Source organism: Serratia proteamaculans, from assembly GCF_946227095.1.
GTDB lineage: Bacteria > Pseudomonadota > Gammaproteobacteria > Enterobacterales > Enterobacteriaceae > Serratia > Serratia proteamaculans_E.
This window is the reverse complement of the sequence record NZ_CAMISV010000001.1, coordinates 1-224,571: the sequence shown is the minus strand read 5'-3', so window position 1 is coordinate 224,571 and position 224,571 is coordinate 1. Positions and strand designations below refer to the sequence as shown.

General features: G+C 53.6%; 251 protein-coding genes and 6 tRNA genes (1 of these 257 only partly in view). 132 read left to right on the top strand and 125 right to left on the bottom strand.

Going from position 1 to position 224,571, the window contains the following annotated elements; translation table 11 throughout:
* On the bottom strand, positions 1–54 hold the 5' portion of the coding sequence (locus OC597_RS01280; RefSeq protein ID WP_261253516.1) for a BCCT family transporter. Its footprint begins 1,941 nt before the window's first position; 54 of the gene's 1,995 nt are visible here — the first part of the coding sequence; its start codon is at positions 52–54; its stop codon lies beyond the left edge, outside the window.
* Between the two features lie 462 nt (positions 55–516).
* On the opposite strand from OC597_RS01280, the gene OC597_RS01275 reads away from it, so the two are divergent.
* Positions 517–732, top strand: coding sequence for a hypothetical protein (locus OC597_RS01275; RefSeq protein ID WP_261253517.1), 216 nt, complete (start codon positions 517–519; stop codon positions 730–732).
* 108 nt (positions 733–840) lie between these two features.
* On the opposite strand, the gene OC597_RS01270 is transcribed toward OC597_RS01275, so the two are convergent.
* The 8 genes from OC597_RS01270 to OC597_RS01235 all read right to left on the bottom strand — a co-directional run bounded on the left by OC597_RS01270 (position 841) and on the right by OC597_RS01235 (position 9,121).
* Entirely contained in the window at positions 841–2,250 is a 1,410-nt protein-coding gene (locus OC597_RS01270) for a cytochrome c (protein ID WP_261284152.1), read from the bottom strand.
* Positions 2,247–3,902, bottom strand: a complete 1,656-nt coding sequence (locus OC597_RS01265; RefSeq protein ID WP_261284153.1) for a GMC family oxidoreductase — start codon at positions 3,900–3,902, stop codon at positions 2,247–2,249. Before OC597_RS01265 ends, OC597_RS01270 begins: the two co-directional genes overlap by 4 nt.
* Positions 3,903–3,917: 15 nt before the next feature.
* A complete protein-coding gene (locus OC597_RS01260) occupies positions 3,918–4,478 on the bottom strand; it encodes a sorbitol dehydrogenase family protein (RefSeq protein ID WP_261284154.1) in 561 nt (186 codons plus the stop codon).
* Between the two features lie 231 nt (positions 4,479–4,709).
* The gene (locus OC597_RS01255; RefSeq protein WP_262207081.1) at positions 4,710–5,507 is read right to left on the bottom strand and encodes a DNA/RNA non-specific endonuclease; all 798 of its coding nucleotides are present in this window, start codon (positions 5,505–5,507) and stop codon (positions 4,710–4,712) included.
* 169 nt (positions 5,508–5,676) lie between these two features.
* Complete coding sequence (locus OC597_RS01250; RefSeq protein ID WP_261284156.1) at positions 5,677–7,137, bottom strand: TrkH family potassium uptake protein; 1,461 nt, start codon at positions 7,135–7,137, stop codon at positions 5,677–5,679.
* A 137-nt stretch (positions 7,138–7,274) separates the two neighbouring features.
* Positions 7,275–7,586, bottom strand: coding sequence for a hypothetical protein (locus OC597_RS01245; RefSeq protein ID WP_085116193.1), 312 nt, complete (start codon positions 7,584–7,586; stop codon positions 7,275–7,277).
* 239 nt (positions 7,587–7,825) lie between these two features.
* Positions 7,826–8,425 carry an NAD(P)H:quinone oxidoreductase gene (gene wrbA / locus OC597_RS01240; RefSeq protein ID WP_085116155.1) on the bottom strand — a complete coding sequence of 200 codons (600 nt, stop codon included), beginning with the start codon at positions 8,423–8,425 and terminating at the stop codon, positions 7,826–7,828.
* A 78-nt stretch (positions 8,426–8,503) separates the two neighbouring features.
* Positions 8,504–9,121 carry a LysE family transporter gene (locus tag OC597_RS01235; protein ID WP_261253531.1) on the bottom strand — a complete coding sequence of 206 codons (618 nt, stop codon included), beginning with the start codon at positions 9,119–9,121 and terminating at the stop codon, positions 8,504–8,506.
* Positions 9,122–9,189: 68 nt separating this feature from the next.
* Here OC597_RS01235 and OC597_RS01230 point away from each other — a divergent pair, with 68 nt between their 5' ends.
* Complete coding sequence (locus OC597_RS01230; protein WP_262207077.1) at positions 9,190–10,113, top strand: LysR family transcriptional regulator; 924 nt, start codon at positions 9,190–9,192, stop codon at positions 10,111–10,113.
* On the opposite strand, the gene OC597_RS01225 is transcribed toward OC597_RS01230, so the two are convergent.
* Together OC597_RS01225 and OC597_RS01220 are read right to left on the bottom strand one after the other, a co-directional pair.
* The gene (locus OC597_RS01225; protein WP_262207076.1) at positions 10,097–10,570 is read right to left on the bottom strand and encodes a helix-turn-helix domain-containing protein; all 474 of its coding nucleotides are present in this window, start codon (positions 10,568–10,570) and stop codon (positions 10,097–10,099) included. The two genes, OC597_RS01230 and OC597_RS01225, sit on opposite strands and share 17 nt — an antisense overlap.
* A gap of 130 nt (positions 10,571–10,700) precedes the next feature.
* Positions 10,701–11,276 (bottom strand): helix-turn-helix domain-containing protein, encoded by a 576-nt coding sequence (locus OC597_RS01220; RefSeq protein ID WP_261253537.1) that lies wholly within the window; start codon positions 11,274–11,276, stop codon positions 10,701–10,703.
* 67 nt (positions 11,277–11,343) lie between these two features.
* On the opposite strand from OC597_RS01220, the gene OC597_RS01215 reads away from it, so the two are divergent.
* Complete coding sequence (locus OC597_RS01215; RefSeq protein ID WP_261253538.1) at positions 11,344–12,261, top strand: DMT family transporter; 918 nt, start codon at positions 11,344–11,346, stop codon at positions 12,259–12,261.
* Between the two features lie 28 nt (positions 12,262–12,289).
* Here the strand turns inward: OC597_RS01215 and rutG are convergent, their stop codons facing one another.
* From rutG to rutA, 6 genes are read right to left on the bottom strand one after another with little or no spacing between them, the layout of a single operon-like run.
* Positions 12,290–13,609 carry a pyrimidine utilization transport protein G gene (gene rutG / locus OC597_RS01210; protein ID WP_261462263.1) on the bottom strand — a complete coding sequence of 440 codons (1,320 nt, stop codon included), beginning with the start codon at positions 13,607–13,609 and terminating at the stop codon, positions 12,290–12,292.
* Between the two features lie 51 nt (positions 13,610–13,660).
* Positions 13,661–14,206, bottom strand: coding sequence for an NADH-dependent FMN reductase RutF (gene rutF / locus OC597_RS01205; RefSeq protein ID WP_262207074.1), 546 nt, complete (start codon positions 14,204–14,206; stop codon positions 13,661–13,663).
* A gap of 15 nt (positions 14,207–14,221) precedes the next feature.
* The gene (gene rutD / locus OC597_RS01200; RefSeq protein WP_261253541.1) at positions 14,222–15,025 is read right to left on the bottom strand and encodes a pyrimidine utilization protein D; all 804 of its coding nucleotides are present in this window, start codon (positions 15,023–15,025) and stop codon (positions 14,222–14,224) included.
* Positions 15,026–15,049: 24 nt separating this feature from the next.
* On the bottom strand, positions 15,050–15,436 hold the full coding sequence (gene rutC, locus OC597_RS01195) for a pyrimidine utilization protein C (RefSeq protein WP_261253542.1): 387 nt from the start codon (positions 15,434–15,436) through the stop codon (positions 15,050–15,052).
* 48 nt (positions 15,437–15,484) lie between these two features.
* On the bottom strand, positions 15,485–16,234 hold the full coding sequence (gene rutB / locus OC597_RS01190) for a pyrimidine utilization protein B (RefSeq protein WP_262207073.1): 750 nt from the start codon (positions 16,232–16,234) through the stop codon (positions 15,485–15,487).
* On the bottom strand, positions 16,231–17,331 hold the full coding sequence (rutA, locus tag OC597_RS01185; protein ID WP_085116164.1) for a pyrimidine utilization protein A: 1,101 nt from the start codon (positions 17,329–17,331) through the stop codon (positions 16,231–16,233). The genes rutB and rutA overlap by 4 nt, the downstream gene beginning before the upstream one ends.
* Positions 17,332–17,619: 288 nt before the next feature.
* Between rutA and rutR the strand changes: the two genes are divergently transcribed.
* Positions 17,620–18,294, top strand: a complete 675-nt coding sequence (gene rutR, locus OC597_RS01180; protein ID WP_261253549.1) for an HTH-type transcriptional regulator RutR — start codon at positions 17,620–17,622, stop codon at positions 18,292–18,294.
* A gap of 46 nt (positions 18,295–18,340) precedes the next feature.
* Here rutR and cycA read toward each other — a convergent pair whose 3' ends face one another.
* A complete protein-coding gene (gene cycA, locus OC597_RS01175) occupies positions 18,341–19,741 on the bottom strand; it encodes a D-serine/D-alanine/glycine transporter (protein ID WP_261253553.1) in 1,401 nt (466 codons plus the stop codon).
* Positions 19,742–20,778: 1,037 nt separating this feature from the next.
* Between cycA and OC597_RS01165 the strand changes: the two genes are divergently transcribed.
* Positions 20,779–21,564, top strand: a complete 786-nt coding sequence (locus OC597_RS01165; RefSeq protein ID WP_262207070.1) for an alpha/beta fold hydrolase — start codon at positions 20,779–20,781, stop codon at positions 21,562–21,564.
* Positions 21,565–21,755: 191 nt separating this feature from the next.
* Here the strand turns inward: OC597_RS01165 and OC597_RS01160 are convergent, their stop codons facing one another.
* Entirely contained in the window at positions 21,756–22,250 is a 495-nt protein-coding gene (locus OC597_RS01160; protein ID WP_261253558.1) for a DedA family protein, read from the bottom strand.
* A 95-nt stretch (positions 22,251–22,345) separates the two neighbouring features.
* Positions 22,346–23,584 (bottom strand): MFS transporter, encoded by a 1,239-nt coding sequence (locus OC597_RS01155; protein ID WP_314733027.1) that lies wholly within the window; start codon positions 23,582–23,584, stop codon positions 22,346–22,348.
* 463 nt (positions 23,585–24,047) lie between these two features.
* On the opposite strand from OC597_RS01155, the gene OC597_RS01150 reads away from it, so the two are divergent.
* The gene (locus OC597_RS01150; RefSeq protein ID WP_262207069.1) at positions 24,048–24,347 is read left to right on the top strand and encodes a putative quinol monooxygenase; all 300 of its coding nucleotides are present in this window, start codon (positions 24,048–24,050) and stop codon (positions 24,345–24,347) included.
* A 105-nt stretch (positions 24,348–24,452) separates the two neighbouring features.
* Here OC597_RS01150 and OC597_RS01145 read toward each other — a convergent pair whose 3' ends face one another.
* The 5 genes from OC597_RS01145 to OC597_RS01125 are packed head-to-tail and all read right to left on the bottom strand — an operon-like array spanning position 24,453 to position 30,311.
* The gene (locus tag OC597_RS01145; RefSeq protein WP_262207068.1) at positions 24,453–25,172 is read right to left on the bottom strand and encodes an enoyl-CoA hydratase-related protein; all 720 of its coding nucleotides are present in this window, start codon (positions 25,170–25,172) and stop codon (positions 24,453–24,455) included.
* Complete coding sequence (locus OC597_RS01140; protein ID WP_262207067.1) at positions 25,165–26,337, bottom strand: MFS transporter; 1,173 nt, start codon at positions 26,335–26,337, stop codon at positions 25,165–25,167. The genes OC597_RS01145 and OC597_RS01140 overlap by 8 nt, the downstream gene beginning before the upstream one ends.
* Positions 26,334–27,545, bottom strand: coding sequence for a 5-aminolevulinate synthase (hemA, locus tag OC597_RS01135; RefSeq protein WP_261253571.1), 1,212 nt, complete (start codon positions 27,543–27,545; stop codon positions 26,334–26,336). Before hemA ends, OC597_RS01140 begins: the two co-directional genes overlap by 4 nt.
* Before the next feature lie 15 nt (positions 27,546–27,560).
* The gene (locus OC597_RS01130; protein ID WP_262207523.1) at positions 27,561–28,772 is read right to left on the bottom strand and encodes an acetyl-CoA C-acyltransferase; all 1,212 of its coding nucleotides are present in this window, start codon (positions 28,770–28,772) and stop codon (positions 27,561–27,563) included.
* Positions 28,773–28,781: 9 nt separating this feature from the next.
* Complete coding sequence (locus OC597_RS01125; RefSeq protein ID WP_262207066.1) at positions 28,782–30,311, bottom strand: 3-hydroxyacyl-CoA dehydrogenase NAD-binding domain-containing protein; 1,530 nt, start codon at positions 30,309–30,311, stop codon at positions 28,782–28,784.
* Positions 30,312–30,659: 348 nt separating this feature from the next.
* Between OC597_RS01125 and OC597_RS01120 the strand changes: the two genes are divergently transcribed.
* Entirely contained in the window at positions 30,660–31,376 is a 717-nt protein-coding gene (locus OC597_RS01120) for an autoinducer binding domain-containing protein (RefSeq protein WP_262207065.1), read from the top strand.
* A gap of 177 nt (positions 31,377–31,553) precedes the next feature.
* Positions 31,554–31,982, top strand: coding sequence for a universal stress protein (locus OC597_RS01115; RefSeq protein WP_261424436.1), 429 nt, complete (start codon positions 31,554–31,556; stop codon positions 31,980–31,982).
* 61 nt (positions 31,983–32,043) lie between these two features.
* Here the strand turns inward: OC597_RS01115 and OC597_RS01110 are convergent, their stop codons facing one another.
* From OC597_RS01110 to OC597_RS01090, 5 genes are all read right to left on the bottom strand, one after another.
* On the bottom strand, positions 32,044–33,057 hold the full coding sequence (locus OC597_RS01110) for an Ldh family oxidoreductase (RefSeq protein WP_262207063.1): 1,014 nt from the start codon (positions 33,055–33,057) through the stop codon (positions 32,044–32,046).
* Positions 33,058–33,075: 18 nt separating this feature from the next.
* The gene (locus OC597_RS01105) at positions 33,076–34,641 is read right to left on the bottom strand and encodes an APC family permease (RefSeq protein ID WP_262207061.1); all 1,566 of its coding nucleotides are present in this window, start codon (positions 34,639–34,641) and stop codon (positions 33,076–33,078) included.
* A gap of 44 nt (positions 34,642–34,685) precedes the next feature.
* Entirely contained in the window at positions 34,686–36,296 is a 1,611-nt protein-coding gene (locus OC597_RS01100) for an aldehyde dehydrogenase (NADP(+)) (RefSeq protein WP_261424434.1), read from the bottom strand.
* Between the two features lie 57 nt (positions 36,297–36,353).
* Positions 36,354–37,274, bottom strand: coding sequence for a dihydrodipicolinate synthase family protein (locus OC597_RS01095; protein ID WP_099061667.1), 921 nt, complete (start codon positions 37,272–37,274; stop codon positions 36,354–36,356).
* A 208-nt stretch (positions 37,275–37,482) separates the two neighbouring features.
* Positions 37,483–38,328 (bottom strand): AraC family transcriptional regulator, encoded by an 846-nt coding sequence (locus OC597_RS01090; RefSeq protein ID WP_261253602.1) that lies wholly within the window; start codon positions 38,326–38,328, stop codon positions 37,483–37,485.
* Positions 38,329–38,612: 284 nt separating this feature from the next.
* On the opposite strand from OC597_RS01090, the gene OC597_RS01085 reads away from it, so the two are divergent.
* Genes OC597_RS01085 through OC597_RS01070 form a run of 4 tightly spaced genes read left to right on the top strand, consistent with a single transcriptional unit; the run spans position 38,613 to position 42,196 of the window.
* The gene (locus tag OC597_RS01085) at positions 38,613–39,560 is read left to right on the top strand and encodes a 4-hydroxyproline epimerase (RefSeq protein ID WP_262207058.1); all 948 of its coding nucleotides are present in this window, start codon (positions 38,613–38,615) and stop codon (positions 39,558–39,560) included.
* Positions 39,560–40,684, top strand: coding sequence for an NAD(P)/FAD-dependent oxidoreductase (locus OC597_RS01080; RefSeq protein ID WP_262207056.1), 1,125 nt, complete (start codon positions 39,560–39,562; stop codon positions 40,682–40,684). The genes OC597_RS01085 and OC597_RS01080 overlap by 1 nt, the downstream gene beginning before the upstream one ends.
* The gene (locus OC597_RS01075) at positions 40,681–40,941 is read left to right on the top strand and encodes a (2Fe-2S)-binding protein (RefSeq protein WP_085116185.1); all 261 of its coding nucleotides are present in this window, start codon (positions 40,681–40,683) and stop codon (positions 40,939–40,941) included. Before OC597_RS01080 ends, OC597_RS01075 begins: the two co-directional genes overlap by 4 nt.
* Positions 40,934–42,196 carry an NAD(P)/FAD-dependent oxidoreductase gene (locus OC597_RS01070; RefSeq protein ID WP_262207054.1) on the top strand — a complete coding sequence of 421 codons (1,263 nt, stop codon included), beginning with the start codon at positions 40,934–40,936 and terminating at the stop codon, positions 42,194–42,196. Before OC597_RS01075 ends, OC597_RS01070 begins: the two co-directional genes overlap by 8 nt.
* Positions 42,197–42,293: 97 nt before the next feature.
* Here OC597_RS01070 and OC597_RS01065 read toward each other — a convergent pair whose 3' ends face one another.
* Positions 42,294–42,650, bottom strand: a complete 357-nt coding sequence (locus OC597_RS01065; protein ID WP_261253628.1) for a hypothetical protein — start codon at positions 42,648–42,650, stop codon at positions 42,294–42,296.
* A gap of 408 nt (positions 42,651–43,058) precedes the next feature.
* Between OC597_RS01065 and OC597_RS01060 the strand changes: the two genes are divergently transcribed.
* Both OC597_RS01060 and OC597_RS01055 read left to right on the top strand, forming a co-directional pair.
* Complete coding sequence (locus tag OC597_RS01060) at positions 43,059–43,418, top strand: hypothetical protein (RefSeq protein ID WP_262207052.1); 360 nt, start codon at positions 43,059–43,061, stop codon at positions 43,416–43,418.
* A 229-nt stretch (positions 43,419–43,647) separates the two neighbouring features.
* A complete protein-coding gene (locus tag OC597_RS01055) occupies positions 43,648–44,079 on the top strand; it encodes a hypothetical protein (protein ID WP_112350440.1) in 432 nt (143 codons plus the stop codon).
* Between the two features lie 16 nt (positions 44,080–44,095).
* On the opposite strand, the gene OC597_RS01050 is transcribed toward OC597_RS01055, so the two are convergent.
* Together OC597_RS01050 and OC597_RS01045 are read right to left on the bottom strand one after the other, a co-directional pair.
* Positions 44,096–44,437, bottom strand: coding sequence for a GlpM family protein (locus OC597_RS01050; RefSeq protein ID WP_085116188.1), 342 nt, complete (start codon positions 44,435–44,437; stop codon positions 44,096–44,098).
* Positions 44,438–44,554: 117 nt separating this feature from the next.
* On the bottom strand, positions 44,555–44,779 hold the full coding sequence (locus tag OC597_RS01045; RefSeq protein WP_020826235.1) for a DUF2594 family protein: 225 nt from the start codon (positions 44,777–44,779) through the stop codon (positions 44,555–44,557).
* A 765-nt stretch (positions 44,780–45,544) separates the two neighbouring features.
* Between OC597_RS01045 and uvrY the strand changes: the two genes are divergently transcribed.
* The 6 genes from uvrY to OC597_RS01015 all read left to right on the top strand — a co-directional run bounded on the left by uvrY (position 45,545) and on the right by OC597_RS01015 (position 49,081).
* The gene (gene uvrY / locus OC597_RS01040) at positions 45,545–46,201 is read left to right on the top strand and encodes a UvrY/SirA/GacA family response regulator transcription factor (protein ID WP_012006273.1); all 657 of its coding nucleotides are present in this window, start codon (positions 45,545–45,547) and stop codon (positions 46,199–46,201) included.
* The gene (gene uvrC / locus OC597_RS01035; RefSeq protein WP_262207048.1) at positions 46,194–48,071 is read left to right on the top strand and encodes an excinuclease ABC subunit UvrC; all 1,878 of its coding nucleotides are present in this window, start codon (positions 46,194–46,196) and stop codon (positions 48,069–48,071) included. The genes uvrY and uvrC overlap by 8 nt, the downstream gene beginning before the upstream one ends.
* 13 nt (positions 48,072–48,084) lie before the next feature.
* A complete protein-coding gene (pgsA, locus tag OC597_RS01030; protein WP_085116190.1) occupies positions 48,085–48,633 on the top strand; it encodes a CDP-diacylglycerol--glycerol-3-phosphate 3-phosphatidyltransferase in 549 nt (182 codons plus the stop codon).
* Positions 48,634–48,778: 145 nt separating this feature from the next.
* A tRNA-Gly gene (locus tag OC597_RS01025) sits at positions 48,779–48,854 on the top strand.
* Positions 48,855–48,911: 57 nt separating this feature from the next.
* Positions 48,912–48,985, top strand: a tRNA-Cys gene (locus tag OC597_RS01020).
* Between the two features lie 10 nt (positions 48,986–48,995).
* A tRNA-Leu gene (locus tag OC597_RS01015) sits at positions 48,996–49,081 on the top strand.
* A gap of 355 nt (positions 49,082–49,436) precedes the next feature.
* On the opposite strand, the gene OC597_RS01010 is transcribed toward OC597_RS01015, so the two are convergent.
* Positions 49,437–49,667, bottom strand: a complete 231-nt coding sequence (locus OC597_RS01010) for a biofilm development regulator YmgB/AriR family protein (protein WP_261253639.1) — start codon at positions 49,665–49,667, stop codon at positions 49,437–49,439.
* A gap of 246 nt (positions 49,668–49,913) precedes the next feature.
* Entirely contained in the window at positions 49,914–51,056 is a 1,143-nt protein-coding gene (locus OC597_RS01005) for a MurR/RpiR family transcriptional regulator (protein ID WP_261253651.1), read from the bottom strand.
* Between the two features lie 404 nt (positions 51,057–51,460).
* Here OC597_RS01005 and OC597_RS01000 point away from each other — a divergent pair, with 404 nt between their 5' ends.
* The 5 genes from OC597_RS01000 to eptB all read left to right on the top strand — a co-directional run bounded on the left by OC597_RS01000 (position 51,461) and on the right by eptB (position 56,799).
* The gene (locus tag OC597_RS01000) at positions 51,461–51,766 is read left to right on the top strand and encodes a PTS sugar transporter subunit IIB (protein WP_261253659.1); all 306 of its coding nucleotides are present in this window, start codon (positions 51,461–51,463) and stop codon (positions 51,764–51,766) included.
* Between the two features lie 110 nt (positions 51,767–51,876).
* Positions 51,877–52,203: a PTS lactose/cellobiose transporter subunit IIA gene (locus OC597_RS00995; RefSeq protein ID WP_261253662.1), complete on the top strand. Its 327-nt coding sequence runs from the start codon at positions 51,877–51,879 to the stop codon at positions 52,201–52,203.
* Complete coding sequence (locus OC597_RS00990) at positions 52,196–53,497, top strand: 6-phospho-beta-glucosidase (RefSeq protein WP_262207046.1); 1,302 nt, start codon at positions 52,196–52,198, stop codon at positions 53,495–53,497. Before OC597_RS00995 ends, OC597_RS00990 begins: the two co-directional genes overlap by 8 nt.
* 55 nt (positions 53,498–53,552) lie before the next feature.
* A complete protein-coding gene (celB, locus tag OC597_RS00985; protein WP_261253664.1) occupies positions 53,553–54,914 on the top strand; it encodes a PTS cellobiose transporter subunit IIC in 1,362 nt (453 codons plus the stop codon).
* A 232-nt stretch (positions 54,915–55,146) separates the two neighbouring features.
* Positions 55,147–56,799, top strand: a complete 1,653-nt coding sequence (gene eptB / locus OC597_RS00980) for a kdo(2)-lipid A phosphoethanolamine 7''-transferase (protein WP_262207043.1) — start codon at positions 55,147–55,149, stop codon at positions 56,797–56,799.
* A gap of 67 nt (positions 56,800–56,866) precedes the next feature.
* On the opposite strand, the gene OC597_RS00975 is transcribed toward eptB, so the two are convergent.
* On the bottom strand, positions 56,867–56,992 hold the full coding sequence (locus OC597_RS00975; protein WP_255408973.1) for a hypothetical protein: 126 nt from the start codon (positions 56,990–56,992) through the stop codon (positions 56,867–56,869).
* Between the two features lie 171 nt (positions 56,993–57,163).
* Between OC597_RS00975 and OC597_RS00970 the strand changes: the two genes are divergently transcribed.
* The gene (locus OC597_RS00970; protein WP_261284215.1) at positions 57,164–57,724 is read left to right on the top strand and encodes a GNAT family N-acetyltransferase; all 561 of its coding nucleotides are present in this window, start codon (positions 57,164–57,166) and stop codon (positions 57,722–57,724) included.
* A 50-nt stretch (positions 57,725–57,774) separates the two neighbouring features.
* Here the strand turns inward: OC597_RS00970 and OC597_RS00965 are convergent, their stop codons facing one another.
* From OC597_RS00965 to OC597_RS00935, 7 genes are all read right to left on the bottom strand, one after another.
* Entirely contained in the window at positions 57,775–59,418 is a 1,644-nt protein-coding gene (locus OC597_RS00965; RefSeq protein ID WP_262207041.1) for a GMC family oxidoreductase, read from the bottom strand.
* 110 nt (positions 59,419–59,528) lie between these two features.
* Positions 59,529–60,455, bottom strand: a complete 927-nt coding sequence (locus OC597_RS00960) for a LysR family transcriptional regulator (RefSeq protein WP_261253668.1) — start codon at positions 60,453–60,455, stop codon at positions 59,529–59,531.
* A gap of 109 nt (positions 60,456–60,564) precedes the next feature.
* Positions 60,565–62,067: a glycine betaine/L-proline transporter ProP gene (gene proP, locus OC597_RS00955; RefSeq protein ID WP_261253669.1), complete on the bottom strand. Its 1,503-nt coding sequence runs from the start codon at positions 62,065–62,067 to the stop codon at positions 60,565–60,567.
* 404 nt (positions 62,068–62,471) lie between these two features.
* Positions 62,472–63,839: a macrolide efflux RND transporter outer membrane subunit EtsC gene (gene etsC / locus OC597_RS00950; RefSeq protein WP_262207040.1), complete on the bottom strand. Its 1,368-nt coding sequence runs from the start codon at positions 63,837–63,839 to the stop codon at positions 62,472–62,474.
* A gap of 3 nt (positions 63,840–63,842) precedes the next feature.
* Positions 63,843–65,783: a MacB family efflux pump subunit gene (locus tag OC597_RS00945; RefSeq protein WP_261424422.1), complete on the bottom strand. Its 1,941-nt coding sequence runs from the start codon at positions 65,781–65,783 to the stop codon at positions 63,843–63,845.
* Entirely contained in the window at positions 65,780–66,964 is a 1,185-nt protein-coding gene (gene etsA, locus OC597_RS00940) for a macrolide efflux RND transporter periplasmic adaptor subunit EtsA (protein ID WP_262207039.1), read from the bottom strand. Before etsA ends, OC597_RS00945 begins: the two co-directional genes overlap by 4 nt.
* Before the next feature lie 4 nt (positions 66,965–66,968).
* Positions 66,969–67,151 (bottom strand): hypothetical protein, encoded by a 183-nt coding sequence (locus OC597_RS00935; RefSeq protein ID WP_261284220.1) that lies wholly within the window; start codon positions 67,149–67,151, stop codon positions 66,969–66,971.
* Positions 67,152–67,215: 64 nt separating this feature from the next.
* Between OC597_RS00935 and OC597_RS00930 the strand changes: the two genes are divergently transcribed.
* From OC597_RS00930 to OC597_RS00915, 4 genes are all read left to right on the top strand, one after another.
* Positions 67,216–67,310: transfer RNA gene (locus OC597_RS00930), tRNA-OTHER, on the top strand.
* A gap of 187 nt (positions 67,311–67,497) precedes the next feature.
* Complete coding sequence (locus OC597_RS00925; RefSeq protein ID WP_261253674.1) at positions 67,498–67,797, top strand: hypothetical protein; 300 nt, start codon at positions 67,498–67,500, stop codon at positions 67,795–67,797.
* A 127-nt stretch (positions 67,798–67,924) separates the two neighbouring features.
* Positions 67,925–68,428, top strand: coding sequence for a YlaC family protein (locus tag OC597_RS00920; protein WP_261253675.1), 504 nt, complete (start codon positions 67,925–67,927; stop codon positions 68,426–68,428).
* A 69-nt stretch (positions 68,429–68,497) separates the two neighbouring features.
* Complete coding sequence (locus tag OC597_RS00915; RefSeq protein WP_012006291.1) at positions 68,498–68,629, top strand: hypothetical protein; 132 nt, start codon at positions 68,498–68,500, stop codon at positions 68,627–68,629.
* 226 nt (positions 68,630–68,855) lie between these two features.
* Here the strand turns inward: OC597_RS00915 and OC597_RS00910 are convergent, their stop codons facing one another.
* From OC597_RS00910 to mdoC, 4 genes are all read right to left on the bottom strand, one after another.
* Entirely contained in the window at positions 68,856–68,984 is a 129-nt protein-coding gene (locus tag OC597_RS00910; RefSeq protein WP_261253676.1) for a hypothetical protein, read from the bottom strand.
* Positions 68,985–69,258: 274 nt separating this feature from the next.
* Positions 69,259–70,980, bottom strand: a complete 1,722-nt coding sequence (locus tag OC597_RS00905; RefSeq protein WP_261253681.1) for a potassium/proton antiporter — start codon at positions 70,978–70,980, stop codon at positions 69,259–69,261.
* Between the two features lie 303 nt (positions 70,981–71,283).
* Positions 71,284–71,508, bottom strand: a complete 225-nt coding sequence (locus OC597_RS00900; RefSeq protein WP_085116203.1) for a hypothetical protein — start codon at positions 71,506–71,508, stop codon at positions 71,284–71,286.
* Positions 71,509–71,824: 316 nt separating this feature from the next.
* Positions 71,825–72,955: a glucans biosynthesis protein MdoC gene (mdoC, locus tag OC597_RS00895; protein ID WP_261424419.1), complete on the bottom strand. Its 1,131-nt coding sequence runs from the start codon at positions 72,953–72,955 to the stop codon at positions 71,825–71,827.
* Between the two features lie 258 nt (positions 72,956–73,213).
* Here mdoC and OC597_RS00890 point away from each other — a divergent pair, with 258 nt between their 5' ends.
* The 3 genes from OC597_RS00890 to OC597_RS00880 all read left to right on the top strand — a co-directional run bounded on the left by OC597_RS00890 (position 73,214) and on the right by OC597_RS00880 (position 77,744).
* Positions 73,214–74,782 (top strand): glucan biosynthesis protein G, encoded by a 1,569-nt coding sequence (locus OC597_RS00890; protein WP_261253684.1) that lies wholly within the window; start codon positions 73,214–73,216, stop codon positions 74,780–74,782.
* Positions 74,775–77,336, top strand: coding sequence for a glucans biosynthesis glucosyltransferase MdoH (gene mdoH / locus OC597_RS00885; RefSeq protein WP_262207036.1), 2,562 nt, complete (start codon positions 74,775–74,777; stop codon positions 77,334–77,336). The genes OC597_RS00890 and mdoH overlap by 8 nt, the downstream gene beginning before the upstream one ends.
* A gap of 162 nt (positions 77,337–77,498) precedes the next feature.
* Complete coding sequence (locus OC597_RS00880) at positions 77,499–77,744, top strand: YceK/YidQ family lipoprotein (protein ID WP_099065689.1); 246 nt, start codon at positions 77,499–77,501, stop codon at positions 77,742–77,744.
* On the opposite strand, the gene OC597_RS00875 is transcribed toward OC597_RS00880, so the two are convergent.
* A complete protein-coding gene (locus OC597_RS00875; RefSeq protein WP_262207034.1) occupies positions 77,735–78,295 on the bottom strand; it encodes a GNAT family N-acetyltransferase in 561 nt (186 codons plus the stop codon). The genes OC597_RS00880 and OC597_RS00875 overlap by 10 nt on opposite strands.
* Before the next feature lie 64 nt (positions 78,296–78,359).
* The gene (locus OC597_RS00870) at positions 78,360–78,737 is read right to left on the bottom strand and encodes a MysB family protein (RefSeq protein WP_262207032.1); all 378 of its coding nucleotides are present in this window, start codon (positions 78,735–78,737) and stop codon (positions 78,360–78,362) included.
* 207 nt (positions 78,738–78,944) lie between these two features.
* Between OC597_RS00870 and leuA the strand changes: the two genes are divergently transcribed.
* Complete coding sequence (leuA, locus tag OC597_RS00865; RefSeq protein ID WP_262207521.1) at positions 78,945–80,615, top strand: 2-isopropylmalate synthase; 1,671 nt, start codon at positions 78,945–78,947, stop codon at positions 80,613–80,615.
* Here the strand turns inward: leuA and OC597_RS00860 are convergent.
* Entirely contained in the window at positions 80,600–81,361 is a 762-nt protein-coding gene (locus tag OC597_RS00860) for an AraC family transcriptional regulator (protein ID WP_085116211.1), read from the bottom strand. The two genes, leuA and OC597_RS00860, sit on opposite strands and share 16 nt — an antisense overlap.
* Before the next feature lie 141 nt (positions 81,362–81,502).
* Here OC597_RS00860 and OC597_RS00855 point away from each other — a divergent pair, with 141 nt between their 5' ends.
* The 4 genes from OC597_RS00855 to OC597_RS00840 are packed head-to-tail and all read left to right on the top strand — an operon-like array spanning position 81,503 to position 83,066.
* Positions 81,503–81,814, top strand: coding sequence for an ArsR/SmtB family transcription factor (locus tag OC597_RS00855; protein WP_219015903.1), 312 nt, complete (start codon positions 81,503–81,505; stop codon positions 81,812–81,814).
* Positions 81,811–82,245 carry a YeeE/YedE family protein gene (locus OC597_RS00850; RefSeq protein WP_099065686.1) on the top strand — a complete coding sequence of 145 codons (435 nt, stop codon included), beginning with the start codon at positions 81,811–81,813 and terminating at the stop codon, positions 82,243–82,245. The genes OC597_RS00855 and OC597_RS00850 overlap by 4 nt, the downstream gene beginning before the upstream one ends.
* 4 nt (positions 82,246–82,249) lie before the next feature.
* Positions 82,250–82,681: a YeeE/YedE family protein gene (locus tag OC597_RS00845; RefSeq protein WP_261253693.1), complete on the top strand. Its 432-nt coding sequence runs from the start codon at positions 82,250–82,252 to the stop codon at positions 82,679–82,681.
* Complete coding sequence (locus tag OC597_RS00840; RefSeq protein WP_261284225.1) at positions 82,668–83,066, top strand: VOC family protein; 399 nt, start codon at positions 82,668–82,670, stop codon at positions 83,064–83,066. Before OC597_RS00845 ends, OC597_RS00840 begins: the two co-directional genes overlap by 14 nt.
* Positions 83,067–83,113: 47 nt before the next feature.
* Here OC597_RS00840 and OC597_RS00835 read toward each other — a convergent pair whose 3' ends face one another.
* The 4 genes from OC597_RS00835 to OC597_RS00820 all read right to left on the bottom strand — a co-directional run bounded on the left by OC597_RS00835 (position 83,114) and on the right by OC597_RS00820 (position 87,882).
* Positions 83,114–84,667: a peptide MFS transporter gene (locus OC597_RS00835; protein ID WP_129934979.1), complete on the bottom strand. Its 1,554-nt coding sequence runs from the start codon at positions 84,665–84,667 to the stop codon at positions 83,114–83,116.
* Between the two features lie 476 nt (positions 84,668–85,143).
* Positions 85,144–86,376, bottom strand: coding sequence for a multidrug efflux MFS transporter MdtG (gene mdtG / locus OC597_RS00830; RefSeq protein ID WP_262207029.1), 1,233 nt, complete (start codon positions 86,374–86,376; stop codon positions 85,144–85,146).
* 200 nt (positions 86,377–86,576) lie between these two features.
* The gene (locus tag OC597_RS00825) at positions 86,577–86,861 is read right to left on the bottom strand and encodes a YciI family protein (RefSeq protein ID WP_261253699.1); all 285 of its coding nucleotides are present in this window, start codon (positions 86,859–86,861) and stop codon (positions 86,577–86,579) included.
* Positions 86,862–86,961: 100 nt separating this feature from the next.
* Positions 86,962–87,882, bottom strand: coding sequence for a Kdo(2)-lipid IV(A) acyltransferase (locus tag OC597_RS00820; RefSeq protein WP_261253700.1), 921 nt, complete (start codon positions 87,880–87,882; stop codon positions 86,962–86,964).
* 274 nt (positions 87,883–88,156) lie between these two features.
* Here OC597_RS00820 and OC597_RS00815 point away from each other — a divergent pair, with 274 nt between their 5' ends.
* Positions 88,157–88,321: a histidine kinase gene (locus OC597_RS00815; protein ID WP_262207027.1), complete on the top strand. Its 165-nt coding sequence runs from the start codon at positions 88,157–88,159 to the stop codon at positions 88,319–88,321.
* A gap of 17 nt (positions 88,322–88,338) precedes the next feature.
* Here the strand turns inward: OC597_RS00815 and OC597_RS00810 are convergent, their stop codons facing one another.
* Positions 88,339–89,436, bottom strand: a complete 1,098-nt coding sequence (locus OC597_RS00810; protein ID WP_262207026.1) for an NADH:flavin oxidoreductase/NADH oxidase — start codon at positions 89,434–89,436, stop codon at positions 88,339–88,341.
* A gap of 208 nt (positions 89,437–89,644) precedes the next feature.
* Between OC597_RS00810 and trhO the strand changes: the two genes are divergently transcribed.
* Complete coding sequence (trhO, locus tag OC597_RS00805; protein ID WP_261253705.1) at positions 89,645–90,712, top strand: oxygen-dependent tRNA uridine(34) hydroxylase TrhO; 1,068 nt, start codon at positions 89,645–89,647, stop codon at positions 90,710–90,712.
* A gap of 41 nt (positions 90,713–90,753) precedes the next feature.
* On the opposite strand, the gene OC597_RS00800 is transcribed toward trhO, so the two are convergent.
* Both OC597_RS00800 and OC597_RS00795 read right to left on the bottom strand, forming a co-directional pair.
* Entirely contained in the window at positions 90,754–91,332 is a 579-nt protein-coding gene (locus OC597_RS00800) for a YceI family protein (RefSeq protein WP_261253708.1), read from the bottom strand.
* A gap of 23 nt (positions 91,333–91,355) precedes the next feature.
* Entirely contained in the window at positions 91,356–91,910 is a 555-nt protein-coding gene (locus OC597_RS00795) for a cytochrome b (protein ID WP_261284228.1), read from the bottom strand.
* Between the two features lie 424 nt (positions 91,911–92,334).
* Between OC597_RS00795 and OC597_RS00790 the strand changes: the two genes are divergently transcribed.
* A complete protein-coding gene (locus OC597_RS00790) occupies positions 92,335–93,387 on the top strand; it encodes an AI-2E family transporter (protein WP_261253712.1) in 1,053 nt (350 codons plus the stop codon).
* Here OC597_RS00790 and OC597_RS00785 read toward each other — a convergent pair.
* From OC597_RS00785 to pyrC, 8 genes are all read right to left on the bottom strand, one after another.
* Positions 93,374–94,330 carry a zinc-dependent alcohol dehydrogenase family protein gene (locus OC597_RS00785; protein WP_262207024.1) on the bottom strand — a complete coding sequence of 319 codons (957 nt, stop codon included), beginning with the start codon at positions 94,328–94,330 and terminating at the stop codon, positions 93,374–93,376. The two genes, OC597_RS00790 and OC597_RS00785, sit on opposite strands and share 14 nt — an antisense overlap.
* Before the next feature lie 23 nt (positions 94,331–94,353).
* Positions 94,354–94,470, bottom strand: coding sequence for a DUF2770 family protein (locus tag OC597_RS00780; protein ID WP_261253716.1), 117 nt, complete (start codon positions 94,468–94,470; stop codon positions 94,354–94,356).
* Between the two features lie 134 nt (positions 94,471–94,604).
* A complete protein-coding gene (locus tag OC597_RS00775; protein ID WP_262207022.1) occupies positions 94,605–95,231 on the bottom strand; it encodes a LuxR C-terminal-related transcriptional regulator in 627 nt (208 codons plus the stop codon).
* Positions 95,232–95,456: 225 nt separating this feature from the next.
* Positions 95,457–96,572 (bottom strand): N-methyl-L-tryptophan oxidase, encoded by a 1,116-nt coding sequence (gene solA, locus OC597_RS00770; RefSeq protein WP_262207021.1) that lies wholly within the window; start codon positions 96,570–96,572, stop codon positions 95,457–95,459.
* 143 nt (positions 96,573–96,715) lie between these two features.
* Positions 96,716–96,970 (bottom strand): biofilm formation regulator BssS, encoded by a 255-nt coding sequence (gene bssS / locus OC597_RS00765; RefSeq protein ID WP_012006318.1) that lies wholly within the window; start codon positions 96,968–96,970, stop codon positions 96,716–96,718.
* Positions 96,971–97,170: 200 nt separating this feature from the next.
* A complete protein-coding gene (locus OC597_RS00760) occupies positions 97,171–97,449 on the bottom strand; it encodes a hypothetical protein (protein ID WP_261253725.1) in 279 nt (92 codons plus the stop codon).
* A 137-nt stretch (positions 97,450–97,586) separates the two neighbouring features.
* Positions 97,587–97,826 carry a DNA damage-inducible protein I gene (gene dinI / locus OC597_RS00755; RefSeq protein ID WP_085116227.1) on the bottom strand — a complete coding sequence of 80 codons (240 nt, stop codon included), beginning with the start codon at positions 97,824–97,826 and terminating at the stop codon, positions 97,587–97,589.
* A 77-nt stretch (positions 97,827–97,903) separates the two neighbouring features.
* A complete protein-coding gene (pyrC, locus tag OC597_RS00750; protein ID WP_261253727.1) occupies positions 97,904–98,953 on the bottom strand; it encodes a dihydroorotase in 1,050 nt (349 codons plus the stop codon).
* Between the two features lie 224 nt (positions 98,954–99,177).
* Here pyrC and OC597_RS00745 point away from each other — a divergent pair, with 224 nt between their 5' ends.
* Positions 99,178–99,465 (top strand): putative quinol monooxygenase, encoded by a 288-nt coding sequence (locus tag OC597_RS00745; RefSeq protein WP_099064834.1) that lies wholly within the window; start codon positions 99,178–99,180, stop codon positions 99,463–99,465.
* A gap of 63 nt (positions 99,466–99,528) precedes the next feature.
* Here OC597_RS00745 and rne read toward each other — a convergent pair whose 3' ends face one another.
* Positions 99,529–102,876: a ribonuclease E gene (rne, locus tag OC597_RS00740; protein ID WP_262207017.1), complete on the bottom strand. Its 3,348-nt coding sequence runs from the start codon at positions 102,874–102,876 to the stop codon at positions 99,529–99,531.
* Between the two features lie 552 nt (positions 102,877–103,428).
* Between rne and rluC the strand changes: the two genes are divergently transcribed.
* Complete coding sequence (gene rluC / locus OC597_RS00735) at positions 103,429–104,391, top strand: 23S rRNA pseudouridine(955/2504/2580) synthase RluC (protein WP_085116231.1); 963 nt, start codon at positions 103,429–103,431, stop codon at positions 104,389–104,391.
* 8 nt (positions 104,392–104,399) lie between these two features.
* Here the strand turns inward: rluC and OC597_RS00730 are convergent, their stop codons facing one another.
* Positions 104,400–104,981: a Maf family protein gene (locus OC597_RS00730; RefSeq protein WP_262207016.1), complete on the bottom strand. Its 582-nt coding sequence runs from the start codon at positions 104,979–104,981 to the stop codon at positions 104,400–104,402.
* Between the two features lie 141 nt (positions 104,982–105,122).
* Between OC597_RS00730 and yceD the strand changes: the two genes are divergently transcribed.
* The 14 genes from yceD (at position 105,123) to ptsG (ending at position 117,451) form a co-directional block, all read left to right on the top strand.
* Positions 105,123–105,644: a 23S rRNA accumulation protein YceD gene (gene yceD, locus OC597_RS00725; protein WP_261253735.1), complete on the top strand. Its 522-nt coding sequence runs from the start codon at positions 105,123–105,125 to the stop codon at positions 105,642–105,644.
* 16 nt (positions 105,645–105,660) lie between these two features.
* Positions 105,661–105,828, top strand: coding sequence for a 50S ribosomal protein L32 (rpmF, locus tag OC597_RS00720; protein WP_012006327.1), 168 nt, complete (start codon positions 105,661–105,663; stop codon positions 105,826–105,828).
* 11 nt (positions 105,829–105,839) lie between these two features.
* Complete coding sequence (gene plsX, locus OC597_RS00715) at positions 105,840–106,874, top strand: phosphate acyltransferase PlsX (RefSeq protein ID WP_099062536.1); 1,035 nt, start codon at positions 105,840–105,842, stop codon at positions 106,872–106,874.
* Positions 106,875–106,880: 6 nt separating this feature from the next.
* Positions 106,881–107,834, top strand: coding sequence for a beta-ketoacyl-ACP synthase III (locus OC597_RS00710; protein ID WP_085116235.1), 954 nt, complete (start codon positions 106,881–106,883; stop codon positions 107,832–107,834).
* 16 nt (positions 107,835–107,850) lie between these two features.
* Entirely contained in the window at positions 107,851–108,780 is a 930-nt protein-coding gene (gene fabD / locus OC597_RS00705; RefSeq protein WP_112348142.1) for an ACP S-malonyltransferase, read from the top strand.
* An 11-nt stretch (positions 108,781–108,791) separates the two neighbouring features.
* On the top strand, positions 108,792–109,526 hold the full coding sequence (gene fabG, locus OC597_RS00700) for a 3-oxoacyl-ACP reductase FabG (protein ID WP_261253744.1): 735 nt from the start codon (positions 108,792–108,794) through the stop codon (positions 109,524–109,526).
* Positions 109,527–109,680: 154 nt separating this feature from the next.
* Positions 109,681–109,917 carry an acyl carrier protein gene (gene acpP, locus OC597_RS00695; protein ID WP_004719003.1) on the top strand — a complete coding sequence of 79 codons (237 nt, stop codon included), beginning with the start codon at positions 109,681–109,683 and terminating at the stop codon, positions 109,915–109,917.
* Between the two features lie 81 nt (positions 109,918–109,998).
* Complete coding sequence (fabF, locus tag OC597_RS00690) at positions 109,999–111,240, top strand: beta-ketoacyl-ACP synthase II (protein WP_261253746.1); 1,242 nt, start codon at positions 109,999–110,001, stop codon at positions 111,238–111,240.
* A 176-nt stretch (positions 111,241–111,416) separates the two neighbouring features.
* A complete protein-coding gene (gene pabC, locus OC597_RS00685; protein ID WP_261424406.1) occupies positions 111,417–112,214 on the top strand; it encodes an aminodeoxychorismate lyase in 798 nt (265 codons plus the stop codon).
* Between the two features lie 13 nt (positions 112,215–112,227).
* The gene (gene mltG, locus OC597_RS00680) at positions 112,228–113,253 is read left to right on the top strand and encodes an endolytic transglycosylase MltG (RefSeq protein WP_261253751.1); all 1,026 of its coding nucleotides are present in this window, start codon (positions 112,228–112,230) and stop codon (positions 113,251–113,253) included.
* Positions 113,243–113,881, top strand: a complete 639-nt coding sequence (tmk, locus tag OC597_RS00675) for a dTMP kinase (RefSeq protein ID WP_261253752.1) — start codon at positions 113,243–113,245, stop codon at positions 113,879–113,881. The genes mltG and tmk overlap by 11 nt, the downstream gene beginning before the upstream one ends.
* On the top strand, positions 113,881–114,888 hold the full coding sequence (gene holB, locus OC597_RS00670) for a DNA polymerase III subunit delta' (RefSeq protein WP_261253754.1): 1,008 nt from the start codon (positions 113,881–113,883) through the stop codon (positions 114,886–114,888). The genes tmk and holB overlap by 1 nt, the downstream gene beginning before the upstream one ends.
* Before the next feature lie 14 nt (positions 114,889–114,902).
* Positions 114,903–115,679 (top strand): metal-dependent hydrolase, encoded by a 777-nt coding sequence (locus OC597_RS00665; RefSeq protein ID WP_261253758.1) that lies wholly within the window; start codon positions 114,903–114,905, stop codon positions 115,677–115,679.
* Between the two features lie 338 nt (positions 115,680–116,017).
* Positions 116,018–117,451 (top strand): PTS glucose transporter subunit IIBC, encoded by a 1,434-nt coding sequence (ptsG, locus tag OC597_RS00660; protein ID WP_099062529.1) that lies wholly within the window; start codon positions 116,018–116,020, stop codon positions 117,449–117,451.
* Positions 117,452–117,599: 148 nt separating this feature from the next.
* On the opposite strand, the gene OC597_RS00655 is transcribed toward ptsG, so the two are convergent.
* From OC597_RS00655 to OC597_RS00540, 24 genes are all read right to left on the bottom strand, one after another.
* Positions 117,600–117,821, bottom strand: a complete 222-nt coding sequence (locus OC597_RS00655; protein WP_006322501.1) for an ogr/Delta-like zinc finger family protein — start codon at positions 117,819–117,821, stop codon at positions 117,600–117,602.
* 73 nt (positions 117,822–117,894) lie between these two features.
* Entirely contained in the window at positions 117,895–118,986 is a 1,092-nt protein-coding gene (locus OC597_RS00650) for a phage late control D family tail protein (protein ID WP_262207005.1), read from the bottom strand.
* Positions 118,983–119,447 carry a phage tail protein gene (locus OC597_RS00645; protein WP_128864216.1) on the bottom strand — a complete coding sequence of 155 codons (465 nt, stop codon included), beginning with the start codon at positions 119,445–119,447 and terminating at the stop codon, positions 118,983–118,985. Before OC597_RS00645 ends, OC597_RS00650 begins: the two co-directional genes overlap by 4 nt.
* 11 nt (positions 119,448–119,458) lie before the next feature.
* On the bottom strand, positions 119,459–122,380 hold the full coding sequence (locus OC597_RS00640) for a phage tail tape measure protein (RefSeq protein ID WP_262207004.1): 2,922 nt from the start codon (positions 122,378–122,380) through the stop codon (positions 119,459–119,461).
* A complete protein-coding gene (locus OC597_RS00635; RefSeq protein WP_112362424.1) occupies positions 122,373–122,495 on the bottom strand; it encodes a GpE family phage tail protein in 123 nt (40 codons plus the stop codon). Before OC597_RS00635 ends, OC597_RS00640 begins: the two co-directional genes overlap by 8 nt.
* 11 nt (positions 122,496–122,506) lie before the next feature.
* On the bottom strand, positions 122,507–122,860 hold the full coding sequence (locus OC597_RS00630) for a phage tail assembly protein (protein WP_262207003.1): 354 nt from the start codon (positions 122,858–122,860) through the stop codon (positions 122,507–122,509).
* 77 nt (positions 122,861–122,937) lie between these two features.
* Positions 122,938–123,453: a phage major tail tube protein gene (locus OC597_RS00625; protein ID WP_006322489.1), complete on the bottom strand. Its 516-nt coding sequence runs from the start codon at positions 123,451–123,453 to the stop codon at positions 122,938–122,940.
* Between the two features lie 10 nt (positions 123,454–123,463).
* Positions 123,464–124,636, bottom strand: a complete 1,173-nt coding sequence (locus tag OC597_RS00620) for a phage tail sheath protein (protein WP_262207001.1) — start codon at positions 124,634–124,636, stop codon at positions 123,464–123,466.
* A 292-nt stretch (positions 124,637–124,928) separates the two neighbouring features.
* Positions 124,929–125,147 carry a hypothetical protein gene (locus OC597_RS00615; RefSeq protein WP_262206999.1) on the bottom strand — a complete coding sequence of 73 codons (219 nt, stop codon included), beginning with the start codon at positions 125,145–125,147 and terminating at the stop codon, positions 124,929–124,931.
* A complete protein-coding gene (locus tag OC597_RS00610; RefSeq protein WP_262206997.1) occupies positions 125,147–126,403 on the bottom strand; it encodes a phage tail protein in 1,257 nt (418 codons plus the stop codon). The genes OC597_RS00615 and OC597_RS00610 overlap by 1 nt, the downstream gene beginning before the upstream one ends.
* On the bottom strand, positions 126,400–127,011 hold the full coding sequence (locus OC597_RS00605; protein ID WP_262206995.1) for a phage tail protein I: 612 nt from the start codon (positions 127,009–127,011) through the stop codon (positions 126,400–126,402). Before OC597_RS00605 ends, OC597_RS00610 begins: the two co-directional genes overlap by 4 nt.
* Positions 127,004–127,912, bottom strand: a complete 909-nt coding sequence (locus tag OC597_RS00600) for a baseplate assembly protein (protein ID WP_262206994.1) — start codon at positions 127,910–127,912, stop codon at positions 127,004–127,006. The genes OC597_RS00605 and OC597_RS00600 overlap by 8 nt, the downstream gene beginning before the upstream one ends.
* The gene (locus OC597_RS00595; RefSeq protein WP_262206992.1) at positions 127,912–128,259 is read right to left on the bottom strand and encodes a GPW/gp25 family protein; all 348 of its coding nucleotides are present in this window, start codon (positions 128,257–128,259) and stop codon (positions 127,912–127,914) included. Before OC597_RS00595 ends, OC597_RS00600 begins: the two co-directional genes overlap by 1 nt.
* On the bottom strand, positions 128,256–128,894 hold the full coding sequence (locus tag OC597_RS00590; protein WP_262206991.1) for a phage baseplate assembly protein V: 639 nt from the start codon (positions 128,892–128,894) through the stop codon (positions 128,256–128,258). The genes OC597_RS00595 and OC597_RS00590 overlap by 4 nt, the downstream gene beginning before the upstream one ends.
* Positions 128,895–128,989: 95 nt before the next feature.
* Positions 128,990–129,445: a phage virion morphogenesis protein gene (locus OC597_RS00585; RefSeq protein WP_261279095.1), complete on the bottom strand. Its 456-nt coding sequence runs from the start codon at positions 129,443–129,445 to the stop codon at positions 128,990–128,992.
* Complete coding sequence (locus OC597_RS00580) at positions 129,433–129,900, bottom strand: phage tail protein (RefSeq protein ID WP_128864228.1); 468 nt, start codon at positions 129,898–129,900, stop codon at positions 129,433–129,435. Before OC597_RS00580 ends, OC597_RS00585 begins: the two co-directional genes overlap by 13 nt.
* An 8-nt stretch (positions 129,901–129,908) precedes the next feature.
* Positions 129,909–130,346 (bottom strand): lysis protein, encoded by a 438-nt coding sequence (locus OC597_RS00575; protein ID WP_262206989.1) that lies wholly within the window; start codon positions 130,344–130,346, stop codon positions 129,909–129,911.
* The gene (locus OC597_RS00570) at positions 130,334–130,828 is read right to left on the bottom strand and encodes a lysozyme (RefSeq protein WP_316044848.1); all 495 of its coding nucleotides are present in this window, start codon (positions 130,826–130,828) and stop codon (positions 130,334–130,336) included. Before OC597_RS00570 ends, OC597_RS00575 begins: the two co-directional genes overlap by 13 nt.
* On the bottom strand, positions 130,828–131,094 hold the full coding sequence (locus OC597_RS00565) for a phage holin (protein ID WP_099062514.1): 267 nt from the start codon (positions 131,092–131,094) through the stop codon (positions 130,828–130,830). The genes OC597_RS00570 and OC597_RS00565 overlap by 1 nt, the downstream gene beginning before the upstream one ends.
* 24 nt (positions 131,095–131,118) lie before the next feature.
* Positions 131,119–131,322, bottom strand: a complete 204-nt coding sequence (locus OC597_RS00560; protein WP_049211534.1) for a tail protein X — start codon at positions 131,320–131,322, stop codon at positions 131,119–131,121.
* Complete coding sequence (locus OC597_RS00555) at positions 131,322–131,843, bottom strand: head completion/stabilization protein (protein ID WP_262206985.1); 522 nt, start codon at positions 131,841–131,843, stop codon at positions 131,322–131,324. The genes OC597_RS00560 and OC597_RS00555 overlap by 1 nt, the downstream gene beginning before the upstream one ends.
* A 93-nt stretch (positions 131,844–131,936) precedes the next feature.
* A complete protein-coding gene (gene gpM, locus OC597_RS00550) occupies positions 131,937–132,593 on the bottom strand; it encodes a phage terminase small subunit (protein WP_262206984.1) in 657 nt (218 codons plus the stop codon).
* Positions 132,594–132,596: 3 nt separating this feature from the next.
* Positions 132,597–133,655 carry a phage major capsid protein, P2 family gene (locus tag OC597_RS00545; protein WP_262206983.1) on the bottom strand — a complete coding sequence of 353 codons (1,059 nt, stop codon included), beginning with the start codon at positions 133,653–133,655 and terminating at the stop codon, positions 132,597–132,599.
* Between the two features lie 56 nt (positions 133,656–133,711).
* The gene (locus tag OC597_RS00540; RefSeq protein ID WP_262206980.1) at positions 133,712–134,509 is read right to left on the bottom strand and encodes a GPO family capsid scaffolding protein; all 798 of its coding nucleotides are present in this window, start codon (positions 134,507–134,509) and stop codon (positions 133,712–133,714) included.
* Positions 134,510–134,699: 190 nt separating this feature from the next.
* On the opposite strand from OC597_RS00540, the gene OC597_RS00535 reads away from it, so the two are divergent.
* The 3 genes from OC597_RS00535 (at position 134,700) to OC597_RS00525 (ending at position 138,445) form a co-directional block, all read left to right on the top strand.
* Entirely contained in the window at positions 134,700–136,469 is a 1,770-nt protein-coding gene (locus OC597_RS00535) for a terminase large subunit domain-containing protein (protein WP_262206979.1), read from the top strand.
* Positions 136,470–137,507: a phage portal protein gene (locus OC597_RS00530; protein WP_262206977.1), complete on the top strand. Its 1,038-nt coding sequence runs from the start codon at positions 136,470–136,472 to the stop codon at positions 137,505–137,507. It begins immediately after the preceding gene.
* A 167-nt stretch (positions 137,508–137,674) separates the two neighbouring features.
* Complete coding sequence (locus tag OC597_RS00525; RefSeq protein ID WP_262206975.1) at positions 137,675–138,445, top strand: hypothetical protein; 771 nt, start codon at positions 137,675–137,677, stop codon at positions 138,443–138,445.
* Between the two features lie 545 nt (positions 138,446–138,990).
* On the opposite strand, the gene OC597_RS00520 is transcribed toward OC597_RS00525, so the two are convergent.
* The 9 genes from OC597_RS00520 to OC597_RS00480 form a co-directional block, all read right to left on the bottom strand.
* Complete coding sequence (locus tag OC597_RS00520; RefSeq protein ID WP_262206974.1) at positions 138,991–141,366, bottom strand: AAA family ATPase; 2,376 nt, start codon at positions 141,364–141,366, stop codon at positions 138,991–138,993.
* 162 nt (positions 141,367–141,528) lie between these two features.
* Entirely contained in the window at positions 141,529–141,873 is a 345-nt protein-coding gene (locus tag OC597_RS00515; protein ID WP_262206972.1) for a hypothetical protein, read from the bottom strand.
* A 1-nt stretch (position 141,874) separates the two neighbouring features.
* The gene (locus OC597_RS00510) at positions 141,875–144,397 is read right to left on the bottom strand and encodes a replication endonuclease (protein WP_262206970.1); all 2,523 of its coding nucleotides are present in this window, start codon (positions 144,395–144,397) and stop codon (positions 141,875–141,877) included.
* A 31-nt stretch (positions 144,398–144,428) separates the two neighbouring features.
* Positions 144,429–145,349, bottom strand: a complete 921-nt coding sequence (locus tag OC597_RS00505) for a DNA cytosine methyltransferase (protein WP_262206968.1) — start codon at positions 145,347–145,349, stop codon at positions 144,429–144,431.
* On the bottom strand, positions 145,340–146,170 hold the full coding sequence (locus OC597_RS00500) for a Dam family site-specific DNA-(adenine-N6)-methyltransferase (protein WP_262206966.1): 831 nt from the start codon (positions 146,168–146,170) through the stop codon (positions 145,340–145,342). The genes OC597_RS00505 and OC597_RS00500 overlap by 10 nt, the downstream gene beginning before the upstream one ends.
* Positions 146,167–146,394 (bottom strand): TraR/DksA family transcriptional regulator, encoded by a 228-nt coding sequence (locus OC597_RS00495; RefSeq protein WP_261147837.1) that lies wholly within the window; start codon positions 146,392–146,394, stop codon positions 146,167–146,169. Before OC597_RS00495 ends, OC597_RS00500 begins: the two co-directional genes overlap by 4 nt.
* A 9-nt stretch (positions 146,395–146,403) precedes the next feature.
* Complete coding sequence (locus tag OC597_RS00490) at positions 146,404–146,553, bottom strand: hypothetical protein (protein ID WP_262206964.1); 150 nt, start codon at positions 146,551–146,553, stop codon at positions 146,404–146,406.
* Positions 146,550–146,771 (bottom strand): ParE family toxin-like protein, encoded by a 222-nt coding sequence (locus OC597_RS00485; protein WP_112362394.1) that lies wholly within the window; start codon positions 146,769–146,771, stop codon positions 146,550–146,552. Before OC597_RS00485 ends, OC597_RS00490 begins: the two co-directional genes overlap by 4 nt.
* Entirely contained in the window at positions 146,768–146,968 is a 201-nt protein-coding gene (locus OC597_RS00480; protein ID WP_262206962.1) for a hypothetical protein, read from the bottom strand. The genes OC597_RS00485 and OC597_RS00480 overlap by 4 nt, the downstream gene beginning before the upstream one ends.
* A gap of 434 nt (positions 146,969–147,402) precedes the next feature.
* Here OC597_RS00480 and OC597_RS00475 point away from each other — a divergent pair, with 434 nt between their 5' ends.
* Positions 147,403–147,885, top strand: a complete 483-nt coding sequence (locus OC597_RS00475) for a hypothetical protein (RefSeq protein WP_262206961.1) — start codon at positions 147,403–147,405, stop codon at positions 147,883–147,885.
* A 304-nt stretch (positions 147,886–148,189) separates the two neighbouring features.
* On the opposite strand, the gene OC597_RS00470 is transcribed toward OC597_RS00475, so the two are convergent.
* Genes OC597_RS00470 through OC597_RS00460 form a run of 3 tightly spaced genes read right to left on the bottom strand, consistent with a single transcriptional unit; the run spans position 148,190 to position 148,935 of the window.
* Positions 148,190–148,450, bottom strand: coding sequence for a hypothetical protein (locus OC597_RS00470; RefSeq protein WP_262206960.1), 261 nt, complete (start codon positions 148,448–148,450; stop codon positions 148,190–148,192).
* Positions 148,447–148,659: a hypothetical protein gene (locus OC597_RS00465; RefSeq protein ID WP_262206958.1), complete on the bottom strand. Its 213-nt coding sequence runs from the start codon at positions 148,657–148,659 to the stop codon at positions 148,447–148,449. Before OC597_RS00465 ends, OC597_RS00470 begins: the two co-directional genes overlap by 4 nt.
* A 9-nt stretch (positions 148,660–148,668) precedes the next feature.
* Positions 148,669–148,935 (bottom strand): DNA-binding protein, encoded by a 267-nt coding sequence (locus OC597_RS00460; RefSeq protein ID WP_262206956.1) that lies wholly within the window; start codon positions 148,933–148,935, stop codon positions 148,669–148,671.
* An 88-nt stretch (positions 148,936–149,023) separates the two neighbouring features.
* On the opposite strand from OC597_RS00460, the gene OC597_RS00455 reads away from it, so the two are divergent.
* From OC597_RS00455 to OC597_RS00445, 3 genes are all read left to right on the top strand, one after another.
* Positions 149,024–149,323 (top strand): helix-turn-helix domain-containing protein, encoded by a 300-nt coding sequence (locus OC597_RS00455; protein WP_262206955.1) that lies wholly within the window; start codon positions 149,024–149,026, stop codon positions 149,321–149,323.
* 63 nt (positions 149,324–149,386) lie between these two features.
* Positions 149,387–150,376, top strand: coding sequence for a phage integrase (locus OC597_RS00450; protein WP_262206953.1), 990 nt, complete (start codon positions 149,387–149,389; stop codon positions 150,374–150,376).
* 43 nt (positions 150,377–150,419) lie between these two features.
* Complete coding sequence (locus tag OC597_RS00445; RefSeq protein ID WP_262206952.1) at positions 150,420–151,448, top strand: toll/interleukin-1 receptor domain-containing protein; 1,029 nt, start codon at positions 150,420–150,422, stop codon at positions 151,446–151,448.
* Positions 151,449–151,649: 201 nt separating this feature from the next.
* On the opposite strand, the gene mntR is transcribed toward OC597_RS00445, so the two are convergent.
* A complete protein-coding gene (gene mntR / locus OC597_RS00440) occupies positions 151,650–152,120 on the bottom strand; it encodes a manganese-binding transcriptional regulator MntR (protein ID WP_085116245.1) in 471 nt (156 codons plus the stop codon).
* Positions 152,121–152,349: 229 nt separating this feature from the next.
* On the opposite strand from mntR, the gene OC597_RS00435 reads away from it, so the two are divergent.
* Positions 152,350–153,654, top strand: a complete 1,305-nt coding sequence (locus tag OC597_RS00435; RefSeq protein ID WP_261260381.1) for an Nramp family divalent metal transporter — start codon at positions 152,350–152,352, stop codon at positions 153,652–153,654.
* Positions 153,655–153,710: 56 nt separating this feature from the next.
* On the opposite strand, the gene OC597_RS00430 is transcribed toward OC597_RS00435, so the two are convergent.
* Together OC597_RS00430 and OC597_RS00425 are read right to left on the bottom strand one after the other, a co-directional pair.
* Positions 153,711–153,986, bottom strand: a complete 276-nt coding sequence (locus OC597_RS00430; RefSeq protein WP_261284238.1) for a hypothetical protein — start codon at positions 153,984–153,986, stop codon at positions 153,711–153,713.
* A 292-nt stretch (positions 153,987–154,278) separates the two neighbouring features.
* Positions 154,279–155,025, bottom strand: coding sequence for an SDR family oxidoreductase (locus OC597_RS00425; protein WP_261424404.1), 747 nt, complete (start codon positions 155,023–155,025; stop codon positions 154,279–154,281).
* Between the two features lie 99 nt (positions 155,026–155,124).
* Here OC597_RS00425 and OC597_RS00420 point away from each other — a divergent pair, with 99 nt between their 5' ends.
* Complete coding sequence (locus OC597_RS00420) at positions 155,125–155,502, top strand: winged helix-turn-helix transcriptional regulator (RefSeq protein ID WP_261424403.1); 378 nt, start codon at positions 155,125–155,127, stop codon at positions 155,500–155,502.
* Here OC597_RS00420 and OC597_RS00415 read toward each other — a convergent pair.
* Entirely contained in the window at positions 155,499–156,404 is a 906-nt protein-coding gene (locus OC597_RS00415) for a transporter substrate-binding domain-containing protein (RefSeq protein ID WP_261424402.1), read from the bottom strand. The genes OC597_RS00420 and OC597_RS00415 overlap by 4 nt on opposite strands.
* A gap of 254 nt (positions 156,405–156,658) precedes the next feature.
* Here OC597_RS00415 and hinT point away from each other — a divergent pair, with 254 nt between their 5' ends.
* The 9 genes from hinT (at position 156,659) to OC597_RS00370 (ending at position 163,851) form a co-directional block, all read left to right on the top strand.
* Positions 156,659–157,009, top strand: a complete 351-nt coding sequence (hinT, locus tag OC597_RS00410) for a purine nucleoside phosphoramidase (protein ID WP_020826355.1) — start codon at positions 156,659–156,661, stop codon at positions 157,007–157,009.
* A 12-nt stretch (positions 157,010–157,021) separates the two neighbouring features.
* Entirely contained in the window at positions 157,022–157,411 is a 390-nt protein-coding gene (locus tag OC597_RS00405; RefSeq protein WP_261260374.1) for a YcfL family putative periplasmic lipoprotein, read from the top strand.
* A gap of 27 nt (positions 157,412–157,438) precedes the next feature.
* Positions 157,439–158,023, top strand: coding sequence for a penicillin-binding protein activator LpoB (gene lpoB, locus OC597_RS00400; protein WP_261284242.1), 585 nt, complete (start codon positions 157,439–157,441; stop codon positions 158,021–158,023).
* Positions 158,004–158,873 (top strand): phosphotransferase, encoded by an 870-nt coding sequence (locus OC597_RS00395; RefSeq protein ID WP_261424401.1) that lies wholly within the window; start codon positions 158,004–158,006, stop codon positions 158,871–158,873. The genes lpoB and OC597_RS00395 overlap by 20 nt, the downstream gene beginning before the upstream one ends.
* 31 nt (positions 158,874–158,904) lie before the next feature.
* Positions 158,905–159,924 (top strand): beta-N-acetylhexosaminidase, encoded by a 1,020-nt coding sequence (nagZ, locus tag OC597_RS00390; RefSeq protein WP_112348127.1) that lies wholly within the window; start codon positions 158,905–158,907, stop codon positions 159,922–159,924.
* 72 nt (positions 159,925–159,996) lie between these two features.
* Complete coding sequence (gene ycfP / locus OC597_RS00385) at positions 159,997–160,539, top strand: alpha/beta hydrolase YcfP (protein WP_261260367.1); 543 nt, start codon at positions 159,997–159,999, stop codon at positions 160,537–160,539.
* Positions 160,540–160,871: 332 nt separating this feature from the next.
* Complete coding sequence (locus tag OC597_RS00380) at positions 160,872–162,176, top strand: NAD(P)/FAD-dependent oxidoreductase (RefSeq protein ID WP_261260365.1); 1,305 nt, start codon at positions 160,872–160,874, stop codon at positions 162,174–162,176.
* A gap of 361 nt (positions 162,177–162,537) precedes the next feature.
* A complete protein-coding gene (locus tag OC597_RS00375; RefSeq protein ID WP_170287969.1) occupies positions 162,538–163,074 on the top strand; it encodes a glycine zipper 2TM domain-containing protein in 537 nt (178 codons plus the stop codon).
* Positions 163,075–163,365: 291 nt separating this feature from the next.
* Positions 163,366–163,851, top strand: coding sequence for an RrF2 family transcriptional regulator (locus OC597_RS00370; protein WP_099062475.1), 486 nt, complete (start codon positions 163,366–163,368; stop codon positions 163,849–163,851).
* Positions 163,852–163,926: 75 nt separating this feature from the next.
* Here OC597_RS00370 and sdeB read toward each other — a convergent pair whose 3' ends face one another.
* Together sdeB and OC597_RS00360 are read right to left on the bottom strand one after the other, a co-directional pair.
* Positions 163,927–167,073 carry a multidrug efflux RND transporter permease subunit SdeB gene (gene sdeB / locus OC597_RS00365; protein ID WP_262206943.1) on the bottom strand — a complete coding sequence of 1,049 codons (3,147 nt, stop codon included), beginning with the start codon at positions 167,071–167,073 and terminating at the stop codon, positions 163,927–163,929.
* Positions 167,074–167,096: 23 nt separating this feature from the next.
* Entirely contained in the window at positions 167,097–168,278 is a 1,182-nt protein-coding gene (locus tag OC597_RS00360; RefSeq protein ID WP_261260357.1) for an efflux RND transporter periplasmic adaptor subunit, read from the bottom strand.
* 296 nt (positions 168,279–168,574) lie between these two features.
* Here OC597_RS00360 and OC597_RS00355 point away from each other — a divergent pair, with 296 nt between their 5' ends.
* Positions 168,575–168,931, top strand: coding sequence for a helix-turn-helix domain-containing protein (locus OC597_RS00355; RefSeq protein ID WP_085116260.1), 357 nt, complete (start codon positions 168,575–168,577; stop codon positions 168,929–168,931).
* A 57-nt stretch (positions 168,932–168,988) separates the two neighbouring features.
* Here OC597_RS00355 and OC597_RS00350 read toward each other — a convergent pair.
* Both OC597_RS00350 and OC597_RS00345 read right to left on the bottom strand, forming a co-directional pair.
* Positions 168,989–169,078 (bottom strand) — tRNA-Ser (locus OC597_RS00350).
* Between the two features lie 222 nt (positions 169,079–169,300).
* Positions 169,301–169,390, bottom strand: a tRNA-Ser gene (locus OC597_RS00345).
* A gap of 412 nt (positions 169,391–169,802) precedes the next feature.
* Here OC597_RS00345 and OC597_RS00340 point away from each other — a divergent pair.
* From OC597_RS00340 to OC597_RS00315, 6 genes are all read left to right on the top strand, one after another.
* Positions 169,803–171,302, top strand: coding sequence for a peptide MFS transporter (locus OC597_RS00340; RefSeq protein ID WP_261462307.1), 1,500 nt, complete (start codon positions 169,803–169,805; stop codon positions 171,300–171,302).
* A 127-nt stretch (positions 171,303–171,429) separates the two neighbouring features.
* Positions 171,430–172,371, top strand: coding sequence for a glyoxylate/hydroxypyruvate reductase GhrA (ghrA, locus tag OC597_RS00335; RefSeq protein WP_261284251.1), 942 nt, complete (start codon positions 171,430–171,432; stop codon positions 172,369–172,371).
* Between the two features lie 86 nt (positions 172,372–172,457).
* Positions 172,458–173,195, top strand: a complete 738-nt coding sequence (locus OC597_RS00330) for a phosphatase (RefSeq protein WP_261255760.1) — start codon at positions 172,458–172,460, stop codon at positions 173,193–173,195.
* A gap of 43 nt (positions 173,196–173,238) precedes the next feature.
* Positions 173,239–173,820 (top strand): TorD/DmsD family molecular chaperone, encoded by a 582-nt coding sequence (locus tag OC597_RS00325; RefSeq protein ID WP_261255758.1) that lies wholly within the window; start codon positions 173,239–173,241, stop codon positions 173,818–173,820.
* A gap of 178 nt (positions 173,821–173,998) precedes the next feature.
* On the top strand, positions 173,999–174,652 hold the full coding sequence (locus OC597_RS00320; RefSeq protein WP_261255756.1) for a tellurite resistance TerB family protein: 654 nt from the start codon (positions 173,999–174,001) through the stop codon (positions 174,650–174,652).
* A 68-nt stretch (positions 174,653–174,720) separates the two neighbouring features.
* Positions 174,721–176,754 (top strand): S9 family peptidase, encoded by a 2,034-nt coding sequence (locus OC597_RS00315; RefSeq protein ID WP_262206939.1) that lies wholly within the window; start codon positions 174,721–174,723, stop codon positions 176,752–176,754.
* A 34-nt stretch (positions 176,755–176,788) separates the two neighbouring features.
* Here OC597_RS00315 and exoX read toward each other — a convergent pair whose 3' ends face one another.
* A complete protein-coding gene (gene exoX, locus OC597_RS00310; RefSeq protein ID WP_261255753.1) occupies positions 176,789–177,457 on the bottom strand; it encodes an exodeoxyribonuclease X in 669 nt (222 codons plus the stop codon).
* A gap of 437 nt (positions 177,458–177,894) precedes the next feature.
* On the opposite strand from exoX, the gene OC597_RS00305 reads away from it, so the two are divergent.
* Both OC597_RS00305 and pip read left to right on the top strand, forming a co-directional pair.
* Complete coding sequence (locus OC597_RS00305; RefSeq protein ID WP_129934946.1) at positions 177,895–178,320, top strand: TraR/DksA C4-type zinc finger protein; 426 nt, start codon at positions 177,895–177,897, stop codon at positions 178,318–178,320.
* Positions 178,321–178,492: 172 nt separating this feature from the next.
* A complete protein-coding gene (gene pip, locus OC597_RS00300; protein WP_261284255.1) occupies positions 178,493–179,446 on the top strand; it encodes a prolyl aminopeptidase in 954 nt (317 codons plus the stop codon).
* Between the two features lie 31 nt (positions 179,447–179,477).
* Here the strand turns inward: pip and OC597_RS00295 are convergent, their stop codons facing one another.
* The gene (locus tag OC597_RS00295) at positions 179,478–179,708 is read right to left on the bottom strand and encodes a DNA polymerase III subunit theta (protein ID WP_085116270.1); all 231 of its coding nucleotides are present in this window, start codon (positions 179,706–179,708) and stop codon (positions 179,478–179,480) included.
* 373 nt (positions 179,709–180,081) lie between these two features.
* On the opposite strand from OC597_RS00295, the gene ftnA reads away from it, so the two are divergent.
* The 4 genes from ftnA to OC597_RS00275 all read left to right on the top strand — a co-directional run bounded on the left by ftnA (position 180,082) and on the right by OC597_RS00275 (position 182,600).
* Positions 180,082–180,600, top strand: a complete 519-nt coding sequence (ftnA, locus tag OC597_RS00290) for a non-heme ferritin (RefSeq protein ID WP_262206935.1) — start codon at positions 180,082–180,084, stop codon at positions 180,598–180,600.
* A gap of 320 nt (positions 180,601–180,920) precedes the next feature.
* Positions 180,921–181,304, top strand: coding sequence for a CopC domain-containing protein YobA (yobA, locus tag OC597_RS00285; protein WP_012006367.1), 384 nt, complete (start codon positions 180,921–180,923; stop codon positions 181,302–181,304).
* Positions 181,305–181,307: 3 nt separating this feature from the next.
* Positions 181,308–182,189, top strand: a complete 882-nt coding sequence (copD, locus tag OC597_RS00280) for a copper homeostasis membrane protein CopD (RefSeq protein WP_262206934.1) — start codon at positions 181,308–181,310, stop codon at positions 182,187–182,189.
* Between the two features lie 69 nt (positions 182,190–182,258).
* Entirely contained in the window at positions 182,259–182,600 is a 342-nt protein-coding gene (locus OC597_RS00275; protein ID WP_262206933.1) for a YebY family protein, read from the top strand.
* Between the two features lie 316 nt (positions 182,601–182,916).
* Here OC597_RS00275 and OC597_RS00270 read toward each other — a convergent pair whose 3' ends face one another.
* The 10 genes from OC597_RS00270 to OC597_RS00225 form a co-directional block, all read right to left on the bottom strand.
* On the bottom strand, positions 182,917–183,999 hold the full coding sequence (locus OC597_RS00270; protein ID WP_262206930.1) for a tyrosine-type recombinase/integrase: 1,083 nt from the start codon (positions 183,997–183,999) through the stop codon (positions 182,917–182,919).
* Positions 183,974–184,315 carry an excisionase gene (locus OC597_RS00265; RefSeq protein ID WP_153857126.1) on the bottom strand — a complete coding sequence of 114 codons (342 nt, stop codon included), beginning with the start codon at positions 184,313–184,315 and terminating at the stop codon, positions 183,974–183,976. Before OC597_RS00265 ends, OC597_RS00270 begins: the two co-directional genes overlap by 26 nt.
* The gene (locus tag OC597_RS00260; RefSeq protein WP_232811062.1) at positions 184,281–184,481 is read right to left on the bottom strand and encodes a hypothetical protein; all 201 of its coding nucleotides are present in this window, start codon (positions 184,479–184,481) and stop codon (positions 184,281–184,283) included. Before OC597_RS00260 ends, OC597_RS00265 begins: the two co-directional genes overlap by 35 nt.
* Positions 184,482–184,530: 49 nt before the next feature.
* Positions 184,531–184,707: a hypothetical protein gene (locus tag OC597_RS00255; protein WP_262206928.1), complete on the bottom strand. Its 177-nt coding sequence runs from the start codon at positions 184,705–184,707 to the stop codon at positions 184,531–184,533.
* Positions 184,708–184,748: 41 nt separating this feature from the next.
* Positions 184,749–185,249: a siphovirus Gp157 family protein gene (locus OC597_RS00250; RefSeq protein WP_153857125.1), complete on the bottom strand. Its 501-nt coding sequence runs from the start codon at positions 185,247–185,249 to the stop codon at positions 184,749–184,751.
* Positions 185,246–187,426: a phage-associated endonuclease gene (locus tag OC597_RS00245; protein ID WP_262206926.1), complete on the bottom strand. Its 2,181-nt coding sequence runs from the start codon at positions 187,424–187,426 to the stop codon at positions 185,246–185,248. The genes OC597_RS00250 and OC597_RS00245 overlap by 4 nt, the downstream gene beginning before the upstream one ends.
* Positions 187,427–187,476: 50 nt before the next feature.
* Positions 187,477–187,755, bottom strand: a complete 279-nt coding sequence (locus tag OC597_RS00240; protein ID WP_013813298.1) for a hypothetical protein — start codon at positions 187,753–187,755, stop codon at positions 187,477–187,479.
* Between the two features lie 10 nt (positions 187,756–187,765).
* Positions 187,766–188,080, bottom strand: a complete 315-nt coding sequence (locus OC597_RS00235) for a hypothetical protein (protein ID WP_198642422.1) — start codon at positions 188,078–188,080, stop codon at positions 187,766–187,768.
* 81 nt (positions 188,081–188,161) lie between these two features.
* Complete coding sequence (locus OC597_RS00230) at positions 188,162–188,344, bottom strand: hypothetical protein (RefSeq protein WP_198642423.1); 183 nt, start codon at positions 188,342–188,344, stop codon at positions 188,162–188,164.
* Positions 188,345–188,516: 172 nt separating this feature from the next.
* Positions 188,517–188,918, bottom strand: a complete 402-nt coding sequence (locus OC597_RS00225; protein WP_198642424.1) for a helix-turn-helix domain-containing protein — start codon at positions 188,916–188,918, stop codon at positions 188,517–188,519.
* Positions 188,919–188,996: 78 nt separating this feature from the next.
* Here OC597_RS00225 and OC597_RS00220 point away from each other — a divergent pair, with 78 nt between their 5' ends.
* From OC597_RS00220 to lysC, 18 genes are all read left to right on the top strand, one after another.
* Positions 188,997–189,194 carry a Cro/CI family transcriptional regulator gene (locus OC597_RS00220; RefSeq protein WP_198642425.1) on the top strand — a complete coding sequence of 66 codons (198 nt, stop codon included), beginning with the start codon at positions 188,997–188,999 and terminating at the stop codon, positions 189,192–189,194.
* 62 nt (positions 189,195–189,256) lie between these two features.
* Positions 189,257–189,709: a toxin YdaT family protein gene (locus tag OC597_RS00215; protein WP_013813294.1), complete on the top strand. Its 453-nt coding sequence runs from the start codon at positions 189,257–189,259 to the stop codon at positions 189,707–189,709.
* 26 nt (positions 189,710–189,735) lie between these two features.
* On the top strand, positions 189,736–189,954 hold the full coding sequence (locus OC597_RS00210) for a hypothetical protein (RefSeq protein WP_013813293.1): 219 nt from the start codon (positions 189,736–189,738) through the stop codon (positions 189,952–189,954).
* Between the two features lie 2 nt (positions 189,955–189,956).
* Positions 189,957–190,679, top strand: a complete 723-nt coding sequence (locus OC597_RS00205; protein ID WP_262206923.1) for a helix-turn-helix domain-containing protein — start codon at positions 189,957–189,959, stop codon at positions 190,677–190,679.
* On the top strand, positions 190,676–192,049 hold the full coding sequence (locus OC597_RS00200) for a replicative DNA helicase (RefSeq protein WP_262206922.1): 1,374 nt from the start codon (positions 190,676–190,678) through the stop codon (positions 192,047–192,049). The genes OC597_RS00205 and OC597_RS00200 overlap by 4 nt, the downstream gene beginning before the upstream one ends.
* Positions 192,050–192,095: 46 nt before the next feature.
* Entirely contained in the window at positions 192,096–192,518 is a 423-nt protein-coding gene (locus tag OC597_RS00195) for a hypothetical protein (protein ID WP_262206920.1), read from the top strand.
* Between the two features lie 3 nt (positions 192,519–192,521).
* Complete coding sequence (locus OC597_RS00190; protein ID WP_262206918.1) at positions 192,522–192,764, top strand: hypothetical protein; 243 nt, start codon at positions 192,522–192,524, stop codon at positions 192,762–192,764.
* Between the two features lie 136 nt (positions 192,765–192,900).
* Positions 192,901–193,779: a hypothetical protein gene (locus OC597_RS00185; RefSeq protein WP_262206916.1), complete on the top strand. Its 879-nt coding sequence runs from the start codon at positions 192,901–192,903 to the stop codon at positions 193,777–193,779.
* Between the two features lie 37 nt (positions 193,780–193,816).
* A complete protein-coding gene (locus OC597_RS00180) occupies positions 193,817–194,908 on the top strand; it encodes a hypothetical protein (protein ID WP_262206915.1) in 1,092 nt (363 codons plus the stop codon).
* A 96-nt stretch (positions 194,909–195,004) separates the two neighbouring features.
* Positions 195,005–195,565 (top strand): hypothetical protein, encoded by a 561-nt coding sequence (locus tag OC597_RS00175; protein WP_262206914.1) that lies wholly within the window; start codon positions 195,005–195,007, stop codon positions 195,563–195,565.
* A 108-nt stretch (positions 195,566–195,673) separates the two neighbouring features.
* Positions 195,674–195,865 carry a hypothetical protein gene (locus OC597_RS26685; protein ID WP_510181744.1) on the top strand — a complete coding sequence of 64 codons (192 nt, stop codon included), beginning with the start codon at positions 195,674–195,676 and terminating at the stop codon, positions 195,863–195,865.
* Between the two features lie 70 nt (positions 195,866–195,935).
* On the top strand, positions 195,936–196,529 hold the full coding sequence (locus OC597_RS00170; RefSeq protein ID WP_262206912.1) for a DUF1367 family protein: 594 nt from the start codon (positions 195,936–195,938) through the stop codon (positions 196,527–196,529).
* Positions 196,526–196,813: a DUF1364 domain-containing protein gene (locus tag OC597_RS00165; RefSeq protein ID WP_262206910.1), complete on the top strand. Its 288-nt coding sequence runs from the start codon at positions 196,526–196,528 to the stop codon at positions 196,811–196,813. Before OC597_RS00170 ends, OC597_RS00165 begins: the two co-directional genes overlap by 4 nt.
* Positions 196,810–197,310: an antiterminator Q family protein gene (locus OC597_RS00160; protein WP_262206909.1), complete on the top strand. Its 501-nt coding sequence runs from the start codon at positions 196,810–196,812 to the stop codon at positions 197,308–197,310. The genes OC597_RS00165 and OC597_RS00160 overlap by 4 nt, the downstream gene beginning before the upstream one ends.
* A 502-nt stretch (positions 197,311–197,812) precedes the next feature.
* On the top strand, positions 197,813–198,058 hold the full coding sequence (locus tag OC597_RS00155) for a phage holin (RefSeq protein ID WP_037419444.1): 246 nt from the start codon (positions 197,813–197,815) through the stop codon (positions 198,056–198,058).
* Positions 198,059–198,060: 2 nt separating this feature from the next.
* Positions 198,061–198,546, top strand: a complete 486-nt coding sequence (locus OC597_RS00150) for a lysozyme (protein WP_262206907.1) — start codon at positions 198,061–198,063, stop codon at positions 198,544–198,546.
* Positions 198,543–198,914: a DUF2570 family protein gene (locus tag OC597_RS00145; protein ID WP_262206906.1), complete on the top strand. Its 372-nt coding sequence runs from the start codon at positions 198,543–198,545 to the stop codon at positions 198,912–198,914. Before OC597_RS00150 ends, OC597_RS00145 begins: the two co-directional genes overlap by 4 nt.
* Complete coding sequence (gene lysC / locus OC597_RS26680; protein ID WP_418939561.1) at positions 198,802–199,065, top strand: Rz1-like lysis system protein LysC; 264 nt, start codon at positions 198,802–198,804, stop codon at positions 199,063–199,065. The genes OC597_RS00145 and lysC overlap by 113 nt, the downstream gene beginning before the upstream one ends.
* Here lysC and OC597_RS00140 read toward each other — a convergent pair whose 3' ends face one another.
* Positions 199,066–199,263: a hypothetical protein gene (locus tag OC597_RS00140; protein WP_261141351.1), complete on the bottom strand. Its 198-nt coding sequence runs from the start codon at positions 199,261–199,263 to the stop codon at positions 199,066–199,068.
* Between the two features lie 252 nt (positions 199,264–199,515).
* Between OC597_RS00140 and OC597_RS00135 the strand changes: the two genes are divergently transcribed.
* From OC597_RS00135 to OC597_RS00085, 11 genes are all read left to right on the top strand, one after another.
* Positions 199,516–200,535, top strand: coding sequence for a terminase small subunit (locus OC597_RS00135; RefSeq protein ID WP_262206905.1), 1,020 nt, complete (start codon positions 199,516–199,518; stop codon positions 200,533–200,535).
* Entirely contained in the window at positions 200,516–201,820 is a 1,305-nt protein-coding gene (locus OC597_RS00130; RefSeq protein WP_262206903.1) for a terminase large subunit domain-containing protein, read from the top strand. The genes OC597_RS00135 and OC597_RS00130 overlap by 20 nt, the downstream gene beginning before the upstream one ends.
* 5 nt (positions 201,821–201,825) lie before the next feature.
* Positions 201,826–203,214, top strand: coding sequence for a DUF4055 domain-containing protein (locus OC597_RS00125; RefSeq protein WP_262206901.1), 1,389 nt, complete (start codon positions 201,826–201,828; stop codon positions 203,212–203,214).
* 2 nt (positions 203,215–203,216) lie between these two features.
* The gene (locus OC597_RS00120; RefSeq protein ID WP_262206899.1) at positions 203,217–204,329 is read left to right on the top strand and encodes a phage minor head protein; all 1,113 of its coding nucleotides are present in this window, start codon (positions 203,217–203,219) and stop codon (positions 204,327–204,329) included.
* A 102-nt stretch (positions 204,330–204,431) separates the two neighbouring features.
* Positions 204,432–205,184 carry a DUF6651 domain-containing protein gene (locus OC597_RS00115; protein ID WP_262206897.1) on the top strand — a complete coding sequence of 251 codons (753 nt, stop codon included), beginning with the start codon at positions 204,432–204,434 and terminating at the stop codon, positions 205,182–205,184.
* A 94-nt stretch (positions 205,185–205,278) separates the two neighbouring features.
* The gene (locus OC597_RS00110; protein ID WP_262206895.1) at positions 205,279–206,418 is read left to right on the top strand and encodes a major capsid protein; all 1,140 of its coding nucleotides are present in this window, start codon (positions 205,279–205,281) and stop codon (positions 206,416–206,418) included.
* Positions 206,419–206,465: 47 nt separating this feature from the next.
* Positions 206,466–206,765 carry a hypothetical protein gene (locus tag OC597_RS00105; RefSeq protein WP_262206893.1) on the top strand — a complete coding sequence of 100 codons (300 nt, stop codon included), beginning with the start codon at positions 206,466–206,468 and terminating at the stop codon, positions 206,763–206,765.
* A gap of 3 nt (positions 206,766–206,768) precedes the next feature.
* Positions 206,769–207,251, top strand: coding sequence for a DnaT-like ssDNA-binding protein (locus OC597_RS00100; protein ID WP_262206892.1), 483 nt, complete (start codon positions 206,769–206,771; stop codon positions 207,249–207,251).
* A 1-nt stretch (position 207,252) separates the two neighbouring features.
* Positions 207,253–207,603: a hypothetical protein gene (locus OC597_RS00095; protein WP_262206890.1), complete on the top strand. Its 351-nt coding sequence runs from the start codon at positions 207,253–207,255 to the stop codon at positions 207,601–207,603.
* Between the two features lies 1 nt (position 207,604).
* Positions 207,605–208,192, top strand: a complete 588-nt coding sequence (locus OC597_RS00090; RefSeq protein ID WP_262206888.1) for a hypothetical protein — start codon at positions 207,605–207,607, stop codon at positions 208,190–208,192.
* The gene (locus OC597_RS00085) at positions 208,189–208,602 is read left to right on the top strand and encodes a phage tail terminator-like protein (protein ID WP_262206886.1); all 414 of its coding nucleotides are present in this window, start codon (positions 208,189–208,191) and stop codon (positions 208,600–208,602) included. Before OC597_RS00090 ends, OC597_RS00085 begins: the two co-directional genes overlap by 4 nt.
* Here the strand turns inward: OC597_RS00085 and OC597_RS00080 are convergent.
* A complete protein-coding gene (locus OC597_RS00080; protein ID WP_262206884.1) occupies positions 208,588–209,178 on the bottom strand; it encodes a DUF5710 domain-containing protein in 591 nt (196 codons plus the stop codon). The genes OC597_RS00085 and OC597_RS00080 overlap by 15 nt on opposite strands.
* Positions 209,179–209,283: 105 nt before the next feature.
* On the opposite strand from OC597_RS00080, the gene OC597_RS00075 reads away from it, so the two are divergent.
* The 15 genes from OC597_RS00075 (at position 209,284) to OC597_RS00005 (ending at position 224,361) form a co-directional block, all read left to right on the top strand.
* Positions 209,284–209,943: a phage tail protein gene (locus tag OC597_RS00075; protein ID WP_262206883.1), complete on the top strand. Its 660-nt coding sequence runs from the start codon at positions 209,284–209,286 to the stop codon at positions 209,941–209,943.
* A 14-nt stretch (positions 209,944–209,957) separates the two neighbouring features.
* Entirely contained in the window at positions 209,958–210,197 is a 240-nt protein-coding gene (locus tag OC597_RS00070) for an Ig-like domain-containing protein (RefSeq protein ID WP_262206881.1), read from the top strand.
* Between the two features lie 38 nt (positions 210,198–210,235).
* On the top strand, positions 210,236–210,589 hold the full coding sequence (locus OC597_RS00065; RefSeq protein WP_262206879.1) for a phage tail assembly chaperone: 354 nt from the start codon (positions 210,236–210,238) through the stop codon (positions 210,587–210,589).
* A 62-nt stretch (positions 210,590–210,651) separates the two neighbouring features.
* Positions 210,652–210,891, top strand: a complete 240-nt coding sequence (locus tag OC597_RS00060) for a DUF1799 domain-containing protein (protein WP_316044847.1) — start codon at positions 210,652–210,654, stop codon at positions 210,889–210,891.
* Between the two features lie 42 nt (positions 210,892–210,933).
* Positions 210,934–213,930 carry a phage tail tape measure protein gene (locus OC597_RS00055; RefSeq protein ID WP_262206877.1) on the top strand — a complete coding sequence of 999 codons (2,997 nt, stop codon included), beginning with the start codon at positions 210,934–210,936 and terminating at the stop codon, positions 213,928–213,930.
* Between the two features lie 43 nt (positions 213,931–213,973).
* A complete protein-coding gene (locus OC597_RS00050) occupies positions 213,974–214,315 on the top strand; it encodes a phage tail protein (protein ID WP_262206875.1) in 342 nt (113 codons plus the stop codon).
* Positions 214,316–214,323: 8 nt separating this feature from the next.
* A complete protein-coding gene (locus OC597_RS00045; protein WP_262206873.1) occupies positions 214,324–215,079 on the top strand; it encodes a phage minor tail protein L in 756 nt (251 codons plus the stop codon).
* Between the two features lies 1 nt (position 215,080).
* Positions 215,081–215,794: a C40 family peptidase gene (locus tag OC597_RS00040; protein ID WP_262206871.1), complete on the top strand. Its 714-nt coding sequence runs from the start codon at positions 215,081–215,083 to the stop codon at positions 215,792–215,794.
* Positions 215,795–215,851: 57 nt separating this feature from the next.
* Positions 215,852–216,211 carry a hypothetical protein gene (locus tag OC597_RS00035; protein WP_262206870.1) on the top strand — a complete coding sequence of 120 codons (360 nt, stop codon included), beginning with the start codon at positions 215,852–215,854 and terminating at the stop codon, positions 216,209–216,211.
* A gap of 42 nt (positions 216,212–216,253) precedes the next feature.
* A complete protein-coding gene (locus OC597_RS00030; RefSeq protein ID WP_262206868.1) occupies positions 216,254–216,880 on the top strand; it encodes a tail assembly protein in 627 nt (208 codons plus the stop codon).
* A gap of 55 nt (positions 216,881–216,935) precedes the next feature.
* Complete coding sequence (locus OC597_RS00025; RefSeq protein WP_262206866.1) at positions 216,936–220,139, top strand: TipJ family phage tail tip protein; 3,204 nt, start codon at positions 216,936–216,938, stop codon at positions 220,137–220,139.
* A 1-nt stretch (position 220,140) separates the two neighbouring features.
* Positions 220,141–221,130 carry a DUF6453 family protein gene (locus OC597_RS00020; RefSeq protein ID WP_262206864.1) on the top strand — a complete coding sequence of 330 codons (990 nt, stop codon included), beginning with the start codon at positions 220,141–220,143 and terminating at the stop codon, positions 221,128–221,130.
* Positions 221,131–221,179: 49 nt separating this feature from the next.
* Positions 221,180–222,505 (top strand): phage tail fiber protein, encoded by a 1,326-nt coding sequence (locus OC597_RS00015; RefSeq protein WP_262206862.1) that lies wholly within the window; start codon positions 221,180–221,182, stop codon positions 222,503–222,505.
* A 121-nt stretch (positions 222,506–222,626) separates the two neighbouring features.
* Positions 222,627–224,066 (top strand): phage tail fiber protein, encoded by a 1,440-nt coding sequence (locus tag OC597_RS00010; protein ID WP_262206860.1) that lies wholly within the window; start codon positions 222,627–222,629, stop codon positions 224,064–224,066.
* Between the two features lie 100 nt (positions 224,067–224,166).
* A complete protein-coding gene (locus OC597_RS00005; protein WP_262206858.1) occupies positions 224,167–224,361 on the top strand; it encodes a hypothetical protein in 195 nt (64 codons plus the stop codon).
* Positions 224,362–224,571: the final 210 nt, after the last annotated feature.

Genomic DNA, 224,571 nt, shown 5'->3' with positions numbered 1-224,571 from the left:
CGGAGGATTGATATGGCTACGACGTGCCACAATTTCAGTGTCGTTTTGGCTCATAGAATACCTTCTAGCTAGTCCGTTAGGGAATGGGGGTTAATCCTTTAAAACAGCTCCATAAAAAGTGGGCGAACGGCTGCCCGAGAAATTTAACTCGGCGAGTATAGCGAAAAAACGAGGTAATTGACATTTTTTGGTTAAAACGGCTATTTTAAGTGGTTTTGTTAGATGTTTTCGCTATATGAAAAGAGAGCGCACAGGAAAGACAATTCACTCTTTTCGAAGGGATAAGACAGCATGGCCGAGTAATGCCTGTCTGTACATCAACACCACAGCAGACTGCGGCTATCGGGCGTCAGCGGTAGGAAAGGGGCTTTTAGCGGCGGGGTAGAGCAGATCATGAGAGAAACCCCTATAACAGTGGCTTGAACCAGAGGGATGTGCCGTTGGCGCTTGATTAGAGTCATACAGAGGGTAAAATAGAGCGACGCGTTCGCGCTTAACGCTTTCATGGAGATAGAGATGAGCTGGTATCAAATAGCATTGTGGACCATGATTTTTCTGAAGTCCGGTGCGTTTCTGGTGTTCGTTTGGTGGTGGATGTTCAAACGTGCCACCAAGCCTTACGTTCGCCCGCAAGATGTTATGATTGACGAAACGCCGGATGATGACAATCTGACCATGGAAGAAGTGATGAAAAAACACGGCATCACCCGTGTGGAGAATCAAACTCAATAACCGTGTCCCGTGCCGGAGCCCTCCGGGATGAATGCAGAAGCTATCCCTGTGCGACTTGCGGCCATGCCTGCAGGCCAGGGGTAGCTCCCCAGCCTGCAGTCACAGTATTTAACGCCGTTTTCTCCCCACCAGCCATACCAGAATCAGCAACGCCAGTACCGCAATGCCGATTGCCGGAGCCATATAAGGCTGCAACCGCGCCAGCAGTGGGATCGGGCCTCCTTGGCGCAATACGGCGACGTCCGCGGCGCTGACTTTAACCGCCGGGTTGCCATACTGTTGCAGGACAAAGTTGCTGATAGCGGCGATCTGTTGATCGTTCAGTGGATTCACATACGACTGTGGGCCAAAGTTCGGCATCAGCACGTGTTGACTGCCGACCCTTCGCTCGACGCCAAACAGCATGGCTGAAATCAGGTTAGCCGGGTTGCCGGCACCGGTGGCGGTATTGTTGAACAACGAAGGGTAAGCCTGATTTTTACTGCCGCTGCCGTCCGGCTGATGACAGCTGGCGCAGTTGCCGCTGAACAGTGCGGCGCCGTCGGTCAGGGTGTTATTCGCCGTGGCAGGCTGTAACCCGCGCAACTGGGGCTCAACGCTCGATGGCTTGCCATAGCTGTCGGCAGCCTGGCTGTCGTTGAGGTCGCGGATCGGCGTGGTGCTTTTCAGGTAAACGGCGATGGCCGATAAATCCTCAGCGGAAAAATACTGCAGGCTGTTTTCGATAGCCTCCGCCATGCCGCCCGCCGCCTGATTCTTGCCGGCCACCTGGCCCGTTTTCAGGTACTGGACCAATTGCTGCTGGCTCCAACCGCCGATGCCGCTGATCGGATCTGAAGTGATGTTGGGCGCATACCAACTGCCCACCATACCGCCCGCCAGCGCCTGACTGTCGTCTTCTGCCATCAGCAGATTACGTGGGGTGTGACAGGTGTCGCAGTGCCCCGGACCATTGACCAGATAGGCCCCGCGGTTCCATTGTTCGCTCTTGTTGGCATCGGGCGCAAAGCGGCCGTCTTTCAGGAACAACAGATTCCAGGCGGCCATGCTAAAGCGCAGGTTGAATGGGAATGGCAGGTCGGTCAGCGTATTTTTCTGATCGACCGGTTTCACGCCGTGCATAAAGTAGGCATACAGCGCCTTAATGTCCTCATCGCTCAAGCGGGTGTAAGAGGTATAGGGCATGGCGGGGTAGAGGTGGGTGCCATCGGCGCGAATACCGTCCCTGACCGCACGGGCAAACTGCTGTTCGCTATAACGGCCAATGCCCTCGGCGTTGGACGGGGTGATATTGGTGGCGTAAATCATTCCCATGGGGGAACTGATGCCATAGCCGCCGGCAAACGGCGTGCCGCCTTCCGGTTTGGTATGGCAGGCCTGGCAGTCGGAGGCGATGGCAATCTGTTCGCCTTTTTTAATCAACGCCACGCCGCTCAGGTCAGCTTCGTTTGTCGCCTGCACGGCGCTGCTGCCGAGTAACAGCAGGGATAGCAGTGTCAGTCTAGCCTGTTTTTTCATGACTTCACCGCCAGCTTGCGCGCAATGTCATCGGCGGCCTTGATACCCAATGCCGCCATGGTCAGGGTACTGTTCACCACGCTGGCGGAAGGAATAGCACCGCCGCCCGGCAACCAAAGATTGGCATGGTCATGAGTCCGGCAGTTACCGTCCACCACCGAATCTTCAGGGCTGTGGCCCATGATGGTGCCGCCCATAATATGGTTGTTGGCGTTCAGGCTGGTGGTGATATTAAACTCATCGGCGTCAAACAGCTGACCAATGTGCTCCAGTTGTTTGTGCGCGGCCTCTGCACCTTTACGCACGTAGTCGCCAACGTCGTAGTGGATGTCCGGGCAAGGCAGGCCATGGGCATCTTTACGGGTTTTACTCAGCGTCAGGCGGTTATTCGGGTCTGGTAACGGTTCCAGACTAATGGATAAATCGACGCCATAGGCGGCGCGTCGGCGGATCTCGGCATCTAATTCTTTGCCGACCAACCCTTTTTCCAACGCCTGTTGGGTTGCAGGTACCACCCGGTTGATGTTGTTGAGGATCATTTTATTGGCCGAGTAGTCTTTGCGGAATTCGCCGTCACGTGGGCCAACCAGACAGCTGCTTTGCGCCGGACCACGGCCCAGCCACAGCGGCTCTTTCGCCAGGAAAGTGCAGTGAAAACCTGAATGGTCCATCATGTTGCGGCCCACCTGATCGGAAGCGTTGGCGATGCCGTTTGGATTGCGCTCATTGGCGGCCATCAGCAGCAGGCGCGGGGTTTCTATGCCGTTACAAGCCAGCGCAAAAGCCTTGGCCGTGGCCTGATGGGACTGTTTTTTGCTGTCCAGCCAATGTACCGCAGTCACCTGATTGTGTTCATCGGTGTCGATTTTGTACACCACCGCTTCCGCCAGCACGACCGCGCCTTTCATCTCTGCGCGTTCAACGTGATGAATACCGTTGTACATGGCGCCTATCGGGCAGATGGGCTGACAATTGTTGTTACCACAGCAGGTCGGACGGCCTTTCCACGGATGAGTACTGCGCCCCTGTGGGATCGGAACCGAGCGGTAGCCGTGCGGGTTGACCACTTCGGCAAAGCGGATGTCGCCGTGAGCCCAGGGCACCATATCCATTGGGTAGGGTTTACTGCGCTCAACCGGGGATTGTTGTTGCGGATCGTTAGGGCCGGCCACGCCAATTTCTTCTTCGGCCCGGCAATAGTAGGGCTCCAGCTCGTCGTAGGAAATCGGCCAGTCGCGCCCCACGCCGTACAGGGTTTTCATTTGGAAATCGCTGGGCAGGTGGCGCCAGCAGGATGCGGCCCAGTGCCAGGTGGTGCCACCGACGGTACGCAGATAACCCTGCTTGAAACTGCCGGCGCTGGGGCCACTCAGGGCCACATAGTTGTTTTCCGGGAAATAAAGCGGGGCGGTGGCGAACTCCGATTGCGGATAGAGTCCCTGGTAATCAGAGCCGGCGCGGTTGTCAAAAGGCATATTGCGCCAGTTTTCTACGGCCTGGCCGCGTTCGATGCGCAGGCCTGCCTCCAGCACCAGCACAGAATACCCCTGGTTGACCAATTGATCGGCCATCATGCCGCCGACAATGCCGGAACCCACGATCACAATATCGGCCGAGGCGTTGCCATCGGCGGTAAATACAGGTTTTTTCATTAGAAGGCTCTCAGATCACAGGGAAACATTGACGGCGGGTGGGGCTGCGGTCCACCACAGCGGGCCATTGCCGCAGTAGGTGGGAACGATCAGCGCATCGCTGGCGGGGCGATACATCAACGCGTCTTTGTAGGCAATCAGCTGCGCCGTTTGGCCATGGCCGACGGTGCCGGTATACCAGGCGGTGATAATCGCGGTGACCACTTCCTGCAAGCCAGCCTGGATCGCCTGCTGCTGCAATTGTTGCGCACTTTGGCCTGCTTGTAACAGACCGCCGAGTTGCTCAACCTGTGCGGTGAACTGGGGATTATGGTTATGCAGCGCAGTAAAAATACGCGCCGACATCCCCTGATCGATATCCTGATGTTCGGTCAATGTCTGAGATATTTTGAAGAAGCGGGCAAACTGCAGCGGATTGGCCGAAGGGGTTTGTTGTTCAGCCAGGCTGAGGAAAGGATAACTGAGCAGCGAGCCGGCTAGCAGGGTTGAGGCCAGTCCCAGCAGCACTTCACGTCGACTGAAACCGGTTCCATTTTTGGCTGGTAGCCCACCATCGTCTGATAACAAATTTTCCATGTGTTTTTCTCACAACAGGTGTTAGTGCCGAATAAGGCAAAAAGGAGCGGGTAAAGAGGGATAAAAAATAATCAACAATGAAATAACTCCATTGCTTATGCTTTTGTATCTAATAATTTGGCGGGATATTAACTTGTCGATAACTTTCCAGCAATAAACTTGCTTAGGTACCATGACAAAACAGCACGTAAAGAATAAAAAACCCGCCGCAGCGGGTTTCCGGTTTATGCGTTAGCTCTTGCAACCCATCAATTCCGGCAGCACGCCCGGTTTAGCCTTCAGCGACGCCTGGACGTCCTCTGGCAGGCCCGCCCAGATAATCAACCCGGTGCGTTTCTCGATTTCACTGACCGTTACGCGGTACTGACAGAAATCGGCACTTTTCGGGGTATTTTGATCAAACAGAAACGCCGCATAGTGATTAACTTCCGGGCTGTTGTTAATAAAAATTACCTTCCAGTAAGCGCTGGGAATGGTGTGCGCTTTTTGGGTGCCTGGCAATTTGCCCATATTGCGTTCGTACAGCGGCCCGGTCACGGTATACACCGAACTGATGTCTGCGCGGTCAATCAGTTTGCGTTCCTGATCTTCCAACCGCGCCCAGGAGCCCTGGTTCAGATCGGCCATCTGCGGGGTGATGTTGGAAAGGTAGTTCAATGACTCCCAGTCAGAGACCCCAGCTAGAGAAGCCAGCGGTGCCTGATGGCCACGGTCAACTTTCAGCGACGCATTGGCGCCGGTGTAGTCTGCCGGGATCAGCGTATCTGCCGGGTTCAGTGCCGGGTCGGTCTTCCAGTTACGCGTTTTACCGCTGGCCGGCGTGTCCTTGGTGATGTGATAAGCCACCCAGTTGGCAAACTTGGTGGTGCTATTGTTGTTCAACGTATAAGCGTGGCGCACGATTGACACGTTGCTACTGCCGCCGGTTGGGCAACCGACCGCACAGTTGTCGATAGACTCCAGTGCTTCGGCCGAAGCCTGGGCGGTAAACAGCAGCGTGGCCAGAACTAACGTCTTGTTAAAGCGCATATTCATATCCTCAATAAGTTAAAATAATACTGTATGTATTTACAGTGAAGTCAACTTATCGCAATGAAACGAATACAACAATGCAACACATTCACGTTACGAATGTGTCAGCAGTGGTACAGCAAAGCGGGGTAAAAAGAGTCTGCACTGCGCAAGGGCAGCGAAGGCATTAAAAACGCCAAAAAGCGCGTGAGCATAGGATCAGCATGGGGTAGATCTCAAGACGGCCAAGCAGCATCGCCGAACACATTAGCCATTTGGCCGCATCGCTGAGCGTACCAAAACCGGCGGCGGTTTCACCGAACCCCAGCCCCATATTATTGATACAGGCGGCAACGGTCGCGAAGGAGGTTACCAGGTCATAGCCCATCAGATTCAGCAGCCAAATGAAAAAACAGCTGAAGAAGACGTAGAGAAAGAAGAAGCTCCAGACCGAACGCAACACCCGATCCTGAATCGGCGCATTGCCGACCTTGATGGTGAAAATGGCATTGGGGTGGACCAGTTGGTTGATCTCATGTCGGCTCTGCTTGTACATGATCAGAAAACGCAGTGCCTTGATACCGCCACAGGTTGAACCGACGCAGCCACCGAAAAAGCTCGCTGCCAACAGCAACATAATGGTGTGGGAGGGCATTTTTGCATAGTCAGCGGTGGCCAGCCCGTTATCGGTCATCATCGAACTGGTGAGGAAAAAACCGTGTACGAAGGAGTCTTTGGCACCGTACATGCCTGAGCGGTACAGCTCGAAGCAGACAATGGCCACGATAATCGACAGTACCAACAGGAAAAAGCGCAGTTCCGGGTTTCTATACAGCGGCTTCAGGCTGCGGCGGCCCACGGCGACGAAATACAGGGTGAAATTCACCGCGGCCAGAATCGAAAAGATCCCGCCGACCATTTCCACCGCCGAGCTATCGTAAAAGCCCAGGCTCTCATTGCGGGTGGAAAAACCCCCGAGCGAAACGGTGGAGATCCCATGGCAGAGTGCATCAAACCACGGCATGCCCGCAATACGGAACGCCACCGTACAGGCCAACCCCAGGCCAAGATAAATCAGCCACAGGTTTTTCGAGGTGTCGGCCAGCCGCGGAGTCAGACGTTCTTCTTTGAACGGCCCGGGCATTTCCGACTGATAAAGCTTGGCACCACCAATGCCCAGCAGCGGCAGCACCGCGACCGCCAACACAATGACGCCGAGGCCGCCGATAAAATTGAGCTGGGAGCGGTAGTAGAGGACAGATTTGGGTAGGCCGGAGACATCGTTGAGTACCGAAGCGCCGGTGGTGGTAATGCCGGAAACGCCTTCGAACATGGCATCGGTCAGGCTGATATTGAGCGTGTCATCCATCCACAACGGCAGGGCGCTGACCATAGAAAACAGCAGCCAGAACAACACAATAATCAGAAAGCCGTCCTGCGTGCGTAGCTGCACCTTGGACTGCCGCGTGCTGAACCAACCCAGCCCGCCGAGAGAACCGGCAATCACCAGCGTATAGAAGAAGGAGAAAACGCTTTTTTCTTTATACAACAACGCCACCAACAGAGGGGGGATCATTGACAGGCTGTAAAGGAAAACTAAAAAACTGCAAAGATGAATAACGACCAGGATCTGTTTATTCTTGACCATACTTGCGCCCGAGTTGCCAGTCGGCAATGAGTCAATTTATTCTTTAAGTATATAAAGAATAAGGCAGACGATATAAAAAAAACGTAAAAATTCATATCGTCTGCGAAGGTTGGCACGTTTTTTAACCTTGGTGGTGATTATTCCAACAGATTGTTTACGGTGCGACGCACGTATTGCGTCATCTGTGCCAGATCCTCGGGTGACACGGGGCCGCCACCTGCATGGACGACCTGCTGTTCAATCTGGGCAATTTCCTGCTCGACCTTATTGGCAATCTGCACCTTGACGATTTTATCCACCGACGAGAGCAGAACCTTCAACACCACTTTCAGCGCCACATTCTCGCAGAACGAATCGTAGTGATGGACCGCCGGCGGTGCCGCGGGTGGCTCGGGTGCGCGCGGGGCCATAGCCTTGAAACTGTCTACATTTTCAATAATAAGATCCAGGTCTCTTATTAGTTCATCAAAATCTTTAGACACTGACTTATTTCCCTTCGCTATGCGCAAAAACAGAACGCCCGTCATCAGGGCACGGGCCGGTGATTGACGGGCAGAACGAATTTCGACCGTGACGTTCAGGTAGTGAATGGCAGGGTGAGCGGCATTTTAACCTTGCTGCGGGTTGGCAACAAGATGGGGCCGAAGGAATCAACGGCCCCAGAGGGCAGGTAACTGAAGGTTATCGCTTAACTTTTCAGCTTGGCGGTGATTTTCGCCACATGTTCGCCCTGATAACGGGCAATGGTCAGCTCTTCCGGGCTGGGTTGGCGTGAACCGTCGCCTCCGGCGATGGTAGTTGCGCCATAAGGGGTACCGCCGCGGGTTTGCGAGACATCAAACAGTTCCGGGGTGGCATAGCCGATCGGCACAATAATAAAGCCGTGGTGCGCCAGCGTGGTCCAGGTGGAGGTGATGGTGTGTTCCTGACCGCCGCCGGTGCCGGTGGAGGAGAAGACGCTGCCCACTTTGCCGTACAGCGCACCGGAAGCCCACAGCCCACCGGTTTGGTCGAGGAAGGTACGCATTTGCCCGGCCATATTGCCAAAGCGGGTCGGGGTGCCGAAGATAATGCCGTCGTAATCGGCCAATTCCTGCGGGCTGGCTACCGGCGCTTTTTGATCTTGCTTGCCGCCGGCTTTGGCAAAGGCTTCTGCCGGGATGGTTTCCGGCACGCGTTTCAGGGTCACTTCAACGCCACTGACCCGGCGAGCGCCTTCCGCTACCGCCTCTGCCAGGGTTTCAATATGTCCGTACATTGAGTAATAAAGGACCAATATTTTCGCCATGTTCCATTCTCCGCTCTGGTGATTGCAAGATATGCCCCCCTAAGCATAGGAGTGAATGAAGAACTTATCCTCGCGGTTTTATTTTATTCCGGCTATCGCCAACAGTGTACCGAAGGTAATCAGCAGGCCACCGAAGGCTCTGTCGATACCTTTGCGCATACGCAGCAGGCGAGCATTGATGCGGGGGGCAGAAAACAGCAGCGCGACGGCACTGAACCAGAGTATATGGGCGAGCGAAATAAACAGTCCATAACCGATCTGTACGCTGAGCGGTGTCTGCGGGTTAACCACTTGCATAAACAGGCTGACGATAAAAATGGTGGTTTTCGGGTTGAGCACGTTGGTTAAAAAGCCGGTTTTCAGCGCGACAATATCGTTGACGGCGGCTGGGGTGCTGGAAGACGGGGCGGCATGGGCACCGGCGTTACGCAGCATACTGACGCCAAGATAAATCAGGTAGGCGGCGCCAATCGCCTTCAGCAGGGTGAACAACCACAGCGACTGCTGGATTAGCACGCCGACCCCAATCAGGGTGTAGCTGACATGGACCAATACGCCTGCGCCAATGCCACAGGCGGTCACTACCCCGGCGCGGCGGGATAGCAGCAGGCTGTTGCGTGACACCATGGCGAAGTCTGGCCCTGGGCTGATGACGGCGAGTAAAGTGATGGTGACGACAGCGAGGAGTTCGGTCATAGTGATCCTGGTAATAAATCAGAAAAGAGTGGCTGATTTATAAGAGAAATGACCGATGGTGACAAACGATGAAAACTGACCGTATCGGTGAGAAAAACTCACCTAGTGCCAACCGTCCGCTGTCCCTGGGAGGGCTGCGTTGTTTTGAGGCTGCTGCGCGGCTGGAAAGTTTTACCCAGGCGGCGAACAGCCTGAGTCTGACGCACGGTGCGGTTAGTCGTGCGGTCAGGGGGTTGGAGGATGAACTCGGCGTGATGTTATTTGAACGCCGCCATCGGCGGGTGTACCTGACGGCGGCCGGTCGTACGCTATTGCAGGCGTCACAACAGGCATTTGGCATTCTGGAGCACAGTGCACAAACGCTGCGGCAGCAGGCGCAGGACGCACCCTTGGTCTTGTCCTGTGAGCCGACGCTATTGATGCGCTGGCTGATACCGCGTCTGCCGGCATTTCAGTTGGCACACCCGGACATCAACCTGCAACTGGTGGCTGGTGGTGGGCCGTTTTCGTTTCACGATGGGATTAGCGCCGCTATCCGTCGCAACGATTTTGACTGGGGCGATAAGCTGCACAGCGTGGCGTTGTTCAAGGAACGGGTCGGGCCGGTGTGCAAACCAGAAATGCTACGGCGTTTCGTTATCGCCAATGGCGGCCAGCCGCAGTTGAGTCAAGATGCGGTGTTATTGCATTCGGCCACCCGACCCGATGCCTGGCGACAGTGGGCGCAAGTACAGGGCGTCGCACTGGCGGGGCGATCGGAACAGCGCTTTGATCATTTCTACTTCAGTTTACAGGCGGCGGTGGCGGGGATAGGTATAGCTATTGGCCCGTGGCAACAGGTGCGTGATGATGTCGCTAGCGGGTTGCTGTGCGCACCTTTTGGCTTTTCGTCGGACGGCAGCGGTTACTGTTTGCTGACGCCGCAAGAAATCCGGCCGGGCAGTGCGCTGGCCCGGTTGGCGGATTGGCTACAACTTACGTCATGCGCCTGAGTTTTTCTGCCAGGCGTTGTTGTTGCCAGCGACTGAAAAAATCACGCAACAGCAGAGTACGGGTGGCACGCATGACCAGTGCGATGCTCATGCCGCCGATGGCCCACAGCGACCACAGATATTGCGGATGGGTAAACCAGTTGATGGCAAACAGCATCAGGCCGATGCAGGCAAACCGTACCGCCATACTCAACAACTTGGTTTCCGCCTCTACCTGCCGGCGAATGGCCTGTTCTGCCTGATAGTCGTTATCACTCTTGTCCTGCTGCGTCGGCTGATAAAGATCGCTGACCTGCAGCCCCAGGGCAGCGGCAATGGCGGTCAGGGTTTCCAGACTGGCCTGTTCGCCATTTTCAATACGTTGAACCGTACGGGTACTGAGGCCGGCAATGGTGGCCAATTGCTCTTGTGACCAGCCTTTTTCCAACCGTAATTGCCTGATGCGATAAGTTTGCATTGCGTTCTCCAAAATGAACCCTCAATGAGGCAAAGTGTAGGGGCTGGCAGCGTCGACTGCCACGACAGTAGCATGACATATGTACGACAAAGGGGTGACAGCCCGCTGAAAATGCGGGCTGTCGTGGCGACTAGAAGGTGACGTTGCGGATAAAACGCAAGGGTTGCTCGCTGCGGTTAGCGTAAGCATAGTGTTGATCGCTGTTGAACACCTGGGTTTGGCCAGCTTCCAGCGTCAAGGTTTGTTGTTCCAGTACCAGCGTCAGACTTCCGCTGATGACGTAGATAATTTCGCTCCAGCCTTCGGCATCTGGCACCGAGTCGTAGTGCTCGCCCGGCATCAGCGTCCATTCCCAGAGTTCAACCCGCTGGCGCGCAGGCACGCTGGCGGCGAACAGCGCCTGACTTGCCGGTTGAACCCCTTGCCAGGCCAGTTCACCCACCAAATGGTTGCCACGCGCTTCGGGTGCCTGGATAAGATCGGTGAAGGCGATATTCAGCGCATCGGCCAGTTTGTCCAGCACCGCCAGGCTGACGTTACGGTCACCGGCTTCAATGCCGGCCAGCATGCGGCGACTGACGCCGGATCTTAGTGCCAGCGCCACCTGACTGAGCCCCGCCTGTTGGCGATAGCCGCGCAGGTTGCTGCTCAGGTATTGCAGCACCTTGGGCGCTTCATGTTTGCCGCTGTTCACTGTATTGCTCATCCGCAGGCTTTACCTCATACTGGCAGGATCTGTGCATTATATTGCACCCAGCAGGAAGGGCAAGCCGGTGTCCGCAGTAAAAAAATCCTTTATTTCCACCTTCATTCCCAGGATCAAGCGACAGGAAGCGGTGTTGATTTTCATCACCATGATCTGGGGCGGCACCTTTTTGGCGGTACATCTTGCCATGCAGGTCAGCGGGCCGTTCTTTTTCGTTGGTTTGCGCTTCGCCGCCGCCACGCTGGTGCTGATGTTGTTTTCGCTGCGCAGTCTGCGCGGGCTGACCTGGTATGAGTTGAAAGCGGGCGTGTTTATCGGCGTGGCTATTATGTTCGGCTATGGTCTGCAAACCGTGGGGCTACAAACCATCAGCAGCAGTCAGTCGGCGTTCATTACCGCCATGTATGTGCCTATGGTGCCGCTGCTGCAGTGGCTGGTATTGGGGCGTTTTCCCGGCGTGATGGCCTGGGTTGGCGTGTTGCTGGCATTCAGCGGCCTGATGCTGCTGGCGGCGCCGAGCAGCACCGATATGGCGCTCAGCGTGGGTGAGATACTGACGCTGATTGGTACGCTGGGCATGGCCGCCGAGATCATTTTGATTAGCGCGTATGCGGGTAAGGTCAATGTTAAGCGGGTGACGTTGGTGCAACTGGCGACCGCCTCGCTGGCCTCGTTCCTGATGATGGTGCCGACCGGTGAGTCGGTGCCGCCGTACAGCAGCTATCTGTTATACAGCGCGATCGGTCTGGGGATGGCCAGCGCCATTATTCAGGTGACGATGAACTGGGCGCAACGCAGTGTTTCACCGACGCGCGCCACGGTCATCTATGCCGGCGAGCCGGTCTGGGCCGGGTTGGTCGGGCGTATTGCCGGCGAACGTTTGCCCGGTGTAGCCCTGTTAGGCTGCGCGTTAATCGTGTTGGGGGTGCTGGTCAGCGAGTTGCGCATTCGCCGCAAGGGAAAAGCGGCGGCGCTGGCCGAATAAGGCCCGGTTACCGGGCCATCGCGATATCTTAACGTACGGGACTGTCTGCCAGCGGCAGTGCTTTGCGCTTGCGCAGCAGGGCATTGAGGATAATGGCACCGAAAGTGGCGGTGCCGATCCCGCCCATGGTGAAGTTACCAATGGTCAGTGCAAAATCCCCCGCACCCAGCACCAGCGTGACCGCCACCATAATCAGGTTGCCGTTATCACCCAGATCCACCTTGTTCTGCACCCAGATACGCGCTCCGGCGACGGCGATCAAACCGAACACCACTACCGAGGCGCCGCCCAGCACCGGGCCGGGAATGGTGTGGATCAACGCACCGAACTTCGGTGAAAAGCCCAACACAATCGCCACCAATGCCGCCGCGACAAACACCAGCGTAGAGTAAATCTTGGTCACCGCCATCACGCCGATATTCTCAGCATAGGTGGTCACTCCGGTACCGCCCACCGAGCCGGAGAGCATGGTCGCCAGGCCATCCCCGACGAAGGCGCGGCCGATATAAGGGTCGAGATCGCGGCCGGTCATGCCCGCCACCGCTTTGACATGCCCGAGGTTTTCCGCCACCAGAATGATCGCCACCGGGGCAATCAGCAGCATGGCGTGCAGGTTAAACACCGGCGCGGTGAATTGCGGCAGACCGAACCAGGCCGCCTGGCTCAGTGCGCTGTAATCCACCGGTTTGCCAAGCCCCAGGCCGTTGGTCGCCACCACGTAAATCAAGTAGGCGGCAATCAATCCCACCAGGATCAACAGCCGCTGCATCAGCCCACGGGTGAATACCGCTACAGAGCCAATACACAGGATGGTGACCACCGCCATCCAGCTGTCGAAGTTGGAGGCCGAGACGCTGTGTACGGCGATAGGGGCCAGGTTCAGGCCGATCGCCATCACCACGGCACCGGTCACCACCGGCGGCATCAAACGTTCGATCCAGCGGGTACCGACGCTCATCACCACAAAGCCGATCAGCAGATACACCAGGCCGCAGGCGATGATGCCGCCGAGCGCCAGCGCAATATTCGGGTTGGCGCCCTGGCCGCTGTAGCCGGTCAGGGTGATCACCAGCCCGACAAACGCCGCGCTGGAGCCGAGGTAACTCGGTACCCGGCCGCCAACCACCAGGAAAAACAGCAGCGTGCCGATGCCGGACATCAGAATAGCCAGATTGGCGTCAAAGCCCATCAGTAGCGGCATCAGTACCGTGGCACCAAACATCGCCACCGCATGTTGCAAACCCATCACCAGCGTCTGCGCCAGCGGCAGCCGTTCATCGGGCGCGACGATCGCGCCGTCCAGACTGCCTTGTTTCATACGCCATTGGGGAAACCAGGTATTCGCCATCGTTATCTCCAAAATGTTGAGTGCGGGTTAGGGTGACTGGTGAGTGCGTGTTTAGCTATTATCCGTCGCTGCCTGCTTTGGCAACGCGTGGTAGCGTCGGTCGAAGTAGGCCAGGCCATGGCTATCGTCATTGCGCGTCAGCGCTACCGCCTGACAAAACAGAATGTCGTGGGTGCCGACGCTGACAATCTGACTGATCAGGCAGTCGAACGAGACCACCGCACCGTGCAAAATGGGGGAGCCGGTCGCCAGCGTAGACCAGCGCGCAGCAGAGAAACGCAGGTCCATCGGCGTTTTTCCGCCAAACAGATTCGACAGCGACTCGTGTTCCGCCGCCAGGGTATTGACGCACAGCGTCTGGTTTTGCTTAAACACCGAATAGACCGAGGCGGAGCGGTTCAGGCACACCAGCAACGTTGGCGGCGTATCGGTGACGCTGCATACCGCCGAGGCGGTAAAGCCGGCACGGCCGGCGGGCCCATCGGTGGTGATGATATTGACCGCCGAACCCAGGCGCGCCATGGCGTCGCGGAAGTCCTGTTTTTCTACGTACGGTGGCGCTAGTGGCGCATCGGCAAGCAGCGTTTGGCTTTGCATGAGGTATCTCCGGGTCTAGGGTGCAAGGCGGGTGTTGGCGTGCGGTGTTTTCAACAGCCAGCCCAACAGAATGCGGTTAAAGTTCTCTGTGTCGGTCACACTCATGGCATGGCCGCCGTACGCCATCTCTGCCAGTTCGCCGTTCGGCAGACCGGCCGCCAACTGATGTGAGCAGTGATAGGGCACCAGCAGATCGTCGCGGGAGCACAGCGCCAGGGTCGGCGTGGTGATGTCCGCCAAATGCGGACGGAAATCGGTATTCATCAGCGCATTCAGACGGCGCAGCAGGTTTTCGGTACCCTGAAAATGCGTGGTCTGGTGCTGCAGTTCTTCATCCAGCAAGGCCTGGTGCTGCGACAACCAGTCTGCGGGGAACAGGAACAGCGGTTGAGCGCGCACGTAGGCTTCCACGCCGCTGTTGAGCAACAGATCCTGACGTACTTTGAAGCAGCGCTGGGTCTGGCTGTCCAGCGTCGGCCAACCGTTGACCACCACCAGTTTTTCGATCAACTGCGGGTGCGTGAGCGCCAATTGCAGGCCAATCATGCCGCCAAGGGCATGGCCGACGAAATAACAGCGTTCTACGCTGAGTGAATGCAGCAATTGCGCCACTTCATCGGCCATATCGGCCATGCTGTAGCCGTCGGGGACTTCACCTTTGCTGTGCGCGGTACCGAAGTGATCGTAAACCACCACCCGGAAATGCTCGCTCAGCGCGCTAATCTGCGGTTGCCAAAAACTGCCTGAGCCACCCAGCCCGGCGGAGAGTACCAGCGTGGGTGCCAGCGGTGTGTCTTTCCCCAAAATCTCAAAATACATGCTCGATCCTCAGCGAATAATGACTCAGTGGCCGATATGGGCCACGGTGGCGATTTCAATCAGGGCGTCCGGCTTCACCAACCCGCACTGAATGCAGTAACGTGCTGGTTTGTCGCCGGGGAAATACTCCGCATACACCTGATTGACCGCGGCATAGTTTTGCCAGTCGGTGAGGAAGATCGAGTTAAAGGTCACGTCGTCCATGCTGCCACCGGCGGTTTCGATCACGCTTTTGATGGTTTCCAGCACGTGGCGGGTTTGCGCCGCCGCGTCACCGATATGCACCACGTTATTGTCTTTGTCGAATGCCAGCGTGCCCGAGACGTAAACCACGCCGTCGGCCAGGGTGCCGGGGACGAAAGGGGCCAGTGGTTTGCCGGTGCCCGGCGGAGTAATGATTGTTTTTGGCATAGTGGTGCTCCTGGTGAAAATTTAATTTTTGGTGAATAAAAGCAAAACTCATGCCGTCTGACTGAGTGGGGCGGCTAGCACGCCACAGAAGCTGTCGACGTCCGACACCCAGCCAAAGAAGGTTTCGATGTTGTACAGCGCCGCCTGCTGGGCGAACTGCGGTCCCGCCTGGTGAGTGGCGTCGGCCAGCACGATGCCGAAATACTCGAGGAAAAAACCGTCGCGCAGCGTGGACTCGACGCAGACGTTGGTAGCGATGCCGGTAAATACCAGATGATGAATGCCATACGAGCGCAGCAGGCTGTCGAGCTGGGTGTTAAAGAAGCCGCTGTAGCGTGGTTTGGGGATCACGATATCGCCGGGTTGCGGCTGCAGTTCGTCGACCAGATCGTAGTCCCAGTCACCCTTGGCCAGCAGCTTGCCCATCAGTTCCGGGCGTTTACGCATGGTTTTCAGCGCGTTGGATTTATGCCAGTTGGGGGAACCCTGGCCGCCGGCCTCGACGTACTGGTTGTCCCAACCGTTCTGGAAGAAGATCACCTTGATACCGGCGGCACGGGCAGCGTTGATAGCGCGTTTGATGTTGGCGATTACCGGGGCGGTGGCCGAAACATCAAACCCGGCGAGATCCAGATAGCCGCCCTGCGAAGCGTAGGCATTTTGCATATCGACCACGATCAAGGCGGTTTCCTGCGGTGCAAAGGCGATAGCCTCCGGACGGGCGGGAAGGGTGACGGTAACCTCGGCCTGCGGTGACTGACGGCGCACCACCGGTTGGTTTTCAACAATTTTCATCATGCCACCTCGCGGCTTGCAGCGGTTTGTGGGCAAACATCGGCGCGGCTTTTCATCAGTGGCTGGATGCGCTCGCCAAAGTCTTCCACCCCTTTGACAAAGTCATCGAAGGTCAGCAGCACGCCTTCGGTACCGGGGACGGTGGCGATTTCATCCATCATGCGGGCCACGTTGGCGTAGGAGCCGACCAGCGTACCCATGTTGATGTTGACGGCGGAGGTGGGGTCCGCCATCTGGCGCACGTTGGTGTCGGCGCCGGATTTGGTGTCCTTGCCGCTTTGCTCGGTCAGCCAGGCCAGGGCTTCGGTATCGGCCCCTGCTTTATAGCTTTCCCATTTGGCGCGGGCGGCCTCGTCGGTTTCATCGGCAATGATCATAAACAACACGTAGCAGGCCACGCTGCGGCCTTCGCTATCCGCCGCAATTTTCAGGCGAGCCGCCGTCGGTGCAAAGGCGGTCGGGGTGTTGACACCCTTGCCAAAGCAGAAGTTGTAATCGGCATATTTGGCCGAGAAAGCCATGCCCGCGTCGCTCTGCCCGGCGCAGATCACCTTGATGTCCGCCTGCGGCTGCGGACTGACGCGACAGTCGTCCATCTGGAAGAACTCGCCTTTGAAATCGGACTTACCGGTGCCCCAGAGATCGCGCAGCACATTGACGTACTCCGCCAGATAGTCGTAACGGCGACCGAAGTAATCGTCACCCGGCCACATGCCCATCTGCTCGTATTCCGGTTTTTGCCAGCCGGTGACCACGTTCAGGCCAAAGCGACCGTTGGAAATGGAGTCGATGGTGGAGGCCATGCGGGCGACGATCGCCGGTGGCATGGTCAACGTGGCCGCCGTGGCGTAGATCTTGATGCGTGAGGTGACGGCCGCCAGCCCGGCCATCAGGGTGAAGGATTCCAGGTTGTGGTCCCAGAACTCGGTTTTGCCACCGAAACCGCGCAGTTTGATCATCGACAGAGCGAAGTCAAAGTTGTAGTGCTCGGCCTTCTGCACGATGGTTTTGTTGAGTTCAAACGTCGGTTGGTACTGCGGGGCATTGCTGGAAATCAGCCAGCCGTTGTTGCCGATCGGAATAAATACGCCAATTTTCATTTGAACACCTCGGGTCTGCGAATGGGACGGTTCATGTGCTGCCTGAAGACTTCTCGCCGGGCAGCGCTGGATACAACGACTATTGCAAACGCAGTGCCAGTTTTTAAAATGGCTTATTTATCAACAAATTGTTTTTAAGGTGTGACTTTTTTGTTGAGTGAATGGTCTAAAACAGACCATTTGGTCAAAAATAGCTGCACAAAAAACAGGCGTGGCTGCGCGTTAAAGGTGCAAAGAATCACTCGGAAGGGGTAGGCAAAAGCGTGGGTTTCACCCAACGGCTTTGTTATGCTGGCTCGAATCAGGTTGCGCCAAGGAGCCGCAGTGAAGCCACAAGCCGTTAAACCCCCCACGCGCCGCTCGCGTGCAGTGGCCGCAAAACGCAGCACCATCATGGACGCGGCGCTGGAGTTCTTCTCGCTGTACGGTATTCATGGCACCAGTCTGGACCAGGTGGCCGAACGCGCCGACGTCTCCAAAACCAATCTGCTGTATTATTTCCCTTCCAAAGAAGAGCTGTACGTGGCGGTGCTGAAAGGCATTCTCGAGGTGTGGCTCGCGCCGCTGAAGGCGCTGCGTGCCGATCAGGAACCCTTGCAGGCCATTCGTGAATATATTCGGCTGAAACTTGAGGTATCCCGTCATCATCCGCAGGCTTCACGGCTGTTTTGTCTGGAGATGATCCAGGGGGCACCCTTGTTGAAACTGGAGCTGCAGGGCGGGTTGAAGGCGCTGGTGGACGAGAAGTCCGCCATGATTGAGCGCTGGATTGCCGAAGGCCATATCGCGGCGGTAGAGCCGCATCATCTGATCTTCATGCTGTGGGCAACCACGCAACACTACGCTGATTTTTGGGTGCAGGTGGAAGCGGTGACCGGCAAGACTCTGGACGATGAGGCGTTTTTTCAGCAGACGGTGGAGAACGTGCAGCGGGTGATTATCGAGGGTATCCGGCCGCGCTAAGCGCCAGGAGCCGGAGGGGGATAGCGGACTATCCCCCTGCAGAGCATTAAGCGGCTTTCTTCTTGCGCAGGAACACGTAGGACAGACCGAGCACCACAAACCACAGTGGCGTGACGATCAGCGCCTGACGGGTATCTTCGCGCAGCGTCAGCAGCACCAACACAAAGGCGAAGAACGCCATACAGACCCAGCACATCAGCTTACCGGCCGGCATCTTGTAGATTGATTTCTGGTGCAGCGCCGGGCGTTGCTTACGGTAAACCAGATACGAGCACAGGATGATGGTCCAGACAAACATGAACAGGATCGCCGAGACGGTGGTCACCAACGTGAAGACCGTCATTACGTTCGGGATCAGGTAAATCAGCACCACCCCACCCAACAGACAGATACAGGAGAAGGTCAGGCCGTTAGCCGGTACCGCCCGTTTGGACAGGTGGGCAAACGACTTGGGTGCATCGCCTTCCTGTGCCAGACCAAACAGCATACGGCTGGTAGAGAATACGCCACTGTTGGCGGAAGAGGCGGCGGAGGTCAGTACCACAAAGTTGATCACGCTGGCCGCGGCAGGCAGGCCAATCAGCACGAACAATTCCACGAACGGGCTCTTGTCGGCGACCACTGAACTCCATGGCGTGACCGACATAATCACGATCAGGGCGAACACGTAGAACATGATGATGCGGATAGGGATCGAGTTAATGGCGCGTGGCAGCACTTTTTCCGGATCTTTGGTTTCAGCCGCGGTGGTGCCCACCAGCTCAATGCCGACAAAGGCGAACACCGCAATCTGGAAGCCGGCGAAGAAGCCGCTGATGCCTTTCGGGAACATCCCACCGTCATTCCACAGATGTGAGAACGACGCGACGGTGCCGGTAGGCGACTGGAACTGCATGGCGATCATCACCAGCCCGGCGATGATCAGCCCGACAATGGCGACGATTTTGATCATCGCGAACCAGAACTCCATCTCACCAAACATCTTCACCGTCGCCAGGTTCAGGCCCAGCAACAGCAAAATGCACAGCAATGAGGCGATCCACTGCGACAGCCCGGGGAACCAGAACTGCGCATAGGCGGTGATCGCCACCACGTCGGCAATACCGGTGACCACCCAACAGAACCAGTAGGTCCAGCCGGTGAAAAATCCGGCCCAGGGGCCGAGTAGGTCGGCGGCAAAATCGCTGAAGGATTTGTATTCCAGATTAGAGAGCAGCAGTTCGCCCATGGCGCGCATCACGAAGAACAGCATAAAGCCGATGATCATGTACACGAAGATAATGGAAGGGCCGGCCAGGCTGATGGTTTTGCCTGAGCCCATAAACAGACCTGTACCGATAGCGCCGCCGATGGCGATCAGTTGAATATGTCGGTTAGTTAGGTTTCGCCGTAGATGATCTTCTGATTCTGGCGCGGCCTCTGCGGCTATTTTAGAGTGATCTACCATCTGATGATGTCCTGTTTTACCTGTCATGAGTGAAATAGCGAGCTCTGAAGTGGCTCTTTTTTATACGATTATCCGGCTGACCCGGCTTTAGTAAGGTAGTGCAATAACGCCACCTTTGTGCAACATGTTTACAACATTTATGCGAGGGATAAAAGTCGATTGTTCTTTACACTGCGGAGGCAAATCGGACGTATTGGGGGCGGAAGATTACTCTGGGTCTTAGCAGATTAATAGCCCTAATGCGGCTTATCTTGTTGATAAAACAGAGGGTTAAAAATACCGCATGAGAAAAACTAATGAGTGTAAGCGTTTGACATTCAGCGGGCGGAAACAAAAACGCTAACTCCCTGGATCGTTAGTTCAACGGGCAGAGTTGCTGACGCTTATTCAATTGATTACAGGGACGAATGCAGCACTTCCTATTAGCTAAATCAATGTGTTAGCAGCTATTTTTTCTTGATGGTTTTTTAAGATTAATGCCTGATTGAGACTCACCCCACAAAAAACGCATTCTCCGACGTGAATATTCAGTTAAGTGATCTGGCGCAAACTGGGTCTGGCCCCGCCTATTTCTCTCGACTTTCAACCGCCGATTTCCTGCAAAATTGATAATGGGACGCCGACGTGAATTAATCCGCTAACCCGTGTGGGGATCCGGTCGTGAAAATGGAATTGCCTTTGCCGGTCGATCTGCTACCACTCCAGGTCGAGTATATTCGAACCTCCCAATCCAGTGGCCAGGGACAATCCAACAATCGACCTCAATGGCTCGGGACATTATCGATTCGGCGTAGACCGGCATCCAGAGAGAGGTGCTGATGAAGCCAGTATGAGTGCCACTCCTTTCTTCACGATGTTGTGTCCTAAGGCTACTTTTACATTTTGGATCGCAAGTATAGTGTCAACTTAATGTTTTCTCTGTGCTTCCCCCTTTCGGTGCCGTCAGCATTGCGGCGTGGGGAGACGCTCCTGCATTCATAAACCCTGCGTCTCAGATTGTTTGACCACCAATCCAGAGTATTTAGAAGGAAAGAACCATGTTCGATATCGGGAAGACCCTAACCGTCGGCAACACCGCTTTGTTCGTATCAGAGGCTGGCAAACCGGAGGGGGAGCCCATCGTTTTGCTTCATGGTGGCCTGGGAAGCCGAAACGACTTTTTACCGCTGGCAAGGCATCTGGTGGCCGACTATCGCTTAATTGCCATAGACAGCCGGGGGCACGGTCGATCGGCGTTGGGAGGCGTTCCTCATCTCACTTACCAGCAGCTTGAAAGGGATTTCGCAGCCGTGCTGGCCGAACTTGGGCTGCAAGATGCTGGGATCATTGGCCATAGCGACGGAGGGATTGTTGCTTTGCGCCTTGCCGTGTCCGGAATTATCCAGCCCCGATTCATCGTTGCGGCTGGTGCGCATTGGCATATGCCAATCGATGAACCTGCCCGCGAGATTTACCAGGGTATCACTGTGGGAGAATGGCGTGAGATGTTCCCTGAACAGGTCTCTCGCTACGAAACAGAGAACCCCACTCCAGACTTTGCCAGGTTGTTCGACGCCACTACCGCCATGTGGCTCGGAAGTGATGACAAAGCTTATCCAGATACTTCGGTGCGTGCGATCGCCTGCCCACTTCTTGTCGTTCATGGGGATGAGGATTTCCTGGTTTCCCGCAGTCAGGCTTTCGAACTGGTCGAGCAGGTAGCCGGATCGCGTTTGCTCAATCTACCCTTTGCATCGCATACCGTGCTGGAAGACGATCCTGAAGCCGTTCTTCCGGCGTTCAGGGCTTTCCTCGCCAGTTTTCAGGCCACTTCAACCTTCTGAACCGGAGTGAATACGGGACTATGCCAACCCTGCCGTTGTTGGCCGTTATCGCAGTTACCCGGTCATTTCCCTAACTTTTCAGCATCAGCCACTCGGGTAATGCCAAAATTCGCTGCGAAGCGTATTCACTTAACTTCTCGGAGCTTATCAAGCCGGTCTCTGATGCTTTTCGAACACCAGATGCTGGCTATTTAAAATATCCGGCTAACCCACATCAAAGCCACTGCCCAAATTGCCGCGGACAGCGCGCTGGCGCAATAAACCTGCTTAAGCGGCAGTGCAATGATACCGGCGACCAAGGGCACGGTGTAGCGCATCACCGCCAAAAAACGTGACATAAACAGCAGTGGCATGCCTTTCTTCTGCAGTGCGGTTTGTGCCCGGTGCAGAGGGGCCTGAAATCGGATCGGCAACCTTTTGAGTGAGCCCCGGCGGCAGAACAGCGCGCCGCAATGGAAGGATAAAACGGAGCCGAGCAGGGCGCCCAGGGTAATCGCCGCCCAAACATGGATGTCGGAAAGTACCGGTTTACCGGCAACGATACCCAGCATCAGTGTGACCGACGCTGGTGGCAGCAGCGAGGAAATGAAAATCACTGACTTGCCACAGGCAAACAGAAAGATCATCAGCAACAGGAAGTCGGGTTCCGGACTGTATTTGGCGATGATGGTGGTTAATTTTTCCATGAAAAACCCTCAGATTATGTGTCTGAGGGCCAGTGTCCCATTCACTATCTCAATAGAAGCTAAATTGAATGGCTCCAGTCGCCTGTGATCCAGCGTTATCCGTTCGCCTGAACCTTGCGTCCCGCGCTGTTTGCAGCCCAACCTCTGAGTGCAAAAATCAGTGCGGCACAGAGCAATGAGAAAACTGCCAGCACGATCAGGCCTGCATGTGGGCTATTGAACCTCAGTTCTGCCTCCGTACGTATCAGCGGTGCCAGGAAACTGAACAATGCGCCCAGAGTGGTACAAAAACCGATGCCGGCTGCCAGCGCCGGGCCTGAAAGGATCTGTGCCGGAAAGGTCCAGAATATCGGTTGTACTGCCAGGAAACTGACGGCGCAGAAACACAGTGCGACAATAGCGACGACAGGGCTTGCATAGGACGAAACGACCAATCCCAGTGCGGCAATCACCATGCAGCCGACGGCGATGGGTAAGCGGCGGGAGGTTTTGCGATCGGCATAGCGTGGGAGGTAATAGACCCCAAATGCGGAAACGGCCCAGGGAATAGCTGCGACCAGTGATGCCTTAAAGCCGAGAGTGGTGCCCATCAGCGAAGCAATCTGTGACGGCAGGAAAAACATCAGGCCATATACGCCGATCTGAATGGTGCCGTAAATAAAAGCCAGGTGCCAGACTTTGGAGTTCTTCAGCGCTTGTTTCACGCTGCTTGCCTCGGTATTTTTTTGCTCCTGGGCCAACTGCGTCACCAACGCCTGCTTTTCTTCCGGGGTCAGATAGCGCGCTTTACCCGGGTTATCGTCAAGATAGAAATAAGCAAAAATCCCCAGTGCGACCGCCGGTAGCCCCTCAAGCACAAACATCCAAAACCAACCCGGACGGCCCAGAATTCCGTGCATTTCGAGCAGAGCACCGGAAATAGGCGAACCCAGCGTTAATGCGGCTGGTACACCGAGCACAAAAATACCGATCACCGATGCCCGTATCTTGTTGGGGAAATAAACTGAGGCAAGCAACAGGATCCCAGGGTAGAAGCCGGCTTCGGCCACTCCCAGCAGGAACCGCAAGACGATAAATTGAATTTCATTGGTAACAAAACCGGTGCAGGCGGAAAGTGCTCCCCAGACGGCCGTAGTGGTGCTGAGCCAGACTTTCGCTCCCAGTCGGTTCATCAGCAGGTTAGCTGGGATGCCGAAAATGGCGTAAGCCGCGAAGAAAATCCCCGCCCCTAACGCAAAGGCAGATTGCGACAGGGCGATATCCACCGACATGGCATCTTTGGCAAAACCTACGTTCACCCGGTCGATAAAGGCGATGAAATACAGAGAGAACATCAGGGGGACCAATCTGCGCCAGGTTTTTCTAATGGCTGAATCGAGCACTGAATTGGTGTAGGGCGTATGGCTCACGGGCTAAACCTCTCAATAGGTTGAACGACTTGGGCCGGCGGGTAGCCGACATCTTTCCTGCATACCTTGTTACTGCCGATAACCCACTGACGTTTTACAACCTGCCGCCTAAAGGTCTAAAGGACTAATGGTCAGGCCTTTGTGGGTGAAAAAACGGGCATTGAGCAGGGCCCAGACCTGTGTGGCCGGGGCTATTGGCTTCAAATGCACATATTTTTACATTTAATTAACTTAAAACTCACACATGGACGAAAGTGATTCAAGTGACGTGATTGATAACTGTGCGCGTAATCACTGAATGCCTGGCGATGAGTGATTGTCGCGATTAATGGAAATTTTCAGGATAGAGTGAGGGCCACTAACAGGAAAGCAGACAGGGAAAAGCACCATGTTAAAAGTGATTGCAGAAGATTTTATCAAGCTTGATTGCGTTGAAACGGTGATGCGGTTGTATCAGGAACTGGTGGAGAAAACGCGGCAGGAGCCGCTTTGCCTTTCCTATGAGCTGTTTATCGATCATCAGGATGCGGGGCATTTTATTTTTGTCGAGGAGTGGCCCGATCGCGCGGCGCTGGACGCGCATTGCCAAACGGAACATTTCAGGCGTTTGGTGCCGTTAATCAACCAGCACCAAAGTAAACCCTGCACCTTCCTGTTTATGCAGCCATTTGCCTCGGTGAAGGGTTAAGGGAGCAAAAAAATCCCCGCAGAGCGGGGTTAATGGCTTCTCAAACACTGTCTTGTAGTGATTAAAAATTAGACTGCGAATGATTGCCATTCACTCAGAATGTTCTTAAAAGGTTTTTGCTGCCTGACGTACCCGGTCTACCCAACTTTGCTGGTAGTCGAAGGCGGGGGCGTCGTGTCGGTTTAATCCATGGCTGACGATAGCCTTCACCGCCTGACTTGCCAGCGGATTTTTCTGCGCAATCTGCCGGGCGAGATTCAGCGACTCCTCATATGCGCTGCCCTCGCTGATACGGGAAATGGCACCCTGTTGCCAGGCTTCCTGTGCGGTGATGATTCGACCGGTGAGTAACCAGTCGAGAGCGATATAAGGGGAGATCCGCGCTGGCAGCCGTGAACAACCCCCTTGCGCGGCAACCAGCCCCAGCCCGGTTTCCGGGAAACTGAACTGTGCGTTGCGGCTGGCGACGATCAGGTCGCAGGCCAGCGCTATCTCGAAACCGCCGCCGAAGGCAATGCCATCCACCGCGGCAATAATGACCTTGGTGAGTTGGGCATGTACCAGCCCGCCAAATCCTCCCGGTTCAACCACCGGCAGTTCGCCCCGCTGGAAGGCTTTGACGTCCATCCCGGCGGAGAACAGCTGCGGCAGGCCGGTCAGGATTATCACCCGGACTCGCTCATCCTGTTCGGCCCGTTGCAGATAACCCTGGATCAGTTGTGCCATCGCCAGATTGATGGCGTTCTTTTTTTCTGGCCGGTTCAGGGTGATCACGGCGATGGCGTCATCTTGCTGATACTGCACGGGGAGTGGCTGGTCAGTCATTGGCTTTTTCTCCCTGGAAGAAGAACAGTGTCAGCAGCAGGGCGATGGCCCCCAATGGCAGTGAAAACAGCGGGAGATAAAAGGCCGGCAGGCTGTACAGCGTCAGGCCGCCGAGCATGCCACCCGCGGCGATGCCGGCATAGAGTACCGAGCTGTTGAGTGAAACGGTCAGCGCGCCAAAGCGCTTTGACAGTGACAACAAGTGGTGCTGGATCGGCACCAGATACATCCAGCCGGTAATGCCCCAGACCAGAAAGATTGCCAGTACCCACCAGGGGGAACTGACGTAAAAAGTCAGCAGGAACAGCGAAACGGTTTGAATCGACACCGAAAACAGCAATACAAACTTGCTGCCGAAGGTATCGGTGAGCAGGCCGGAAACGAAGTTGCCGATCACGGCACCGATACCGAACACCAACAGCGCGATCGGCAAAATAGCCTCCGGGCCAAACTGGGTATTTTTCAGCAGTACGCTCACATAGCTATAAACAATATGCTCGGAGCAGACGGCGAAAAAGGTGATCAACAAGGTGGTCAGCACCGCTTTTTGCCGCAGCGGGGCCAGCCGTTCTTTCAGCGTATGTTTACCCGGCGCTGCGATGGCGCTCAGCGCCAGCGAAAGCCCCAGCAGTGAGACCGCGCCTAACAGGGCAATCAGCAAAAAGATTTCCCGCCAGCCAATCAACCTGGCCAGGAAGGTACCGAAGGGAATTCCGAGGGCGATGGCCAACGTCATGCCGCCGTAAACAATCGATATCGCCAACCCGCGACGCTTTTCCGCTACCAGCCCAACCGCTGCCGCCGCGGCCTGTGGCGTATAGCAAGCCGCGCCCAGCGCCGCCAGCACGCGCCCGGCAGACATTTGCAAAAAGCTGTCGGCGTAGGCACAGACCAGATTCCCAGCGATAAATAACACCAGGGCCAACTGCAAAATATGCTTGCGGTTGAGGTTACCCAGCAGCCAGGCAGTCAGCGGAGCAAACAGCATATAGGCCAGGGCAAAGATTGATATTAACTGCCCCGCCTGCGCGGGGCTGACGGCAAAGGTGCCGGAAATCTCGTCGAGTATGCCGGCGACGATAAACGCATCGGTACCGATGGCGAAGGTGCCGGTCGCCATCAGATACAGCGTAAGAAAATGGCCGTTATAGTCCGTCAACTTCATCCCGCTCTCCGTAACTGGTTGGCGGCCCAGACTTTGCTTAATGCCGCCAGGAAATATTCCACGTCCTCATGAGTATGGGCAGAGGTCGGCGTAACGCGCAAACGTTCGCTACCGGCCGGTACCGTCGGGGCGTTCACCGGCTGTACGTAAATATCGTATTCATCGAGCAGCTGCTTGCTGATGTGCTTGTTACGGTGCGGATCGCCGACCAGTACCGGCAGAATGTGACTGTCCTCCGAGACCAGCGGAATGCCGGCGGCGCGCAGACCGGATTTCAAATGGTCGATAATCGCCAGCAGGTGTTTGCGTTGGTTGTCATGCTCCAGGTTGTATTTGAAGCTGGCCAGCGCGGCCGCCACCACCGGGGCAGGGGACGAGGTGCTGAAGACAAACGCCGGTGACCAGCTACGCACTGCCTCAACCACCACGCGGGGGGCGGCGATGTAGCCACCGGCCGCACCGTAAGATTTGCCAAAGCCGCCCTGAATAATGGTGATTTTGTCCAACAGGCCAAGCTGTTCGGCGTAGCCCAGCCCGCGATGACCGTAAACGCCGGCGGAGTGGATCTCGTCCAGATAGGTTAGCGCCTGATATTGCTCAGCCAGTTCCACAATTTGCGCCAGCGGCGCAAAGTCACCGTCCATTGAATAGAGCGACTCGAAGGCGATCAGTTTGGGCCGATGAGGATCCGCCGCCTGCAGCAGTTCGGCCAGATGCGCTACGTCATTGTGGCGGAAGATTTTTTTCTCCGCCTTGCTGTAGCGGATACCGTAAATCATCGAGGCGTGGTTCAGCTCATCAGAAAACACAATCAGATCGGGAATGGCATCACACAGGGTGGACAATGTGGCGTCATTGGCGCCGAAACCGGTGGTAAACAGCAGTGCTGACTCTTTGCCATAGGCGCTGGCCAGCAGGGTTTCCAGCTCGCTGTGGTAGATCGAGGTGCCGGAAATACTGCGTGCGCCGCAGGTGCCTAGCCCGACGCGGTTTACTGCCTCGGTGGTGGCCAGAATAACCTTGGGGTGATGACTCATCGCCAGATAGTCATTGGAGCACCAGACGTTCAAACGGCGTTCACCGTTCTGACCGTGGCTGGTGGCCCAGGGTTTATCCAACACGCTGCGCTCCAGATTAAGGAACTCACGGAACCGGCCCTGCTTTTTGGTTTCGGCCAGTTTTTCTTCAAGAATGTTCAATACGCTCATACGAAGTTCCTTGCATTAGAGGGCTTTAATTACCAATGAAACACCCTGGCCGACACCGACACACATGGTCACCAGCGCATTGTTTAACTGCCAGGCATGCAGCTCCAGCGCGCTGGAAAGCACCAGCCGCGCGCCGGACATGCCCAGCGGATGCCCGAGGGCGATGGCGCCACCGTTCGGATTGACCCGCGTATCGTTGAAGTCGATGCGCCAGCTTTGTAGCGTCGCCAGCACCTGTGCGGCAAACGCCTCATTAATTTCAATCACGTCGAAATCATTCAGGGTAAAGCCGGTTCGTGCCAGTAACCGATCGGTGGCGGCGATCGGCCCAATGCCCATCAGTGCAGGGGCGACGCCGGCGCTGGCGCTGTCACCAATCTCCGCCAGCGGTTGCAGCGACTGGCGTTTTACATAGCGGCCGCTGGCCAGCAGCAACACCGCGGCACCGTCATTGATGCCGGAGGCATTACCGGCGGTGACCGAACCCTCTGCGGTAAAGGCCGGCTTCAGCGCCTGCAATTTTTGCAGCGTGGTCTGCCGTGGGAACTCATCCTGTTCGAAGGTTTTGCGGGTTTTACGATCGGCCTGCACCTCAAGCGGAGTTATCTCCCTGGCTAAACGGCCATTTTCAATCGCCCGCCAGGCCTTCTGCTGCGAGGCCAGGGCAAAAGCATCCTGATCTTCGCGGGATATCCGGTACTGCTGCGCGACGTTCTCCGCCGTTATCCCCAGCGGATCGCTGCCATAGCGCTGCGCCAACTGCGGATTGACAAAACGCCAGCCCAGCGTGGTGTCGTACAGTTTGACTCCCTTGTCGAAAGGCGTTTCGCTTTTGCCCATCACGTAGGGCGCGCGGCTCATGCTCTCCACACCACCGGCCAGCACCAGATCGCTGAGGCCGCTTTTTATTTTTGCACTGGCGTAGATCACCGCATCCAGCCCGGAAGCGCACAGGCGGTTAAGGGTGATCGCCGGCACTGCCTGATCCAGGCCGGCAAGCAGCGCCGCCATGCGGGCAACGTTACGGTTGTCTTCACCGGCCTGATTGGCGCAGCCGAGGATCACTTCATCAATATCCGGTTCGGTTTCAGGATGCCGTTGCAGCAGCGCTCGGATAATAGAAGCCGCCATATCGTCCGGACGGGTTAACGCCAGGCTGCCGCCATAGGCACCGATTGCGGTGCGGGTGCCGTCGATCAGATAGACCCCATCGTCTTTAATCGTCATCATTTTTCCTTACGGCGCGACGGCCAGTTCGGGCCGGGGGGCATTCAGCAATGAGTAATGCGGGTAATAGCGGGCGGAATGCAGCAGTTGCGCCATATTATCCAGCGTTGATTTCACGTTTTTTTGCCCGAGCTGCGTCAGCCAGGCAAAGATGCCATCGGCATAGTTAACGCCCGCCACGGCGGCAATATCGATATCTGCCCGGCTGCAAACCCCGCTCTCCACCATGATCACCGACTCATTGATCAGGCTGCTCAGGACCCGGGCGACGATCAGCCCTGGGGAGTCTTTAATAAACTCCACCTGTGGGATCAACGTTTGCAGCAGCGTCAGAAACAGCGCCTTATTGGCCTCGACGGCATCCTGATTGTGGGCGGCCACCAGATAGGCGGTATCGCTGTAATTCAATGCGGCGTCGATCACAAAGGTGTCGAGATCGGTTAATTCAGCAAGCAGGTTGGCCGTGCGACCGTCGGTGATTTTGACGGCCAAAGCGTCATTTACCCGGATAAAGCGGCCCAGCGTCGGCCGTTCCGGCTGGTGAATAATCTGCAGCGCTGGCCAAATAGCCAACGCGCGCTGTTGCAGCAGATCGAACAGGGTATGTTCGCCATAAAAATGCAGGGAAGTCAGCGTGCCGCTGCCTGCATCGAGGGGGTTGGGTTCGGCAGCAGGGGCGGCAAAAAAGGATCGGCCGTTTTTCTTCCCCAGCAACCCGGCATCCACCAGCGAACGTTGCAAATGGCCGGGGGTATAGCGAGGGTCGTACTGCATGTCCTGCCAAATCTGGCTGCTGACCTGATAGTTAATATCCTGGCCGATAAAGTCGGTCAGCTCTAAAGGGCCCATGCGAAAGTGGCCACCGGCCTTGAGGGCGCGGTCGATCTGCGGTGCCAGCGCCACGTTTTCTTCCAACAGCCGGAACCCTTCCAGATAAAAAGGCCGTGCCATCCGGTTGACGATAAAACCCGGCGTGGCTTTGCAGACCACAAACTGTTTGCCTAGCGCCGTCACCAACTGCTGGCAGCGCAGGCTGGTAGCCCGGCTGGTAAAATAGGACGGAATAATCTCGATCAGTTTCATCAGCGGGGCCGGGTTGAAGAAGTGCAGGCCAATAAAACGGGCGTTGTTTTCGACGCCTGCCGCCAGCTTATTCAACGACAGCGATGAGGTGTTGGTGGCGATAATCGCCTCTTTTTTCACCGTGGCCGCAATCGCCGTAAGGATTTCATGCTTGGTGGTCTCATGCTCTGCGATGGTTTCAATCACCAGATCGCTGTCGGCGATAGCATCGAAAATGGGAGAGAAAACCAGGTTGGCCAATACTTCGCCTTTTTTCTGTGGGCTTATTTTTCCGTTGTCTATTTTCTTATCCAGGTCACGGATAATATAGTCACGGGCCTGGTCCAGATTATTACCGCTACGATTATAAAGCAGGGTTCGTATGCCGTTCTGCGCCAGAAGATAGGCAATACCTCTGCCCATGGTTCCGGCACCAATAACAGCGACCGAATGGATTGCCGAATGATTCTCTGCCATAAAAATCCCCGTGAGTATTTTTCTGCCTTGCAAAATTCGCAAATACTTATTATTTATTCGGATTTAAAAAGCATCAGGTGCCTATGGCGAAGGTAATGGGCGGCGCTGTCAGTGTCTAACGGTAGAAGTGACAGGTTTACAATAAATTGGCTTTATGTTATTCGCGTAATTTCTGGAATTGACGCCATTTAAAGGGCGTTATTTATTCATATTTGAGGGGGGATAGCTGTTTTTGTTATAGCTATGGAATTTTTTATACTATGAAACGGCTGTTGTCACCCAGAGCCCTCCACTATAGTTAATCTTACTTATCGATAACCCGGTGCGGCTTTCTGGAGAACCTGTTTTATGGACACCCACCTTCAGCCTTTGATGGATGCCTTACTGACCCGTCTGCCAGACCGCGAGGCTTTTTTAAGCCAACTGGAACCTTGCGCTCAGGCGCTGGGTTTTGAATACTTTTCTTATACGGTTTTTTCCTGCTACCCGGCCAGCCGCCCCAAAATGTTGATAGAGGGCAATTTCCCCGACGCCTACCTGGAGGACTACCGCAAGCTGCGGGTCTACCTACAGGATCCGGTGATTGAGCAGGCCCACCACTCTACGCTGCAATTTTACTGGGATGAACACTTCTACCAGGACAAGCCAGAACTGTGGTGGCGCATGGCGCAGTTTGGCATCCGTGAAGGCTGGTCGCAGTCAATCAAGGATTGCTATGGCCGACTGGGGATCCTCACCTTTGCCGGCAAGAGTATTCCCGTTCAGTCACCGCAGGCCAGTGCGCGTAACGAAACATTCTTTTTGTGGTTGGCGCAGATTGTTCATAAAACGCTGCGTGAAGCATTAATATCGGTGAACGACGAGGCGATCAAGGATGTGCTGACGCTGCGCGAAAAGGATATTTTACGCTGGTGCAGCGAAGGAAAAACCTCAGAAGAAACCGCTCTGTTAATGGGGCTGAGTGAGCGGACGGTGAATTTCCACATTGGTAATTCGATTAAAAAGCTGTCGGTGGCCAATAAAACTGCCGCCACGGCGAAAGCGGTGTATTTACAGCTTATTTAACCCGGTTTGAAATAATTAAGTGGCTAGCCGTTAGTGATGTGATGTTTATATTTTGTTAAATAAGGAATTATCCTAACCAGTATTTACCGCCGATCACAAAAGCGCGAGAAAGCGGTTCACCCTTATCCTTCCCGGCAGTACCCTGTAGGCACCAAGGTGACATAGAAGGGATGTGATATGTACAAGACCATATTAGTGCCGATAGATATTGAAGAAGATCTGTTGACCGAGCATGCGCTGGAACATGTTGAGTACCTGGCGAAAATATCCGGTGCCAAAGTGCATTTCTTCCATGCGTTGCCGGATGCGTCGGCATTTGTTACCGCTTATTCTTTCGGTATCAAGGAGTTTGAGAATCAGGCGGAAGTGAAGGCGGTGGATAAACTCAAAAAAATCATCTCGGAAATCGATATTCCGCTGGATCGCCTGGATTACACCGTCAGCTTTGGTTCGCCGCGCGATGAGGTACTGCTGCTGGCAGAGGAAATCAGGGCCGATCTGATCATCATCGGCTCACGCCGCCCGAGTGTGAAAACCTACCTGCTGGGCTCCAACGCCGCAGCCATTGTGCGTCACGCCAATATCTCGGTGATGGTGGTCAGGTAATTTTTTAGACGTAGCTGTAGCTTAGGTGAGAGTCCCCCTCTCCCACAGGAGAGGGGGACTATTAGCGGCAGAGAGCCACAATCTCGTCATACAGCGTCTGCGGCAAGCTAATGCCGTGCTGCTCGCTGTACTGCCGCCGCTGAAAACGCCGTTCTCCCGGAATACGCGCCCCTTGCTCGCTCATATCCGCAAATAAGGCTTCCGCCCTGGCCAAATGCAGCGCTTTGTCCGCCCCCAGGAAACGATCGGGATCCATCGCGATGATCAGCTCGCCACCGTAAGGGGAGGAGCCGGTCTGCCGATCGTAGGCCAGCGACTCCTTACTGGTCATATCGCCAATTAACGGCCCGGCGATCAGCTCAACCATGGCCGCCAGCGCCGACCCCTTATGACCGCCAAAGGTCAGCATCGCTCCCTGCAACACGCTGGCGGCATCGGTAGAAGGTTCCCCCTGTTGATCGATGCCCCAACCCGGCGGCAGTGGTGTCCCTGCGCGGCGATGCAGCTCAATCTCGCCGCGTGCCGCCGCGCTGGTGGCCATATCGAAAATAAAGGGTGGAAGCTGCGGACGCGGCCAGCCGAAGGCAATCGGATTGGTGCCAAACAGCGGCCGGGTTCCCCCCGCCGGCGTCACCCAGGCATGGCTCGGAGTACAGGCCAGTGCCACCAATCCCCGATCGGTCAGGGGCTCGATATCGGCCCACAGCGCGGAGTAATGTACGCAGTGATTAATCGCCAATGCGGCGATGCCGTTAGTGCGCACCTTATCAATAAACGCCGGTAGCGCGGTACGGTAGGCCAACAGCGAAAAGGCGTCGTGGGCATCTACTCGCAAGATCGCCGGAGCTTGATCGACCAGCGTCGGGAGCGCATCGGCGGACACCTTGCCGGCCAGCAGCGAACGCACGCAGCCAAGCACCCGGTACAGACCGTGCGAGGCACAGCCGTCGCGCTCACCAGCCGTCACATTCTGCGCGACAGCATCGGCATGTTCGGCACTGAAACCGTTGCTGCGTAGTGCGCGCAGCGCAAGATCATAGGCCTCTTTCAAGCTCAGGCTCTGGGTTTGTGTCATCAGCTATCTCCTCTGCGGTTACTCTTCTTCATCACCGGCAAAATTCGCCTGAGGTAAACAGGTATAGGCGCCCCAGTAATAGATCGCCAACGCAATGACCGCCACCGTGATGGTGTCCCACGGGTGGCCAATGGCATTAATGCCACCAAAACTGCCGAGATAGGACGCGGCAATAATCAGCCCGTAGAAGGCAATCAGCCACAGCGACGACCAAATCTGTTGCTTCAGGCTGACGGCGTGGGTCGGCACCTTGTTCTTGAACAGGATATAAACCACAAACATCAGGATCTGCAGGCCGAGCAGCCAGGACACGGTGTTCCAGCCGGACCAGTAAACGATCAGCGCTGAAATGATAAATGACACCGGCCCGAGTACGCAGAACCCGCGCACGAAGAAGGGACGCGGCAGATCCGGCGCATTGCGCCGCAGACCGGCAGCGGTGACTGGTGCAATGGCGTAACTCAGCACCAGCGCGGCGGAGACTACACCGATCAGCTTCTCCCAGGAGGGGAAGGGCAGCGTCCAGAAGATCGACAGTGCAAAGGTCAGCCACAGCGCAGGGCGTGGAATACCGGATTCGCCGTCGACGCGGGTAAAGATCTTAAAGAAGGTACCTGCACGGGCCCAGCCGTACACCACGCGTGGGGTGGCGTTCATGTAAATATTGCCGGTGCCGCTCGGTGAGATAATCGCATCGCTCACCACCAGAAACGCCAGCCAGCCCATACCCAGGGTGATGGCGATGTCACGATAAGGCAGGGAAAATTGCTGGCTGATACCGGCCCAGCCGCCGCTCAGCATTTCGCTGGGAATACTGCCGAGGAAGGCCACCTGCAGCAGTACATAAATGATGGTAGACAACACCACCGACAGGATCAGCGCGATAGGAATGGTGCGCTGCGGATTTTGCACCTCGCTGGCGACCGAGATGATCGGCGTCAGGCCCAGATAGGCGAAGATAATCCCCCCGGCAGAAATGGCCGCTTCCACCCCGGCGGAGCCAAAGGGCGCAAACCCCTGACTGTGCAGATTTTCGGGTTTGAAGAAGCTGAACAACACCACAATCACCAGCAGCGGTACCACGAATTTAATCACGCTGATCAGATTGTTGGATTTGGCAAAGGTTTTGACGCTGTAGTAATTCAGGGCGAAGAAAAAGCACAGTAGCAGGAGCTGGACCAGCCAGCCGATCAGCGTCGGGTTACCGGAGCCGGGCTGGCTCAGAAAGGGAAACCAGGCGGCGGCATACTGGCGGGCCGCGACGATCTCAATCGATATCAGGCTGGAGAAGGCGATCAGGGTAATAAACCCCAGCAGATAGCCCATCAGTTCGCCGTGGGAGAACACCGGGTAGCGGATAATGCCGCCAGCACGGGGCAGCGCAGCACCCAGTTCACAGTAAACAATGCCCAGCAACAGTACGGCTAAACCGCCGATCAGCCAGGAGTAGATGCCGGCGGGACCGGCGATGGAAGAGACGTGGCTGGCAGCGAACAGCCAGCCGGAACCAAAAATTGCGCCCAGGCCGATAAACGTCAAATCGGTGAGCGTAAGCTGCTTCTTGAATTTGCCTTGGGTTGTCATGGGTTTACCCTTTTGTTATTAGGTGGCAGGCAGATGCGGCCGGGCTAGTTGCTGGCAGGTGAGTGGATCGGATCTCGGGTGTAAATACCGTTAACCAGCCTCAGCAGGCCAAGTGGATTACTGTCTTGCAACGGTGGCGGCAATAACGCAGCCGGGTAATTTTGCAGGCAGACCGGGCGCAGGAAACGTTCAATGGCCAGCGTACCGACCGAGGTGCCACGGGCATCGCTGGTGGCCGGATAAGGGCCGCCGTGTACCATGGCGTCGCACACTTCGACGCCGGTCGGGTAGCCGTTGAACAGCACTCGTCCGGCTTTACGGGTTAGCAACTGCGCCAGCGGCGCGGCGTCGGCCAGATCGTCTGGGTCGGTCAGCAGCGTGGCGGTCAGTTGCCCTTGCAGGCTTTCCAGGGCAGCGGTCAGTTGCTGGTGGTTTTCTACCGTCACCACAATGGCAACTGGGCCAAACACTTCTTCCTGCAACAACGGATCCCCGCTGAGGAGTAAATGACTGTCGGCCTGATACAGTTGTGGCGCCGCCAGATGAGGCCGAACCTCAGGATCACCGGCCAGATGGCGAATACCTTGGTGCTGATCCAGTGCCGCCAATCCGCTACGGTAATGGGCTAGCGTGCCGGCATTGAGCATCGGTTGCGGGGCGGCGGCGTTCACCCGCTCGGTTAATTCACGGATAAACTGGCTGAATGCTTCGCCGCGTTGGCCGATGATCAGCCCCGGCTTGGTACAGAACTGGCCGCAACCCAGCGTGAAAGAGGCAACCAGATCGCGTGCGATCTGTTGCCCGCGCTGGGCTAACGCCTGCGGCATGATGATCAGCGGGTTGATACTCGACATCTCGGCAAAGACCGGGATGGGATGCGGACGGCGCATGGCCAGATCGAACAAGGCTCTGCCGCCGCGCAGCGAGCCGGTAAAGCCCACCGCCTGAATGGCCGGGTGCTGTACCAGTTCCGCACCAATGCGCTCGCCGTAAATCATGTTGAATACCCCGGCCGGGATCTGTTGCTGTTCTCTGGCCCGTTCAATCGCCTGTGCGGTTAGCTCGGCGGTGATCATATGGCCACCGTGCGCCTTGAACACCACCGGGCAACCTGCGGCCAATGCGGCGGCGGTATCACCACCCGCGGTAGAGAAGGCCAGCGGGAAATTGCTGGCGCCAAACACCGCCACCGGACCGAGCGCCGTGCGGTATTGGCGTAGATCCGGACGGGGTAGCGGCGTCCGCTGGGGTAGCGCGCTGTCGATACGCACAGCATGCACATCACCACGGCGCAACAGGGTGGCAAATAACCGCATCTGGCCACTGGTTCTGGCACGCTCGCCGGTCAAACGCGCTAATGGCAGGGCGGTTTCCTGCATGGCGAAGGTAAAGAATTCCTCATCCAGTGCATCCAACTGCCCGGCAATCGCCTCAAGAAAGTCAGCCCGGCGTTCGGCACTGAGTTGAGAATAGGCGGTGAACGCCTGTGCGGCGGCATCGGCGGCGGCGGCGGTTTCTACGATGCTGGCCGAGAAAAAACGGTGGCCGGTTGGTTGGCCATTATCGGCGCGCAGGCTAACCAGTTCGGCCTCACCGCTGGCGCGGCGTTGGCCGCCAATAAACTGTTGACCGCTGATGGTATGGGCGTTAGGCATGGGTTCCCCCGGTTGGCAAGTGTTCAGGCCCGGCAGGCGGCCGGGCGAGAGTGGCAATTACAGGCCGACATCCGGCAGCGCAGGGCGGTTTGCCAGCGCTTTTTTAACCACGGCGGTGACTTCGGCCAGCGTATCGCCCTGCAGTGCCAAACGGGGTGGACGGGTGATGGCGCTGCCGCGACCTACCAACTCCTCACACAGCTTGATGCACTGCACCAGGTCCGGCCGCGCATCCAGATGCAGCAACGGCATAAACCAGCTGTACAGCGCCAGTGCTTCTTCAAAGCGTTTTTGCTTCGCCAGGCGGAACAGGGTCTCGCCTTCACGCGGGAAGGCGTTGGACATGCCGGAGATCCAGCCTTCGGCGCCGACGGCAATGCTTTCCAGCACCACGTCATCGAGCCCGGCGAACAGCACAAAGCGATCGCCGACCTCGTTACGCAGGTCGATAAAGCGACGGGTATCGCCGGAAGAGTCCTTGAAGCACACGATATTTTCGCAATCAACCAACGACGTCAGGATGTCCGGCGTCACGTCGTTTTTGTAAATCGGCGGGTTGTTGTAGACCATGATCGGCAGATCGGTGGCCGTGGCGACGCTGCGAAAGTGGGCGGCCGTTTCGTGAGGTTTAGCGGAGTAGACCAGCGCAGGCATGACCATAATGCCGTCGACGCCGACCTTTTGCGCTTCACGTGCCATATCGCGGGCAAAGGCAGTGGTGAATTCGGCAATGCCGGCAATCACCGGGACCTTGCCTTGCGCGGCATCGCGCGCCACTTCAATCACCGACAGTTTTTCCTGAACGGTCATCGAAGTGTTTTCGCCCACGGTGCCGCACACCACCAGGCCAGAAACGCCGTCTTTGACCAGGTTTTTGATCACCGTATGGGTGGCGTCGAGATCCAGAGAAAAATCGCTACGAAACTGAGTGCTGACCGCCGGGAATACGCCGCTCCAGCTAATGGCTTTATGGCTCATAGTGTTTGTCCTGTCGTCCAAGTTTGTTAATCAATGGTGAATTATTGGTAAAATCCAATCACAGATTGACCTGTATTGTCCGCAGGGGCTTGACGGTTTTCTCCGAATGCCATGACGAAATTGGCACAGTGGTGCCGCGCATCAGACGGCGAAAAGCCTGACCTTAAAAGCGTCGAAGTGAATTCTATTAATAAATTAAATCAGAGGGTTAAGGGGATAGGGTGGTGCGGAAGTCGCGCGGTGTAGACCCGGTCATGGCTTTGAATTGGCGGCTGAATGCGCTGTGATCGGTGTAGCCGCACTGCAGGGCAATATCGGTAATCGGCAAGTCGCCTGCCAGCAGTTCGGTGGCTTTTTCCAGTCGAACCTTGTGGATCATCTGGCGTGGCGTGAGGTGAAAAATACGTTTGCAGTAACGTTCGATCTGCGCCACGGAAAGGGCAGTGAGTGCGGTTAATTCCTCAAGGGCAATCGGTCGGGCGTAATGTTGACGAATATAGACGTCGATCGCCGCCAGTCGCTGATAGGCAGGGTGGTTGGCTTTGGCCTCCTGCAGATCGTGCGAGATGCCCGCCATACCGATGATGGTGCCCTGCGCATCGTACAGCGCCAGCTTTTGTGTCAGGCACCAGCCGGTCTCGCGGCCACTGTACAGGTGCATCTCCAGTTGGTCCTGGATCAGCACACCGTTGCGTAGTACGCGCAGATCCTGCTCGGTATAACCTGACCCTAATTGGGCCGGAAACACGTCCGCCGAGGTTTTCCCCAGCAGCGGCGTGACGGTTTTAAAGCCACAACGTTTGGCCAGCGTCAGGTTGGCCAGCAGGTAACGCGCTTGCAGGTCTTTGATGAAGAACACCACGTTGGGAATGGCGTTGAGCAGCGGTGCAATCAAAGCCAGTGAATTTAGCAGGTCGTGCAGGGTGTTCGGACGCTGTTGCGCCAGGCCATCACACCAGCGGGACAGTTGTTCAACGGCAAAAATGTCCTCTTCCGGTTCCTCGATAAGGGGGAGAGGAGCCGTAACAACCTGATGATCTTGGGCTAAACGCATAGCATTACCTTTTCCCGCTGGGTGACACAGAGTCTGAGGCGGCCGAAGAGGCCGTTTTGGCGCGCTTAATCAATATTAACTTTCTTATAACTTTTCAAGCTTAGCTGCCAATTATGCGGATGACCGCATACTTTTGTTCCCTGGGGTGTACCGCCCCGACACCATCCCGCCTGGAGGATTGTGCTGATTTCTGCATTAGCCACGCCGAAATCCATCAAGCCGCCGTCAACATATTCGGTCAGTCTAGCCCCATCGGTAACATTTCATTAACCCAGGAGACTCCGATGGCACTTTCTTCGCATTTCACCGCGCTGCGGGCGATCGATTCCCATACCGCCGGGGAACCCACCCGACTGATTGTCGAAGGATTCCCCGATTTGGGCACCGGCAGTATGGCTGAGCGCAAGGCGCTGTTTGCTCAACAGTATGACGACTGGCGTAGCGCGATCATTCTGGAACCTCGCGGCAACGACGTGCTGGTGGGGGCCTTGCTGTGCCAGCCCTGCTCACCGCAGGCCGCTGCCGGGGTGATTTTCTTCAACAACAGCGGTTATTTGGGCATGTGCGGTCATGGCACTATCGGTCTGGTGGCCTCGCTGGCCTACCTGGGACGCATTGGCGTCGGTGAGCACCTGATAGAAACCCCGGTGGGCACGGTGAACGCCACCTTGCATCAGGACGGCAGCGTGACGGTGGAAAACGTCCCGGCCTATCGGTATCGCCGACAGGTCAGGGTTGAGGTCAGCGGCTACGGACCGGTGGTGGGGGATATCGCCTGGGGCGGTAACTGGTTTTTCCTGATCGGCGAGCATCATCTGGCGATCAATACGCAAAATCTGGATGCACTCACCGCCTTTAGCTGGGCGGTGCGCCAGGCGCTTGAGAGCGAGGGGATTTATGGGGAAGACGGTGGTGTTATCGATCATATCGAACTCTTTGCTGACGACGCGCAGGCCGACAGTCGCAACTTCGTGCTGTGTCCTGGCAAGGCTTACGATCGCTCACCTTGCGGCACCGGCACCAGCGCCAAACTGGCCTGTCTGGCGGCCGACGGCAAACTGCTGCCGGATGAGATCTGGCACCAGGCAAGTGTGATTGGCAGCCAGTTCAGCGGCTATTACCAACGTAACGGCGATCGCGTGACGCCCTTTATTCGCGGTCAGGCCTATGTGTGTGCCGACAGCCAACTACTGCTGGACGAGCGCGATCCCTTCGTTTGGGGGATCCGCTGATGGTTACTGGCGGGCGGGCGGATGCGATAGTGGTGGGCGCCGGTATCATCGGTGCCGCCTGCGCCTGGCAGCTGGCGCAGCAAGGGTTACGAGTGTTGCTGGTGGACAACCAGCGTGCCGGGGCGACGGCGGCCGGGATGGGGCACCTGGTTTGTATGGATGATAATTCCGCCGAGTTGGCTTTAAGCGCCTATTCATTGCAACTGTGGCGTAACCTGGTGGATCGCATGCCGGAAAGCTGTGCCTGGCGCGGCTGCGGTACGCTGTGGCTGGCGGAGCGGGACGATGAAATGGCGATTGCCGAAGGAAAACTGCAACGCATGGCGGAGTTCGGGGTGGCGAGCGAAATACTGAGCGCCGCGCAGGTTGCTGCTCATGAGCCCATGCTGCGGCCCGGACTGGCCGGTGGCTTGCGCGTGCCGGGCGACGGCATTGTTTATGCGCCCAATGTCGCCCGCTGGTTAGTGGCCGACGCCGGGGTGGCGGTCAGGGTAATTGCGGGGGAAGTCACCGCGCTGGAACAGCAGGCAGTGGTGCTGACGAGTGGCGAACGGCTGACGGCGCCGGTGGTGATACTGGCCTGTGGGTTGCAGGCTGACAAGTTACTGGAACAACCCTTGTTACGCGCCAAGAAAGGGCATCTGGCGATCACCGATCGCTACCCGCAACGGGTGCGTCACCAATTGGTTGAACTGGGTTATGGTGCCAGTGCTCACGCCAGCGACGGTACCTCGGTGGCATTTAACGTTCAGGCTCGGCCAACAGGCCAACTGTTGATCGGCTCCTCCCGCCAGTTTGATGCTCCTGGCAGCGACATCGATATGCCGTTACTGACTGCAATGCTGGTGCGGGCTACCACTTTTCTGCCCGCATTGGCGCAGATGAACATTATCCGCTGCTGGACCGGCCAGCGCGCCGCGTCCGCCGACGGTTTGCCGCTACTCGGGCCGCATCCACAACATCGCTGGCTGTGGCTGGCGTTGGGGCATGAAGGCCTGGGCGTCACCACCGCGCTGGGCAGTGCCGCGCTGATTACGGCGCAGATCCATAACCATCGACCGGCGATTGATGCTACCCCTTATCTGGCGGCACGAATGTTCCGCAAGGAGGCCTTGTCGGTATGATCCAAAAACAGAATTTACTGACACTGACCCTTGACGGTGAAAGCCTCTGCGTACCGGAGGGATCCAGCGTGGCCGCGGCGCTCAGTCTGAGTGGGCGGGATAGCTGCCGCATCTCGGTCAATGGGCAACCCCGCACACCGTTTTGTGGCATGGGCATCTGCCAGGAGTGCCGCGTCACGGTGAATGGCCTGCGGCGTTTGGCGTGTCAGACGTTATGCCAGCCTGGAATGCGTATTGAGAGGACAGAAAATGAGTGATCTCACGTGTGATGTGCTGATTATCGGTGCCGGTCCGGCAGGTTTGGCGGCAGCCCGTGCGGCGGCAGAGAGTGGTCAGTCCGTGTTGGTGCTCGACGATAACCTGCGGCCCGGTGGGCAGATCTGGTGTGACGGGCCGAACGTGGCATTGCCGGCGCTGGCTCAACAATATCGACAGGCCGTCGGGGCACTGAGTAATGTTGCGCTGCTTAACGGTGTGAAAATTGTCGCCCAGTGTGGGCCGCAGAAAATTCTCTATGAAGATGCGGCGGGCAGCGGGACCGTGGATTATCAAGCATTGATCCTGTGCTGTGGGGCCCGGGAACTTCTGTTGCCGTTTCCCGGCTGGACACTGCCTGGGGTGACCGGTGCCGGCGGATTGCAGGCGCAAATTAAACAGGGGTTGTCTATCAAAGGGGAACGGGTCGCCATTGCCGGTAGCGGGCCATTGCTGTTGGCCGTGGCTACCAGCGTGGTGAAAGCCGGTGGCGAAGTGGTGATGCTGGCGGAACAGGCATCAGTCGCGCGGTTGACGGCATTTGCCGGTGGTTTGTGGCGCTGGCCGGTGAAGTTACGGCAGTCCTTTAGCCTGTTCAACCGACATTTTCGTCCTGACAGCTATGTGCTGGAGGCGTTGGGCGAACAGCGGCTGACGGCGGTTAGGCTCCAAAATGGGGTTCGCGAGGTTACGCTAGACTGCGATCGTCTGGCCTGTGGTTTTGGGTTGGTGGCGAATATCGAACTGGCGATGCTGATGGGATGCCGTATCCAAAATGATGCGGTTGCCGTGGATCTTTACCAGCAAAGCAGTCAGCCGCAGATTTATGCTGCCGGTGAATGTACCGGGATCGGTGGCAGCGAGTTGGCATTGACGGAGGGGGCTATTGCCGGTTATGCCGCCACCGGCAACCTGGCGCAGGCGCGAGCCTTGATGGCGCAATGCGATAAGTGGCGGCGATTTGCCAGTGCGGTAACGCGAACCTTTATGCTCAACCCGGTGCTGAAAACGCTGGCGACACCGGAAACGCTATTGTGTCGCTGTGAGGATGTGTCTCTGCGTCAGTTAAGTGGATTTGCGGATTGGACAGCGGCCAAGTTGAGCAGCCGCTGTGGTATGGGCGCTTGCCAGGGCAAGATCTGTGCGACGGCGGCGCGCCATTTGCTCGATTGGCCACTGCCGGCCCCGCGGGTCCCGTTGACGCCAGCCAGAGTAGCCACCCTGGCCCGGTTGGGGCACATCGAGACCGACGGATAGGCCTGCGGCACTCAGGCATGCCGCACGGTGATGATGAGTCATCCCCAGCGGCAAGCTGTGTGAACAGAACAAGATTTCAACTGTGCCGTCACGCCTGTTACTGTGGCCAGTAATAGGTTTTCTCATGCCAGCCTTTGCCATACATACAGGCTTCGATGGTCGCCGAGCGGGCGCCTTCATTACGATCATTTTGCACTGTTTTAAACGAGGGCTGTTTATCGTAACGGTAGCCTTTCGGGCAGTCTTTCTTGTCTTTCTCACAGCTCTGGTATTGGTTTTCGTAGCTAAACTCAAAATCCCTCACCACATCGGGGGGGAAACGTTCGTAGCCTCGCCCCTTGCATTCCGCGTATTCTGCTTCGCGTGTGGCGTTACCGGCACCGGCTCTCTCCCATTGGGTGCAGGCCGTCAATGTGACTAATGGCAATAAAATCAAAAATCTGTACGTCTTCATGGTATCCCTAACTCTTCATTTCGTCCTGTAAACACACGCTAAGAATCTTCCTAGGCGAGGTGGGGCATGAGTGTAATAAACTGATGCTAAAATTGGAAATGATAATAATTATTGTTTAGATGAGGTTGAGGTAATGAGGGTAGCAAGGTGGGGTATTTGAATGTGAAATAATACTTATTTGTTATCATATTCGTGCTAAGTTTTTTCTGGTGCTATATCCGGGTTATTTTTTAAGATAATTACCTAAGGTTTTATTCTTATTATTGGCTGTAAAAGGATATTTATTCAGTGGCTATTAAAGAAAAGATATTTACATTGCTTTTTCTAAATAATCAAAATTAAAGCCAATATTGAATTTACCGGTAATAAGATTGCAATTTATGTGCAAATTTTTTAGATTCAGCAAGGATGAGTGTTTGTCATGATGATGAAGAAATTAAAGGGAGCTTTATTTTGGCAAATAAACCTGAAATACCTAAAGATAGTGGTGATTTACCTTCATTATCAGATGATTGTGACAGGTTGAGAAACCTTTCTGATGTCGGTGATTCATTTGGCTATGGTCGTACTCGCTTTTATCAATGGTGCCGGGGACGCGGTTTTCTTACCCTTATGAATGCCCCCTCTACGGAGATGATTAACGCCGGTTATATGGTGACGACGCTGTCAGAAAACGGTTACTCGCGGGTCTATGTGACTGAGGGGGGCTTTAACTATGTGGGCAGTGCCTTTCGCGATGACATCAAAAAGCGCATGGTTAAACTTTAAAGAAAACATAAAAATCTCATTCATTTCAATATACTAACAACAGAATCTTCTTATGGTGGTCGGTTGCCTGACCTGACGGGCCAGGTGGTCGGCGCCGAGGAATTGTTCCCCCCTGAAATTCTCCAGCCCACTGGAAGTTATCCTAATTTTTCATTGATGATGTCCCGACGCTACAGTCAGCGGCAATTCTCTTGCTAGTATGAGGAGGGGTTTATTTCAGGAGTTCAGGATGAAGCATTACGCCGCGTTACTCGTTACCACCGTGCTGTTGTCTGGCTGTGCCACTCAGGCGGTTCCCTTGCAGCAGGCCGAATCACCGCCTCCCAGCCGGTTAATGCTGTATCAGAACGTGCCGCAAACGCCATTTGCTACGGTAGTGGTGGTGCGTGACAGTGGGATGCTGGCAGGAAGCTGCCGGACCGGGGTTTATATCAACGGAGAGTTTGCCGCATCGCTGGCATCCAAAGAAAAGGCCGAGTTTCGGGTGCCGGTAGGCAATAATGAAATCAGTATTGGGCAGGATATGATCGAAAACAGCCTGTGCATCTGGCGTGATACCAGCGGGCGCTTGCCAATGACGCTGCGCGCCGGTGAGAGCCGCTATTTCCGCATTGCGGGTGATATGCAGCGCGGCTTTGTGCTGCAGGCCGGTAAGCCGTAATTCAGGCGGGGCGCAGTTAACGCCCCTGCCACCAGCCCCACAGCGTAATCAATAGCCACGCCGCGGCAATCCAGCACAGCACTGCGGCCGCCAACGCCCACGACAATCTCATGCTGTTGATAAAGAAATACAGCGAGATCAGATACACCAGGTAAGGTAAAACGGCCCACATACCGAAGATCAGCGTGGTTCTCAGTGCCTCTATCGAACGTTCGCTGCCGACAATGTAATGGGCGATCAGGGCAAACGTTGGGAACAGCGGCACCAGGCCGGCGATATAATAACTGCGGCTTTTGGCAAGCAGACCGATTAATACCACCACCAACGCACCGATCAGCGCTTTAACTAGGATGCCCATAGTGCTCTCTGGCGTAAATAAATACACATTGCCTGAAATAACCAGTGGGATCAATGACTCGGGAGGGGCTGCTGAGGAAACGGGCCCGCAATGATGGCAGGCCGGAAGGGCGACAGATTATTGACGGTAAGCGTGCTTAATCTGTTGGATACTGTTTTTAAAGATTTCAGCCTGGGTCGGATCTTCAATCTGTGCGATAAAGCGTTCCATGTTGATAATGACTTTCCCGGCATCGGCTTGGCCGATCGACTTCAGGATCAGCGTCAGCGTAGCTTTAAGGCAGGCAACTTCTGTCGCCAGCGTTTCCGGGTTTGCAGACGTAGTGAAATCAACGTTGCTCATTTTCTCTCCTGATTTTTGAGGCCGAAGCCTGAAACAATGTACATTTTTATGCGCACCCACACCGATGTCATTCACTCGGACCTGCAGGCGCGTATTTAACTGGGCGCGGAGTATAGCATAGCATGCAGATATCCATCTGCACTGATAGCGCTGGATCGGTGCTCGTTGCGGTTAGCCGGGTACCTATCCCGGTTTTAACCGACTTCACATTATAGTGCATACTCACTATTGATTAATTAATCAGCTTGCCGAACAATGCCGCCAAGTTATTTTTTCTGTGTTAATAAGTATTTGTCCGCCAGGTTATTGTTAACTTGTTCCTGTTATTTAAATGATCAACATTAGTCTCTTAGCGGCGTTCGCCCGACGTGGATTGAATAATTTCTTTTGCAATGAATTTCACCCTGTGCGATAAAGATAAAGTTATCATATTGTTTTTTTTCAATGAATTACAACCGCGTTAGGTGGGTGTTCATATTATTGGTGTTGCGATTGCTTACACTGATTTTACCTGCGGTTTAGGTTAAACGCACTATCCTGAGGTCAGGACTGCAGATTGTAATATTTACATCGCCGTTTTTTCCTCTGCAACCCACGGTTTTATCGGGCTGCATTGGGTGACTAAAATTCAAAAATCAGGCCCATTCCGCAAAGTTAATCGGGAGTAAGTATTAATCTGTGTTCATTCTTGTCTGAAAAACAAGTAATATCTCTGGCTATAACAGAGGCTGATTGCGTTACTCCCTTCTTTTTGGAGATTTTTCCTTGATTAGCGTTCTTCTTGTTGATGACCACGAACTGGTGCGCGCAGGGATACGACGCATTCTTGAAGATATCAAAGGTATAAAAGTTGTCGGGGAGGCCCAGTGCGGTGAAGACGCCGTGAAATGGTGCCGTGGCAATGCTGTAGATATCGTTCTTATGGATATGAACATGCCGGGTATTGGCGGGCTGGAAGCCACGCGCAAGATTGTGCGTTATGCGCCCGACGTGAAAGTTATCATGTTGACTATTCATACTGAGAACCCATTGCCTGCCAAGGTGATGCAGGCTGGGGCTGCGGGCTACCTGAGTAAGGGCGCGGCACCACAGGATGTGGTCAATGCCATCCGTGCGGTGCAGGCCGGACAGCGCTATATCGCGTCCGATATTGCCCAGCAGATGGCGCTGAGCCAGCTGGAGCCGCAGACGGAAACGCCGTTTAGCTGCCTTTCTGAGCGCGAGCTGCAGATTATGCTGATGATCACCAAAGGCAAAAAGGTTAACGAGATCTCGGAACAACTGAGTCTCAGCCCTAAAACGGTGAACAGTTACCGTTACCGTATGTTCAGCAAGCTGAATATCAGCGGTGATGTTGAATTGACCCACCTGGCTATCCGACACGGATTGTTCAATGCGGAGACGTTGTTAAGCAGTGAGTGACCGTTTTGATGCCAAAGCATTTCTAAGCACCGTAACCAGCCAGCCTGGCGTCTACAGAATGTACGACGCTACTGGCACGGTTATCTACGTCGGTAAAGCCAAAGATCTGAAAAAACGCCTCGCCAGTTACTTCCGCCAGCAGGTGGGTAGTCGTAAAACCGAGACGTTGGTTAAAAATATCGCTCAAATAGACGTAACTGTTACGCATACCGAAACAGAGGCGCTATTACTGGAACATAACTACATAAAGTTATACCAGCCGCGATACAATGTTCTTTTGCGAGACGATAAATCTTATCCGCTGATCTTCCTCAGTGCGGACAGCCACCCACGGCTGGCCGTGCATCGTGGTGCCAAACACGCCAAGGGGGAGTATTTCGGCCCATTCCCCAATTCCTATGCCGTGCGCGAAACGCTGGCGCTGCTGCAGAAACTGTTCCCGATACGCCAGTGTGAGAACAGCGTGTACCGCAACCGCTCGCGTCCTTGTTTGCAGTATCAGATCGGTCGTTGCCTGGGGCCTTGTGTCGCCGGCCTGGTGAGTGAAGATGAATATCGCCAGCAGGTAGATTATGTGCGCCTGTTCCTGTCCGGCAAGGATCAACAGGTACTGCATCAGTTGATCGAACGGATGGAAAACGCCAGCAAGGCACTGAACTTCGAAGAGGCGGCACGGATACGCGATCAGATCCAGGCGGTACGCAGGGTGACGGAGCGTCAGTTCGTGTCCGGTAACAGCGACGATCTGGATGTGATCGGCGTGGCATTCGAGTCAGGCATGGCCTGCCTGCACGTACTGTTTATTCGCCAGGGTAAAGTGTTGGGCAGCCGCAGCTACTTCCCAAAAGTGCCGGGTGGCACCGAAATGAGCGAAGTGGTACAGACGTTTGTCGGTCAGTTCTATCTACAGGGTAGCCAGATGCGTACCTTGCCGGCAGAAATCCTGTTGGATTTCACCTTGCCGGAAAAAGACCTGTTGGCCGAGTCGCTCTCTGAATTGGCCGGTCGTAAAATCCAGATCCAGAGCAAACCGCGAGGGGATCGCGCACGCTACCTTAAACTGGCGCGTACCAACGCAGCGACTGCCTTGACCACCAAGCTTTCTCAGCAGTCGACCATTCATCAGCGGTTGGCGGAACTGACGAAGGTACTGAATCTTTCCGAGATTAACCGCATGGAGTGCTTCGACATCAGCCATACCATGGGGGAGCAAACCGTCGCTTCTTGTGTGGTGTTTGACGCGAATGGGCCGCTGCGTTCTGAGTATCGACGCTATAATATCACCGGCATTACACCGGGGGATGACTATGCGGCGATGGCGCAAGTGTTGAAACGCCGCTATGGTAAGGCTCTGGAAGAGAAAAAAATCCCTGACGTTATCTTCATTGATGGCGGTAAAGGGCAGCTAGGTATGGCGATTGATGTGTTTAATTCGCTGAACGTGAGCTGGGATAAAAATAAACCCTTGCTGATTGGCATCGCCAAAGGCGCTGACCGCAAAGCCGGGTTGGAGACGTTGTTCTTTGTGCCGGAAGGTGAGGGCATCGCCCTGCCGTCGGATTCACCGGCGCTGCATCTGATCCAGCACATCCGTGATGATTCGCATAACCACGCGATCACCGGGCACCGTCAGAGAAGGGCAAAAGTAAGAAATACCAGCGCGTTGGAATTGATCGACGGCGTTGGACCAAAACGGCGACAGGTGCTGTTGAAGTATATGGGCGGACTTCAACCATTATTGAACGCCAGCGTTGAGGAAATTGCAAAAGTGCCGGGTATTTCACAAGCATTGGCAGAAAAGATCTACAATGCATTGAAACACGGAGGGCAATGTAGCAACATACTCTTAATTCCCACTCCAGCCAGATAGTTACCCTAGCATTATGCAATTGAATATACCGACTTGGCTTACTCTGTTTCGCGTAGTTCTGATCCCATTCTTTGTTCTGGCATTTTACCTGCCGTTCACCTGGGCTCCGATGGTTTGCGCCGTCATCTTTGTGTTTGCTGCCATAACCGACTGGTTTGATGGTTTCCTCGCCCGTCGCTGGAAGCAAACTACCCGTTTTGGGGCGTTCCTCGACCCGGTGGCGGACAAGGTGATGGTAGCGGTGGCGCTGGTACTGGTGGCAGAACACTACCATGTCTGGTGGATCACCCTGCCTGCGGCGACCATGATTGCCCGTGAAATTATCATCTCGTCACTGCGTGAGTGGATGGCGGAGATCGGTAAGCGCAGCAGCGTGGCGGTGTCCTGGATTGGCAAAGTGAAAACCATGGCGCAAATGATGTCGCTGGTCGGGTTGTTGTGGCGCCCGGACCAGACCGTTGAGTATGTGTCCTTTGGTTTGTTGTACATCGCGGCGGTGCTGACTTTCTGGTCAATGTTCCAATATTTGAATGCTGCCCGCAAAGATTTGCTGGAACCCTGATCAAAGCGCTGCAAAAATCGTCAAACAAACGTAATGAGCCAACAATTTTATTGACTCATTACGTCAGGTAAGTAGAATGCATCGCATCAGACGGCAGCAATGATTTGCCGAAAGATAGCAAAAAAATCAGTAAGTTCTGATTGATGCGGGAATAGCTCAGTTGGTAGAGCACGACCTTGCCAAGGTCGGGGTCGCGAGTTCGAGTCTCGTTTCCCGCTCCAAATTTAATAAAGCTGGTGTTTTACGAGCTTTAGCCTGTAAAAGGCAAATAGAATTTAGGCGCGTTAACAAAGCGGTTATGTAGCGGATTGCAAATCCGTCTAGTCCGGTTCGACTCCGGAACGCGCCTCCAATTTTCCCGAGCCCGGGTGGTGAAATCGGTAGACACAAGGGATTTAAAATCCCTCGGCTTATGGCTGTGCGGGTTCAAGTCCCGCCCCGGGTACCAGGAAAATAAATTCAAGAATAATCAAAGCAATAAGTAGTAATGTCGTAGCCGCCGTGAGGCGGTTTTTTTGTTTCTGACACCCGCTTCGCTATACCCTCCTGATATCCTTTTATTCTATTCAAGTGCCAAATAATATCCTGATAGCCAAGCGACAATCATCATTCTGGCTTGACGAAAATACCCGGCCGTTGAGCCGGGACTGTGCTTATCTGTTTCTCCTCAAAATCTTGACCACTCCTGGTGGAGGCCGAACGGCAGTGCTATAACCCCGCGCTACAGTTCGCCACCCACATCATAGCTACCACGGCGGCAATGGAGATAATGGTACAGAGATCCGATTTGCGCATGCAGTTCCTTAGCGGCCAGTGATGCCAATGACTTCGATTGCCGCTCGGTGCAGCTTTTGGCCGTAGCCATCGGGTTGCCTTTCGATCTCTTTGATCAGATAAGCGAGAATGTTTTGCTTGCTGATGGGTTGGTTGGCGGAGAGCACCTGAATAACGCCCTTGCCGAGCAAGTTGTAGATTTGTTCACGGTAGGTCTCGATATCTTTATCGTTGAGACCGTAAAGGGAGTAATCGATCATGGAATTTTACCGCTGATGAAATTTAAAGCGCCAGCCGAAGCTGGCAGAGAAGCCATATAAAAAAATAAAATCGTGCAAATTCCACTTAGGGTGATATCCAGGTGGTAGGTTAACGATAGCGTAGTAAGAATATTCCTATCAATAGGCAACGGCAATCTGGATGGCTAATTAGGAAAATCCTCAGGCCGCTGCCCTAGCCTGGTGAGCTGCTCCTGAGGGCTACCGGAACGATGCCATAGCGCGGATTTAATCTTCTGCTTGTGCGCCCAGACTCTCGGGCAGTAACTGCGCCAGCAGTAAATCCAATGTCAGCATTAGCCCATAACGAGCAGCGCTACCGCCACTGAGCGGCAATACCTTATCTGCCAGCGTCGCCAGCGTGCTGCCTGCCGGGGTCAGAGCGATGCGATAAGCCCCCGTGGCACCGGCCAGTCTGGCGGCGTTGAGCAAATCGGTATTTTCCCCACTCATCGACAGCAGTATCACGCACTGTTGCGTACCAAGGGTGGAGGCGGTCATGCGCATCAGTGCCGCATCCTGGCAGGCAAAGGCCGGGTAGCCCAGACCCACCAGGCGTTGTTGCAGCTCGTTGACGTACAGCGCCATGCTGTTTATGCCAAAAATATGCACACTTTTGGATTGGCTCACCTGTTGGCTGGCGTCGATTAGCGCCGAATGTTCTACCTGTTGTAGTTGTTGATGCAGAGTCGCTTCCACGTCGTTGACGCGTTGCAACCACAAGCTAGGTGGCCCATTAGGTGTAGATTGGGTACTCAAATAGCGTGAGCCACTGACGCTGGCCTGCGCCAGCTTCATACGCAGATCGCGAATATCATCACAACCGATGGTTTTGGCGAAGCGGGTGATGGTCGCCGGACTGACCCCAGCCTGACTGGCCAGCAGCTCTATAGTGGCGGAAGAGGCGAAGGCGATATCGTCCAGAATAGTCTGTGCGACCTTGGCTTCCTGCTGGCTGAATTGGTTTTGCCGCGCGCGGATCTGATAGACGATGTCGCCGATATCTTCACAACCGATGGATTTGGCAAAGCGACTCAAAGTCGTGGGGCTGACGCCGGGCAGCTTGCCGATACCGGCGGCTGAGGCGAAGGCGATATCCATGCCGCCCAGCACGGGTTGCGCTACTGCTGCAGGCTGGTTTACCGGCACCGGTTGGGTGCGCATCAGCGAAATAAAGTCGTTAAGATCCTGGCAGCCCAGGGTTTTAGCAAAATGTGCGACGATCTCGGTACTGACGCCGGCTCGCTCCGCCAACTGTTCTATGGTCGCCGTGGAAGTGAAGCTGAGGTTGTCCAGGATGGTCCGGGCAATTTTCGCCTCCTGGCGGTTGAACGGACTCTGGCGAAACTGAATGTGGTAAACGAGATCCATGACTGCAGTGTCCCTTCTGTTATGCCAACCGGCGACCTGTGCTTCAAGCTAGCCTGTTTTTCGCACGGCATAAAGCAATAACCGGCAGAATAAGCCAATGAAAATAATTTTCAACATACCCTGTGGGAAAACACGACGCTGCTCTCAATGTTTATTCACTGGTTATTTATCCTGCTGTTTTTAAACGTTAAAATCCAAATTTAGAATTTTAATTCGACCACAACTCGATCGCCGATCACAGTGTTGAAAAAAATTTTCATGACGGTTTTTGGCTAATGCTTTGTTTTTAAATGATTAAATAAAAATCATAATCAAATCGTATGGATCTAAGGTATTTACAAGCGTGTTACATAGCTGTTTTATATTTGAACAGCCGTGGTGGCTAACAACCGGGACACTGAAAAATGCAAACAATCGTCTTATGCTGCGCCGCAGGAATGTCTACCAGCATGCTGGTACAAAAAATGAAAACCGAAGCGCAAAAACGGGCGCTGGATATTGAAATCGAAGCTGTACCGGTTGCGGATTTTGAACGCATCGTCGGGCGGGCGGACATTGTACTGCTGGGGCCGCAGGTTAAATATGAACATGCACGACTTTCTGAACTTGCGGCGCCCTTGGGTAAAACCGTGGCGGTTATCGACATGATGGATTACGGCACCATGCGCGGCGACAAGGTACTGGACAAGGCGCTCGGCCTGCTGGCCTGATAACCTTTCGGGAACCGGGCTTCTCACATTCGTTTATTTATTGATTTATTGCGGGTTATTTCACTGACCCGCAGTGGGATCGCCGTGCCTGTCATCAGGCGGGGGAGGTAATGATGGATTTGGAAACTAGCGTGATGGAATTGCTGGTCCATGCCGGCAGTGCGCGAAGCTCGCTGCTTTCTGCATTGCAGTTAGCGCGTCGCGGTGAATTTGAGGCCGCCGGCGTCAGGCTGGAAGAGGCTAAGGCCGGCATCGGCCGGGCGCATAGCCTACAGACGGAGCTGATTGGTATGGATGAAGGCTGTGGAAAGGTACCGGTCAGTTTAATTCTGGTGCACGCGCAGGATCATTTGATGAATGCGATGCTGATCCAGGATCTGGCCACTGACATGATCGAACTTTATCGTCGTTTACCCCAGGGGGCAGGCAATGACTAAAATCACCGTAATCGGCGGGGGCAGCAGCTACACGCCGGAGTTGGTCGAAGGATTGATCGCACATTATCAGGACGTTCCATTAACCGAGCTGGCATTGGTCGACGTGGAATCCGGCCGTGAGAAAGTGGGCATCATTGCCGAATTGACCAAACGAATGCTCAAGCGTAATGGGCTGGAACAGGTGGTGGTTTCGGTACATTTCACGCTGGAGCCGGCTATTCGCGGCGCCAGTTTTGTACTGACCCAGTTGCGGGTCGGGCAGTTGGCCGCCCGGGCCGCCGATGAGCGTCTGGGGCTGAAATATCAGCGTCTGGGGCAGGAAACCACCGGCATCGGCGGCTTTGCCAAGGCATTGCGCACCATTCCGGTCATGCTGGAAGTGGCGCGCACGGTTGAAGCGGTAGCGCCGGATGCCTGGATTATCAACTTCACCAATCCGGCCGGGATCGTCACCGAAGCGGTCTCACGTTACAGCAAGGCGAAGATTATTGGTCTGTGCAACGTGCCGATCACCATGCACCACATGATCGCCGATATGCTGAAAGCACCGCACGATCAGGTAGATCTGCGTTTCGCCGGGCTGAATCATATGGTGTGGGTGCATCAGGTCACACAAAGCGGCAAGGATGTGACCGCCAAAGTGCTGGAGATGCTGAGCAATGGCGAAACGCTGTCAATGAACAACATCAAAGACCTGCCGTGGCCGCCGGCATTTTTGCAGGCGCTGGGGGCGATCCCTTGTCCGTACCACCGCTATTTTTATCAAACCGCCGGCATGCTGGAAGAAGAGATGGAAGCGGCCGCTGCACAGGGGACTCGCGCCGAGCAGGTGATGAAGGTAGAGGCGGAGCTGTTTGCCTTGTATGCCGATCCAACGCTGGATAAAAAACCGGAGCAACTGAGTTTTCGCGGCGGTGCCTTCTATTCTGAGGTGGCAGTCGAATTGATCCGCGCCATTCACAATAACAGCGGCAAGGTGTTGGTGGTGAACACCCGTAATAACGGTGCCATTCAGGGCCTGCCGGATGATGCGGTGATTGAAACCAACTGTGTGATCGATGCGCAAGGCGCTCACCCGCTGAGTTTCGGCCCGTTGCCACTGGCGATGAACGGCTTGACCCAGCAGGTTAAAGATTTTGAACGGCTGACCATAGAGGCGGCGGTGCATGGCGATCGCCAGAGTGCGCTGTTGGCGCTGGTGGTGAACCCGCTGATTGGCGGTGTCGGCATCGCACAACCCTTGCTGGACGAGGTATTGAGCCTGAACCAGGCCTATTTACCGCAGTTTAATTAAGTCGATATTCCATAATAACAATCACGACAGCCGGCTTTGCCGGGCAGGGGGGATGATGGCGGGTCTAAATAGCATTCTGGAACGTTACGTGTTGCCGACGGCGTTAAAAATCGCCGGGCAAAAACATATTTTGTCGGTGCGGGACGGCATAATTCTCAACATGCCGTTTATGTTAATTGGGTCATTTTTCCTGATCTTCGCTTATTTACCGATCCCCAGCTACGCCAATCTGATGGGCGAGGTGTTTGGTGCGGCGTGGCGGGACAAGTTGCTGTATCCGGTCAAGGCGACCTACGACATTATGGCGATTATCTCCAGCTTTGGTATTGCCTATCGGCTGGCGGAGAAATACCGCGGGATGGATCCGCTCAGTACCGGTGCAGTTTCGCTGGTGGCGTTTATCATGACCATTCCTCAGCATACGCTGTTCGCACCGGTGAAAGGGGCTGCGGAGCAAATTGTTAAAGGCGTGCTGCCGATGAATTTTATTGGCAGTCAGGGACTGTTTGTGGCAATCGTTGTGGCGCTGCTGTCGACGGAAATCTACCGTTTTGTGCATAACCGTAATCTGGTGATCAACATGCCGGAAGGGGTACCGCCGGCGGTGGCGAAATCCTTCCTGGCCCTGATCCCAGGGTTCTGCGTACTGGCGGTGATCTTATTGCTGCGTTTGATCGTTGAAGCCACACCCTTTGGCGATATCAATACCATGATCGCCACGCTGATCGGCATTCCAATGCATCATGTGGGGGGGACACTGCCGGGGATGATTTTCTCGGTGATCCTGATTGGGCTGCTGTGGACGTTGGGGCTGCATGGTGACGCCATCGTGCTGGTGTTTATTCAACCGGTGTGGCTGGCGAATATGTCAGAAAACCTGGTGGCGTTTCAGAGCAATCAGCCGATCCCACACATTATTACTCAGCAATTTTACGATCTGTGGATTGCGCCCGGCGGTACTGGCGCCCTGTTGGGACTGGTGATCTTCATGCTGTTGCGCAGCCGTAGTGCGCAAATGAAACAGTTGGGGAAAATTGCCGCGCCGGGTTGTCTGTTTAACATTAGCGAACCTATGGTGTTCGGGATCCCGCTGGTGATGAACCCGTACTTCTTCCTGCCGTTTATTCTGACACCGGTGGTGCTGGTGATTGTGACCTACAGCGCGATGGCGACCGGGCTGGTGACACCACCGGTCGGTATCGCCTTGCCGTTCACCACGCCGATTTTCATCAGTGGCTATCTGGCGACCGGCGGCCATATTTCGGGAACGGTGATCCAGGTAGTCAATTTGTTGATTTCAATGGCGATTTACTATCCATTCTTCCGCGCCTGGGATAAGCAAAAATACCGTGAAGAAAATCAGGCGGCGATGCCAGTACCAAACGCCGTGGCCGACGAGCAACCGCAGACGCCATAAAATCTGCACTTTTTGCGGCGGCGGTTATAGAGACTGCCGCCGTAGCAAAGAAATGAAAGTGCTTCACACACGGCTCGTTACATTATAACAACACTAATTTTCGCCGCCGCTGCAACGCCTACCCAAATTGCCTGTCAGATAACCACCCAGCAGCAGGAGAGAGAAAACTCTCAACAATAACCTGTATCTGGCAAACGGTTATGAATTCACTTTGGCAAGAATGGTATCAATAATGCAGAAGTTCCGACGCTGGACTCAGTTACAGGTCTCTTTCTTTATCGCTTTCTATCTCGGTGTGTTGCTCAATATCCCCATATTTTACCGCCGTTATCAGCAACTTCATTATGACAATTTATTGTCGATCGGCATTGAAGTGGTCGCCGCCTTCTGCCTGGTGTGTTTCATCACGCTATTGATCTCGTTCTTGGGGCGCAGGCTGTTTCGTATTTTGGCTTCGCTATTGGTATTGAGCTCGGTTGCCGCCAGCTACTACATGGTGTTATTCCACGTTGATATTGGCTACGGCATTCTGGCTGCGGTGATGACCACCGACGTTGACTTGTCCAGGGAATCGGTAGGCTGGCATTTTGGCGTGTGGGTAGTGCTGGTGAGTCTGTTGCCGTTGCTGCTGATTTGGCTGACGCCGATGCATGAGGCCAGTTATAAGCGCGGTAATCACCTGGCTTGGTTCAAGAAAGGGGGCGTGATGCTGAGCGCTGCACTGTTGTGTTGGTTACCACTGAAGCTAATGGGCCAGGTGCAGGATCGCCACGATCGGGATAATAATCAAATGATGGCCAGCTATGGTGGGGTGGTGGCTGGCAGTTATTCACCGTCCAACTGGCTCTCGGCGCTGGGTTTGTTGACCTACAGCTCATACAGCCAGGCAGAAGACAGCCGTAATCTGTTTGATCCGGCGGCACATTTTACCTATCAAGCACCAAAAGACGTGAATGATCTGTATGTGGTGTTTGTGATCGGCGAAAGCGCCAGACGCGACCATATGGGCATTTACGGCTACCAGCGCGACAACACGCCAAATCTGGATAAGGAGGCCAATCTTGCGGTGCTGGAAGGGTATTCCTGCGACACCTCGACCAAACTCTCGCTACGTTGCATGTTCGTGCGAGAAGGCGGTGCGTCGGAAGAACCCGAGCGGACGCTGAAGGAAATGAACGTGTTCTCAGTGCTGAAAAAGCAGGGTTTTTCCTCAGAGTTGTTCTCGATGCAGAGCGAAGCCTGGTTTTATAACAAAACCCAGGCGGATGATTATGCGCTCAGAGAAAGTATTCAGGCGGAAAAACGCAATGCCGGCAAACCTGTGGATGATATTGCGCTGATTGATGAGTTGCGGGATTCGTTAGATCGTCACCCGCAGGGCAAGCACTTGGTGATCCTGCATACCAAAGGCTCGCACTATATGTACACCGAGCGCTACCCTCGTGCTTTCGCGCGCTACCAGCCGGAATGTCAGGGTATTGACGACACTTGCTCTACGGAATCCATGGTTAACTCTTACGACAACAGCCTGCTGTATACCGATTATGTCCTTGAGCAGGTTTTCAATCAGTTGCGTAATCGTAATGCCATCGTGTTCTACGCTTCCGATCACGGTGAGTCGATCTCGGAAAATATGCATTTTCACGGCACCCCGCGTGACCATGCACCAAAAGCGCAGCGCACCGTTCCGATCATGGTCTGGGCATCTGACAAGTTTCTCAGCCAACCGGATCATCAGGCGGCCTTTAAGCAGTTGAAAGCGCTACAGCAGGCAAAAACGCCGGTTTTCCATGAGAAGCTGTTCGACAGTATTCTCGGCTGCATCGGCTATACCTCACCGGACGGCGGCATTGTGAAACAGCATAACTGGTGTCAGGTTAACTGAGCCCATGACAGGATGACTAACCGCCGCAAGGCGGTTTTTTTTTGGCTAAAGCGGGCGGTAAAGTAGGTTAGCGAAGGCTTTCTATCCAGTGGAAGATGCGTGCCAGGCTGGGGGTGATATCACCGATGTTAAACATTGCGCCTATCCAGACGGCAATCATGACGGCCACCCCAATCACAACCGGTAAATCCATTTTACTCATTGGCTATCGTCTTCAATGGGTTAACAAGGTTCCCAGCCTAGCATCAAACGCCCCGGGGATAAAATATCTGGCTACTGTGACTACAGTTCGGCATGCAAAAATGTTCTCCGGGGGAGGAACCGTTGCGCTATTGTGTCGGTTCAGTGAATCAGGAGGATGGTGATGAAAGCGTTAACTATGACGGGCGGGGATGATCTGTGCCTTAAGATCCTGACGGACGAAAATACGGACATTGTTCATCGTTACTTCCAGGAGAACCAGCAGCACCTTTCGCCCTGGGAGCCGAAGCGACCTGCAGATTTTTACAGTGCGGAGGTGATTCACCAGCGGTTATGGCATGCGCAGCGGGATGCCGAGCAAGGCGTGGCTTATCAGTTTGGCATTATCAATGGCACCGGTACGGAGATGTTGGGTGCCTGCAACTTCTCCAATATAGCTCGTGGTCCCTTTCAAGCCTGCCATCTGGGGTATTCAATGGCTGCCCGGCATCAAGGCAAGGGGATAATGACCCGGGCGCTCACTACGGCCCTGGATTACATGTTGGTTGAATTGGATCTGCATCGCATTATGGCCGCTTATATTCCGACTAATGCCCGCAGTGAAAAGCTGCTGTTGCGGCTGGGGTTTGAGAAAGAAGGTTACGCGAAATCCTATCTTAAAATTGCCGGCCGCTGGCAAGATCACGTATTGACCTCGTTGATTAACCCACGGCACGTCGAATAATAAGCCGGCAACAGACGGCATGATAATGGGACTGGTGTTTATCCTCCCGTTTAAGTTGACTCAGTTTCGGTATAACGACGCGCGATGTGTTCGGCTGTGGCAATGGTGGTGACGTTAGTGGCGACCGAAGGCACGTCTGGGAAAATGGACGCATCCACCACCCGAAGACCTTGAACGCCATGCACCCGACCCTGCAGATCCACAACTGCGTGAGGTTCGTCGATAAGGCCCATTGGCGCTGAAGACGTCGGGTGATGATAGGTATCCAGTGTTGCCTTGATCGATGCCAAAATTGCCTCATCGCTGTCCGCCGCCGGAGCCAGTTCGCTGTGTATCAGATCGGAGAGCGGTGCGGTTTGGCCGATTTTTCGCGCTAACCTGATCCCCTCCAACAGCCGTGTACGATCGTGTTCTTGGGCCAAAAAGTTGAGATCTATTTTGGGGGCAACTGACGGATCGCGGCTTTCCAACCAGATACGTCCCGTAGACTGTGGGCGAGTCAAAGCCACCGCCAGCACGAAACCAACCTTGGTCGGGCTTTGGTCATGAGGGAATAAATGCGTAGCGGTGATATGCAGATCCAGTTCCCCCGGCTCGGCCTGGCTGCTGTGAGTCCACAGCTTGGCACCAATCACGGGGGTTTGTGCACCAATGGCGTCGGGATTGGCGGCGTAGGCATTGTAATAGAATGGGTGATCGACCAGGTTTTCTCCCACTGGCAGGTCCGCCACTATTGGGATACCCAGTCGTTTGGACTGCTCTGATGGGGCAATGCCAGACCGCATCAAAATGGCTGCGCTACCGTAAGTACCGGCGGAAAGGATCACCTCGTTGGCATGGATCTCATCACCATTGACCAGGCGGATACCGATAGCTCGTTTGCCGTCGAACAGTACCCGATCGACCAGCGTATCTGCGTGAACTGTCAAATTTGCGCGGGCGCGGACTTTCTCGTCCAGATAGGCTATCCCTGTATTGATTCGCACTCCGTTGACGATATTCATTGGGTAGGGACCGACACCGTTAGCCTGCGGGCCATCGAAGTCGCTAACCGCCTGGTAACCATTGGCGCGCGTCGCCGCTACAAAAGCACGCTGCATCGGCGTAATATCATCAAGAGTTAACTGCACTACCGGAAATGGCCCGCTGTCGCCATGAATCGCTGAGTCATAGACACCGTGGCGGGATTCCAATTTTTTGAAGGAGGGCAGCAGGTCCTGGTAGCTCCAGCCAGGGAGATCCCAACGTTTGAAGTCTTCCGGTCGGGCGCGTATCGCTACGGCACCGTTGACCCCGGAGCTGCCCCCCAACACCTTGCCACGGATAGCACCAATCGGGTGCGTTACATAACCTGGCTCGGTTTTATAGCCCCATTCAAATTCAGGATTGCAGTTCGCACCCAAGGTATCGCTATCCGAAATAATGCGTGGATAATCGTAAGGGGCATAGCTGTGTCCGGCCTCAATCAGCATGACCTGTCGAGCATCGTTTTCGCTCAGACGTGCAGCCATTACCGCACCGGCGGAACCGCCACCGACAATCAGCACATCCGGATGAGATTTTCTTCCGTTGGTGGGTTTGTTGCTGATGGTCTGCGCTGCCGACACGGAAAATGATGCAGATGAGCCTATGGCCGCTACGGCGGAAACCACCAGCGTTTTGGAAATCAGTTGGCGACGAGAAAGATCTGTCATGACGTTATCTCCAGTGCGGGCGATAGTTGCCCGACCTGCAGACTAAGACATACCTGAAAACGCAACAAGATGGGGAAATTCGAATGGCGCATTCGTTTTTTGCGAACGTTCTAACCCGCTTGCAAATAGGGGAGGATTGCCAGCTCCCAACGCGGAGGCTGGCCTATGTGCTCACTGAGAAACCTGGTCAATGCTTGAATTTTCGGTGAGGCGCGTTTCGACTGGCGGTATACGGCGGAAATATCGCCGCCGTCAGGAGAGCAGGCAGGAAGCACGATTTGCAGATCGCCGGCAGCGACGGCATCAACGGCCATAAAAGCCGGTAAAATAGCCAGACCCAGTCCAGCCTTGGCCGCCGCCAGCAGGTGGAAGGCGTTGTCAGTTCGCAGCCGTCTGCCAATACGGAAAGACTGGATGTGACCGTTGACCGGCAACTGTAGCATGCCGTTCGGTTCGCGCTGGATATACAACAGCCCATCGTGTTGATAAAGCTGGTTGGGATCGGTGGGCGTGCCGCGTCGCGCCAGATAGGCGGGGCTGGCACATATCAGATGGCGATTGGTGCAGATGCGTTGAGCGACCAGTTCGGAATCGGGCAACGGCCCTATGCGGATGGCGATGTCATAATTTTCCTGATGCAGGTTGGCATAGCTATCACTGTATTCGGCGTCCAACTGCACAAGTGGGTATTGCAACATGAATTCGGACAACAGCGGAGCCAGATAGTGAACACTGAAGGCCATCGGCGCCGTCAGCCGCAGTCGACCATGCAGGCTGGTGTGTTCCGTGCGCACAGCCTCCTCTGTCTGTGCAAGATCGGCTAACAGTTGCACTGAGCGGTGATAAAATGTCTGCCCGGCATCGGTTAGCCCGAGTTGTTTGCCGCGCTCGAACAGCACAATCCCCAAACGGCTTTCTAGCTGCTGGATCCTTCTGCTGACTACCGACTTTGTGGTGCCCAGCCGTCTGGCGGCGGCACTAATATTGGTGGCTTCGACCACAGCAATATAAGTGGCCATTTCCTGAAACTGATTCATTGACCCCCCCTCCATTGTTACACCGCCTATTATTGGCATAAACCGAGTCAAAAGGGATGTTGCTGTAACAAAAAAGCCACCCGCAGGTGGCTTGTCTTCAGAACGTTGTTTAGTCCAGTTTTGGGTGCTGGTCGATCAACGTCTGTTTTTTCTTTTCCAACTCGGAAATCTGCTCGTTGATGTCATCGACTTTCTGTTCGATGTTATCGTAGTTTTCCTGCAGCAGCTCTTTGGCTTCCGAGCGGTCCGAGGCGGCCGGGGTAGCACCACGCAGCGGCTTATTGGCGGTTTCCTTCATGTACAGGCCAGTGATCAAACCGATCACGGCGACGACCATCAGGTAGTAGGCCGGCATATACAGGTTCCCGGAGGATTCGACCAACCAGGCGGCTACCGTGGGTGTTGCGCCGGCAACCAGTACCGAAATGTTAAACGAAATCGCCAACGCACTGTAACGAATGTGTGTCGGGAACATCGCCGGCAGGATCGAAGCCATGACGCCGGTGAAGCAGTTCAACAGCACCGCCAGCACCAACAGGCCAACGAAGATCAGGCCGATCACATTACTGTTGATCAAAATAAAGCACGGAATAGCCAGCGCCAGCAGGCCGATACTGCCGCCAATAATAAACGGCTTACGGCCGATACGGTCACTGGTCAGGCCGATGACCGGTTGCACAAACAGCATGCCGATCATGACGGCGATAATGATCAGGACACCGTGATCTTCCGAGTAGTGCAGGTTATGCGACAGGTAGCTCGGCATGTAGGTCAGCAACATGTAATAGGTCACGTTGGTGGAAATCACGATACCAACACACACCAACAGGCTTCTCCAGTGCTTGGCCGCAATCTCTTTGAACGAGGTCTTTGGCGGATTTTCGATGGCGTTGCGGTCTTCTTTCTCCATCTTTTCCACGTGCTGCTGGAACGCCGGGGTTTCTTCCAGCGCATGACGCAGGTACAGACCGATCAGGCCTAAAGGTGCGGCAATAAAGAACGGAATACGCCAGCCCCAGTCGAGGAAGTTAGCCTCACCGACGATGCTGGAAATCAGCACCACGACGCCGGCACCCAACACGAAGCCGGCAATCGAGCCGAAATCAAGCCAGCTGCCCATAAAGCCGCGCTTTCGGTCCGGTGAGTATTCGGCGACAAAGATTGCCGCACCGGAGTATTCACCACCGACCGAGAAGCCCTGAGCCAGTTTGGCTACCAGCAGCAGCACCGGTGCCCAAATGCCGATTGACGCATAAGAAGGGATCAGACCGATACAGAAGGTGCTCACCGCCATAATAATAATGGTGATAGAAAGGACTTTCTGTCGACCGAACTTATCGCCCATTGAACCAAAGAAGATGCCGCCTAATGGGCGCACCAGGAAGGGAACGGAAAAGGTTGCCAGTGCGGCAATCATCTGTACGCCGGGAGTGGCGCCAGGGAAAAAGACTTGCCCAAGGGCGTAGGCGACAAAGCCGTAAACACCAAAGTCGAACCATTCCATCGCGTTGCCCAATGCAGCCGCGGTGATCGCCTTTTTCAGTTTGCTGTCGTCAATAATGGTGATGTCATTAATCAGCATCGGCTTAAGTCGTTTTTTTCTTAACTTCATATAATCATCCCTTAATCAATTTTAGTCGTACGTGAATTCGCGATCCTTCTGCCCAGTTATCAGTTTGGTTAATCTAAGCGATATGCGCAGAGATCCACCATTGCCATTTTTTGTGTGATGCGAATCACGTAATGTTTCAATTTTCACCGGGAATATGTCATTTAGGTGACTAATTTTTTTGCATCTATAGCTTAACGTTATATCTGACGGCGATCAAATTTAGCAGTTTATCTTATGAATTTGCACCGATTTAGCGCATAAATAGATTAACTATTGTGCGCATTGATGGTTTTTTGGCTGGTGAGGGATGGGTTAAGTATAGGAACAACTGCAGCAAAAAACGGCAAAATTAATGCATTTTTCGACCGAAGAAAAAGGCCTGATGCAGACGTCAGGCCGATGAATTATTGTGGGGAGCCGCCAAATTCTAAATAGAGTTGGGCCAGATTCTGGTATTGGTTAAAGCGGTTTTCATCCAGTGCCAACTCCGCCTGGCGACGACGGTTTTGTGCATCCAACCAGAAGGTGATAGGGACTGCACCTTGCCGGTAACGGCTCTCATTTAACCGCTCAGATTTGCGTGCCAACGCCAACGAGGCCTGCAAGTGTTTTTCCTGTGCCATCAGTTGAGTACGCAACGACAGGGCATCGTCCACATCGGCCATAGCTTTATACAGCGCCTGTTTGAATTCCAGCACCTGCAGATCGTAGTCGCTGCGGGCGATTTTAATCTCGACGTCCATTTGTCGCCACTCAAGGAACGGCAGCGACAGCCCGGCCCCCACCGAGGCCAACGGATTGCGCAGGAATTCCAGCAATGCGCTACTGCTGCTTCCCAATGAACCGGTCAGGCTAAAGGCCGGATAGTACTGAGTGCGTTTCACATCGACGTTGGCCAATGCTTCACGCAACCGCAGCTCTTTGGCGCTGATATCCGGGCGGTGGCGTAGCACGCTGGCTGGGATACCGGCGTTGATTTGTGGCAGCGGACCGGTCGGCAAACCACCGGGTTCCACCAGCGCATTGCCCGGCGGTGCGCCCAGTAACACCGTCTGTTCGTTCAATGCCTGCTGGCGCTCACGCAGCAGCGCCAGATGGCTGCTTTCCTGATTGATCAGATTCTGCTCGGCATCCACCACGTCCAGTGAAGAGATGCTGCCGGCGCGGTAGCGGGCATTGACCAACTGTAAGGTCTGTCGGGAGTAAGCGATATTTTGCTGACTGACGCTTATCCGTTGGTTGATAAAGCCAAGGCGCCAGTAATTTTTGCTGGCGTTGGCGAGTAAGGCCAAACGCGCACTTTGCAAATCCTGTTGGGTGGCCTGACTGGCCCATTCTGCGGCGTCACGCTGTCGTGCCAGTTTGCCCCACAGATCGACCTCGTAACTGACACCAAGGTTGGCGCTGCTGCTTTTATTCCAGGGTGATGAATTGGCAAGGGCATTGTTGGCTTGGCTATTGAGCGTAGCATTGACGCTTGGCGCGGTGCCGATATCGACCCGCTGTGCCGTCAACTGGGCGCGGTAGACGCGCAGTGCAGCGGCGGCCAGATCGTTATTGGCCAGCAACACCTGTTGCAGCCAGCGATCCAGCTGGGGATCGTGGAAATCGTGCCAGTCAAAGGGCACCGGTGTGGCGGCGGTATCGCTGCTGTCTGGCCACTGGGTCGGGTAGTCTACCTTCACCGGTTGATATTCGCTTTTCAGCGCGTTGCCGCAGCCGGTACTGAGCAGGGCGGCGAGGCATAACGCCAGGGGGGATAAAATTTTCATAAGTTACTCGCTGGCCAGTGAAACGACCGGATCCATCCGCGCCGCTTTGCGGGCCGGGAGATAACCGAAGATCATGCCGATTAAGGTGGAGCAGAAGAAGGCCACCGCGGCGGCCTGCCAGGAATAGATGGCGGTGAGCATGCCGCCCGCCAGCAGGGTAAACAGCGAGCCGGCGGCGAAGGACAGCAAAATGCCCAGCACCCCGCCGATCAGGCAGACCAGTACGGCCTCAATCATAAATTGCTGCATAATGTCGCTGCGGCGTGCGCCTACAGCCATACGGACGCCAATTTCATGCGTCCGTTCGGTCACCGAGACCAGCATGATGTTCATCACGCCAAGGCTGCCGATAATCAGAGAAATTGAGGCCACCATCAGGATCAGCAGACTGAGGGTCATCGAGGTGTGCTCGATCGATTTACGGTATTTATCGAGGTTGAACAGCATAAAGTCTTTAACGCCGTGGCGCTGGGTCAGCAACTGGTTAATGGCGGCGACGGCAGCTTCGTTGGCGACGTCATCTTTCAACCGGACGCTGATGCTGCTCAGCGTGGTTTTGCCCACCATGCGATACATCACGGTGCTATAGGGCATCCACACTCTGATGCGATTGGGGGCCGAGTCCTGGTTGCTTTGCACCACACCAATTACCCGGGCCGGCACGGCACCAAGAAACACAATTTGGCCCAGCGGCTCTACGCCGAAATCACCGAACAATGACTGACGGGCGTTTTCGTCAATGATCACTTCCTGCAGTGCATTACGGTCATCGCGGAAGTTGCGACCTTGCACCAGCGTGAAACCGTTAACGCGTAAATAATCGCGTCCAACCCCACTGATCGACGCGTTGGCTGATTTGCTGCGAAAGTGAATGCTGTCTGAGGCAGTAACTTCAGGGCTGACGCTGTCGACAAAGCTTTGACTGGCCAGTGCGTCGGCATCCGCCGGCACCAGGGTACGGATGCTGTCGATGGCGTCATCAAAGAAATCACGGCCGGGGTAGATACTGACCACGTTGGTGCCCAGGCTTTTAATACTCTCCAGCGTGCGTTGTTTGGCGCCTTCGCCCAGCGCGACCACCGTCACGACCGCAGCAATGCCGAAGATAATACCGGTCATGGTCAGCGCGGTGCGCAGGCGGTGGGCGTTCATGGCTTTCAGCGCCATTTGCAGCGATTCACGGGTCCGGTCGAGCAGACTCTGCCAGTAGCCTTGTGCCACCGGTGGGGTCTTTTGCATCTTCGGCAACGGGGCCGTCGTTTGACGGCCGCTGTCGGCGACGATCTCGCCGTCTTGCAGTTCGATAATGCGTTGGGCGTGCTGCGCCACCTTCATATCGTGGGTGACAATCACGACGGTATGGCCGCGCTGATTAAGTTCGCTGAGGATCTCCAGCACTTCCTGGCCGGATCGGGAGTCCAGCGCGCCGGTGGGCTCATCCGCCAGGATAATTTCAGCACCGTTGATTAACGAACGAGCGATACTGACACGCTGTTGTTGGCCGCCGGAGAGCTGCCCAGGTTTATGGTGTTCACGGCCTTCCAGCCCCAGCCGGGCCAACAGTTGCGCTGCGCGCAGACGGCGTTGATCACGTTTGCTGTTGGCGTAAATTGCGGGGATTTCGACGTTGCCCAACGCGCTGATATCCGGCATCAGATGATAACGCTGGAAGATAAAACCGATGTGCTCACGACGCAGCCTGGCCAATTGATCCGGCGACAGATGAGCCGCATTTTGGCCGTTGATGTAATAGTCACCCTGGTTGGGCACGTCCAGGCAGCCGATGATATTCATCAGCGTGGATTTGCCAGAGCCTGAAGCGCCAATGATAGCGACCAACTCCCCGGCCGCGATGCTCAGGTTGATGTTTTTCAACACGGTCAACGGCTGGCTGCTGTTGGTGTAGGTGCGGCCGATGCCTTTCAGCTCAATGATAGTGTTCACAGTGAGAGGCCTTCCTCGCTTGGCCTGGCACTTTCCTGCACCAGCACTACGTTTTCACCCACCTTCAACCCGGACAGGATTTGGATATCGACGTTATTGGTGATGCCGGTTTTCACCTCGCGTATTTCCAACCGGTTATCCGCGGTCAGCACCTGCACCTGCTGTTTTTTATCTGCAGTTTTATGCACCGCCTGGATCGGTACTAACAGCGCATTTTTTGCCTCACCGAGCAGTAATGAAACCTGAGCCGTCATGGCAATCCGCAAGCGGTTATCCGGGTTAGGCACATCCAGCAGCGCGTTGTAATACACCGAAGCGTTGGAGGTACCGGAACCGGAGGATGAACTGCCGCTGGAGATCGAATCGTCTTTCATCACTGATTCCGGTGCCAGCTCGACGGTACGCAGCGTGGCGTCGTAACGTTTATCGGGTTCGGAGAAAATGGTGAAGTAGGCTTTTTGCCCCTGCGAAACGCGGGTGATGTCGGCTTCGGAAATCTGCGCCTTAATGGTCATCACGTCCAACCGTGCCAGTTTGACGATGGTGGGGGCGCTCTGGTTGGCATTGACCGTTTGGCCTTGTTGAGTAATCACCGCAATGACGATGCCGTCCATCGGTGCCAGGATGCGGGTGTAACTCAGGTCGACCTTTTTCTTGTCGACCTCAATTTGTGCTTGCACGATGCGTGCATTTAACGCGATCAGTTCGGCGCGGGTGGTGGCGAGCGTGGCTTCCGCCGCCTCAAAATCTTCGCGGGAGCCGGCCTCATCACTCAACATGCGTTTCTGGCGTTTAAAGCGGGACTCGGCCTGTTTCAATAGCGCCTGTTTAGCCTGCAAATCGGCCTTGGCGACGTTCAGCGCCGCTTCGGCGTTACGCAGATCGTTACGTTGCGGCAGATCGTCGATGTCGGCGATAGGCTGGCCCTTGGTGACCCGATCGCCCAGTTTGACCTTCAGGGATTTGACCTGACCGGAAACCTGCGCCCCGACGTTGACCCGCTCTATTGCATCAAGCTTGCCGGTGGCCAGTACGGCATTTTCTATATCGCCCAGACGAGTCGGTGCCGTGACCGAGGCGGTCGGAGAGGGGCTTTGCAAAGAGAAAACGGCCACCAGGGCAAGTATGACCAGCAGGGCGCCGGCCAGGATAAACGCCAAACGGCGCGGGGTGACTTTCATAGTGTTATCCATAACAGAAAACGGTGATCCCAGAAGGCGCTATAGTGGCATCCAGCGCTTTAACTAACAATAAACGCACCGCAGACGGGGCGTAAAATGGCCAAGGGTCATTATCACCAGATGAAAGCAATCCCAGACCGAAGGTTAAGTAGGCGGAAATATAAGATTTCTCTGCAAAATCAGCCATTCATAGGTCAATAACTTGAACCCGTAGCATTAATATGGATAATGCCAACCCGAAGCAACGGAATGCGCTATTAACTCAGTTGGCAGAGTGGTTGGTTTTAAAATGCTTTTTTGGCTACAAAATTGATAGACGCGGGTTCGAGTCCTGCATAGCGCGCCAGCTTCCTTTCGTGAACTGTTACCGTAAAGTGCACCCGGGTTGATTTGCACTATCGGCTCCTTGTTGGGTTTTTCGGGTGTGCTTTGCCGTAACCGTTTCTTCTCCTTTCTTTATGTTTTCTTCTGTTCCATCGATCTTTGCTAAACTGTAATCAGGCAGGTATGCTGCCCGGCAACAGGAGATCGCTATGTCTGAGTTCGATCAACTGCAGGAGTTATTGCAACGCGTAGCGGCACTTGAAGCCCGCGAACAGTCGCTGACCGCCGCCTCCAATGCCTATCAGGCGATTATCACCACCATGCTTGGCAACCTGGAGAAGCAGGACCGTGACAAGATTATTGCGATGATCGACCAGGCGCATGAACTTGCCTATGCTCGCGCTATTCAGCGCTGCAATGAGCCGCAAAAGCAAAAAATCAAACAGGCTGACGATATCGCTCAGCGGATGTTTATGTTTGCCCAAGGTAAAAATTCCCTGCAACGTTAGCCAGCGTGGGTATAACAGTTGCCGATTTTAAATTGTATAACTGATCTACCTGGGCAAACTGTACCTGTGTTAGTTTGAGGAATGATTATTGATAGCAATAATGTCCCCCAGGCATAAGGTTGTAGCGATGGACGCGATTAAAAGCATCTTGGTAAAAGAAATCGAACGGATCAATCGGCAGGAAGGGCGCGACGGCAAACTGCGCTTTAACAGCGAATTTGCCCGTGAACACCGTTATCTGTGTCTTGCCATGTTTGCCGGCTATTTTGCCGTGATCGCAGTGATGTATCAGGTCCCTTATATGGGCTTCATCTCCTTTTTAGCTTTCACCGCCTTCGTGTTGTTCATGTTCGCCATGCTGCTGATTGAAATCAAACCGGTGTATCGCTTCGAGGACATCGGCGTGCTGGATCTACGCGTGTGTTATAACGGCGAGTGGTACTTCACTCGCGCCCTGTCGCCGCAGTCGGTGAAGGCGCTGCTGGATGAGCCGTCGATCGGTGCTGCGATGAAAACCCGGATGCAGGAAATCATCGCCAATAAGGGCGAGATTGATTTCTATGACGTTTACGATCTGGCGTATTCAAAGAAGCCACAGGATGAGCAGCCGCAGGTGGCGGTGCTTAACTGAAGGGTTTCCGCCTGCGCGGTTGTCGATTATACTCACGCATTGAAGACCGTTTAGCGTGAGGAATTTACGATGAGTGATGATATTTTCGATTTTGATATCGATGCCGAATTGGCGCAAGCAGAAGAGAAAGCGGCGCAGAAAGTCAAAGAACTGCCAGAAATCCTTGAGGATGAGGCGGACTGCGAAGGCTGCAAGATCTGATTGCCATCGTTAATAAAGAACCGCTGCGGCGGTTTTTTTATGCCCAAAATCCGAGTTGCAGGCAAAAAAAAGCCCGTTTCAGGCGGGCCAACACTTAAGTAGTATGAGGGTTTATTTTTATTACCGACTGCGCTTAGCATACGCGTAATGGTCGGCAAGAGATGTGGGCGTATTGTAACAAAATAGTTGTTGTTGTGTTTCCGTGTTACGCCCACCAGGTCAACGATTAATCCAGCACAAATCCCCAAATCAGCAGCGCTGCCACGGTAACCAGGCAGAGCGCGGAAACGGTAATCAGTATTTTTCCCAAAATGTCTTTTTCTTGTTGCTGCTGTGCCACGTTAAAATTATCCAATTAAGAGCCTGTGGACCAAATCGGCGATACCCAGATCCAGCACTATGACCGTCAGTGCAATCCCCAGCATGGCCGATAGAAATCGAGTTTTACTGTTCAAATCAATACCCATCACCGCGATGCAGTGTTCCCAGAGTAAAGGTTAAACCGCCGGGGCTGAACGCCCGGTTTTGATAATTACAGAGTTTAAGAACCTTTCCAGGACTATAAGTTCCGTCTGTATTGAAGGGGCCGCCGCGAGTGTTGCCCCGCGGCGGCCGGTGGTGCGGAAAAATCAGTCAGTAACAATTCTTACGCCAATTTTACTGATGGCGTTGCCATCCATTTCGGCGATGGTCCAGGTCAGGCCATCCCATTCGACCTGATCGCCGATCACGGGCTCGCCGCCAATCAGTTTAAGGACGAATTGGCCCAGTGTTTGCTGTTCGTCGACGCCTTCCTGCAGGTTAAGCCCATACACCTGTGAAATATCGCTCAGGCGTGCGTCCGACTGCAGGATAAAGTCGCCGAAGAAACGCTCATCCATGGTGACCACCGGCGCCTGGCTAAACAGTTTGCCCAGTACTGGCAAGTCATGTTCGTGGCCGATAACGCACAGAATGTCATCTTCGCGCAGTCGCGTACTGCCGCTGGGGTGCAACAATTCTTTGCCACGGAACAATGCAGCAATGCGCGTGCCGGGTGGCATTTTCAGCTCACGCAGCGCAGCGCCTACGCACCAGTTTTCTGACGAGAGCTGATAAACAAACTGCTCCCACTGGTTTTCAGGGTGTACGTCCAGCCCAACCCGTGAAATGGGGGCCAGTGCCGGCGGCACGATCACCTTGGCTTTCTTCGCCGCGAACGACAGCGTGGTGCCTTGCAGTAACAGTGAGACCAGCACCACAAAGAAGGCCACGTTGAAGAACAGCTGCGCATTTGGCAACCCGGCCATCATCGGGAAGACGGCCAGAATGACCGGCACGGCACCGCGCAGGCCAACCCAGGAGATAAAGCTGCGTTCACGCAGGGTAAAACTGCGGAACGGTAACAGTCCGATAAACACTGAAAGCGGCCGGGCGAACAAAATCATCCACAGCGACAGCAGCAGGGCAGGGATGGCGATAGGCAGTAATTCGTGCGGATTGAGCAGCAACCCCAGCACCAGGAACATACCGATTTGGCTCAGCCAGGCCAGGCCGTCAAAGGTCTGGACAATACCGTGCCGGTTGCGGATTGGGCGATTGCCCAGCGTCAGGCCGCACAGATAGACTGCCAGAATGCCGCTGCCGTCCAGCGCGGTGGTCAGGGCAAAAATCAAAATGCCGCCACTGACGGCCAACAGCGGATACAGGCCTTCGGCCAGTTTTATGTGGTTGATTAGCGTCAACAGCAGCCAGCCGCCGCCGAGGCCAAAAACAATCCCCATACCAAACTGCTGCAGCAGATGGAGCGGGAACATCCAACTCAGCGTGGTTTCGCCGGCGGAGATCATCGCTATCAGGGTGATGGTAAGAAACACCGCCATCGGGTCATTGCTGCCGGATTCGATTTCCAGCGTGGCGCTGACGCGTTCGTTAAGCCCTTTGCCGCCCAGCAGTGAAAATACCGCAGCGGCGTCGGTGGAGCCAATAATGGCGCCAATCAGCATGCCCTGCAGCAAGTCGAGATTGAACAGCCAGGCGGCAGCCAGCCCGGTAAGCCCGGCGGTGATCACCACGCCGACGGTGGCGAGGGAAAGTGCCGGCCAAAGTGCCACGCGAAATGAGCTGACACGGGTGCGCATGCCGCCGTCCAGCAGGATCACGGCCAGTGCCAGGTTGCTGACCAGATAGGCCACCGGATAATTGCTGAAAACGATACCGCCAGGGCCATCGACCCCTGCCAGCATGCCGATAGCCAGGAAGATAACCAGAATGGGGATCCCCAGGCGTGAGGAAAATGAACTGAGAAGAATACTTGCTCCCACCAACACGGCACCGATGATGAACAAACTGTTAATGGTGCTGGCATCCAAAATAACGTTCTCCTGCTGGCTGGGGGAAAGGCGTTGCGCGCTGGCGCAGATACCCCATGATGATAGCCTGTTTTTTGGGTAAAACGCCAAGGCTGATTTGCAAAACAGTTTGGCATTTATTGTCATTTAAGGAGGAAAGCGTGAGGAAGTGGGGATAAACCGGTGAACTTCTTACTTTTATCTATATTTATCAGCTTGCTGTGGTTCTGTTCTGACAATAAACCTCATTTTTCGTTGCGACGAGGTGAGGAAAAACCATTAAACCCCCGTCAGGAGGCTTAATGGTTTGCAGGCGTGGCGTGATTAATGATCGAGTGATTGCAAAGCCCGCTTGATCAGCTCGGCAGCCAGCTTGCGTTCTGACTCCGAAATACCGTCAAGGTTAAGGCTGGAAAGCTCGGTGACCAGAATACTGCGGTCCTTGCCGCCAATCGACGCATCCAGTGCGGACAGCAATCGGCCAAGAATTTTTAGCAGGGTGGCGTTTTCTGGTACGGCTTCCGGAGCCGAAGTGTCTTTATCAGTCATTAAAAATCCTCTCTGTCGTGACGGAAGGGAGCTACTGCAAACATTGTCGTCATGATAACGACAACGCCGTCCCTCAGGGTTCATTGAGCCCAATCGCTACCGTAAGGCAGGGATGTGGATTTCCACTTATGCGTTGCAGTTATAACAACTAGCGGCAATATGCTCCAGTATAACTTTGCCTTAACTTTCGCCAACGGGGTGAGCAATGTGTGCTCAGCGGCTGAAATGGGCTGCGGTACCGGTGTGCAAAATTATGATATCGGTTATGGCGTACAGGCGTATGACAGCAAACGGCCCGGCATGCCGGGCCATTGGCTTATTGTGGTTTCCCGGAGAACAGGAATCGTAGCAGAGGAATGCGTTTGTGCAGCTCATATAAGACGAAAGCGCAGGAGAAGACAAACACCAGGCCCGCCAGGAAGCCCAGCAGATTATTGTCAATATACGGCGTCACAAAAGCGCCATATATCAAGGTCAGTGGATGGTGCACCAGATATATAAAGAGCGATGCATTGACCAGATAAGTGATTCGAGGTGAGTGATAGTTCAGCAGGTTATGTCCGAATGCGAAAACCACGTTAGCCATCAGGATACCCAGCAGGGTTTTGATCACCACTTCCAGCTCGAACATATAGCTGCTGTGGGCCAGATACTTCTGATTCAGCATGTAGGCAATGAACAACAACAGCGAACCGAGCAGCGACCAAACAGAGGGCTTGAGGAAAATCTCTTTCAACCACACATACTTAAAGGCGTAAGCACCCAGGATGAAGAACGGCAGGTAGAACATGGTCTCCATCACCACGAAATTGAACAGGCCATTGGAGAGTAAGTGGGGGGCGAAAATTAAAATAATACGGTGTGCGGCCGAATAGCATAAAGCATAAATAAGAAAGAGCAGTGAGATGTTTCCTAATCCGGTCATTTTATTTATTGGATAGGGAACGGCACTACTTTTAATCGCCTTGATTTTTTTGAACAGATAAAAACAAAGGGTGGTCAGCAATGACAGGGTTAATAAAAACCACAGGTGAGAAACCAGTTCCCAAACTGTGACATTTATTTTCTGATAGAGCGAAAAATTTTCCCAGCCGTTCAATTTATCGGTGAAGTATTTCAGCATGAAAAACTGTGGCACCGTTATTAACGGGATCGAACTCAGCAGCGGGATCGCCACCCGTTCCAGCCTGACCTTCAACCACTTATGGCGCTCATAGCGCTCATAGAGCATGTACGAGAAGTAGCCGGAAATCACGAAGAACACCTGCATGCGGAAGGCATGGATGAAGTCGTTCAGCACCGTTAGCGAGAAGGAGGGCGTAGCGCTGTTCACCGCCCAGGCATGGCTGGAATAGATCAGGGACAGATGAAAAGGGATGCCGAGCAACATCAAATAAGCCCGGATCGAATCGAGGAAAAACTCGCGTTGGTTGCTGCCTTTAGTCATAGGTTACCGCTGGTGATTTTATCGAATGGTCATTAACACGCTTAATAAGTCGGCAATGGTTAAATCGAACCTCAAACCCTACTATAGCGTTTCACATTTTTCCATAGCGTCTTGTTGCGGGGCTTGCTACGCTGGTGTTAAGTCAGCTGCTTAAACTATGAGCCATAAACATGAACCATCGATTTATCATGTTGTCGGAAAGCTGAATAATCCATTAATATGGATTTAAATGATTTGAGCACACGAATAGGGGGGGATGTGCTAGTTAATATATTATCCAAGAAACCACGCGCCGCGAGCGTACGTTGGTTAGGTGCGACCGTATTGTTCACGCTGTTTACTTCGCAGGCCTGGGCTTTTTCTATTGATGATGTGGCCAAGCAGGCACAGGATCTGGCAGGAAAAGGCTTTGAGGCTCCGAAGAGCAACCTTCCTTCTCAATTCCGTGAGATGAAATTCGCGGACTATCAGCAAATTCAGTTCAATCACGATAAAGCCTATTGGAGCAAGCTGAAAACCCCATTCAAGCTTGAGTTTTATCATCAGGGTATGTACTTCGACACGCCGGTGAAAATCAATGAAGTCACCTCGACCACCGTGAAGCAGATCAAGTACAACCCGGACTACTTCAACTTTGGTTCGGTGAAGCACGATCCGGATTCGGTAAAAAACCTCGGCTTTGCCGGTTTCAAGGTGATTTATCCGATCAACAGTGCGGACAAGAACGACGAAATTATGAGCCTGCTGGGCGCGAGTTACTTCCGCGTGGTGGGTAAAGGGCAGGTATACGGGATTTCCGCTCGTGGCCTGGCGATTGATACTGCATTGCCGTCCGGTGAAGAGTTCCCGCGTTTCCGCGAATTCTGGGTTGAACGTCCGAAGCAGGGCGACAAGCATCTGGTAATTTACGCGCTGCTGGATTCACCGCGCGCTACCGGGGCTTACCGTTTTGTGGTCTATCCGGGCCGCGATACCACGGTGGACGTCGAGTCTAAAGTGTTCCTGCGCGACAAGGTCGGCAAACTGGGCATGGCACCGCTGACCAGCATGTACCTGTTCGGGCCAAACCAGCCTTCGCCGACGCTGAACTACCGTCCGGCGCTGCATGACTCTAACGGTCTGTCTATCCATGCCGGTAACGGCGAATGGATTTGGCGTCCGCTGAATAATCCGAAGCACCTGTCTGTCAGCACTTATCAGGTCGAGAACCCGAAAGGTTTCGGTCTGCTGCAGCGTGGCCGTAACTTCAAGGATTACGAAGATCTGGACGACCGTTACGATCTGCGTCCAAGCGCCTGGATCGAGCCGCGTGGCGATTGGGGCAAGGGGAAAGTGGAGCTGGTGGAGATCCCAACGGCGGATGAAACCAACGACAACATCGTAGCCTTCTGGACTCCGGATGTATTGCCGGATGCTAAAACACCGCTGGCACTGAGCTATCGCCTGCACTTCACCCGTGACGAAGACAAACTGCATTCGCAGGACATTGCCTATGTCAGCCAGACCATGCGTTCTACCGGTGACGTGAAGCAGTCTAACCTGATCCGCGAGCCAGACGGCAGCGTGGCATTCCTGGTTGATTTCGTTGGCCCGGTGCTGAAAGGCCTGGACGCGGCGACGCCGGTTGCCGCTCAGGTGAGCATCGGTGACAACGGTGAAATGGTAGAAAACAATGTCCGCTATAATCCAGTGACCAAAGGCTGGCGTCTGACGGTGCGTCTGAAAGTGAAAGACGACAAGAAGCCGGTAGAAATGCGCGCAGCGCTGGTCAATGGTGATAAGACCCTGTCGGAAACCTGGAGCTATCAGCTACCTGCTAATGAATAAGCCTACTCAACTTGCCCAGGACTATCTTGCGGCAATGCCTCTGACTGCTCAGCAGTCAGAGGCGCTTAAACCCCAGCCGGGAGCGGATGACGCCCAGGCACTGGAGGCGCTGCATCGCAAGATGGGCGCCGCCGATGCCAACGTCAATACGCTGTCGGCGGATGACGTGGCGCTGGCCTCGGTCAAGGCGCGTATCGAAAGCGCCTGGCCGGATGCGGTCAGCGACGACGATTTTGACAATGACGTGGAAGGCCGCAGTATTCTGAAGGCCACGCCACCGATTAAACGTACCAGCATGTTCCCGGAAGCCTGGCGCACCAACCCGGTGGCGCGCTTCTGGGATTCTCTGCTGGGGCGTTCGCCGCACAACCGCCATGCCTCCAAAGAGGAGGCCGCCGCGGAAAACCGCTGGCGCGTAGTCGGTTCGATGCGCCGTTATGTGCTGTTGGTGCTGATGCTGATGCAGACCGGTATTGCCACCTGGTACATGAAAACCATTTTGCCGTATCAGGGCTGGGCGCTGATCGATCCAATGGCGATGCTGGACCAGGATCTGATGCAATCGGTGCTGCAATTGCTGCCTTATGTGTTGCAAACCGGTATTCTGATCCTGTTCGCCATTCTGTTCTGTTGGGTGTCGGCCGGGTTCTGGACCGCGCTGATGGGCTTCCTGCAGTTGCTGATTGGCAAAGACAAATACAGTATCTCTTCCACCATCAAGGGCGATGAGCCAATCAATCCGGCGCACCGCACCGCGTTGATCATGCCGATCTGTAACGAAGACGTCGAACGGGTGTTTGCCGGCCTGCGCGCGACCTATGAGTCGGTTGCCGCCACCGGTCAGCTCGAACATTTCGATATCTACGTGCTGAGCGACAGCTACGACCCGGATATCTGCATGGCGGAACAGAAGGCCTGGATGGAACTGTGCCGTGACGTAGAAGGTCATGGCCGTATCTTCTATCGCCGCCGCCGTCGCCGTGTGAAACGTAAAAGCGGCAACATCGACGACTTCTGCCGTCGCTGGGGTGGCGAGTACAGCTACATGGTGATCCTGGATGCCGACAGCGTGATGAGCGGTGAGTGTCTCACCGGTCTGGTACGCCTGATGGAAGCCAATCCGAACGCCGGTATCATCCAGTCTGCGCCGAAAGCCTCGGGTATGGATACGCTGTATGCCCGCGTGCAGCAGTTTGCTACCCGCGTTTACGGCCCGCTGTTTACCGCCGGTCTGCACTTCTGGCAGTTGGGGGAGTCGCACTACTGGGGTCACAACGCGATTATCCGCGTGAAGCCGTTTATCGAACACTGTGCGCTGGCACCGCTGCCGGGTGAAGGCTCCTTTGCCGGTTCCATCTTGTCGCATGACTTTGTGGAAGCCGCGCTGATGCGCCGTGCCGGTTGGGGCGTGTGGATTGCTTATGATCTGCCCGGCAGCTACGAAGAATTGCCGCCGAACCTGCTGGATGAACTGAAACGTGACCGTCGCTGGTGCCACGGTAACCTGATGAACTTCCGCCTGTTCCTGGTGAAAGGCATGCACCCGGTGCACCGCGCGGTGTTCCTGACCGGCGTGATGTCTTACCTGTCGGCACCGCTGTGGTTTATGTTCCTGGCGTTGTCCACTGCGTTGCAGGTAGTGCATACCCTGATGGAGCCGCAGTACTTCCTGCAGCCACGTCAGCTGTTCCCGGTCTGGCCGCAGTGGCGCCCTGAACTGGCGATAGCGCTGTTCTCTACCACTCTGGTGCTGCTGTTCCTGCCTAAGCTGCTCAGTATCGTGCTGATCTGGGCGAAAGGTGCCAAGGAATATGGCGGTGGCGTGCGTCTGTTCCTGTCAATGCTGCTGGAAATGCTGTTCTCGGTGCTGTTGGCACCGGTACGTATGCTATTCCATACGGTGTTCGTGGTCAGTGCCTTCCTCGGTTGGGAAGTGGTGTGGAACTCTCCGCAGCGTGACGATGATGACACGCCATGGAGTGAAGCCTTCAAACGCCACGGTTCACAGATGTTGCTCGGTCTGGTCTGGGCCGGTGGTATGGCCTGGCTGGATCTGCGCTTCCTGTGGTGGTTGTCGCCGATCGTGTTCTCGCTGATCCTGTCACCGATCGTTTCGTCTCTGTCGAGCCGGGCGACGCTGGGTATCAAAAGCAAGCGAGCCAAACTGTTCCTGATCCCGGAAGAGTACTCTCCGCCGCGCGAACTGCTGGCGACCGAAGAGTATTTGCAGCTTAACCGTGAACGTGCTCTGGCCAATGGCTTTATGCACGCGGTGGTTAACCCGTCGTTCAATGCTTTGGCGGCTGCGTTGGCGACCGCGCGTCACCATCTGCGGGGTGCTATCGAGCACAATCGTGAAGAGCGGGTGAACGAGGCATTACAACTGGGGCCGGAGAAGCTGGTGAAGGGTAAACGCCTTGAGCTGTTAAGCGATCCTGTTGCATTGTCGCGCTTGCATCAGCGTGTTTGGTTACTGCCGGAAGGGGCCGCCTGGCGCGAGCACTACCAGCAACTGCCGCACAATGAGCGGGCTCATCCGCAAGGGCAACGTTAAGTCTTGACCGGGTAGCCGAAACGGGGAATGCGCATTGCGTGTTCCCCGTTTTTTTTGGCGCTTCGCTTACGCCATGCTGACAATCTGAATAGGAAAAACTATGTTAACATTCGCGCCGGGCGTTGTTTACTTTCAGAACAACCAGGATCAAGAGTCAATTTGGTGAATCTTTCTGCTTTTCTTCGGCTGGCATTATTGGCAGCAGGCGTGACGCTGTTAACCGGCTGCGGCAGTATTATCAGTCGCACAGTACCGGGTGCCGGCCACGGGCATCAATACTATCCAGGTGTGCAATGGGATCTGCGCGATACGCCCTGGCGCTATGTCACGGTGATCGATGTGCCGCTGTCGATGGTGGTAGATACCTTTATGCTGCCGTTTGATGCGCAGCACGGGCCTTACGAGTAAGCCTGGTCCCGGGTGGCAAACACCAGCAGTTGGTATCCATGCGTGCCGCAGTGGAAGGGGGCCAGCACCGTCATCTTCAATCCCTGCTGATGGGCCGCCAGTGAGTGCGGGTTGCTGTCGTCAATAAACAGAGCGCCAACGTCAAATTCCTCTCGGGTGTGTCCCTTGACGGCAGCGAACAGTTGTTTCAGTACGCCTTTGCCGCGCCAGGCGGTATCCAGGCACACCGGGCCATACATAAACACCCGCTGTTCACTCAGCGGTCGTCCGTTGAATGACTCGCCGGCAAGTTTTTCCAGCATGGCATCCACCACCGGCGGACGCGGCTGCGCGTCCGTGGTCATCAGACAGACAAAACCGGCCAACGCCTGATCTTCAACCGCCACCAGAATACCCAGACCCTGATTAATGCGGGCCAATTGCACTTCGTTCATACTTGAAACGATAAAACCCTGACGTTTCTGGCTGTCGCTTAAATTGGCCGGGGTATTTTGTGTTTGCAGCTGCAGAATGGCGGGGTAATCCTCGGGGCGTGCCTGGCGGATAATCATGATGCCTCTCTGAAAATGATGGGGAGTTTATGGGCGGGGATGTTGCGCTCCCGCCCGCGCTCATTCAACGTTCATCCCACTCGTCGGCGGCTGTTTGGCCTTCTTCGGTATCCAGCGGGGGATCGAGTTGGAAATCTCCTTCTTCCCACTCGTGCAGCGTGTTTTCCTCTATCCATTCGGCGCTGATTTCGACTTCGTCATAATCACCGTCGAAAATGGCCTGTGCGGCGGTACCGCTGCGTAACGTCAGACACTCGACCGATTCCCCTTCTTGCTCAAAGAACTCGGCCTGCCACAGGATATCACCATCCTGCATCACGTACTTTTGCAGATTGAACTGTTGCGGCACCGGCGGTTGATCGTCGTTACCGCTTTCAGCGGATTCAATAAACTCCTCGCGCGCCGCTTCAATTGCTTCTTCCAGGGTTGCATACAGGCTCATGGTTATCTCCAGTAGTGAGGGTAACGAAAGGATTTTGGCCGTGCCAAAACGCCATGACTGACATCAAAAGTAATTGTTGCTGCACTGGCGCAGGATGCAAATTTTTTTGTTGTCCGTTTCGCGACGATGGTTGTCCGCCAGGCGGGAGCAAGTCATCTCGCGGCGGGAAATAATAAGGCATCGTTTATGACAGTCCTGGAGATCGCCATGTTAGCCAACCCTTCAATCAAGTATCGTCCTTTCCCGCCGGTGGCATTGCCGGAGCGTCAGTGGCCCGGCCGTACCCTGCAGCAGGCGCCGCGTTGGTGCTCCAGCGATCTGCGTGATGGTAATCAAGCGCTGGCGGAACCGATGGATAACGCCCGTAAGCGCCAGTTCTATCAACTGTTGTTGCAGTGTGGGTTTAAAGAGATTGAGGTGGCGTTTCCTTCGGCGTCGCAAACCGACTTTGATTTTGTTCGCTCATTGATTGATGAGCAACTGATCCCGAACGACGTCAGCATTCAGGTCTTGACCCAGTCGCGTGACGACCTGATCGATCGCACCTTTGAGGCATTGCGGGGGGCACCACGGGCTATTGTGCATTTGTATAACGCCACCGCGCCGATGTTCCGTGAAATTGTGTTTAAGCAGGATAAGGCGGCAACGGTGGCGCTGGCGGTCAACGGGGCGCTGCGTATTCGCCAGCAGTGCGAGCAGCAGCCGGAGACCGCCTGGACCTTTGAGTATTCGCCGGAGACCTTCTGCTTTACCGAGCTGGAGTTTGCGCTGGAAATTTGTGAAGCGGTAGCCGATGTCTGGCAGCCTGGCCCCGGGCGGCCGATGATCATCAACCTGCCGGCGACGGTGGAAGTCAGTACGCCGAACGTTTACGCCGACCAGATTGAATGGTTTTGCCGTCGCTTCAGTCAGCGAAATCGGGTGACCATCAGCGTGCATCCGCATAACGATCGCGGTACCGGGGTCGCCTGCGCCGAACTGGCGATGCTGGCCGGTGCCGATCGGGTGGAAGGCTGCCTGTTCGGTAACGGCGAGCGCACCGGCAATGTTGACCTGGTGACGCTGGCGCTCAATCTGTATACCCAGGGCATCGCGCCAGGGCTGGACTTTAGCCAGTTGAAGCAGGTGGTAGAGGTGGTCGAGCAATGCAACCAACTGCCGGTGCACCCACGTCATCCTTATGCTGGTGAACTGGTCTTCACCGCCTTTTCCGGCTCTCATCAGGATGCGATCAAAAAGGGGTTCGCCGCCCAGCAGCAGCGACAGGACGGTCTGTGGCAGGTGCCTTATCTGCCGCTCGATCCTGCGGACGTCGGCTGCAGTTATGAAGCAGTGATCCGGGTTAACAGCCAGTCGGGCAAAAGTGGTGCGGCCTGGCTGCTGGAACAGAACCATGGGCTGTCGTTACCCCGCGGGCTGCAGATTGATTTCAGCAAGGTAGTGCAGCAATCCACCGACGGCAGCGGCAAAGAGATGACTACCGCCGAACTGTGGCGACTGTTTCGCTTCAGTTATGGCCTGGTCGAGCAACCGCGCTTGCAATTGTTGAGCTACCAGACCGAGAGTCACAGCATCGAGGCCTACAGCTTCAGCGCTCGGGTGTTGTTCGAAGGGCAACAACAGCGGTTGCTGGGCGTAGGTAACGGCCTGTTGTCCAGTGCCGTGGATGCGCTGCGTCAGAGCTTTGGATTGAATCTGGCGATAGAGGACTACCACGAGCATACGTTGGGGCATCAGAGCCACAGCCGCGCCGTGGCCTATATTCGCTGTACGGTGGCGCACGGTGGGGCGGCTTATGGCGTGGGCATCGACGTCGATTCCGCCAGCGCCTCCTTGCAGGCTCTGTTCAACGTTGCCGCACGTTATTTGGCGAAATAAGCACTGGGCGCGACGCCCAGCAGGCGACGGAACATGGCGCTGAAAGCACTGGGGCTGTCGTAACCCAGATCCAGCGCCACTTCCAACACCGAATGCCCGGCGGCCAGCGCGTTCAATGCCGCCAGTAACCGGGCACGTCGCACCCAGTCACCAAAGCGCAGTCCGGTCTCACGCTGAAAGCGCCGTGACAGCGTGCGACCACTGACATTGATGTAACGGGCCGCCTGCTCCAACTCCCAAGGGTGTGCCAGCGATTGCTGAATATGCCGACACAGTGTCAGCAGGGCCTCAGTGCGCGGCTCGGGTAAATTCAGCGGCAAAATAGGCAGCACGCGCAACTCATCCAGGATCAGCTCCATGATCCGCTCTTCACGTCCTCCGGTGGGGTAGTCCGCCGTAATATCCATCGCACAGATAATCAGTTCGCGCAGCAACGGGGAAACCTGCACCACTTCACAACGTGCCGGCAGATCGGCGCGCGCCAGCGGATCGACCAGCAGAGCTCTTGCCGCAACCTTGCCGGTGATGCGCAGGCTGTGCTCAACCCGCGCCGGCAGCCAGACGCCGCGCCCTGGCGGGACCACCCAACTGCCCAGACGGGTATTGACCTGCACCACGCCGCTGAGGCTATGAATCAATTGCGCGCAGTCATGATAGTGGGGCGGCTCGAAGTCGCCGTGCTGGTAATCTTTGGCAATCGGCACAATCGACCGGTTGGCGGGCACAGCGTCATGGAAAAGCAGCATTGTTCGGGGCAACCCCAGTCCGCGGAAAAGTCATAACGGCAGCATGCCATGCTGAAACCTTTCGTACCAGCCTATGGTGCGGTGGGGAAATATAGTTTATAAATATACAATATATTATTTTATAAAATATATGGAGAAGTGATGGATATCGACAGCATGCGGCAGGCGGCAGCGCAGGCCGGAACATTACTGCGGACGCTGGGCAACGAGGATCGCTTACTGTTGCTGTGTCAGCTCAGCCAGGGCGAGATGTCGGTAGGGGAATTGGCTCAGGCGCTGGAGATCCGCCAGCCGACACTTTCACAACAGCTTGGCGTGTTGCGTCAGGAAGGGTTGGTAGCCACACGCCGTGACGGCAAGCAAATTTACTACGCGGTCAGTGATGAAAAGGCGCTGGCCATACTGGGCACCCTGTATCAACTTTATTGCCCAAAACCGGGAGAGACACAATGACCATTGACTGGCTGCATTTTACGCCGTTATCGGCCCTGGCTGGCGGAGGGATTATTGGCATCGCGGTCACCCTGCTGCTGGTGTTTAACGGCCGTATCGCCGGCATCAGCGGGATTACCGGGGGTTTGCTGACGCCGCGGGGCAAAGAGAAAGCCTGGCGGGCCGCATTTCTTGTCGGGCTGTTGGTATCGCCCTGGCTGTATGGTCTTGGCGCACCCTTACCGGCAATGCCAGTGAGTGGCAGCAGCCTGTGGCTGATCGTGGCCGGATTGTTGGTGGGGGTGGGTACCCGCTTGGGCGGCGGCTGCACCAGCGGCCATGGCGTTTGCGGAACCGCAAGACTGGCACCGCGTTCGCTGGCGGCCACGGCGGTATTTATGCTGCTGGGCTTTGCCACGGTATGGGCAGTTCGTCACTGGATAGGGGGTTAACACCATGTTCAGATACCTGTTTGCTTTACTGAGCGGTGCGATTTTTGGCCTTGGTCTGATCGTTGCCGGTATGGCCAACCCGGCCAAGGTCTTGGCGTTTCTCGATATTACCGGCCATTGGGATCCGTCGCTGGCATTGGTGATGGTGGGGGCGATTGCCGTGGCGGCACCGGCGTTTCTTTGGGCTCGCCACCGACAGCGTAGTTTGTTGGATGACGAGTTGCAGATCCCTACCAACCGTCGTCTTGATGGTCGTTTACTGGCTGGCAGCGCGTTGTTTGGCATTGGCTGGGGCATGGCGGGCATTTGCCCTGGGCCGGCCTGGGTACTCGCCGGGGCGGGCTCTCCGGCGGGCTGGCTGTTTGTGGCGGCGATGCTGGTGGGCATGGCGCTGTATGAAATCATTATGATGCGGAGAAATAATGCCAATAGCTAATGCGGTACTGCGCATTGCGCGTCCGACCGATCGTCTGCAAGAAATTGCGGCTATGTACTGTCAGGGGTTGGGTTTCGAACGGTTGGGTGAGTTCGACGATCATCAGGGTTTTGACGGCGTAATGGTCGGGCACCCGCAGCACGGTTATCACCTGGAGTTCACTCACCATCGTGGCGTGAAAGTGGGGCAGGCACCGACGCAAGATCACTTACTGGTATTTTATTTGCCGGATGAAGCGGACTGGCTGATGGGATGTCAGCGAATGCTGGACGCCGGTTTTCAGCGCGTCGCCGCCTACAACCCTTATTGGGACACCAGTGGACAGACGTTCGAAGATCTGGACGGTTACCGGGTGGTGTTGCAACAGCGGGCCTGGGAAGCATAAAAAAGCCAGCGCACCGGGCGCTGGCTGAAGGGTAAACGAAACAGTAATCAGGCGTTGGCGGCCGGTTTCTGTGCGCTTTTGCCCTGAGTGTTTTCCATCATGCGGCGGATCGGGACGATCAGCAGGGTCAATACTGCGGCGCAGATCAACAGCGCAATCGAGCAGCGTGCGAACAGGTCAGGCAGCATACCCAGTTGGTCGGCTTTCACATGGCCACCGATCAGACCGGCCGCCAGATTACCCAGCGCGCTGGCGCAGAACCACAGGCCCATCATCTGGCCACGCATTCTTTCCGGCGCCAACAGGGTCATGGTCGCCAGCCCGATAGGGCTAAGGCACAGCTCACCCAGCGTCAGCATTAAAATACTGCCGACCAGCCACAGCGGAGACACGCCCGCACCGCCATTGCTCAGCACGTTCTGCGCAGCCAGCATCATCAGCCCGAAGCCCGCAGCGGCAAACAGAATACCGATAACAAACTTGGTGATGCTGCTCAGGCGGATTTTGTTACGCGCCAATGCTGGCCATGCCCAGCTAAATACCGGTGCCAGCAGGATGATGAACAGGGCGTTGATCGACTGGAACCACACCGCCGGGATCTCGAAGCCGCCAATCATACGGTTGGTATAGTCGTTGGCGAACAGGTTGAACGAGGTCGGTTTCTGTTCAAAGGCTGACCAGAAGAAGGCCGCGGACACCAGCAGGATGAAGCAGACCAGCAGGCGGGCGCGTTCTTTACGGCTCAGGCCGGCAAACACGAACAGGTAAATGAAGTACAGGGTGACCGAGGCGGCAATCACGTAAACCAGCGTACTGGCCACGGCGACCGGGTTAATCACAATGATGCCCTGGGCAATCAGGGTGATAATCACCGCCGCACCGACGGCCAGCGCAATCAGCCAGGCGCCGACGCCGTTTTTCTTGGCGACCGGGCTGTTCCAGGTAGAGTCCAGGCCCACTTCACTGTCATAGCGTTTCATTGCCGGGACGGCAAAGACGCGGAAAATCACCAGCGCCACCAGCATGCCGATACCCCCAATGCCGAAGCCCCAGTGCCAGCCGTGGGAACGGATCAACCAGCCAGAGATCAGCGGGGCGATAAACGAGCCCATGTTGATGCCCATATAGAACAGTGAAAAACCACCGTCACGGCGGTTGTCGCCTTTCTTGTACAGCGTACCGACCATCACCGAGATACAGGTTTTGAACAGGCCGGAACCCAGCACGATAAACATCAGGCCGATGAAGAACAGGTTGTTGCCCATAAAGGCAGACAGCGCGATCGACAGGTGGCCGAGGGCGATCAGAATCGAACCATACCAGACTGCTTTTTGCTGACCCAGCCAGTTATCGGCCAACCAGCCGCCCGGCAGGGCCGCCAGATACATGCTGCCGGCAAAAATACCGACAATCGCCGAAGCGTTTTCACGTGCCAACCCCATGCCGCCGTCGTAGACCGTGGCGGCCATAAACAGGATCAGTAATGGGCGAATACCGTAAAACGAGAACCGCTCCCACATTTCGGTAAAAAACAGGGATCCCAGCGGATAAGGATGGCCGAAGAAGGTCCGGCTTTCTTGGTTATTAACAGAGGATTGCATAACGTCTTCCCAATAAAATGTGCCGCATTGATGCAGCTTATACTGTGGTATGTATGTGTATTTAAGGAAGGTGATCCACCCAGTGCGGATTACCCGACAAAACCGCTGCCGCAGCGCCCGTTAACCGTGGAAAGCGCGTCGGCCTTTTTTCACTTGGCCAATGCTTTACATTGGGCGTGATATTATTTAACCATTTGATAACTGGATGGTGGTTTTGTCTAGTCCCTGTATCCCATTTTTTAGATGAAAAGTCGACAAACATCTCCTTTCCTGGTTTTTATGTTGGTTTAGGCGGGAATGTTATTGACAGGTGGTTTATTGCGCTAAAAGTTAATAACTTTTTTAAAAACAAGTGATTACATTAAGATTATTCTGATGGAGGGCGACCGGGAGGCTCTGAGGGGTATCAATACTAAAAGTAGGGTAAACGGGCCGTCGGCCCATTTAAGTGAGGGAACTGGTGATAAATACGCCTATTACTCTTCCTGCAGGGTGTCTTCCCTCATTCGCGCCGGTCGGCGTTGCAAACACCACCAGGAATAAATAGCGTTGAACAGCACCACCACGGCGGTGACGCAGAATACTGCGCGAAAGCCATAGCTGGCCGAGACAGCAGCCCCCATTAATGGGCCACTGACGTTGCCTATATCGCGGAACGATTGGTTATAGCTGAAAATCCGCCCGGCGACCTGATTGGTGCAGTTATAGATCAGCAAGGTTTGTACCGCCGGCAGCAGCGCACCGTCGGCTGCACCCAGCAGGAAGCGCAGTACGCCGAGTTGCCACGGGGTTTGCACAAAGGCCATCGGGATCAGCAACAGCACCGACACGATCAGCATAAACACCAGAATACGCTCCGGGCCGATCCTGTCGCCCAGCTTACCCAGTCGTGGCGCACTCATCAGCGCGGCGACGCCCGGCACCGAGGCGATCAAACCGCTGACAAAGGCCAGATTATGAATATTCCCGGCCAGGTCACGCACGTACAGCGTCAGGATCGGCGCGATGGATCCGGTAGCGATCTGAATAATCATGGTGGTGACAAACAGGCTGAGGATCAGCTTGGGGCTTTTTAGCGCCGCAAACACCTGACGGGCGTGCAGCATGTCTTTTTTCTGCACCGGGGTGAATTGTTCTTTGACATACAGCAGCGTCAGAACAAAGCAGGCCAGCAGCACACCGGCGGTAATGTAGAACACCGGCCGCAGACCATACTGATCGGCTAACAGACCACCAATCAGCGGCCCAATCAAGGCACCGCTGACCCCGCCGGTGGACAGGGTGCCCAGCGCCCAGCCGCTGCGATTACGCGGCACCTGAGTGGCGATCAGCGCGTTGGCGTTGGGGATAAAACCGCCGAGCAGGCCCAGTACCGCGCGCAGCGCCAAAAATTGCCAGATATTCTGCGCCATGCCCATCAACAGCATCACAATCGCCATGCCCAGTGCCGATCGCAGCAGCATCAGTTTACGTCCACGCCGGTCGGCCAGCCCGCCCCAGAACGGGGAGGCAATGGCAGAAAACAGGAAGGTGATACTGAAAACCAGGCCAGACCACATGTTTAGCGCCTGGTGGCCGGTGACACCAAGGGTTTCTACATAAAGCGGCAGGAATGGCATGATCAGGCTGAAGGCGGCACCGGTGAGGAAACACCCCAGCCAGGTGACAAAAAGATTGCGTTTCCAGTTGATGGGTTCTGGCGGAGCCATATTTTCCTGCTGCATAAGGTGGGGCGCTTTGCGGGCGTGCACAAGCAAGGGGGCAAAGCAAAAAAGTTAGCCTGATAAGTATGCGCTTAATTATAGGTGGCATCAATTGATGTGGGGAGGGATAGGTCGAAAATGAAATAAAGTTTTAAAAATAGAATATTGGCAGTATTCCGCGCTGTACGCGCGGAAAAAAGGCGGATTTAAAGCCCGGCGAGCAGTTCAAAACCACTGGCGGTAGTGGAGAGGCCGACATCGGTAATCTCGTAGTGCGCTACGGCGTTGTAGGGATCTTGCGCGACAATGGCGTCCAGTTGGGCACGATCCATGCTTTTCACCAGGATCACGCCGCCAGTGCGCGGATTCTTACGGCCAGAGGCGATGAAGGTACCGTCCTGGAAATATGTTTTCAGCCAGGCAATGTGCCCTTCAAGGTGGCTATCGACTTCGGCTATCGGGCGGTGGTAGGTCAGGTTAACGATGTACATAACAACTCCAGGATTAGCGACGAAGACTTTACCATCCCACCGTTACCGCTGATTCTCAAGATCAGCGGAATAAAAAACCCGCCAGGCGGCGGGTTAGGAGTCAGTACAGTGAGGGTTCACCTTCCGGACGAGTTTTAAAGCGGCGGTGCAGCCACATGTACTGATCCGGTGCCATCAGGATCTCCTTCTCCACCACTTTATTCATAAAGGCGGCTGCTTCGAGCTCATTATCCAGCGGGAAGTTTTCCACCGCCGGCTGCATAATCAGCTCGTACCCTTTGGCGTCCGGCAGGCGGCGCGGGGTAAAAGGAATAATCGCGGGTTTACCCATCCTCGCCAGCACATAGCTGCCGGTGGTGGTGGCGGCTTTCTCTACGGCGAACAGCGGGACGAACACGCTGCTGCGCGGGCCGTAGTCGTGATCCGGGGCGTACCAGATGATGTCGCCCTGTTTCAACGCACGGATCATGCCTTTCACGTCTTTACGGTCCAGCATCGATTTGTTGGAGCGCATGCGGCCCCAGGTTTGCAGCCAGTCCATCAGTTTGTTGTCGTGCGGCCGGTAAACGCCGATACCCGGGTTATGAATGCCGAAGATCCGCGCACCGAGCTCCAGCGTCAGGAAGTGCAGGCCGATCAGCAGTACACCCTGATGGTTGTCGCGAGCCTTCTGAATATGTTCCAGCCCGCTGACCTGGAACCAGCGCTCGATGCGCCAGTTTGGCCAAAACCACGCCATGCCGGTTTCAAATAACCCCATGCCGACGGACTCAAAGTTCTGTACCACCAGCGCATCACGCTCGGCCTGCGGCATGTCAGGAAAGCACAGCATCAGGTTTCGCTGGGCAATCTCCACGCGGCGCTTGAGAAAGCGCATGGAAAAGCGACCCAGTGAGGTGCCAAGGCGATAGATAATTGGGTAAGGCAGTAAGACCAGCAGATAGAGTAAACCGATGCCGATCCAGGTAAGCCAATAACGCGGATGCAGTAAAGAGCGATTAAAAGAAGGAACTTGAGTCATGTGTTCTCAGCTTAGAAGCAGTCATTTAATGATAATAACAGAATGATGGGAGGGTTTGTCCTTCACCGGAGGCTTGACCCTGCACGATTTTCTGCCGTTTATAACCGAGTATTGTGGCATTTTTATCGCACAACGTGAAAAGGCACCGCATTAAAACCTCATTTTTAATGATGAATAGATATAAGTTGGCGAATAATTCGACCAAATCGCTCTAAAGGATAAAATCTGTAAGCGACAGACGCGTATTATCTCGCGCAATTATTCAGGGGGTTTTATGTTGGCATCATGGTTAAGTGCGGGGCTATTGGTTACCGGGGCATTGTTGGGCAGCCTGGGGGCACACCTGCAGTTTAATCCGTTGCTGGCGGTGTCGGGTGGCACCCTGTTGGCGGGAATAGTAATTTCCGGTTTTACCGAATGCCGGGGTGGGCGTCGCTAAGCCTCACCCCAGTTTCCTTAGCCGTTTTTAAACAACCCTTTTAAGACATGCGGTTCAGAGCGCCAATATTGCGGCGGTGCACTGACCTTTTCACCCAGTTTAGCGGCTGCGTGCCATGGCCAGCGTGGGTTGTATAGGATGCCGCGTGCCAGCGCTACCATATCCGCCTGGCCGGTGGCGACAATCGCCTCTGCCTGTTCCGGTTCGGTAATCAGCCCGACAGCAATTGTCGGCAACCCACTTTCCCGCTTGATGGTTTCGGCGAACGGCACCTGATAATTAGGACCCACCGGGATCTTCTGCAGCGGTGACAGACCGCCGCTGGAAACGTGGATATAGTCGCAGCCCAGCTGTTTCAGCGTTTTTGCCAGCGTAACCGACTGCTGTTCATCCCAACCCCCTTCGACCCAGTCACTGGCGGAAATACGTACGCCGAGAGCCTTGTGCGCCGGGAATACGGCACGTACTTCAGTATAAATCTCCAGCAGCAGACGCATACGGTTTTGCAATGAGCCGCCGTATTGGTCGCTACGCTGGTTGGCCAGCGGCGAAAGAAACTGGTGCAACAGGTAGCCGTGCGCACCGTGCAGCTCAATTAATTCAAAACCGAGCCGATCGGCACGTTTTGCCGCGTCAACAAACTGGGCTTTCAAACGTTCAATCTGCTCCAGGTTCATTGCTGCGGGAGATTCATCCTGCTGGGCGAAGGGCACCGCGGAGGCGGAGAGCGTCTGCCAGCCACCGTTGGCGGCATTAAGCTGACCACCGCCTGCCCAGGGGACAGCGCAGGAGGCTTTGCGCCCGGCATGGGCAAGCTGAATACCCAGTGGCATGGTGGCGTGTTTTTTTACTGCCTGTACCACCTCCGCTAACGCCTGTTCGGTTGCGTCGTCCCACAGGCCGAGATCGTTGGGGGTAATACGTCCTTCAGGCGCTACCGAGGTGGCTTCGACAATCAACAAACCCGCACCGGACAATGACAGGTGTCCGAGATGCAGGGTATGCCATTCGGTGGCTTTGCCGTGATCGGCGGAATATTGGCACATAGGTGCGATAATAATACGGTTGGGTAAACTCAGTTTTCCCAGCGTTATCGGGGTAAATAGCTGACTCATGGCGTCCTCCAGATCCGTGGTAAATAAGGGATAAGCTCTCCTTAGGAGTATCGGGATTTGTGAACAGCGTCAAGTTTCCAGCGCATCGCCTCATCGACGGGTTAATGCTGTTTTGAGCCACATTTTCGGGTATTATGTGCGCCGCGCGCGGGCCTGAGGTCGGCGCGCGTTCAAATCAGTCACCTCCCGAAAGACAGGAAAGTACACCATGCCAGTGTTACATAACCGAATTTCTAATGAGGAACTGAAGGCGCGCATGCTGGCGGAAACCGAGCCGCGCACCACAGTTTCTTTTTATAAATACTTCGCCATCGAAGATCCCAAAGCGTTTCGCGACAGCCTGTACGTTCAGTTCGACAAGCTGAAGGTGTTTGGCCGCATTTATGTGGCGAAAGAGGGCATCAACGCACAAATCAGCGTGCCGCAGAATAAGTTTGAGGCGTTCAAAGCCGCGCTGTTTGCCTCGCATCCGGCGCTGGATCAGGTACGCCTGAATATCGCTCTGGAAGACGATGGAAAATCCTTCTGGGTGCTGCGGCTGAAGGTGCGTGAACGCATCGTCGCCGACGGTCTGGATGATGAGAGCTTCAACCCGGCAAACGTCGGTGAGTATCTGCAGGCCGATCGTGTTAACCAGATGATTGACGATCCGGATACGCTGTTTGTCGATATGCGTAACCATTACGAATATGAAGTCGGCCACTTTGAAAACGCTATCGAAGTGCCTTCAGATACCTTCCGTGACCAACTGCCGATGGCGGTTGAAATGCTGCAGGACAATAAAGACAAGAATATTGTCATGTACTGCACCGGCGGTATCCGCTGTGAAAAAGCCAGTGCCTATATGTTGCATAACGGCTTCAAGAACGTCTATCACGTGGAAGGCGGGATTATCGAGTATGCGCGTAAGGCCAAAGAGCAGGGGTTGCCGCTGAAGTTTGTCGGCAAAAACTTTGTGTTTGATGAGCGTATGGGCGAGCGGATTTCCGATGATGTGATCGCCAATTGTCACCAGTGCGGAGCGCCCTGTGATACTCACACCAACTGCCTGAATGACGGCTGTCACCTGTTGTTTATTCAGTGCCCGAGCTGTGCGGCCAAATTTGAAGGCTGTTGCAGCGAGATCTGCCGCGAAGAGCTGAAGTTGCCGCGTGAAGAACAGCGCGCACGCCGTGCCGGCCGCGAAAATGGCGTCAAGATTTTCAATAAGTCGAAAGGGTTATTGCAGACCACGATGCACATTCCGGCACCGGAAGATGAAGGCTCGGCAAGCTGAGTCAGGAGTAAGCGCGGCAGCCTTGCCGCCGCGCTTTATTATTACTTCGCGCGAACGCCTTCCACAGAAATAATCAGCTCCACGTCCTGCGATGCCGGGCCGAGATCGGTGGTGATGCCAAAGTCTTTCAACTTGATTTTGCCGTTGGCTTCAAAGCCGGCACGGTAGCCACCCCACGGGTCATTGCCCTGGCCGATCAGTTTGGCGTCCAGCGTGACCGGTTTGGTCACGCCGTTCAGCGTCAGGTTCCCGACCACCGCATAGCCTTCGCCGTTCTTTTTCACTTCGGTGGATTCAAACTTGGCCTGCTTGTTCTTTTCCACGTTGAGGAACTCGGCGCTGCGCAGGTGCTTGTCACGCTCAGCGTGGTTGGTATCGACGCTGGCGGTGTTGATCGTGACGCTAACCTTGTCCTTGGACGGATCTTTCTCGTCGAAGGTGAAGCCGCCGTCAAAATCCTTGAAGGTGCCGTACAGCCAGCTGTAACCCAGGTGCTGGATGCGGAACTCGATAAAGGCGTGCTGACCCTGTTTGTCGATCTTGTAGTCGGCAGCCAGCGCGGAACCGGCGCTCAGCAGCATTACGCCTGCGGTCAGGCCCAGTACGGTTTTCTTCAACATAGCAATCTCCATAAATCCAAAGGTTAATCGGCGCTGCTACCCAGCATCCGTTTCAAAGTAACATCACGATCAACAAAGTGATGTTTAAGCGCAGCCAGACCGTGCAGTACCGAAAGCACTACCACGACCCAGGCCAGGTAAAGGTGGATGGTACCGGCCGTATCGGCCTGTTCCGCCATACCGGTGACGGTGGCGGGGACGTCGAACCAGCCGAAAACGCTGATCGGTTGACCGTCGGCGGTCGAAATCAGGTAGCCGCTGATCAGGATACTGAACAGCACGACATACAGCGCCAGATGGGCGAGGATCGCGCTCACGCGGGTAAAACGGCCATAGCTGGCCAGAGGTTTGGGTGGCGGTGAAACAAAACGCCAGACGACCCGGACCACCATGACGATAAACAGCAGCGTGCCGATGCTTTTATGAATCTCCGGTGCCTGGTGATACCAGACATCGTAATACCCCAGCGTGACCATCCATAGGCCCAGGGCAAACATGCCGTACACCGTCAGTGCAACCAGCCAGTGGATTAGCACTGAAATATGGCCAAAACGGTTAGCGGTATTTTTCCAAAGCATCCTGTTTCCTTACTTTCCTCATTATCTGGCTGCAATAATTAAACTTTAAGAAACATAAAATCAATAATAAATTTAACTATGTTACTTCTTAATAATATTAGTCAGTATATTTGGCCGAGATAGCGTTAGGTTAGTCAGTGAAATCGTTGAATAAATGACGGTAGGGTGCTAATTGTTTTCGTCTTATCAATTGAAATAAAAAGGTTTTATTTATTATTGTCAGCTTTTGTCATTTTACGTAAATATTCCGAGTTTTTTTCACAAATAAACCCTAGTCAAGATTGTCGATTATTTCCAGCCGAGACTCAGCAAACGGAGATTTTTATTCGCCTGGCAATACCTCTGCGGCATGACTCCAGAATTTGCTAACATAACACTCATCTGATGGCCCGCTGGGCCAATGCTATTAATGCAAAGGACATGTATGGGCCGAACTCTGTTGACCGATCGCAGCCTGCGTCTGGCGATTATGCTGGCGATGTTGGTGATTATTCTTGCCGGCGTTAAAGCCGCGGTGGATGTTGTGGTGCCGTTCTTACTGGCGTTGTTCCTGGCCATGGTGCTGAATCCGCTGGTGACACAGCTCGAACGCTGGCGGATCCCTCGCGCACTGGGTGTGACCTTGCTGGTGGTGAGCGTGGTGGTGGTGCTGATGTTGTTTGTCGGCGTGTTGGGGGCATCGCTGAATGAGTTTGCTCGCTCGCTGCCGCAGTACCGCGGCATGATGCTGGAAAAACTGAGCGAACTGCAGCATTACGCCGACCGTTTTAACATCACCATTTCCACCGAGGCGATGTTGCAGTATGTCGATCCCAGCGCGGCAATGAATCTGATCACTCGTCTGCTGAGCCGCTTCTCCGGCGCGATGACCAATATTTTCCTGTTGCTGATGACCGTGGTATTTATGCTGTTTGAAGTACAACTGCTGCCCTACAAATTGCAGCAGGCTCTGGATAAGCCGAGCGAAGGCATTGCCAACATTCAGCGCGCACTGGATGGGGTCACTCGTTATCTGCTGATCAAAACGGCGATCAGCCTGGCTACCGGCATCATTGTCTGGGCATTCCTGGCGGTCGTGGACGTGCGCTTTGCCTTTATCTGGGGGCTGCTGGCGTTTTTGCTGAATTACATTCCCAATATCGGCTCGGTGATCGCCGCCGTTCCTCCGTTGGTTCAGGCCCTGTTGTTTAATGGTTTTGGCGATGCGTTGGTGGTGGCTGCGGGCTTTATCACTATCAATCTGGTGATTGGCAACATGCTGGAACCGCGCGTGATGGGCCGTGGGCTGGGGCTGTCGACGCTGGTAGTCTTTCTGTCATTGATTTTCTGGGGCTGGTTGATGGGGCCGGTGGGGATGTTGTTGTCGGTACCCTTGACCATTATTACCCGTATCGCGCTGGAGACCACCGAGGGTGGGCATAAACTGGCGGTGATCCTCGGTGATGGCCAGCCGGGCAAACAGGTCACTCCGGAGTAAAGAACACTTTCCCCTGCGTCTTGCTGTTGGCGGCATGTTGCAGCGCCAGTTTATAGTGCCGCAGTGGGTAGATGGCTGCCGGGGGACGTAACTCCAGTTGTCCACCTCTCAGCAAGTGGAAAAGCTGTTGGAACGCCGCCTGCCACTGCGCTGGCGTTGCCTGTGCATTCCATTTGCGCAGGTGGAACAGTGAAGTACGCAAGCGCAGTTGATGAGCAATGTACTGCCAGTCAACCTGTTGGTTACCCAGCAACCCCAGGGCAACAAAGTCGCCGTTGGCGCTGACCGAGCGCGCCAGATACAAACCCTCCTCTCCGCCGACACAGTCAATCGCCGCCCGTGCCGTATGGCCTGTGAGTGGTTGCAGGCCATATTGTTGCAGTAAATCCCTTTCGAGAACCCGCCAGGCACCGGCATTCAGCAGCGCCTGACGATGGACGGCATTACGGACTACCACGGCCAATTTAATTCCGCGTAGCGCCGCTAACTGGCAGAACAGCAGGCTAATCGCCGACCCTCCACCGTTAATCAGCAGGATGTCGCCAACCTCTAGCGGTAGCCACTGTGTCAACAACACCCAACAGGTAAGCGGATTGATGTAGATTTGCGCCGCGCTGACGTCATCAATATCGTCCGGTACCCAAATGACTTTATCTTGGTCGAGTGTGATAAAAGTTTGCCAACTGCCGTCCCCCATGACGGCCAGCGCTCGTCTGTCGGTTGGTTGGCCATGGGGATCTGTTGCCACGCCAATGCCCTCGTAGCCAGGAGTCTGGGGCAGAGCGATACGGTGTGCATACTGGCCGTAGATTGGGATCAGATCGGATGGATTGATAGGGGCATAGCGCATCTGCAGCAGCAACTGATGGGGTTGCGGTCTGGGAAGTTCGGTCTGTTCCAGGGCAATGACCTGTTCAGGGAGGCCAAAATGGCTATAGCGCAAACGGGGGAACGTGGGGGGCATGATTAAGGTATAAAGAAAAAATAGACGTCCAGCGCTAACAACACCAGCCACAGGCAGATATACAGCACCAGATGTTCGCGCACATTGTTGACGATCACCGACAGAATTTTGTTTAGCATTCGCAGCAGCCAAAAGATAAGGACAGGCAGAGTATAGATTTTTGCGGGCGGCGTTAATACCGTCGAGAGGGCAAAGCGTGGAGCAGAGGCAAATTAAAAGGGGGAAATCAGCCTGCTTGGGCGCAGGCTTTGGATTATACCGCCAGCAGGGACAGTGACATTGGGCTGGTGGGGACGCTTGGCGGGTAGAAGTAACGCAGCACGTTATACAGCGAATAAAACTCCAGCCGATTGCGGGCGTTGATTTTTTCGGTGATATGACGCTTGTGAACATAAACCGTATGCGAACTGATTTGCAGCTTTTTCGCGATGCGATAATTGGGCATTTCTGCCATCCAGTGCTTCATCACCGTCAGTTCCTGCGGGCTGAACAGCGAATGTTCAACGCTGCAATCCATCAGTGACACCGGTTTTTCCCGCATCATCCGCAACGTCACCGGCAAAGTGGCTTTGTTGAACAGGAAAGCATGATCGGCGATGCGCATTGGCGTTTCGCTGTAGGGGTAAGGCGTATCCAGATAAATGAACAACAGTGCCGATGGGCTGGCCTCAATAAAGGCCTGCAACTGAGCATCATCTTCACTATGACGGCAATGTTTGGTCAGGTTTACCAGAATGTGACTTGGCCGATAGTGGTCCAGCAGGGGAGTCGCCTGTTCCAGGCTGTGGCAACATTTCACCTGGGCGAAAACATTGTCAGTAAAGTAGTTATCGATCCCGACCCGAGTGAAGCAGCATTCGTCCACGACAAGCAGTTTCATGGTGACGTCCTTGTTGTTCGAAGAAATAGCAGGGGCATATCAGCTGTAAAATAGAACTTACACCACGGGGGATCAATTCGGAAATCCGGATACTTACGCCAGAAATTTCCGTTGGAATATTTTTCACAATATATTTCAGATTGTTATGATAGTTTTGCCATGTAACTAAAAACGTAATCGCAACCCGCGTGGGTGGGCGGGTGCGATTAAGTGAGCGGGAAGGGGTTAATCAAAGCGTTTCAGTGAGAAGGGGGCGATGTCCACTGGTGGTTTTTTATCTTCAGCAAACAGCGCAGCGATCTCACCTAACACACTGGCAAACTTGAAACCGTGGCCGCTCAGACCGCTGATGACCATTAAACGATCGCATTCTGGCAGAGTATCGATAATGAAATCCTCATCTGGACTCATATCATAACTGCATGCTTCACCGTGTAAACATACCCCTACACCCGGCAAAAATTGACGCAGGAAGTGGAAAACTTCGGTTCCATCAGTGGTGAAACTACCAAAAGGCTTGCGCTGCTCCGGTGTCTCCATTGGTTGGCCGCCGTCGTGTTTGCCCACTTTCAACCCGTCATTATCGGCAGGGAAACCGTAATAATGGTTGCCGTCCTGCGCTTCAACGGTAAACGCCGGGAAACGGTTGTTGACGCTGTAGCGACCATCCGCCTGATGCCAGGAAAATACCTTACGCAGTGGGGCTATCGGTAACTCTGGCAGCAGGGCTTTAACCCAGGTTCCGGCGGTGACCACCGATTTACGGCCCTGAAAACTGCCTTCAGGGGTGACCACTTCAATACCACCCTCGATCGGCTGCACTGCGCTGACCGGGCAATTGAATAATTGTCCGCAGCCGGCCTCTTTAGCCAATTTAATCAGGCAGGTAATGGCCTGCTCCGAGCGCAGGAACCCGGCGTCTGGCTCAAATACTCCCACGTAACCTTCCGGTGCGTTGAATTCCGGCCACCGCTGGTTAATTTGTTCTGCGCTAAGGTTTTGCGTATTGAGGCGGAATTTTTGCGCGCTGTGTTGGGCGTTGTTGATAAACTCAGAATCCTGCGGGCCGATGTTCAGCACACCGCAGTCCTGGAACAGCTCTTCGCCGGTTTGTTTAATCAGCCCGTTCCATAAGGCCTGAGCGCGCAAGATCAACGGCACATATTTTTCACCTTCGCCGTAGGCATGACGGATGATGCGGGTATCGCCGTGGTGGCTGCCGTTACGGTGTGGCGGCATCGCGCTGTCGATCATTAATACTTTCAGGCCGGACCGTGTCGCATAGTAACCTGCCGCCGCGCCTACCGAGCCGCTGCCCACAACAATTAAGTCATATTCCACGTGCCATCCTCTCTCTGTTATAGGTTGCTTATTTCGTTATGATAAAAGGTTGGGGGCGGCAATGCACTCGTTGAGCGATCCGCAGACAAAGAAAAAGGCGCCAGAGATAATCGCTGGCGCCTTAGGCATTTTGGTACGGTGAATTAGTGCTTTTTACGATCAAGGTCCTGGTAATCCGTTGCTTCAATCTTGGCGATGCCGGCTTCTAAGATATTGATTAATTGGCGTGCGACATCTGTGGTTAGCCAAAGCGTTCTGTCTACTTGGGCGTCTTCGGGTGTCTGATCTCGTGAAGACAGGTAATGAAGGCGTATCATCATGGCGTCATAAGCGTCGACAGTACTGATATCCCAACCAACAAGCGGGTGTGTCTGAATTACTTCATCATTTCTGTCCATAAAGACCCCTTATTGAGTAGTGACTACCGTGAGTGACTAACGAGGATCAATGCGGCCCATCATCATGTGAGCAATTACAGTATACGCATCTAGCTACGGCGGTGGAGAGTTTCCCACCTTCTTTTGCAAAATAATTATTTAATTGAGTGATTATTCTACACGTCGACTTGCAAAAACATGTTGAGGGGGCGGCATTAGATTCATTCAGTTTCAGGGGGGAGCGGGATACCCTTTAGCCGTTTTCCCAGTTCGGCGGCCAGATGGGCAAAGTGCTGTTGGGTTTCAGCATCACGACTTTGATTTTGTGATTCGAGCTTCAGGCTGTGAATTAATAATTGATTGGCTTTGTCATCCAGGCCAAAAGCCAGATAGGAAAATGCCACTTCCAGAACGCTCAAACGCCGCTTTTGATCGGCAATCAGCGCCAGCAGTTCGCCAAAGGTCATCGCTTCTTCGGTTTTCACCTTGTCCGGGGCCATGTCAAATACCTCCTGTTAAAGCATTCAGTACAGACCAGATAAAGCTTTTCTTCCAGCAGAAAATTAAACCACATTATGCCGGACTTTAAATACAAAAAAGCCGGAGAGCGACCCCCGGCAAAAACTACATTGCAGTATTATTCTGCGCTAAACCAATCGTCAGCACTTTCCCAGGTTTCCTGGAGGATGTCCGCGATCAGATCTTTATCTGTTTTCAGGCCGCCCAATACCGAGAGCCCGTTGGAACCGGCATAACGTACTTGCACCTGGGTGTCTGGAAATTGGCGGTTTACCCGCTTGCTCAGTTCGCCGGTCAGAGCCTCGATGGCCCCTGACGGTAGCGGTTTGGTTTTATCTATAGTGACTTCAACACGCATAATTGCCCCCGAAGCGATTTACTGGATATTTATACAGTTAACCGTGCGCGGGGGCAAGAGGCTAGATTAAAAAAAGATTATTCTGCTGTCACTGACCAGCTCAGACTCTCTCCGGCCAGGAATGGCACGACCGTTTCGTTGCCCATGGCAATTTCTTCCGGCTGGATAGTGGGCACACGCTGCAGCTCGATGAAATCGGCATTGACCGGTAGGCCGTAAAAACGCGGGCCGTTCAGCGAGCAGAAGGCTTCCAGGTGCTCCAGTGCGCCCAGTTGCTCGAAGACGCTGGCGTAGGCCGGGATAGCATTGGGAGCGTTAAACACGCCGGCACAACCACAGCTTGATTCCTTGCGGTGTTTGGCATGGGGGGCGGAGTCGGTGCCGAGGAAGAAGCGATCCGAACCGCTGGCAACGGCTTTACGTAGCGCGTCCTGGTGAATATTACGTTTAAGGATCGGCAGGCAGAACAGGTGCGGACGGATGCCGCCAACCAGCATATGGTTACGGTTAAACATCAGATGCTGGGGGGTGATGGTCGCGCCAAGAAAACGATTGCCTTCCTGCACGTACTGCGCCGCTTCTTTGGTGGTGATGTGCTCGAAGACAATTTTCAGCTCGGGGAACTGCTGGCGAATCGGCTCCATAACCTGCTCGATAAAGCGTGCCTCACGGTCGAAAATATCGACGGCGGCATCGGTTACTTCCCCATGAATCAACAGCGGCATGCCGATTTTTTGCATTTGCTCGAACAGCGGATAGATGGCTTTGACATCGCTGACGCCATGGCTGGAGTTGGTGGTGGCGTTGGCCGGGTACAGCTTGGCGGCGGTGAACACCCCTTGCTCGAACCCGTTGACCAGCTCAGTAGCATCCAGTGAATTGGTCAGATAACAGGTCATCAGCGGGGTGAAATCATGCCCCTGAGGAACTGCTGCCAGAATACGGTCACGGTAAGCGCGAGCGGCGGCGACGGTAGTAATTGGCGGAGCCAGGTTCGGCATCACAATCGCCCGGCCAAAGACCTGACTGGTATAGGGCAGAACCGTTTTCAGCATGTCGTCATCACGCAGATGGATGTGCCAGTCGTCAGGGCGGCGGATTTTCAGGGCTTGAGGTTGTGCAGTCATGTTGCAAGGCTCCGGCGGTTAGATACGGGTCTAGATAAAAGCGAATAATGGGGGTTATTCACGCCGGGGTGTAAGGATAAGCGGAAAGCGCTCGCGATGCATCTGTTTGTTCACGGCAAGTTGAAATCAATTGGCTATCAGGCGCATAGTGTCAGAGATTTTAATGATGCCTGCGCGATAACTGCCGGGTTATCAACATTAATCATGTGGAATGGGAGAGAGAAATGGAAGTACGTGTTATTGCCACCTTACAGGCGAAACCTGAATTTGTGTCCGCCGTCAGCGATGCGGTGCATGAGATTATCGATCCAAGCCGCCAGGAGCTGGGTAACCTGCAATATGATCTGCACCGCGATCTCGAAAAGCCGGGCACTTTCGTATTCTTTGAGCGTTGGGCAAGCGCTGAGGCGCTGGAAAAACACAATGCCACCGAGCATTTTAAGCATTTTGTTAGCCAGATAGAGGGCAAACTGGATTTGCTGGATATCAAGCAGTTGAAGAAAATCGCCTGAGCCGATTTTTGAGCAATAAAAAACCCGCCAAATTGGCGGGTTTTTTTATCGAAGCAGATTAACTTAGTCGTTAATTGGCTGCGGTTTGGTTGCTGGGGCGGTGGCTTGATTTGCCGCCGCATGGCCACCTGCTGAACCTTTGCCTTCGAAGTTGAAGGAAGGGCGCTGCCAATCACTTTGCTGCTGCTGATCCGCTACATAGTCCGGTGCAGGAGCTTTGGTCATTGGCGCAGTAGCGATGTGTTTATACAGCACCTCTTGCACCGGCGCTGGCTGCTGTTGTACAACCGGCGCAGCAACTTCCTGCACGGGTGCGACTTCAACAACGGGCTCAACGACAGTTTCTTCAGCAACGGTTGCTGCAGCCACTACCGGTGTTTCTTCGACTACAGGGGAAGGTTCAACCACAGGGGCTTCCTCTACCACTGGTGCCGCTTCAACTACCGCAGTTTCTTCTACCATTGGCGCTTCAGCTACAGGTGCTGGTGTGGTTTCTTCGGCCTGGGCAATGATTGCCGGCTCAACGGTTTCAACAACCGGTTGGACGGGCTCTACTGCTGTGGCCACCACTTCCGGCTCGCTCACTGGCGCAACGGCTTGCACCGCAGCTTCAGTAATCACTGGAGCGGCAACGCTGACGGCTTCCTGTGCCATGACATTGTCGGCAGCGATTTCGACAGCTTCAGTCTGAACTTCAGCTTCTTCAATCACTTGCGCAGTTTGTGTGACAGGGTAACTCACCCACACCTTGCCTGAAGCCATTTCCGGAGAAGCGAAAGCCCCTGCCAGTGGCATTGGCGACTGGGTAGGGTAACGCTCGTCACGGTAACGGCGACGACGTTGACCGCTAACACGCAGGTGGCGCGGTGAACGGCGTGAGCGGCGTGGCATGCCGTTTTCGCCATTAGCGCGGTTGTCCTGTGCATCATCTTCAGCTTGTGCTTCAAGGGTTTCCGGCAGGAGTTTAACGCTGTCTTCAACCTGGGCAGGCTGCACGTCCTGGGCTTTCGCTACCGGCGCTTTTGGCGCCAGCAGTTCTTCCGCTGCACGATGCAGTTCTTCTTCTGCAGACAGTACGCGAATTTTCTGCGACAGAGGACGACGCTGACGACGCTGCATGTTCTGCATCTGACGTTCTTCAAGGTCTTCGTCAACGCTGGTGTTAGCAGTGGCAGTGGTTGCTGTTTCTACGCTTTCCAGCGCAGCCACTTCCTGCTGAGCCTGTCGTTTCTCTTCCTGACGACGACGCTGGCGATCGGCACGCTGGTCACGGCGCTGTTGCTGCTCTTCGCGCTGTGCCTTGGCGGCTTCTTCAGACAGCGGCTCTTCGACTACGGCTGCAGTGGTTTGTGGCGCATTGCGACGGTTACGACGCTGCTCATCACGCACTTCACGTGTTTCACGTCCTTCGCGGTTGTCACGAGGCTCGCGATTTTCACGCGGCTCACGATTTTCGCGATTGTCACGGCCTTCACCGCGCTCTTTACGCTCACCACGTTCTGGACGATCGCTGCGCTCACCACGTTCTCCGCGCTCACCGCGATCTTTACGACCGGTGCCCTGACGGCGTTGGCCACGACGATCCTGACGGCGGTTTTCACCGTTGCCTTCAGACTTCGGCGCTTCAACGACAGGTTTGGCTTCGACAACCGATTGTTCTTCACCGGCAAATAGCGCTTTCAGACCACCGAACAGGCGGCCCAACAGGCCCGGTTTGGCAGCGGCAGGTGCCGTTTGCTTGATCGTAGTCGCGGCGACGGCAGCTTGAGCCACAACCGGTTCTTCTGCCGGCGGTGGGGCGTCTGCAGCCAGAGAGAACGAAGCCAGAGCCGGTTGTTCCGGACGCTTACGCTCCATCGGCGCATCTTCCAGCGGCTGGGCCATCTCTTCTTCGTGCAGTTTTGGCAGCAGGTAGCTCAGGGTTGGTGTTTCTTCGCCCTTACGCACGCGCAGTACAGAGTAGTGCGGGGTTTGCATCTGATCGTTTGGCACGATGATCGCTTTCACGCCACCCTGACGTTTTTCGATCGCGCTCACCGAGTCACGTTTTTCGTTCAGCAGGTAAGAGGCCACCTGGACCGGCACGATGGCGTGAACTTCTTTGGTATTTTCTTTCAGCGCTTCTTCTTCGATCAGACGAAGAATGGAAAGTGCCAGCGATTCGTTATCACGGATGGTGCCGGTGCCGTTACAGCGCGGGCAGACGTGATGGCTGGACTCACCCAGTGATGGGCTGAGGCGCTGACGCGACATCTCAAGCAGGCCGAAACGCGAAATGCGACCGATTTGGATACGTGCACGGTCCTGACGAACGGCGTCACGCAGACGGTTTTCCACTTCACGCTGATGGCGAACCGGGGTCATATCGATAAAGTCGATAACGATCAGGCCGCCAAGGTCACGCAGGCGCAGCTGGCGAGCGATCTCGTCTGCCGCTTCCAGGTTGGTGTTGAACGCAGTCTCTTCGATATCGCCGCCGCGAGTTGCCCGCGCGGAGTTGATGTCGATAGCGGTCAGCGCTTCGGTGGAGTCGATAACGATCGAACCGCCGGAAGGCAGGCGAACTTCACGCTGGAAAGCGGATTCAATTTGGGATTCGATTTGGTAGTGGCTGAACAGAGGGATTTCGCCGCTGTACAGTTTGATTTTGCTGCTGAAATCCGGACGGCCCAGGGCAGCAATGTGCTCTTTGGCCAGCTCGAGAACTTTTGGGTTGTCGATCAGGATTTCGCCGATGTCCGGGCGCAGATAGTCGCGGAACGCACGCACGATAACGTTGCTTTCCTGATGGATCAGGAATGGCGCAGCGCGGCCTTCAGCGGCTTTTTTAATCGCTTCCCAGTGCTTCAGGCGGAATGACAGATCCCACTGCAGCGCATCGGCAGATTTGCCAACGCCGGCGGTACGAACAATCAGACCCATGCCGTCTGGCAGTTGCAGGGAAGAAAGCGCTTCTTTCAGTTCGGTGCGGTCGTCACCCTCAATGCGGCGTGAAATACCACCGGCACGTGGGTTGTTCGGCATCAGCACCAGATAACTGCCGGCCAGGCTGATGAAGGTGGTCAAGGCAGCGCCTTTGTTACCACGTTCTTCTTTATCAACCTGAACGATCACTTCCTGGCCTTCGCGCAGCACATCTTTGATGTTTGGGCGACCGTGGGAAGAGTAGTTACTTGGGAAGTATTCGCGAGCGATTTCTTTAAGAGGGAGGAAACCATGTCGTTCGGCGCCGTAATCAACAAACGCTGCTTCAAGACTTGGTTCTATACGAGTGATTTTACCTTTGTAAATATTCGCTTTTTTCTGTTCATGACCTGGACTTTCAATATCCAAATCATACAGCCGCTGTCCATCTACCAAGGCAACACGCAACTCTTCCTGCTGAGTTGCGTTAATCAACATTCTTTTCATCTTAACTTACTCGTTATTTTTACATTATCGACAAAGCTGCGGGCAAAATAACCTCATGGCCGGATTAAAACCGAAAACCCCGTGTCTTCTCGCAAAGCCGTCAACCTCACGGTTGTCGCCTGCATAGGGGCGCATTATCTCGGTAAGCCTGTATTTCTTTGTGAAAAACAGCACTTTTACTAGGGGAATAGCCTCTGATTTACGTCGACAGATCTGATTCCGTTTGCCGGCCAAGCTGCAACCCGCAGCCCGCTAATTGTTTGATTTCACATTACGTCTTACGCCATTGCTGCGTTTTTGTGCCATCAGACAAATTTTATAATTCCACAGTTTTCCCTGTTTAACGAGAATCAACGTGGAAAGTAAATGCATTATTCCACTGCTGATACTGTTATAGCAAGGTGACTTTTCCTTAACTGCGGAAGAAATCGCAAACGTTCAAACCGGCTTGCTGCCTTATTGTCCGCTTGAATTTCGCCTGCAGTCAGAGAGACAGTTAAGCACATAAAAAGAAGTGGCGCTATTTACGCGCTCTATTTAGAATCCTGCCCCATGAAAACGAACATTCCTGCAGTACAACTCATCACGATTTCTGACGACGAAGCCGGTCAGCGAATCGACAACTTTCTGCTTGCCCGCCTGAAAGGCGTGCCGAAGAGCATGATTTATCGCATCGTACGTAAAGGCGAGGTGCGCGTTAATAAAGGACGCATCAAGGCGGAATACAAGCTGGCGCCCGGTGACGTGGTGCGTGTGCCGCCGGTACGCGTTGCCGAGCGTGAAGAAGCACCGGTCTCTGCCAAGCTGGATAAAGTGGCCGCGCTGGCCAATTGCATTTTGTATGAAGATGATCACCTGCTGCTGCTGAACAAACCTTCAGGCACTGCGGTGCATGGTGGCAGCGGCCTGAGCTTTGGTGTGATCGAAGCTTTGCGTGCGTTGCGCCCGGAAGCCCGCTTCCTGGAGTTGGTGCATCGTCTGGACCGCGACACCTCCGGCGTGCTGTTGGTGGCGAAAAAGCGTTCTGCGCTGCGCTCCTTGCATGAGCAACTGCGGATGAAAGGGATGCAGAAGGATTATCTGGCACTGGTGCGCGGTCAATGGCAGTCGCATTGCAAAGCGGTACAGGCCCCGTTGCTGAAAAATATTCTGCAGAGCGGCGAACGCATTGTACGCGTCAACAGCGAGGGTAAACCGTCGGAAACCCGTTTCAAGGTGGAAGAGCGCTTTGAGCATGCGACGCTGGTCAAGGCCAGCCCGATCACCGGCCGTACTCACCAAATTCGTGTTCACGCACTGCACGCCGGACATCCGATAGCCTTTGACGATCGCTATGGCGATCGTGAATTCGATCGCCAATTGGCGGGAACCGGGCTCAAACGTTTGTTCCTGCATGCGGCGGCGCTGCGCTTTGAACACCCAGGTACTGGCGAAACGATGCGTATCGAAGCGCCGATGGACGCAGAGTTGCGCCACTGCCTGCAGGTCCTGCGCAAGCAGTCGAAAGAACAGTAAGCCGTACTTTATGCCAGCGGGTTGATGCCTTCAGCCCGCAGCATCTCCAACAGCGCGATCAGTGGCAGACCGATCAACGCATTCGGATCCCGCCCCTCCAGCTTGTCGAACAGCGCAATGCCCAAACCTTCACTTTTAAAACTGCCTGCGCAGTTGAGCGGTTGCTCAAGGCGAACATAGGCGGCTATTTCAGCCTCACTCAGTGAACGGAAATGCACGTGAAAGGGTTCGCAAAGCACCTGCAGGTGTTGGCTATGACTGTTGTATAACGCCAGACCGGTATAAAAAGTGACCTTTTTCCCGCTGGCCTGACGTAATTGCGCACGGGCATTTTCTTCGGTGTGTGGTTTTCCGGTGATTTTACCGTCAATCACGCAGACCTGATCGGAGCCGATAATCAGGTGGTCGGGGTAGGCGCTGGCCAATACCTGGGCCTTCGCCGCTGCCAGTCGCAGCACCAGCGCTTCGGCGTTTTCCCCGTCCAGCGGGGCTTCATCGACCTGCGGAGCGGCACAGATAAAAGGCAGATGCAGCTTTTCCAGCAGCATCTTGCGGTAGGTCGAGGTGGAGGCAAGGAGCAGTCTTTGCATAATTTTTTTCGTAAACCGTAGCGTAAATAGAGTGGGCATTTTAAACTGTCCGCCGCTGAGGAAGCGAATATTGGTGAAAGGTGCCGTTTTACGGCCTTTTTCTTTGACTCTAAGTCGTTACAAAGTTAATATGCGCGCCCTATGCAAAAGGTAAAATTACCCTTGACCATTGATGCGGTACGTACCGCTCAGAAACGCCTGGACTATGTTGGTTCCTATGCGCCTGAGCAGGTTACACGTGTTGCCGACTCTGTGGTCAGTGTGGACAGTGATGTTGAGGTCTCGTTATCCTTTGATATTGATAACCAGCGCCTCGCGGTGATAACAGGGCATGCGGACGTCCAGGTAATGCTGATGTGCCAACGCTGTGGAGTGCCGTTTGAACATCATGTGCACACAACATATTGTTTTAGCCCGGTCGTCAATGATGAGCAGGCTGAGGCATTACCGGGGGCGTACGAGCCGATCGAAGTCGATGAGTTTGGCGAAGTCGATCTGCTGGCAATGATTGAAGACGAAATTATTCTTTCACTGCCTGTCGTCCCGGTACATGAATCTGAACACTGTGAAGTGTCCGAAGCGGACATGGTATTTGGCAAACTGCCTGCAGAGGCAGAGAAACCAAATCCATTTGCCGTATTAGCCAGTTTAAAGCGTAAGTAATTAAGGAGTAAGGTCCATGGCCGTACAACAAAATAAACCAACCCGTTCCAAACGTGGCATGCGTCGTTCACACGATGCTCTGACCACCGCCACTTTGTCTGTAGATAAAGCATCTGGCGAGACTCACCTGCGTCACCATATCACTGCCGACGGTTTCTACCGCGGTCGCAAGGTTATCGGCTAAGTAGCGGTACCTTGACTCGTCTAACCCTGGCGTTAGATGCAATGGGCGGGGACTTCGGTCCCTGCGTCACAGTGCCTGCTTCATTGCAGGCACTGGCCTCTAATTTACAGCTTCATCTTCTGCTGGTCGGCAATCCCGACACCCTCTCTCCGTTACTTGCCAAAGCCGATCCGGTTCTTCTGGAACGTTTGCAAGTCGTGCCCGCTGAATCAGTGATTGCCGGCGACGCCAAACCCTCACAAGCGATACGTGCCAGCCGTGGTACTTCCATGCGCATTGCGCTGGAACTGACTAAAAACGGTGATGCGCAGGGCTGCGTCAGCGCGGGCAATACCGGTGCGTTGATGGGGTTGGCGAAAATGCTGATTAAGCCGCTGGACGGTATTGAACGGCCGGCGTTGATGACGGTGATCCCGAATCAACTGGGTGGCAAAACCGTGGTGCTGGATCTGGGTGCCAACGTCGAATGCGACAGCACCATGCTGGTGCAGTTTGCGGTGATGGGCGCGGTGATGGCCGAAGAGGTGGTGGGGATTGCGCAACCTCGCGTGGCGCTGCTGAATATTGGTGAAGAAGAAACCAAAGGCCTGGATAATATCCGCGAAGCGGCCGCCGTGCTAAAAAATACTCCGGCAATCAACTATATTGGTTACCTGGAAGGCAACGATCTCCTCACCGGTAAAACCGATGTGTTGGTCTGCGACGGCTTTGTGGGTAACGTCACCCTGAAGACCATGGAAGGGGTGGTAAGAGTATTTTTATCGCTGCTGAAATCATCCGGAGACGGTGGCAAGCAGGCGTGGTGGTTAAAATTGTTGGGCCGTTGGTTGCAAAAACGGGTGGTAAAGCGGTTCGGCCACCTGAACCCCGACCAGTATAATGGCGCATGTCTGTTAGGATTGCGCAGCACCGTAATCAAGAGCCACGGCGCTGCGAACCCACACGCGTTTGCAGTTGCAATCGAACAGGCTGTGCAGGCGGTGCAGCGGCAAGTCCCTGACAGGATTGCTGCGCGCCTTGAAGCTGTATTACCTAAGAGTGACTGATCGTACATGTATACAAAGATTCTCGGTACGGGGAGTTATTTACCCGTACAAGTGCGCACCAACGCTGACCTGGAAAAAATGGTGGATACCTCTGACGAGTGGATCGTCTCTCGTACCGGTATCCGTGAACGCCGTATTGCCGCCGCGGATGAAACCGTTGCGACGATGGGCTTCCATGCTGCTGAAAAAGCGCTGGAAATGGCGGGTGTGGCTAAAGAAGACATCGGGCTGATCGTAGTGGCTACCACCACCTCGAGCCACGCATTCCCAAGTTCTGCCTGCCAGGTGCAGCAGTTGCTGGGTATTAAGGACTGTGCGGCATTCGATCTGGCTGCGGCCTGCGCCGGTTTCACCTATGCGTTGAGCGTCGCCGATCAGTATGTTAAAAACGGCGCGGTGAAGCATGCTCTGGTGATTGGTGCTGACGTATTGTCACGCACACTGGATCCGGAAGATCGCGGCACTATCATTCTGTTTGGTGATGGCGCAGGCGCCGTGCTGTTGGGGGCTTCTGAAGAACCCGGCATCCTGTCGACCCATCTGCATGCCGATGGCAGCTACGGCGGTTTGTTGACCTTGCCGTTCAAAGATCGTCAGGATCAAGACAAACCGGCCTATGTCACCATGGCGGGTAATGAAGTCTTCAAGGTAGCGGTTACCGAACTGGCTCACATCGTTGATGAAACCTTGCAGGCCAATAATCTGGACCGCAGCTCGCTGGACTGGCTGGTGCCGCACCAGGCCAATCTGCGCATTATTAGCGCGACGGCGAAAAAATTGGGTATGGGGCTGGAGAAAGTGGTAGTGACGCTCGATCGTCACGGTAACACTTCTGCCGCTTCGGTCCCCGCAGCGTTCGATGAAGCGGTGCGTGATGGGCGAATTCAACGCGGCCAATTGGTGTTGTTGGAAGCCTTTGGCGGCGGCTTTACCTGGGGCTCGGCGCTGGTTCGTTTCTGATTAACAGGAAGAAAAAATGACGCAATTTGCTTTTGTTTTCCCTGGCCAGGGCTCACAGACCCTGGGCATGTTGGCCGATTTGGCCACTCAATATCCTATCGTTGAAGCGACCTTCAGCGAAGCCTCTTCCGTTCTGGGTTACGACCTGTGGCAACTGGTGCAGCAAGGACCGGCGGAAGAACTGAACAAAACCTGGCAGACTCAGCCGGCATTGCTGGCGGCTTCCGTAGCGATTTTCCGCGTCTGGCAGCAGCAGGGCGGTAAAGCGCCTGCAATCATGGCCGGCCATAGCCTGGGTGAATACTCGGCGCTGGTGTGTGCGGGCGTGCTGGATTTCCAGGCGGCAATCCGTCTGGTTGAACTGCGCGGCAAACTGATGCAGGAAGCGGTGCCGGAAGGCACTGGCGCGATGTCCGCCATTATCGGCCTGGACAACGCGGCTATCGCCAAGGCTTGTGAAGAGTCTGCACAGGGGCAGGTTGTTTCGCCGGTGAACTTCAATTCACCAGGCCAGGTGGTGATCGCTGGCAATAAGGAAGCGGTTGAACGTGCAGGCGCGGCCTGTAAAGCCGCAGGTGCCAAGCGTGCGTTGCCGTTGCCGGTGAGCGTGCCTTCGCACTGCGCACTGATGAAACCGGCTGCAGACAAGCTGGCCATCGCGTTGCAGGAAATCACCTTCAGTGCGCCACAGGTGCCGGTGGTGAATAATGTCGACGTGCGCACCGAAACCGATCCAGAAGCGATCCGCAGTGCGCTGGTGCGTCAGTTGTACAGCCCGGTGCGTTGGACCGAGAGCGTAGAGTTTATGGCAGCACAGGGCGTTACGCTGCTGCTAGAGGTTGGTCCGGGTAAAGTTCTGACCGGTCTGACTAAACGTATTGTTGATACCCTGACGGCGGCGGCGGTCAATGACGCAGCCAGCCTGACAGCGGCGCTTGAACAATAAAGAGGAAAACAATGAGCTTCGAAGGTAAAGTTGTTCTGGTCACCGGCGCTAGCCGGGGTATTGGCCGGGCTATTGCAGAAACGTTTGTAGCACGTGGTGCTAAAGTTATCGGCACCGCCACCAGTGAAAGCGGCGCTGAGGCTATCAGCAGCTACCTGGGTGCAAGCGGCAAAGGGTTTGCGTTGAATGTGGTCGATGCTCAATCTATCGACAGCGTTCTGGCATCTATTCGTGCTGAATTTGGCGAAATCGACATTTTAGTGAATAATGCCGGTATTACGCGTGATAACCTCCTGATGCGTATGAAGGACGACGAGTGGCAGGATATCCTGAACACCAATCTGACTTCCGTATTCCGTCTGTCAAAAGCGGTAATGCGAGCTATGATGAAAAAGCGGTTTGGCCGTATCATCACCATCGGTTCTGTAGTCGGAACCATGGGGAACGCAGGGCAGGCTAATTACGCGGCGGCTAAAGCCGGTTTGATTGGTTTTAGTAAGTCTTTGGCACGTGAAGTTGCTTCGCGTGGCATTACGGTCAACGTCGTGGCACCTGGCTTTATTGAGACGGACATGACACGGGCGTTGACAGATGATCAGCGTGCAGGCATTTTGTCATCAGTTCCAGCCAACCGGCTGGGGGATGCTAAAGAAATCGCCAGCGCTGTTGCATTTTTAGCCTCTGATGAGGCTAGCTACATCACCGGTGAAACGTTGCATGTCAATGGCGGCATGTACATGATTTAAAAAATGCGAAAACTATTTGCGTTATTTGGGGTAAAAACCGCAGAATAGCGTAAAATCGTGGTTTGACCAGCCGGGATTTAGTTGCATCTTTTTCAACATTTTATACACTACGAAAACCATCGCGAAAGCGAGTTTTGATAGGAAATTTAAGAGTATGAGCACTATCGAAGAACGCGTTAAGAAAATCATTGTTGAGCAGTTGGGTGTTAAACAGGAAGAAGTTTTAAATAACGCTTCTTTCGTTGAAGATCTGGGTGCTGATTCTCTTGACACCGTTGAGCTGGTAATGGCTCTGGAAGAAGAGTTCGACACAGAGATTCCAGACGAAGAAGCTGAGAAAATCACTACTGTTCAGGCAGCTATTGATTTCATCAACGCCAGCCAGCAGTAAGAGAACATATCTAGGCGGTCACTCGACCGCCTAAGTTTTTTCTATCCCTAGTGTCATATTTTCCCTCCTTGGAGGACAAACGTGTCTAAGCGTCGAGTAGTTGTGACCGGACTGGGCATGTTGTCTCCTGTCGGCAATACGGTAGAGTCCACATGGACAGCTCTTCTTGCCGGTCAGAGTGGCATCAGCCTGATCGACCATTTCGATACCACAGCCTATGCGACCAAGTTTGCTGGCCTGGTAAAGGATTTTAACTCAGAAGATTTCATCTCACGCAAAGATGCGCGCAAGATGGACGCCTTCATCCAATACGGTATCGCTGCTGGCATGCAAGCCATGCAGGATGCGCAATTGGATATCACCGAGGCTAATGCCAGCCGCATTGGTGCCGCTATCGGCTCCGGTATTGGCGGCCTGGGTTTGATTGAAGAAAACCACAGTTCACTGGTTAACGGTGGCCCACGGAAAATCAGTCCGTTCTTTGTGCCATCAACCATCGTTAACATGATTGCAGGCCACCTGACCATCATGTACGGCATGCGTGGCCCGAGCATTTCGATCGCCACCGCCTGTACTTCAGGTGTGCACAACATTGGCCATGCCGCGCGTATCATTGCTTACAATGATGCTGACGTCATGCTGGCCGGTGGGGCAGAGAAAGCCAGTACTCCGTTGGGTGTCGGTGGCTTTGGCGCAGCACGCGCGTTGTCGACCCGTAACGAAAACCCACAAGCGGCCAGCCGCCCATGGGACAAAGACCGTGACGGTTTTGTTCTGGGTGACGGTGCCGGCATGATGGTACTGGAAGAGTACGAACACGCCAAAAAACGCGGCGCCAAGATTTATGCTGAAGTTGTCGGCTTTGGGATGAGCAGCGATGCTTATCACATGACGTCACCGCCTGAGAATGGTGCGGGCGCAGCGCTGGCGATGGAAAATGCGTTACGTGATGCCGGTGTGACTACGTCACAAATCGGTTATATCAATGCGCATGGCACCTCAACGCCGGCCGGTGACAAAGCCGAAACGCAGGCGGTGAAGTCGGTATTTGGCAGCGATGCACCGCGCGTGATGGTCAGTTCGACCAAATCGATGACCGGCCATCTGTTGGGTGCTGCAGGTGCGATCGAATCGATCTTCACCGTATTGGCATTGCGTGACCAGGCCGTTCCGCCAACCATCAACCTGGATAATCCGGATGAAGGTTGCGATCTGGACTTCGTTGCGCACGAAGCGCGCCAGGTGAGTGATATGCAGTACACGCTGTGTAACTCCTTCGGCTTCGGTGGCACCAACGGTTCACTGATCTTCCGCAAGGTGTAATGCCTCTGCTGGCAGATGCTAAAAAAGCCCGGTTTTTTAAACCGGGCTTTTTTTATGGCGTTGACCCGTGACTCGGAAAGCTCTGCTTGCCGGTGTTATAGCCAGACGGCAAGCTGCTGCTAATGGTACCTGCGCCTGTTATTCTGTAGTGATACCAAAGCGGTCAGGGGGAGTCTATGTACTGGATTAATGGGTATCAGCATAATGCACTAGCGCCGAGCGATCGCGGTTTGCAGTTTGGCGACGGTTGTTTCACTACCGCCCGAGTGACTGAGGGTAAAATCGACCTGTTGCCCTGGCATATCGAGCGTCTGCAGTTGGCGGCACAACGGCTGATGCTGCCGGTCTGCGACTGGAGCGCTTTGGAAGATGAAATGGTGCATGCGGCAGAATCTATCCCCCTGGGCGTGGTCAAAGCGATATTGACGCGCGGCAGCGGTGGCCGAGGTTACAGCCCGAAAGGGTGTGAGGCCCCCACGCGCATTGTCTCTCGCAGTGCTTACCCGATACACTATCTGCCATGGCGTGAACAGGGCATCAGCCTGACGCTCAGTCCGGTAGCGCTGGGGCGCAATCCCCTGTTGGCTGGCCTGAAGCATTTGAACCGTTTGGAGCAGGTGTTGATCCGCACGCATCTTGACCAGACGGCCGCCGACGAGGCGCTGGTGCTTGACACTGCCGGTATGCTGGTGGAATGCTGTGCGGCTAATTTGTTCTGGCGTAAGGGAAAAGCGGTTTTTACGCCGGACTTGGGTCAGGCCGGGGTGGCTGGGCTGATGCGTCGTCGGGTGATTGAGCTGCTGGCAGACAGTGAATACTCGCTGCATTGCGTCAGTGAGCCGCTGGAAACGCTGGCCGACGCCGAAGAAGTGCTGGTGAGCAATGCGTTAATGCCGTTGCTGCCGGTCAATACTGCGCAATCATGGTGTTACCCTTCACGCCAACTTTATGATTTTTTGCGCCCACACTGTTAACGATGGCTGATTGATGAAGAAAAGAAAGCTGAAGTTCGTTTCTATTATTGTTGTTCTGGTATTGGGCCTGCTGTTTTGGGGTTACCAGAAGGTTGAACGCTTCGCGGATACGCCTTTGGCGATCCAGCAGGAAGCCATTTTTAAACTGCCGGCAGGGACCGGACGAGTGGCGCTGGAAGGGCTGCTGGTACGCGACAAGCTGATCCGAAACGGTATGTGGTTCCCATGGCTGCTGCGCCTTGAGCCGCAATTGGCGGAGTTTAAGGCCGGAACCTACCGTTTTACGCCGGGCATGACGGTGCGTCAAATGCTTAACCTGTTGGCCAGCGGTAAAGAGGCTCAATTCAGCGCACGCTTTATTGAAGGCTCCCGCCTGCGTGACTGGCTGATGGTGCTGCAACAGTCGAAATACCTCAAACATACGCTGGTTGGTAAAAGCGAGACGGAAATCGCCGAGGCGCTGGGGCTGCCTGAAGGCACCAGCCCGGAAGGGCGCCTGTACCCGGATACCTATCTGTACACCGCAGGCATGAGCGATATGGCGCTGTTGAAGCGTGCCCATCTGCGAATGATCAAAGCGCTGGAGAGCGCCTGGCAGGGCCGCGAGGCCAGCCTGCCGTACAAGACACCGGAAGAGTTGCTGACCATGGCCTCGATCATCGAGAAAGAGACCGCAGTGCCGGAAGAGCGCACCAAGGTCGCGTCGGTATTCATTAACCGCCTGCGTATTGGCATGCGTTTGCAGACCGACCCGACGGTGATCTACGGCATGGGTGACAGTTATAATGGCAATATTACCCGCAAAGATTTGGAAACGCCGACGCCGTACAACACCTATGTGATCAACGGTCTGCCGCCAACGCCGATTGCCATGCCGGGTCAGGCCTCGCTGGAAGCCGCTGCCAATCCGGCGAAGACGCCTTATTTGTACTTTGTTGCCGACGGTAAGGGCGGGCATCAATTTACCACCAACCTGGCCAGCCATAATCAGGCGGTGCGCGCCTATCGCCAGGCGTTAAAGGAAAAGAATGAAAAGTAAATTTGTGGTTATCGAGGGGCTTGAGGGTGCGGGTAAAACCACTGCGCGCGATACCGTGGTTAACGTATTGCGCGAACATGGTGTCAACGATATTGCTTTTACCCGTGAGCCGGGTGGTACGCCGCTGGCGGAAAAACTGCGCGACTTGTTCAAGCGCGGCGTGGATGGCGAACTGCCAACCATCAAAGCCGAGGTGCTGATGCTGTATGCGGCCCGCGTACAACTGGTGGAAACGGTGATCAAACCGGCATTGGAACGCGGTGCCTGGGTAGTTGGCGATCGTCACGACTTGTCTTCCCAAGCCTATCAGGGTGGTGGTCGGGGTGTGGATCAACAACTGATGGCTTCGCTGCGTGACACGGTACTGGGAGATTTTCGTCCTGACCTGACGCTTTACCTGGATTTGCCGCCGTTAGTGGGCCTGCAGCGGGCTCGTGCGCGCGGCGAACTGGATCGCATCGAGCAAGAAGCACTGCCATTCTTTGAACGCACCCGCGCGCGTTACCTGGAGTTGGCGGCACAGGATGACTCTATCGTCACCGTTGACGCTTCTCAATCGCTGGAGCAGGTGACGGCGGCGATCCGCCGTAGCGTCAGCCACTGGCTGCAGCAGCAGGAAGGCGTGTAATGAACTGGTACCCGTGGCTGAATACCCCTTATCGGCAATTGGTCGGGCAATATGCGACCGGTCGCGGTCACCATGCGCTGCTGTTGCATGCCGCCGCAGGCAATGGTGAGGATGCGCTGGCCTATGGGCTGAGCCGTTGGCTGATCTGCCAGCGCCGCAACGGTGAGAAAAGCTGCGGTGAATGTCATAGCTGTCGATTGATGCTGGCGGGAAACCACCCTGATTATCACGTACTGACGCCGGAAAAAGGCAAAAGCAGCCTGGGGGTGGAGCCCATCCGCCAGGTGATTGAAATCCTTTATTCGCATGCGCAGCAGGGCGGCGCCAAGGTGATTTGGCTGCCGCAGGCGGAGTTGCTGACTGAGGCCGCCGCTAACGCTTTGTTGAAAACGCTGGAAGAACCGCCGGAAAAAACCTATTTCTTGCTGAGTTGCCGTGAGCCTTCACGCCTGCTGGCGACACTGCGCAGCCGTTGTTTGTATTGGCACCTTGCCAGCCCGGATGAGCAGCTCAGCCTGCAATGGTTGAACCGCCAAACGCCGGGTAATCAGGTTGATCTCCTGACGGCCTTGCGCCTGCACGATGGCGCTCCGCTGGCTGCTGAGCAACTGCTGCAGCCGGAACGCTGGCAACAGCGCGGCGCGCTGTGCAGCGCCCTGAGTGCCGCATTGCCGCAGCATGACATGCTGTCCTTGTTGCCGGTGCTGAATCACGAAGACGTTGCGGAGCGGCTACACTGGTTATGCGCGTTATTGATGGACGCCATGAAGTGGCAGCAGGGGGCCGCCAGCTTTGTATTGAATCAGGATCAGCAGCCGCTGGTGCACCAACTGGCCAGTCGCCTGAGCAGCACTTCGCTGCAGCAAGGGTTGCAACAATGGCTTCATTGCCGTCATCAGTTGCTGAGCGTCGTCGGCGTTAACCGCGAACTGCTGCTGACCGAACAGTTACTTGGCTGGGAGCAGATGCTCGGCGCTACCGGCTATTCTCACCCTCATTCGCTGTAAAAGAGTTAAATATTATGTTGTTAGTAGATTCTCATTGTCACCTTGACGGCCTGGATTACCAAACGCTGCACCAAAATGTGGATGATGCTCTGGCGAAGGCCAAGGCGCGCGATGTGGGTTATGTACTGGCGGTCGCTACCACCTTACCGGGCTATCAGGCGATGACCCAGCTGATTGGCTCTCGCGATGACGTGGCGTTCTCCTGTGGGGTGCATCCGCTCAATCTGGAGGGGGGGTACGATTATGCTGAGCTGCGCCGTTTGGCTGCGGCTGAGCAGGTGGTGGCACTGGGTGAGACCGGGCTGGATTACTTCTATCAAAAAGATAATCTTGAGCTGCAGCAAGCCTCGTTCCGTGAACATATCCGCATTGGGCGCGATCTGAACAAACCGGTGATCGTGCATACCCGCGATGCGCGTGAAGACACGCTGGCGATCCTGCGTGAAGAAAATGCCCAGGACTGCGGCGGTGTGCTGCACTGCTTTACTGAGGATTGCGCTACCGCGGAGGCCTTGCTGGATCTGGGGTTCTACATTTCCTTCTCCGGCATTTTGACCTTCCGCAACGCAGAGCAACTGCGTGAAGTGGCGCGCTACGTGCCGCTGGATCGTATTCTGGTGGAAACCGACTCGCCGTATTTGGCACCGGTGCCGCATCGCGGCAAAGAAAACCAACCTGCCTATGTGCGCGATGTGGCTGAATACATGGCGGTATTGAAGGGCGTGAGCCTGGAAACGCTGGCCGAAACCACCACCGCCAACTTTTCACGCTTATTTCACATCGAACTCTAATCTTTGACCTAGGCTATAGCTGGGGTTAACGAAATCTGAATTCTTTTTAAGCTCGTAATTAATCGCCGAAACGGGTAATGTTCCCACCCGTTTTTCGGGCGAGGTGCGGGCATTTTTTGCTCTTTTTTAACAAAAAATAGGCGATATAAGAAAAATGCCCGGTTTTGTTCATCGAAACGTGACTGTCATCAAACATTGCGCAGCCTATTTATTTTACTCTGCGTAATAATTCAAGGGGTGCTCAGACACCCTGAATTGCAGGGGTTTTTCTCCCCCCCTTGCAACGCGAAGAATCGCGAAAAGTAGCAAAGCACTATTACTCAGGAGCACACTCAACTATGTTCAAGAACGCATTTGCAAACCTGCAAAAAGTAGGTAAGTCGCTAATGCTGCCGGTATCCGTATTGCCTATCGCAGGTATCCTGCTGGGCGTCGGTTCCGCCAACTTTAGCTGGCTACCTGCGGTAGTCTCACACGTGATGGCGGAAGCCGGCGGTTCTGTTTTCGCCAACATGCCGCTGATTTTTGCCATCGGTGTTGCCCTGGGCTTCACCAATAACGACGGTGTTTCCGCGTTAGCCGCAGTAGTGGCTTACGGTATCATGGTGAAAACCATGGCGGTGGTTGCGCCGCTGGTGCTGCACCTGCCGGCTGAAGAAATTGCGGCCAAACACCTGGCGGATACCGGTGTGCTCGGGGGGATTATCTCCGGCTCCATCGCTGCCTATATGTTTAACCGCTTCTTCCGCATTCAGTTGCCGGAATATCTGGGCTTCTTTGCCGGTAAGCGCTTTGTGCCGATTATTTCAGGCCTGGCGGCAATCGTTCTGGGCGTAGTGCTGTCCTTCATCTGGCCTCCAATCGGTACGGCTATCCAGACCTTCTCCCAGTGGGCGGCTTATCAGAACCCGGTAGTGGCGTTTGGTATCTACGGCGTGGTTGAACGTGCGCTGGTGCCGTTCGGTCTGCACCATATCTGGAACGTGCCGTTCCAAATGCAGATTGGTGAATACACCAACGCAGCGGGTCAGGTGTTCCACGGCGATATTCCACGTTATATGGCGGGTGACCCAACTGCGGGTAAACTGTCCGGTGGCTTCCTGTTTAAAATGTACGGTCTGCCTGCTGCTGCGATTGCCATCTGGCACTCAGCCAAGCCGGAAAACCGCGCAAAAGTCGGCGGTATCATGATCTCCGCTGCGCTGACCTCGTTCCTGACCGGTATCACCGAGCCGATCGAGTTCTCCTTCATGTTCGTTGCGCCGATCCTGTACGCAATCCATGCCATCCTGGCTGGTCTGGCGTTCCCGATCTGTATCCTGTTGGGGATGCGTGACGGCACCAGCTTCTCACACGGTCTGATCGACTTTATCGTTCTGAGCGGCAACAGCAGCAAAATCTGGCTGTTCCCAATCGTCGGTATCATCTACGGTCTGGTGTACTACACCATCTTCCGCGTGCTGATTGCCAAGCTGGATCTGAAAACCCCAGGTCGTGAAGACACGATCTCTGAGCAGGTTGCACAGGGCGGTTCTGAAATGTCTGCGGCGCTGGTACAGGCTTTCGGCGGTAAAGACAACATCACCAACCTGGATGCCTGCATCACCCGTCTGCGCGTTAGCGTGGCGGACGTGAGCAAGGTTGACCAGGCTGGCTTGAAAAAACTGGGTGCTGCCGGCGTAGTCGTCGCAGGCTCGGGTGTTCAGGCTATCTTTGGTACCAAATCTGACAACCTGAAAACGGATATGGACGAATACATCCGTAATCATTAATTCAGGTAGGGGAGTTTCAAGGGAGGCGAAAGCCTCCCTTTTTTATTGGTTTTAATGTTGATTTATAAGTGTTTTTTATTTCCACTGTCCACATTTAGACCGCAGTTAAACACTATGAGACAAATGCCCACCTCTGCGGGCACCCTGATTAGCCAAAGATCAATGAGGTTTGTCCGCTGCTTTTGGGGTGAGGCTGGACGGGGTCAACGGTTTGCGGTTGGGAAATCATGCGAGTAAAGGTTTCATGACTCACGAATGTGCCCCCACAATTGATATTGGTGCACTGGTTGTAACGTTCTTTGGTGGTTGAGGTGATATAGCTCGATGATCGGGTGTGTGCGGCCTGGCCGCAAAGTGGACAATGCATCATGGCGGGATCCTCCGAGATGCCCTGACTATGGTCAGTGTTGCTAATAATTATCCACAATTATTGCTGTTTTGCATCACTCCATTTCCAGATCATCAATCTTGACCTCCAAATCGAGGGCGGTAGTAAAACCGCTGTTGTTCAGTGAGTGAGCCACTTTAACCAACGTCCAGTTGGCCTCATCGATCTCTTTTTTGAAACCTGAAACAGTGACCGGTGCTTCCGGGTAAATGTCTGCACGACCACGCGCAAGCTGAATAGAGAAGGTCGCAACACCACGCTGAATACGTTCCCAGTTGGCCTTTGCCGCGCGCTGCGCATTATATTTTGATGCGTAGGTATGACGCAGTACCAACACATTTTCATTACTGCCTATCAGGTATTCACCCTGTTTTTCATCAACAACAACCGGTTTTTTTACCCGACGGCGTTTAACCTTCACCTGTTCGTTTTTCGCTGTGCGGGTATTCAGCCAGTTGGCCACAACGCCGGTATAAGCTCCCCGATCGGTTAGGGTGAATTGATGGCTATCACCTGACTGGCGATTAATGAGGATTGCCGGTATCGGTTTTCCCCCGGCGGTCATATTTTTCCCCTGTTTAAAAAACAGCAGATTGCCGTTTTTTATGGCGGCCACAGCGCCATTCTCTTTTGCCAGTCGGGTGATAAAACTCCCGTCTGACTCGGTAGTTTGGTCGATATGTCCGATCTGAATGTTTGCCACATTCTTATTGATGACCGCCGCCAACTTATTGCGGCCGGCAATGGTTCGGACAATGTCCCCTATGGTTTTTTTATGATAAGAGGCATCGCGCTGCACGTTCAATGTTTGCCGAAAATCGGCACTGCGGGCTGTTATGGTCAATACGTCAGGTGCGCCGGCATGGCCGATTTCATCAACGACAAACGTCCCTTTATCGATCACCCCGGTATCTTTCCAGCCAAGTGCAACAGCCAGGCTGACGCCACGGCGGGGCAGCTTCAAATTGCCTTCGCTGTCGTCAAGCTCAATATTGATCTGGTCAGCCTCAAAACCCAGGTTATCCGTTAGCGTCAGGTTGATTAATTTTTCTTTCACCTTCCCGGTGATATCAACGCCCTCAATGCTAAGCGAGTATGCCGGGGTATTGTCGCCGCCGAGTTTGTCTAACGTATCGTTCAGGCTCATGACAGGAATCCGCCGACGGTATCGGAAACCTGCTCGGCCAGGTCTTCAAATTGCTGAGACAAATCACCAAACATGTCTTTTAGCCCTTCATCCGTGCGCTTGAGCGTGATCGTGAACTCAATACGACGGGCTGAGCCATCCGCAAAGAATACAGTTTTGGTGCGACTCAGGCTTTCGATCACGAACATGCCATGTATTGCGCCGCTCCCCTCAATCAATGACCAGGCCTTGCCGGTTTCCGCCATTAATTGGATAGCCATCAGGGAAACCCGGCCCCCGGTTAATGCCGGCAGCAAAACGCCGCTCAGCGTGATGGTTTCATCATCCGGCCCCAAAAACTGGCTTTGTGGGCGAAGCCCGACGCGGCTATTGGTCGGATGCCGCCAGGCCATTTGGTGCTGAAACTCCTGGTATGGAACGGTTTGCAGCATGAATACGAACATGCCTAATGCCATCATCATAATGATCGTCCTCACTCGATATCGTTAAAACTGCTGTTCGCTCTGGATCTTGCCTGCCGTTCCCGCGCATCCAGTTGCCGAGCGACTTCCCGCGCAATGTCCTGTGGGTTGTGGTGGGCCTGAGCGACAATCTGAATAGGGGCGTGAATGTCAATGTAGGTATCACCGCCCTGGTGATGCGATGAAGTGGCCCCGCGCGGGTACTGGCTCCCCGGCAGGCTGTAGGGATGCAAGGGGGCGTCCGCAGCGGTGGCAGGGCCACCCATAAATAACGCGGCAACTGCCGCCATGGCAGCGGTATTCTTGCGACTGGTGACATTCGCCGGCCCGTTGACAATTTCCGGGCCATACTCGCCCACGACGCCAAATTTCCCCAGCGGGATCCTGCCGCCGCTGTCATGTTCACCGGTGTAACGCCGCCGTATGGCATCAGCAGAATTACCTTGCGGGCCTGGCGTCATGACCACACCGGCCCGGCGGGCAGCATCGGCAACGCCTGGGTTTGTCTGTGCTAATAGACGGGTTTTATCCGATTTGGCTTTAACTTCATCCAGCTTGTCTAAAACCCACTTAATTGAATCTGTGAGAAGTTTCAGCGGGGTAAGCGCTAATTCAATACCTGATGCCAGAAATTCGCCGAACTTTTTCCCCGCCGATGCGGCACTGTTCAGGTTGTCTTTTGTCGACTTCACCGGGGTTAGCAAATCGGTAAACCAGCCCCACAGGGCCTTAATCTTGTCGCCAATCCAGGTGAATACCGGCATCAGCGGTGCAAAGGCGTCTTTGATGGGGGCCGCCGCAGCTTTGAACCCATCAACTACACCGCTCAGGAATGCCTTGATGGGTTTCCAGTATTTATAAATCAGCAGGCCCGCGCCGACGACGGCAGCAGCAATTAACCCAAGTGGGCTAACCAAAATACCGAACATGCTCCCCAGACCGCCCAGGGCGAAACGCAGGAACCGCAACGGGGACGTAGCCAACCAGGTAAAGACGCGGCCAATGCCCTTAATCCCTTTGGTTGCAGTCTGTAGCGGTGATGATGCGAAAGACGCGACGGCGCGCCCGGCGCTGCCAAGGTGCTGTTTAGAAAAGGTCAGTGCATTCTTTCCCGCTTCCAGCAGTGAACGGCCGAAACTACCAACCTGTTTTGTGGTGATCGGGGTGGTGCTGGCAAATTTCAGCATGCTGAGTGACAGGTTGGGCAGCAGGCGGATCCCCAACATGCGTGTGCTGAATCGGAGCAGGGCGAACGGCCCCAACAGACCGACAACGGCGATGGCCAGCGTACCGAAAACGGTGGTTGAAATGGCGGCGGCTGCGCCAATCTTAACGAGGGCGGCGCTGATTTTTGGATGTGCTTTCAGGAACTCAGCAACGCCATGTAAAAAGTTGCTGATGCCTTTTGCCGTTTTACGCAGCCAGGCGTCATTTTTTTCAAATAATTCAACGCTGATATTCTCCAGGGCGGCATGTAACATCGTCATGTCGCCTTTCATGTTATCCAGCATGGTATTGGAAACCCGCCGGGCCTCCCCGTCGTACTCACCCGGCGCGCCTCGCATCTGTTGCAATTTGCCGTCTGACACCGCCCGCATCAGTTCACCAAATCCGGTGACGGCATACATGCCGGCAATGTCTTTAAAAATCTTACCGCGATCGACGTTCCCCATTTTGGACGTTTTTTTGTCGATGTCTTTTAGGATATCGACCAAATCACGCATGTTGCCGTCTTTATCTTTGGTTGTTACGCCCAGCTTTTTAACCGTGGCGCTATTACCGATACGGCTCAGAATGGCACGCATCGCGGTACCCGCCTGGCTCCCCTGAATACCGGCATTACCCATAATGGCCGTGGCAGCGGATACGGTTTCCAGGCTTTGCCCATACTCACGCCCCACACCGGCGGAATATTTCAGTGATTCTCCCAGCATGGGAATATCAACGTTGTTACGGGTAAACAGGGCGGTGAGCACGTCGGCCACCCTGTCCATCTTTTCCGCAGGGATCCCCATGGCGGTTTGGATGTTTGACGCAATATCGGCGGTGGTGCCAAGGTCAATGTCACCGGCAGAGGCCAGATTTAACATGCCTGGCATCGCTTTTAAAACTTGCTGGGGTGAATAGCCGGTTCTGCCAAGGAAATATTGCCCCTCGGCCACCTGGAGATCGGTGAATTTTGACGATAGCGGCAAGGTTCGCGCCTGGTGCCGCAATGACTGCATTTGCGGATCGGCTTTGGTTGGGATGCGCGTCACTGCCTGGGTTTTACTCATCATCGCATCGAAATCATAGCCCACATGCAGGGCGTCAACCAGTCCACGGCCCATGGCGCGCCCGGTGGCCATTGACGTATAGCCCACCCCGGCGGCCATCACTTTGCGCTGATTGCTTTCATCAAACTGGTGGCGCGCGGCATTCAGCCGCTTTTGCTGCTGGGCCTGCTGGTCTAATCGTTTCTGCTGCGCGGCTAATGCGCCCGTCACCCCGGTGATGTTTGACCGCAGAGAACGCTGAGCCTCGCCCAATCGATTTGTTGCCACGCCGCTGTTTTGCAGGGCGGTACGCTGGTTTTGCAGTGAAAGCCGTAAATCCGCGAATTTCTGTTGAAGCTTGGCCGCTTCTTCCCTGGCTTTCTGAAATTGGCGGGCCTGCTTGGCGGTCGGGCCGTCAGTGGATTTCAATGCAATGGCCAGATCGCGCGCTTTATCGCGGGCCGTGTTCAGCGCCTGCGCGGCGGCGGCAACCTGGTTTTTGGTCTTGCGGAAACCGTCAATTTTTCCGGCTTGAGTATCAAGCTGTTTTAACTGGTCTTTTGTGGCTTTAACCGACGCGGCCAGCGCTTTATTGCTGGCCTGCATGGATTTAAACGGGCGGGTGATTTTATCGACCGCACTCAGTAAAACCTGCAATCGGAGGTTTTTGTCACTCATCACTTGCCCCGCTGCGGATAATGGCTCTGTGCCGCCATTCCAACAGCTCGGCCAGCGGCATCAGGTCGGTAACGGTTGGCGGCCAGTGGAAAACGGCGGCAATGTCCGCCGTCAGGTCTTCGACGGTTAGCTGTTTAGGAAATCGGATCTGACCGAACTCGGTAAGAAAAAAAGTGCCAACGCTTGGGACAACTGATACAGGTCTGCCGGATCCAGGCTGGCGACTTCGTTAGCCGTCAGGGCCGGGGAGGTGATACGCGGTAACACGGTGATCAGTGAATTGACGTCAGTTTCAATCAGCTCCTGCAAACGGGTGCCACGCAACGCACCGGCGTTTGGTTTGTTCACGGTCACTTCGGTGATCTGGGTGGTGCCGCGCAGGACAGGAACGTCCAGGATCACCGGTTTGTTCAACAACCCGGTAACGGCATTACCCTGGCCATCATCAATTTCAGTGTTTACAGTTTTGTCGCTTTTCATTGTTTAACCTTCATTTTGTTTGGTTTACCGGCCCCAGACCGGGGCCACGGAAACACCTGTGCAAGTGGGCAGGGCGGTTACAGGCCGATAGCGCGGCGATGTTCTGCCAGGCGGTCGACGCCATCCACGATTTCGATCATGTTCACTACGTCGATTTCAAGCAGGACAGCGCCGTCCATCGTCAGTTTGTAATAGGTATTTTTGGCGCTGAGTTTGGTTTGCGTGTTGTCACCCTGCTTGTAGTTGCCAAAATCAAACTCAGAAAAACGACCGCGCATGACCACTTCCACGGCGACAATTTCGCCGGTGTCATCGCGCTGGAAAGAGCCAACAAAACGCAGCAGTACGCCATCAACCTTGGCGATCCCCCACTGCTTATAAAGCTGAGCCTCAATGCCGCCAAGGGTGATTTCTGCGTCCAGCGCGCCATCATCGATCCCCAGATCAACGCCGGCACTGCCGTTCATGCCGCCGCCGCGATACTGTTCAAGCTTTCGCGTCAGTTTCGGCAGGGTGATTTCTTCAACGACGCCCTGATAGTTGTTGGCGTCGTTGAATAGGTTCAGGAATTTCAGTTTGCGTGGTAAGGCCATCGCGTCCCCCTTAGCTGTTCACGTTCTGAGTGAAATTCATCAGATACTGGTCGGTGATACGCTGGCGCAGCAGCAGATTTTCCAGCGGCGGCACGGGCGTGTAGTTGTAGTCCAGGATCAGCTTGCCCGCTTTCAACGTGTCTTTATCGTTGGCCGCATCATCCATCCAGCAATCGCCGTCGATAATGTAGCCGCCGGATTTCAGCGCACGGAATTTGGCCTTGATGCCTTCGATAATGTCTTTGGCAAGGGAAGGGTGCATAGGCTGATCAACGGCCCACATTTGTGCTTCGGCCATGGTGTCGGCCAACACCTGCGCGGTACGGGTGTAGTTCTCAAACTGGAACAGCGGATCATCTGAGCAGGTGCGGGAACCCCAGAAACGGAATCCATCTTTGCGGATCAACGTGGTGACGTCGTTTTGGTTCAGCAGATTGGCGTCGGTGGCCGTATCCTGTAAATCCCAATACACGTCAGCGCTGATGCCGGTCACGCCGTTGACGCCGACGTTTGACAGAGTTTTGTGCCAGCCAGTTTGCTCATCAATCTTGGCGCGCATGCCTAATGCACGGGCCGTTGCGTAGGCTGTGGCGGATGCGTTGGTCACGCTGTCCCAGCTCAGGAAGTCTGGCCAGATCAGCATGGCTTCACGCTGGCTGAAATTTTTACGGTAATCGATGGCTTCGGCCACGGTTTTACAGCCGTAGGCGCTCAGGTACGCGAAGCCGCGCAGGCTTTGAGCGATAGCTAACAATTCAGAGGCTACAGCCTCATTATCATGACCGGGCACACCCAGAATGCGGGGCTTTACACCAAGTTGGCTTTGCGCGGCCAACAGGGCCTTCATGCCGGTTTTTTTGCCTTCGGTGGTCACGCCGCCGATGATGTTGGTGGTGGTTTCCGCTTCGGTTTCACCCTGAGCGACACGCACTACGACAGTTACCGGTTTTGTCTGGTCGCCAATGGCGTCCAGGGAACGGGCCAGGGTGCCTGACTCACCGGCTTTACCGCTGGCGGTCAATACGTCGGTAAGCAATACGGGCGTGTTTAATGGGAAGGTTTTCGCGTCGGCGTCATCACCGGTACAGACCAGCCCAACAATAGCCGTGCTGACGGTGGTGATGGTGCGGGTGCCTTCGTTGATTTCCTGCACGCGCACGCCGTGGTGGTAGTCTTGAGCCATTAGGTGGATCTCCTGTAACGGTGTTCCCCTATGGTGTCTGCGGCGGGTGGTTAATGCATGTGGCGGGCTTTGTGTGGTAGGTGGCACAAGGTGCGCGTATCAGTAGAACTAAGGGTAACGTAAGGAAAGATCACGATCGTTTTAACCGATCAATGTCGATGCATTGATCTACACAACCAATTGGACGGATTTTAACCAGGCGCGGTATTGTCATTAGACTTATCGCGGTAACATCAGGGAAACGCCGCACACTACACATAGCCCGCATCATTTGCGGGCTATGTCTTTTGGGTCAGTTGCTTTCGACGTTTACGCCGCTAATCTTCGTAAACGACTCATCATCATAAAACCTGTCGTCTTTTTCGTTGTAGAACATGCCAATTTGGCAAAGGTTATCCACTGCAAATGGGATAAGATCGAAACCATCTAAACTGAAGTAATCGTCAGCGACAATGATGTTTTCTACTTTGTTACCGCCGGTTTTAATGACGGCATAGTTTCCGGTTCTCATTATGAAAATTCCTCAATAATTACAATACCCGGTGCCCCATCACCGCCTTTGTACATCGTCCCGACAAAACTAGTGTCATAAGCACCGCCGCCGCCTGAACCCGGCGCACTGCCACCGATGCCGCCGCCAGCGCCTGCACGACCACCACCACCAAAATAGGAGCAACCGCCGATGCCTGCCATCATGACAGAACCCGACTGTCCATCGGTGCCAGAACCACCGGGGATGCAGATATCACCGGTGGTAGCGAACCCACCGCCACCACCCGCCGTATTTGAAACACCAGATTTGCCCCCGCCCCCACCGCCGGGTGCTGAAAACAAGGAAGAGAAGAATGACGCTCCACCATCGCCTCCGTTAGCTGCTCCAGTTCTTCCAGCGCCGCCACTGCCAATGGTCACGGGATAACTTGCGGCACCCGATAACTCGAACTTGGTAATGACAGTGGCACCTGCGCCGCCCCCTGCGCCGGAGAAAGTTTCAGTATTATTGTGAGACTGACAGCCACCACCGCCGCCGCCACCGCCCGTCAGCGTGATGCGAATGAATTTAGCCTTCGCCGTTGGTTTATACATTCCGCTAGTTGTGAACGTTCGCGTATTGAGCAGCCGTCCTGATGGGTTACTCACTGCTTTTATTGCCTTAGGCGTCGCTGCCTCTGATTCACTGTCACTGTCTGTGGCGCTGCTCAGTTGCACAAACCCTTTTTCTTTCAGCGTGGCATCCGGGTGATTACGGGACTCGGCGTGTCCTTTAATCGCCTCTTCGACGTAGGTTTTTACTTCAATAATTGCATCATCGACATATTGACGCGTTGCAAGTACCACGGACGGGTCAATCTTAAGCGTCACCGCCTCGGTGCTGGAGACAATCAGCACCATTCTAATTGTTTGTGTGCGGCCGCTGCCTTCCTGTAACTGCGGCTTGTAGGTCTCCGGGCAGTTTGCGACCGCAATCAGTGTGCCGTCAGAGGAAAACAGGCCAATCTCCCTAATCCACCAACCGCCCTCATTTTCCGGGATGATTTGCTCAGCGATAATCTGGCTGTCATTGCCGGGGTCAATGGTCAGCATATTAATAGCTGCGCGACGCTTCTCACCCTTAAGGGCCGTTTGTGCCGCGTCAGGTGTCGGCAGGGTGCCGCCACCGTCACCGACGGCGATATGCGTCAGGTCAACTCGGGTGCCGAGTGCGGTCGCATTGGCCAGTTTCGCTGCGCCCTGGCTGGTCAGAATGGCAAAGAATTTTGCTGTCATGCGTTTACTCTCAGGTTGTCAATAAGATGAATTGCCGCGCCGCTATAACCGGTGCCGCCGACAGAAATGGTTTCGGGTATATAGGGATAAACGGTCAGCGCATCGCCGCTGTAACTTGCTGCCCCAACATAGCCAGCACCAGCACTGGACAGGCTAATCGCAAGGCCGACAAGGTGGCGACTGGCTGGTTTGGCGTCGGCTATCATGCGCTCCAGCTCCCGATACATCTCATCAGTGATGCCGGTTTCCAGTACGCCGACAACCAGTCGAAACGTGCCGGGGGGCTCGTTGAGCTGCCACCACTCGCGCACCTCAATCAGATAACCCAGCGGCTCAACGACACGACGCAGTGCGCTGATGGTGCCTTTATGCCGGTGCACAAAATGCGCACTCTCGACAACGCTGCGTTTTGTCGCCTCCGGCCAATGCTCATCCCATCGGTCGACTGAAAACGCCCACGCCAGATACGGCAACAGGTTTAGCGGGCAGGCTTGCGGGTTCCAGAGCTGGCGCAGCGGTACTGGCACCCGCGCGAATTCAGCGCAGGCCGTCGCTGCCGCCACTTCCAGCGGTGACGACCCGACCGGCAGCAGGCGACTATCATTCATCGGATCCCCCAACGGCCAACTGGTACCGGGAACAGTTCGACGCCTGCGTCTCGTCTAAAACGATATCGGCAGCCGGGCTTTTCAGTTCAACACGTTGCACACCTTCAACATGCAAGGCGGCATAAATGGCCGACAGGCGAATATCACGCCCGAGGCGGTGCTGCGTGCCGATATAGGCTTTGAGCTTTTGCTCCGATGCCTGTCGAACAGGTTCAGCCTCCGGCCCCGGAAACAGGTAGAGCACAGCGTCAATCTCATATGACACAATCTCCGCCGACTGCACGGTCACCCTGTCAGCCACTGGCCGCACATCCTCGGCATTGAGTGCCGCTTCAACAATCGCAATCAGCTCCGGGCTGGCCGTGCCGTCGCCCTCGCGGGACAACACCGACACCGTAACGCTCGCCGGTGTTGGGCTGGTGACAGATACGTCGGCGACGCGGCCGTCAGCACTGCGACCATGGAATTGATACGCCCCCACCGACCCGGCCACGCTCAATCCCTCAAAGGCTTGCTGGATACGCACACGAAAATCACTGTCACTTTCTATGACGGCAGCCACAGGGGGCAATGTGCTGTCGTCGGCCGGGGTGATCACCAGTCGGGCAACGTTATAATTGCCGCCGAGCTGGTCGAGGTCACTGCCTGCGGCATACCCCAGCATGACCGCCTGCGCAGCCTCATTAACGCGTTGGCGTAGCAACACCTCTCGATAGGCATTTTCCTGCAATAGTTTAACGACGGGTTCTGACTCAAATTGCAGCGTTCGCCTGACGCTCTCTTGTTTATCGACGGGGAACAGGGAGATAAACCAGGCTTTTCTCTCAGAAAATATCGACTCAAAATCAAGAGATTCAATTACGCCTGGCGCTGGTAGCTGGCTCAAATCAATGGTGGCCATTATTGCCCCCTGACCGGTAAGGAAAACTGGATACGTCCGGCGGTGTCCGTCCGGTTGCCGACCAAATCAGCCACCATTTCCCCGTCAACGCTGGAAGCGAGATTGATCGCAGTGAGAGAAATGCGGGTTTCCCAGCGCAGAACCGCACCATAAATGGCGGCCATCATCTGGAGGTTCAGCGCGGGATTTTGTGGCTGGTCAATCAGGGTCGAAAGCTGCGAACCGTAGTCACGGCGCATGACTCGGCTACCGACAGGGGTGATCAAAATATCGCTGATCGACTGGCGGATGTGTTCGATCTCGCTGATAGCCTGGCCATCGTTACGGTTCATGCCGAGATACATCATGATGTTGGCCCCCCGGTGTTACCGCCGCCGTTCTGCACGTTGCCGTGATAATGGATGTGGATGATCACGCCGTTGGAATTAAAGCTGCCGCCGGTGTGGGTGATATTCCCGAACATTTCGCCGCCGTATTTGAGCAACAGTGAGCCGGCAATCAATTTATTGGTGCATTCCACGACGGGCGCATCCAGGGTGATCATCTGGCTGGCCGTCACCATCACGACGTTGGCGGTGGCGATGATTTTTTCAGATGCCTGAATATCGGCCTGTTTCATGCCCTTCGCCGTCAGCGTGCCGTTTTCAGGCTCGTACTGAATGACCGCGCCATCCGGGAAATCCAGGCGGACAGCATCGGGTGACGCCGAGGCGGCGGGATACTGATCGGAAAATACGCCCGGCAGTACAAAACCCGTGGTCAAATCACCGAAGATGCTCAGCACGATCACCTGTTCGCCAACCGACGGGGCAGACCAAAAGCGCACGCGCCCGGCACGCAGCGTCAACCAGTTCAGCCAGTCGGTTTCATTTTTCCCGATCTTCACGCGGCACAGGCCTTTGGCCGTGTCCACTTCGGTGACGGTGCCAATGCGCACAATGTTAGCCAGGAGGCGTTTTAGTTCGGCGATGGATGCTTTCATGCTGCCAGTGTGCCGCGTGCGGGCGCGTGGGGCATTTTGTGTGCCTTGTGCCAGCGATGGCACAAGGCGGTGGCGTGGTCAGTAAGGCGGGGTGATTATTTGGCGATGTGCGTTAACGCCAGATCCTTAATCCATTCAATATCAGCATCGGTGAAGCCCAACAACTGCCGGCGCGCATAGCGCACGGTGGGGCCGTCTGGGCTGACTTTATCCCGCAGGCCGTAATGGTGGACGGCGGATAAATTGGTCACGCCGGCGGCAAATGTCACAGCGGCTTCATCGGTGTTGGATTCGGTTTTCATAAAGCGCGCGGTGCGCAGCCGGGTAAACATCTTGCGGCGGATGCGCCCGTGTTTGTCCCGCCGTTTGTTTTTACGCGGTATGTACGGCGAACCGTCCGGGTTCTTCTGTTCCTGAATGTGCTTTTGCTGGCGCTGGCGCAGCTCTTTGGCCACCTGGCGGGTAAATACCTGGCGGGACTGCGGGGAAAGCTGCTGTAGCAATACGGACAGCGTTTCGTCCAGCGCCTGGAGGTCGCTTAAGCTGCCCATGCTGCCACCTTGCGGCCTTCCATCCAGATCTCATAACTGCTGAGGTCACTCGGCGGCGGTGCTGGCTCATCCACATGCCTGACGTTCAGCTTGCCATTGTCCTCGCTGACGATCACACGTTCGGTCAGTTTCAGGTCAATGCTGATATCCCGCGCGGCATTATTCAGAAAATCGGCTTCAAAGGTGAAGCCATCGCCGCGTTTATCCGGGTTGGCCATGATATCGGGCTGATGGGTACGCAACCAATGCAGGATAGGCACGATCAACAGATTGGCGTCATCGGCATAGCTGGTCACGATAAGGTTGAGCGTGTACTGATATTCAAAAGACAGCGACGGGGCCAGGGTGGAATAAATTACCCCTTTATCAATGAAAATGTGCAGGCAATCGGGATTTTGCTTCACATACTTTACGGAACCGCTCAGGGCTGCGCGAAGTGAGTCCGGTTTTAACATGATCGCTCCTACGGTTGCGCCAGGCAGACGTTGCGGATGTAATCTTGCAGGCCGGCTATTTGGCTGTGGGCGGTTTCGATTCGACTTCTGAGGGTGTAATAATCCCGCTGAGCGGCGTCAGTAAGTCGGGGGCCGTCTGCATCAGCCAGGCCGGCGGCGGTGGCGGTTGGGCATGTGGCGCTGAGCCGCAGCCGGCGACGGCCATCGGCAACATCACGCTGCAAATCATCAATTTTACTTTTCGCATCGGTTAATTCCCGGCTTCGGTTTTCGTCTATGGCAGCAACAGCACGCTGCGTCTTGTTTTGCCAATCAATCTGGCGTGTCAGCTTACTGTTGGCATCCTGCAACGTGTCACGCATCTGGCGCAGCCCCTGATTGCTGTAGAACAGAAAGGCCAGCAGGCAGAGCAAAATCAGGACGATGACGGCAATCAGACGGGCCATTTTTGCCCCCAGGTGCAGACCTCATGCTCTATATCGCGGCGGTTCATCAGACCTTTCCACGGTTTTCCACCGGCGTAAATCCACTGGCGAAGGCCATCACACGCGCCGGCTGCGTCGCCTGCGTTCAGCTTGCGCAGCAGGGAGGAATGCTCAAAAGCGTAAACGCCCACGTTGTAGCTGAAACTGATCAGCGCGGCTTTTTGGTACTCCGTCGCCGGAACCTTTACCGACCGCTCAACCGAACGGGAAAAGGGGATCAGGTCTTTATCCAGCATGGCCTTGCATTGCGCCAGGCTGTAGCGCTTGCCGGGGATAATATCGGCCCCGGTGTGGCCGTAGCAGACTGTCAACACGCCAGCAACGTCGCGATAGGGTTCCAGCCTGACGCCTTCCAGTTCGGGGATCATTAATGTGGCGATCGCCAGTGCGCCAGTACCGGCAGCGCCAAGCAAACTTTTCCGCAAGGTAGATGACATCGCCATTATTCGGCCTCCTTACGGAACAGGCGGCGCTTTACCGGCGGTTCAGTGATGATCCCGGCGCTCACCCCTTTCTCATAGGCTTTGGTGCGCCGCCAGTCGAAATAGGTCTGCGTGAGATAAGTGATCAGGCCCAGGATAAAACCACCGATCACCGCAACCTGATTCCAGTCCACATGGCGGAACCAGTCGACCAGACCGCCGGTGCAGAGTCCGCCGGCAATGCAGTAGTTAAGACCGGCGGCAAGTTTTTCCGTCATAATTTTCATTCTCCACCTCCCGCCCGCAGGGGGTTAATCCCATAATTGAAGGGTTTGCACCGATGCGGCCTGAATGATATCCGGCATGTCTACCGGGCAACCGTGGGGCAGAATTGGCCCCCGATCGGCCAGGCCCGGATTGCTCAGCAATACCTGCTCGGTGACACCCTGTGTTTTGCCGTAATAGCGCTGGCACAGTGCATCAACGGTGTCACCCTGGTGCGCATAGACTTTCATCAGATCAACTCAATCGTCATGCGCGGCAGCGATTGGCAATCATTAATGGCCCAATCCGCATCGCGGCGCAGGTCATCAACGGTTGGCTCCAGCGATTCGGCCCGCTTGTTGCCTGAATTGGTGGCGTCAAAGCTGCGAAATCGCTCGGTAAGGCTGGCCTGTGTCAGACAAAACACCGCGCGGCGGTAAAGCTGTACGCGGGTGCTCTCATCATCCAGACGGTCGGCAGGAATCTGATCCAGCTCGCTATATCCCGCGCTTTGTTGCTGTTTTCGCCAGTTGGCCAGGCGATCGTTAACTTCATTGATGGCATTGCGGGCGGCTTCCAGCAGGCGCGGCTGTGTGATCGTGCCGTCCTGGCGCATATCTTCCCGGTACTGTTTCAGGTCGATATCCGGCCAGAAATCCGTATTTTTGATCACCGTGCTGACCGGTGGCGTGGGGCTTGGCGTTACATCAATTTCCAGATTGTTGCCGGGGTTCTGGTCGCCCGGTGCGGGTTCAATCGCTATGCTGACCATGGTTTTTTCTCTGTGAGTCGGGCGGTGGACGGGAGCGTTGATGCGGTTAAAACCTGTCGCGGCTCCCGTGCCGCCCTCGCCGGGGGCGATTCGTTAACTTCCTGCCTGAATGAGTTTTTCCAACTGCTTGATATCCGTTTTCACGCCAGAGTTTTCATCTTTCAGCAGGGCCTTTTTTAATGTGTCCAGGGCAAGCACGTTGTCACCGTCTTGACGCAGGGCATACCCTGCGAATTTATACAGCCGGGCTTTGACCTTGTCCGGCATATCCTGCCCTGTGAGCAACTGCTGAGCGCGGAGTAACTGCGCGGTATCCAGCGGCTTATTGGCCGTCATGCTGCGTTGTGCGGCGGCGGCCAACTCTTCGGCAATCAGGCAACCGGTAGAGCGTTCGAAACCGTCCGGGGCAACCAAATCATGCTTGAGAGCGTATTCGCCGATATTCAGCGCGGTTTCCAAATCGCCCACGTCCAGCAACCAGACCAGCACGCGCATCAGAATGGCGTCCTGCCTGCCTGCATCACTTTGCAGCACACCGGCCACCCACGGCATGTAAGTGGGGATCATGCTGCGTTTCAGTTCCGCCTTGGTGTCGTGGGACTCGACACCGCTCAGCCTGGCCAAGTCCTGCTGCATCTTGAACAGCAGCAGGTCATAGTTGCCCAGGTGGCTCAGGCTGGCCGCCTCGCTCAGCGAGGAGGATTGCTGCGCAGCGATATATTGCTTATGTCTGCGTGCCGGACTGGTCATGGGTTAACCCTCCGTCGGTGCCGGTGCGGCTGGTTTCAGGATTTCGATGTTTTCGATCAGTGCGGCGCATTGGTAATCTTCCACCACGTACGCCTCGTTGACCGATTCGTAGTTTTCAATGCGATCGCGCTTCGGGTTGTCGATGATGTGGCGGCGGCGCGTGCCGTCCTGCCAGTAAATCGACAGGTTATCCAGACGGGTGATCAGAATGGTGTTATCCGGGAAGGAAGGGACGCGCACCGCCTGCAATCCGCCGATGCGTTTTTGCGAAATGATGACGTCCGCCGCCAGCATTTCGCTGTTTTCCTGCTCTTTGTTGACGATTGGGAAGTATTTATCCGCCAGCAATGAGCGACCCACGATGGCGACCAACTCGGTGTCGTCCTGGAACCAGGCGGCGATCAGCTCATTGACGGCATCCATAACGAGGGCGTCCAGGTTGTGATAGTCGCCAGTTTTGCCGATGCGGATTTTTTCTGACACGACAGCGCCAGCCTCATCCAGAATTTTTGACATCACCTGATCCGGCGCGCCTTTGCGGATTTTTTCCAGCCAGCCAATATTCACGTCCTGCAACAGCTTGTTGACGGTGAAATCTGACGTTTTCGCACGCTTCACACCGTTCCAACCGATCATGATGCGATCCAGCGCCTGGCGTTTCACAATCTGGTTGCGAATTTTGACCTGAAAATCCTTGAACTTGGCCCATGAATCCAGTTTTGAATACTTCAATGCAGTATCAAAGTTGGTCTGGGTACACATGTAGCCTTGTTCATCCAGGCTGGTTGGATCGATGGGTTCACGGTCTTTTTCATCGGTGTTAGTGGTGCTGGCAACCGGGCGATCAATCCCCAGGCCGATTTTGTCACCGCTTTGTTCATCTACCGGGACGATATTGATTTTTTTCAGGAAACCGCTGCTTTCCTGGATTTTTTCTTCCAGGGTTTGGCTGACGGAGGGCTCAACGGTGAACTTTCCCGCCACGTCCAGGGCATCAATGCCGTTGATGGCCGCAATCTGGTTCACATACTTCTTGTACTGCTCACGTGTTACCTTTCTCATGTCTCTTTTCCTATAAATCGGCTAGAACGGTGCTGTCACCGCCTGTAATTGGTTGCTTAACAGTCGGTTAGCTCGGCGCTTTCGCCACCCGTTGACAGATCGCGACGCTTGTCGCTGCGGTCGGTGGTGCTGAGTTTGGTTTCCAGACCAGAAAATGCCGTCTCGCTGGCGGTCAGTCGGTCTGTCAGCTTTTGAATGGTGTCTTTCATGCCATCCAGACCGGAAAGTTTTTCCTCGGCCTGCTGCTGCCTTTCGGCGACCAACTCCACGGCCTGGTGAACATCGATAAAGCGCGCATCATCAGAGGCCTGCCGTTTGCTGAACATGGCTTTAATGCTGGCGAGCAGGTTCGGCTTATCGGTTTCCGGCGTTTCGAATTCGAGGGTGGTTTCTTCGGCGGCAGAGAAAAACAGGCCTTGCTGTGCCAGGTGATTTGAGCTGAATTTCATCGCTTCACTGCCGAGTGATGCCGGGTTATCCGTGAACGCGAGGCCGGTCAGATAGGCTTTGTTGGTGTCAGCGAATTTTTCGTAATACTCAATGCTGGTGAAAATTTTCTGGCGCTTATTGTTCAACTGCACCAGTCCATCCGTTGCATCAACCTGGGCGTAGAGCGCCATTTTCCCTTTTAGCGGGCCATCGCTGATTTCATCGGCACTCAGGGAGATCACATCACCATAAGCACAGAAGGTGCTGTCAGGGAAAATGCTCAGGTAATGCTCAAGATTGACGCGCGCCGGTTTGAATTTCTGGTTATAGGTGTCGGCCATCTCTTTGATGTGCTGGCGCTGGATCTGACGGCCATCACTGGTTGCTCCCTCGACGGCGACACGGAAAGATTTTGAAATTGGCATTGGATAAGCCCCGATCATGTAAGCGAATGTGGCCGGTGTTGGCCGTGTTTGGCTTATGGTGGCGGGGTGCTGGAATGGGGACAACGCGGCGGCCTTGTGTGGCCAATGGCACAAGGTGCATTAAGGGTATTGGCGGTAGCGGGTAGGTAGCCTTTCGGCATTGAAATGTTGAAATTCAGGCTGATTGCGCATGAACGCTATTACTATCAGTGCCGATTTAGATCCCCGTCGTCAAGCGATGTATCTCTACTGGCAAGGGCTGCGAGTGACCCGCATCGCCGAGATGATCGGGGTGAAGTCCGTCACGGTACACAGTTGGAAACGCCGCGACAAGTGGGACGATTACGGCCCGCTCGACCAGATGCAAATCACGACCGCCGCCCGGTATTGCCAACTGATCCTAAAGCCGGAGAAGGAAGGGCGCGATCTTAAAGAAATTGACCTGTTGGCCCGCCAGGCGGAGCGACACGCCCGCATAGGGAAATACAACTGCGGCGGGAATGAGGCCGATCTTAACCCCAACATTGCCGCCCGTAACGCCGGCCCGCGCAAACGCACGCAGAAAAATGCCTTTACGGATGAGCAACACGCCCGGCTGAAAGACATCTTTTTAGAACAGATGTTTGAGTATCAACGCAGTTGGTATCAGGCCGGGCTGTCGAAAGAATTTCGCATCCGCAACATTCTGAAAAGTCGTCAGATCGGCGCAACCTACTACTTTGCCCGTGAAGCCCTTATCGACGCCCTGGATACGGGCCGCAATCAGATGTTTGTTTCTGCCTCGAAGGCTCAGGCGCATCAGTTCAAAAACTACATCATGGCCTTTGCGCAGGAGGTTGATGTAGAGCTGCGCGGGGAAACGATCATCTTGCCGAATGCGGCGGAAATGCACTTCCTGGGCACCAACTCCAACACCGCCCAAGGGCGACCGGGCAACCTGTACCTGGATGAATATTTCTGGATCCCGGGGTTTAAAAAGCTTCGCCGGGCCGCATCGGGTATGGCGTCGCAAACACGCTACCGTTCAACCTACTTTTCCACCCCGTCCAGTATGACCCATGAAGCCTATTCATTCTGGAATGGCACGCTGTTTAACAAGGGGAAATCGAAGGACAGACGCAGGGAAATTGACGTTAGCTATAAACGCTTGGCCAGTGGCCTGCTCTGTGAAGATAAGCAGTTTCGCCAGATTGTCACCATTGAGGATGCGTTGCGCGGTGGTTGTGACCTGTTTGATCTCGATGAGCTGCGCGAAGAAAACAGCGATGAAGACTTTGAAAACCTGTTCATGTGTAACTTCATTGATGATACCGCGTCGGTGTTCCCGATGGGGGAAATGCAACGTTGCATGGTCGACAGTTGGGAGCATTGGACTGACGTTAAACCCTTCGCATTGCGCCCGGTGGCGGCGCGGGAAGTTTGGATCGGTTATGACCCGGCCAGTTCTGAAAACGGTGACAGCGCCGGCTGTGCGGTCATCCTGCCACCGTTGGTTGCCGGCGGGAAGTTCCGCGTGCTGGAGCGCCATCAATGGCGCGGTATGGATTTTTCCGCCCAAGCCAAAAATATCAAGGCGCTGACTGAGCGCTACAACGTGACCTATATCGGCATCGATAACACCGGCCTCGGCCGTGCGGTGTCGCAACTGGTGCGCCAGTTCTTCCCGGCGGTTAACGCCATCAACTACAGCCTTGAAATGAAAACCGACCTGGTGCTGAAAGCCCGCGACGTGATCCGCTCTGGCCGCCTGGAGTTCGACGCCGGCGCGCTGGATATCGCTCAGGCGTTTATGTCCATTCGTAAACAGATGACCGCAACGGGCCGGCGGGCAACCTATGTCACCAGCCGCGCAGAAGGCGTCAGCCACGGAGATGTGGCCTGGGCGGTTATGCACGCCTTATTCAATGAACCGCTCGAAGGGGCAACCGGTAGCAATACAGGTTTTATGGAGATTTTTTAGATGAGCAAACGCAACCGGGGCCGCAAAAATACCCAGCCGATCACGCAGAAGCAAAGCGGCGCGCAGCATGTGGAGGCGTTTACCTTCGGCGACCCGATCCCAATGCTGGATCGGCGTGAAATTCTGGATTATCTGGAATGCAGTATTGTTGACCGTTGGTATGAGCCGCCGATCTCTTTCAGTGGCCTGGCGAAGACGTTCCGCGCAGCAGTGCATCACAGTTCACCGATCACCATGAAGCGCAATATTTTAGTGAGTATGTTCAAACCACACCGGTTGCTGTCAAAGCAGGATTTTAGCCGCTATGCGCAGGATTTTATGGTGTTCGGCAACAGCTTTATTGAGGGGCGCTATAGCCGGTTGGGCGGTCTGATGAAACTGGCCCCAAGCCTGGCAAAATATACCCGCCGAGGCGTAGAAACTGATTCTTACTGGTTCGTGCAATCGTGGATGGAACCGCATCAATTTGCGGAGGGGTCTATTTTTCACCTGTTGGATCCTGACATTAACCAGGAGATTTACGGCGTTCCCGAATACCTTTCCTCGCTTAACTCCATCTGGCTTAACGAGGCGGCGACGCTGTTCCGCCGGAAATACTACCTTAACGGCAGTCATGCCGGATTTATCCTGTACATGAACGATGCAGCGCACAAGCAGGAGGATATCGACAACCTGCGCAAAGCGCTGAAAGAGTCAAAAGGGCCGGGTAACTTCCGAAACTTGTTTATGTATGCACCTGGAGGTAAGCCGGACGGGTTACAACTGATCCCGCTGGCCGAGGTCGCGGCAAAAGATGAGTTTTTGAACATCAAAAACGTCACTCGTGATGATCAGCTTGCGGCTCAGCGCACACCACCGCAACTGATGGGGATTTTGCCAAACAATACCGGTGGTTTTGGTGATGTTGAGAAGGCTGCACGGGTGTTTGCCATTAACGAGCTGGCTCCGCTGCAAGAGCGGTTGTGCGAGTTAAACGAGTGGGCAGGGGAGGAAGTGATTAGTTTTAAACCCTATGAGCTGTTGAGAGAAAACTCATAAGCATTTTGGTCGGTGAGTGTACTGATCTATGCTATAACTGGTGCTTACTTGATGCTGGATACAACATTTTTTACTGTATTGGCCTATAGTTATAAGCTTAATTTACAGAAAAAATATGTATCATCTCTAGTTGTCTAAAGACATGGTGTCATATTTTATGGGGTATTATGGAAATTTACAGTGGTAGGTCTGAAGAGAAAGACGCTAATTATCTTATTTCTTATTTTGGCGATGTACTATACCCTGCGTCTGAAGAGTTTTTCTCATTGTTGAATGCGGATAGTTTGAAGCTACATCATGTTTTTTCATTCAATACTATCTTAGCTCATGCTGTTGACTATATGCTATTCATTGCGCAGAAAAAAACGAGTGTCACTCGACATAATTTCATCCAGAATTTCGATGAGAGATATGCAGTTGATGGATGCAAGCATATAAACAATAAGTTTTCTCTTCTGGATGCGATTAATAATTCATTTAAGCACGTTGTGCTAGATGAAAAAAGATACAAGAACCTTATAGCTAAGTATGGAGAGTTATCCTTCCATAGCCTTAATGCTGAACAGGGTAAAGTGTTTTTTGAGATGCCATTATATAAATTTGACTATGCAAGAGTGGTGCTTCGGCCTATATATAATGCTTTCGATTGCAAGCTGGAAAGTAGAAATGATATTGATGATTTTATTAATGGGAGAATATTCGGGCGGAGTGGGTATGGCCATTTTGATTATGACTACGAGCCTTGGGATGCTATTGATAGAATGATTGATTATTGTAATGCTGATTGCATGGATTGTGGTGAAAATGGTGATAAGTGTGATTGTCAAAGTTTTATTTATGATGGTAAGGACGGACAATTTAACCCTAATTCAGATCCTGCATTTGATTTTAAAGAAGTCATGTCCAGTATTAGTGGTTCTAGAGAGTGGAGGAAATAATTCTCTTTCGCATGTTTTTTCATTCGGAATGGGATTCCATGTGACATGTCACCGGCGTTTTTTTCATTAAATTGTCGCGTCACACGGCTGTTGAAAATTAAAATGTGACGTGGCAGGATAACGCCAAGTCGCCCGGCATGCTCAATGTCGGCACTCAACCCGCAATCGCGGTTTTTGCAGAGATCGAAAGTGATTCTTTGCCAAAAAAAAGCCGCATATCCTAAGTGCAACAATCCGCATAGTTCATTGCATGCCTAATCACCCATAAAATCCGCACTAGACAAGGCTTTAGCGCCTTTTTTCTACTGCATAAAAAGCGAATTGTTAAGCATGCAGCGTGGAGGCGGGGGGGACGGCACGGAATAGGGGGATCGATGCGGATCTTTTTTATCTTTGCTGGGTGCAGAAAATCGCAGTGGTGCTGCATGGCATTAGCGGTGTAAGGTCATCTCTTTTACGATGTGAGTGAACGCGCAAAGAAAAAGCGCCTCATACTGTATCTATGAGGCGCTTATTGCACATGAAATAGCCTAATAGTTAATAGCTCAAAATGTTTGTATTGGATTACCTATGCTGGTTATAAAGGAATCGTATTGGTCAGGATCTTTTTCTCGTATCTTTTTCAGTATAAATTGTGCCGAATTCTTCATTTCAGGAACATCAATAGGAGTCATGCTGCGCTCAAAAACACCAGCAAGATGAGAGAATTCATTATTAATTCGGTCTGTTAAGGCAGCTGAAAGAGGATCACCCCCGAAGAATTTAGATAATTTCGAATTGTCATTTTCCAAAGCATTTGGATACTTAAAGTATAGAAATGCCTCCAAAAACTTCCGTGCATTATTAGCATAGTTATAATAACAATCGTGACTATTATCTATGTTATGTAAATCAGCATTTGCGCACTTGAATACTTGATGGAATAAGTAATTGAACTCTGTTACATAGTTTCTTAAATAATTCGGCATTAATCTTATTTTGCTTTCTTCTTCAGCCCTTTCGATTATGAAAAATTCTTGAGGTAATTTATTGCCTAGATTATCTTTTTTAGGTATCCGCTTTAGGTATTTTAAAAAATCCAAATTGTGAGTGGAAATAAATATTTGCTTGAAATTACCTTCTGAAATTATCTTGCTATTTATTATGCTATAAATGAAAAATATATGATTACTATCAAGACTAGATATAGGGTCGTCAATATAAATTATTGGAGATAATCCCTTTGTTTCAATGTCTTCAAGTTTAGCCATAAAGTAACAGAATGCGATTAAGCTACATTCACCCTCGCTTAGATGATGTGCCTTCTTATTATCTCTAATTACTTCAAATTTATACGTTTCACCATCGTTTATAGATTTTAACGATAAAGTTTGGTGTCCAAAAAAATCATTCAGTAATTTATTTACACCATCAGCCCCTTTGGTTTCATCTTTCAATTGCACTTTCAAAGTGTTTATTTGTTTATTGATTTCTTTTTTTCTTTCATTGGATTCATTTAGCGGGGCATTAGATTCTGTTTCTATTATCTTTAGTTGAGCTATTTTTTCTATCTCATCAGAATACTTTGTATCTATCGTGAATTTATATACCTCATTTAATCGCAATGTGATTTTAGCCTTTGATTTTTCGCTGCTTAATTTATTTGTGAGGTTGTTTGATTTTTTAATTATCTCATTAAGTTTTGATATTTCAGATGAGATGTCCAAGCTAAAATCCATTACAATACTTGGCACTATTGGTGTAAATATCGACTCTTCTTTTTTCTTTAAATCAGACACGAGAATATCTAAGTTTTTATATTGCTCTTTAAATAATTTATTAATGGAGCTTTCGATTGCTGACACTTCACCAGTGTATGTTGAATAGAAGCGAGTTAAGTCAATTTTAAAGCCATTTGTTATTTCATTCTTTGCTTGGTTGACTTCTATAATTAATTTTTCAATCTCACCTCTTAGGCTTTCTGATTCTTTATTAAAGTGTTGTTCTAATTTAACCCATAGATCATTTGGTAACACTGAACCGCAAAATGCACAGTTCTCTCGGGTATGTTTATGAAACTCTCTGCCTTGGTTAACCCATTTCTCTAGTAATGCATCGTTTAGAAGTTCGTTAATAGGGTTGCTTACTTTTATTTCTTTTTTTAAAATCGCTTCTGTTTTATCATTGAGTAACTCAAAATCTAGGATAGGAAGTGTTATTTCTTCCAGCTTAGTTTTTACATCTTCTCTTAGAAGAGTTTTAAGTTGATGAGCATCATTCTCAGATATAGGCTTATACGTTTCTGATTGTACGGTTTTAATATCTAAGGTTAATTTTGCAGAGTTATAAGTAGGATCTCCGAACACTTCACTATACTTTATACCTGATTTTCTATTAAGTGCTTTGTCTGATATTTTGTCGTTTAAGTCGTTGACTGATTTACTATGGTTTTTTGTATTTTCTAAATGTTTTTTATTTTTAACTTCAATTTCCCATAAGACCCCTTTTTTTTCTTCTATTGAGCCTAAAGTATCTTCAAGAGCCTGTATTTCGGATTCAATTCTATTGTTGTTATCACCTAGTATTGCAAAGGAGTTAATATCCTCATCGGGGTTTGTTATAAATTTTAAGTTTTCCCTTATAAAATCCTCGTTAAAAACTCTGATTTTTATCTGATTATTTGAGATGTCATTTTGCGTAAGAATTGAGTTGTCTTGTCTAACCATTTGAAATTGAGGATTAACATATTTTTCTGAAATTACCCCTGTCTCTAATGATCTGAATATTCTTGATAAAGTGGTTTTTCCGGAATAATTTCTCCCATAAAGAATGTTGACTTTTTTAAAATCAACTACTGTGCCATCTTTATCTTTTACTGAGTCGTTCCATCGGTAATTACTGTAAACAGCAACATTATCAATTGATTGTACTTTTTTAAACATTCTCAACTCCTCATTTAAACATCTCTTGTTATAATTTTCACTGTTATTAATAAACTCCGTAGATAATTAGCACTGCAATTAATTCTGTTAAGGTAGAAATTCTCGCAACTTTCTATACTGTATACTTATATGAATAGAGTGTATTTATCAATAGTTGTTCTTTTAAAGTGTACTCAACATTATTTGTTTATAGCCTCTTGTTTGCCAACAGGTTGAATCACCCTGCATACAACAACCCTTCGGATCACCTGGAAGAGTATCACCACATTTTCCGCAACTGCTTTTTCTCAGGCCAGCCATCTGTTTATGCAACAGCTTGTTATCTTGCCGGATAAGGCCAATCAGATATTCCGTTACTTGATAAGGTTCACGCGCAATCCTGCGTTGCTGGCAACCTTCCAAAATCATCGCCATTTCCTGGCTGTCTACGCGCAGGGTGATCGTGGTGATGCCGTTCGCCTTGTCACGCTGGCGCTGGGCGCGTTTACGTTCTGTCGATGTGGTCATGTTATTCCTCCGATTTCTGTTTCGCTGCTTCTTTTCTCAGGTGGTCACCAACCAGGCGTGTTTGTTCTGGTATCTGCTGATGCCATAGCGCAGTGAGTCGCGTCAGCGCGGTAGTAGCTGCCGGCGTTGTTTGCTGATACAGACAACCGTCGGCCCGTGCCCGGTAGCGCTGACCGTCGATAGTGACCGTTGCGCCCCTGGCCATCGATTTCAGAATGCAGGCATCCAGGCTGAAACCGATGGATTCGGCGAAGCTGCCGATCTGGCGTTCCAGCTTGCTGAGTGGCCGTTTGATTGTGTTAATGCCAGCGCTGGCCGTAGGTGGCCGGTGATGTTCAGCTTCCTGCCCATCATCCAAACTGAAATAAGCCAGGGCGCGTTGCTCCTGTTCGTGGCGCACCTGTTCCCGCCAGCGCTTATTGCTGGCCAGGTCTGGCAGTACCGACCTTATTGGTGGCAGATTTAGCCCTTCGCCAGGCAATGCAAAGCCCTCGGCGACGGTCATAAATGGATTTTTCACGGGTTCTGGCGGAGCGCTGCGTATTCGCCGGAGCATCAACCGCCGTTCCTTGTCGGTTATTCGCTCAAAATCGAGGTTTTCAGGCGGTGGCGCTGGTTCCTTAACCTGTTTGGTTTTTAGCCTTTCCGGCGACACCGTACAGTTATTGACAGAACTCCGAGAGGGCGCAGGCGCGCCCTTAAGGTCAACGGCCAGGTCAACGGCACGGGCCGGAACGAACTTCCATTCCTTCGTGCGGGTGATAATTGGGGTATCCATCCCGACCGGTGGTGAAAACACACCCCGTATCCGGATCACGTCTTCGCCATAGTCGTTAGTGGCTTCTGCCGGCTCGTAGTAGGAGCGAACGATCAGATCGTCACGCCGGACAAAGGGGCCGCCCTGGGCGTTGACGTATTCAGCCCAGTGGCCATAATCGGCGGCATCATGTACGGCGGCAAACTCGACACTGAGGCCTAGTGCGGTTTCATGGTCAGCCATGCGGCGCAATTCGCGGTAAACCGTCACCGGTGCACCGCCGATAAACTGAAACTGTCGTATACGCCAGCGGGCTGCCCAGGCTGATACTGCCGGAGCAATTTCTTTCAGCTCTTTACCGCTGTCGTCGTCCAGTTCGCCATCAAGCGCGTAACCGTCGATGTTCTTTGATATGTATTTGGCGATGTAACCGGTGGCGCTGCCTTTTTCCGGATCTATGGCCTCGACGTGGAAACGGGCTTTTCTTGAGCGTTCGCTGTAAAGCTCGTCAGTGTCTTCCGCACAGGCATAAGCGCGCAGGATATCGCGCACCTGGTCAACTACCTCGGGCCGCATGAATAGCAGCATATGCCAGTGAGGCGTGCCGTCACCGTGCGGCTCAGCCACACGGATCCCGAAGATACGAAAGCCTTTACGATGTAGCTTGGCGCGTGCGCGTTCCCACACATTACGCAGATAGCGCTGCGTTTCGTCCGGGCTGGCTCCACACCATTTGCGATTGCGGTGGCCATGTCTGTTGGTGGCATGGAAGCGGGAAGGGGCTGTCAGGGTGTAAAACTCCCCCACGAACCCCATCTCGTTGCAGATATCCTCAAAACCACGAATGCGGTTCATCAGCTCGCACCGGCGAATGGCTGGATTTGCAACGCTGTGATCGTATTTGTCGATCACCGAAATGCGGTTGCCTTCGTCGTCTTCCAGTTCCATCGATTTTAAGAATTCACGGGTGCGGCGTTTTTGCTCCCGCCAATCGCTGACGGTTGGCCGGCTGGCATAGGGCGTCGCTTTTTTGCTGACGTGACCAATGGCAATATGCAGGTGCTCTTTCCAGCGGTCGGCATGGCGTCGCAAACGGCGCAGCCACCAATCTTCTGACATCATGCGCATGATTGCCGGTGAGGTGTTCTCCACTGTCATTTTCCAGCGGGCCACCTGGTAGGTTTTCCACAGTGGCGGTTTTTGCTTAAACCTGCGGGTGAGTGCGGCAGCCCCTTTATATAGCGCCATGACGTTCAATAATTCAGAAGACCGGCCAGTCTCTTCATCGACTACGCTCAGTTCCTGCTTGATGACAGCGGTAATATCTTTCGCCAACAGTTCAATATCAGCTCGCCCGGCGTCCGGCAGATGGTTAAATCGGTGGCACAGGGCTGCATCGCTGTTGTTATCGAAAGCGCGGTATTTATCACTGACGAGATCAAGCCGTGGCAATACGCGCTCAACAAAGTTTTTCGTCAAGTACGCATTGCCCCGGCGGATGCCCTGGGATTCTTCCAGCTTGTTGATGTGGTAGCGCACATCGCGTTGGATCAGTTGTGGTTGTTGTTCTAACAGATGATGTGCGCGCAGGGTGGCGGCGATCTGCTCCTCGGTCTGTTTATCGATCTCGGCCGGTCGGTTTAGCGACGGATCGATAACCGGGAGCGGGGCGTTCCATGAGAATGCCCATTTAAAAACAGGTGCGCCGCTGCCAGGGTACGGCAACGGCGGAGATGGTGCTTTGCGCCCGCGTGGCTCTTTACTCATCTACGACGCCAGGTGTGCTTCAGTTGCTTTTTCATGCCTGAGCCGCCAGTGCGGTGATGATTTCGCACATGGCTTTGGGTGGCACGGCATTGCCAGCCATATGAACGGTTAACTTGTGTGATGGCGGCTTGATGTAATCTGCCGGGAATGACATGGCCAACATGTTCTCTTCCTTTGTCAGAATGCGCATGCGATCGCCGTCGACGACAGCCCACCGATCGCGGGTGGTGATCGTCCCGATGGGACGGGTAAGGGATCGCCCTGTTTTGGTGTTGCCGTAGTAGCTAAAAAGAAACCGTTCACCAAACTGTGCGCGACCATTTTTAACCCTTTCCAGCGTTGCATTAGCGCGGCCCGGCTTTTCAACCGGTTGCCAGTTTCCTGCGGAAAAATCGATAAAGGTTTCTGCCGGCACATGCGGCATTTTGGGCAGTGTTAAATGCAGTGGTTTCTTGCTGCGGGTGCAGATGATGAACAGGCGCACGCGATTTTGCGGGACGCCCAGATCGGCACAATCCACGATATGCGGTGCGAGTGAGTAGCCCAGAGCCTGCATAGCGCCTTCCCACGCCGGATAGAGTGCCCATTGAAGGAACTCGACCACATTCTCAACGATGATGTTCGGCATCCGATGATATTCAGCGGCGGAAATAACAGCCCAAGCAGTGGATCGGCTGGCGTCATGCTGGGGATTACCTGCTTTCTTCCCGCGTGCCTTGCTATGGCCCTGGCAACAAGGGGATGCCATCATCAGATCATGCTGCGGCACCCGCGACCAGTCAGCCTGGTGCAAGTCCTGGCAAACATGAATTGCGCCAGGGTGATTCTTTTCATGGGCTTCGACGGCGGCAGGCCAATGATTGCCTGCCCAAACCACTTCGATACCTGCCATTTCTGCGCCAGTTGACGAGCCGCCCAGACCAGCAAATAAATCACTCGCTTTTAGTTGCATGTTGATGCCCCCATGGTGGCTATGATTTCACCTGCACGCATGCGGCCAGCGGCATTGGCACTAACCGAACGGCGGGCGGTGGTAGTGGTGATGTTGAAATCGGAGTACAGATCCAGCGCGGCAACTGTTTCGCTGTTTGATGCCACAACGTGGCACCCACGGCGGGCTGCAATGCGCAGCATGCGGGCCAGCTTTCGCTGTTGGTCGCTGGTAAAACCGTCGGTGTGGTAACTGGTGAAATTGGCGGTTGCTGATGCAGGGATATAGGGCGGATCGCAATAAATCACGTCACCGGTTTCGGCCATTCTTATCGCTTCCTGGAATGAACAGCACAGGAAAATGGCATTTTTCGTTTGCGCCTTCTCAGCAAATACGTGGATCTCTTCTTCGGGGAAATAGGGCGCTTTACGATGACCGAACGGCACATTGAAATAACCGCTCAGGTTATAGCGGCAAACACCGTTAAAACCGTGGCGGTTCAGGTAGAGAAACTGCGCTGCACGGTACAGGAAATTACTATCACAGCGCAGGTTGAAATCAGCACGCACAGCGTAATAACCCACCTCGTCGGCTTGCTCCTTAAAGAGATTGCGCGCTTCTCGGATAAGCTGATCAGGCAGGTTTTTTGCGACGTTGTGGAAGTTGATCAGATCGCTGTTGATATCGCACAGCAGATAGCTGTCGTAATCGGTGTTGAGGAATACCGCGCCGGAGCCGACGAACGGTTCAACCAAGCGTTTACCTGCCGGCAAGTGTTGGCGCAGTGTGTCGATGATGCTGGCTTTGCTGCCAAGCCATTTCAGGGCGGGACGAGTATTCATAATGAGCCACTTTTAAGATGTCGTGATTTGGCTTCGCGCATTGCTTGGCAGTGCACGCAGGTAGTGACACCATGAATTAGGCGTCTGCGAGGTTCAGGAATAGATGAGCCGCATTCTTCGCAGTGAAGTGCAGAAGGCCCGCAAGGCTGTGAGCGAGCGTTTTTGATTTGAGCGTCAAGAATTAGCTGATGCCGTTCCTGTGCCATGTCGATTTGATCCGCCATCAGGCATCCTTAGTCGTAATTGCGTTCTTCTGGCTGCAAACACTGGCGGTTAAATACCCGGCAGAACTTGCAATAGCGGTAGAGAAATAAGCCAACCAGACCAAAGGCGATAACAGCCCAGATACTGGCTATGGTGATGGCTAGGTCGAAACCCGTCATTTTCGGTACTCTACGTTGTAAGTTTCGTGAGTCATTAACCGCCAATCTTTGCCACCGTTTTTACTCAGCAAGCGCCAGCGATAACCGATATCTATTTTTAGGTAGCCGTGTGGCTTAATACGGCGAAACACTCGATTGCCTCGGCGAAACTGAGCTAATAAAGAAATGGCTTTGCGGTAGACGTCAGGTTTGGCAGGGGTGCCAGCAAGGGTTATCACAGTACGCCCCTCTGAGATTTACTGGCCCCAACATTTTGACGGGCGCTTATCCAGCTTTTCAGCATGGAGAGAATTTGATCGCGGGAAGCATTGTCGGCTTCCAAACGTTCAATCCGAGTGCTTAACAGCTCCAGAAGTTGCAACCGTGAGGCACGGCGGGCTTCTGTTAGTAATTCCATTAACGCAACATCGTTCATAAAACCCCCTGAATTTAGGATGTGGGAAGCCCGCCACCAGAAGGCAGCATTTGTTATTTCGAGTGGTTATATATTTCAATAAGCAATTATTAGTGCGCACTGGAATATGTGCCGGTTTTATCCATGCCGGCTCATGGTTAGGTCAATCTATCCGCTCTATTGCAGCCCATTCATTTATTAGGGCGCGACCGGACTGATGCGATTGCCCTTAATGCTCCGGGATTACGCGCCCGGCCGCGTTGTGGTATCTTCGTCATGCCCGCCACGTTCTGCCAGGAACACGGGCATGACAATCCCCCACGATAAGGAAGAATGTAATGAATAAGCGTCTCTGCATTGATGACTCTGTAAAACATCACGTCCCACACAGACAATATGATGAACCGGCTATTCCCGAAAAAGGCCGGGATGATCAAGACGACAAGGAATAAAAAATGACCGAGCAGCTGAGCAAAAGTACAAAAGCGCACATGTATGATTGCTACTACCGCGAGCAAATGACCACCAAACTGAATAAAAGTTTGTTTAACTTGGTGAGCTTCATTCAGGTAATACTCGGTAGTACTGTGATGGCCGACGTTTTTAACGGTTGGCTGCTTGGCTTTCTTATTATGATTCTGTCGTCTTATCTTTTTGTTTATAAACCGAGTGAATACGGTGCAGCTGCTAAACAGCAAGCGTTTGAATATGAAAAAATCATTCATCGTAGTGTTTCGATGAGTGAGTTGGATATCAAATCTGCATTGGCTGAATTGTCTGAACATGATTCTGATATTCCTGGTGGCTTGATTAAACCGGCCTATATTCGAGCTATTATCGCTGCTGGTTTTCCAGATAACCATATTAGTCAGCAGCTCCACACGCTTACTCTAAAAGAGCGCTTATGTGCTTTTCTCAGTGGTGGTATTCCTCGGTAAGACGAAATCCCACTTGAGAGCGCACCCCACGACGCCTATCGCCCACACGTTAATGGAAGGGATGCGCTCTCAGGTAGGGCCGGTCATGCAGGTACAACTACTGAAAGTAATTTATAAATCGCTAAAAAAATAAAAATACCCACTAATAACCGGCTAATAACGGGCCATGAGTATTTCACGAAACCCGCTCTAAGTTCTTTGAAGCCTTTTATCCCACAGCTGTCAATAAGGCCCCAAAACATCAAACACATTATTGCTACATACCAGGCGATTAAGAACGCAAGACCGTCATTCATAGAACCCCCTAATTGAGCTGCGGCAATGGGATATCGCCATTGTTGCAGCGTGACACCAATCTATCGATCACCGCAGCAGCTACACCATCGCCTGCGGCTTCTGCGGCACTAAATAAGCCAGTAAGGCCAATGCTCAAACGGAATGCGTGATCATTCAGTGAAACAGCCCGCACAGCTGGAGCGATAGCGCTGGCTGCATTGATGTTTTGGGCTTTGGCGTGGTACTGCGTCAGCAGATCATCAACCAAAATGATGTAAGCCTGTTTCATGCTGCCACCTGTTGTTGTGCGTAAAGTTGGTCGATGTAATACGTTGCCAGTGCCTGTGCATCGAACAGGCCGTAAGACTGATCGCCTTGGCTGATCTCATACCTGGCGTAAAGCGTTACAACATTGCTCGGACGGCGAGTAATAACAAAACCGCGATAGCGTGATGAATTACGACTAATTTTGGTGATGGCATGTTCGCTTGGTCGCATTTTTTTGCCTCAACTCATTCGTTCAACAAATTTCTCAGCATGACGCTTGGCATTCAGATAGATGGCGTACAGGTTTACGCGACGTTTTGCGCCTGGGCGTGCTTGCAAGATTGGCAGAGCACCAGTGTCCGCCTGAGTTCGGATGGTTTGCTTGTTTTTGCCGATACGCAGGGCGTAGTCAGAGATCGACTCTTCCAACAGATCACCAAATGGATAATCGGCCGGCAGTTGGTTTTCCCTTACCCCAATCACCTTTTTTTGTCGGTTTTTGTTCATAGTGATACCCTTTAAGATCACGCAGATTTAAGTCATTAAGGTCATTTACACGTGACCTTTTCAAAAGGATAGTCATTTGGACGTGACCATGTCAAGCGATTACGCGCAAAAACTGAAGTCGATCCGACAAGCTGAAGGATTAACTCAGAAGGCTTTTTCCGATTTGGTAGGGGTTCCGCTTGGTTCGATAAAGAACTATGAGACGGGTCAGACCGAGGCAGGTTTAAAAACGATCGAACTTGTGGTTAATAACCCGCAACTCAAAAAGTACACGATGTGGCTTATGACAGGGGATGTCGCGCCGGAAATCGGCCAGATTTCGCCTGTTCTCTCCCCTGATGGGCACGAAAGTACATCCAAGAACCAAAAAGGCCAGAAGGCTGGTTAATCGCCTGGAAGATCATGAATTATTGGGGAAAGGGCGGAGTTTGTTTCGAAAGGAATCTTTGGGATGAGTATTAAATCGCTCGGCGCGGAAGGCTATATGGTGGATGTGCGCCCCCAGGGTCGGACGGGTAAGCGTGTCCGCAAGAAGTTTAAGACTAAATCCGAGGCACAACAGTTTGAACGCTGGGTTATCGCGACACAAAACAATAAAGACTGGGTAGATAAACCGGCCGACCAACGACCATTAACGGAATTGATAGACCTTTGGTTTAAACATCATGGCCAGAACCTGAAAGATGGCGTGAAGATAGAGCATAAATTGCAGGTGATGGCGGCAAAAATGGGTAACCCTAAGGCCTGCCAGATCACCCGATCTTTCTTTTCTGATTATCGAGTGCTTCGCCTCGCCGAAGGCAGAAAGGCAAAAACCGTCAACCTCGACCAAGAAAAGCTGGGCGGGGTGTATTCCGTTCTCATCGATTTGGGGCTTTATCACGGTGAACATCCGCTCAAAGAGATGAAAAAAATTAAGCTGCCGGATCAGGAAATGGGTTTCTTAACTCATGACGAAATCTGGCAGTTGCTCGACCGGCTGGAAGGTGATCATCTGAAGGCGGTTAAGTTGTGCCTGGCAACAGGAGCACGCTGGGGGGAGGTGGTCAAACTTCGGCGTGAAGAGGTGATCGGCAATAAGGTGACTTACCTCAACACCAAGAACAGCAAAAACCGAACGGTGCCGATCTCAACCGAACTTTGCAAAGAAATCACTTCTGGGATCAAGGCCGGGCCAATATTCGCCGAACTCAATTACTCGTATGTGAGAACGTGCATCAAAGAGGTTGCTCCCGGCTTGCCAGCAGGGCAGGCCGTTCACGTACTACGCCATACCTTTGCCAGTCACTTTATGATGAATGGGGGCAATATTCTGGCGTTACAGCGGATTCTAGGGCATTCAAGTATTCTACAAACAATGGCTTATGCGCACTTTGCGCCGGATTATTTGGAAGATGCAATTAGGTTTAATCCATTAGTTAATGTTATTCATCTGATTTAATTGCTTTTAACTACATGTATTTAATTATTAGATTGGAGATAAAATGAGTAAGTCAGTATTCATAAGTCATGCAACTAAAGATATTGATTTGGTTAGGGCATTTGTTGATTTAATAGAGACAGGGATAGGCGTTCCCGACGATGAAATATTCTGTTCATCATTGGATGAGTATGGGATACCTGTAGGCGAAAATTTTGTTAGTTACATGAAAAATCAAATGGTAGAGCCGAAGGTTGTCATCATGCTGATGACGCCTAGTTATTTTGATAGTAATTTTTGTTTATGTGAAATGGGTGCGGCATGGGTAAAGTCACACAAGATGATCCCAATAATTGTCCCTCCATCTGATTTTAGTGATGTAAAGGATGTATTGTTAGGGATTCAGGTTATAAAGATAGATGATAAATTAAAAATAAACTCTTTAAGAGATGATTTAATCAGTGCTGTAAATTTTCAACCTAAAAGTGGTACGAAGTGGGATATCGGTAGGGATGTCTTTTTCGGAAAACTCCAGAGTATATTAGATAAACTAAGTAGACCGGATATGGTTAGCCGTGAGGAGTATAATAGGCTTCAAGAAAGTAATAACGGGATGGTCGAGATAATCGCAGAAAATGATAAAAAAATTAGGGAATTGAGAAGTTACATCAATGAGTTGAAGAACCTTAAGGATGAAGATGAAGTTAAAGCGTTGGTTAATAAATACGAATCCGATAATGATGTTGATGATTTTTATGATTTACTTTGTGAAATAAATAAAATTAGGAGTTGCTTTCCTTCGAGGACTATTTTTAAATATGTAATGTGTGACTATTATGGTAAACCATTTGGTGAAATTGATGACGCTGATAAGATGTATTTTGATGATGCCATCAGAAGAAATTATTTGAACAATGATAATGGAATTGAGGTTAATGAAAGTAATAAAAATGTGAGTTTATTAATAGAAAAGTTAATTAAATTGCGCCATTATAATCAATCTGATAGTGTTATTGCACAATTCAATGACTGTCAAACTGTTGCATTTGAATTCGATAACCAAGATTTCTGGGATGAGTTTTATATGAGTTGAATTTAATTATATTAAATTGGGCGTTTTTAATTCTAGCGTGAAATTTTTTCAAAAACGATCCACAAATTGACCCAAACGCCCACGCTATACCCGTTTTTAGCAGGCAGTTACAAGTATCTAACTCACTGATATTATTGTAACTGCTTGTTTTTGTTGGCGCAGGTATGGCGGCGAAAGCCTCCCTTTTTTATTGGCGAGGATTTATTTTACCGCGTGCTTTTGCAGATACTGTTCAAACACCGCCAGGGTGTCGTTAGAAATGTGATGTTCAATCCCTTCGCTGTCTAGCTCCGCCGTATCATTCGGCACCCCGAGACACACCAGCAGATCAACCACGATACGGTGACGGCGGCGTACCTTCTGCGCCAGTTGCTCACCTTCTTCGGTCAGAAAAACCCCACGATAAGGACGTGACTCCACCAGACCGGCACTTTTCAGCCGGGCGATGTTTTTGATCGCGGTAGGGTGCGAAACGCCAAAGCGCTTGGCGATATCGGTAGTTCTGGCTTCGCGGGTGGTTAACAGCAGGTCGGCAATCAGCTCGACATAATCCTCGATCAGCGCATTAGACTGCGCCTCGCGAGCGCGGGTGAAACGCAGGGCATGTTCAGCCTCGTCCGGCATTTCAGCCACCACGGGGCGTTCGGCGTCGTCTGGTGTGCTTGTTGCCATATTCTGAGACGTCCTTTAAACGTTAAACCAGTAAGTTGCAGGTTAATGCAGTTCCGCCATACGTTAGTCCAAAGGCGACGCATTATCAATTCGGCTGGTGCATTCGATGACAATAAGAAATATTTGTACACAAAGGCAGTGAACCTTCCATTTTGCATAAAGTGTAGCCGATGCTACATTGCTCTGAGTGTTGGGTGAAAAATAACCAGAAAAAGATTGAGGGTAAATCATGCGTGATGCGGCAACCAGCACATCGTTAACCGAACGAACCAATACGGCAATTGGTAACGCACTTGCCGGGCGCAAGCGGGGTGCCTTTACGCCGCTGCTGTTCGCCGGCCCCGCGGTGATTGCCTCTATTGCTTATATGGACCCCGGTAATTTCGCCACCAATATTCAGGCCGGTTCGAAATACGGCTACAGCCTGTTATGGGTGGTGGTGATGGCTAATCTGATCGCCATGCTGTTTCAGGCGCTGTCGGCCAAACTGGGCATCGTCACCAAGCGCAATTTGGCGGAAATGTGCCGCGATCAATTCTCTCGCCCGGTAGTGATCGGCATGTGGATACTCAGCGAAGTGGCGGCAATGGCTACCGATCTGGCGGAGTTTCTCGGCGGTGCAATAGCGCTGGCGTTACTGTTCCATATGCCGCTGTTGCCAGGGATGGGGGTGACGGCGGTTATCACCTATGCTTTGCTGATGGTGGAGAAGAAAGGCTTTCGTCCGGTGGAACTGATGATCGGCGGGCTGGTCGCGGTGATTGCCCTGTGTTACCTGGTCGAGATGTTTATCGTGCCGGTCGATTGGGCGGCAGCGGGCATGGGCATGGTCACACCGCAATTGCCGGATGCACAGGCGCTGACCATTGCCGTCGGCATCATTGGTGCCACCGTAATGCCGCACGCCATCTTCCTTCACTCAGGCCTGACCCAACACCGTGCCCCAGCCAGTGACAGCGGTGAGCGTCGTAAACTGCTGCGTTTTTCCAATATTGAGGTGATCATTGCGCTGTCTATCGCCGGGCTGGTGAATATCGCCATGGTGATTATGGCCTCCAGCGCCTTCCATGCCGGTAACAGTGATGTGGCAGAAATTGGCACGGCATACCACACGCTGACCCCATTGTTTGGTGCGGCCGCCGCCGGTATCTTCCTGATGTCGCTGATTGCCTCCGGTATTTCCAGCTCGGTAGTGGGCACCATGGCAGGTCAGATGATCATGCAGGGGTTTGTCGGTTTCCGTATTCCGGTATGGGTACGTCGTATGGTGACCATGATCCCGGCATTCATCGTGGTCGCGTTAGGGGTTAATGCCACCGATGCGCTGGTTTACAGCCAGGTGGTACTGAGTTTGGCACTGCCGGCCCCGATGATTGCGCTGGTGATGTTTACCCGCCGCCGCGACATTATGGGTGAGTTTGTGAATAGCCGACTGACCAGCCTGCTGTCGATCATAGGTACCGTGATCATTCTTTTGCTCAATATGGTGTTACTGCTGCAGACCTTCGGCGTCGCCATCCCCGGTCTGGGCTGATCGTTAAGCCGTGCAGTGGTTGCTGTCACGGCTTGTCGTTTCGCGATAACTCCCGTTTAAGGCGTTGTTTTCGGCGCCGGGTTCTGACCACTGGTCAGGGCCTTTTCGTCGTTGGAAATACTGCCGGTATTTGCTGCCCACACGCCTTCCTGGGTCTTGGTTACTTTCTGGTGTGTGGCATTCAGATTTTGGCCGACGGCGGCAATGTGATTGGTTTCCACTCCGCCGGTATTTTCCCCCCAGGGGATGGTCTGATCGTTGGCCTGGGCGATGCCACCCAAAGCTAGCGGCATCAACAGCAGCGCGGCATTAATCAGGTTTTGTACTCTCATCGTCTTACTCTCCACTTATGCCCATGACACCCGGTTGGGTAGGCATGGCGTTATCAGGAAAACACAACGAGGGGGAGGGATAGCTAGGGTCAGTCGGGTTCTGGCTGGCGATAAGGGATCCACAATGTGCCCTGTTAGATCAGTGTAGGCAGTGGTGCCAGCCAGAGTGACCGCAGTAATGTAAGCGGAGCCCGCAATTGCTTACGGAGTATGTGCGACTGTTGCAAGTGAAATAATTAACACCATGGGTTTAATGCCGCAGAGATAAACTCTGGATATTTACCCTGTGCTATTACAAATTCCTCACACCGCCGTCGATCAGCAATTCGCTGCCAACCATAAAGGCGGACTCGTCAGAGGCCAAAAACACCGCCGCCTTTGCCAGCTCCAGCGCCGTGCCCATGCGGCCAATCGGCACCAGGGCGCGGATCTCGTCGCGTAGTGCCTGCTCATCGGCATCCTTCAGGCCGAGTTTGCCCAGCGCCGGGGTTTCTGTTGGGCCGGGGCTGAGGCCGTTAACCCGGATACCGCGCGGATGCAGTTCACCGGACAGCGTTCTGGCCAGCGATAGCAGGCCGGCTTTGCTGGCGGCGTAAACGTTGCTTAATGGCAGGCCAATATGTGCGCTGACCGAGCCACACAAAATAATCGACGCCGGATTAGCCAACTGTGGCAACAGTGACTGGATCAGAAAGAATGGCCCTTTGAGATTGATGTCCATCAGCCGCTGATAGCTCAGCTCATCCCATTCCTGCAAGGGGTGGTGGGTGACATCGCCGGCGTTAATGTACAGCACATCGAGACGCGGCCAATGGCTAGCCAATTGCTGTGCCAAACTGCGCTGTTGAGCAATATCTCCGGCATCGCTGCGCAACAGCAGTACGTTGCCCAACGCTTCACCCGCCGCGTCGAGGCTACTTTGGCTGCGACCGGTGATCGCCACGGTAGCACCTTCGGTAATAAACTGACGCGCTGTTTCCAGTCCAATTCCACTGGTGCCGCCGGTGATTAACGCGTATTTACCTTTAAGTCGTGACATAGCCCACTCCCGTTTGTTGTCGATGCAGCCATTATTTGCGCTATAGTATCTTTTGCATAGTAGGCACCTTTTGGATACTAAAGGACAAGGTGGGATGAAATGACCAACTCCGGGCTTTCGACAACGGAAAAAAATTTAGCGGCGTTGCCGGCAGCGGGCGAACCTTGCCCGATGGTGGGCTTTGTGAATCTGGTGGCAGGGAAATGGGCGATTCCGATCCTCTACCGACTGATACTGATCGACAGTCCGGTGCGATTCAGCGAGCTGCAACGCGCAGTGGCACCGATCGCCCAGAAAGAGCTAACGCGGCAACTGCGGCAGTTTGAACAACGCGGTCTGGTCACCCGGCAGGTGTTCCCGGAGGTCCCCCCGCGTGTTGAATATCAGATTACGCCGCTGGGCAAAACGTTGCGCCCGACGCTCGACTCGCTGGCGAATTGGATGCGTTCACACGCACCGCAGTTGATTGAGAGTTAGTCGCCAATACCTGGCGGGTTGATGGCAGAGCGTGGGACTTTCTCATCGTGTTCACCCCAGCGGTCCAGCACCTTGGCATATTCGCCGCTGACGATCACGCCATTGATGGCGGCGTTGATGGCTGCCACCAGACCGTTATCTTTTTTGGTGGTTACCGCTACATAGGCTACGTTCGGGCCAATCCCGACCATTTTGGTTTTGCCGGTCAGCGCCGCCTTATAGGCACCGGTGGAGTGTGGGCCGAAGAATGCGTCGGTGCGTCCGGACTGAATGCTCAGGTTGGCGGCGGCGTCATCGGTGACATAAATCGGCTGCACCGGTGCCAGGCCGTTGGCGCGGTTCTGCTTATCCCAGCCCAGCAGGATGTTTTCCTGATTAGTCCCCGAGCCAACAATAATCCGCAACCCGGCAACGTCCGCAGGTTGGTTGATTGAGGTGATTTTGCTGGTGGATTTCACATAAAAGCCCAGCGTATCCACGCGGTAAGTGGCGAAATCAAACTTGGTCTTGCGCAGCTTGGTCACGGCAATATTGAAAATGGCGGCATCGTACTTGCCTGAGCTGAGCCCGAGTGGCCAGTCTTCCCAGGAGGTGGGCACCAGATTCAGCTCCAGTCCCAGGCTGTCCGCCACCAGTTGTGCAATATCCGGGTCGCTGCCAATCAGCGTTTTATTGTCTTCGGCAAACAGCGCCAGTGGCGGGGAATTTTCAGATGCCACCGCTACGGTTAGCTTGCCCGGTACGGCAAAAGGATAATTAGCCGGGATCAGTGCCACCGCGGCTGGATTTTTCGCCGCACGCAAATGTTGCTGATTGGCCTGTAGGTCAATAATGCTTTTGGTTTCAGCCGCTGCATGGCCGCACAGCAGCAGCGTGCACAACGCCAGGGTTTTGAATCGCATGTTGTTCTCTATCCGTTGTTAATCATAGGGTTACTATTGACGGCGGCAACAGGCAAGTAAAGCAACAATAGTGAATAACCAAAGTGAAAAAAATCAGATGAATGCCGCTGGGCAACGCTGACAGCGGCGCGATGACCCTGACCGGTTGTCTGATTCTGCATCACTCAACACGGAAAGTGCGCAATCAGGTTGAAAGCAGTAGAATTTGTCACTCATACTGCGTACAGCTTATTTTCCTCTACAAGGAACGCCAGATGGCCGAAGAAACGATTTTCAGTAAAATTATCCGCCGCGAAATTCCTGCTGATGTGGTTTACCAGGATGAACTGGTCACCGCTTTCCGTGATATCTCACCTCAGGCTCCGACCCATATTCTGATCGTCCCCAATGTGTTGATCCCCACCATCAATGACGTCACCGTCGAGCATGAAGCTGCACTTGGCCGCATGATCACCGCTGCGGCGAAAATTGCCGAGCAGGAAGGCATCGCCGAAGACGGTTACCGCCTGATTGTTAACTGCAATCGCCATGCTGGCCAGGAGGTCTATCATATTCATATGCATTTGGTCGGTGGCCGTTCGTTGGGGCCGCTGCTGTCCCGCTAACCGAGGAAAATCATGCGCTCTAGCAAAACCCTGCGTTGTCTGATGGCGCTGACGTTACCCGTCGTCATACTGATGGGCTGTAGCAGCCCGCGCGGCATTGCGGTTAACGATCGGCAGACGGTAGTGATGGATTCACCGGTGCTGACCGCGGGCATTCTGGCTGATAATCCGTCAATTTCGAATGCCTCCGGGCGTGTGATGGCGACTTCAGAGCTCAGCAACAGTCAACCCACGCCGGTAACGGTGCACTATCGCTTCTACTGGTATGACGATCAGGGGCTGGATATACGGCCATTTGAAGCGCCACGCACCATTACTATTGCGCCAAATTCAGACGCCACTATTTACTCGCTTAATGGCAACCTCGATGCCAAACGCGTGCGTCTGTATCTATTCTTGTAAACTCTTGGTTCAGTGAGAGAGGGATTAATGAAAAAGTATCTATTTGTAGCGCTGGCCGCGTTGGTATTAACCGGCTGTCTGTCGCGCCCGCCGGAGCCGGAACAACCGCAACCGCCGGTGACCGTTGAGCCGGTGAAGCCACCGGTCGAAGAGCCACAACCGCCGGTCACCGAACCGGTCCCGCAGCCACCCAAAATTCAGCAGCTCGACTGGCTGAGCAGCGTACAGCCGCTGGTGAACCAGATGCTGAAAGCCGATGGTGTCAATCCGGGCAGCGTGCTGCTGCTGGACAGCGTGAAAAACAACACCAACGGCGCACTGCAGACTTCGAAAGCGACATCCGCACTGCACAAAGCGTTGGCGTCGAATCAGACCTTCTCCATCGTACCGGAAGCGCAGTTGGCAAGCGCCAAACAGACGCTGGGCCTGTCGGTGGATGACAGCCTGGGGTCACGCAGCAAGGCGATTGGCCTGGCGCGTATCGTCAGTGCACAGTACGTGCTGTACAGCGACGTCAGCGGCGACGTGAAGTCACCTACGCTGGATATGCAACTGATGCTGGTGCAAAGCGGTGAAATCGTCTGGTCAGGCAATGGCACCGTTACACACTGAAGCCGCCCTGCGAAGACTGATTGAGAACCAACTGCCGGCGGTGAAAACCGCCGGTTGTCGTTTCAGCCCGGTGCAGGGCCTGACCGGTGAAAGCTGGCGGATTGAAGGCGAGGGTGTACAACTCTTGGCTCGCCAGCAAAGCGCAGAGAAAAGCGCGTTGGGCGTCAGTCGTCGACGTGAAGCACGGATGCTGTGCCGTGCGGGAAAGGGGATTGGTCCGCAGGTTTTAGCGCAGAATAATCAGTGGGTTATCTTGCAGTGGCTCGAGGGTGACGTTGTCACAGGGGCGGAGTTCGCTAGACTGAATGAGTGCGGAAATTTAGCGGAGTTAATGGCCGGCCTGCATCGGCAGCCGCTGAGTGGCTACTCCCTGAACCTGCAGCAGCAATTCGTACGCTATTGGCCGCAGTTGGATCGACAGCGCCTGACACCCGCCTGGTTGCGGCTGCATCAGCACTTCCTGCATCGCCGCCCGCCAATGCCGCTGAAACGGGCACCGCTGCATATGGATATTCACCCTGGCAATCTGATCTCCGATGGCGAAAGCCTGCGTTTGATTGATTGGGAGTATGCGGCCGACGGGGATATCGCGCTGGACATCGCCGCGCTGTTTCGCGGCAACGCCTGGTCGCCCGCCGACCAACAGCGTTATTTGCAGCATTATGTCCGCACTGGCTACTCAGATTTACCCTTGCTGCGCGCACAGGTGCAGCGTTGGCTGCCGTGGGTAGATTATCTGATGTTGTTATGGTTTGAAGTGCGCTGGCAACAAACCGGCGATCCTGAATTTTTGCGCTGGGGCGCAGTGTTGCACCGGCGTTTTTGTTTAATATCCCCATGTTCTGAATGAATAATGAAGTGAGGTGGCCGTGGGCCCAGTAATGTTAGATGTTGCCAGCTATGAGCTGGACGCAGAAGAACGTGAGATCCTGAAGCACCCGCTGGTGGGCGGCCTGATCCTGTTCACCCGTAATTTCCACGATGCGCAACAGTTGCGCGAACTGGTGCGCCAGATCCGCGAAGCTTCGCACCATCGGTTGGTGGTGGCAGTGGATCAGGAAGGCGGCCGTGTGCAGCGTTTCCGCGAAGGTTTCACCCGTTTGCCGGCGGCGCAGTCATTCGCCGCATTAAACGAAGCACATGAGGGCGGGCGTCTGGCACAAGAAGCCGGCTGGTTGATGGCGGCGGAAATGATCGCGCAGGATATCGACATCAGCTTCGCGCCGGTGTTGGATATTGGTCACGTCAGCGCGGCGATTGGCGAACGCTCGTTCCACAGCGACCCGCAGCAGGCGCTGGCGATGGCCGAGCGTTTCATTCTGGGCATGCACAGCGCCGGGATGAAAACTACCGGCAAGCATTTCCCGGGTCACGGTGCCGTCAGTGCGGATTCGCACAAAGAAACCCCACGCGATCCGCGTCCGCTGGCGGAGATCCGCGAACATGATATGACGATCTTCCGTGAGTTGATTAACCGTCAATTGCTGGACGCCGTGATGCCGGCGCATGTCATCTATACTGAAGCAGACCCGCGTCCCGCCAGCGGTTCGCCTTACTGGCTAAAACAGATCCTGCGCCAGGAGTTGGGTTTTGACGGCGTTATCTTCTCCGACGATCTGTCGATGGAAGGGGCGGCGATTATGGGCAGCTATGCCGAACGCGGCCAGGCTGCATTGGATGCCGGTTGTGACATGATCCTGGTGTGTAATAACCGCGCAGGGGCGGTCAGCGTGCTGGATAACCTGTCCCCGGTCAAAGCAGACCGGGTGAAGCAGTTATATCATCGCGGTCAGTTCACCCGTCAGGAGCTGCGAGATTCTGCACGCTGGCAGCAGGCGCATAAAGAGCTGAATGCGCTCAGCGAACGCTGGGAAGAGCACAAACAGCGTAATGCGGGGTGAACCCAGGGCGTCGTAATGCGGCGTAAACGATGAGGGCTGCGTCGCGGCCCTCAGCTTGTTGCGAGGATCCATATGATTATCTATTTACATGGCTTTGATTCCACCAGCCCCGGCAATCATGAAAAGGTATTACAGCTACAGTTTATCGATCCGGACGTGCGCTTTATCAGTTACAGCACCTTGCATCCACGCCATGACATGCAGCATTTGTTGAAAGAGGTGGACAAGGCGGTTCAGCAGGGAGGGGATAAACATTCGTTGATCTGCGGAGTGGGCCTGGGCGGCTTTTGGGCCGAACGTATCGGCTTTTTGTGTGGCATCCGGCAGGTGATCTTCAACCCCAATCTGTCCCCTGAACAACATATGCAAGGCAAAATCGATCGGCCGGAAGAGTATCGTGATATCGCCACCAAGTGTGTGGAAGACTTCCGTGAGAAAAACCGCGATCGCTGCCTGGCGGTGCTTTCCCGCCATGACGAAGTGCTGGATAGCCAGCTCAGTGCCGATTTGCTGCACAAGTACTATGAAATTGTCTGGGATGAGCAGCAGACTCACAAGTTCAAAAACCTCTCGCCACACCTGCAACGCATCAAAGCCTTCAAGACTCTGGCTTAACAGTTTCATAACGCCCGACACTGCCGCAATGATTGCTCTTAACAGGCAAAAATTGCGGCATTTCTTTGCCAGAAAGCGGTTTTTTTCCCGTTGGGCGACAAAATCCAAAACTGTGACCCAGCGCTAACTATTTGAATCACAATCCTCAAAATTCCCCTTCGTCCAGGCTTTAACCAAAAAAGTTTGATGTACATCAATTTTGGTATGACCAAATAACCCCCCATGCTATTCTGGCTTTAGATAGCAGGTTTATTTTAAGCGAACCCTATGTATTCTAAGGATATTATTTGTTTACCCTTAGGCAACAATTGGTTCACATTTAGGGGGTTATTTTGACAACGCCAAAGAAAAAAATCGTCATTGTGGGCGGTGGTGCCGGTGGTCTGGAACTGGCAACCAGCCTGGGCCATAAACTCGGTCGCAAGCACAAGGCAGACATCACGCTGGTGGATCGCAACCACAGCCATCTGTGGAAACCTTTGCTGCATGAAGTAGCAACCGGTTCCCTGGATGACGGTGTTGACGCGCTGAGCTACCTGGCACACGCGCGCAATCACTCTTTCAGCTTCCAACTGGGTTCGCTGACCAATATTAACCGTGAAGCACAAACTCTGCATTTGGCGCAAATCTGCGACGAGCAGGGCGGCGAACTGGTACCGGAGCGCGAGCTGTCTTACGACATCCTGGTGATGGCGCTGGGCAGTACTTCGAACGATTTCGGTACCGCGGGCGTAAAAGATCACTGCATCTTCCTGGATAACCCACACCAGGCGCGTCGTTTCCACAACGAAATGCTGAACCTGTTCCTCAAGTTCTCGGCACAGCCGGGGCAAAAAGAGCGCGTGAACATTGCTATCGTCGGCGGTGGTGCCACCGGTGTGGAACTGTCCGCCGAGCTGCATAATGCGGTGAAGCAACTGCACAGCTATGGTTTTGAAGGCCTGGACAACAGCGCACTGAACGTGACTCTGGTCGAGGCCGGTGAACGTATTCTGCCTGCGCTGCCGCCGCGTATTTCCGCCGCTGCGCATCAGGAATTGAATAAACTGGGCGTGCGCGTGCTGACCAACACGATGGTGACCAGCGCAGATGCCAACGGCCTGAACACCAAGGGCGGCGAATTTATCGATGCCGACCTGATGGTGTGGGCCGCCGGTATCAAGGCACCGGACTTTATGAAGGACATCGCCGGGCTGGAAACCAACCGCATTAATCAGCTGGTGGTAGAACCTACGTTACAGACCACGCGCGATCCGAACATTTTCGCCATCGGTGACTGTGCCTCTTGCCCGAAAGAAGGCGGTGGTTTTGTTCCTCCACGTGCCCAGTCGGCGCACCAGATGGCGTCACGCTGCTTTACCAACATTCTGGCGCTGATGAACGGCCAGACGCTGAAACCGTACGTGTATAAAGACCACGGCTCGCTGGTGTCTCTGTCCCGTTTCAGCACCGTTGGCAGCCTGATGGGCAACCTGATGCGTGGCTCGATGATGGTAGAAGGTCGCATTGCGCGCTTTGTCTACATCTCGCTGTACCGTATGCATCAGGTGGCTTTGCACGGCTATATTAAAACCGGCCTGATGATGCTGGTCGGCGGCATCAACCGGGTGATCCGCCCGCGTTTGAAAATGCACTAACAGCCTCCGATCTTGCCCCACCCACGCCGGTTCGCCCGCGTGGGTTTTTTTATGCCTGCACCCGTGCGACAGGGCCGTGAGGGGCTGATTGTTCAGCACAATGTCCCGTAGCTATGGGTAAAAGTCTTAAGATTCTTCCTAAACACTGGGGGTGAGCGTGATTTCCGGCATCTTTGGTCACATTGTCTTATTGCGAGGATCTGGAACATTGTGCAGACTTTATCTTGTTTACAGACGGCGCGTCGCGCACGCCGTAAACCGGGATGCCATGTGCCGTCAATGCGCAAAATAATAAGCGCGGTGCTATGTCGGTAAAGTTCCCCGGTACAAATGCGTGGTAACACTTTCAGGAGGATTTCCTGTGAACAAGTCAATGTTAGCTGGTGTGGGTATTGGTATTGCAGCAGCTCTGGGTATTGCTGCAGTGGCCAGCCTCGATGTTTTTTCTTCCGGTCCGCAATACGCGCAGGTCCTTGCCGCAACGCCGATCAAAGAAACCATCAAAACCCCGCGTCAGGAATGCCGAAATGTGACCGTCACTCACCGTGCGCCTGTTCAGGATGAGAACCGCATTGCCGGTTCGGTTCTGGGGGCGGTAGCCGGTGGCGTTATTGGCCATCAGTTCGGTGGTGGTCGTGGTCGTGATGTGGCGACGGTGGTCGGTGCCCTGGGCGGCGGCTATGCCGGTAACCAGGTGCAGGGTGCGATGCAGAATAACGACAGCACCACCAGCACGCAGCAGCGTTGCAAAACGGTCTACGACAAGTCACAGAAAATGCTGGGTTACGATGTGACCTACAAGATTGGCACTCAGCAGGGCAAGATCCGTATGGATCACGATCCCGGCACTCAGATCCCGCTGGATAAAAGCGGCCAACTGGTGCTGAACAAAGCCTAATCAACAGATAAGAATTAAACCCGCGGACAGTGTTAGTTCTGATCGTTTAACGCAGTTAAGCGAGCGGCATTAATATTGACGCGGGTTTCTGCATTCTATAAGTCAGTGATTTTCCCCTCAGGCCAGTATTGACGCGATTTCTGAACTAATGTATCCGTGCGATTTATCCGGGCATACCTTCAATAGTGCAACAGTGTTTGTTATATTATTGTGCAGTTGAGTGGGTGTGATGGCGTTATGTCGCACCGACCAAACCCGAGCATTTGGTCTCCCGGAGACAGAGATAAAAACATGTTAGATTTTCGCTTTCCGACTGCGATGCAAATGGTACTTAGCGTGGCCGTGGCTGAGAAGCTGGGTGTGCGTTCGACCAGCGCGGTGCTTGCCGCCGGTCTGGAAGCCAACCCCAGTTTTATCCGCAAGCTGATGGTGCCCTTGACCAAAAACGGCATCATTGTCTCGACCCTGGGCCGTAACGGCTCGATTCATCTGGGTCGCCCGGCGGAACAGATCACCCTGCGGGATATCTATTTGTCGGTGATTGACGATAAACGTATCTGGGCCGCCCGACCGGAAGGGCCGGCGCGTTGCCTGGTCAGCGCCAACGCCTGCTGGTATTTCAAGTCGGTGGTAAATGAGGCGGAAGAAGCCTCGCTGGACGTCCTGGCACGCCACACGGTGGCCGATGCCTTGGCTGAGCTGGAGCGGGGCGATAAACGTGCCTGCGCAGAATATACCGCCCTTGCAGCCAAAGATGCAGAGACGGCAGAAAAATAAGCGGCGGTAGTAAACGCTAAAACGAAGAAAAGCCCGGTTTTTAAACCGGGCTTTTTTATGGCGGTGGCAGGCGAATTATTCTGCTGCTGGTGGCCGCGTTTTACGTGTCACCATACGGCGTAGGGTGACGTAGAACACCGGCGTGAGGAACAGCCCGAACAGCGTAACCCCGAGCATGCCGGAAAACACCGTGATGCCAGTGACACCACGGACTTCGGCACCGGCACCGTGCCCCAGGATCAGTGGGATAGTCCCGGCGATAAAGGCGATGGAGGTCATCACGATCGGCCGCAGTCGCAGGCGACAGGCTTCCAGCGCCGCTTCCATAATGCTTTTGCCTTGCAGCTCCAGTTCACGAGCAAACTCGACAATCAAAATGGCATTCTTACAGGCCAGCCCCATCAATACCACCAGCCCTACCTGCACGAACACATTGTTATCGCCGCCGGTCAGCCAGACACCGAACAGGGCTGACAGCATGGTCATTGGTACGATCAGGATCACCGCCAATGGCAGCGTCCAGCTTTCGTACAACGCGGCCAGTGCCAGGAAGGCCAACAGCACCGCCACCGGGAACACAATAATCGCCGCATTGCCCTGGGTAGACTGTTGGTAGCTCAGATCGGTCCACTGAATGTTCATGCCGTTCGGCAGTAGCTTGTTGGCCATCACCGCCAGTTCGCTCATCGCCTGCGACGATGACAGCACTCGCGGATCGGCATCACCAATCAGATCTGCCGCCGGGAAACCGTTGTAGCGGATCACCGGGTCCGGGCCATAAGTGGTGCTGATGCTGACCATGCTGCCAATCGGCACCATTTCTCCCTTATCGTTACGGGTGCGCAGGTTGGCGATATCCTCCACGCTGTCACGGAACTGGCCGTCGGCCTGCGCCATCACCTTCCAGGTGCGGCCATAGCGGTTGAAGTCATTGATGTAAGACGAACCGAGATAAGTCTGTAAGGTGCTGAACAGGGCATTGAGCGGTACCCCTTGTGCCTTGGCCTTGTCGCGGTCAATTTTCGCGTCCAGCTGCGGCACGTTAGCCTGATAAGACGAGATCGGGAAACCCATGCCCGGCGTTTGCATGATAGCGCCCGACATCGTATTGATCGCGGTTTGCAAGGCACCATACCCCAGACCGGCGCGGTCCTGAATATACAGCGAGTAACCCGAACCCTGGCCAATACCGAGGATCGGTGGCGGCATAATCGAGAAGGCGAATCCTTCCTGGATCTGCGAAATCTTGGCGTTAATTTCGGCATTAATCGCCGCCGCGCTACGGGTACGGGTGCTTAATGATTCAAGCGCAAAGAACACGGTGCCGGTGTTGGGCGTATTGGTAAACTGCAGCGCATTCAACCCGGGGAAGGACACCGCATCCGTCACCCCGTCAACGCTCAGGCCGATGGCGCTCATCTTGCGTATCACCGCATCGGTGCGTTCCAGCGATGCACCCTCCGGCATTTTCACCCCGCCAATCAGGTAAAGCTTGTCCTGAGTCGGGATAAATCCGCCGGGCACGGTTTTAAACATCACCCCGGCGGCGCACAGCAACAGGACATACACCACGAATACCGCGCCGCGCTTGCCCAGCGCCCGAGAAACCCCACGCTGATAACGCTGTGAGCTGCTGGCAAAGAAGCGGTTAAACGGGCGGAACAGCCAGCCAAACAGCCGGTCGATCAGGCGTGATGGCATGTCTTTCGGCGCGCCATGCGGTTTCAGCAGTAACGCCGCCAACGCCGGTGACAGGGTCAACGAGTTGATGGCGGAGATCACGGTTGAAATGGCGATAGTGACGGCGAACTGTTTATAGAACTGGCCGGTCACGCCGGACAAGAAGGCCATGGGCACGAACACCGCGCACAGCACGACGGCGATGGCGATAATCGGGCCGGATACTTCGCGCATCGCCTGATGAGCTGCCGCCAGCGGTGACAAACCTTCTTCGATATTACGCTCGACGTTCTCCACCACCACGATGGCGTCATCGACCACGATGCCGATGGCCAGCACCAACCCAAACAGGCTCAGCGTATTGAGCGAAAAGCCCAACAAATAGAGTGCGGCAAAGGTGCCGACGATCGAAATAGGGACCGCCAGCAGCGGAATGATCGACGCGCGCCAAGTTTGCAGAAACAGAATCACCACGAGTACTACCAGCAGCACCGCTTCGAGCAGGGTATCGACCACCGAACTGATCGAGTCGCGCACAAACACCGTCGGGTCGTACGGCGATTGCCAGCTCATGCCGTCCGGAAAGCGTGTCGACAGCTCGGCCATTTTGGCCCGCACCGCATTGGACAGCTCAATGGCATTGGCACCCGGCGCCTGGAAGATACCGATCCCTACCGCATCCTTATTATTGAGCTGGGCACGCAGCGCGTAGCTGCCGGAGCCCATTTCAATGCGTGCCACGTCGCGCAGACGCACGACCTCGCCGTTGTCGCCGCTTTTGAGAATGATATTACCGAACTCTTCCTCGGTCTGCAGACGGCCTTGCGCATTGATCGACAGTAAATAATCGCTGCGGGTCGGCATCGGTTCTGCACCCAGTTGGCCGGCGGAAACCTGCACGTTTTGCTCTTGCATGGCCGAGACCACATCGGAGGCCGTCAGCCCGCGTGAGGCGACCTTGTTCGGATCCAGCCAGATGCGCATCGCGTACTCACCGGCACCGAAAATCTGTACCTGGCCGATGCCCGGCAGGCGGGCCAGCTCATCCTTGACCTTCAGGGTGGCGTAGTTACGCAGATAGAGTGAATCGTATTTGCCGGAAGGGGAAACCAGATGCACCACCAGCGTCAGGGCCGGGGATTGCTTCTGGGTGGTCACCCCTTGGCGTCGTACGTCTTCCGGCAGGCGCGCTTCGGCCTGCGCCACGCGGTTTTGCACCTGTACCTGCGCCTGATCCGGATCGGTCCCTGGGCGGAAGGTCACGGTGGTCACCAGCACGCCGTCAGAACCGGCTACCGACTTCATGTACATCATGTTTTCGACGCCGTTGATCGCTTCCTCCAGCGGCGTTGCCACGGTTTCGGCGATCTCTTTCGGGTTAGCGCCCGGGTATTGGGCACGTACCTGCACACTGGGCGGCACCACGTCCGGGTATTCGCTGATCGGCAGCAGCGGGATGGCGATAACACCGCCAACAAAAATCAGGATCGACAACACCGCGGCAAATATCGGTCGGTCGATGAAAAAACGGGAAAAGTCCATGGCTCGGGATCCTCTGCTGGGGCTTAGTTAAGCGCGGAGGCGGTGTTCGCCACGGTTTTGGCACTGACCGGCATACCCGGCATAAATACTTTTTGCATACCGTCGACGATCACCCGGTCGCCTGCAGCCAGGCCTTTTTGCACAATACGTAACCCGTCGGCCACTCGACCCACTTCGATATCGCGTCGCTGTGCCTTGCCATCTTTATCGACGATATAAACAAATTTGCGATCCTGGTCGGTCAACACCGATTTGTCGTTGATTAGCATGGCGTTAAACACGGCGCTGCCGGGCATTTGTACTCGTGCAAACAGTCCAGGGGTAAAGCGACGCTCAGCGTTTTCCAGCAGGGCGCGCATGCGGATGGTGCCGGTACCGGCATTCAGTTGGTTGTCAGTGAAATCAACGGTGCCCTGATGCGGATAGCCGTCTTCGCCGACCAGCCCGACCTTCACCGGCAGTTTTGCCGTGCGTCGGCCATCATTCTGATAACGCAAGAAAGTGGCCTCATCGACGTCGAAATAGACATAGACCTTATCGAGCGACACCAGTGTGGTGAGCACACTGGCGCTGTCGCCGGTGGTGACCAGGTTACCGGCGGTGATCATTGCCCGGCTGGCGCGCCCGTCAATCGGTGCAATTACCCGGGTAAAGTCGAGGTTCAGTTGCGCCAGATCGAACTGGGCCTGAGCCGCCAATACGTTGCTTTGTGCCTGCGCAGCGGAAGAGCGGCGCTGTTCCCATACCTCGGTTGAAATCGCCTGGCTGCCGATCAGTTTTTCGGTGCGACCGGATTCGCTGCGGGCCAGTGCTGCCTGATTGCGTGCCCGTACCAGTTCGGCCTGTGCCTGTTCACGAGCGGCGCGATAGGTACGATCGTCGATAGTGAACAGCACCTGGCCTTTCTTCACTTCATCGCCCTCGGTGTAATTCACTTTATCGATATAACCGGAAACCCGTGGCCGTAGCTGGACGCTTTGCACCGCTTCGATCCGACCGTTAAAGGCATCCCACTGGCTGATGGGTTTTATCACCACGTCGGCGGTGCTGACGGCCGGTGGAGGAGGCGCGGCATTTTGTGCGACGCTGTTGTCACACCCGGCCAACAGTACCGTCAGCAGCGCGGCGGCTGAGAGGCGCAGGCTGAAACCGATACCGTTTGGGCGGCGGTGTGAATGGAACAATGAGTCAGGCTGGCTTGGCATTATTTTTATTTCCAGTAGTGAGCACGATCAGGCGATATACCCGGCCCTGTTATCCGGGCAACTTCTCCGGCCTGTGACCGGCGGCAGAGCGGTTGCACCCGTCATTGGCACAACGGTTAGGTTTTGAAACATATTGTTGTCACATTAATGTATCAATATCGGTTACATTAATTCGCTGGATTATAGAAGTGCCCATCCGTTAAATGCAATAATAAAAATTGCATTTAATGCGAAACTGCTGCAACGTAATGACATCGGGCAGCGGATCTCTCTGCCAATGTCATGGGAGCGTCAGCATGAACAGCACGGGTTTTATTACTGATTTGATTGAGTGGATTGACAATAATCTGGAAGAGAAGTTGGATATCAACACCGTGGCGGGGCGAGCGGGATATTCCAAATGGCACCTGCAACGGATGTTCAAACGCCAGACCGGCTTCGCGCTGGGGGAATATATCCGCATGCAGAAGCTGAGAGTTTCGGCAGAACGGCTGGCCAACAGCGGTGAACCGATCGTCAGCGTGGCAATCTCACTCGGCTTTGACTCGCAGCAGTCCTTCAATCGCAGTTTTAAACGCCACTATGGTCAGACTCCGGGTGACTGGCGCCGTGCCGTGATGCAACCCTCTATGGCGGCTAACCGCACGCATTGAGGCGGTTTACAGACAACAAAAAAGCCTGAACTCGCGTTCAGGCTTTTTCGTAAAATATGGCGGTGAGGGAGGGGTTCGAACCCTCGATACACTTACGCGTATACACACTTTCCAGGCGTGCTCCTTCAGCCACTCAGACACCTCACCGTATTTTGTTGTTGCGTACTCACTGGTGCAACGGGGCGCTACTATAGGGAGAGAGGGCTATCCGGTCAAGCAGAATTTCTGCGTTTCGGCGCGTCCGCTTAAGCCGTGTTCGCTTTGCTGAAAACTGCGGCGAACAGAATGGGCGGGGGCTTTGCAGCGCAATTTCCTGGGCTGCAGACAACAAAAAAGCCTGAACTCGCGTTCAGGCTTTCTCATGGAATATGGCGGTGAGAGAGGGGTTCGAACCCTCGATACACTTACGCGTATACACACTTTCCAGGCGTGCTCCTTCAGCCACTCAGACACCTCACCGTTTTACTTCATCGCTAACGCATTGCGCTGTCGACGGGCGCTAATGTAGGAGAATCTGATCCCAGCGTCAACCCTCTTGTGACATAACCATGACTGTTTAGCTAAAGTTGCAGCAATTTGCTGATTTCCCGAGCGATCGGTCGTCATGTCGTATGAATCGATGGGGGAGACATGGCGTAAAATTATATAGCAGCCTAATATTTGAACGTCTCTGTATGTGTTAGCTCAATATATCAGCAATGATGATGTTAGTAGTGCTTTTATATGCATTAATACTGGATTATTAGTCATATGTGTCGCTAAATGGAAGGGTGCTGGCGCGGGGTTTTGGCAAGGATTATCACACCGCCGCGCAGGTTGCCGGGCTTTGCTCCGGTGATAAAGCAGACAGGGATTGATCTATCAAATAATAATGCAGCAGAGGTTCACTTTGACTTTATCGGATCCTACGGCAGGGCCGCAGCGGCACGCCATTCCCCCGGGGGCCGGGGCACTGTTCTTTATCCAAATCTTCGCCACGTTGGGTTTTGCTGTGCTGTACTCCACGCTGGTACTTTATGCCACCAAGCGGCTGGGGTTCAGCGAGAGTAATGCCAATGCCATGATGGGCGTATTCGGCGCGTTCAATTACGGTCTGCATATGTTCGGGGGTTATCTGGGAGGGCGTTTCCTCAGTAACCGCAATCTGTTCGTGTTGGGCATGGTGTTGCAGGTGATCGGCTGCGCGTTGATCGCTGTCGCGGGCGTCTGGGGGCTCTACTGGGGCCTGGCGATGTTCCTGACCGGCAGTGGACTGAACGTCACCTGCATTAATATGATGCTCACCCAGCGCTTCAAGCCGGATGACGATCGGCGCGAGTCGGCCTTTTTGTGGAACTATGCCGGGATGAACCTGGGGTTCTTTGTCGGCTTTACCGTGGCCGGCTATTACCAACTGACCGAAAACTACCGCGCCCTGTTCCTGTTCGCTACCCTGGGTAACGCGGCAGCGATCATCGTCGCCGTAAGCCGTTGGCGCATCCTGGCCGATCTCAACACGCCGCTGCACGACACCAACCGTTCACAATACCGCTGGCGCATGCTAATTGGGTTGGCGGTGCTGGTCGCGCTGGTGCCCATCATCCGCGTGATGCTGACCCATGCGGAGTTCAGCGGCCACTTCGTGATTGGCCTCGGCGTGCTGATTTTTCTGATGCTGTGCGTGGTCACATTACGCCATCATCCGCGTGACGAGCGTCGCCGGATGACCGCTTATCTGATCCTGGCGTTGGGGGCCCTGGTGTTTTGGGCGCTGTACCAGTTGGCTCCAATGGGGCTGATGCTGTTCTCCGAGCACAATATCGATCTGAACGTTTACGGTATTCAGGTGGCACCGCAGTGGCTCCAGAACATCAATACGCTGGTGATCGTGGTCGGTGGGCCGCTGATGGCCTGGTGGTTTAACCGCCTGCGAGCGCGTGGCTGCAAGATCGACATTCCGATGCAGTTCTCCGGTTCGCTGTTTTGCATTGGGCTGGGCATGCTGGTGTTGCCATTGGGTATCAGCCTGGCCGGCGGTGACGGGCTGGTGGCGTTTAAATGGATTGTCATCAGTTACGTGCTGCAGAGCATCGGTGAACTGATGATATCTCCGATCGGCTACGCGATGATTGGCAAACTGGCACCACCGCGCTATCAGGGAGTAATGATGGGTTGCTGGATGATGGTCACCGGTGTCGCTTCGGTATTGGCGGGCTATGTCTCCGGTCTGATGCCGGAAAACAGCGGCAGCACCCCGGTGCTGACCAACCCCGGCTACAGCGAAGTGTTCAGTGCGCTGGGCTGGGGAGCCGCAGGCGTCGGCGTGGTGATGTTGATACTGATCCCGCTGCTGCGCCGGTTAATCCGGCACGACAGCCCGGTAGCTGCTTAAGATCCCGCAGTATAAAAACAGCCCCACTGGTCGGGGCTGTTTTCATTTTAGGCTTTAACACTTGCATCTGTCGGCGAATCGCGGAAGTCTGGTTGGAAATGCATAAAAACAGACGGGAGTCGCACAGATGGACATCATTTTTTACCACCCTTTCTTTAATGCCGAGGAATGGCTGTCAGGCTTATCGCAGCGCCTGCCGCAGGCGAAGGTTCGTGCCTGGCTGCCGGGCGATGACCGTCCGGCGGATTACGCGCTGGTGTGGCGGCCGCCGCACGAAATGCTGGCTAACCGTGGGCAGATGAAAGGAGTGTTCGCCCTGGGGGCCGGCGTTGACGCCATTCTCGATCAAGAGCGCCAGTACCCCGGTACGCTGCCGGCAGGCGTTCCGCTGCTGCGCCTTGAGGATACCGGTATGGCACAACAGATGCAGGAATACGCCCTGAGCTATGTGCTGCGCTATTTCCGCCGTTTTGATGAGTACCAGCTGCTGCAACAGCGGCAGGAATGGCGGCCGCTCGATCCCCATCAGCAGGATAATTTTACCATTGGCATCCTCGGTGCCGGGGTGCTGGGCAAAAGCGTGGCACAGAAGCTGACGACATTGGGTTTTAACGTTCGTTGCTGGAGCCGCAGCCCGAAACAAATTGACGGCGTGCAGAGCTTTGCCGGAGACGGGCAGCGCGCCGCGTTTCTTGATGGCGTGCAACTGCTGATCAACCTGTTACCCAACACGCCGGAAACCGCCGGGATCCTCAATCAGCCACTGTTCGCGCACCTGGCGCCGGGCGCTTATCTGATCAATCTGGCCCGAGGCGCACACCTGATTGAAGACGATTTACTGCAGGCGCTAGAGCAGGGGCAGCTTGCCGCCGCCACGCTGGACGTATTCGTCACCGAACCCCTGCCGCAGACGCATCCGTTCTGGCGTCATCCGCGTGTCACCATTACCCCGCATATTGCTGCCATCACCTTGCCGGAAGCGGCGATGGATCAGATCGCGGCGAACATTCTCGCGCTTGAAGCCGGACAAACGCCGGCCGGGGTGGTGGATGTGCAGCTCGGTTACTGATCTTCCGGTGATGCACCTGCTAAGCTAAATAAATAAGAAACTGCGCCTGCCGCCATACTCCGGCAGGCCGCCCAGAAGGAGAAGCAATGTACCCCGTTGATTTACATATGCACACCGTCGCCAGCACCCACGCTTACAGCACGCTGCATGATTACATCGTCGAAGCCCAGCAAAAGGGCATCAAACTGTTCGCCATCACCGACCACGGCCCGGATATGGCTGATGCACCGCATTATTGGCACTTTATGAACATGCATGTGTGGCCGCGTCTGGTGGACGGCGTGGGCATCCTGCGCGGCATCGAGGCCAACATCAAAAATCGGCAGGGCGATATCGACTGCACCGGTCCGATGCTGGATAAAATCGACGTGATTATCGCCGGTTTCCACGAGCCGGTGTTTGCGCCACAGGACAAGGCCGCCAATACCGAAGCGATGATCGCCGCCATGGCACAGGGGGATGTACACATTATCAGTCACCCCGGTAACCCAAGATACCCGATTGATATTGCCGCGGTTGCCGCGGCGGCGGCCAGGTATGAAGTGGCGCTGGAGCTGAACAATTCGTCGTTCACCCATTCGCGCAAGGGCAGCGAAGACAACTGCCGGGCGATTGCGGCTGCGGTGCGTGATGCCGGTGGCTGGCTGGCACTGGGCTCGGATTCACATATTGCCTTCTCACTCGGCAGCTTTGAACACTGCGAGCGTATTATTGCTGAAGTGGCGTTCCCGCAGGAGCGCATCCTTAACGTTAGCCCCCGGCGCCTGCTGGACTTTCTCGAACGGCGCGGCAAGCCGGCGATTGCGGAACTGGCCGATTTGTGACATCGTCCCGGCAAATTTTTTCCGTATTGTATAAGGCATTATCATGAATGAGTTTTCCATTGTTTGCCGCGTGCTGGGTACGCTGTTTTACCGTCAGCCGCAAGATCCGTTGCTGGTGCCGTTGTTCACGTTGATCAAAGAAGGCAAGCTGCAACAGCACTGGCCGCTGGAGCAGGACGAACTGTTGGTTCGTCTGCAGCAGGGTTGTGATGTCAACCAGCTTTCCAGCGATTTCAACGCGATGTTTGTCGGCAGCGAGTGCAGCGTATTACCGTTCCGTTCTGCCTATGTTGAAGGGGCGACGGAAGCGGAAGTGCGTACTTTCCTTCAGCAACGTGGCATGCCACTCAGTGACGCGCCGGCCGATCACTTCGGTTCTTTGCTGTTGGCCGCCTCCTGGCTGGAAGATCAGGCGCAGGAAGACGAAGCGCAGGCGCAAATCACCCTGTTTGACGACTATCTGCTGCCCTGGTGCGGCCGTTTCCTCGGCAAAGTGGAAGCTCACGCCACCACCGGTTTTTACCGTACGCTGTCGCTGCTGGCTCGCGAGTCTATCCAGGCGATGCGTGACGAACTGGCGGAGTACGAGCAAGACCAACCGGGTGAAGAGGGTGAACAGCCTTAATGCCCTGCTGGCCGGCTTGCGCTTTACCGCGGAGCCGGCCCATTCCTTACGATTTCCCCGCTACACAGGTTTTCATCCCCCATACGTAAATTGACAAATAATCCCCTAATCTGACGGTTCACCGGCGGTTTGGCCTTGTGTGCCTGCACGCCTCGTTTCCTTAGGCAAAGGGTAAAGTATGAAAAATAACTGGATGCAGCAGATCCAATCAATGATTGGGCAAAAGGCCGGTTCAATCGGCGGTTCGGAAGGCATCGGCAAACTGCTGGCCCCGACCGCACTGGGTGGCCTGGTGGGCGTCTTGCTGGCGAATAAGTCTTCGCGCAAGCTGGTGGGCAAATTCGGCAAGAACGCGTTGATTATTGGCGGCAGCGCGGCGGTGGGCGCGGTGTTGTGGAATAAGTACAAGCAACGGGTGAAAGAAACCCATCAGAATGAACCGCAGTTCGGTCTGCAAACCACGCCGGTGGATTTGCGCGCCAAACGGCTGGTGCAGGCGCTGGTGTTCGCTGCCAAGAGCGATGGCCACATTGATGCGGAAGAAAAACTCGCTATCGACCATAGCCTGGAGCAACTGCAGGTGGGAGAGGAAGCACAAAAATGGGTACAGGAAGCCATCGAGCAGCCGCTGAACCCGGACCTGCTGGCCCAGAGCGTGAAGAATGAAGAGGAAGCGCTCGAGGTCTATTACCTGAGCTGCATGGTGATCGATGTCGATCATTTTATGGAGCGCGGCTATCTCGACGCACTGGCGCAGTCGTTGAAGATCCCGGCGGACGTTAAGCAGGGCATAGAAAACGACGTGAACGAGAAAAAGCGCGAGCTGGCTTAGCACCGCTTGGCAAGCCGGGGGGAATCGTGTCACTCTTGCCTTAATCAAGGTAAGCGGATGATTTAGCAATGATGACACCCCCTAAGGCAGAAAAACGTCCTTATCCCATCACTACCCACGGCGACACGCGTGTAGATGACTATTATTGGCTGCGCGACGACGAGCGCGCAGACCCCCAGGTGCTGGACTATCTGCAGGCGGAAAACGCCTTTACCGATGCAGCATTGAAGCCGCAGCAGGCATTGCGCGAAGCCCTGTACGAAGAGATGGTAGCGCGCATTCCTCAGCAGGAGCATTCGGTGCCTTATGTCCGGAACGGCTACCGCTATCAGACGCGCTTCGAACCGGGTAATGAATACGCGATTTACGTCCGCCAGCCGCAGGCTGAGAGCGAGCATTGGGATACTCTGATCGACGGCAATCAGCGTGCCGAGCAGCGTGAGTTTTATACTCTGGGCGGGCTGGAAGTCAGCCCAGACAACCAAAAGCTGGCGGTTGCGGAAGATTTCCTTTCCCGCCGCCAATACGACATTCGCTTCAAAAACCTCAGCGACGATAGTTGGGCCGATGAAGTGCTGGAAAACACCTCCGGCAGCTTTGAATGGGCCAACGACTCGGCTACCGTGTATTACGTACGCAAACACGCCAAAACGCTGTTGCCTTATCAGGTCTACCGCCACGTGGTGGGTACCGATCCGCAGCTCGATGAACTGATCTACGAAGAGCAGGACGACACCTTCTACGTCGGGCTGGAAAAGACTACCTCCGATCGTTTTATTCTGATCCACCTGAGCAGCACCACTACCTCGGAAATCCTGCTGCTGGACGCCGATCGCGCCGACAGCACGCCGCAGATGTTTGTGCCGCGCCGTAAGGATCATGAATACGGTATCGATCACTATCACCAACATTTCTATATCCGCTCCAACAAGGACGGCAAGAACTTCGGCCTGTATCAAAGCGAGCAGGCGGATGAAGCGCAGTGGCAGACGCTGATTGCCCCGCGCATCGAAGTGATGCTGGAGGGCTTTAGCCTGTTCCGCGACTGGCTGGTGGTGGAAGAGCGCAGCGAAGGCCTGACCCAACTGCGACAGATCCACTGGCAGAGTGGCGAAGTGAAGCGCATTGCCTTCGACGATCCGACCTACACCACCTGGTTGGCGTACAACCCGGAGCCGGAAACCGAGCTGCTGCGCTATGGCTACTCATCGATGACCACGCCGACCACGCTGTATGAGCTTAATCTCGACAGCGACGAACGCGTGATGCTCAAGCAGCAGGAAGTGAAAAACTTCACTCCGGAAAATTACCGCAGCGAGCGGGTATGGGTGAAGGCGCGTGATGGCGTTGAGGTCCCGGTTTCGCTGGTCTACCGCCACGATAGCTTCGCGCGCGGCACTAACCCGCTGATGGTGTACGGCTACGGCTCTTACGGCAGCAGCATGGATCCAGCCTTCAGCGCCAGCCGCTTAAGCCTGTTGGATCGCGGTTTTGTGTTTGTGCTGGCACACATTCGCGGCGGCGGTGAGTTGGGGCAACTGTGGTACGAAGACGGTAAACTGTTTAAAAAGCAAAATACCTTCAACGATTTCATCGACGTGACCGAAGCGTTAATCGCCCAGGGTTACGGCGATGCTAAACGGGTGTTCGCCATGGGTGGCAGCGCCGGTGGCTTGCTGATGGGGGCGGTGATTAATCAGGCGCCTGAGTTGTTCAACGGCATTGTGGCGCAGGTACCGTTCGTTGACGTGGTCACCACCATGCTCGATGAATCTATTCCGCTGACCACCGGGGAATACGACGAATGGGGCAACCCGAACCAGCAGGCCTATTACAACTACATTTTGCAATACAGCCCGTACGATCAGGTCAAGGCGCAGGATTACCCGCATATGCTGGTCACCACCGGCCTGCATGACTCTCAGGTGCAGTATTGGGAACCCGCCAAGTGGGTGGCCAAGCTGCGTGAGCTGAAGACTGACGATCGTCAACTGCTGCTGTATACCGATATGGATTCCGGCCACGGTGGCAAGTCCGGGCGTTTCAAAGCCTATGAGGACATTGCGCTGGAGTACGCCTTTATTCTGGCGCTGGCGGAGTAACCTTCAGGCGGGCGGCTGGCGCTGCCCGCTTTTTTCAACCGATCAGATAGTATTTCAGCGTGTGCTTCATGTCCGGGCTGAGGTCCTCGATGGATTTCAGCATCCAGCGTAAATAGCCTGGGTCTTCCTGCGCGACGCGATCAATTTCCTGCCCTCGATACTTACCGAACTTAAACTTTTTCAGCAACACCGGCTGGTCGGTGATTTGCGCCATCTGTTCCGGCGTCCAGCCTGAATCCTTGATAATGCGTTGCATCAGCGCAGCGGTCACGTAGCAGTCATATAACGCCCGGTGCGGATACAGCGTGGTGTCCTGTGGCAGTTGCACATCGAGATTCAGCGCATAGCGCAGGTATTGGTTACCGTATTTGATGTCCGGGTACAGGTTCCGCGCCAGTTTCATGGTGCATATCCAGGCACCGCGCATTTCCGGCAGTACACCGCGGTCGAAAGCCGCATTGTGCGCAACATAATAGGGACTGCCCTGATAGCGGCCGATCGCCACCGCGATGCGCGGTTTCCCTTCAACCATCTGCTCGGTGATGTGGTGAATGGCCATGGCCTCAATGCCAATGGGGCGGTCGGGGCTGACCAGATCGCTCATCGGGTTGGTGATTTGTCCGTCGATCAGATCAACAGAAGCCACTTCTACCACGCCGCCTTCCAGTCCGCAGGTTTCAGTGTCTATTACGCGTAAATTCATGGTTTCCTCAGGGTAGCTGCACCGCTTTAGCTTAACCGGCAGCCTTGCTCCTGCCAACCGCTGAAAGGGACTGGGTTATTTCGGGCAACAAAAAACCCGCCTTGGCGGGTTTAATTACGGTTAGAAGTTCGCTTACTCGCCGGTCGACTGGCCTTTCTTAGCGCGTTTGCCTGCACGTTTTTCTGCAGGGGTTTTCAACGGCTTCTTCTTCGCATTTTTTTTGCTATCCATTCCCTTACTCATGATGGCCTCTCAGTTACCTATGGTTGGGTGGGTTGCTCAGCCATTAACCCCCTTACGCCTGTCGGATGCAAGCATGAAAGCAGCGGGTTTTGTTAATTGATTGTTTATAGATGGAATTTTGTTTTCGCATGAATGTCTGCTTAAATATTATGATATGTTATAATATAACAATTAAGTGATAACCGGAGAGCGCAATGAACGTTGTGACCTTATTAAATCAGCAGCAGCTCCTGGCCATGCCGGAGTCTGAATACATGAACCCGGCTCAGCAGGCGTTTTTCCGCCAGCGCTTGCTCGACGAGCAACAGAAACTGTTGCAGCACATTGAGGCGCTGAAACGGGATATCGACGGCGGCGAAGTGTCCGGTGACGAAGCGGACAAAGCGGCCCGCGAAGAGGACCTGCGATTGCTGTTCCGCCAGTTGGATCGTGAAAGCCGGTTGCTGCCGAAAATCAGCGCAGCCTTGACCCGTTTGTATAACGGCGAATACGGCTATTGCCGGGAAAGCGGCGAACCTATCGGCCTGGCGCGTCTGTTGCTGCGGCCGACGGCCGAGTTAAGCATTGAAGCGAAAACCGCCCAGGAAATGCGCGAACCACACCTGCGTAAACGGGGATAAGATCACGGCAGACTCCCCATGACCAGCCGGTGTTTTGCCGGCTGGTCGTATTCATTTTAAGCAAACGAGCCTTAACTTGTTGGGGAGTGTAGGAGTTTTCAGGATTTACCGTTGACCAAATGGGCCGCTTCGGCTTTGATGAGGGTATGACCCACAGAGAGACGGAAGCGCCATGGAACAATTACGAGGTTTGTACCCGCCGTTAGCAGCATATGACAGCGGTTGGCTGGACACTGGAGATGGCCACCGGATCTACTGGGAGCTGAGCGGCAATCCGAACGGTAAGCCGGCGGTCTTTATTCACGGTGGGCCAGGCGGCGGTATTTCCCCTTATCACCGCCAACTGTTCGATCCGCAGCGTTATAAAGTGTTGCTGTTCGATCAGCGCGGCTGTGGTCGCTCCAAGCCGCACGCCAGCCTGGACAACAACACCACCTGGCATCTGGTGCAGGATATTGAACGGCTACGCGAAATGGCGGGTGTCGACCAATGGCTGGTGTTTGGCGGTTCCTGGGGCTCGACGTTAGCGTTGGCCTATGCGCAAACCCATCCGCAGCACGTCAGCGAAATGGTGCTCCGTGGCATCTTCACGCTGCGTAAGCAGGAGCTGCATTGGTACTATCAGGACGGTGCTTCACGCTTCTTCCCGGAAAAGTGGGAGCGCGTACTGTCGATTCTGTCGGAAGAGGAGCGAAAGGACGTAATTGCGTCTTATCGCCAGCGCCTGACTTCAACGGATCTGCAAGTGCAGCTTGAAGCGGCGAAGTTGTGGAGCGTGTGGGAAGGGGAGACGGTGACCTTGCTGCCAAGCAGCGAGTCGGCTTCTTTTGGTGAGGATGATTTTGCGCTGGCGTTTGCCCGCATCGAAAACCACTACTTCACCCATCTGGGCTTCCTGGACAGCGATGATCAACTGCTGCGCAATGTCCCATTGATCCGCCATATTCCGGCGGTGATTATCCATGGCCGCTACGATATGGCTTGCCAGGTGCAAAACGCCTGGGATCTGGCGAAGGCCTGGCCGGAGGCAGAGCTGCATATTGTCGAGGGAGCAGGGCACTCCTTTGACGAACCGGGGATCCTGCATCAGTTGATGCTGGCCACCGACAGGTTTGCTGCCAAGTGACACTGAGCCCGCCATGACGGCGGGCTTTTTTTTATTTGGACTTAGGCTCGTACGGCAGACGCGAATACTTGTGCGATTCGGCACGGTAATGCGCCACGCGTTCGCGGAAATAATCACGCAGGTGCGCCGGTTGTTCGCGCTCAACCATTTCTGGGATCACCGGCATGTTGTAGCGTTCTTTAAACGCCACGCCGGAAGCGGCGAGATCAACGTTCACTTTGTCCATCTCTTCTTTGGAAAGCTCTGCCAGATTGTAACCCACCGTATTCTCCTTACTGTTACCGCATTGGATCAGCGCAGAAGGTAATGCACCTGGCGGCAGTTGGCAAGCCTGAAGCGCAAAGGAGGCCGAGCTTCAGTAATAACCCACTGCGGATAAGGTTATTTATTACTCCAATGGCAATGCAATCTATTTATTATTTTAAATAAGAATGATTCGTCTTTTGATTAAATATACAAATAGAAATGGTTATCATAATAATTTAAATGAATAATTGATGTTTTTATAACTCATTGATTTTTAATTTATTTAAAATTAAATCGATAATGATGTGAATCAGGTGTGTTTATTTTGTTTTCACCAAGGCATAATGCGGAAAAATTAAGTTGATACCTGCAAAATAAAAGGAATAATTATGCTGACGCCAGAAATGACCAAAAAGCTGAATGAGCAACTGAACCTGGAGTTTTACTCCGCCAACCTGTATCTGCAAATGAGCGCGTGGTGCAGCGATAAAGGCTTTGAAGGTGCAGCTTCATTTCTTAAAGAGCATTCTCAGGAAGAGATGCAGCACATGCAACGCCTGTTCGAATACCTGAGCGATACCGGTTCTCTGCCACTGTTGGGCAGCATCGCTGCACCGCCGGTTGAGTTTGACTCCCTGGCGGACGTGTTCCAGCAGACTTACGAACATGAACAACTGATTACCCGTCAGATCAACGAACTGGCGCATGCGGCAATGACTGCCCACGATTACTCTACCTTCAACTTCCTGCAGTGGTATGTTGCCGAGCAGCACGAAGAAGAGAAGCTGTTCAAATCCGTGCTGGATAAACTGGCACTGGTGGGGACCAGCGGCAATGCATTGTTCTTCATTGATAAAGATCTGAAGAAAATGGGTGCGGCCGGCGAAAGCGCTAACGGCCAGGGGTAATCGTTTTTGTTGAAACCGCGTATCGGCCTTGCCCGGTGCGCGGTTTTTTTATGCCCTGGGTTTATCACGGTTATGCAGCGATATGTGCTACTGGATCGCAAAATGCCAGCGTTCTGCTCGACTTGCATAATGACACTCGTTATCATTTGACCCGATACGCTACAGGGATGGTAGAGAGTTAAAACAGTGGGTTACTCGCTAATCACTTCTTCTGTTTACCCGTGGCGCAATCATCTGCGGTGGGGTGGCTGCTGATACATCGCCAAGGCGGTTAGCCTTACCCCTTATCACCCTCGATTATTGCTTTAAGGGATATCACTGTGATCGGTAAAATTCGTTCTTCTTATCGCCTGCTTTCCACTATTTTCGTGCTGTTTGTCGGCTTGTCTTCACAGCAGGCGCTGGCGCATGCTCATTTGAAAGTTGAAACGCCGGCGGCAGATGCCAGCGTGAGTCCGGCACCGAAAGTGCTGACGCTCAACTTCTCCGAAGGTATCGAGCCTAACTTTAGCGGCATTAAAATCACTGGCCCGGACAACGCCGAAGTGAAAACCGGCAAGTTGCAGCTTGATGCGAACAACAATACCCAGGTCAATCTGCCTATCGAAGGCGATCTGGCGGCCGGCAAATATAACGTCAGCTGGCATGTGGTTTCGGTCGACGGTCATAAAACCAAAGGCCAGTATAGCTTCACCGTAAACTAACCCATGAGTCTGGCGACCCTGTTTGTCCTGTGTCGCTTTGTGCACTTTGCGGCGGTGATGCTGATGTTTGGCTCCAGCCTGTTCACCGCCTTATTGTCGCCGCAGCGCCTTTCCCCGTATCTCACCCGTGATGTGCGTCCTTTGCTGGTCTCCTGTACCTGGCTTGCCGGGCTTTCTGCCGTGGCGTTGCTGGCTATTCAGGCCGGACAGATGGGTGACGGCTGGGCCGACACCTGGCAGTTGGACGTGTGGTGGGCAGTGCTGGGCACCACCTTTGGTGAAGTCTGGCGTTGGCACCTGGGTATTTCATTACTGGCACTGCTGAGCCTGTGGCTGGCAGAACCTCGCCGCACGCAGCTTTTGGCGCTGTTTTCCACACTGTTGCTGGTCAGTATGGCGTTTATTGGCCATGCGGCAATGCATGAAGGGGCGATGGGCGTGCTGCACAGGTTTAACCACGCGCTACACCTGCTGGCGGCCGGTTACTGGTTTGGCAGTCTGCTGCCATTACTGGTTTGCCTGCGCTACCTGGCCCAACCACAAAGCCGCAGTGACGCAGTGACTACGTTGATTCGTTTCTCGCGTTGGGGCCATCTGGCGGTAGTGCTGGTGGTGTTAACCGGCGTGATTAACAGTTTGATTATTTTGGGCAGTTGGCCGCTGGATGTAGATTCTCCTTATCAGCGCCTGCTGTTGTTCAAAACCGCGCTGGTGGCGTTGATGGTGATGGTCGCGTTGGCTAATCGTTACGCCATCGTCCCGGCGATGAGCAGTATGCCGCAGTTGGCGCAGCGCGGACTGGTGCTGGCCTGCTGGATTGAAGTGGGGCTGGGCGCGGGCGTGTTGCTGTTGGTCAGTTTATTTGCAACTTATGCGCCGGTGTAACATTGCGGCTTGCCGGATGCCCCTAAACTGCGGGAAAATTGGATCAAATAGCAACCTTAAGGCCACAACATGAAATCGGTATTACTTGGCATGACGCTGCTGGCAACCGCGACCGGTGCGCTGGCGGCAGATCAACTGGTGAACATCACCAAGCTGGAATACGGCAAGCAGTGGGCATTCACTAAAGAAGAAGTGACGCTGCAGTGCCGCAGCAGTGGCGCGCTGTTCGTACTCAACAACAGCACGCTGATGCAATATCCACTCAACGCTGCCGCAGACGCGCAGGTGAAAGCAGGGCAGCAACGCGCTCAGCCGCTGGACGTGATCCTGCTGGATGACGCCGCCAACCCCGGTCATAAAATGAGTGTTGAGCCGTACCGCGAACGCGCCGAGAAGCTGTGCGCCAACTAATCGCTTATCCGACAATGGCTTAGTTTTGGGTTAACCGTTGATGAAAAATCATGCGAGATTAATTTCCTCATGAAACTATCACTGGCCGTGTGGCTGGCTGGCAAAAATAGCGCGGTAAGCTACTCTTAAAGTGCACGGCTGAACAAGCCTTGCACAAAATGCCAACTTTTAGCGCACGGCTCTCTCCCAAGAGCCATTTCCCTAGACCGAATATAGGAATCGTATTCGGTCTTTTTTTAACTTGTTGTTTTATATGATTATTTTTCGTAAAAATCGAATTCACTCGAATTTTACTCGAATTTTGATATTCGGTCTTTTACAGCATTACGTATTCTTTCCCCCTGGTATCGAGGTATTTACCCGTCATTTTTTCGGATTTATGTCCCAGTAATTTCTGCGCAAATTCCTTCCCTTTTTCCTTCTCGTACAACCGTCCGGCTAGGCTCCTGATCTCGTGGAACGTCGGCGGATTCTCCTCAAAATCAAGTCCAGAGGCTTTTCGCGTAGCAACAAACTTTTTCGTCAACCCATCAGGGTGCAAAGAGCCGTCTGGGCTATTTTTACGGATGCCGGCACTGAGCATAAATTCGGTAGTGCTGGCCAGCTGGCAGCGGTCTATCCCTGTCCCTAACCTGAGGCCCACGGATTTCAGCTCCAGGTCGAGAGGCAGGGATATCATTGCTCCTGTCTTTCCTTGTTCAACCTGCAGGCGTCCATTCACGACATGATCAAATCGGAACTGCGTCAAATCCTCGCGCCGTTGCCCTGTGACCAGTGCCAGATCCATCGCCAAACCAAACCACGGCGGCATGGTAGCCGCAGTTTCACGAATGGGGATGTACTGCGCCAATTCTAGCCGTTCGCGCTTCACCACAACTTTTGCCGCGCGGGTCGGCGCAACAGGGTTGTTATCAATATGGCCTTCCACAATGGCTTCGCGAAAGATGTCGGACAGAACAGATCGCATAGTCGAAGCCATCGTATTTTTATCTTGAGCCACCCAAAATTCGAGGAACTCAGCTACATGGCGCGTCGTGATTTTTGATAACACCATGCCACCCATTTTTTCGCTGATAATAGCGATTTGGCCTTTGCGTACCTTGTAAGTGTTCTCCGCCAAATTTCGGCGCTTAAAAATGACATCGTACCGCTCTATCCAGGAGTTTAAAGTGTACTCGTGGCTACCTTTGATTTTCTCCAGCAACAGGACAGGGGAGTAATTCTGTTCGATGTAATGATTAGCCTCGATCGCCTGCGCAATAGCGTCTCGGCGCGCAATTTGCCCCAGTGATATTTCCTTTTTGGTCACAGGGTTGCGCCAATAGAAGGATTTGCCTTTCCGGCGATAAGTCAGGTTCTTGGGTAATTTCATGTCATACCCTTCCTTTCGCCGTGTCATTAATTACCTTCTCCATAAACGCCAACCTCGCAGGTTGCGGGTTTTGTGCATCTTTTATCTTTTTGCCCAAACGAGGATCTTTTGGGTCTATATATATTGCGCCTGGCACTAATCGATATTGCTTCCCATGTTTCTCGGCCGCCGGGTAGAAATTCCCGTTGCGTGCCCAGCGTTGCAAGGTTTGCAGTGTTGGTTTTTTGCCAGGGTAAATGTCATTGCACCATTCCTCCAATGTCAGAAATGCAACATGGCCGGTGGTGTCATTTAGTTTTAGGGCACGGCTATTGCATCCCCCCAGGGTCAATTTGTTGGGCATGGTCTTTCCTCGGTTTCATCAGTTGGGCTATAGCGTCGTCGGTCACACGACAAGCCCTGGTTATATCGTCATCGCTGAGCGTCTTTTTCCTGACGCTGGTGGATAGCCGGCCGATCTTGATATCGAAATCAGAGAGTAGGCGGGCACCTGGTTGCCATCGTTGCATTGCTGTTCCCCGTTGTGTGGTTTACAGCAATGCTAACGATGGCTGGGTGTTATTTCTGATTAGGCGGAATTGGTTTTTTAAACGCTTCCTTTTCTCGCGTTAGCCGTACACTCTGCGGGAAGTGAAAAGCCAGTTCGCCACGGCTTTCGGCCTCAATGATCCCCGTAGTTCCGTCGGGGAAAGTCACGTGAATGGCGTCGCCTTTAGCCAGGTATATTCTCAACATGGTGAGTCCTCAGTGTTAGCCCCGTTGCCGGGGCCGGGTGATTACCGCACCTGCAGCGAACGTTCGCCGATCTCGATGTGCGCGCCAGCGATTTCAACACCGTTTTCGATTGCCTCTTTGATGGCTTTCTTGTCTGGTGCGGTAAGAACTTGAGTGGTTACCAGCTCATCTGGCAGCAACTCGATATTGTCGATCACTACGCTGGCGACCCCTTTGCGTGCCGTGAAAGTATTGGTGGTTGTTTTTAGCGAGTCCTGGCCGCTGGCCAGCAGGCAACTCAGCACGTATTTGCGGATCGATTTGGAACGGTTCTCAAAAGACTTTTTGCGGTCAGTCAGGCGCTTAATTTCTTCATCAACCGTTTTTGCCAAGCCTTCAAGGTTACGAACGTAGGTAAATGCGCCGTCCAGTTTGTCGCCCAGGGCTCCTTCTATCCCTTCCAGCGTGTCGGCGATCATCTCTGGCGTCAGGTCGTCGGAGGTTTCGATCAGTTGTTGAAACTTGGCGTAATCAGCTGCTAATGCAATGGCGGTTGTGCTCATGATGCTTTCTCCTCGGACAGGGCGGCGATGCGTTCATCTTTCAATGTGGTAAGGCGGCGCAGACGGCCAGCCAGGTATTGGGCGTGCTCTTTATCTCCCTTAGCGTCTGCGGCCTTGCGGTGCGCTTCAATTTCGCGGGCGATCGAGGTGTGAATCTTGTTTGCTTCGTTGACAGTTACCGCGCCTTTGAGCGTTTCCGCGACCTTGGTCATGTGCTCATCCAACTCTTCACGCATGCGGGTCACGCCTTCGGCTTTTTCACTGGCATTCTTGAGCGCGAATTCCGCTTCGTTCTCTTGGCGATACGTAAGATCGTCATACAGGCCAAGGAATACGTCGGCGGAGAAGCCGAGTTGTGAAAGGGCTTTTTTTGTGGCGTCGGTGAGGGACTTTTTCGGCGCTTCGCCATCGCTGATCGGCCCATTCTTGCTCCTGTAAACGTATGGCGTGCAGCCGTAAGCGAACACTTCGCCAGTCTTACCGTCGTGCATGTACCAGAGTCGGATTTTTGCCGTGTGGTTTACTTCGGACAGATAGCCGCCAGCACCATTTGGAATAATCTCTTGAATAAAGCTTCCGTCCTGCTGCTTCACCGATCGCATGATCGGGGCGCCGTTATCGAAGCGTTCTTCGATAATTTCCACCCCCCAGCCGGTGCCCTGCGGACCGAATACCTTTGTGGCCTGCATCACCATGTAGGTGCCATTGATCGAGGTACCGCCGCCGTTATTGCTGAAAGCCTTGGTAAACTTGGCATCGGTTTTATAAACACGATTCCAAATCCCAAGATTGTCTCTATCCTCTGCGGGCTGTTCGGCGATTGTCAGTTCAACTTGTGCGGCACGCTGTTGGAAATCGTCGGCTTTAAGCTGATTTACCAGCGCTTCGGCGCGGTCGGCGTTCTCTTCTGCCTGCTGCAGTTGGGAGGATTTTTCCTCTGGCGCATTGGCATAGACGCTGTAACCCATCTGATCCAGCTGCTGTTTGGCTTCCTGCGCTGTCGAATCGGTAACTTGCGGCTGGGCTACTTCCTGTTTTTCACCCTGATTTGAGGCGTTAGCCGTTGCTGGCGCTGGGTTTTCCTGACGTGCATCAGCGCCGGTCAAGCCGTCAATCGAGAAGCGGCCGCCGCCGAGGTTTTCTACCTCGACACTTTTAGTGGTTTGCTGGCCATAGTTCGCCAACTCAGCACATGCCGGATGGCCAGCAAGACGCGTTTTCACAAAGTGCAGGCGCTCTTCGTCGTTATTTACCAATTTGAGATTTTTCAGTCCCTCGGAAACGATCGCGTGGCGGGTATCGGTTTCAACATTCAAAATGCCAATAATCACCCGCAGAGATTTATCCCAGGCACGCCAGACGGAATCACGTGAAGCGATAATTTCTTTTGCGTTCTTCACGTCTGTCGCCTTGGCTGCGGCAGGGTTAACACCCATGATCGATAAAGCTGTATGCATGCTGAGGGTGTTGTAATCCGGCACGCCCCCAGTATTTTCGGTGCTGGTGCTGGTGCTGGTGCTGGTGCTGGTGCTGGTGCTGGTGCTGGTGCTGGCCAGCGTCAGGTTTTCCCGTTCGCCAGGCTTATCTACCCACGCCTGAGCAAAGGCAATTGTGTCAGCCTGTGATGGCATAGCCTCGCCAGCGCACTGGAAGAGGGCTGAGATCAATCGACTAACGGCCTCAGGGGACATAGCACCGACGGCAGTCACAGATACAAGCCCATCGATCACCGCACGCATGCCGGTATCGTCTGGTGTTTCATCGTCGTTAATGAAATCGACCGCCATCGACAGCTGGCTGTTATCGATCTCAGCGTCGCCATACATCACCACTGCGGTGATCCGGACGTTGGCAGGCTGTGACATTAAATCTACTGGCCCAGCCGGGAATTCTGGCTCAGGCTCTTTCGGTGTCCACTTGCTGCCGTCGAAAACGTTCTCTGCAGCGAACTGTTCATCGAACTGGCCAACGGCTGGACGTGGGTTGCCAGTTTGATCTTCAACGGTCTTCGGGTTGAAGAAGTTGTCACCGCCCTCGGGGTAGGCTTCGAACAGCTTCCCTAACGCGATGCTTTCGGCTGCTCGTTTGCTTGCAGCCTCCAGCGCGATAACCAGCGCCACAGCGCCGTTTGTCAGAGCCTTTTTCTTTGGCTCAAAAAGTGAAATGTAGATAGGCATTATTGGTCTTTCCTCTGTAATAATCGGCGCTGGTCAGGCACCGGGGTGGGTTAAAACTTCTCGCGTGCTACGGCCTTCACGTTGTCGCAATACCAGCTGTACAGCTCATTCTGGCGAAGGCGCAGAGTGTCAGGCGTCGCCATCATTACGGCCATCAGCAGGCGGTCGCGGGTGTCTGCGGCAGTGCCGTCGATATGGGTGAACACCTCGATCGCCTCGTCGGAATAACCGTGTGTCGCAGCAGCTTCGAACTGGTCACGCTGTTCGGCTGCGTCATGGCGTTGCCACAGCGCCAGCTCAGCGCTCAGGTTGTGAGTTTCGATATCCATGACCGCGCCCTCAGAATGGGATTTCGTGGGCGTCGATAGGGCAGTGCTCAATGCATAGCAACTGCTGTACCTGATCGTCGATCTCGGCGATACGCTTATAGGCCGCGTCAGTCAGTCGGACTTTTTCCAACTGCAGCGTTTCAACCTGTTTGCCGATGATGTCGATCGGTTCTGGCTGGTTAACATCGATATGGATTTGGCGAGTTTCCAGCAACACGTACCCACGGAAAGAGGACATATCAGCGGTGGTGACCGTAATGCCTTCACCGTTTGGGAAAGTGTTTGCATGGATAAACAGCGTGACGGGTATCTGTAGTGCTTTCATAGCGACTCCTGATATAATCGGAGCTGATCGACAGCTCATTGGGTTGTTGGTCTTTCCTCGATACAGGGTTGGTCCCCTGTATCACTCCCGGTTGCTTTGGTCGGCATCCGGGGTAAAAGAACCCACTTCGGTGGGTTTTTTTACGCCTGTTGGTTGCCGGTCTTTCCCGGCTGTCAGGCTGGTCATGCCGTTGGTCTTTCCTCGATTTGCTTTGTAAAAAATTGCCCCAAGGTTCGGGGCCAAATTCCACACAGCAATGGTCATTCAATTCTTTGCCGCGTATCGCCCGGCTGGCGGAACATTCTGAACAACTGCTGCAGGGTTAGTGCGCTGTTGATGGAATGAAGCTTAACTAAAGGTAAGTTAATGGTCAATAAAAATAACTTACGAAAAGTTAAGTTGATGGGCTGTTGTGAATAACTAATTGAATATTAGTTTATTTTTTCTTTGAGTTTTTTCTTGCGGTTAAGAGTTCTTCAAAAAGGACATTGAAGCCATCTACCTTTTCTTCAAGCTCGGCGAGATGCTTATCCTTTTCAGATTCTGGAAGATAATCAAACAGTTCTAGTAATTTCGTTTGACGTTCATCAAGTTCAACAGGCAACTCGTCAACAGGCAGGGGGGTCTGATCCTCATCTCCATAAAGTAGCCAGGTAGGAGTACAACGCAGCGCTTTTGACAGAAGGAAAAGATTTTTCCCCTTTGGCTCGGTATCCCCGTTTTCCCATTTAAAAACGGTTACGTGGGAAACCTTCACGGCGTCGGCAAGCCTCTGCTGTGATATGTCCAGTTCTGTCCTACGCAATTTAATGCGGTCACTTAGTGAAGTCATGTTCATCCAGTTACTATAAATTAATTTGACTTAGCTTTTGTTAAGTTGTAATTTTCAAACAAATGTTAATCACAGGAGGCAAAAATGCTCACTGACGACGCTGTAAAGTATTTCGGCAACAAGACCAAACTCGCGGAAGCCGCAGGTGTTTCACAAGCTTCTGTATCCCGCTGGGGCGTTCGCGTCCCTGAACGACGAGCTGCACGATTGGATCGCCTGACATCCGGTGCTTTGGCGTATGACCCAGATTTCTACCAACAGCAATCGACGGATGCAGCTTAACAACCAACCCCACCGAAATCTGATTAAGTGAAATCGGTTTTCGAAGCGACAGGAGACGCGAAGTGGAACACATCGAAAAACTGAAAAATGAAATTACAGCCTGGGCGGCGGAGAGTGGTCAGGAACATGTGGCCATCGAAATCAGCCGCGCGTGGTTCCAGATCGGAGCTGACGGCGGCCGCGTGCGGCTTTACCCGATTGAAGATTCAGCCGGTACCGCTGATTGGCGTGCGATTAACACCAACCGGCAGGCGATTTTTCGCCACATGCGCAGCGACTCGAAAGCCGCCAGGGCAAAGGTGCAGGAACTGGCCGACGCGATGATCGCAGCCATGCCAGCAGAAAGGCGCGCACGATTGGATGGGCCCACGCCGCAATATTTGCTGTCAGTGGCCATTCGAGAATTTGCCGCGGCAATTATCGCAATTTTGCTTGGTGCCTGTGACACACCACAACGAATAGCCGGCGCATTAAGCGCCCTGCAGGAAACTCAGCGCCTGACCAGCGCCGCGTAAAAACGCTGTATCGAGGAAAGACCAATATGCAAACCGATCACATCACATATCGGAACGGCTGGCGCCTGAATGGCATGCCTGCTGACGCCGCAGATATCAAACCGATTTTCGAAGATCGCCAGGCTGCCGCACATGCAGTTTGGGAACAATACGAGCAGGGCAAGGCCGCGCTGCGTGATGAAAACTTATCGCCGGAGCAGTACCAGGACGCGTGCCGCCAGCTTGCAGACGGGCTGGGGATCTAATCATGAGCATGGAATTGATGGTGCGGGCGATGAAAATGAAAGTCGGCAACCCACTGCGTAAATTGGTGTTGCTGAAACTGGCGGATAACGCCAACGATCAGGGTGAGTGCTGGCCAGCAGTTCAGTACATCGCTGAACAATGCGAAATATCCAAACGCTCCGCCCAAAATCACATTCAGCAATTGGTCAAAGATGGCCTGGTGCGCATCGAAGAACGGAAAGCTGAGAACGGTCTAAATCGTTCGAATGTCTACCACCTTGTACTGAATAGCTATGGTGCAGATGCTGCACCCTATGGTGCAAATCCTGCACCCATGGGTGCATCTGCTGCAGGGGGGAGGGTGCAGGAGCTGCACCCAGAATCAGTCAGTTTAGAACCAGTCATTGAACCAATACCCCCTAACCCCCAAGTGGGGGACGACGCTGACGCGCCGGGTAAGCTTCCAAAAGTTAATTATCAGGACGTGGCTGACGCCTACAACGAAATCCTCGGCGACCGTCTGCCGAAGGTGCAGGAGCTGAACGACAAGCGCAAACGTCAAATCAAGCGCCTGCTGGGCGAACTGCATGAATCCACCCTCGATGCGGTGAAGGCCTATTTCGAAACCTTCGGTGATGCCGCAGGGCCGTTTTACTTTGGCGACAACAATCGCAGCTGGCGTGCTGGGTTCGATTATTTGCTCCGTTCTGATGTGTTGGTGAAAACCCGAGAGGGTGCGCTATGACCCCGCAGGAGATGGAAGCTACCGTGTTGAGCGGCCTGCTGGTTGGTGGGGCTACCCCTGATGCGCTGGACGTGATTGCCACCATGCCAGAAGAGGCATTCAGCATCCGTTTTCACCGCGAAACCTACAAAGAAATCAAAAAACAGGCGCTGACCCACGGTGTGATCGACGTGGTGCTTATCGGCGAATCCCTCGGCGGTGACAGTCTGGCGTCGTTGGTAGAAATTAGCCGCATGCCCGGCACGCTGGCCAACCTGAAAGGTTTTGCTAGTCTGGCCACAAAGGGGTGGCGTAGCCGCCAGATGGCTGCATTGCTGCAGGAAGGTGCTGACGGTATCCGCAGCGCCAGAAACCAAGAACAACGGGACACGGTGATCCAGGCGTCAGTAACCAAGCTGATCGAAATGACCGCCGACACGGGCGGGGTGGTGCCGGTGCATCTTGGTGAACTGCTGGGCGGCTACATGGATTTAATGGATCGCCGCATGAAGGGTGATGCCGAAATGCGCAACCTATACAGCGGCATTGAGGAGCTGGACGCGATTACCGGCGGTTGGAACCCACAGGATTTAATCGTTGTTGCAGGTCGTCCGGGCATGGGTAAAACCGAATTCGCGCTGAAAGTTATCGAAGGGGCAACCCGCAGCGGTGGCGGGGCGCTGATATTCAGCATGGAAATGGCCGCCCTGCAGATGGTGGAGCGTTCGGTCGCTGGTGCCGGGAACCTGTCAGTGTCGAAACTGCGCAAGCCTGAATCGCTGTGCGATGAAGATTGGGGACGTATCCACTCGGCGCTCGAGGTGCTGAACAACCGCGACATTTGGATTGTTGACGCTACCGACCTGACCGTTGACCAGATCCGCGCCATCACAGAAACCCATAAGCGCCGGTACCCGCACCTGAGCGTGGTGATGGTCGATTACCTTGGCCTGATTGCCAAACCGAAAGCGGAACGAAATGACCTGGCCATGGGGCATATTTCCCGCAGCCTGAAAACCATGGCCATGCGTAGCAAAACGCCGGTGCTGGCACTGAGCCAGTTATCGCGAAAAGTTGACGATCGCCCGGTTACCGCTCGGCGGCCAACCATGTCTGATCTGAGTGAATCAGGAAAAGTTGAGCAGGATGCCGACAGCATCGTTTTGCTGTACCGCGACGGTGTTTATAACCCGAACGGACCGGCTGCACGTTTTGCGGAAATCATCGTAGGAAAAAACCGGTTTGGACCGGGAGGCACGATTTATCAGGAATTTAAAAACGGCCACTTTATCGCTGTCGATCAGGTGGTGGCGCAAGAATCCAGCCGTATGCAACAGGAGGCACAACAACCAAAACCGAAAGAAAAACGTTACGCGACCAAACCGTTTTAACCGGCGCCTGACCAGCGCTTGAACAAACAAACGAGGAAAGACCAACATGACCAGTACCAACGAAATGATCCGCGATAAGCGTTTTGTGATGGATGACGGCTGCGACTATGGCCCTGCCATCATGGACAGAATCAACCAGGCGGCTCGCGCACGTTGTCGCGCTCCGTTCTGCCCGCCACCTAAACCCCAACGTGTTGCAAATCCAGTCTGCGAAATGGGGCCAATCGTCAAAATCGGTGACCGTATCAGTTACGGCCGCCGGGTAATGACAGGTGTCTACGAATTGCAGCGCCTTGGGCACTTCCCTGAAAGCATCGCCCTGATGCTCCGCATGCCTCTCGATCGGGTAGTGCACATCCTTAAGCCTCTAACGGCCGTACGCCGTGAGATACAGCAAAGGGTACTGACTGCACCAATTCCGTCAGAAAAAGACGTCATGCGTCGTTTGGCTGCTGAATCGAGGGCGTAAACGATGGCCGGGCAATCGGATTATCTTCCACCCGGTCTGCCATTCAATCGAGGCCAGTGGCCGCAGGAATACCGCGATTTAGAGCAGTACGACCTGCGCGCCAGCGGCCTGATCCGTGACCTGTACGCACGGACGATCACCCGCACAAAGGTGCTGGTGGCGATTGAAGAGGCTCCGGAGCAATACCGGGAACATTTTAGGGCGCGCTTGAACTACTGGCGCGAACGCAGAGAGATGAGGTGGTAATCAAAAAATTTAGTGACTGGGTGGGGCTTAGACAAGTAATCGCTGATTAAATATGGGCTGGTGATGCTCGGCACTATTGCTGTTGTATTGATATTTTTTAAAAAAAGTATATCTTGACTAAAAAGTGAGGTGTCACGTGAAACAAAATCCATTTTCTTTCTATGATTTTCTTGGTTATTTAATACCTGGCGCAGCATTGTTGTATTTTATTTATTTCGGTGGGATATTATATCATTTTGAACCAGTTGAGAGTTTTTATAGTTATATTATAGTTGATAATGGCGGATTGTTAGAATTGCTGAAATTTATTCCTTCAGTTGTTTTTTCATACATTACAGGTCATTTTATTTCTCTTCTGTCATCTTTCGCAGTGGAGAAATACTGCACTCGCAGGAATGGATATCCATCTCAATTTATTTTCCAAGAAGAAGGGGAGCGAAGTCGAGTGAATGTTATCACTGTCAATCTTCCCCTTTCAAAAAGAAAGGTGTTTTTACCTTTCACCAATATCCACCATCTAGTCACGCTAGTTGTCATCTTGCCAATAGCACTAATTGAAATGCTTCCTTTTGGAATGCTGAATCAGGTGAAGCCTATCCCTCAGCCATTGCGTAATACTGTTTTTTTAAGTTGCAAGAAAATCCTAAAGAAAAAGTTTAAAGTTGATGTTTCTTCTATGGATGTGAAAAATGGGCTTGTAGGTGATTCATTTAGAATTGTTTATCACTACGCATATGAATACTCTGAAAGACATGCTCTAAAACTCCAAAACTATGTGGCGTTATATGGTTTTTCAAGAAATATATCCTTTGTTTTTGTTGTGATTTTTTGGATTATGATGACGTGTAAGGTTTTTTATCTGTATGGGTTGACGCATACTTTGAATTTTCATTGGTTTCTTATAATTACTACTGCAATCATTTCCTATGTTTTTTATCAAGGTTTTGTTAAATTTTATAGGAGGTATACCTTGGAGGCAATTATGGCAGTATGTGTTATTGATGCAAATAAATAAAATCATGAACGATGCACTTGGGAGTGAATAGACGAGAATGGCAAGTAATAGAGATGATTTCCCTGCTAAAATAAAGAAAGCTTTAGCTCACCGAGCCGGATACGTTTGCTCATTTCCTGGGTGTGGTAGACATACGTCTGGGCCGAGTGATGAGTCTGAATCTGCATATAGTTCAATTGGAATAGCTGCGCACATAAGTGCTGCAGCTCCTGGTGGGCCTAGGTATGATAGTGAGATGTCTGGCGATGAAAGAAAACATATAAGCAATGCCATTTGGCTATGTTCGAATCATAGCATTCAAATTGATAGAGATTATGTCCAATATACGAAAGAAATATTAATTGATATGAAGCGTGCACATGAAAAAAGAATGAATGGACACGCTTCTATTGCTAATAACAATGACCTTATTGCAATTGGCCCTGACATAGTTGCAACTGGTGAGCTTGTTGCAGTTGCTAATAATGAGTGGAAGTTTAGGTTGGATAACTTCTTTATCGGTGATATCGCAGTCCTCCTTAGATTTATCGAAAAATTTAATGAAATGGATGATTACGATAAGTACGTTTTGATTAATGAGTTAGGTGACGGTAGGCAGATATTATCAGCTCCAGAATGGACCAAGTTCACCGGGTATTATGAAGTCACTTTTACTGTGGCACCTGCATTTAAAAGAGTAAAAGCTCAAGACTTAGGTACCACATTTGCTGAAGGTGATGATGGAGATATTTTTATACGAGATGGTAATATTGCCATGATATCTGGCGTAGAATCACTCCCGCAAAAAATAAGAAGTTGCCTTTCTTTAGCGCAAGGGGAAAGTTTTTTTGATCCTCAGTTTGGGTCACGAGTTAGTGAGTATTTGGAGATGTTTAAAGAAACTCCATCATTGTTGAACCAGCTATTGAAACTTGAGGTTATCAGGCTTTCGTCGATTCCATATAACGACGGCCCTGTCTCTGGGGTTTACACCCCACTCAAATGTGTAAATCGAGTTAACCACATTTCACTATCGACTGTTATACCTGTGGAAAATAAGATACCAATAAGTTTTGATTTTGAGGTGGAAGGCATTGGGGTATGGAATGAGGAGCTGTTAATATTTATTCTACCACGTTCACTCGATTAGAGCATGGCACATCTTCCCTGCATGGGTGTGGGAAAAGTGGCACTTACTGAGTGCCACTTAAAATGATAAAATTATCTACTTCAACAAGGATGAGTCATGGTCGAGTGGTTTAATACTAACGCTTCAGCGATTATTGCTGCTTTATCCGCTTTGCTTGCAGCTATCATTGCTGCATTAGCGGCATTTGGTGGGGCGTTAATCAATAATCGAAATAGCAAGGCACTACGAGATAGTCAGAATGAAATCGAACGCTGGAAACTAAATCGGGAACTTTATTTAAAAAAAGCAGAAGAGGTTTTTAGTTTGTTTGACTCATGGAATGAAGGGATACATAGGATATTGTCACTGCAGACCTTTCATGCAATTGGAGTTAAAAACCAAAATGAGGTTAATGAAGAGTGGCCATCAGCGTATGACAAATCACTTTACCCCAGAATTAAGGCTTTGATTTCATTGTATTTCAATGAGCTATCTGGGGATTTTGAGTTAATTAGTGATATTTATGGGAAGTCAACCGGAAGATATGCGCTTTTTATAACTGGGAAGCTCGAGAAGGGGGAGTTTGCCATAAGTGTCAACAAATCGACATCGGAAATAGTATCAATAGCTGAACGATTCAGGGCGAGATTAGCTGAATTAACGCAGAAACATTTCTGAGCAAGAGACACTTGCCGTTGTTTGAAACCTAGCACAAGAATTGAAACTGTTTATTTGTACAGTATTTTGGTGAAATATCATTGCGGTACACAATAAAGAGATAGTTAATTGATTGATTTTGATGCTTTACTTAAATCATTGCCCGACACTGGGAGAGTAGTGATTACATGCGAGAACGGCTCAATAACCGGAACTCGCATCGTTAAAGAAAACGAGCATGTGGCATCACTTAACGCGTTGATTGATTTGGCAAAATCCGCAGGTTATTCGATTGTAAGACCCGATGGAAACGCGCTATAATTAATGGGCTGGACTGAACACCCAGCCCATTCAAATTCTGAGCAACTGCTGCGCCACCGGAGAGAACCCAATGGCGCAGTATTCTTACATCAAAACAGCAGGTGACCTGCTGGTACCCGCGACACGGGATGCCAGGGATTTCTTGCGATCCAAAAAGGTCGGTTCCGTTCTTTACGCCGACTTCAAACAGGCCCGTAATCCGGCATTTCACCGCAAGCTGTTCTCGCTGCTGAATCTTGGCTTCGACTACTGGCAGCCGAGCGGCGGCGCCATATCACCTGTAGATAAAGCACTGGTTAATGGCTACGTCAAATTCCTCGCGTATTACGCTGGTGGTGAAGAAGCACTGCAGGCTGCTGCTGATGAATATCTGGCTGATGTCGCAGAGAAGCGCGCCGGAAACATCAGCGCTGCAAAATCCTTCGAAGCGTTCCGCGCCTGGGTAACTATACAGGCCGGCTTCTATACCGAGTACCTCATGCCAGACGGCACCACACGTAGAGAACCCAAGTCGATCTCGTTCGCAAAAATGGACGATATCGAGTTTGGCGAATTCTACAAGGCAGTGCTCGACGTGCTCTGGAATTACATCCTGTTCCGTACTTTCCCTGATCAGCAATCTGCAGAAAATGCTGCCGCCCAGCTTATGGGGTACACCTCATGAGCAAATTGCGTAAAGAGGCACGCGGCCGTGATTGCCAAATCCGGATCCCCGGTTTCTGCAACTTTAACCCAGAAACGACTGTATTGACCCATTACCGCATGGCGGGCACTTGTGGTACAGGAATCAAGCCCGATGATGTGCAGGCAGCTTGGGGATGCAGTACGTGTCACGATGCTTGCGACGGTAGAACCAAAACAGAATACAGCCGTGAGGAACTTCGACTTTTCCACGCTGAGGGCGTTTTCCGTACCCAGGCTATTTTGCGCAGGGAGGGGAAGCTATGAATACCGACGGACTGAAACTGAACAAAGAACAGGAAGAATGGTTGCAGCCCTGGCTGGAACGCTGGGGTGCCTGGGTATATACGGGCCGGATTGAGAAGCGCCAAAGCAGCATCATTGCCGAGTACATGGCCACGGTTGAGCCACGACTCTACCCTGAGCGCCCAATCTGCAACGATGATGACGGCATGCTGATCACCCGAGTTGTTGATCAGCTTTACGCTATCGACCGAAAGGCATTCGGCCTGCTGCTCAGTCGTTATGTTCATGGATCTTCTGACCGTGCAATTGCCACTTACTATCACAAAGTTGCAAAACCTCGCGCCATGGTTAGACGCAATGGGCAACCTGGATTCCGTCGGCCATCGTATACAACTTGCCGTCGTGAAGTCAGTGAAATACTAGCCGCCGCAGAATATCTGTTGTATCAACCTCTACAAGATGTGTTTATTTCACGCGAACAGGAGCGAAAAAATAAAAAATTGCTGCGAACGTGTTGACATTGGTGAGCCAATGAGCCACTATTTTCACATACGCTGCCATTTGTGTATGCGTGATAAGACAAGAACCCGCCGAGTGCGGGTTTTTTGCTTTCTGAAATCACGCGTACCGCATGAGGGCTAGCTGTCTCTTTTGTTTACAACTACCCAGTTACCTTCGGGGTTCTCTGTTTCCTGGAGGATGCTACTTGCTTCTGGGCAGTCCTTGCAGACGATGACTTTGCCTGCGGATATGCCTGCCGCTTTATTCACAATAGTGACATTTGAACTAAAACAAACAGGGCAGTATGCATTCTGTAGATACATAGAATTACTCCTCTGATGAATGAGCTCACATCATAAAACCGTGACAAAATTTTGTCTTGATAAGGCTGCGCTATCGCGTGGCTTTTCTCATATTTAGCGCCCAACGCCTCACTCAATGACGTATGTCGCCTCGCATTCGCGGCGCTAATCCATTCCTTTCACCCGGTACCGGGACAGATCCCCGGAAGGGGGAGGTATGAAAATCATGCCGGAGAAAATCACCACATTCATTTCTTACTGCACCTCTGCAACTCTGGTGTGTGGAGGCAGCATTTTGCAATGGCTACATGACCTCGACTGGAATCAGGTTGCGGTAGTGGGCGGTTTCGTGATCGGTGCGATCACTGCCGTGATGAACTTCTATTTCAAAAGTCGCCAGACAAAGGCCTATGAGAAGGCCCTTAAAGCTGGATATGTCACACCACCGCCAGCGGAGGACTAAGGATGGCGCTCACAGCTTCGTTAAAGAAAAAACTCAGCGCAGCCTTTGCTGGTGGAGCCATGGCGATTGCAGCGGTGCTCATTCCTTCACTCGAAGGGGTGGAGTATAAGCCATATCGTGATGTAGTCGGCGTGCTGACGGTCTGCTACGGGCACACTGGCGCTGACATCATACCCACTAAGACCTATAACCCCGCTGAATGCAAAGACCTGCTGGATAAAGACCTGGTGCCTTTTGCTCGTTCTGTAGAACGGTCGGTGAAAGTGCCAGCGAGCGAATACCAGAAAGCCGCACTGATCAGCTTCAGCTATAACGTCGGCGTCAAAGCCTTCGAGTCTTCCACTCTGCTGAAAAAACTCAATGCGGGGGATAGTGCCGGTGCCTGTGATGAAATGCGCCGCTGGAATAAAGCCGGAGGAAAGGTCTGGAAGGGCCTGATTAACCGGCGAGAGGTGGAGCGTGAGATCTGCAACTGGAGCCAGAAATGAACCGGGTTGCCGCAGTCATAGCCGCCGTTCTACTGCTTATCTTCATTTTGCTGGCATGGCTGGCGTTTCACTTCCACGGTAAAGCGGTAAAGGCTGGTGACCAGGTTAAGCAGCAGGAAAACACGCTGGCGCAGCAGTCAGGACTAATCTCAACCCTGCAAGAACAAGACCGGAAGAACAGAGCCTTAGCAGCAGAACAACAGCAAAGAGAGCAGCAACTGCGCCAGCAGGGTGAACGCTACCAGAGGGCATTACGTGAAGCACTTAAAAACGACAAATGTGGGAATAGTCCTATGCCTGCCGCTGTTATTGACCTCCTGCAGCAAAACGCCGGTACCACCACAACAAATCATCCTGTTACCCCCTGAGTCCGTATTCATCCCATGTGAGAAACCGCAGCTGCAGGGCGATACCTGGGGCGATACGCTGAGCTATGCGCTGGCGCTGCAAACAGCTTTATCAATTTGCGCCGGCCAAGTGGCCACGCTGAACCAATGGCGGGCAGCCGCCGAGAGATAACTATTTTTTCATAGATGCTTCGCACTTATCTCTGAGTCTTGCGTATGCATCAGGCAACATCGGTGCACCAGTCATAACGCGGTAGCTACGGCATTCAGGTGTCTCATTTTGATATGGATTAAAACTTTCTTGTTGCTTTTCAGAACATCCAGCAATAGCTACGAGTGGTAAAACTGCGGTGAGTAAAAACATCTTCATTGGCGCGCTCCTTTGACTCTTGCAATGAAATGCCAGCTTAGCAGATATTTGTTACCGATGAATTAATCAGCAAATGGCTGAGGCCAACGGTAAGAAGTAAAAGAACATCGATAACGACCCGCTACGGCGGGTTTTTTATTGCCCATCACAGAGCATCTATCCAGGTGCTGCGTAATGCGCAAAGCAAAGTCACCTCGTTACTCCGGCTCGCTGTGGGGGTAGCGCTAGTGGCTTTTTTTTATGGAGCACGCTATGTCACAACCGGAAGAAAGCGGCCTTGAGCGCGATTACTGTGCCGGTCAACTTTCTCTCCGAGATATGGCAGAGATATACGGTATCAGTGAAGGGGCCATTAGAAAGCGCGCCAAAAAGCATGGCTGGGTACGCAGTGGAAAAACTGGTACGCAAAAAGGTACGCAGGTACGCAAAAGCGGTACGCAAAAATCAAAAGTGCGTACCAAGGAGAATCCCACAGCCAGCGCTGAAGAGCTGATATCTGAATCAGGCCTATCACCACAGCAAAGCCTTTTCGTAGCGGAATACCTCATTGACCAGAACGCCACCGCTGCGGCTGAGCGTGCCGGTTACAGTGATCCGAATTATGGCCGGCAGCTTCTAACGAATCCTAACGTTAAGCGAGCCATTGAGAGCCAACTGGTTGCATCCGTCTCACGCACGCTGGCCAACGCTGACGATGTGCTTGCGAAGATGTGGCAACTGGCCACCTTTGACGCCAACGAGATTTCGCAATATCGCCACGGCGCCTGCCGTCACTGCTGGGGCTTCGGTCATCACTACCAATGGCGTGACGCTATCGAGCATGAGGAAAAGTGTGCAGAGGCGAAAGCCAGGAACAAGCCGGACTCGCCAGACAAAGGGGGCTATGGATACGACCAGAACGCGGATCCTAATCCAGATTGCCCGCGTTGTAATGGCGACGGCATCGGCCGGGCTTACTTCCCTGATACGCGAAAATTATCAGGCATTGCTCGTTTGGCGTATTCAGGCACAAAAGTTGGAAAAAATGGCGTGGAAATCACAGCCATCAGCCGAGAAAAAATGTTTGAGGCCGTGATGAAACGGCTGGGCCTAGCTGACAGTGAGTTTGCGCAGCGACTGCAACAGGTTGAAATCGAGCGCCGGCAGCTTGAGATTGAAAAGTTGGGTAAAGAGCTGTCAGACGATGACGACAACGACACGCCGAAGCCAGTGGCAATCAACATCAACGTGGTGGATGCCAAAGTGAGGGACGATGATAGCGCCGACGCTTAACATTCCTCAGGCCCGTTTTCTGGCGATGCCGCACAAATTCAAGGCGTACGTGGCCGGGTTCGGTTCCGGTAAGACGTGGGTAGGGTGCGGCGGCATCTGTAAGGGCATGTGGGAGTTTCCCCGCATCAACCAGGGCTACTTTGCCCCGACCTATCCGCAGATACGCGATATCTTTTACCCGACGGTCGAGGAAGTGGCGCATGACTGGGGGATGCGCGTAAAGATTAACGAGAGCAACAAAGAAGTTCATTTCTACGCTGGCCGCCAGTACCGCGGGACGACGATTTGTCGCTCAATGGAAAAACCGGAAACCATTGTGGGCTTTAAAATCGGCAATGCGCTGATTGATGAGCTCGATGTGATGAAAAAAGAGAAGGCGCAAAAGGCCTGGCGAAAAATCATCGCGCGAATGCGTTACAAGGTTGATGGGCTGCGTAACGGGATCGACGTCACCACGACGCCGGAGGGGTTTAAATTCGTCTGGCTCCAGTTCGTGAAAGAGGTCAGAGATAAGCCCCACCTTGCGGCGCTGTACGGTCTGGTGCAGGCATCCACGTTCGATAACGAGGCCAACCTACCAGCCGATTACATCCCGTCACTGATGGATAGCTATCCGCCGGAGCTGATTAAAGCCTACCTGCGCGGACAGTTTACCAACCTAACCAGTGGCACCATTTACCACCAGTTTGATCGCCTGCTGAACAACTGCGAGGAGGTGGAGCAACCCGGCGAACCGCTTTACATCGGGATGGACTTCAACGTAGGGAAAATGGCCGGCATCGTTCACGTGCTGCGCCTGGGATTACCTTGTGCGGTCACTGAAATCATTAACGCCTACGACACCCCCGACATTATCCGCATCATCAAGGAGCGTTTTTGGCTCTACGATGGCGCCAATTATCGCAAGGTGCGGGAAATCTACATTTATCCGGATGCGTCCGGCGATTCCCGTAAATCCAGCAACGCTAGCTTGACCGATATCGCTCAACTAAAACAGGCAGGATTTAATGTGGTAGTGAATGCCGCCAACCCGCCGGTAAAAGACCGGGTGAACTCCATGAATGCCATGTTCTGCAATGCCAATGGTGAGCGGCGCTACAAGGTCAACGTGAAACGCTGCCAGGTTTATACCGAATGCCTGGAGCAGCAGGTCTGGGATGAAAAAACAGGTGAGCCGGATAAGAAATCCGATAATGATCACCCCAATGATGGGGCTGGTTATTTTATCCAGAAACAGTTCCCTATTGTTAAGCCAGCCGGAAAGGTCACCAAACTACGGATGTAAACACCATGCCTGATATTTCAACACCAAATCTCGATTATAACGATATGGTCGAAGCCTGGGACATCAACGATGCGCTGATGGGCGGGACGCTTTATATGCGTAAGTTGGGAGAAACACACCTGCCTCGTTGGCCCAATGAAGACAAAGAGGATTATAAAAAACGGTTAGCTGTTGCCACATTGCTACCTGCGTATGAGGAAACAATAAAACAGGATATTGGCAGAGTCTTTGCTGAACCGACGGTTCTGAGTGATGAGACACCAGAGCAAATTAAAGAGCTCACCCCGAATATCGATATGGAGGGAAACCGGCTTGATGTCTGGGCGCAGTCATTCTTTTCTATTGGATTTCAGTATGGCCTCGCTCATGCGCTGGTTGATTTCCCTCGCGTGGATCAGGAGGCGGTAAAAACGAAAGCCGATGAGAAGGCTGCAGGCAGTCGTCCCTACGTCACGATGCTTAACCCGCGGCAGGTTATCGGCTGGAAATCGAAGGTGGTGAAAGGGAAGGTGGTGCTGACCGACTTGCGCGTCAAAGAGGTCATTATTGTTGATGGTGATGATTTCGGGCAAACCAAAGTCGAGCAGATACGTCATATCATGCCGCGCAAAGTGGAGATTTACCGGAAGAGTAAAGGTGATGCGGGAGAGTGTATCTGGGCTATCCATGAAGAGTGGGAAACCAGCCGTGATGATATTCCGCTCGTGACGTTTTACACCAAACGTACCGGCTTTATGCGTGGTTCTCCGCCGTTGTTGAACTTGGCATTGCTGAACATCAAGCATTGGCAGAGCCAGAGTGAGCAAGACAATATTTTGCATGTCGCGCGTGTCCCGATCCTCAGTGTGTATGGCCTTGAAGAAGGGCAAGAACTGACCATTGGCTCATCAAGCGCTGTGCGATTTTCAGATAAGGATAGGCAGGGGATCGAATACACCGAGCACACGGGATCTGCTATCGGTGCTGGTAAAACATCCATTACCGATCTTGAACATCAAATGCGGCAGGCAGGGGCCAAATTGCTGCGCACGGAAAATACGTCGACAAAATCCATTGACCAGACAACCGAAGAGAAAATGCAGGAAAACTCACCGCTATTCACGATGGCGAGTTCTCTCGAAGATGCCCTGGATAATATCTTGCAAATCATGGCTGAGTGGATTGGCTTACCTACAGGTGGGAATGTTGACGTGCGTACAGAACTGGAGACTTCATCTCAAGCCGTTGATGCGACATCTGCATTGGCTATTCAAGCATTGCGGCAAGGTGGCGATATTCGCGCCATTGATGCTGTAAGAGCATATCAGCAATTGCGCATCATTGATCCAGACGCGAAACCTGAGGAGGTGATGGATGAACTGATTAACCGACCTCCTGATTTAATCGAGGAGTAGTGATGGGCAGGCTCAATGATCGGCTGCTGGATGAAACATTGGCTCATGGGCTGTTTGTTTCCCGCTATTCCACGGGCGTCGCCCGGCGCATGGTGAAAATTCTCGACCAGGCGGACGCCGAACTGTCGTCAAAGTTGCTGATGGCGTTGGAGGACGTGGACCCGCAAAGCTTCACTGTTCGCCGGTTGGATACATTGCTGGGCGGTGTTCGGGATATCAATCGGCAGGTTTACCAGCAGCTTTACGGGGCGTTGACCGACGAGTTGGGCGATTTTATCGGGTACGAAGGCGGCTTTCAGTTCAGCCTGTTCGACTCTCTGTTACCCGACCTGGTGAAACAGCGTTATCCGCTTATTAGCCTGACGCCGCAGCAGGTTTACGCAGCAGCGTTGGCCCGACCGTTTCAGGGGCGGTTGTTGAGCGACTGGGCCGGCAAGCTGGAAAGTGATCGGCTACAGCGGATCAGCAACGCAGTCAGCCAGGGATATTTGCAGGGGGAAACGACAGACCAAATTTATCGGCGGATCCGCGGTACCCGCGCGCGAAATTATCAGGACGGTGTATTACAAACCGGCCGGGCCAGCGCAACCAGCGTGATAAAAACCGCTGTAAACCATATGGCGGCCGTGGCACGCACGGAGTTCGCCCAGGCTAATGCCGACGTTATCGACTGCAAGCAATGGCTGGCCACGCTCGACAACAAGACCACGCCAACCTGCATCGTTCGTGATCGCCTGCGTTATACGCTGGACAACAAACCGATCGACCATAAGGTGCCCTATGGGGCCGGGCCCGGCCGGATCCATTTCTGCTGTCGTTCGGTAGAAACGCTGGTGGTTAAATCGTGGCGGGCGCTGGGTATCGATGCGGACGAAATGCCAGCGGGTACGCGCGCCAGCATGGATGGCCAGGTGCCAGCGGAAACCAATTATCGGGATTGGTTGCAGCGTCAGCCATTCAAGCGCCAGGTCGAGGTGTTGGGCGAGGCTCGCGCCCGACTGATGCGTGACGGCGGTATGCAACCGGCGGAGTTCTTTTCCGATAAGGGGGAATTGCTCAGCCTGAAGCAGTTGCGAGACATTGATGAACGAGCGTTTTCAGACGCTGAACTATAGCAGCCACCTACGGGTGGTTTTTTATTTCTGCCGTTTTGCGGATGCATACGGCGCAAGGTCGGATGACCACTTAAACAACGGCCAGAAGGCCTGGAGAAAACCATGAAATTGAAACTTGATGCTAATGGCCATGTAGTCGTCGAAAACGGTATGCCGGTTTATGTCCACGAAGACGGCAAAGAAATTGCTTTTGACGCTGCGCAGGCCGTCAGCAAAATCAGCGCGCTTAATGGCGAAGCCAAAACGCACCGGGAAGCAAAAGAAGCTGCGGAATCTAACCTTGCTAAATTTTCCGGCATTACTGACCCGGCCAAAGCGCTTGAGGCATTGGAAACACTAACCAAAATCGACCAGAAAAAGCTGATCGATGCTGGCGCAGTTGACCAAGTGAAAGCTGAAATTACCAAGTCATTCCAGACCCAGTTGGATGAAGCAACTAATCAGAATAAGACGCTGCAGAATCAACTGTACAAAGAGATGATCGGCGGCCGTTTCTCCGGTTCCAAATTCATCACCGATAAGATGGCGATCCCGTCAGATTTCGTTCAGGCGCGCTTTGGTCAGTCCTTCAAAATTGAAGAGGGCAAAGTTGTAGCCTATGACCCTACAGGCAATAAAGTCTACTCACGCGCCAAACCTGGCGAACTGGCCGATTTCGATGAAGCGCTGGAATTCCTGGTCGAGCAATACCCACAGAAAGACCACATTTTAAAAGCCTCTGGAAACAGTGGCGGCGGCTCTCAGCAGAGCCAGCATCAGGCTGGGCAAAAAACCATGAAGCGAGGAGCATTTGACTCACTGGACATGACCGGTAAGAACGCCGCGCTGAAAGATGGCATCACCATCGTCGATTAACTCCCTATCTTGCCGACACCTGGAAAGGTGGTGGCGCCAGAGCTGGATAGCTCAACCAACCCTAATTTTTAAATATTCAAGGAAACCATAAATCATGGCTGGAAATACTCTTACCGGGTTGATCCCGACTATCTACACCGCTTTGGACGTCGTATCTCGTGAGCAGGTCGGTTTTATTCCTGCGGTAGCGCGTAACGCGAAGGCTGACGCCGCGGCTAAAGGACAGACTGTAACCGCGCCGGTGGCTCCGGTTGCCACCACCGTTGATATTGTTCCCGGTGCTACTGCACCGAATGACGGAGATCAGGACATTGGCACGGTTAACGTGCAAATCACCAAATCCAAAATGGCTCCGGTTAAATGGAACGGTGAAGAGCAGCTCGCCGTTGGCCCCGCTGGTACCTATAACACTATTTTGGCCGATCAGTTTAAACAGGCATTTCGCGCCCTGGCTAATGAGGTTGATTCCGATCTGGGCGCACTCTATTACGGCACTTCGCGTGCAGTTGGTACCGCCGGGAAGACGCCGTTTGGTGTTAAGGATGATCTGTCTGATGCGGCGTTGGCCCGTCAGGTGTTGTCTGACAATGGCTCGCCAACAACCGATCTTCAAATGGTTCTGGGTTCCTCGGCAACGGCCAATCTGCGTGGTAAGCAGTCGGTGCTGTTCAAGGTGAACGAATCGGGTACTGAGCAGCTTCTGCGCGAGGGGGTTATCGGCCGTCTGGAGGGGTTCAATATCCATGAATCTGCAGGCGTCGCTCGAGCCAGGACAGCAACAGCCTCTGGCTATCTGGTTAATGGTGAGAAAAGTGAGGGCGACATCATTATCGCCATCGACACCGGTACTGGCGTGATTTCAGCTGGCCAGGTTGTGACTTTCGCCGGTGATGATAATCAGTACATGATCGCGGCCGCTACGGCGACAACGATCACCCTGGCAGCGCCAGGCCTGCGTCAGGATTTGGAGGATGATGCCAAAATTACTGTTGTAGGTGGCTTCACAGCCAATATGGCATTTGACCGTAACGCGTTCCTGTTGGCATCGCGCACGCCAGCAATGCCTGAAGGGGGCGATACTGCGGATGATGTGATGAACGTTACTGATTCGGTATCCGGCATTACCTTCCAGGTGGCCCTGTATCGCCAGTATCGCCAGGTGCGCTATGAGGTCGGTTTGGCATGGGGCGTGGCCTCAATCAAAGCTGCTCATGCTGTAACGCTGTTGGGCTAATACAACGATATAACGAGGGGCTTCGGCCCTTTTTTAATGGAGGCTTTATGGCCGGGCTTACAAAAGAACAACGTGCGCTGCGCATGGCGGAACAACTTGCTACCGAGCAGACGGATAAACACAATCCTGAACCGCAGGAACCGCAGGAACCGCAGGAACCGCAGGAACCGCAGGAACCGCAGGAACCGCAGGAACCGCAGGAACCGCAGGAACCGCAGGAACCGCAGATTGAGCTGGTGGCTATGGTTACCCACTATCCAGCATTCCCCGGTGCGCCGACGGCTGCCGATGTACATCCCGCTGAGGTGGAAAACTGGATCGCCGCCGGTTGGACAATCAGGGAGTGAGCCATGTTAATTACGGATCCCACCTCGCCGGATTTCAACAGTTACGCTAGCGTGATCGATGCGCGTGATTTTGCAGAGTCGCGAGGTTACTCGCTGCCGGATGACGATCACGAGTGCGAGAAGTTGCTGATTCAGGCGATGGACTACCTCGCCGGCTTGACCTGGCGCGGCTCTCGAACGTCACCGGAACAGGCGCTACCGTGGCCGCGCTCTGGGGTTATTGTGGACGGTGTGCTGTTGGCCAGTGACAAAATCCCGCGCGAGATTATCCAGGCGCAATGTCGCCTGGCGGTGGAGGCGCAGGAAACCGATCTGACACCGAGTTTTAACGGTGGCGCAGAGGTTGTGCAAGAGGCTGTCTCTGGCGCGGTTAGTGTCAGCTATGCCCCAGGCACTTCAAGTGATGCTCCGACATTTCCATGGCTTAACGGTCTGTTGCGCGGCTTTGTTGGAGCAATGAATCAGGTGCGGGTAGTAAGGGGGTAACATGGCGATCAACTACACCCGTATGCGCGCCACGGCCACCCGTTTACTGACCGAGAACGGGCAAAAGCGCACGCTCACCCGCGGTGGGAAGGTGACTCGGGTTAACGGTAAAGAGGTGCGCTCACCAGACGAGTCGGTGGATGTGATCGGCGTGGTGACGGAATATAAACCGGGCGAAATTGACGGCACGTTGATACAGAACGGCGATGTGCTGCTGGTGGCAACCTACCAGACGGAAATCCGCATCGATGACCGTATCGAGATCGACGGGAAAAAATACCGCGTGGTTAACCCGCACCCGGTTAAGCCGGCGGCAGTGCTGATCTGCTACCGCGCACAACTGAGGGCATGATATGGCTGAAAATGATGCTTTTATGGTGGCGATCAACGCCTTCGTTGATAAGGCCAAGGCCAACCAGGCGCAGGTAGTCCGCGCAGCGGGGATCCGCATCCTTGCACAATTGGTGCAAATGTCCCCTGTAGGCAATCCCGAACTGTGGGAAGTGAACGCCACCGCCAAAGCCTATAACGATGCGGTGTTTGATGCGAATGAGGCCAAAAAGTTAGACCCGGCAAATTTAACGCCTACTGGTCGATTGAAGAAAAAAGCGCAGGTGAAAGGCCCTCATTGGGCATTGTATGCACCACCTAACTATACCGGCGGCCGGTTCCGCGGCAACTGGCAGGTGGGGTTGGATGCAGCGCCACAGGGCGAAACTGGTCGGGCGGACAAATCCGGAGGTAAAACGCTGGCCGCCGGCACGTTGGTGTTCGAGCGCTTTCGTGTCGGCATGCAGGCGGTTTATTTCACGAATAACGTTCCCTACGCCTATCCGCTGGAGTTCGGCCACTCGACACAGGCACCGGGCGGCGTGGTGCGGATTACCGCCGCAGATTTCCAGCGTCATTTCCAGGCTGCCGTATCGGAGGTGAAATCGTGAGCCATAACCGCATAGCTGAATTGCTCGAGGCGCGCCTGGGTGAGTGGGCCGACGTTAAGGGCGTCCCGGTGGCATGGGACAACATCCCGGAAAACCTACCAGATACTCTGTATCTTCAGGCCTACGCGATGCCGGCGACGATAACGACGATCGACCTGGCAGAAAAGCTGCAGGTGCTGCCGGGCGTCTGGCAGATCAACGTCGTGGCGAAGGCCGGCGATGGCGTCAGTGGCGCCCGCGCGCTGGCCGATGAGGTGGCCGCTTTGTTCCCTGTTGGCCTGGCGCTGAGCGATGGGGGGATCACCTGTTACATCAGCACACCGCCGACGGTTTACCGTGGCATATCCTCCAACACTCGCTTTTCCATCCCCGTTAGTATGAGTTATCGGGGCCAATTAATTAATGATTGACCTTTTAGCTAATCGGTAAATTAAGCTTGGTAAGACAAATCCCTTAGTTCCAACAATTAAAACAGGAGATGTTATGCGTCCTAATTTGTAAGTAATGACATTTCGAGCATCAACCTCTTCAACGGGGAAAAAAGCACCACCCGGTTCGTTATGCATATAAAAGTCCCCCATTTTTGCATTGCATTTTTCACAGTGATTCATGAAGTATTTGGAGTTAGTACGTTTTGAATAATCCAACGTGTATCGAGGTGCATTTGGACCAATAATGTAACGCAACTCTTCTTCGATGCGCTCTACGTAATAGAAGCAGTTCAACCTGGAATCAGCAAGGCAATAGACACGACTGAAATGTCTACAACGCCAACAAGGCTCGAAAGATTGGACCAAATAAATCGGTGGAGAGAATTTTCTACCGGGCGGGCTGTCAATTTCGGATTCAAGCCAATTCGAGAATTCAATTTTGTCTTGGGTATCTGTAATGAACCATTTTTTTTCGGTTGCATCCCAGCGTGCCCCTTTGCTTTTTGCTTCGTCCTTTTCACTATAAGGGACATTTAAGTAGATTCTATTTCCCATAAAAACTCCTTTTTAAATATCAAACGTATAGCACTCAACACGAAAAATATACAAATCTAGCGACCGTTGCGACGGTTTACTCTGTTCAAAAATTGGAGAGTCACTATGGCTTTTAACTTACCTAACGGCGCCACGGTTTTCGTTGGCTCCAAAATGGCTGCCGCAACGCCGGTTTCTGCGGTCAGCAATGCAAAGGGGGCCGTGTTTACGGTTTCTGGTGGAACCTTAGCCGCCGATGATATTGTGCTCATCCAATCGGGATGGGGCCTGCTTGATAATCTGGTTGCTAAAGTCACCGCTGCGACGGCGACAGCCGTAACCATTGGGGTCATTGATACCTCGGATACGAAGTTTTTCCCGGCCGGTGGCGGTGCTGGTTCACTGACGAAAGTCACGGAGTGGACTCAAATCCCACAAATTACCGAGGTGGGTGCGTCTGGTGGTGATCAGCAGTATGTGCAGATCCAGTTTCTTGAGGATGACCGCCAGCGCAATCTCGCGACGTATAAAGCGGCCAAGACGCAGACTTACACCTTTGCGCATGACTCTAGCCTACCAATTTATCCGGTGCTAGAGGCCGGGGACAAAAGCGGCGATATTCTTCCTCTGTACATGTACGTGCCAAAGGCCAAAGAAACGCGCTATTGGTCGGGGATCCCGTCCTTCGATGCGCAGCCGACAACCGCAGTTAACCAGGTTGAAACCGTGCAGGCCTCGTTTGCTATTCAGTCTCGCACCATGACGTTCTACAAAGACCCAAAGTAGTTTCGGTGTCGGGTGTGACGATCAATAAGACCACAACGTCTATTGCTGTTGGTGCTAACGAAACGCTGGCAGCAACGGTGGCGCCAACTGACGCCACCAACAAGGCCGTTATCTGGTCAACATCCGACGCCGCGAAAGCCACGGTAACCAATGGCAAAGTAACTGGCGTCGCTGCCGGTACCGCGACAATCACGGTAACCACGGAGGATGGTGCCAAAAAAGCCACCTGTACCATGACCATTACTGCTCCATAAATTCTGCGGGGCTTCGGCCCCTTTAATAAGGTTTCATTATGTCCTCGAAATTTACCCTGGTCCCTAACGCAACGTTTAAAAAAGACGTCACGATCCCACGCGCTGGCGCCGAAGACGGCGTGTTGACGTTCACGTTTAAACACAAGACCCGTAGCCAGTTGGAAGCGCTGGAGAACACCCTGCGCGAGGCGACGGAAAAGCAAATCGAAGCCGGTGGCCACGGCAACGCACCAATGGTGGAATTCGTAACAGAAATTGCGGAAAGCTGGGCGCTGCCCGATGAATTCAACAGCGAAAATGTGTTGGTTCTGCTGGAAAACTACCCGCGCGCGTTCGATTCGATCGCTATGACTTACACCCGCGAACTGATGGCACTGCGCGAAAAAAACTAACCGCGGTTGCCTCGGCGTTCTATACGCCTGATCCATCACCGGAAGAACTGGCCGCTTTTGGGTTGACGCTCGAAGATGTCGAAGCCGACCCCGTTGAAGTGTTCCCGGATGTGTGGCCGGTGTTCGAGGTATTTCGGGCGATGGCCACACAGTGGCGCACCGGCATGGGCGGCGTCACAGGGTTGGATTACAACTGCTTACCCTGGGTGATGAAAGTGTACGGCGTCGACGATGAGGCAGCCGCGTTAACGGATATCAGGATGATGGAAGCCGCGGCGCTTTCCGTTATCCATAAAAAATAGTGGCCAGCCTCATGCTGGCTTTTTTATTGCACGGAGCCCAGCATGACAGACATTGCATCGATCTCCCTGCGCGTCGATACCGGCGACCTGCAGCGCGGTAACAACGAGCTGGATAAATTCCAGAAAACGGCTGCCGGTGCTGCCGGTGCAGCTGACGGTTTCAATGCTTCGGGCAAGGAGACGGCCAAAGTATCGAAAGAAGTGGCGCAAGAGGTCGAGGAGACGCATAAGCGGGTGGCGGAATATAACCGCCGGTTACGTGAAACTCAGACCACCGCCACAACATCAGGTAAAGCACAGGACCAACTCACCGAGTCCTATTTCCGCCAGATTGACCGCATCAAGCAACTCGGTACCGGCACGCAGGAATTGCGCGCCATTCAGTCGCAGGTGCGCGCTGCCCGTACCGCAGGCAATATCACGCAGAACGATTATCTGACGCTGACCAGTCACGCCGCCGACAAGATGCGTGAATTGACCAAAGCCGAAGAGGCATCTGCGGCCGCTAAAACAATCTTTATCCAGAAGCTGAAAGACCAGGTGGCGACGCAGAGCCTGTCGCGTGAAGAGCTGCTGCGCTACCGGGCCGCGCAACTGGGCGTTGGTTCCGCGGCGGACATCTACATCAAAAAGCTGTCCACCGCTGGCGACGCCACGCATAAATTCAGTTTGCAGACGTCGGCCGCACGCCGCGAGCTGGGCGTGATGCTCGGCGAACTGGCGCGGGGAAATCTGGGCGCGCTGCGTGGTTCCAGCATTACCCTGGCGAACCGCTCCGGACTGATCGAGCAGATGATGACACTCCGCGGCCTCGGTATTGCTGGCGTGTTGGGGGGTATTGCTGCTGCCGTCTATGGCGTTGGAAAGGCGTGGTATCAAGGTTCACAGGAAGCGGTGGAGTTTAACCGGCAGCTAATTTTGACCGGAAATTATGCGGGAAAAACTGCTGGTGAGTTGCAGTCATTAGCTAAATCGCTATCTACCAATGGAGTAACACAACACGCTGCTGCGGATGCCTTGGCTAAAGTTGTTGGCAGTGGGAGTTTCTCCGGCAGTGCAATAACCATGATTGCAGACACTGCGGCCAAGATGAAGGCCAATGTGGGGCAATCTATTGATGAGACAATAAATCAGTTCAAGAGGTTGCAAAGTGAGCCTGTTCAGGCTGTCACCGAACTGGATAAATCGCTGCATTTCCTGACAGCGACGCAACTTGAGCAGATCACCACGCTATCAGAACAGGGCCGGACGACGGATGCAGCCAGATTGGCGATGGAAAGCTATGCCACCGCAATGCGTTCCCGCAGTGAAGACATCAAGGAAAACCTAGGCACACTTGAAACAGCGTGGAAATGGTTGGGGGATACCGCCGCCAGTGCCTGGGACAAGATGCTGAATGTTGGGCGGGAGTCGTCAGTCAAAGACAAGATCCGCGAAATCCAAGAGCAACTCGTTGAGTTCCAGATTAACCCTGCCAGTAAAGGGATCTACTTCAACGATACTGGTAAAACCGCGGATGACCTGAAAAAAGACTTGGCGAGTCTGCAGGAGCAGGATTACCAAGCCAGTATTAAAATTTCTCGGGAAAAGGCTGATAGGGAAGACGAAACACGAAAAAAATTGCGATTTGAGGCTGACCAGTCACTTAAAAAACAATATGAAAATGCGGAAGAGAAACACCAGCGTGAGCTTGCTAAAATTCGTAATTCGTTTGCTTCTCAGCCAGTTAAAGACGATGCGATACGCCGTGAAAATGAGCGTTATGCCAAGGAAAAGGCCCGGGGGACCAAGAAGGGACGCCAATACACAGCACCCGCTGGCGATCGTGCTGATGAAAGTGCGCAAGCTGAACTGCTGTCGCTGCAGGCGCGGCTAGAATACCTAAAGCAGCATAAAGCCATCACCGACAAAGATAGCCAGCAGCGCCGGGACCTGTGGACGGAACAAGCCAAGTTTACTGTGCTGGAGCAAGCGGCTGATAAGAGAAAATTAACCGCACAAGAAAAATCCCTTTTGGCCAGTAAAGATAGCGTGCTGGCGCAAAAGGAACGGCTGGCCGCCGTCGGTGACGAGATCGCTAAGCAAGAGCGGTTGAACAAACTGCAGGACACGTCAACTAAATACGTCACCCAGATGAACGAAAAACGCCAGGCATTGCGTGACAGCGCAGGTTTGAGCGATCGGGATGCACAGCGCCGAATGGGGGAGGCGCAGCTGGCGCAGGGGTGGAAAAACCAGGGTGGCAGCCTGGACGATGACGGCTATAAACGGCAGTTACAGGCAGCACGTGAATTTTACGCTGAAGAGGACAAGCTGCGCTCTGACTGGAAAAGTGGCGCGCTGAAAGGCTGGAATGAATATCTGGACTCGGCTACCAACGTTTACTCATCAGTGGCCAACGTGGCAAATTCTGCCTTTACGGGGCTGAACGACACCCTTACCACTTTGGCGACAACCGGCTCTGCCAACATTAAAAGCTTCGGCGTTTCCATGTTGAAAATGGTGGTGGACGTCATCAACAAGCTGTTGGTGGCTTATGCCGTACAGGCAGCTATGGGTTGGCTTAGCAGTTCGTTTAGTGCTTCATCAGGTGGTAACAATCCGGGCACTGTGCCTATGGGTTTGCACTATGACGGCGGTTATACCGGCGACGGCGGGAAGTATGAGCCGAAGGGAGTTGTGCACGGTGGTGAATTTGTATTCACCAAAGAAGCAACTCGAAACATTGGTGTTGGTAATCTTTACGGCATGATGCGTAGTGCGCAGGGGTATGCCAATGGGGGTTACGTTGGCAACACCTTCACCGGTTCGGCGCCGATGCACGGCATGGCCGGCGGCGGAGGTATTACTGTCGATCTCAGCGGCATGCAGATCGTTACCCAGGGGCAGCAAGATCAATCTCAAGGGGTGGCGAATGGCGAACTTGTCAGTAAAGCGGCCCGCCAGGAGGTGATCAGCATTGTTTCGCAGCAGTTGGATAAGGCGCTTGGACAGTCCGGACGAATCAACCAATTTGTGACTGGTAAAATCGGTCGCTAAATCCTGCCCGCATCGCGCGGGCTTTTTTACGCCTGGAGGACACATGGCGATCGAAACCTTTACCTGGCGGATACAGGGCCAGCCCGAAGGAAGCCTTACCCAAAGAGTGCGCTCGGCGCAGTTTGGTGATGGCTACAAGCAGGTTTCGGGCGACGGTATCAACCCGGAAACACAAAGCTGGCCTCTATCTTTCAGCGGCAACAAAAAGGATATGCAACCACTGCTGGCGTTCGTTCGCCGGCACACCTCGAAATCATTTATCTGGACGCCGCCGCTCGGCGAGAAGGGGTTATACCGCGTTACGGCTGATTCTATCCGAGTGGTCCCGATCGGTGGCCCGGCCGTGTCTATTTCGGCAACGTTTGAACAGGCCTATGCGCCGTAGGAGGAAAGGTGGCGATCACCAACGATGTGCAAAAGCTGGAACCTGGCAACCGTATCCGCTTCATCGAGGTAGACGGGACCGCTTTCGGTGCCGACGTTCTCCGGTTCCACAAGGAAACAATCCCGCACACGCCTACTGAGATTGACGCTGCCGCGGGAGATGAGACAAAGCTACAGCCGAAAAATGTATGGTGGCAGGGGCAAGAATATGGCGCTTACCCCTATGAAATTACGGGACTGGAATCAGCCAGCGATGGAACATCGGCACAACCAAAATTAACGGTTTCCAACATCGATGCGCTGATCACTGCGTTGTGCCTGCGCTTCGATGACATGGTTCAGGCAAAGGTGACGATCCACGATACCTTTGTGCATTATCTGGACGCACAAAATTTCCCCGATGGTAACCCGCAGGCCGATCCTGAGCAGGAATTTAAGCAGGTTTTCTACATCGACAGCAAAAGCGGTGAAGATAACGAAGCGGTAGAGTTCACGCTGTCGAGCCCAATGGACTTGCAGGGGCTACGCATTCCGACCCGTCAGATCACCGGGCTTTGCACCTGGTGTATGCGGGGACAGTATAAAACCGGCGATGGGTGCGCTTATGCCGGGCAAAATGGTTGGTTTGATAAGGATGGCAACTCTACCGACGATCCAGCGAAAGATGATTGCTCCGGTCTACTCGTTGATTGTAAAAAGCGTTTTGGTGAAAACAACGAGTTGGACTTCGGCGGGTTCCCTGGTTCGTCATTGATCCGGAGGTAGCATGCGACAGAAAACGATTGATGCCATCCTGAGGCATGCGCAGCGAGACTACCCAGCAGAATGCTGCGGTGTGCTGGCGCAGCGTGGGCGCGTAGAGCGTTATTTCCCCTGCCTGAACCGATCAGCGAAGCCAACTGAGCATTTTGAACTGGATCCGGTCGGTTATGCTGCGGCGGAGGATTGGGGGGAAGTTGTCGCCATTGTACATAGCCACCCCGGCGATGGTGCCACCACACAGCCGAGCGCACTGGACCAACTGCAGTGTGACGTTAACGAGTTGCCGTGGGTTATTGCATCATGGCCAGAAGGTGATATCAGGACGATATACCCACGCGGTGATCGCCCGCTGGTGGGACGCCATTTTGTACTTGGGCATGCCGACTGCTGGTCGCTGATTATGGATTATTACCGCCAAGAGCACGGACTGATCTTGCCGAACTATAGCGTTGAGCGCCATTGGTGGGACGAGGGCGAAAACCTCTACATGGATAACTGGTACGAATGCGGTTTCCGTGAGTTCAGTGGTGAGGCACGCCCTAGTGACATGGTGATCGCGCAGGTTCAGTCGTCGGTACCAAACCATGCAGGGATCCTGCTGGAGGGCAATATGTTATTGCACCACCTCTACGGGCAATTGAGCCAACGGGTGCCATATGGTGGATACTTCAAGGAGCGCACAGTTAAAACTGTTCGACGCAAAGAATTAATGTCGTAGTTTTGCCTTGCTCGACCTCTCTGCTACGATATTCCAAAATTAGCGAGGGACAGGCATATGAAGATATTATTTTTATCACTGATTGCGTTTGTTTTGGCTGGGTGCGCAAATCCGGAGTTAACAAGAAAAACAACAGCAGAATTCACGTCGCGGAAAAATGAAAAGCAACTATCAGCATGTATTGCTGAAAGATCTGATAAGCGTACATTTAATGGTCGCCTGATTGAGACGACCGTAAAGCCTTCGAGTGGCAACATCGTTACCTTGGCGTTGGTTAATGGGAGTGATTATGTGGACCTAACCCCTACGGAGAACGGTACCAACGTTATTTATCGTGGCGAAGGGGCCAGGCCGTTCGGCGGGGTTTTAAAGTATAGGAACAATGAAGTTATATCAGATATAAAATCTTGTTTATAACCAGATGAAACCCGCTTCGGCGGGTTTTTTATTGGAGGCAATATGGAATTGAACCCTATACCCGTTAGAACTATCGAGCTAAGTGGTATTCTCGGTAAAAAGTTTGTAAAAGAATTCAAGTACCGCGCCCGCGATGTCCCCCATGCGATAAGAGCGTTAAAAGGGTTAGTGCCGGGCTTTGAACGATTTCTGCTAGAAGCTGAAAAGAAAGGGCTCACTTTCGCGGTTTTCGTTGGTAAACGGAACATCAGCGAGGATCAAGTGGCCATGACTAAAGGTAACGAAAACATTCGCATCGTTCCCGTTATCGTTGGTAGCAAGCGTGCAGGAATGTTTCAGACGATCTTGGGGGCCGCATTGGTTGCTGTTGCAATGTACTTTTCTGCAGGTACCGCGGCTGGGGCAATGGGGGCATTTACTGCTGGCGGGGCTACAGGGATGGCGGCTATGGTCGGTGCTTCTATGATGCTTGGCGGTGTAATCCAAATGCTCTCCCCGCAGCCCGGCGGCCTCTCTGTCAGCCAGGACTCCGATAACAAACCGTCCTACGCATTCGGTGGCCCGGTCAACTCCACGGCGCAGGGTAACCCCGTAGGCGTGCTTTACGGTAGCCGGGAGATCGGCGGCGCCATTATCTCTGCCGGCATTTACGCCGAAGATCAGCAGTAAATTTTTCAGTGTTCAATCAGGCTCGCTTCGGCGGGCTTTTTTTATGGGCGAAACCATGGAAAACAGAATTCAGGGGCGCAAAGGCGGTGGCGGCGGTGGCCATACACCAACCGAGTCGCCGGACAGCATCCAGTCGATCGCCAAAACAAAAATCTTACTGGCGATTGGTGAAGGGGAGTTTGCCGGTGGACTGGATGGCACGAATATTTATCTCGATGGCACACCGTTATTATCCCCGGATAGCACGACGAATTTTCCCGGTGTTGAGTGGGAGTTCCGCCCAGGTACGCAGACCCAGAGTTATATTCAGGGCGTACCTGGTGCCGAGAACGAGATCAGTATCGGTACCGAACTGAAAGCCTCTCAACCCTGGGTACGTGCCGTAACAAATACCCAACTTTCAGCGGTGCGCCTGCGCGTGGGTTGGCCGACGCTGTTAAAACAAGAAGACAATGGCGACCAGGTGGGCACCCGTGTAGATTACGCGATCGACCTGTCAACGGATGGCGGGGCTTATGAGACGGTGCTGAACGGTACGATCAACGATAAAACAACATCGTTGTATGAACGCAGCCACCGGATAAACCTGCCGCCGGCAGCGACAGGCTGGCAGGTGCGCGCCCGGCGTATTACGGCTGACTCGACATCAACGCGCCTTATCGACCGCATGAATATTGAGGCGATCACTGAGGTTATTGATGCGAAGCTCCGCTACCCGAATACGGCGCTGCTTTACGTGTCATTCGATGCAAAACAATTTCAAAGCATCCCCCGAATCAGCTGCAAGCCAAAGGGCCGCATTATCCGCGTGCCAACAACCTACGACCCGGAATCCCGCACCTATACCGGCACATGGACGGGGGAGTTTAAGTGGGCCTACTCCAACAACCCTGCCTGGGTGTTCTACGACATTTTGCTGAACAAACGTTTTGGCCTCGGTGAGCGCCTCGATATGACGCAAGTCGATGAGGTGGAGTTATACCGCATCGCGCAATACTGCGATCAGTTGGTGCCTGATGGCCGGGGCGGTGATGGCAAAGAGCCTCGGTTCCTGTGTGACGTCTATATCCAGTCGCAGAACGAGGCATTCACAGTGCTGCGTGATCTGGCCTCAATTTTCCGGGGTATGACGTACTGGGCCAATAATCAGGCCTGCGCGCTGGCGGACATGCCACGGGATATGGATTACACCTACACCCGCGCCAATGTGATCGATGGTAAGTTTCACTATCAAGGCGGCAGCCAGCGTAACCGCTATACGACGGCGATGGTGAGCTGGTCAAACCCGGACAACCATTATCAGGATGAAGTCGAGGCGGTAGCAGAGAATGCGCTGGTGCGCCGGTATGGCGTCAATCAAACAGAAATCTCTGCGATCGGTTGTACCCGGCAGACGGAAGCCAACCGGCGCGGCCGTTGGGCGCTACTGACCAACAGTAATGATCGCAGTGTCACGTTCTCCACTGGGCTGGATGGGTTTATCCCGTTGCCTGGTCATATCATTGGCGTTGCTGATCAAATGCTGGCTGGCCGGGTACTGGGCGGTCGGATTTCCGCTGTAGGCGGCCGCAACATTACGCTGGACCGTGTAGCTGATGTAAAAATCGGGGATCGCCTGCTGGTGAACCTGCCAACAGGAAAATCGCAGGCCCGCACAGTGCAGGCGGTTAATAATCGGATAGTGACAGTATCGACGGCTTATACAGAAACTCCTGAACCGGAGGCGGTGTGGACGGTAGACGCGAACGATCTGTTTGTTCAGCAATACCGCGTATCCAACGTTACTGATAATGACGACAACACGTTTACCGTTACTGCTGTTTGGCATGAACCCGGGAAATACGCGGCGATTGATACCGGTGCGCGCATCGATGACCGGCCGATATCGGTTATTCCGCCAGGCGTGCAACCTCCGCCGAAGAACATTGCTATTGATAGCTATTCGTCGGTCAGTCAGGGGATCGCTGTTACGACCTTGCGGGCCAAGTGGGATGCAGTGGATAGCGCGATCGCCTATGAGGCTGAATGGCGCAAAGACAGTGGTAACTGGGTCCCTATGCCGCGCACGTCCGCTCTGGGCTTTGAGGTGCCTGGTATTTATGCCGGTCGCTACCTGGTACGCGTGAGGGCCATCAACGCCAGCGATATTTCGTCAATCTGGGCGACGTCAATGGAAACCTATCTCAAAGGGAAGGAGGGTAAACCGCCGGTACCGGTTGGATTCGTTGCGTCACCGCTGCTATGGGGCATCCAGCTAGATTGGGGTTTTCCTGGTGGCGCAGAGGATACGCTTAAAACTGAAATTCACTATGCGGACAATGCCGCCGGCAATAACGCTATGCTGTTGGCCGACATTCCGTACCCGTTGCACACCCACACCATGACCGGATTGAAGGCGGGCCAAGAGTTCTGGTTTCGTGCACGCCTGCAGGACAGGACTGGGAACATCGGGGACTGGACCGGCTGGATTAAAGGGCAATCCAACGCGAACGCAGAGGATTACCTCGAGAGTATTGGCGATGGATTCCTGACGGACAAAGATGGCGACCGGCTGACGGGTGACATCGATACAAACATTGAGGCCATACTGCAGAACGCATTGGCAAATAACGCCACGGTAGAGCATCAGTATGCGCAGTACGGGACGGTACGAGCAGATATTCTCATTGTGAAGACCACGATTGCCGAGGTTGATCGGGCGCTGGCCGAGATGTCTACCCAGGTGCAGGCGCAGATTGACGACGTTACCGCAGTGCTGGAGGACAAGTTGACGGCCACGGTTGACGCCGACGGTGCAACAGCCATCCACACACTGAAAGCCGGTGTCCGGGTGAACGGCGTGTTCTACAACGCGGGCATGTCGATCGCCGTCCTGGCGGAAACAGGCAAACCGGTCATTACTCGCATTGGCTTCAATGCCAATCAATTCGTGTTGATGAGCGGCAGCGGTGATAACCAGTATTCACCCTTTGCTGTCATCGATGGCCAGGTGTTTATCAGCGATGCATTTATTCAAAACGCCTCGATCACGTCTGCGAAAATCGCAGATGCTGCCATTACCAACGCAAAAATTAGCGGGTTTATTCAGTCTGACAATTTCAACGCTACCAACGGATGGCGCCTGGATAAAAGTGGCGCCGGTGCTGGCCAGATACAAATCAACGGCGGCGACGGTAACGGACGGATGGAGATACGCGGCGATCAGATTAACGTTTATGACGCTGGCGGAAATTTGAGGGTGCGCATGGGGAGGCTTTAATATGGCCTATGGGCTGGTGGTAAATGGCAAAGAGTTGGCAGCAGTGAATAGCCCCTCACTGTTAACCAACGATAAAGAACCCTGGGCCGATGGAAATAGACAGAAGATATACACTCCCCCGGATTATATTCCGGGGAATCCAGTTTTTATCGTTGGACAGACTGGCTATATCTTTGGCAGCTCGACCAATCCGCCATTTTACGGAGGGGTTACGGGGTGGCGAGTGGATGGAAATAGAATCATTGTTGATTTTACCCAGCAAAATAACCAAGCATTTTTTACCGAGTTCAGCATATATCAGGTTCAGACTCCGCAATCAGTTTCCGGGACTTACGGAATAATGATTCAAAACTCAGTTGATTGGATGAGTATAAACAGTGCGCAGCGGCTTGGTTTTGTTGCGTGGAAAGGGGTAGTGACAATCAACGGGCAATGGACTTTGCCGACTGTTCAAAATGACAACACGAAAGTTGTTTATGTTCGATGTGATGATCCAGGCGTGTCGGTGTATCACTCAGTTGAATACAACGAATTAACAGTATCGCGTGATAATGGGAGTGGGGAACCTTTCCGAACTACTGCTAGCGTACAAGTGGTAATTATGAATAGTGGATATTACCCGCCAACACCAAATGGTTACGGCATGGTGATTAAAAATGCCGAGAGGAATAACACATTTACGAGTGATTGCGAACCTTTGCTATGGGATTGGCGCTCAGTAAACGTTGGGGCTAATCCGGACGATTTAGTCGATACAGGCATTGCGAGGCCCATGATACCCCTTGCTGTTAATGCATTTATGCGCGGTAACTCGCAAATGAGCGGGGGGTATTATAACTATTACAGCTGTGGTTATAGATTTAACGGCTCGGCGGTGCAATTTTGGCGCGCTGATTCAGGGCGTAAAATACAGACGAAATGGAATGTATCAACGCGATGGTATTCATCACAAATGCCACTCATGGTTATAAACGCTGATCACTACTTCTAACAACCGGCCATTGAGCCGGTTTTTTAATGCAAAAATTCAGGAGAGCATCATGCCAGCAGGAACTCTAACTCTAACGAACAACTCTGCCGTAGTGAAGGGCGCAGGAACGGCATTCAATACCGAGCTGAAAGCCGGTGATTTTATCGTGAGCGTCGTTGGCGGGGTAACCTATACGCTGCCAGTGAAAACGATGGACAGCGCCACACAGGTGACGCTGATTAAAGCCTACGATGGTCCGACGCAGGCCGGCGCTGCTTGGTATGCCGTACCGCGCGAGATGCAAAACTCCATTACTGCGCAGTTGGTGTCAGAGGCAACTAAAGCCATGCGTGGGATGAATTACGATAAACAGAACTGGCAGCAATTTTTCACCGCTGACGGTGATGTAACGATGACGCTACCAGACAATAGCCAGTCAACGGGGCCTTCTGCTAAAAAGCTTATAAATAGCGTTACCAACAAAGCCAATAAAGGGGCCAATAGCGATATAACATCACTGTCCGGGTTAACTACGGCACTTAGCATGGAGCAGGGCGGTACTGGGGCTACAAACGCCAAAGATGCTCGATGGACTCTGGGGCTTGGTTCGGCAGCCACTACAAATATTGGTGCTAACAAAGACGAAGTAATGATCGGTGGAGGGTGGGGACTGGGGGGAAGTTGGCAGGGATATGCGATTATAGACACCAAGAATATTAATCCTATTCTTGGTGTGATTGGTGAACGCGGTATTATAGCATTTAGAAACCTTTCTCAAATAAGTGAAAACGGAGATGGATGGTTCACTCCAGCATGGGGGCCGTCACTATGGTGCCGAACAGAAGATGTATATGCTGCATTTAATATGGCATCTACTGAAAATCATTTATCCGTGTCATGCGGTTCTATACGCGAAGGTTGGACTAGGCATAAAGTTATTTGGCACAACTTAAATACAGCTGTTGATGGTAATGGGTTTATTAAGAAAGCATCACCGGTTACTCAGATATCTCGTGATGGAATGTGCGAAAATAATATTGAAGCAGAGGGAGTTACCTGTAAGCGTCTTGGTGTTGGTCTATATCATGTGGACGGCTGTTTAGGTTTCTATATCGATAACGGCTGGAAATTTGAAGTTCCTAAAGATGAGAATGGTAGTGCTTTATTGTGGGTTGATTACAAAGTGAAAGAAGATGGATCGATTATATTTAAGACTTATCATCGAACTAACGAATGTCCAATTCCTGAGTTACAGAATAATGTTGATGGTTACAACAATGGTGACCCCATCGACATTCCTGAGGGTAAATTTTTAATGGTTCGCCTAAATGTTCCAAATAGTCAATTTTCGGAATATGTGCCAGACAATACAATCCCACCAATAGAAGAACCATAATCGGTAATGCCATTCTTAACCATGTCACCAGATATAAATCTGGGTGGCAAATTAATTCCATCGGCGATAGCTGGCTAGGTTTGCGCGTAAAATTACCAACTGAAAAAATGGAGAAATAAAAATGGCTTTAATCAGTGACATCTTATGCGGCCCCTATGGTGACCCGCAATCTGATGTGGTTATTACCATGAGAGCTCAAGGAACCAGCTCCAATGTTTTGATATCTAATTCGTCAGCAACCACAACTGATGCCGATGGCAAGTATTCAATGCAGGTGTTCCCAGGGCAATATGAAGTTTTGGTATCCACCTTGGGTAAGATCGGCGAGATACAAGTATTTTCAGATTCGAAAGATGGGACGCTAAATGATTTCCTGCTTGCTCCCGGAGAGGATGAGTTAACCCCTGCGGTTGTTCAAACTGTTGATACAATGAGGGCTGACGCGGCTAAATCAGCAGCTGCGGCAAAAGTCAGTGAACAAAACTCTGCTGATAATGTTAAGCCCGTCGTAGCTGCTGGTTTTGGTTCTGGTCCGATTCATACTGCTGATGCGTTTTCAAAAGACAATAAATCCGCAATACGGAGGTTCACGAACGCGACGGTGAACAAGCCCGCAAACACCAGCGGCGGATTATTAACGCTACCTATAGACGGTGGGCCATCTTGCTCGTATTTTGCTACATCTGTTTCGCGGCAGGCATGGGTCGGTAGCTCAAACACTGCCGCGCCTTCAACTGTTGTGTGGTCGCGGTTATTCAGCACATCCGACCTTCCTACAGTGACTGATATTTCTAATATCAAAGATTGGGGGTTGAGTAAGGGCGTCACGGCGGCAATAAAAGGCAATTTCAATGCGCAAATGCAAAGCCGGCGTGGTTATGTATCCACTGACCCTATTGGAAATCCATTTAAAGACACCGGTACACACTTTCTTGATACGCGATCTTGGGCCGTCACCCAAACGGGGGCTGATGATAGTTATCGGACCATACAGACATGCTATGGCTATGGGGCAAGCGCGACAAGTGTAGGGAAAATTGCGGTTCGCAGCTGGAATGGCACAATTTTCACACCTTGGATCTGGCTCTGGTCTGAGGCTAACACAACAGTAGACAGTAACGGTTTCATCAAGAAGGCCTCTCCAATTGTGAAGTTGTTTCGCGATGGTACATGCGAACTTAACGGCGAAAGTCATGGAGTGACCACGGAGCGTTTGAGCGATGGAGTTTATCGCGTCTCCGGCACGCTCGGTTTTAACGCAGATGCAGAATGGGGCGGTTCTGATGGTGGTATTGAGGTACCGCTCGACCGCAACAAGCAGCCGCTGATCTGGGTGGATTACGAGGTAGAGCCAACAGGTGATCTGCTGATCAAAACTTACCACCGAACACACCCGACGGCACCACCATTCGCCCGTAATGAAGTGATGGGATATGACGAAGGGATGCCGATCGATATCCCAGAGGGGCGCTGGGTGGATCTGCGTGTTGAGATGCCAGCAGGGGAAGATATGGGGGCAGCTACAGAGGTAGAGCCCGTAGAACTTGTTGGTGAATCGTAATGTAAAATGCCGGGGAAACCCGGCTAAAGGCCTGTGGGAATGTTTCAATGTTCTGCTGGTGTGGTAGGCTGTATAAAAATAATACTTTGAGGATCTGGATATGGAAATCGATGAGGAACGCTCAGTATTTATTGCTAACGAGATCGGTGCAGCAGTTATCGACCTGATTGCACATGACATGGAAGTGAACCGCGCAAATATTGCCGGAATTCTTGAAGGGAAGAGAAATGTGGTTGGCAACACGCTGTACAAGGGTGTTTTGAGGGATGCTGCCGCTTTGGTTCGAGAGAAATAATAACGGTGACCGATCGTCGCATTTTGATGAGATTGCCTGATATGTATTAGCTCAGACTCGTCCTGCCACTTTCGCGATTCAGGGCCATATCCCATCTAACAGTCAGCTTTGTGCTGTGAGTTCAACTGATGGACGCAACACATTGGTTAAAACGCTCTGCGGGTGATTCATAGTCTAGCGTTTTTCTTGGCCTATCGTTGAGCTGCCTGG

Bases quoted from the DNA above. Each gene is read 5' to 3' on its own strand.
- OC597_RS01275 (WP_261253517.1), top strand. From the start codon at position 517: ATGAGCTGGTATCAAATAGCATTGTGGACCATGATTTTTCTGAAGTCC.
- OC597_RS01270 (WP_261284152.1), bottom strand. From the start codon at position 2,250: ATGAAAAAACAGGCTAGACTGACACTGCTATCCCTGCTGTTACTCGGC.
- OC597_RS01265 (WP_261284153.1), bottom strand. From the start codon at position 3,902: ATGAAAAAACCTGTATTTACCGCCGATGGCAACGCCTCGGCCGATATT.
- OC597_RS01260 (WP_261284154.1), bottom strand. From the start codon at position 4,478: ATGGAAAATTTGTTATCAGACGATGGTGGGCTACCAGCCAAAAATGGA.
- OC597_RS01255 (WP_262207081.1), bottom strand. From the start codon at position 5,507: ATGCGCTTTAACAAGACGTTAGTTCTGGCCACGCTGCTGTTTACCGCC.
- OC597_RS01250 (WP_261284156.1), bottom strand. From the start codon at position 7,137: ATGGTCAAGAATAAACAGATCCTGGTCGTTATTCATCTTTGCAGTTTT.
- wrbA (WP_085116155.1), bottom strand. From the start codon at position 8,425: ATGGCGAAAATATTGGTCCTTTATTACTCAATGTACGGACATATTGAA.
- OC597_RS01235 (WP_261253531.1), bottom strand. From the start codon at position 9,121: ATGACCGAACTCCTCGCTGTCGTCACCATCACTTTACTCGCCGTCATC.
- OC597_RS01230 (WP_262207077.1), top strand. From the start codon at position 9,190: ATGAAAACTGACCGTATCGGTGAGAAAAACTCACCTAGTGCCAACCGT.
- OC597_RS01225 (WP_262207076.1), bottom strand. From the start codon at position 10,570: ATGCAAACTTATCGCATCAGGCAATTACGGTTGGAAAAAGGCTGGTCA.
- OC597_RS01220 (WP_261253537.1), bottom strand. From the start codon at position 11,276: ATGAGCAATACAGTGAACAGCGGCAAACATGAAGCGCCCAAGGTGCTG.
- rutG (WP_261462263.1), bottom strand. From the start codon at position 13,609: ATGGCGAATACCTGGTTTCCCCAATGGCGTATGAAACAAGGCAGTCTG.
- rutF (WP_262207074.1), bottom strand. From the start codon at position 14,206: ATGCAAAGCCAAACGCTGCTTGCCGATGCGCCACTAGCGCCACCGTAC.
- rutD (WP_261253541.1), bottom strand. From the start codon at position 15,025: ATGTATTTTGAGATTTTGGGGAAAGACACACCGCTGGCACCCACGCTG.
- rutC (WP_261253542.1), bottom strand. From the start codon at position 15,436: ATGCCAAAAACAATCATTACTCCGCCGGGCACCGGCAAACCACTGGCC.
- rutB (WP_262207073.1), bottom strand. From the start codon at position 16,234: ATGATGAAAATTGTTGAAAACCAACCGGTGGTGCGCCGTCAGTCACCG.
- rutA (WP_085116164.1), bottom strand. From the start codon at position 17,331: ATGAAAATTGGCGTATTTATTCCGATCGGCAACAACGGCTGGCTGATT.
- rutR (WP_261253549.1), top strand. From the start codon at position 17,620: ATGCTGGCTCGAATCAGGTTGCGCCAAGGAGCCGCAGTGAAGCCACAA.
- cycA (WP_261253553.1), bottom strand. From the start codon at position 19,741: ATGGTAGATCACTCTAAAATAGCCGCAGAGGCCGCGCCAGAATCAGAA.
- OC597_RS01165 (WP_262207070.1), top strand. From the start codon at position 20,779: ATGTTCGATATCGGGAAGACCCTAACCGTCGGCAACACCGCTTTGTTC.
- OC597_RS01160 (WP_261253558.1), bottom strand. From the start codon at position 22,250: ATGGAAAAATTAACCACCATCATCGCCAAATACAGTCCGGAACCCGAC.
- OC597_RS01155 (WP_314733027.1), bottom strand. From the start codon at position 23,584: ATGTTCTCTCTGTATTTCATCGCCTTTATCGACCGGGTGAACGTAGGT.
- OC597_RS01150 (WP_262207069.1), top strand. From the start codon at position 24,048: ATGTTAAAAGTGATTGCAGAAGATTTTATCAAGCTTGATTGCGTTGAA.
- OC597_RS01145 (WP_262207068.1), bottom strand. From the start codon at position 25,172: ATGACTGACCAGCCACTCCCCGTGCAGTATCAGCAAGATGACGCCATC.
- OC597_RS01140 (WP_262207067.1), bottom strand. From the start codon at position 26,337: ATGAAGTTGACGGACTATAACGGCCATTTTCTTACGCTGTATCTGATG.
- hemA (WP_261253571.1), bottom strand. From the start codon at position 27,545: ATGAGCGTATTGAACATTCTTGAAGAAAAACTGGCCGAAACCAAAAAG.
- OC597_RS01130 (WP_262207523.1), bottom strand. From the start codon at position 28,772: ATGACGATTAAAGACGATGGGGTCTATCTGATCGACGGCACCCGCACC.
- OC597_RS01125 (WP_262207066.1), bottom strand. From the start codon at position 30,311: ATGGCAGAGAATCATTCGGCAATCCATTCGGTCGCTGTTATTGGTGCC.
- OC597_RS01120 (WP_262207065.1), top strand. From the start codon at position 30,660: ATGGACACCCACCTTCAGCCTTTGATGGATGCCTTACTGACCCGTCTG.
- OC597_RS01115 (WP_261424436.1), top strand. From the start codon at position 31,554: ATGTACAAGACCATATTAGTGCCGATAGATATTGAAGAAGATCTGTTG.
- OC597_RS01110 (WP_262207063.1), bottom strand. From the start codon at position 33,057: ATGACACAAACCCAGAGCCTGAGCTTGAAAGAGGCCTATGATCTTGCG.
- OC597_RS01105 (WP_262207061.1), bottom strand. From the start codon at position 34,641: ATGACAACCCAAGGCAAATTCAAGAAGCAGCTTACGCTCACCGATTTG.
- OC597_RS01100 (WP_261424434.1), bottom strand. From the start codon at position 36,296: ATGCCTAACGCCCATACCATCAGCGGTCAACAGTTTATTGGCGGCCAA.
- OC597_RS01095 (WP_099061667.1), bottom strand. From the start codon at position 37,274: ATGAGCCATAAAGCCATTAGCTGGAGCGGCGTATTCCCGGCGGTCAGC.
- OC597_RS01090 (WP_261253602.1), bottom strand. From the start codon at position 38,328: ATGCGTTTAGCCCAAGATCATCAGGTTGTTACGGCTCCTCTCCCCCTT.
- OC597_RS01085 (WP_262207058.1), top strand. From the start codon at position 38,613: ATGGCACTTTCTTCGCATTTCACCGCGCTGCGGGCGATCGATTCCCAT.
- OC597_RS01080 (WP_262207056.1), top strand. From the start codon at position 39,560: ATGGTTACTGGCGGGCGGGCGGATGCGATAGTGGTGGGCGCCGGTATC.
- OC597_RS01075 (WP_085116185.1), top strand. From the start codon at position 40,681: ATGATCCAAAAACAGAATTTACTGACACTGACCCTTGACGGTGAAAGC.
- OC597_RS01070 (WP_262207054.1), top strand. From the start codon at position 40,934: ATGAGTGATCTCACGTGTGATGTGCTGATTATCGGTGCCGGTCCGGCA.
- OC597_RS01065 (WP_261253628.1), bottom strand. From the start codon at position 42,650: ATGAAGACGTACAGATTTTTGATTTTATTGCCATTAGTCACATTGACG.
- OC597_RS01060 (WP_262207052.1), top strand. From the start codon at position 43,059: ATGAGTGTTTGTCATGATGATGAAGAAATTAAAGGGAGCTTTATTTTG.
- OC597_RS01055 (WP_112350440.1), top strand. From the start codon at position 43,648: ATGAAGCATTACGCCGCGTTACTCGTTACCACCGTGCTGTTGTCTGGC.
- OC597_RS01050 (WP_085116188.1), bottom strand. From the start codon at position 44,437: ATGGGCATCCTAGTTAAAGCGCTGATCGGTGCGTTGGTGGTGGTATTA.
- OC597_RS01045 (WP_020826235.1), bottom strand. From the start codon at position 44,779: ATGAGCAACGTTGATTTCACTACGTCTGCAAACCCGGAAACGCTGGCG.
- pgsA (WP_085116190.1), top strand. From the start codon at position 48,085: ATGCAATTGAATATACCGACTTGGCTTACTCTGTTTCGCGTAGTTCTG.
- OC597_RS01010 (WP_261253639.1), bottom strand. From the start codon at position 49,667: ATGATCGATTACTCCCTTTACGGTCTCAACGATAAAGATATCGAGACC.
- OC597_RS01005 (WP_261253651.1), bottom strand. From the start codon at position 51,056: ATGGATCTCGTTTACCACATTCAGTTTCGCCAGAGTCCGTTCAACCGC.
- OC597_RS01000 (WP_261253659.1), top strand. From the start codon at position 51,461: ATGCAAACAATCGTCTTATGCTGCGCCGCAGGAATGTCTACCAGCATG.
- OC597_RS00995 (WP_261253662.1), top strand. From the start codon at position 51,877: ATGATGGATTTGGAAACTAGCGTGATGGAATTGCTGGTCCATGCCGGC.
- OC597_RS00990 (WP_262207046.1), top strand. From the start codon at position 52,196: ATGACTAAAATCACCGTAATCGGCGGGGGCAGCAGCTACACGCCGGAG.
- celB (WP_261253664.1), top strand. From the start codon at position 53,553: ATGGCGGGTCTAAATAGCATTCTGGAACGTTACGTGTTGCCGACGGCG.
- eptB (WP_262207043.1), top strand. From the start codon at position 55,147: ATGCAGAAGTTCCGACGCTGGACTCAGTTACAGGTCTCTTTCTTTATC.
- OC597_RS00975 (WP_255408973.1), bottom strand. From the start codon at position 56,992: ATGGATTTACCGGTTGTGATTGGGGTGGCCGTCATGATTGCCGTCTGG.
- OC597_RS00970 (WP_261284215.1), top strand. From the start codon at position 57,164: ATGAAAGCGTTAACTATGACGGGCGGGGATGATCTGTGCCTTAAGATC.
- OC597_RS00965 (WP_262207041.1), bottom strand. From the start codon at position 59,418: ATGACAGATCTTTCTCGTCGCCAACTGATTTCCAAAACGCTGGTGGTT.
- OC597_RS00960 (WP_261253668.1), bottom strand. From the start codon at position 60,455: ATGAATCAGTTTCAGGAAATGGCCACTTATATTGCTGTGGTCGAAGCC.
- proP (WP_261253669.1), bottom strand. From the start codon at position 62,067: ATGAAGTTAAGAAAAAAACGACTTAAGCCGATGCTGATTAATGACATC.
- etsC (WP_262207040.1), bottom strand. From the start codon at position 63,839: ATGAAAATTTTATCCCCCCTGGCGTTATGCCTCGCCGCCCTGCTCAGT.
- etsA (WP_262207039.1), bottom strand. From the start codon at position 66,964: ATGAAAGTCACCCCGCGCCGTTTGGCGTTTATCCTGGCCGGCGCCCTG.
- OC597_RS00935 (WP_261284220.1), bottom strand. From the start codon at position 67,151: ATGGCTGATTTTGCAGAGAAATCTTATATTTCCGCCTACTTAACCTTC.
- OC597_RS00925 (WP_261253674.1), top strand. From the start codon at position 67,498: ATGTCTGAGTTCGATCAACTGCAGGAGTTATTGCAACGCGTAGCGGCA.
- OC597_RS00920 (WP_261253675.1), top strand. From the start codon at position 67,925: ATGGACGCGATTAAAAGCATCTTGGTAAAAGAAATCGAACGGATCAAT.
- OC597_RS00915 (WP_012006291.1), top strand. From the start codon at position 68,498: ATGAGTGATGATATTTTCGATTTTGATATCGATGCCGAATTGGCGCAA.
- OC597_RS00900 (WP_085116203.1), bottom strand. From the start codon at position 71,508: ATGACTGATAAAGACACTTCGGCTCCGGAAGCCGTACCAGAAAACGCC.
- mdoC (WP_261424419.1), bottom strand. From the start codon at position 72,955: ATGACTAAAGGCAGCAACCAACGCGAGTTTTTCCTCGATTCGATCCGG.
- mdoH (WP_262207036.1), top strand. From the start codon at position 74,775: ATGAATAAGCCTACTCAACTTGCCCAGGACTATCTTGCGGCAATGCCT.
- OC597_RS00875 (WP_262207034.1), bottom strand. From the start codon at position 78,295: ATGATTATCCGCCAGGCACGCCCCGAGGATTACCCCGCCATTCTGCAG.
- OC597_RS00870 (WP_262207032.1), bottom strand. From the start codon at position 78,737: ATGAGCCTGTATGCAACCCTGGAAGAAGCAATTGAAGCGGCGCGCGAG.
- leuA (WP_262207521.1), top strand. From the start codon at position 78,945: ATGTTAGCCAACCCTTCAATCAAGTATCGTCCTTTCCCGCCGGTGGCA.
- OC597_RS00860 (WP_085116211.1), bottom strand. From the start codon at position 81,361: ATGCTGCTTTTCCATGACGCTGTGCCCGCCAACCGGTCGATTGTGCCG.
- OC597_RS00855 (WP_219015903.1), top strand. From the start codon at position 81,503: ATGGATATCGACAGCATGCGGCAGGCGGCAGCGCAGGCCGGAACATTA.
- OC597_RS00850 (WP_099065686.1), top strand. From the start codon at position 81,811: ATGACCATTGACTGGCTGCATTTTACGCCGTTATCGGCCCTGGCTGGC.
- OC597_RS00845 (WP_261253693.1), top strand. From the start codon at position 82,250: ATGTTCAGATACCTGTTTGCTTTACTGAGCGGTGCGATTTTTGGCCTT.
- OC597_RS00840 (WP_261284225.1), top strand. From the start codon at position 82,668: ATGCCAATAGCTAATGCGGTACTGCGCATTGCGCGTCCGACCGATCGT.
- OC597_RS00835 (WP_129934979.1), bottom strand. From the start codon at position 84,667: ATGCAATCCTCTGTTAATAACCAAGAAAGCCGGACCTTCTTCGGCCAT.
- mdtG (WP_262207029.1), bottom strand. From the start codon at position 86,376: ATGGCTCCGCCAGAACCCATCAACTGGAAACGCAATCTTTTTGTCACC.
- OC597_RS00825 (WP_261253699.1), bottom strand. From the start codon at position 86,861: ATGTACATCGTTAACCTGACCTACCACCGCCCGATAGCCGAAGTCGAT.
- OC597_RS00820 (WP_261253700.1), bottom strand. From the start codon at position 87,882: ATGACTCAAGTTCCTTCTTTTAATCGCTCTTTACTGCATCCGCGTTAT.
- OC597_RS00815 (WP_262207027.1), top strand. From the start codon at position 88,157: ATGTTGGCATCATGGTTAAGTGCGGGGCTATTGGTTACCGGGGCATTG.
- OC597_RS00810 (WP_262207026.1), bottom strand. From the start codon at position 89,436: ATGAGTCAGCTATTTACCCCGATAACGCTGGGAAAACTGAGTTTACCC.
- trhO (WP_261253705.1), top strand. From the start codon at position 89,645: ATGCCAGTGTTACATAACCGAATTTCTAATGAGGAACTGAAGGCGCGC.
- OC597_RS00800 (WP_261253708.1), bottom strand. From the start codon at position 91,332: ATGTTGAAGAAAACCGTACTGGGCCTGACCGCAGGCGTAATGCTGCTG.
- OC597_RS00795 (WP_261284228.1), bottom strand. From the start codon at position 91,910: ATGCTTTGGAAAAATACCGCTAACCGTTTTGGCCATATTTCAGTGCTA.
- OC597_RS00790 (WP_261253712.1), top strand. From the start codon at position 92,335: ATGGGCCGAACTCTGTTGACCGATCGCAGCCTGCGTCTGGCGATTATG.
- OC597_RS00780 (WP_261253716.1), bottom strand. From the start codon at position 94,470: ATGCTAAACAAAATTCTGTCGGTGATCGTCAACAATGTGCGCGAACAT.
- OC597_RS00775 (WP_262207022.1), bottom strand. From the start codon at position 95,231: ATGAAACTGCTTGTCGTGGACGAATGCTGCTTCACTCGGGTCGGGATC.
- bssS (WP_012006318.1), bottom strand. From the start codon at position 96,970: ATGGACAGAAATGATGAAGTAATTCAGACACACCCGCTTGTTGGTTGG.
- OC597_RS00760 (WP_261253725.1), bottom strand. From the start codon at position 97,449: ATGGCCCCGGACAAGGTGAAAACCGAAGAAGCGATGACCTTTGGCGAA.
- dinI (WP_085116227.1), bottom strand. From the start codon at position 97,826: ATGCGTGTTGAAGTCACTATAGATAAAACCAAACCGCTACCGTCAGGG.
- pyrC (WP_261253727.1), bottom strand. From the start codon at position 98,953: ATGACTGCACAACCTCAAGCCCTGAAAATCCGCCGCCCTGACGACTGG.
- OC597_RS00745 (WP_099064834.1), top strand. From the start codon at position 99,178: ATGGAAGTACGTGTTATTGCCACCTTACAGGCGAAACCTGAATTTGTG.
- rne (WP_262207017.1), bottom strand. From the start codon at position 102,876: ATGAAAAGAATGTTGATTAACGCAACTCAGCAGGAAGAGTTGCGTGTT.
- rluC (WP_085116231.1), top strand. From the start codon at position 103,429: ATGAAAACGAACATTCCTGCAGTACAACTCATCACGATTTCTGACGAC.
- OC597_RS00730 (WP_262207016.1), bottom strand. From the start codon at position 104,981: ATGCAAAGACTGCTCCTTGCCTCCACCTCGACCTACCGCAAGATGCTG.
- yceD (WP_261253735.1), top strand. From the start codon at position 105,123: ATGCAAAAGGTAAAATTACCCTTGACCATTGATGCGGTACGTACCGCT.
- rpmF (WP_012006327.1), top strand. From the start codon at position 105,661: ATGGCCGTACAACAAAATAAACCAACCCGTTCCAAACGTGGCATGCGT.
- OC597_RS00710 (WP_085116235.1), top strand. From the start codon at position 106,881: ATGTATACAAAGATTCTCGGTACGGGGAGTTATTTACCCGTACAAGTG.
- fabD (WP_112348142.1), top strand. From the start codon at position 107,851: ATGACGCAATTTGCTTTTGTTTTCCCTGGCCAGGGCTCACAGACCCTG.
- fabG (WP_261253744.1), top strand. From the start codon at position 108,792: ATGAGCTTCGAAGGTAAAGTTGTTCTGGTCACCGGCGCTAGCCGGGGT.
- acpP (WP_004719003.1), top strand. From the start codon at position 109,681: ATGAGCACTATCGAAGAACGCGTTAAGAAAATCATTGTTGAGCAGTTG.
- pabC (WP_261424406.1), top strand. From the start codon at position 111,417: ATGTACTGGATTAATGGGTATCAGCATAATGCACTAGCGCCGAGCGAT.
- mltG (WP_261253751.1), top strand. From the start codon at position 112,228: ATGAAGAAAAGAAAGCTGAAGTTCGTTTCTATTATTGTTGTTCTGGTA.
- tmk (WP_261253752.1), top strand. From the start codon at position 113,243: ATGAAAAGTAAATTTGTGGTTATCGAGGGGCTTGAGGGTGCGGGTAAA.
- holB (WP_261253754.1), top strand. From the start codon at position 113,881: ATGAACTGGTACCCGTGGCTGAATACCCCTTATCGGCAATTGGTCGGG.
- OC597_RS00665 (WP_261253758.1), top strand. From the start codon at position 114,903: ATGTTGTTAGTAGATTCTCATTGTCACCTTGACGGCCTGGATTACCAA.
- ptsG (WP_099062529.1), top strand. From the start codon at position 116,018: ATGTTCAAGAACGCATTTGCAAACCTGCAAAAAGTAGGTAAGTCGCTA.
- OC597_RS00655 (WP_006322501.1), bottom strand. From the start codon at position 117,821: ATGATGCATTGTCCACTTTGCGGCCAGGCCGCACACACCCGATCATCG.
- OC597_RS00650 (WP_262207005.1), bottom strand. From the start codon at position 118,986: ATGAGCCTGAACGATACGTTAGACAAACTCGGCGGCGACAATACCCCG.
- OC597_RS00645 (WP_128864216.1), bottom strand. From the start codon at position 119,447: ATGATGATGGCATTAGGCATGTTCGTATTCATGCTGCAAACCGTTCCA.
- OC597_RS00640 (WP_262207004.1), bottom strand. From the start codon at position 122,380: ATGAGTGACAAAAACCTCCGATTGCAGGTTTTACTGAGTGCGGTCGAT.
- OC597_RS00630 (WP_262207003.1), bottom strand. From the start codon at position 122,860: ATGAAAAGCGACAAAACTGTAAACACTGAAATTGATGATGGCCAGGGT.
- OC597_RS00625 (WP_006322489.1), bottom strand. From the start codon at position 123,453: ATGGCCTTACCACGCAAACTGAAATTCCTGAACCTATTCAACGACGCC.
- OC597_RS00620 (WP_262207001.1), bottom strand. From the start codon at position 124,636: ATGGCTCAAGACTACCACCACGGCGTGCGCGTGCAGGAAATCAACGAA.
- OC597_RS00615 (WP_262206999.1), bottom strand. From the start codon at position 125,147: ATGAGAACCGGAAACTATGCCGTCATTAAAACCGGCGGTAACAAAGTA.
- OC597_RS00610 (WP_262206997.1), bottom strand. From the start codon at position 126,403: ATGACAGCAAAATTCTTTGCCATTCTGACCAGCCAGGGCGCAGCGAAA.
- OC597_RS00605 (WP_262206995.1), bottom strand. From the start codon at position 127,011: ATGAATGATAGTCGCCTGCTGCCGGTCGGGTCGTCACCGCTGGAAGTG.
- OC597_RS00600 (WP_262206994.1), bottom strand. From the start codon at position 127,912: ATGGCCACCATTGATTTGAGCCAGCTACCAGCGCCAGGCGTAATTGAA.
- OC597_RS00595 (WP_262206992.1), bottom strand. From the start codon at position 128,259: ATGATGTATCTCGGCATGAACCGTAACGATGGCCAGGCTATCAGCGAG.
- OC597_RS00590 (WP_262206991.1), bottom strand. From the start codon at position 128,894: ATGAAAGCATCCATCGCCGAACTAAAACGCCTCCTGGCTAACATTGTG.
- OC597_RS00585 (WP_261279095.1), bottom strand. From the start codon at position 129,445: ATGGGCAGCTTAAGCGACCTCCAGGCGCTGGACGAAACGCTGTCCGTA.
- OC597_RS00580 (WP_128864228.1), bottom strand. From the start codon at position 129,900: ATGTTAAAACCGGACTCACTTCGCGCAGCCCTGAGCGGTTCCGTAAAG.
- OC597_RS00575 (WP_262206989.1), bottom strand. From the start codon at position 130,346: ATGGCCCGTCTGATTGCCGTCATCGTCCTGATTTTGCTCTGCCTGCTG.
- OC597_RS00570 (WP_316044848.1), bottom strand. From the start codon at position 130,828: ATGGCGATGTCATCTACCTTGCGGAAAAGTTTGCTTGGCGCTGCCGGT.
- OC597_RS00565 (WP_099062514.1), bottom strand. From the start codon at position 131,094: ATGAAAATTATGACGGAAAAACTTGCCGCCGGTCTTAACTACTGCATT.
- OC597_RS00560 (WP_049211534.1), bottom strand. From the start codon at position 131,322: ATGAAAGTCTATGCGCACCAGGGTGACACCGTTGATGCACTGTGCCAG.
- OC597_RS00555 (WP_262206985.1), bottom strand. From the start codon at position 131,843: ATGGTCAGCATAGCGATTGAACCCGCACCGGGCGACCAGAACCCCGGC.
- gpM (WP_262206984.1), bottom strand. From the start codon at position 132,593: ATGACCAGTCCGGCACGCAGACATAAGCAATATATCGCTGCGCAGCAA.
- OC597_RS00545 (WP_262206983.1), bottom strand. From the start codon at position 133,655: ATGAGAAAGGTAACACGTGAGCAGTACAAGAAGTATGTGAACCAGATT.
- OC597_RS00540 (WP_262206980.1), bottom strand. From the start codon at position 134,509: ATGCCAATTTCAAAATCTTTCCGTGTCGCCGTCGAGGGAGCAACCAGT.
- OC597_RS00535 (WP_262206979.1), top strand. From the start codon at position 134,700: ATGAACGCTATTACTATCAGTGCCGATTTAGATCCCCGTCGTCAAGCG.
- OC597_RS00530 (WP_262206977.1), top strand. From the start codon at position 136,470: ATGAGCAAACGCAACCGGGGCCGCAAAAATACCCAGCCGATCACGCAG.
- OC597_RS00525 (WP_262206975.1), top strand. From the start codon at position 137,675: ATGGAAATTTACAGTGGTAGGTCTGAAGAGAAAGACGCTAATTATCTT.
- OC597_RS00520 (WP_262206974.1), bottom strand. From the start codon at position 141,366: ATGTTTAAAAAAGTACAATCAATTGATAATGTTGCTGTTTACAGTAAT.
- OC597_RS00515 (WP_262206972.1), bottom strand. From the start codon at position 141,873: ATGACCACATCGACAGAACGTAAACGCGCCCAGCGCCAGCGTGACAAG.
- OC597_RS00510 (WP_262206970.1), bottom strand. From the start codon at position 144,397: ATGAGTAAAGAGCCACGCGGGCGCAAAGCACCATCTCCGCCGTTGCCG.
- OC597_RS00505 (WP_262206968.1), bottom strand. From the start codon at position 145,349: ATGCAACTAAAAGCGAGTGATTTATTTGCTGGTCTGGGCGGCTCGTCA.
- OC597_RS00500 (WP_262206966.1), bottom strand. From the start codon at position 146,170: ATGAATACTCGTCCCGCCCTGAAATGGCTTGGCAGCAAAGCCAGCATC.
- OC597_RS00495 (WP_261147837.1), bottom strand. From the start codon at position 146,394: ATGGCGGATCAAATCGACATGGCACAGGAACGGCATCAGCTAATTCTT.
- OC597_RS00490 (WP_262206964.1), bottom strand. From the start codon at position 146,553: ATGACGGGTTTCGACCTAGCCATCACCATAGCCAGTATCTGGGCTGTT.
- OC597_RS00480 (WP_262206962.1), bottom strand. From the start codon at position 146,968: ATGAACGATGTTGCGTTAATGGAATTACTAACAGAAGCCCGCCGTGCC.
- OC597_RS00475 (WP_262206961.1), top strand. From the start codon at position 147,403: ATGACCGAGCAGCTGAGCAAAAGTACAAAAGCGCACATGTATGATTGC.
- OC597_RS00470 (WP_262206960.1), bottom strand. From the start codon at position 148,450: ATGAAACAGGCTTACATCATTTTGGTTGATGATCTGCTGACGCAGTAC.
- OC597_RS00465 (WP_262206958.1), bottom strand. From the start codon at position 148,659: ATGCGACCAAGCGAACATGCCATCACCAAAATTAGTCGTAATTCATCA.
- OC597_RS00460 (WP_262206956.1), bottom strand. From the start codon at position 148,935: ATGAACAAAAACCGACAAAAAAAGGTGATTGGGGTAAGGGAAAACCAA.
- OC597_RS00455 (WP_262206955.1), top strand. From the start codon at position 149,024: ATGTCAAGCGATTACGCGCAAAAACTGAAGTCGATCCGACAAGCTGAA.
- OC597_RS00450 (WP_262206953.1), top strand. From the start codon at position 149,387: ATGAGTATTAAATCGCTCGGCGCGGAAGGCTATATGGTGGATGTGCGC.
- OC597_RS00445 (WP_262206952.1), top strand. From the start codon at position 150,420: ATGAGTAAGTCAGTATTCATAAGTCATGCAACTAAAGATATTGATTTG.
- mntR (WP_085116245.1), bottom strand. From the start codon at position 152,120: ATGGCAACAAGCACACCAGACGACGCCGAACGCCCCGTGGTGGCTGAA.
- OC597_RS00435 (WP_261260381.1), top strand. From the start codon at position 152,350: ATGCGTGATGCGGCAACCAGCACATCGTTAACCGAACGAACCAATACG.
- OC597_RS00430 (WP_261284238.1), bottom strand. From the start codon at position 153,986: ATGAGAGTACAAAACCTGATTAATGCCGCGCTGCTGTTGATGCCGCTA.
- OC597_RS00425 (WP_261424404.1), bottom strand. From the start codon at position 155,025: ATGTCACGACTTAAAGGTAAATACGCGTTAATCACCGGCGGCACCAGT.
- OC597_RS00420 (WP_261424403.1), top strand. From the start codon at position 155,125: ATGACCAACTCCGGGCTTTCGACAACGGAAAAAAATTTAGCGGCGTTG.
- OC597_RS00415 (WP_261424402.1), bottom strand. From the start codon at position 156,404: ATGCGATTCAAAACCCTGGCGTTGTGCACGCTGCTGCTGTGCGGCCAT.
- hinT (WP_020826355.1), top strand. From the start codon at position 156,659: ATGGCCGAAGAAACGATTTTCAGTAAAATTATCCGCCGCGAAATTCCT.
- OC597_RS00405 (WP_261260374.1), top strand. From the start codon at position 157,022: ATGCGCTCTAGCAAAACCCTGCGTTGTCTGATGGCGCTGACGTTACCC.
- lpoB (WP_261284242.1), top strand. From the start codon at position 157,439: ATGAAAAAGTATCTATTTGTAGCGCTGGCCGCGTTGGTATTAACCGGC.
- OC597_RS00395 (WP_261424401.1), top strand. From the start codon at position 158,004: ATGGCACCGTTACACACTGAAGCCGCCCTGCGAAGACTGATTGAGAAC.
- nagZ (WP_112348127.1), top strand. From the start codon at position 158,905: ATGTTAGATGTTGCCAGCTATGAGCTGGACGCAGAAGAACGTGAGATC.
- ycfP (WP_261260367.1), top strand. From the start codon at position 159,997: ATGATTATCTATTTACATGGCTTTGATTCCACCAGCCCCGGCAATCAT.
- OC597_RS00370 (WP_099062475.1), top strand. From the start codon at position 163,366: ATGTTAGATTTTCGCTTTCCGACTGCGATGCAAATGGTACTTAGCGTG.
- sdeB (WP_262206943.1), bottom strand. From the start codon at position 167,073: ATGGACTTTTCCCGTTTTTTCATCGACCGACCGATATTTGCCGCGGTG.
- OC597_RS00360 (WP_261260357.1), bottom strand. From the start codon at position 168,278: ATGCCAAGCCAGCCTGACTCATTGTTCCATTCACACCGCCGCCCAAAC.
- OC597_RS00355 (WP_085116260.1), top strand. From the start codon at position 168,575: ATGAACAGCACGGGTTTTATTACTGATTTGATTGAGTGGATTGACAAT.
- OC597_RS00340 (WP_261462307.1), top strand. From the start codon at position 169,803: ATGCAGCAGAGGTTCACTTTGACTTTATCGGATCCTACGGCAGGGCCG.
- ghrA (WP_261284251.1), top strand. From the start codon at position 171,430: ATGGACATCATTTTTTACCACCCTTTCTTTAATGCCGAGGAATGGCTG.
- OC597_RS00330 (WP_261255760.1), top strand. From the start codon at position 172,458: ATGTACCCCGTTGATTTACATATGCACACCGTCGCCAGCACCCACGCT.
- OC597_RS00325 (WP_261255758.1), top strand. From the start codon at position 173,239: ATGAATGAGTTTTCCATTGTTTGCCGCGTGCTGGGTACGCTGTTTTAC.
- OC597_RS00320 (WP_261255756.1), top strand. From the start codon at position 173,999: ATGAAAAATAACTGGATGCAGCAGATCCAATCAATGATTGGGCAAAAG.
- OC597_RS00315 (WP_262206939.1), top strand. From the start codon at position 174,721: ATGATGACACCCCCTAAGGCAGAAAAACGTCCTTATCCCATCACTACC.
- exoX (WP_261255753.1), bottom strand. From the start codon at position 177,457: ATGAATTTACGCGTAATAGACACTGAAACCTGCGGACTGGAAGGCGGC.
- OC597_RS00305 (WP_129934946.1), top strand. From the start codon at position 177,895: ATGAACGTTGTGACCTTATTAAATCAGCAGCAGCTCCTGGCCATGCCG.
- pip (WP_261284255.1), top strand. From the start codon at position 178,493: ATGGAACAATTACGAGGTTTGTACCCGCCGTTAGCAGCATATGACAGC.
- ftnA (WP_262206935.1), top strand. From the start codon at position 180,082: ATGCTGACGCCAGAAATGACCAAAAAGCTGAATGAGCAACTGAACCTG.
- copD (WP_262206934.1), top strand. From the start codon at position 181,308: ATGAGTCTGGCGACCCTGTTTGTCCTGTGTCGCTTTGTGCACTTTGCG.
- OC597_RS00275 (WP_262206933.1), top strand. From the start codon at position 182,259: ATGAAATCGGTATTACTTGGCATGACGCTGCTGGCAACCGCGACCGGT.
- OC597_RS00270 (WP_262206930.1), bottom strand. From the start codon at position 183,999: ATGACACGGCGAAAGGAAGGGTATGACATGAAATTACCCAAGAACCTG.
- OC597_RS00265 (WP_153857126.1), bottom strand. From the start codon at position 184,315: ATGCCCAACAAATTGACCCTGGGGGGATGCAATAGCCGTGCCCTAAAA.
- OC597_RS00260 (WP_232811062.1), bottom strand. From the start codon at position 184,481: ATGCAACGATGGCAACCAGGTGCCCGCCTACTCTCTGATTTCGATATC.
- OC597_RS00255 (WP_262206928.1), bottom strand. From the start codon at position 184,707: ATGTTGAGAATATACCTGGCTAAAGGCGACGCCATTCACGTGACTTTC.
- OC597_RS00250 (WP_153857125.1), bottom strand. From the start codon at position 185,249: ATGAGCACAACCGCCATTGCATTAGCAGCTGATTACGCCAAGTTTCAA.
- OC597_RS00245 (WP_262206926.1), bottom strand. From the start codon at position 187,426: ATGCCTATCTACATTTCACTTTTTGAGCCAAAGAAAAAGGCTCTGACA.
- OC597_RS00240 (WP_013813298.1), bottom strand. From the start codon at position 187,755: ATGGATATCGAAACTCACAACCTGAGCGCTGAGCTGGCGCTGTGGCAA.
- OC597_RS00235 (WP_198642422.1), bottom strand. From the start codon at position 188,080: ATGAAAGCACTACAGATACCCGTCACGCTGTTTATCCATGCAAACACT.
- OC597_RS00230 (WP_198642423.1), bottom strand. From the start codon at position 188,344: ATGACCATTGCTGTGTGGAATTTGGCCCCGAACCTTGGGGCAATTTTT.
- OC597_RS00225 (WP_198642424.1), bottom strand. From the start codon at position 188,918: ATGAACATGACTTCACTAAGTGACCGCATTAAATTGCGTAGGACAGAA.
- OC597_RS00220 (WP_198642425.1), top strand. From the start codon at position 188,997: ATGCTCACTGACGACGCTGTAAAGTATTTCGGCAACAAGACCAAACTC.
- OC597_RS00210 (WP_013813293.1), top strand. From the start codon at position 189,736: ATGCAAACCGATCACATCACATATCGGAACGGCTGGCGCCTGAATGGC.
- OC597_RS00205 (WP_262206923.1), top strand. From the start codon at position 189,957: ATGAGCATGGAATTGATGGTGCGGGCGATGAAAATGAAAGTCGGCAAC.
- OC597_RS00200 (WP_262206922.1), top strand. From the start codon at position 190,676: ATGACCCCGCAGGAGATGGAAGCTACCGTGTTGAGCGGCCTGCTGGTT.
- OC597_RS00195 (WP_262206920.1), top strand. From the start codon at position 192,096: ATGACCAGTACCAACGAAATGATCCGCGATAAGCGTTTTGTGATGGAT.
- OC597_RS00190 (WP_262206918.1), top strand. From the start codon at position 192,522: ATGGCCGGGCAATCGGATTATCTTCCACCCGGTCTGCCATTCAATCGA.
- OC597_RS00180 (WP_262206915.1), top strand. From the start codon at position 193,817: ATGGCAAGTAATAGAGATGATTTCCCTGCTAAAATAAAGAAAGCTTTA.
- OC597_RS00175 (WP_262206914.1), top strand. From the start codon at position 195,005: ATGGTCGAGTGGTTTAATACTAACGCTTCAGCGATTATTGCTGCTTTA.
- OC597_RS00170 (WP_262206912.1), top strand. From the start codon at position 195,936: ATGGCGCAGTATTCTTACATCAAAACAGCAGGTGACCTGCTGGTACCC.
- OC597_RS00165 (WP_262206910.1), top strand. From the start codon at position 196,526: ATGAGCAAATTGCGTAAAGAGGCACGCGGCCGTGATTGCCAAATCCGG.
- OC597_RS00160 (WP_262206909.1), top strand. From the start codon at position 196,810: ATGAATACCGACGGACTGAAACTGAACAAAGAACAGGAAGAATGGTTG.
- OC597_RS00155 (WP_037419444.1), top strand. From the start codon at position 197,813: ATGAAAATCATGCCGGAGAAAATCACCACATTCATTTCTTACTGCACC.
- OC597_RS00150 (WP_262206907.1), top strand. From the start codon at position 198,061: ATGGCGCTCACAGCTTCGTTAAAGAAAAAACTCAGCGCAGCCTTTGCT.
- OC597_RS00145 (WP_262206906.1), top strand. From the start codon at position 198,543: ATGAACCGGGTTGCCGCAGTCATAGCCGCCGTTCTACTGCTTATCTTC.
- OC597_RS00140 (WP_261141351.1), bottom strand. From the start codon at position 199,263: ATGAAGATGTTTTTACTCACCGCAGTTTTACCACTCGTAGCTATTGCT.
- OC597_RS00135 (WP_262206905.1), top strand. From the start codon at position 199,516: ATGTCACAACCGGAAGAAAGCGGCCTTGAGCGCGATTACTGTGCCGGT.
- OC597_RS00130 (WP_262206903.1), top strand. From the start codon at position 200,516: ATGATAGCGCCGACGCTTAACATTCCTCAGGCCCGTTTTCTGGCGATG.
- OC597_RS00125 (WP_262206901.1), top strand. From the start codon at position 201,826: ATGCCTGATATTTCAACACCAAATCTCGATTATAACGATATGGTCGAA.
- OC597_RS00120 (WP_262206899.1), top strand. From the start codon at position 203,217: ATGGGCAGGCTCAATGATCGGCTGCTGGATGAAACATTGGCTCATGGG.
- OC597_RS00115 (WP_262206897.1), top strand. From the start codon at position 204,432: ATGAAATTGAAACTTGATGCTAATGGCCATGTAGTCGTCGAAAACGGT.
- OC597_RS00110 (WP_262206895.1), top strand. From the start codon at position 205,279: ATGGCTGGAAATACTCTTACCGGGTTGATCCCGACTATCTACACCGCT.
- OC597_RS00105 (WP_262206893.1), top strand. From the start codon at position 206,466: ATGGCCGGGCTTACAAAAGAACAACGTGCGCTGCGCATGGCGGAACAA.
- OC597_RS00100 (WP_262206892.1), top strand. From the start codon at position 206,769: ATGTTAATTACGGATCCCACCTCGCCGGATTTCAACAGTTACGCTAGC.
- OC597_RS00095 (WP_262206890.1), top strand. From the start codon at position 207,253: ATGGCGATCAACTACACCCGTATGCGCGCCACGGCCACCCGTTTACTG.
- OC597_RS00090 (WP_262206888.1), top strand. From the start codon at position 207,605: ATGGCTGAAAATGATGCTTTTATGGTGGCGATCAACGCCTTCGTTGAT.
- OC597_RS00080 (WP_262206884.1), bottom strand. From the start codon at position 209,178: ATGGGAAATAGAATCTACTTAAATGTCCCTTATAGTGAAAAGGACGAA.
- OC597_RS00075 (WP_262206883.1), top strand. From the start codon at position 209,284: ATGGCTTTTAACTTACCTAACGGCGCCACGGTTTTCGTTGGCTCCAAA.
- OC597_RS00065 (WP_262206879.1), top strand. From the start codon at position 210,236: ATGTCCTCGAAATTTACCCTGGTCCCTAACGCAACGTTTAAAAAAGAC.
- OC597_RS00055 (WP_262206877.1), top strand. From the start codon at position 210,934: ATGACAGACATTGCATCGATCTCCCTGCGCGTCGATACCGGCGACCTG.
- OC597_RS00050 (WP_262206875.1), top strand. From the start codon at position 213,974: ATGGCGATCGAAACCTTTACCTGGCGGATACAGGGCCAGCCCGAAGGA.
- OC597_RS00040 (WP_262206871.1), top strand. From the start codon at position 215,081: ATGCGACAGAAAACGATTGATGCCATCCTGAGGCATGCGCAGCGAGAC.
- OC597_RS00035 (WP_262206870.1), top strand. From the start codon at position 215,852: ATGAAGATATTATTTTTATCACTGATTGCGTTTGTTTTGGCTGGGTGC.
- OC597_RS00030 (WP_262206868.1), top strand. From the start codon at position 216,254: ATGGAATTGAACCCTATACCCGTTAGAACTATCGAGCTAAGTGGTATT.
- OC597_RS00025 (WP_262206866.1), top strand. From the start codon at position 216,936: ATGGAAAACAGAATTCAGGGGCGCAAAGGCGGTGGCGGCGGTGGCCAT.
- OC597_RS00020 (WP_262206864.1), top strand. From the start codon at position 220,141: ATGGCCTATGGGCTGGTGGTAAATGGCAAAGAGTTGGCAGCAGTGAAT.
- OC597_RS00015 (WP_262206862.1), top strand. From the start codon at position 221,180: ATGCCAGCAGGAACTCTAACTCTAACGAACAACTCTGCCGTAGTGAAG.
- OC597_RS00010 (WP_262206860.1), top strand. From the start codon at position 222,627: ATGGCTTTAATCAGTGACATCTTATGCGGCCCCTATGGTGACCCGCAA.
- OC597_RS00005 (WP_262206858.1), top strand. From the start codon at position 224,167: ATGGAAATCGATGAGGAACGCTCAGTATTTATTGCTAACGAGATCGGT.